This window comes from Chloroflexota bacterium (assembly GCA_040902225.1).
Taxonomy (GTDB): domain Bacteria; phylum Chloroflexota; class Limnocylindria; order QHBO01; family QHBO01; genus CF-167.
Map to the genome: position 1 here is coordinate 279,440 of JBBDXT010000007.1, position 223,490 is coordinate 502,929.

235 protein-coding genes, 2 tRNA genes, 1 other RNA gene, 2 pseudogenes and 1 riboswitch (2 of these 241 running past the window's edge) are annotated in these 223,490 nt (G+C 68.3%); of the genes and pseudogenes, 98 read left to right on the top strand and 142 right to left on the bottom strand.

Annotation, left to right across the window (positions count from 1 at the left end; genetic code table 11):
- On the bottom strand, positions 1–376 hold the beginning of the coding sequence (locus WEB29_10035) for a phospholipid carrier-dependent glycosyltransferase (protein MEX2137268.1). It extends 4,319 nt beyond the left edge of the window; 376 of the gene's 4,695 nt are visible here — the first part of the coding sequence; it begins with the start codon at positions 374–376; its stop codon lies beyond the left edge, outside the window.
- A 116-nt stretch (positions 377–492) separates the two neighbouring features.
- Between WEB29_10035 and WEB29_10040 the strand changes: the two genes are divergently transcribed.
- A complete protein-coding gene (locus tag WEB29_10040) occupies positions 493–1,245 on the top strand; it encodes a glycosyltransferase family 2 protein (GenBank protein MEX2137269.1) in 753 nt (250 codons plus the stop codon).
- Between the two features lie 50 nt (positions 1,246–1,295).
- Here WEB29_10040 and WEB29_10045 read toward each other — a convergent pair whose 3' ends face one another.
- The 6 genes from WEB29_10045 to dnaA form a co-directional block, all read right to left on the bottom strand.
- A complete protein-coding gene (locus WEB29_10045; GenBank protein ID MEX2137270.1) occupies positions 1,296–1,826 on the bottom strand; it encodes a bifunctional nuclease family protein in 531 nt (176 codons plus the stop codon).
- 19 nt (positions 1,827–1,845) lie between these two features.
- Positions 1,846–4,068 carry a hypothetical protein gene (locus tag WEB29_10050; protein ID MEX2137271.1) on the bottom strand — a complete coding sequence of 741 codons (2,223 nt, stop codon included), beginning with the start codon at positions 4,066–4,068 and terminating at the stop codon, positions 1,846–1,848.
- Positions 4,069–4,109: 41 nt separating this feature from the next.
- A complete protein-coding gene (locus tag WEB29_10055) occupies positions 4,110–4,460 on the bottom strand; it encodes a hypothetical protein (GenBank protein MEX2137272.1) in 351 nt (116 codons plus the stop codon).
- Positions 4,457–5,635, bottom strand: coding sequence for a DNA replication and repair protein RecF (gene recF / locus WEB29_10060; protein MEX2137273.1), 1,179 nt, complete (start codon positions 5,633–5,635; stop codon positions 4,457–4,459). The genes WEB29_10055 and recF overlap by 4 nt, the downstream gene beginning before the upstream one ends.
- A gap of 34 nt (positions 5,636–5,669) precedes the next feature.
- A complete protein-coding gene (gene dnaN / locus WEB29_10065) occupies positions 5,670–6,818 on the bottom strand; it encodes a DNA polymerase III subunit beta (protein ID MEX2137274.1) in 1,149 nt (382 codons plus the stop codon).
- A 296-nt stretch (positions 6,819–7,114) separates the two neighbouring features.
- Positions 7,115–8,455, bottom strand: a complete 1,341-nt coding sequence (dnaA, locus tag WEB29_10070) for a chromosomal replication initiator protein DnaA (protein ID MEX2137275.1) — start codon at positions 8,453–8,455, stop codon at positions 7,115–7,117.
- A gap of 329 nt (positions 8,456–8,784) precedes the next feature.
- On the opposite strand from dnaA, the gene rpmH reads away from it, so the two are divergent.
- The 6 genes from rpmH to WEB29_10100 are packed head-to-tail and all read left to right on the top strand — an operon-like array spanning position 8,785 to position 12,115.
- Positions 8,785–8,919 carry a 50S ribosomal protein L34 gene (rpmH, locus tag WEB29_10075; protein ID MEX2137276.1) on the top strand — a complete coding sequence of 45 codons (135 nt, stop codon included), beginning with the start codon at positions 8,785–8,787 and terminating at the stop codon, positions 8,917–8,919.
- Positions 8,920–8,951: 32 nt separating this feature from the next.
- Complete coding sequence (rnpA, locus tag WEB29_10080) at positions 8,952–9,272, top strand: ribonuclease P protein component (GenBank protein MEX2137277.1); 321 nt, start codon at positions 8,952–8,954, stop codon at positions 9,270–9,272.
- Complete coding sequence (yidD, locus tag WEB29_10085) at positions 9,269–9,475, top strand: membrane protein insertion efficiency factor YidD (GenBank protein ID MEX2137278.1); 207 nt, start codon at positions 9,269–9,271, stop codon at positions 9,473–9,475. Before rnpA ends, yidD begins: the two co-directional genes overlap by 4 nt.
- A 15-nt stretch (positions 9,476–9,490) precedes the next feature.
- Positions 9,491–10,663, top strand: coding sequence for a YidC/Oxa1 family membrane protein insertase (locus tag WEB29_10090; GenBank protein ID MEX2137279.1), 1,173 nt, complete (start codon positions 9,491–9,493; stop codon positions 10,661–10,663).
- Positions 10,660–11,658: an RNA-binding cell elongation regulator Jag/EloR gene (gene jag, locus WEB29_10095; GenBank protein ID MEX2137280.1), complete on the top strand. Its 999-nt coding sequence runs from the start codon at positions 10,660–10,662 to the stop codon at positions 11,656–11,658. The genes WEB29_10090 and jag overlap by 4 nt, the downstream gene beginning before the upstream one ends.
- A 13-nt stretch (positions 11,659–11,671) precedes the next feature.
- Entirely contained in the window at positions 11,672–12,115 is a 444-nt protein-coding gene (locus WEB29_10100; GenBank protein ID MEX2137281.1) for a hypothetical protein, read from the top strand.
- Here the strand turns inward: WEB29_10100 and WEB29_10105 are convergent.
- The 17 genes from WEB29_10105 to WEB29_10185 all read right to left on the bottom strand — a co-directional run bounded on the left by WEB29_10105 (position 12,112) and on the right by WEB29_10185 (position 30,022).
- Positions 12,112–12,672, bottom strand: a complete 561-nt coding sequence (locus WEB29_10105; GenBank protein MEX2137282.1) for a hypothetical protein — start codon at positions 12,670–12,672, stop codon at positions 12,112–12,114. The genes WEB29_10100 and WEB29_10105 overlap by 4 nt on opposite strands.
- A 107-nt stretch (positions 12,673–12,779) precedes the next feature.
- The gene (locus WEB29_10110; GenBank protein ID MEX2137283.1) at positions 12,780–13,286 is read right to left on the bottom strand and encodes a hypothetical protein; all 507 of its coding nucleotides are present in this window, start codon (positions 13,284–13,286) and stop codon (positions 12,780–12,782) included.
- 150 nt (positions 13,287–13,436) lie between these two features.
- Positions 13,437–13,801, bottom strand: a transfer-messenger RNA (tmRNA) gene (ssrA, locus tag WEB29_10115).
- Positions 13,802–13,855: 54 nt separating this feature from the next.
- On the bottom strand, positions 13,856–14,314 hold the full coding sequence (smpB, locus tag WEB29_10120) for an SsrA-binding protein SmpB (protein ID MEX2137284.1): 459 nt from the start codon (positions 14,312–14,314) through the stop codon (positions 13,856–13,858).
- Positions 14,315–14,512: 198 nt separating this feature from the next.
- A complete protein-coding gene (locus tag WEB29_10125; protein MEX2137285.1) occupies positions 14,513–15,826 on the bottom strand; it encodes a S41 family peptidase in 1,314 nt (437 codons plus the stop codon).
- 78 nt (positions 15,827–15,904) lie between these two features.
- Positions 15,905–16,798, bottom strand: a complete 894-nt coding sequence (locus WEB29_10130) for a permease-like cell division protein FtsX (protein MEX2137286.1) — start codon at positions 16,796–16,798, stop codon at positions 15,905–15,907.
- A 3-nt stretch (positions 16,799–16,801) separates the two neighbouring features.
- Entirely contained in the window at positions 16,802–17,488 is a 687-nt protein-coding gene (gene ftsE / locus WEB29_10135) for a cell division ATP-binding protein FtsE (protein MEX2137287.1), read from the bottom strand.
- Positions 17,489–17,538: 50 nt separating this feature from the next.
- A protein-coding gene (gene prfB, locus WEB29_10140) for a peptide chain release factor 2 (GenBank protein MEX2137288.1) occupies positions 17,539–18,655 on the bottom strand; the annotation gives its coding sequence in 2 pieces (ribosomal slippage) (positions 17,539–18,588 and positions 18,590–18,655; 1,116 coding nt in all).
- A complete protein-coding gene (locus tag WEB29_10145; GenBank protein MEX2137289.1) occupies positions 18,642–18,941 on the bottom strand; it encodes a hypothetical protein in 300 nt (99 codons plus the stop codon). Before WEB29_10145 ends, prfB begins: the two co-directional genes overlap by 14 nt.
- Before the next feature lie 104 nt (positions 18,942–19,045).
- Positions 19,046–21,922 carry a preprotein translocase subunit SecA gene (gene secA, locus WEB29_10150; GenBank protein MEX2137290.1) on the bottom strand — a complete coding sequence of 959 codons (2,877 nt, stop codon included), beginning with the start codon at positions 21,920–21,922 and terminating at the stop codon, positions 19,046–19,048.
- A 48-nt stretch (positions 21,923–21,970) separates the two neighbouring features.
- Positions 21,971–23,005, bottom strand: coding sequence for a ribose-phosphate pyrophosphokinase (locus tag WEB29_10155; protein ID MEX2137291.1), 1,035 nt, complete (start codon positions 23,003–23,005; stop codon positions 21,971–21,973).
- A gap of 58 nt (positions 23,006–23,063) precedes the next feature.
- The gene (gyrA, locus tag WEB29_10160) at positions 23,064–25,583 is read right to left on the bottom strand and encodes a DNA gyrase subunit A (GenBank protein MEX2137292.1); all 2,520 of its coding nucleotides are present in this window, start codon (positions 25,581–25,583) and stop codon (positions 23,064–23,066) included.
- A 43-nt stretch (positions 25,584–25,626) separates the two neighbouring features.
- A complete protein-coding gene (locus WEB29_10165; protein ID MEX2137293.1) occupies positions 25,627–26,163 on the bottom strand; it encodes a PaaI family thioesterase in 537 nt (178 codons plus the stop codon).
- Entirely contained in the window at positions 26,160–26,408 is a 249-nt protein-coding gene (locus tag WEB29_10170) for a DUF4287 domain-containing protein (protein ID MEX2137294.1), read from the bottom strand. Before WEB29_10170 ends, WEB29_10165 begins: the two co-directional genes overlap by 4 nt.
- Positions 26,409–26,428: 20 nt before the next feature.
- Positions 26,429–28,366 (bottom strand): DNA topoisomerase (ATP-hydrolyzing) subunit B, encoded by a 1,938-nt coding sequence (gyrB, locus tag WEB29_10175; protein MEX2137295.1) that lies wholly within the window; start codon positions 28,364–28,366, stop codon positions 26,429–26,431.
- Positions 28,367–28,404: 38 nt separating this feature from the next.
- Positions 28,405–29,262 (bottom strand): ParB/RepB/Spo0J family partition protein, encoded by an 858-nt coding sequence (locus tag WEB29_10180; GenBank protein MEX2137296.1) that lies wholly within the window; start codon positions 29,260–29,262, stop codon positions 28,405–28,407.
- On the bottom strand, positions 29,255–30,022 hold the full coding sequence (locus WEB29_10185; GenBank protein MEX2137297.1) for an AAA family ATPase: 768 nt from the start codon (positions 30,020–30,022) through the stop codon (positions 29,255–29,257). Before WEB29_10185 ends, WEB29_10180 begins: the two co-directional genes overlap by 8 nt.
- Before the next feature lie 17 nt (positions 30,023–30,039).
- On the opposite strand from WEB29_10185, the gene mreD reads away from it, so the two are divergent.
- The 33 genes and pseudogenes from mreD to WEB29_10350 all read left to right on the top strand — a co-directional run bounded on the left by mreD (position 30,040) and on the right by WEB29_10350 (position 55,692).
- Positions 30,040–30,717, top strand: a complete 678-nt coding sequence (mreD, locus tag WEB29_10190; GenBank protein MEX2137298.1) for a rod shape-determining protein MreD — start codon at positions 30,040–30,042, stop codon at positions 30,715–30,717.
- A 7-nt stretch (positions 30,718–30,724) separates the two neighbouring features.
- Positions 30,725–32,629: a penicillin-binding transpeptidase domain-containing protein gene (locus tag WEB29_10195; GenBank protein MEX2137299.1), complete on the top strand. Its 1,905-nt coding sequence runs from the start codon at positions 30,725–30,727 to the stop codon at positions 32,627–32,629.
- 3 nt (positions 32,630–32,632) lie between these two features.
- A complete protein-coding gene (gene rodA, locus WEB29_10200; protein ID MEX2137300.1) occupies positions 32,633–33,769 on the top strand; it encodes a rod shape-determining protein RodA in 1,137 nt (378 codons plus the stop codon).
- Positions 33,770–33,793: 24 nt separating this feature from the next.
- Positions 33,794–34,507 carry a TIGR03936 family radical SAM-associated protein gene (locus WEB29_10205; protein MEX2137301.1) on the top strand — a complete coding sequence of 238 codons (714 nt, stop codon included), beginning with the start codon at positions 33,794–33,796 and terminating at the stop codon, positions 34,505–34,507.
- A gap of 104 nt (positions 34,508–34,611) precedes the next feature.
- Positions 34,612–35,130, top strand: a complete 519-nt coding sequence (rplU, locus tag WEB29_10210) for a 50S ribosomal protein L21 (GenBank protein ID MEX2137302.1) — start codon at positions 34,612–34,614, stop codon at positions 35,128–35,130.
- A gap of 6 nt (positions 35,131–35,136) precedes the next feature.
- Positions 35,137–35,406 carry a 50S ribosomal protein L27 gene (rpmA, locus tag WEB29_10215; GenBank protein MEX2137303.1) on the top strand — a complete coding sequence of 90 codons (270 nt, stop codon included), beginning with the start codon at positions 35,137–35,139 and terminating at the stop codon, positions 35,404–35,406.
- 28 nt (positions 35,407–35,434) lie between these two features.
- Positions 35,435–35,647 (top strand): 50S ribosomal protein L31, encoded by a 213-nt coding sequence (rpmE, locus tag WEB29_10220; protein MEX2137304.1) that lies wholly within the window; start codon positions 35,435–35,437, stop codon positions 35,645–35,647.
- 1 nt (position 35,648) lies between these two features.
- A complete protein-coding gene (locus WEB29_10225; GenBank protein ID MEX2137305.1) occupies positions 35,649–36,680 on the top strand; it encodes a DUF1385 domain-containing protein in 1,032 nt (343 codons plus the stop codon).
- Positions 36,677–37,756 (top strand): peptide chain release factor 1, encoded by a 1,080-nt coding sequence (prfA, locus tag WEB29_10230; GenBank protein MEX2137306.1) that lies wholly within the window; start codon positions 36,677–36,679, stop codon positions 37,754–37,756. Before WEB29_10225 ends, prfA begins: the two co-directional genes overlap by 4 nt.
- Positions 37,743–38,669 carry a peptide chain release factor N(5)-glutamine methyltransferase gene (prmC, locus tag WEB29_10235; protein MEX2137307.1) on the top strand — a complete coding sequence of 309 codons (927 nt, stop codon included), beginning with the start codon at positions 37,743–37,745 and terminating at the stop codon, positions 38,667–38,669. Before prfA ends, prmC begins: the two co-directional genes overlap by 14 nt.
- A 3-nt stretch (positions 38,670–38,672) precedes the next feature.
- Entirely contained in the window at positions 38,673–39,278 is a 606-nt protein-coding gene (locus WEB29_10240; GenBank protein MEX2137308.1) for an L-threonylcarbamoyladenylate synthase, read from the top strand.
- Positions 39,279–39,285: 7 nt separating this feature from the next.
- Positions 39,286–39,738: a ribose 5-phosphate isomerase B gene (rpiB, locus tag WEB29_10245; GenBank protein ID MEX2137309.1), complete on the top strand. Its 453-nt coding sequence runs from the start codon at positions 39,286–39,288 to the stop codon at positions 39,736–39,738.
- A complete protein-coding gene (locus WEB29_10250) occupies positions 39,735–41,024 on the top strand; it encodes an aconitase X catalytic domain-containing protein (GenBank protein MEX2137310.1) in 1,290 nt (429 codons plus the stop codon). The genes rpiB and WEB29_10250 overlap by 4 nt, the downstream gene beginning before the upstream one ends.
- A complete protein-coding gene (locus tag WEB29_10255) occupies positions 41,021–41,425 on the top strand; it encodes a DUF126 domain-containing protein (protein ID MEX2137311.1) in 405 nt (134 codons plus the stop codon). The genes WEB29_10250 and WEB29_10255 overlap by 4 nt, the downstream gene beginning before the upstream one ends.
- 91 nt (positions 41,426–41,516) lie before the next feature.
- Positions 41,517–41,957 carry a GNAT family N-acetyltransferase gene (locus WEB29_10260; GenBank protein ID MEX2137312.1) on the top strand — a complete coding sequence of 147 codons (441 nt, stop codon included), beginning with the start codon at positions 41,517–41,519 and terminating at the stop codon, positions 41,955–41,957.
- Positions 41,958–41,996: 39 nt separating this feature from the next.
- The gene (gene glyA, locus WEB29_10265) at positions 41,997–43,277 is read left to right on the top strand and encodes a serine hydroxymethyltransferase (GenBank protein ID MEX2137313.1); all 1,281 of its coding nucleotides are present in this window, start codon (positions 41,997–41,999) and stop codon (positions 43,275–43,277) included.
- Positions 43,278–43,347: 70 nt separating this feature from the next.
- The gene (locus tag WEB29_10270) at positions 43,348–43,590 is read left to right on the top strand and encodes a hypothetical protein (GenBank protein ID MEX2137314.1); all 243 of its coding nucleotides are present in this window, start codon (positions 43,348–43,350) and stop codon (positions 43,588–43,590) included.
- The gene (locus WEB29_10275; protein MEX2137315.1) at positions 43,580–43,810 is read left to right on the top strand and encodes an AtpZ/AtpI family protein; all 231 of its coding nucleotides are present in this window, start codon (positions 43,580–43,582) and stop codon (positions 43,808–43,810) included. The genes WEB29_10270 and WEB29_10275 overlap by 11 nt, the downstream gene beginning before the upstream one ends.
- A gap of 7 nt (positions 43,811–43,817) precedes the next feature.
- A complete protein-coding gene (gene atpB, locus WEB29_10280) occupies positions 43,818–44,654 on the top strand; it encodes a F0F1 ATP synthase subunit A (protein ID MEX2137316.1) in 837 nt (278 codons plus the stop codon).
- A gap of 25 nt (positions 44,655–44,679) precedes the next feature.
- A complete protein-coding gene (gene atpE, locus WEB29_10285) occupies positions 44,680–44,901 on the top strand; it encodes an ATP synthase F0 subunit C (protein MEX2137317.1) in 222 nt (73 codons plus the stop codon).
- A gap of 13 nt (positions 44,902–44,914) precedes the next feature.
- Positions 44,915–45,430: a F0F1 ATP synthase subunit B gene (gene atpF / locus WEB29_10290; protein ID MEX2137318.1), complete on the top strand. Its 516-nt coding sequence runs from the start codon at positions 44,915–44,917 to the stop codon at positions 45,428–45,430.
- Between the two features lie 3 nt (positions 45,431–45,433).
- Entirely contained in the window at positions 45,434–45,973 is a 540-nt protein-coding gene (atpH, locus tag WEB29_10295) for an ATP synthase F1 subunit delta (GenBank protein MEX2137319.1), read from the top strand.
- A 15-nt stretch (positions 45,974–45,988) separates the two neighbouring features.
- A pseudogene (gene atpA, locus WEB29_10300) lies at positions 45,989–47,482 on the top strand (F0F1 ATP synthase subunit alpha).
- A gap of 159 nt (positions 47,483–47,641) precedes the next feature.
- Positions 47,642–48,526 carry an ATP synthase F1 subunit gamma gene (atpG, locus tag WEB29_10305; protein MEX2137320.1) on the top strand — a complete coding sequence of 295 codons (885 nt, stop codon included), beginning with the start codon at positions 47,642–47,644 and terminating at the stop codon, positions 48,524–48,526.
- Positions 48,527–48,546: 20 nt separating this feature from the next.
- The gene (atpD, locus tag WEB29_10310) at positions 48,547–49,959 is read left to right on the top strand and encodes a F0F1 ATP synthase subunit beta (protein ID MEX2137321.1); all 1,413 of its coding nucleotides are present in this window, start codon (positions 48,547–48,549) and stop codon (positions 49,957–49,959) included.
- A complete protein-coding gene (locus tag WEB29_10315) occupies positions 49,959–50,369 on the top strand; it encodes a F0F1 ATP synthase subunit epsilon (protein MEX2137322.1) in 411 nt (136 codons plus the stop codon). Before atpD ends, WEB29_10315 begins: the two co-directional genes overlap by 1 nt.
- Before the next feature lie 8 nt (positions 50,370–50,377).
- On the top strand, positions 50,378–50,701 hold the full coding sequence (locus WEB29_10320; protein MEX2137323.1) for a hypothetical protein: 324 nt from the start codon (positions 50,378–50,380) through the stop codon (positions 50,699–50,701).
- A 16-nt stretch (positions 50,702–50,717) separates the two neighbouring features.
- Positions 50,718–51,989 carry a UDP-N-acetylglucosamine 1-carboxyvinyltransferase gene (gene murA, locus WEB29_10325; GenBank protein MEX2137324.1) on the top strand — a complete coding sequence of 424 codons (1,272 nt, stop codon included), beginning with the start codon at positions 50,718–50,720 and terminating at the stop codon, positions 51,987–51,989.
- A gap of 8 nt (positions 51,990–51,997) precedes the next feature.
- The gene (locus WEB29_10330; protein MEX2137325.1) at positions 51,998–52,255 is read left to right on the top strand and encodes a YdeI/OmpD-associated family protein; all 258 of its coding nucleotides are present in this window, start codon (positions 51,998–52,000) and stop codon (positions 52,253–52,255) included.
- Between the two features lie 7 nt (positions 52,256–52,262).
- Positions 52,263–53,258 (top strand): rod shape-determining protein, encoded by a 996-nt coding sequence (locus WEB29_10335; GenBank protein MEX2137326.1) that lies wholly within the window; start codon positions 52,263–52,265, stop codon positions 53,256–53,258.
- On the top strand, positions 53,255–54,025 hold the full coding sequence (locus WEB29_10340) for a PHP domain-containing protein (protein ID MEX2137327.1): 771 nt from the start codon (positions 53,255–53,257) through the stop codon (positions 54,023–54,025). Before WEB29_10335 ends, WEB29_10340 begins: the two co-directional genes overlap by 4 nt.
- On the top strand, positions 54,022–55,137 hold the full coding sequence (locus tag WEB29_10345; protein MEX2137328.1) for a lysylphosphatidylglycerol synthase transmembrane domain-containing protein: 1,116 nt from the start codon (positions 54,022–54,024) through the stop codon (positions 55,135–55,137). The genes WEB29_10340 and WEB29_10345 overlap by 4 nt, the downstream gene beginning before the upstream one ends.
- A gap of 138 nt (positions 55,138–55,275) precedes the next feature.
- Positions 55,276–55,692: a helix-turn-helix transcriptional regulator gene (locus WEB29_10350; protein ID MEX2137329.1), complete on the top strand. Its 417-nt coding sequence runs from the start codon at positions 55,276–55,278 to the stop codon at positions 55,690–55,692.
- Positions 55,693–55,926: 234 nt separating this feature from the next.
- Here the strand turns inward: WEB29_10350 and WEB29_10355 are convergent, their stop codons facing one another.
- The gene (locus tag WEB29_10355; GenBank protein MEX2137330.1) at positions 55,927–56,913 is read right to left on the bottom strand and encodes a deoxyribonuclease IV; all 987 of its coding nucleotides are present in this window, start codon (positions 56,911–56,913) and stop codon (positions 55,927–55,929) included.
- Here WEB29_10355 and WEB29_10360 point away from each other — a divergent pair.
- Positions 56,912–57,034: a hypothetical protein gene (locus WEB29_10360; GenBank protein ID MEX2137331.1), complete on the top strand. Its 123-nt coding sequence runs from the start codon at positions 56,912–56,914 to the stop codon at positions 57,032–57,034. The genes WEB29_10355 and WEB29_10360 overlap by 2 nt on opposite strands.
- Positions 57,035–57,049: 15 nt before the next feature.
- On the opposite strand, the gene raiA is transcribed toward WEB29_10360, so the two are convergent.
- From raiA to WEB29_10455, 19 genes are all read right to left on the bottom strand, one after another.
- On the bottom strand, positions 57,050–57,637 hold the full coding sequence (raiA, locus tag WEB29_10365; GenBank protein ID MEX2137332.1) for a ribosome-associated translation inhibitor RaiA: 588 nt from the start codon (positions 57,635–57,637) through the stop codon (positions 57,050–57,052).
- 58 nt (positions 57,638–57,695) lie between these two features.
- The gene (locus tag WEB29_10370) at positions 57,696–58,346 is read right to left on the bottom strand and encodes a ComF family protein (protein MEX2137333.1); all 651 of its coding nucleotides are present in this window, start codon (positions 58,344–58,346) and stop codon (positions 57,696–57,698) included.
- A gap of 111 nt (positions 58,347–58,457) precedes the next feature.
- The gene (locus WEB29_10375) at positions 58,458–59,948 is read right to left on the bottom strand and encodes a pilus assembly protein TadG-related protein (GenBank protein ID MEX2137334.1); all 1,491 of its coding nucleotides are present in this window, start codon (positions 59,946–59,948) and stop codon (positions 58,458–58,460) included.
- Positions 59,948–60,460 carry a TadE/TadG family type IV pilus assembly protein gene (locus WEB29_10380; GenBank protein ID MEX2137335.1) on the bottom strand — a complete coding sequence of 171 codons (513 nt, stop codon included), beginning with the start codon at positions 60,458–60,460 and terminating at the stop codon, positions 59,948–59,950. The genes WEB29_10375 and WEB29_10380 overlap by 1 nt, the downstream gene beginning before the upstream one ends.
- Positions 60,457–60,957, bottom strand: a complete 501-nt coding sequence (locus WEB29_10385) for a TadE/TadG family type IV pilus assembly protein (protein ID MEX2137336.1) — start codon at positions 60,955–60,957, stop codon at positions 60,457–60,459. The genes WEB29_10380 and WEB29_10385 overlap by 4 nt, the downstream gene beginning before the upstream one ends.
- 96 nt (positions 60,958–61,053) lie before the next feature.
- Complete coding sequence (locus WEB29_10390) at positions 61,054–61,416, bottom strand: DUF192 domain-containing protein (protein MEX2137337.1); 363 nt, start codon at positions 61,414–61,416, stop codon at positions 61,054–61,056.
- Entirely contained in the window at positions 61,386–62,942 is a 1,557-nt protein-coding gene (locus WEB29_10395) for a HAMP domain-containing sensor histidine kinase (GenBank protein MEX2137338.1), read from the bottom strand. The genes WEB29_10390 and WEB29_10395 overlap by 31 nt, the downstream gene beginning before the upstream one ends.
- A 4-nt stretch (positions 62,943–62,946) precedes the next feature.
- A complete protein-coding gene (locus WEB29_10400; protein MEX2137339.1) occupies positions 62,947–63,666 on the bottom strand; it encodes a response regulator transcription factor in 720 nt (239 codons plus the stop codon).
- Between the two features lies 1 nt (position 63,667).
- Positions 63,668–64,585, bottom strand: a complete 918-nt coding sequence (locus WEB29_10405; GenBank protein MEX2137340.1) for a type II secretion system F family protein — start codon at positions 64,583–64,585, stop codon at positions 63,668–63,670.
- Between the two features lie 5 nt (positions 64,586–64,590).
- Positions 64,591–65,586, bottom strand: coding sequence for a type II secretion system F family protein (locus WEB29_10410; GenBank protein ID MEX2137341.1), 996 nt, complete (start codon positions 65,584–65,586; stop codon positions 64,591–64,593).
- Between the two features lie 16 nt (positions 65,587–65,602).
- The gene (locus WEB29_10415; GenBank protein MEX2137342.1) at positions 65,603–67,036 is read right to left on the bottom strand and encodes a CpaF family protein; all 1,434 of its coding nucleotides are present in this window, start codon (positions 67,034–67,036) and stop codon (positions 65,603–65,605) included.
- An 18-nt stretch (positions 67,037–67,054) separates the two neighbouring features.
- Positions 67,055–68,272 carry a response regulator gene (locus WEB29_10420; GenBank protein MEX2137343.1) on the bottom strand — a complete coding sequence of 406 codons (1,218 nt, stop codon included), beginning with the start codon at positions 68,270–68,272 and terminating at the stop codon, positions 67,055–67,057.
- 40 nt (positions 68,273–68,312) lie between these two features.
- Complete coding sequence (cpaB, locus tag WEB29_10425) at positions 68,313–69,182, bottom strand: Flp pilus assembly protein CpaB (protein ID MEX2137344.1); 870 nt, start codon at positions 69,180–69,182, stop codon at positions 68,313–68,315.
- Positions 69,183–69,413: 231 nt separating this feature from the next.
- A complete protein-coding gene (locus tag WEB29_10430) occupies positions 69,414–69,599 on the bottom strand; it encodes a Flp family type IVb pilin (protein ID MEX2137345.1) in 186 nt (61 codons plus the stop codon).
- A 313-nt stretch (positions 69,600–69,912) separates the two neighbouring features.
- On the bottom strand, positions 69,913–70,644 hold the full coding sequence (locus WEB29_10435) for a response regulator transcription factor (protein ID MEX2137346.1): 732 nt from the start codon (positions 70,642–70,644) through the stop codon (positions 69,913–69,915).
- Between the two features lie 29 nt (positions 70,645–70,673).
- Entirely contained in the window at positions 70,674–71,708 is a 1,035-nt protein-coding gene (locus WEB29_10440) for a sensor histidine kinase (protein MEX2137347.1), read from the bottom strand.
- Between the two features lie 61 nt (positions 71,709–71,769).
- A complete protein-coding gene (locus tag WEB29_10445) occupies positions 71,770–73,428 on the bottom strand; it encodes a hypothetical protein (GenBank protein ID MEX2137348.1) in 1,659 nt (552 codons plus the stop codon).
- Positions 73,428–74,957 carry a hypothetical protein gene (locus WEB29_10450; GenBank protein MEX2137349.1) on the bottom strand — a complete coding sequence of 510 codons (1,530 nt, stop codon included), beginning with the start codon at positions 74,955–74,957 and terminating at the stop codon, positions 73,428–73,430. Before WEB29_10450 ends, WEB29_10445 begins: the two co-directional genes overlap by 1 nt.
- Positions 74,958–74,963: 6 nt before the next feature.
- Positions 74,964–76,406: a sulfatase-like hydrolase/transferase gene (locus WEB29_10455; protein MEX2137350.1), complete on the bottom strand. Its 1,443-nt coding sequence runs from the start codon at positions 76,404–76,406 to the stop codon at positions 74,964–74,966.
- Positions 76,407–76,507: 101 nt separating this feature from the next.
- Here WEB29_10455 and WEB29_10460 point away from each other — a divergent pair, with 101 nt between their 5' ends.
- Entirely contained in the window at positions 76,508–78,031 is a 1,524-nt protein-coding gene (locus WEB29_10460; protein ID MEX2137351.1) for a hypothetical protein, read from the top strand.
- Here WEB29_10460 and WEB29_10465 read toward each other — a convergent pair.
- Both WEB29_10465 and WEB29_10470 read right to left on the bottom strand, forming a co-directional pair.
- Positions 78,028–79,455 carry a class I SAM-dependent methyltransferase gene (locus WEB29_10465; GenBank protein MEX2137352.1) on the bottom strand — a complete coding sequence of 476 codons (1,428 nt, stop codon included), beginning with the start codon at positions 79,453–79,455 and terminating at the stop codon, positions 78,028–78,030. The two genes, WEB29_10460 and WEB29_10465, sit on opposite strands and share 4 nt — an antisense overlap.
- A complete protein-coding gene (locus tag WEB29_10470) occupies positions 79,452–79,664 on the bottom strand; it encodes a hypothetical protein (GenBank protein MEX2137353.1) in 213 nt (70 codons plus the stop codon). Before WEB29_10470 ends, WEB29_10465 begins: the two co-directional genes overlap by 4 nt.
- Positions 79,665–79,809: 145 nt before the next feature.
- On the opposite strand from WEB29_10470, the gene WEB29_10475 reads away from it, so the two are divergent.
- On the top strand, positions 79,810–80,709 hold the full coding sequence (locus tag WEB29_10475; protein MEX2137354.1) for a hypothetical protein: 900 nt from the start codon (positions 79,810–79,812) through the stop codon (positions 80,707–80,709).
- Here the strand turns inward: WEB29_10475 and WEB29_10480 are convergent.
- Positions 80,647–82,656 carry a spermidine synthase gene (locus tag WEB29_10480; GenBank protein ID MEX2137355.1) on the bottom strand — a complete coding sequence of 670 codons (2,010 nt, stop codon included), beginning with the start codon at positions 82,654–82,656 and terminating at the stop codon, positions 80,647–80,649. The genes WEB29_10475 and WEB29_10480 overlap by 63 nt on opposite strands.
- Before the next feature lie 51 nt (positions 82,657–82,707).
- Here WEB29_10480 and WEB29_10485 point away from each other — a divergent pair, with 51 nt between their 5' ends.
- A complete protein-coding gene (locus WEB29_10485; protein ID MEX2137356.1) occupies positions 82,708–83,595 on the top strand; it encodes a glycosyltransferase family 87 protein in 888 nt (295 codons plus the stop codon).
- Here WEB29_10485 and WEB29_10490 read toward each other — a convergent pair.
- The 4 genes from WEB29_10490 to WEB29_10505 are packed head-to-tail and all read right to left on the bottom strand — an operon-like array spanning position 83,486 to position 89,725.
- Positions 83,486–84,334, bottom strand: a complete 849-nt coding sequence (locus WEB29_10490) for a hypothetical protein (GenBank protein ID MEX2137357.1) — start codon at positions 84,332–84,334, stop codon at positions 83,486–83,488. The genes WEB29_10485 and WEB29_10490 overlap by 110 nt on opposite strands.
- Positions 84,335–84,348: 14 nt before the next feature.
- Entirely contained in the window at positions 84,349–85,161 is an 813-nt protein-coding gene (locus WEB29_10495; protein MEX2137358.1) for a glycosyltransferase 87 family protein, read from the bottom strand.
- Positions 85,149–87,455, bottom strand: a complete 2,307-nt coding sequence (locus WEB29_10500; protein ID MEX2137359.1) for an O-antigen ligase family protein — start codon at positions 87,453–87,455, stop codon at positions 85,149–85,151. The genes WEB29_10495 and WEB29_10500 overlap by 13 nt, the downstream gene beginning before the upstream one ends.
- Before the next feature lie 8 nt (positions 87,456–87,463).
- On the bottom strand, positions 87,464–89,725 hold the full coding sequence (locus WEB29_10505; GenBank protein MEX2137360.1) for an O-antigen ligase family protein: 2,262 nt from the start codon (positions 89,723–89,725) through the stop codon (positions 87,464–87,466).
- A 97-nt stretch (positions 89,726–89,822) separates the two neighbouring features.
- Between WEB29_10505 and WEB29_10510 the strand changes: the two genes are divergently transcribed.
- The 3 genes from WEB29_10510 (at position 89,823) to WEB29_10520 (ending at position 93,062) form a co-directional block, all read left to right on the top strand.
- Positions 89,823–91,226 (top strand): sugar transferase, encoded by a 1,404-nt coding sequence (locus tag WEB29_10510; protein ID MEX2137361.1) that lies wholly within the window; start codon positions 89,823–89,825, stop codon positions 91,224–91,226.
- Positions 91,227–91,317: 91 nt separating this feature from the next.
- Positions 91,318–92,037 carry an FkbM family methyltransferase gene (locus WEB29_10515; protein MEX2137362.1) on the top strand — a complete coding sequence of 240 codons (720 nt, stop codon included), beginning with the start codon at positions 91,318–91,320 and terminating at the stop codon, positions 92,035–92,037.
- Complete coding sequence (locus tag WEB29_10520) at positions 92,034–93,062, top strand: class I SAM-dependent methyltransferase (protein MEX2137363.1); 1,029 nt, start codon at positions 92,034–92,036, stop codon at positions 93,060–93,062. The genes WEB29_10515 and WEB29_10520 overlap by 4 nt, the downstream gene beginning before the upstream one ends.
- Before the next feature lie 15 nt (positions 93,063–93,077).
- Here the strand turns inward: WEB29_10520 and WEB29_10525 are convergent, their stop codons facing one another.
- From WEB29_10525 to WEB29_10540, 4 genes are read right to left on the bottom strand one after another with little or no spacing between them, the layout of a single operon-like run.
- On the bottom strand, positions 93,078–93,917 hold the full coding sequence (locus tag WEB29_10525; protein ID MEX2137364.1) for a hypothetical protein: 840 nt from the start codon (positions 93,915–93,917) through the stop codon (positions 93,078–93,080).
- Complete coding sequence (locus tag WEB29_10530) at positions 93,914–95,212, bottom strand: glycosyltransferase family 4 protein (GenBank protein MEX2137365.1); 1,299 nt, start codon at positions 95,210–95,212, stop codon at positions 93,914–93,916. The genes WEB29_10525 and WEB29_10530 overlap by 4 nt, the downstream gene beginning before the upstream one ends.
- 31 nt (positions 95,213–95,243) lie before the next feature.
- Positions 95,244–96,551 carry a hypothetical protein gene (locus WEB29_10535; GenBank protein ID MEX2137366.1) on the bottom strand — a complete coding sequence of 436 codons (1,308 nt, stop codon included), beginning with the start codon at positions 96,549–96,551 and terminating at the stop codon, positions 95,244–95,246.
- A 4-nt stretch (positions 96,552–96,555) separates the two neighbouring features.
- Positions 96,556–96,711: a hypothetical protein gene (locus tag WEB29_10540; protein ID MEX2137367.1), complete on the bottom strand. Its 156-nt coding sequence runs from the start codon at positions 96,709–96,711 to the stop codon at positions 96,556–96,558.
- A gap of 37 nt (positions 96,712–96,748) precedes the next feature.
- Here WEB29_10540 and WEB29_10545 point away from each other — a divergent pair, with 37 nt between their 5' ends.
- A complete protein-coding gene (locus tag WEB29_10545) occupies positions 96,749–97,693 on the top strand; it encodes a metallophosphoesterase (protein ID MEX2137368.1) in 945 nt (314 codons plus the stop codon).
- A 40-nt stretch (positions 97,694–97,733) separates the two neighbouring features.
- Complete coding sequence (locus tag WEB29_10550) at positions 97,734–99,017, top strand: glycosyltransferase family 4 protein (protein MEX2137369.1); 1,284 nt, start codon at positions 97,734–97,736, stop codon at positions 99,015–99,017.
- Positions 99,018–99,174: 157 nt separating this feature from the next.
- On the opposite strand, the gene WEB29_10555 is transcribed toward WEB29_10550, so the two are convergent.
- The 5 genes from WEB29_10555 to WEB29_10575 form a co-directional block, all read right to left on the bottom strand.
- Complete coding sequence (locus WEB29_10555) at positions 99,175–99,894, bottom strand: protein-L-isoaspartate(D-aspartate) O-methyltransferase (GenBank protein MEX2137370.1); 720 nt, start codon at positions 99,892–99,894, stop codon at positions 99,175–99,177.
- Between the two features lie 69 nt (positions 99,895–99,963).
- The gene (locus tag WEB29_10560) at positions 99,964–100,224 is read right to left on the bottom strand and encodes a YtxH domain-containing protein (GenBank protein MEX2137371.1); all 261 of its coding nucleotides are present in this window, start codon (positions 100,222–100,224) and stop codon (positions 99,964–99,966) included.
- Between the two features lie 67 nt (positions 100,225–100,291).
- A complete protein-coding gene (locus WEB29_10565) occupies positions 100,292–101,647 on the bottom strand; it encodes a prenyltransferase (protein MEX2137372.1) in 1,356 nt (451 codons plus the stop codon).
- The gene (locus tag WEB29_10570; GenBank protein ID MEX2137373.1) at positions 101,647–102,135 is read right to left on the bottom strand and encodes a pyridoxamine 5'-phosphate oxidase family protein; all 489 of its coding nucleotides are present in this window, start codon (positions 102,133–102,135) and stop codon (positions 101,647–101,649) included. The genes WEB29_10565 and WEB29_10570 overlap by 1 nt, the downstream gene beginning before the upstream one ends.
- A 17-nt stretch (positions 102,136–102,152) precedes the next feature.
- Positions 102,153–105,557, bottom strand: coding sequence for an adenylate/guanylate cyclase domain-containing protein (locus tag WEB29_10575; protein MEX2137374.1), 3,405 nt, complete (start codon positions 105,555–105,557; stop codon positions 102,153–102,155).
- A 351-nt stretch (positions 105,558–105,908) separates the two neighbouring features.
- Here WEB29_10575 and WEB29_10580 point away from each other — a divergent pair, with 351 nt between their 5' ends.
- Positions 105,909–106,469, top strand: a complete 561-nt coding sequence (locus tag WEB29_10580; protein ID MEX2137375.1) for an RNA polymerase sigma factor — start codon at positions 105,909–105,911, stop codon at positions 106,467–106,469.
- Positions 106,466–107,803 carry a kelch repeat-containing protein gene (locus WEB29_10585; protein ID MEX2137376.1) on the top strand — a complete coding sequence of 446 codons (1,338 nt, stop codon included), beginning with the start codon at positions 106,466–106,468 and terminating at the stop codon, positions 107,801–107,803. Before WEB29_10580 ends, WEB29_10585 begins: the two co-directional genes overlap by 4 nt.
- A 562-nt stretch (positions 107,804–108,365) precedes the next feature.
- Here the strand turns inward: WEB29_10585 and WEB29_10590 are convergent.
- From WEB29_10590 to WEB29_10605, 4 genes are all read right to left on the bottom strand, one after another.
- A complete protein-coding gene (locus WEB29_10590; GenBank protein MEX2137377.1) occupies positions 108,366–108,680 on the bottom strand; it encodes a hypothetical protein in 315 nt (104 codons plus the stop codon).
- Positions 108,681–108,735: 55 nt separating this feature from the next.
- Positions 108,736–110,664, bottom strand: coding sequence for an MFS transporter (locus tag WEB29_10595; GenBank protein ID MEX2137378.1), 1,929 nt, complete (start codon positions 110,662–110,664; stop codon positions 108,736–108,738).
- The gene (locus WEB29_10600) at positions 110,654–112,042 is read right to left on the bottom strand and encodes an HD-GYP domain-containing protein (protein MEX2137379.1); all 1,389 of its coding nucleotides are present in this window, start codon (positions 112,040–112,042) and stop codon (positions 110,654–110,656) included. Before WEB29_10600 ends, WEB29_10595 begins: the two co-directional genes overlap by 11 nt.
- A 252-nt stretch (positions 112,043–112,294) precedes the next feature.
- Positions 112,295–112,379, bottom strand: a riboswitch (cyclic di-GMP riboswitch).
- Positions 112,380–112,492: 113 nt separating this feature from the next.
- A complete protein-coding gene (locus WEB29_10605) occupies positions 112,493–115,711 on the bottom strand; it encodes a hypothetical protein (protein ID MEX2137380.1) in 3,219 nt (1,072 codons plus the stop codon).
- Between the two features lie 276 nt (positions 115,712–115,987).
- Between WEB29_10605 and folK the strand changes: the two genes are divergently transcribed.
- Positions 115,988–116,509: a 2-amino-4-hydroxy-6-hydroxymethyldihydropteridine diphosphokinase gene (gene folK / locus WEB29_10610; GenBank protein MEX2137381.1), complete on the top strand. Its 522-nt coding sequence runs from the start codon at positions 115,988–115,990 to the stop codon at positions 116,507–116,509.
- A 1-nt stretch (position 116,510) separates the two neighbouring features.
- Here folK and glpX read toward each other — a convergent pair whose 3' ends face one another.
- The 4 genes from glpX to WEB29_10630 all read right to left on the bottom strand — a co-directional run bounded on the left by glpX (position 116,511) and on the right by WEB29_10630 (position 121,511).
- Positions 116,511–117,488 carry a class II fructose-bisphosphatase gene (glpX, locus tag WEB29_10615; protein MEX2137382.1) on the bottom strand — a complete coding sequence of 326 codons (978 nt, stop codon included), beginning with the start codon at positions 117,486–117,488 and terminating at the stop codon, positions 116,511–116,513.
- 100 nt (positions 117,489–117,588) lie between these two features.
- Positions 117,589–117,924 (bottom strand): hypothetical protein, encoded by a 336-nt coding sequence (locus WEB29_10620; GenBank protein MEX2137383.1) that lies wholly within the window; start codon positions 117,922–117,924, stop codon positions 117,589–117,591.
- A gap of 37 nt (positions 117,925–117,961) precedes the next feature.
- Complete coding sequence (gene purH, locus WEB29_10625; GenBank protein ID MEX2137384.1) at positions 117,962–119,506, bottom strand: bifunctional phosphoribosylaminoimidazolecarboxamide formyltransferase/IMP cyclohydrolase; 1,545 nt, start codon at positions 119,504–119,506, stop codon at positions 117,962–117,964.
- 73 nt (positions 119,507–119,579) lie between these two features.
- Positions 119,580–121,511, bottom strand: a complete 1,932-nt coding sequence (locus WEB29_10630) for a hypothetical protein (GenBank protein MEX2137385.1) — start codon at positions 121,509–121,511, stop codon at positions 119,580–119,582.
- A gap of 93 nt (positions 121,512–121,604) precedes the next feature.
- On the opposite strand from WEB29_10630, the gene WEB29_10635 reads away from it, so the two are divergent.
- Together WEB29_10635 and WEB29_10640 are read left to right on the top strand one after the other, a co-directional pair.
- Positions 121,605–122,648 (top strand): M28 family peptidase, encoded by a 1,044-nt coding sequence (locus tag WEB29_10635; protein ID MEX2137386.1) that lies wholly within the window; start codon positions 121,605–121,607, stop codon positions 122,646–122,648.
- Positions 122,649–122,685: 37 nt separating this feature from the next.
- On the top strand, positions 122,686–123,102 hold the full coding sequence (locus WEB29_10640) for a hypothetical protein (protein ID MEX2137387.1): 417 nt from the start codon (positions 122,686–122,688) through the stop codon (positions 123,100–123,102).
- A gap of 152 nt (positions 123,103–123,254) precedes the next feature.
- Here the strand turns inward: WEB29_10640 and arsM are convergent, their stop codons facing one another.
- The 12 genes from arsM to rsmG form a co-directional block, all read right to left on the bottom strand.
- Positions 123,255–124,079: an arsenite methyltransferase gene (arsM, locus tag WEB29_10645; protein MEX2137388.1), complete on the bottom strand. Its 825-nt coding sequence runs from the start codon at positions 124,077–124,079 to the stop codon at positions 123,255–123,257.
- Positions 124,080–124,106: 27 nt separating this feature from the next.
- Complete coding sequence (locus WEB29_10650) at positions 124,107–124,400, bottom strand: metalloregulator ArsR/SmtB family transcription factor (protein MEX2137389.1); 294 nt, start codon at positions 124,398–124,400, stop codon at positions 124,107–124,109.
- Positions 124,401–124,719: 319 nt separating this feature from the next.
- The gene (locus WEB29_10655; protein MEX2137390.1) at positions 124,720–125,679 is read right to left on the bottom strand and encodes a CorA family divalent cation transporter; all 960 of its coding nucleotides are present in this window, start codon (positions 125,677–125,679) and stop codon (positions 124,720–124,722) included.
- 83 nt (positions 125,680–125,762) lie between these two features.
- On the bottom strand, positions 125,763–128,393 hold the full coding sequence (clpB, locus tag WEB29_10660; GenBank protein ID MEX2137391.1) for an ATP-dependent chaperone ClpB: 2,631 nt from the start codon (positions 128,391–128,393) through the stop codon (positions 125,763–125,765).
- On the bottom strand, positions 128,393–129,394 hold the full coding sequence (locus WEB29_10665; protein ID MEX2137392.1) for a J domain-containing protein: 1,002 nt from the start codon (positions 129,392–129,394) through the stop codon (positions 128,393–128,395). The genes clpB and WEB29_10665 overlap by 1 nt, the downstream gene beginning before the upstream one ends.
- A gap of 29 nt (positions 129,395–129,423) precedes the next feature.
- A complete protein-coding gene (gene lon / locus WEB29_10670) occupies positions 129,424–131,925 on the bottom strand; it encodes an endopeptidase La (protein ID MEX2137393.1) in 2,502 nt (833 codons plus the stop codon).
- A 3-nt stretch (positions 131,926–131,928) separates the two neighbouring features.
- Complete coding sequence (locus tag WEB29_10675) at positions 131,929–132,282, bottom strand: MerR family transcriptional regulator (protein MEX2137394.1); 354 nt, start codon at positions 132,280–132,282, stop codon at positions 131,929–131,931.
- 149 nt (positions 132,283–132,431) lie between these two features.
- Positions 132,432–133,091, bottom strand: a complete 660-nt coding sequence (locus WEB29_10680; GenBank protein ID MEX2137395.1) for a TrkA family potassium uptake protein — start codon at positions 133,089–133,091, stop codon at positions 132,432–132,434.
- Between the two features lies 1 nt (position 133,092).
- The gene (locus WEB29_10685) at positions 133,093–133,644 is read right to left on the bottom strand and encodes a TrkA family potassium uptake protein (GenBank protein MEX2137396.1); all 552 of its coding nucleotides are present in this window, start codon (positions 133,642–133,644) and stop codon (positions 133,093–133,095) included.
- A complete protein-coding gene (locus WEB29_10690) occupies positions 133,641–134,123 on the bottom strand; it encodes a universal stress protein (protein MEX2137397.1) in 483 nt (160 codons plus the stop codon). The genes WEB29_10685 and WEB29_10690 overlap by 4 nt, the downstream gene beginning before the upstream one ends.
- A 32-nt stretch (positions 134,124–134,155) precedes the next feature.
- Positions 134,156–134,878, bottom strand: coding sequence for a metallophosphoesterase family protein (locus WEB29_10695; GenBank protein MEX2137398.1), 723 nt, complete (start codon positions 134,876–134,878; stop codon positions 134,156–134,158).
- 22 nt (positions 134,879–134,900) lie between these two features.
- A complete protein-coding gene (gene rsmG / locus WEB29_10700) occupies positions 134,901–135,659 on the bottom strand; it encodes a 16S rRNA (guanine(527)-N(7))-methyltransferase RsmG (protein MEX2137399.1) in 759 nt (252 codons plus the stop codon).
- Between the two features lie 263 nt (positions 135,660–135,922).
- Between rsmG and WEB29_10705 the strand changes: the two genes are divergently transcribed.
- The 3 genes from WEB29_10705 to WEB29_10715 are packed head-to-tail and all read left to right on the top strand — an operon-like array spanning position 135,923 to position 137,303.
- Complete coding sequence (locus WEB29_10705; protein MEX2137400.1) at positions 135,923–136,315, top strand: hypothetical protein; 393 nt, start codon at positions 135,923–135,925, stop codon at positions 136,313–136,315.
- On the top strand, positions 136,315–136,866 hold the full coding sequence (gene hpt, locus WEB29_10710) for a hypoxanthine phosphoribosyltransferase (GenBank protein ID MEX2137401.1): 552 nt from the start codon (positions 136,315–136,317) through the stop codon (positions 136,864–136,866). Before WEB29_10705 ends, hpt begins: the two co-directional genes overlap by 1 nt.
- 5 nt (positions 136,867–136,871) lie before the next feature.
- Entirely contained in the window at positions 136,872–137,303 is a 432-nt protein-coding gene (locus WEB29_10715) for a hypothetical protein (protein ID MEX2137402.1), read from the top strand.
- A gap of 12 nt (positions 137,304–137,315) precedes the next feature.
- Here the strand turns inward: WEB29_10715 and WEB29_10720 are convergent, their stop codons facing one another.
- The 6 genes from WEB29_10720 to WEB29_10745 form a co-directional block, all read right to left on the bottom strand.
- Positions 137,316–137,462 carry a hypothetical protein gene (locus WEB29_10720; GenBank protein ID MEX2137403.1) on the bottom strand — a complete coding sequence of 49 codons (147 nt, stop codon included), beginning with the start codon at positions 137,460–137,462 and terminating at the stop codon, positions 137,316–137,318.
- A gap of 8 nt (positions 137,463–137,470) precedes the next feature.
- A complete protein-coding gene (locus tag WEB29_10725) occupies positions 137,471–138,184 on the bottom strand; it encodes an ABC transporter ATP-binding protein (GenBank protein MEX2137404.1) in 714 nt (237 codons plus the stop codon).
- Positions 138,184–139,008 (bottom strand): ABC transporter ATP-binding protein, encoded by an 825-nt coding sequence (locus WEB29_10730; protein ID MEX2137405.1) that lies wholly within the window; start codon positions 139,006–139,008, stop codon positions 138,184–138,186. The genes WEB29_10725 and WEB29_10730 overlap by 1 nt, the downstream gene beginning before the upstream one ends.
- 11 nt (positions 139,009–139,019) lie before the next feature.
- On the bottom strand, positions 139,020–140,729 hold the full coding sequence (locus tag WEB29_10735; protein MEX2137406.1) for a branched-chain amino acid ABC transporter permease: 1,710 nt from the start codon (positions 140,727–140,729) through the stop codon (positions 139,020–139,022).
- 4 nt (positions 140,730–140,733) lie between these two features.
- A complete protein-coding gene (locus tag WEB29_10740; GenBank protein ID MEX2137407.1) occupies positions 140,734–141,813 on the bottom strand; it encodes a branched-chain amino acid ABC transporter permease in 1,080 nt (359 codons plus the stop codon).
- A gap of 108 nt (positions 141,814–141,921) precedes the next feature.
- Positions 141,922–143,250, bottom strand: a complete 1,329-nt coding sequence (locus WEB29_10745) for a branched-chain amino acid ABC transporter substrate-binding protein (protein ID MEX2137408.1) — start codon at positions 143,248–143,250, stop codon at positions 141,922–141,924.
- A 187-nt stretch (positions 143,251–143,437) separates the two neighbouring features.
- Here WEB29_10745 and WEB29_10750 point away from each other — a divergent pair, with 187 nt between their 5' ends.
- Both WEB29_10750 and WEB29_10755 read left to right on the top strand, forming a co-directional pair.
- Positions 143,438–143,908 (top strand): GNAT family N-acetyltransferase, encoded by a 471-nt coding sequence (locus tag WEB29_10750; protein ID MEX2137409.1) that lies wholly within the window; start codon positions 143,438–143,440, stop codon positions 143,906–143,908.
- Between the two features lie 78 nt (positions 143,909–143,986).
- A complete protein-coding gene (locus tag WEB29_10755) occupies positions 143,987–145,351 on the top strand; it encodes an NYN domain-containing protein (GenBank protein ID MEX2137410.1) in 1,365 nt (454 codons plus the stop codon).
- Between the two features lie 68 nt (positions 145,352–145,419).
- Here the strand turns inward: WEB29_10755 and WEB29_10760 are convergent, their stop codons facing one another.
- Positions 145,420–146,163 (bottom strand): YtxH domain-containing protein, encoded by a 744-nt coding sequence (locus WEB29_10760; GenBank protein ID MEX2137411.1) that lies wholly within the window; start codon positions 146,161–146,163, stop codon positions 145,420–145,422.
- Between the two features lie 222 nt (positions 146,164–146,385).
- Between WEB29_10760 and WEB29_10765 the strand changes: the two genes are divergently transcribed.
- From WEB29_10765 to WEB29_10775, 3 genes are read left to right on the top strand one after another with little or no spacing between them, the layout of a single operon-like run.
- Positions 146,386–147,498 carry an AAA family ATPase gene (locus WEB29_10765; protein MEX2137412.1) on the top strand — a complete coding sequence of 371 codons (1,113 nt, stop codon included), beginning with the start codon at positions 146,386–146,388 and terminating at the stop codon, positions 147,496–147,498.
- Positions 147,495–147,797, top strand: a complete 303-nt coding sequence (locus tag WEB29_10770; GenBank protein MEX2137413.1) for an acylphosphatase — start codon at positions 147,495–147,497, stop codon at positions 147,795–147,797. Before WEB29_10765 ends, WEB29_10770 begins: the two co-directional genes overlap by 4 nt.
- Positions 147,794–148,141, top strand: coding sequence for a hypothetical protein (locus WEB29_10775; GenBank protein ID MEX2137414.1), 348 nt, complete (start codon positions 147,794–147,796; stop codon positions 148,139–148,141). The genes WEB29_10770 and WEB29_10775 overlap by 4 nt, the downstream gene beginning before the upstream one ends.
- On the opposite strand, the gene WEB29_10780 is transcribed toward WEB29_10775, so the two are convergent.
- The 4 genes from WEB29_10780 to WEB29_10795 form a co-directional block, all read right to left on the bottom strand.
- The gene (locus WEB29_10780; protein ID MEX2137415.1) at positions 148,138–149,133 is read right to left on the bottom strand and encodes an HD domain-containing protein; all 996 of its coding nucleotides are present in this window, start codon (positions 149,131–149,133) and stop codon (positions 148,138–148,140) included. The two genes, WEB29_10775 and WEB29_10780, sit on opposite strands and share 4 nt — an antisense overlap.
- Positions 149,134–149,163: 30 nt before the next feature.
- Positions 149,164–149,239 (bottom strand) — tRNA-Arg (locus tag WEB29_10785).
- 266 nt (positions 149,240–149,505) lie between these two features.
- Complete coding sequence (locus WEB29_10790) at positions 149,506–150,171, bottom strand: peptidylprolyl isomerase (protein ID MEX2137416.1); 666 nt, start codon at positions 150,169–150,171, stop codon at positions 149,506–149,508.
- Positions 150,172–150,179: 8 nt separating this feature from the next.
- Positions 150,180–151,217 (bottom strand): alpha/beta hydrolase, encoded by a 1,038-nt coding sequence (locus tag WEB29_10795; protein MEX2137417.1) that lies wholly within the window; start codon positions 151,215–151,217, stop codon positions 150,180–150,182.
- 54 nt (positions 151,218–151,271) lie between these two features.
- Here WEB29_10795 and WEB29_10800 point away from each other — a divergent pair, with 54 nt between their 5' ends.
- The 3 genes from WEB29_10800 (at position 151,272) to WEB29_10810 (ending at position 152,351) form a co-directional block, all read left to right on the top strand.
- Positions 151,272–151,763, top strand: coding sequence for a hypothetical protein (locus WEB29_10800; GenBank protein MEX2137418.1), 492 nt, complete (start codon positions 151,272–151,274; stop codon positions 151,761–151,763).
- Positions 151,764–151,780: 17 nt separating this feature from the next.
- Complete coding sequence (locus WEB29_10805; protein MEX2137419.1) at positions 151,781–152,230, top strand: hypothetical protein; 450 nt, start codon at positions 151,781–151,783, stop codon at positions 152,228–152,230.
- 44 nt (positions 152,231–152,274) lie between these two features.
- Positions 152,275–152,351, top strand: a tRNA-Asp gene (locus WEB29_10810).
- A gap of 25 nt (positions 152,352–152,376) precedes the next feature.
- On the opposite strand, the gene WEB29_10815 is transcribed toward WEB29_10810, so the two are convergent.
- Positions 152,377–153,066 carry a transcriptional regulator gene (locus WEB29_10815; protein ID MEX2137420.1) on the bottom strand — a complete coding sequence of 230 codons (690 nt, stop codon included), beginning with the start codon at positions 153,064–153,066 and terminating at the stop codon, positions 152,377–152,379.
- A 106-nt stretch (positions 153,067–153,172) separates the two neighbouring features.
- Between WEB29_10815 and WEB29_10820 the strand changes: the two genes are divergently transcribed.
- Positions 153,173–153,625, top strand: a complete 453-nt coding sequence (locus WEB29_10820; protein MEX2137421.1) for a group 1 truncated hemoglobin — start codon at positions 153,173–153,175, stop codon at positions 153,623–153,625.
- Here WEB29_10820 and WEB29_10825 read toward each other — a convergent pair.
- Positions 153,622–154,365, bottom strand: a complete 744-nt coding sequence (locus tag WEB29_10825) for a TIGR00730 family Rossman fold protein (GenBank protein ID MEX2137422.1) — start codon at positions 154,363–154,365, stop codon at positions 153,622–153,624. The genes WEB29_10820 and WEB29_10825 overlap by 4 nt on opposite strands.
- Before the next feature lie 201 nt (positions 154,366–154,566).
- On the opposite strand from WEB29_10825, the gene WEB29_10830 reads away from it, so the two are divergent.
- Both WEB29_10830 and WEB29_10835 read left to right on the top strand, forming a co-directional pair.
- Positions 154,567–155,223 carry a hypothetical protein gene (locus tag WEB29_10830; GenBank protein MEX2137423.1) on the top strand — a complete coding sequence of 219 codons (657 nt, stop codon included), beginning with the start codon at positions 154,567–154,569 and terminating at the stop codon, positions 155,221–155,223.
- A gap of 43 nt (positions 155,224–155,266) precedes the next feature.
- The gene (locus WEB29_10835; protein ID MEX2137424.1) at positions 155,267–155,710 is read left to right on the top strand and encodes a VOC family protein; all 444 of its coding nucleotides are present in this window, start codon (positions 155,267–155,269) and stop codon (positions 155,708–155,710) included.
- Between the two features lie 60 nt (positions 155,711–155,770).
- On the opposite strand, the gene WEB29_10840 is transcribed toward WEB29_10835, so the two are convergent.
- The 3 genes from WEB29_10840 to WEB29_10850 are packed head-to-tail and all read right to left on the bottom strand — an operon-like array spanning position 155,771 to position 156,853.
- Positions 155,771–155,911 carry a hypothetical protein gene (locus WEB29_10840; GenBank protein MEX2137425.1) on the bottom strand — a complete coding sequence of 47 codons (141 nt, stop codon included), beginning with the start codon at positions 155,909–155,911 and terminating at the stop codon, positions 155,771–155,773.
- Positions 155,912–155,915: 4 nt separating this feature from the next.
- On the bottom strand, positions 155,916–156,377 hold the full coding sequence (locus WEB29_10845) for a hypothetical protein (GenBank protein ID MEX2137426.1): 462 nt from the start codon (positions 156,375–156,377) through the stop codon (positions 155,916–155,918).
- The gene (locus WEB29_10850; GenBank protein MEX2137427.1) at positions 156,374–156,853 is read right to left on the bottom strand and encodes a DinB family protein; all 480 of its coding nucleotides are present in this window, start codon (positions 156,851–156,853) and stop codon (positions 156,374–156,376) included. Before WEB29_10850 ends, WEB29_10845 begins: the two co-directional genes overlap by 4 nt.
- Positions 156,854–156,898: 45 nt before the next feature.
- Between WEB29_10850 and fabI the strand changes: the two genes are divergently transcribed.
- Positions 156,899–157,681: an enoyl-ACP reductase FabI gene (fabI, locus tag WEB29_10855; protein MEX2137428.1), complete on the top strand. Its 783-nt coding sequence runs from the start codon at positions 156,899–156,901 to the stop codon at positions 157,679–157,681.
- Here fabI and sixA read toward each other — a convergent pair.
- Together sixA and WEB29_10865 are read right to left on the bottom strand one after the other, a co-directional pair.
- Positions 157,678–158,157, bottom strand: a complete 480-nt coding sequence (gene sixA, locus WEB29_10860; GenBank protein ID MEX2137429.1) for a phosphohistidine phosphatase SixA — start codon at positions 158,155–158,157, stop codon at positions 157,678–157,680. The genes fabI and sixA overlap by 4 nt on opposite strands.
- A gap of 13 nt (positions 158,158–158,170) precedes the next feature.
- Entirely contained in the window at positions 158,171–159,400 is a 1,230-nt protein-coding gene (locus WEB29_10865; protein ID MEX2137430.1) for a homogentisate 1,2-dioxygenase, read from the bottom strand.
- Positions 159,401–159,513: 113 nt separating this feature from the next.
- On the opposite strand from WEB29_10865, the gene WEB29_10870 reads away from it, so the two are divergent.
- Both WEB29_10870 and WEB29_10875 read left to right on the top strand, forming a co-directional pair.
- Positions 159,514–159,999: a VOC family protein gene (locus WEB29_10870; GenBank protein MEX2137431.1), complete on the top strand. Its 486-nt coding sequence runs from the start codon at positions 159,514–159,516 to the stop codon at positions 159,997–159,999.
- Between the two features lie 28 nt (positions 160,000–160,027).
- Positions 160,028–161,104 (top strand): histone deacetylase family protein, encoded by a 1,077-nt coding sequence (locus WEB29_10875; protein ID MEX2137432.1) that lies wholly within the window; start codon positions 160,028–160,030, stop codon positions 161,102–161,104.
- Here WEB29_10875 and WEB29_10880 read toward each other — a convergent pair.
- The 7 genes from WEB29_10880 to WEB29_10910 form a co-directional block, all read right to left on the bottom strand.
- A complete protein-coding gene (locus WEB29_10880) occupies positions 161,101–162,525 on the bottom strand; it encodes a threonine/serine dehydratase (protein ID MEX2137433.1) in 1,425 nt (474 codons plus the stop codon). The two genes, WEB29_10875 and WEB29_10880, sit on opposite strands and share 4 nt — an antisense overlap.
- A gap of 34 nt (positions 162,526–162,559) precedes the next feature.
- Entirely contained in the window at positions 162,560–163,060 is a 501-nt protein-coding gene (locus WEB29_10885; GenBank protein MEX2137434.1) for a GNAT family N-acetyltransferase, read from the bottom strand.
- 13 nt (positions 163,061–163,073) lie between these two features.
- Positions 163,074–164,075, bottom strand: coding sequence for a fumarylacetoacetate hydrolase family protein (locus WEB29_10890; protein MEX2137435.1), 1,002 nt, complete (start codon positions 164,073–164,075; stop codon positions 163,074–163,076).
- Positions 164,076–164,152: 77 nt separating this feature from the next.
- Positions 164,153–164,575, bottom strand: a complete 423-nt coding sequence (locus WEB29_10895; protein MEX2137436.1) for a hypothetical protein — start codon at positions 164,573–164,575, stop codon at positions 164,153–164,155.
- 39 nt (positions 164,576–164,614) lie between these two features.
- Positions 164,615–165,010 (bottom strand): hypothetical protein, encoded by a 396-nt coding sequence (locus WEB29_10900; GenBank protein MEX2137437.1) that lies wholly within the window; start codon positions 165,008–165,010, stop codon positions 164,615–164,617.
- 13 nt (positions 165,011–165,023) lie between these two features.
- Positions 165,024–166,157: a 4-hydroxyphenylpyruvate dioxygenase gene (gene hppD, locus WEB29_10905; protein MEX2137438.1), complete on the bottom strand. Its 1,134-nt coding sequence runs from the start codon at positions 166,155–166,157 to the stop codon at positions 165,024–165,026.
- Positions 166,154–166,891, bottom strand: a complete 738-nt coding sequence (locus WEB29_10910; protein MEX2137439.1) for a purine-nucleoside phosphorylase — start codon at positions 166,889–166,891, stop codon at positions 166,154–166,156. The genes hppD and WEB29_10910 overlap by 4 nt, the downstream gene beginning before the upstream one ends.
- A 123-nt stretch (positions 166,892–167,014) precedes the next feature.
- Here WEB29_10910 and WEB29_10915 point away from each other — a divergent pair, with 123 nt between their 5' ends.
- The 3 genes from WEB29_10915 to WEB29_10925 all read left to right on the top strand — a co-directional run bounded on the left by WEB29_10915 (position 167,015) and on the right by WEB29_10925 (position 168,642).
- Entirely contained in the window at positions 167,015–167,263 is a 249-nt protein-coding gene (locus tag WEB29_10915) for a hypothetical protein (GenBank protein ID MEX2137440.1), read from the top strand.
- Positions 167,264–167,308: 45 nt separating this feature from the next.
- Positions 167,309–167,470 (top strand): hypothetical protein, encoded by a 162-nt coding sequence (locus WEB29_10920; GenBank protein ID MEX2137441.1) that lies wholly within the window; start codon positions 167,309–167,311, stop codon positions 167,468–167,470.
- Positions 167,471–167,787: 317 nt separating this feature from the next.
- A complete protein-coding gene (locus WEB29_10925) occupies positions 167,788–168,642 on the top strand; it encodes an inositol monophosphatase family protein (protein ID MEX2137442.1) in 855 nt (284 codons plus the stop codon).
- Here WEB29_10925 and WEB29_10930 read toward each other — a convergent pair.
- On the bottom strand, positions 168,639–169,307 hold the full coding sequence (locus WEB29_10930; GenBank protein MEX2137443.1) for a CoA pyrophosphatase: 669 nt from the start codon (positions 169,305–169,307) through the stop codon (positions 168,639–168,641). The two genes, WEB29_10925 and WEB29_10930, sit on opposite strands and share 4 nt — an antisense overlap.
- On the opposite strand from WEB29_10930, the gene WEB29_10935 reads away from it, so the two are divergent.
- On the top strand, positions 169,306–169,749 hold the full coding sequence (locus tag WEB29_10935) for a hypothetical protein (GenBank protein MEX2137444.1): 444 nt from the start codon (positions 169,306–169,308) through the stop codon (positions 169,747–169,749). The two genes, WEB29_10930 and WEB29_10935, sit on opposite strands and share 2 nt — an antisense overlap.
- Here WEB29_10935 and WEB29_10940 read toward each other — a convergent pair.
- From WEB29_10940 to WEB29_10995, 12 genes are read right to left on the bottom strand one after another with little or no spacing between them, the layout of a single operon-like run.
- A complete protein-coding gene (locus WEB29_10940) occupies positions 169,746–170,546 on the bottom strand; it encodes an ABC transporter ATP-binding protein (protein ID MEX2137445.1) in 801 nt (266 codons plus the stop codon). The two genes, WEB29_10935 and WEB29_10940, sit on opposite strands and share 4 nt — an antisense overlap.
- The gene (locus WEB29_10945) at positions 170,543–171,379 is read right to left on the bottom strand and encodes an ABC transporter ATP-binding protein (protein ID MEX2137446.1); all 837 of its coding nucleotides are present in this window, start codon (positions 171,377–171,379) and stop codon (positions 170,543–170,545) included. The genes WEB29_10940 and WEB29_10945 overlap by 4 nt, the downstream gene beginning before the upstream one ends.
- The gene (locus tag WEB29_10950) at positions 171,367–172,167 is read right to left on the bottom strand and encodes an energy-coupling factor transporter transmembrane component T (GenBank protein MEX2137447.1); all 801 of its coding nucleotides are present in this window, start codon (positions 172,165–172,167) and stop codon (positions 171,367–171,369) included. The genes WEB29_10945 and WEB29_10950 overlap by 13 nt, the downstream gene beginning before the upstream one ends.
- The gene (locus WEB29_10955; protein ID MEX2137448.1) at positions 172,164–173,405 is read right to left on the bottom strand and encodes a hypothetical protein; all 1,242 of its coding nucleotides are present in this window, start codon (positions 173,403–173,405) and stop codon (positions 172,164–172,166) included. The genes WEB29_10950 and WEB29_10955 overlap by 4 nt, the downstream gene beginning before the upstream one ends.
- Positions 173,406–173,410: 5 nt before the next feature.
- Positions 173,411–174,421: a nucleoside hydrolase gene (locus tag WEB29_10960; protein MEX2137449.1), complete on the bottom strand. Its 1,011-nt coding sequence runs from the start codon at positions 174,419–174,421 to the stop codon at positions 173,411–173,413.
- Between the two features lie 18 nt (positions 174,422–174,439).
- Entirely contained in the window at positions 174,440–175,342 is a 903-nt protein-coding gene (locus WEB29_10965) for a hydroxymethylglutaryl-CoA lyase (protein MEX2137450.1), read from the bottom strand.
- A 12-nt stretch (positions 175,343–175,354) separates the two neighbouring features.
- Complete coding sequence (locus WEB29_10970) at positions 175,355–177,349, bottom strand: biotin carboxylase N-terminal domain-containing protein (protein ID MEX2137451.1); 1,995 nt, start codon at positions 177,347–177,349, stop codon at positions 175,355–175,357.
- Between the two features lie 24 nt (positions 177,350–177,373).
- Positions 177,374–178,165 carry an enoyl-CoA hydratase-related protein gene (locus WEB29_10975; protein MEX2137452.1) on the bottom strand — a complete coding sequence of 264 codons (792 nt, stop codon included), beginning with the start codon at positions 178,163–178,165 and terminating at the stop codon, positions 177,374–177,376.
- Positions 178,162–178,968, bottom strand: coding sequence for an SseB family protein (locus WEB29_10980; protein MEX2137453.1), 807 nt, complete (start codon positions 178,966–178,968; stop codon positions 178,162–178,164). The genes WEB29_10975 and WEB29_10980 overlap by 4 nt, the downstream gene beginning before the upstream one ends.
- 35 nt (positions 178,969–179,003) lie before the next feature.
- Positions 179,004–180,023 (bottom strand): hypothetical protein, encoded by a 1,020-nt coding sequence (locus WEB29_10985; GenBank protein ID MEX2137454.1) that lies wholly within the window; start codon positions 180,021–180,023, stop codon positions 179,004–179,006.
- A gap of 4 nt (positions 180,024–180,027) precedes the next feature.
- Entirely contained in the window at positions 180,028–181,626 is a 1,599-nt protein-coding gene (locus WEB29_10990; protein MEX2137455.1) for a carboxyl transferase domain-containing protein, read from the bottom strand.
- A 40-nt stretch (positions 181,627–181,666) separates the two neighbouring features.
- Positions 181,667–182,251, bottom strand: coding sequence for a hypothetical protein (locus tag WEB29_10995; protein MEX2137456.1), 585 nt, complete (start codon positions 182,249–182,251; stop codon positions 181,667–181,669).
- A 190-nt stretch (positions 182,252–182,441) separates the two neighbouring features.
- Between WEB29_10995 and WEB29_11000 the strand changes: the two are divergent.
- Positions 182,442–182,784 (top strand): annotated as a pseudogene (locus tag WEB29_11000) (tRNA-binding protein).
- A 30-nt stretch (positions 182,785–182,814) separates the two neighbouring features.
- Positions 182,815–183,252 carry a hypothetical protein gene (locus WEB29_11005; protein MEX2137457.1) on the top strand — a complete coding sequence of 146 codons (438 nt, stop codon included), beginning with the start codon at positions 182,815–182,817 and terminating at the stop codon, positions 183,250–183,252.
- Here WEB29_11005 and thyX read toward each other — a convergent pair.
- From thyX to WEB29_11025, 4 genes are all read right to left on the bottom strand, one after another.
- A complete protein-coding gene (thyX, locus tag WEB29_11010) occupies positions 183,249–184,181 on the bottom strand; it encodes an FAD-dependent thymidylate synthase (GenBank protein ID MEX2137458.1) in 933 nt (310 codons plus the stop codon). The genes WEB29_11005 and thyX overlap by 4 nt on opposite strands.
- Before the next feature lie 73 nt (positions 184,182–184,254).
- Positions 184,255–184,467 (bottom strand): hypothetical protein, encoded by a 213-nt coding sequence (locus tag WEB29_11015; protein MEX2137459.1) that lies wholly within the window; start codon positions 184,465–184,467, stop codon positions 184,255–184,257.
- A 10-nt stretch (positions 184,468–184,477) separates the two neighbouring features.
- Positions 184,478–184,741, bottom strand: a complete 264-nt coding sequence (locus WEB29_11020; protein ID MEX2137460.1) for a hypothetical protein — start codon at positions 184,739–184,741, stop codon at positions 184,478–184,480.
- The gene (locus tag WEB29_11025) at positions 184,738–186,162 is read right to left on the bottom strand and encodes a GGDEF domain-containing protein (protein MEX2137461.1); all 1,425 of its coding nucleotides are present in this window, start codon (positions 186,160–186,162) and stop codon (positions 184,738–184,740) included. Before WEB29_11025 ends, WEB29_11020 begins: the two co-directional genes overlap by 4 nt.
- Positions 186,163–186,287: 125 nt before the next feature.
- On the opposite strand from WEB29_11025, the gene WEB29_11030 reads away from it, so the two are divergent.
- The gene (locus tag WEB29_11030; GenBank protein ID MEX2137462.1) at positions 186,288–186,653 is read left to right on the top strand and encodes a hypothetical protein; all 366 of its coding nucleotides are present in this window, start codon (positions 186,288–186,290) and stop codon (positions 186,651–186,653) included.
- The gene (locus tag WEB29_11035) at positions 186,650–187,378 is read left to right on the top strand and encodes a PIG-L deacetylase family protein (GenBank protein MEX2137463.1); all 729 of its coding nucleotides are present in this window, start codon (positions 186,650–186,652) and stop codon (positions 187,376–187,378) included. The genes WEB29_11030 and WEB29_11035 overlap by 4 nt, the downstream gene beginning before the upstream one ends.
- A 55-nt stretch (positions 187,379–187,433) precedes the next feature.
- On the opposite strand, the gene WEB29_11040 is transcribed toward WEB29_11035, so the two are convergent.
- On the bottom strand, positions 187,434–187,745 hold the full coding sequence (locus WEB29_11040) for a hypothetical protein (protein MEX2137464.1): 312 nt from the start codon (positions 187,743–187,745) through the stop codon (positions 187,434–187,436).
- A gap of 94 nt (positions 187,746–187,839) precedes the next feature.
- Here WEB29_11040 and WEB29_11045 point away from each other — a divergent pair, with 94 nt between their 5' ends.
- The 3 genes from WEB29_11045 to WEB29_11055 all read left to right on the top strand — a co-directional run bounded on the left by WEB29_11045 (position 187,840) and on the right by WEB29_11055 (position 190,603).
- Positions 187,840–188,130: an iron-sulfur cluster assembly protein gene (locus WEB29_11045; protein MEX2137465.1), complete on the top strand. Its 291-nt coding sequence runs from the start codon at positions 187,840–187,842 to the stop codon at positions 188,128–188,130.
- A gap of 372 nt (positions 188,131–188,502) precedes the next feature.
- The gene (locus WEB29_11050; protein ID MEX2137466.1) at positions 188,503–189,072 is read left to right on the top strand and encodes a cob(I)yrinic acid a,c-diamide adenosyltransferase; all 570 of its coding nucleotides are present in this window, start codon (positions 188,503–188,505) and stop codon (positions 189,070–189,072) included.
- A gap of 70 nt (positions 189,073–189,142) precedes the next feature.
- Complete coding sequence (locus tag WEB29_11055) at positions 189,143–190,603, top strand: gamma-aminobutyraldehyde dehydrogenase (GenBank protein MEX2137467.1); 1,461 nt, start codon at positions 189,143–189,145, stop codon at positions 190,601–190,603.
- A gap of 70 nt (positions 190,604–190,673) precedes the next feature.
- Here WEB29_11055 and WEB29_11060 read toward each other — a convergent pair whose 3' ends face one another.
- The 4 genes from WEB29_11060 to WEB29_11075 all read right to left on the bottom strand — a co-directional run bounded on the left by WEB29_11060 (position 190,674) and on the right by WEB29_11075 (position 193,682).
- Entirely contained in the window at positions 190,674–191,696 is a 1,023-nt protein-coding gene (locus tag WEB29_11060) for an ATP-binding protein (protein ID MEX2137468.1), read from the bottom strand.
- 85 nt (positions 191,697–191,781) lie between these two features.
- Positions 191,782–192,468, bottom strand: a complete 687-nt coding sequence (locus WEB29_11065) for a response regulator transcription factor (GenBank protein MEX2137469.1) — start codon at positions 192,466–192,468, stop codon at positions 191,782–191,784.
- A 54-nt stretch (positions 192,469–192,522) separates the two neighbouring features.
- Positions 192,523–192,918: a hypothetical protein gene (locus WEB29_11070; protein MEX2137470.1), complete on the bottom strand. Its 396-nt coding sequence runs from the start codon at positions 192,916–192,918 to the stop codon at positions 192,523–192,525.
- Positions 192,919–193,244: 326 nt separating this feature from the next.
- The gene (locus WEB29_11075) at positions 193,245–193,682 is read right to left on the bottom strand and encodes a nitroreductase family deazaflavin-dependent oxidoreductase (GenBank protein MEX2137471.1); all 438 of its coding nucleotides are present in this window, start codon (positions 193,680–193,682) and stop codon (positions 193,245–193,247) included.
- 55 nt (positions 193,683–193,737) lie between these two features.
- Between WEB29_11075 and WEB29_11080 the strand changes: the two genes are divergently transcribed.
- The 10 genes from WEB29_11080 (at position 193,738) to WEB29_11125 (ending at position 202,472) form a co-directional block, all read left to right on the top strand.
- Entirely contained in the window at positions 193,738–194,247 is a 510-nt protein-coding gene (locus WEB29_11080) for a DUF309 domain-containing protein (GenBank protein MEX2137472.1), read from the top strand.
- Positions 194,244–195,635 (top strand): class II fumarate hydratase, encoded by a 1,392-nt coding sequence (locus WEB29_11085; GenBank protein ID MEX2137473.1) that lies wholly within the window; start codon positions 194,244–194,246, stop codon positions 195,633–195,635. Before WEB29_11080 ends, WEB29_11085 begins: the two co-directional genes overlap by 4 nt.
- 138 nt (positions 195,636–195,773) lie before the next feature.
- Positions 195,774–196,790 (top strand): HD domain-containing phosphohydrolase, encoded by a 1,017-nt coding sequence (locus WEB29_11090; protein ID MEX2137474.1) that lies wholly within the window; start codon positions 195,774–195,776, stop codon positions 196,788–196,790.
- A 60-nt stretch (positions 196,791–196,850) separates the two neighbouring features.
- The gene (locus tag WEB29_11095) at positions 196,851–197,243 is read left to right on the top strand and encodes a hypothetical protein (protein ID MEX2137475.1); all 393 of its coding nucleotides are present in this window, start codon (positions 196,851–196,853) and stop codon (positions 197,241–197,243) included.
- Entirely contained in the window at positions 197,240–198,595 is a 1,356-nt protein-coding gene (locus WEB29_11100) for an ATP-binding protein (GenBank protein MEX2137476.1), read from the top strand. Before WEB29_11095 ends, WEB29_11100 begins: the two co-directional genes overlap by 4 nt.
- Before the next feature lie 274 nt (positions 198,596–198,869).
- Complete coding sequence (locus tag WEB29_11105) at positions 198,870–199,274, top strand: hypothetical protein (GenBank protein MEX2137477.1); 405 nt, start codon at positions 198,870–198,872, stop codon at positions 199,272–199,274.
- 37 nt (positions 199,275–199,311) lie between these two features.
- Positions 199,312–199,692, top strand: a complete 381-nt coding sequence (locus tag WEB29_11110; protein ID MEX2137478.1) for a hypothetical protein — start codon at positions 199,312–199,314, stop codon at positions 199,690–199,692.
- Positions 199,689–200,384, top strand: coding sequence for a DNRLRE domain-containing protein (locus WEB29_11115; GenBank protein MEX2137479.1), 696 nt, complete (start codon positions 199,689–199,691; stop codon positions 200,382–200,384). The genes WEB29_11110 and WEB29_11115 overlap by 4 nt, the downstream gene beginning before the upstream one ends.
- Positions 200,384–201,037, top strand: a complete 654-nt coding sequence (locus WEB29_11120) for a signal peptidase I (GenBank protein MEX2137480.1) — start codon at positions 200,384–200,386, stop codon at positions 201,035–201,037. Before WEB29_11115 ends, WEB29_11120 begins: the two co-directional genes overlap by 1 nt.
- Positions 200,958–202,472 carry an aldehyde dehydrogenase family protein gene (locus WEB29_11125; GenBank protein MEX2137481.1) on the top strand — a complete coding sequence of 505 codons (1,515 nt, stop codon included), beginning with the start codon at positions 200,958–200,960 and terminating at the stop codon, positions 202,470–202,472. The genes WEB29_11120 and WEB29_11125 overlap by 80 nt, the downstream gene beginning before the upstream one ends.
- Before the next feature lie 7 nt (positions 202,473–202,479).
- Here WEB29_11125 and WEB29_11130 read toward each other — a convergent pair whose 3' ends face one another.
- Positions 202,480–202,932, bottom strand: a complete 453-nt coding sequence (locus WEB29_11130; GenBank protein MEX2137482.1) for a DinB family protein — start codon at positions 202,930–202,932, stop codon at positions 202,480–202,482.
- A 110-nt stretch (positions 202,933–203,042) separates the two neighbouring features.
- Between WEB29_11130 and WEB29_11135 the strand changes: the two genes are divergently transcribed.
- Both WEB29_11135 and WEB29_11140 read left to right on the top strand, forming a co-directional pair.
- A complete protein-coding gene (locus tag WEB29_11135; protein MEX2137483.1) occupies positions 203,043–203,747 on the top strand; it encodes an LON peptidase substrate-binding domain-containing protein in 705 nt (234 codons plus the stop codon).
- A gap of 5 nt (positions 203,748–203,752) precedes the next feature.
- Entirely contained in the window at positions 203,753–204,886 is a 1,134-nt protein-coding gene (locus WEB29_11140; protein MEX2137484.1) for a polysaccharide deacetylase family protein, read from the top strand.
- Here the strand turns inward: WEB29_11140 and WEB29_11145 are convergent.
- The 9 genes from WEB29_11145 to WEB29_11185 all read right to left on the bottom strand — a co-directional run bounded on the left by WEB29_11145 (position 204,883) and on the right by WEB29_11185 (position 213,196).
- Positions 204,883–205,626 carry a hypothetical protein gene (locus WEB29_11145; protein MEX2137485.1) on the bottom strand — a complete coding sequence of 248 codons (744 nt, stop codon included), beginning with the start codon at positions 205,624–205,626 and terminating at the stop codon, positions 204,883–204,885. The genes WEB29_11140 and WEB29_11145 overlap by 4 nt on opposite strands.
- Before the next feature lie 6 nt (positions 205,627–205,632).
- Positions 205,633–206,373 carry a CoA-transferase gene (locus WEB29_11150; GenBank protein MEX2137486.1) on the bottom strand — a complete coding sequence of 247 codons (741 nt, stop codon included), beginning with the start codon at positions 206,371–206,373 and terminating at the stop codon, positions 205,633–205,635.
- Positions 206,370–207,278, bottom strand: coding sequence for a CoA-transferase (locus WEB29_11155; protein MEX2137487.1), 909 nt, complete (start codon positions 207,276–207,278; stop codon positions 206,370–206,372). Before WEB29_11155 ends, WEB29_11150 begins: the two co-directional genes overlap by 4 nt.
- A gap of 10 nt (positions 207,279–207,288) precedes the next feature.
- Positions 207,289–208,650: an acetyl ornithine aminotransferase family protein gene (locus WEB29_11160; GenBank protein ID MEX2137488.1), complete on the bottom strand. Its 1,362-nt coding sequence runs from the start codon at positions 208,648–208,650 to the stop codon at positions 207,289–207,291.
- Between the two features lie 60 nt (positions 208,651–208,710).
- Entirely contained in the window at positions 208,711–209,781 is a 1,071-nt protein-coding gene (locus tag WEB29_11165; protein ID MEX2137489.1) for a quinone-dependent dihydroorotate dehydrogenase, read from the bottom strand.
- Positions 209,781–210,176, bottom strand: a complete 396-nt coding sequence (locus WEB29_11170) for a DUF4288 domain-containing protein (GenBank protein MEX2137490.1) — start codon at positions 210,174–210,176, stop codon at positions 209,781–209,783. Before WEB29_11170 ends, WEB29_11165 begins: the two co-directional genes overlap by 1 nt.
- Positions 210,173–211,768: an aldehyde dehydrogenase family protein gene (locus WEB29_11175; protein ID MEX2137491.1), complete on the bottom strand. Its 1,596-nt coding sequence runs from the start codon at positions 211,766–211,768 to the stop codon at positions 210,173–210,175. The genes WEB29_11170 and WEB29_11175 overlap by 4 nt, the downstream gene beginning before the upstream one ends.
- Positions 211,769–211,892: 124 nt before the next feature.
- Entirely contained in the window at positions 211,893–212,588 is a 696-nt protein-coding gene (locus tag WEB29_11180; GenBank protein MEX2137492.1) for a class I SAM-dependent methyltransferase, read from the bottom strand.
- Positions 212,585–213,196, bottom strand: coding sequence for a hypothetical protein (locus tag WEB29_11185; GenBank protein MEX2137493.1), 612 nt, complete (start codon positions 213,194–213,196; stop codon positions 212,585–212,587). The genes WEB29_11180 and WEB29_11185 overlap by 4 nt, the downstream gene beginning before the upstream one ends.
- Before the next feature lie 146 nt (positions 213,197–213,342).
- Between WEB29_11185 and WEB29_11190 the strand changes: the two genes are divergently transcribed.
- From WEB29_11190 to WEB29_11200, 3 genes are read left to right on the top strand one after another with little or no spacing between them, the layout of a single operon-like run.
- A complete protein-coding gene (locus WEB29_11190; protein ID MEX2137494.1) occupies positions 213,343–213,783 on the top strand; it encodes a hypothetical protein in 441 nt (146 codons plus the stop codon).
- A 30-nt stretch (positions 213,784–213,813) separates the two neighbouring features.
- Entirely contained in the window at positions 213,814–214,869 is a 1,056-nt protein-coding gene (tdh, locus tag WEB29_11195; protein ID MEX2137495.1) for an L-threonine 3-dehydrogenase, read from the top strand.
- Positions 214,866–216,083, top strand: a complete 1,218-nt coding sequence (locus WEB29_11200; protein MEX2137496.1) for a glycine C-acetyltransferase — start codon at positions 214,866–214,868, stop codon at positions 216,081–216,083. The genes tdh and WEB29_11200 overlap by 4 nt, the downstream gene beginning before the upstream one ends.
- Before the next feature lie 70 nt (positions 216,084–216,153).
- Here the strand turns inward: WEB29_11200 and WEB29_11205 are convergent, their stop codons facing one another.
- The 4 genes from WEB29_11205 to WEB29_11220 all read right to left on the bottom strand — a co-directional run bounded on the left by WEB29_11205 (position 216,154) and on the right by WEB29_11220 (position 220,562).
- Positions 216,154–216,834, bottom strand: a complete 681-nt coding sequence (locus tag WEB29_11205; GenBank protein ID MEX2137497.1) for a hypothetical protein — start codon at positions 216,832–216,834, stop codon at positions 216,154–216,156.
- A 390-nt stretch (positions 216,835–217,224) separates the two neighbouring features.
- Positions 217,225–218,019, bottom strand: a complete 795-nt coding sequence (locus WEB29_11210) for a hypothetical protein (GenBank protein MEX2137498.1) — start codon at positions 218,017–218,019, stop codon at positions 217,225–217,227.
- Positions 218,020–218,926: 907 nt separating this feature from the next.
- Positions 218,927–219,721, bottom strand: a complete 795-nt coding sequence (locus WEB29_11215) for a hypothetical protein (GenBank protein MEX2137499.1) — start codon at positions 219,719–219,721, stop codon at positions 218,927–218,929.
- A 196-nt stretch (positions 219,722–219,917) separates the two neighbouring features.
- On the bottom strand, positions 219,918–220,562 hold the full coding sequence (locus tag WEB29_11220; protein MEX2137500.1) for an MBL fold metallo-hydrolase: 645 nt from the start codon (positions 220,560–220,562) through the stop codon (positions 219,918–219,920).
- A 205-nt stretch (positions 220,563–220,767) separates the two neighbouring features.
- Between WEB29_11220 and WEB29_11225 the strand changes: the two genes are divergently transcribed.
- Complete coding sequence (locus WEB29_11225; GenBank protein MEX2137501.1) at positions 220,768–222,006, top strand: hypothetical protein; 1,239 nt, start codon at positions 220,768–220,770, stop codon at positions 222,004–222,006.
- 3 nt (positions 222,007–222,009) lie between these two features.
- Here the strand turns inward: WEB29_11225 and argS are convergent, their stop codons facing one another.
- On the bottom strand, positions 222,010–223,490 hold the 3' portion of the coding sequence (gene argS, locus WEB29_11230) for an arginine--tRNA ligase (GenBank protein MEX2137502.1). Its footprint extends 184 nt past the window's final position; only the last 1,481 of its 1,665 coding nucleotides appear in the window; its start codon lies beyond the right edge, outside the window — the gene reads right to left on this strand; it ends in the stop codon at positions 222,010–222,012.

Sequence of the window (223,490 nt, forward strand, 5' to 3'; positions counted from 1 at the left end):
GCCAGGCGACGCCAGCGTCGCCGAGGATCCCCGGCACCTTGACCAGGCCCGGCGTGATCGAGAGCCCGAAGACCGGCCGCAGCAGCTCGCCGATGCCCCCGAGCAGCCACAGCACGTACATGTAGCCGGGTGGGTAGTCCGCCAGGTAGCCGGGCTGGTAGAACTGGCCGGGCCCTTGGGCGGACATGCGGGCGGCCCAGATGGCGAAGTCGCCGACGTCCACGCGAAAGCCGGAGAACGGCAGGTACGGCCCGGCGATGACGGCGCGCAGCAGCACGCCGAGGACGATCAGGATGACGACCAGGGTCGCGGGATCGAGCGGCAGGCCGCGTTCGATTGGCCTCGCGCCCCGCTCCCTGACGGAGTCGCGGGTCATCGGTGACGGCACCTCGCTATCGGCGCCTGGGTGTGTCGTACGCCAACGTGGGCCGGAGTATACATCCGGGTTTCGGACGCCCCCGAACCACGGTCGGTTGCGCTAGGGTACCGACCGTGACCGATTCCGAGCCCTCCGCCCGGCCGCGCCTGACCTTCTTCTTCCCGGCCTACAACGAGGAGGAGAACATCGCGCGGACCGTCGGGCTGGCACTCTCGCAGATCGGTCCGGTGGTCCCTTCGATCGAGGTCCTGGCGATCGACGATGGCTCGACCGACCAGACGCCGGCGCTCGCCGACGCCCTGGCCGCGGCCGACCCGCGCGTGCGGGTTCACCACCAGCCGAACCGCGGCTACGGCGGGGCCATCAAGGCGGGCTTCGAGCAGGCACGCGGCGAGCTGATCTGCTTCTCGGACGGCGACCTCCAGTTCGACCTGCGCGAGATGAGCCGGCTCCTGGAGCGGCTGGCGGACGAGCGGAAGCCGGTCGACGCGGTGATCGGCTTCCGGATCAAGCGTCGCGACCCGTTCCACCGCATCTTCATCGCCAAGACCTACAACGCGATCGTGTCGGTCGCCTTCGGCCTGCGCGTGCGCGACATCGACTGCGCCATGAAGCTCTTCCGGCGGGAGGTCTTCGAGGGTTTGCGCCTGGATGCCGAGGGGCCGTTCCTGTCGGCCGAGCTGCTCATCAAGCTGCGTGCGCGGGGGGTCCGCACGGCGCAGGTCGGTGTCAATCACTTCCCCCGCGCTGCCGGCACCAATACCGGGGCCAGCTTCAAGAAGATTCTGCGCACCTTCCGTGACCTGGCCAGGCTGCGCTGGGACCTGTGGACGAAGCGCGACGAGGTTCTCGGCCGCCGCGTCTGAGGCCGCCGCGTCTGAGGCCGGCGCAGCTGTGGCCGGCGCAGCTGTGGCCGTCAGGCCCCCTGCTCCTCGCTGGGCGGACCCTTCTCCCCACCCTCCAGGTCGACGTCGAGCGAGTTGACGAACTCGCGGAAGATGGCGAGGCTCTCATCGTGCACGTCGCCGGGTTCGGCGCGGTCTGGCTCCACCCCGGCCTCGTCGAGGACCCGCTCATCCACGTAGATGGTCGACCCGGTGCGCACCGCCACCGCGATCGCATCGCTGGTCCGGGAGTCGATCTCGGCCTCCCCGCCGTCGGCGGTCTCGACGTAGAGCCGCGCGTGGAAGGTGCCGTCCGTCACGTGCGTGATGACGACACGGCTGATGCTGGAGTTCAGGGCGGCCACGATGCTGACGAGCAGATCGTGGGTCAGCGGGCGCTCCGCGTTGAGGCCCTGCAGACGCATGGCGATGGCGTTGGCCTCTGACGGGCCGATCCAGATCGGCAGATACCGCTCCCGGTCGGACTCCTTCAGGATGACCACGTGCTGGCTCGAGAGCATGTGCACGCGAACGCTTTCGACGACCATCTCGATCAGCCTCACCGACCGATTCTAGATGAGGCTACTCGAGGACGACTCGGACGATCCGTGTCGGCGTCAGCAGGTACGCGACCGGTGGGCCGTCGGCGACCGAGGCAACGCTGAAGGCCCGCACCTCGTCCAGCAGCGCGGCCTCCGCGCCGCTGCGTGGCGCGAGCCATTGGCGCAGGAACGAGCCGTCGGCACGCTGGTAGGAGAGAATCCGCGCATGCGCCGCGTCGTAGACGTAGAAGGTCTCGCGGTCGCCGATCGTCGCACCGTCAAGAAGGCGGTAGTCGAGGTTGGGGCGGAGAGACCCGTCCGGCGGCGCGTCGAGGGAATAGTCCTCCTGCGCAAGCGGCGTCCCGAAGTTGACGCGCGTCACGGTGCGGGCCTGCAGCAGCCACAGGTTGGCATCCGCGAACATGTCGCGGGCCTGGGCGACGGGCAGATCCGGGCGCTCGACGAGGTACGACTCGGGTGGGCTCGGGTAGCGGACCGGGATCACGTCGCCAGGGGTCCACTTGAGCACGTCGCCCCCACCCCCATCGACCAGGTACAGGTTGAAGATCTCCAGTGGTGGCCGATGCTGGAGTGCGGTCAGCAGCCGGCTCTCCGTTGAGACGGCACCCAGGCCGGGCAGCCCGATCGGATGCGCGACCTGCTCGACGAGGTCGAAGCGCCACGCCTGCCGGGCGCGATCCAGCAGCACCACGTCGGTCGCCGCGGTGGCGATCATCCACGGGGCCCCGGCCGTCACGCCGTCGAGGTCCTGTCCTGCCCGATACAGGACGGCCGCCTCCCCGCTCGCCGGATCCACCCGGATCACACGCCCGTGACCGACCTCGGCGACCCACAACGAGCCGTCGCTGGCCATCACCATGTCGACCGGATCGGTGGCGGTGAAGGCGGCCGCAAGGTCGGCCACGGTGGTGCTGTCGAGGAGGCGCCCCACCGCGAAGATCGTGTCCAGGCCGCGCTCGATGCGGCCCCGCAGCGGGTCGAGCGAGGCCGGGGCGACGCCTGCCTCAGAGGCTCGTTCGATGGCGGCGAGCGAGTCGGTCAGGAGCGTGGCTGCACGCGTCGGGTCGCGGTCGATCAGGTCCCGCCCGTCGACCCTTTCGTCGACCGTGCCGACCAGCTCATGCGCCTCGGCGATGGCGGCCCGCGCGATCGAGGCTCGCAGGATGGCGTCGGTCGGACGCGGGTTCGGGAGGCTGGCAACACTCGCGCCGACCGCCAGCAGGGCCGCCACGGCGGCGATCCCGAGCAGCCCGCGACGGCGGCGACGCCCCTCTTCGCGCAGCGCGGTGCGGGGGATGCTGGTCGGATAGCGCGCGCGGCGGCGGGGCACGAAGGCGAGCGCCATGTTGACCCCCACCAGGAGGCCGCGTGCCAGCGCGCGCTGGCCGGCGTCGATGGCATCGCCGCCCCGGTGCAGAAGGTGCCCGATCGCATCGGCCAGCGGGACCGGGCTGCGGTCCGGGAGTCCGGCCAGCTCCTCGTGCGGATGAACCGGCTCGAGCTGGTGGGTGGCGGCCGTCGCCGCCAGCTCGATCAGCTCGATCGCCAGCAGCCCGTCGGAGCCCTGGCCGCCCCGGATCTGGAAGAGCTGGTGCAGGTGCTCGACCGCTGCTGCCGGGCGGAGCGTGGCCAGGGCGCGCTGCACCTCGTCGACCCCGACCACCTGGGCCACGTTGCGCGACACGAGCGCCACCCGGTCGCCCGCCGCGAGCTCGCCCTCCCAGGTGTACGGCTTGATCTCGAGCGTCTCCCCGAGCGAGTCGGCAACCCGGCGCTCGCGGACCCGCGGATCCTCCGCATCCACGGACGGGGGAGGCGGCAGCTCGAACATCCGCTCGTCCCGCACGATGACCGCGGCGGCTGGCCCGAGCTTGGCCACGTGCCCCTCCCGCCCACGAACCACCAGGGCCACGATGCTCACCCCTCCACGTCGGGTGAGCCCGAGCCGAGTTCGCTGGTGGTAGAGGAGCCGGTTGGCGGCGGAGAGCGCCTTGCTGATCGCTCCCGTCGCGCCCGCGGAAAGGTCGTAGTAGTAGTCGCGCTCGATCGTCTCCAGAGCCTCGGCCGCGGCGCGGCCCAGCGCCGGATCGGCGCCGGTGACCTGCGCGAGGAGGAAGAGGCTGCCCTTGGTGCGCACCTCTGACCCGGTCGTGGGCTCGCGAAATCGAACCAGGTCGAGCGCGTCGGAGGCGCGTTCCTCGCCGGCCAACAGGCCGATGCGGGTGGCCAGGCGGTTGCTCATCGGGGAATCCGGACTCGAGCGAGGGACGGCGACGGGCCCGATTATAGGGAGCGGCCACCCCCCGAACGAGCCACCGAAACGGTGACCCGGGTGAGGACGATCGTCGCCCCCGGACGCCCGTCCATGCGCTGGTTGGTGGCCGCCATGAGGGCCTCGGCGCGCAGCCCGAGCTCTTGCGCGAGGATCGGCTCGGACGCCTCCACCTGGGCGGTCCCGGCGCGGACGGTGATCAGGCGCGACGAGAGGCTGTCGCGCTCGAGCCCGGCGGCGGTGACCGCCTCCTGCCACGCCAGCCGCGCCTGGGCCAGCGCGATCTGCTCGGCGGCACCGGGACCCATGCAGGCGAGCAGGGCTCGCTGCACCGCACTGGCGGCCTCCTCGGTGCGGCTCATGCCACGCGCGGCGCCTGCGAGAGGCGTCCCTCACCGGCCTGCCAGATCGTGACGCCCCTGCGCCCGGCGGGGAGGGTCGCCAGGTCCGCCATCGTGACCAGCACCTGGCCTCGATCCAGGAGCAGCGACAGCGACCGGTCGGAGCGCTCCGCGTCGAGCTCGGAGAAGATGTCGTCCAGCAGCACGATCGGGGTCGGGGCGCCATCGGCCCCCAGCAGGTCGGTCTCGGCCAGCTTCAGGGCCAGGATGATCGTGCGCTGCTGCCCCCGGCTGGCATGCGTCGCCACCTCGCGACCGGCGAGCTCGACCCGCAGGTCGTCGCGGTGTGGCCCGACCAAGGAGACGCCGTTCCACAGCTCCTTCTCCCGAGCCTGGCTGATCCGTCGGCGGTAGGCCGCCTCGAGCTCCTCGATCGGTGGGGCCGCAGCGGTCGCCGCGGGCCGTTCCGGCCAGGCGTCCTTGAGCGTGTCGGCGTAGGTGACACGAACCTGTTCGCCGCGCTCGTCGACGGGAGCCACCGCGTCATGCAGCCCGGGGATCCGAGCCGCGAGGTCGGCCACCAGGTCCAGCCGCGCGGCCATCACCCGCGCCCCGACCAGCGCGAGCTGCTCGTCCCAGAAGGTGAGGTTGTCGGCCGTCGCCTCCTCGCGGCGGATGGCACGCAACAGAGCGTTGCGCTGGGCGAGGATCCGCCCCAGCTCGGCCAGGTCGGGTGCCGCCGCGCGGTGGCGCTGCGCCAGGATTGCGTCCATGAACCGACGGCGCTCGGAGGGGGCGCCCACCAGGAGGAGCATCTCCTCCGGCCGGAAGAGGACGACGCGGACGGTATCGCCGATGGTCGAGGCCCGCCTGGGCAGGCCATTGACGGTGACCCGCTTGCGGATCTCGGGGGGTGCGTCCTCGGCGGGGATCAGCAGCTCCACCCGCGAGGTCGAGGCACCCTGCGGGTCGGACAGGTCGAGCCGGACGCGGGCAAATGGCCGGGAGTGGCGCACCAGCTCGGCGTCCGATCCCGCCCGATGCGAGCGCCCCGTCACGGCGACGAAGACTGCCTCGAGCAGATTGGTCTTGCCGGCGCCGTTCGGGCCGGCCACGATCGTCATGCCGGGTTCCGGGTGGAGCTCCGCGCTGGCGTAGCTGCGGAAGTCCTCGAGGACGAGTCGGGTCAGGCGCACCGCTCTGCTCCGGCCACCAGCCTGGCGGCCCTCCCTAGGATGCGGTCCGGACCGGCATGATCACGTGCACGTAGTCCTCCTTGCCGACCCCGCGGATGACACCCGGGGCAAGCGGACCGGAGAGCTCCAAGGCCGCCTGCTCGGCTCCCAGGTTGCTCAGCACGTCGATCAGGTAGCGCGCATTGAAGGCGATGCTGGTCGGCTGGCCCTCGACGCTGGCCTCCAGCGCATCGGCTGCATCTCCGACATCAGCTGCATGAGCGGTGATCGCGACCCCCTCCGACGCCTCGCCCCCGATCTCGATCTTCACGATGTTGGCGCTGTCACGAGCGAAGATGCTTGCCCGCCGCGCTCCGGCCAGGAACGCCTCCCGGTCCAGCACGGCGCGGCTGGTGTGCCCGGTCGGGATCACCGGCTCGTAGTTGGGGAACTGCCCCTCGATCAACCGGCTGACCAGGTCGATCCCGTTCACGTGAAACAGGATCTGGCTCTTGTTCGGCGTCACGGTGATCTCGATCGACTCGTCGGAGTCCGGCATGATCCGCACCAGCTCCGCGTAGGAGCGAGCCGGCACCACAATCGTGATCTCGGGCGTGACCGGCTTGGCAAGCTCCAGGCTGCGCACCGCGATGCGGTAGTTATCCGCAGCCGCAAGCGTCATCCGGTCTCCGGCCAGCCGGGTCAGCACCCCGGTGAGGATCGGGCGGCTCTCGTCGCTGGCCGCCGCGAAGACGACCTCGCCCAGGGCCTCGCGCAGGGTCCGCGAGTCCGCACTGCTGATCGGCGTGTCGCCAATGGCGGCCACGACCGGAAACTCATCGGCCTCGATCCCCTTGATCGAGGAGCGACTCCCGCCACAGGTGACCTTGAGCGTTCGGTCCTTGGCCGAGAACTGGAGGTCGATGCGCTGGTTCGGGAGCGACGAGACGAGCTCCGTCAGGAGCTTGGCCGGGACCGTGATCTCGCCTTCATCGGCCACCTTGCCCGGGACCCAGCAGTTGATGCCGATCTCGAGATTGGTGGCGGTCAGCTTGAGGCCGGCGTTCTCGGTCTTGAGCAGGACATTGGCCAGCACCGGAAGGGTGGCCCTGCTGCTGACGGCTCGACCCACCACCCCCAGGCCGCGCGCCAGGTTCTCCTGCATGACCGATACGTTCATTCCGACCTCATCCTTGACGACCATTGGTTCTCCACTGGCCTGTGCGTCACTCTATGAAACCAAGAGAAGGATACTCATCCGCAGCCGTCCCTAGTAGGCGTGTGGACGATGTGGATCGTCACGCACGTCCGTGCTTGGCCGCGGTGCCGATAACAGCCTCCCGTCGGTGGGCATCCGTCCTCGTGGTGAGCCCTTGCTGTGGATGGCTCGCCCCACCCGGTTGACAACCCTCCCGTCTGCGTCCGGCGACCCGGCAGCTTCGTCCACGTCGAGCGACATTTCTCCACCGTCCTGGCCAGGTTCTCCACGGACGGCAGGCGTCACTCGGAGTAGATCATCTCCCGCACCGCGCTCACCTCGCGGCGCATCTCGTCATTCTCGGCCAGCTCCCGCGCGATCTTGTCGTAGGCATGCAGGACGGTCGAGTGGTCTCGCCCCCCGAGCTCGGCGCCGATCCGCAGCAGGGAGATGTCGGTCTCCTCGCGGATCAGGTACATCGCGATCTGGCGCGGCACGACGATCGCCTTGTCGCGCTTCGACGAGCGCAGCTGGTCGAGGTTGACGCCGTAGTAGTCAGCCACCGCGCGCACGATGCGCTGTGGTGTGATGGAGCGCTTCTTGGGGTTGTACATGACGTTCGACAGGACCGCGCTGGCCAGCTCGTTGTTGATCGGCATGCCCGACATCGAGGCGTAGGCGACGACCCGGTTGAGCGCCCCCTCCAGCTCGCGGACGTTGCTCACCACCTTGCGCGCGATGAACTCGATCACCTCGGCCGGGATCAGGTTCAGCTGGTCCTCGGCCTTGCTGCGCAGGATCGCGATGCGGGTCTCGAGGTCCGGCGGCGTCAGGTCGGCGATGAGGCCCCACTCGAACCGTGAGCGGAGCCGCTCCTCCAGGGTGGTGATCGCCTTCGGCGGCCGGTCGCTGGACAGGACGATCTGCTTGCCTGCCTCGTGGATGGTGTTGAAGGTGTGGAAGAACTCCTCCTGCGTCCGCTCGCGCTCGGCGATGAACTGGATGTCGTCGATCAGCAGCACGTCGATGCGGCGATAGCGGTTGCGGAAGTCCTCCATCTTCTGCTCGCGGATCGAGTTGATGAAGTCGTTGGTGAACTTCTCGCTGGTCGCGTACAGGATCCGCTTGCGCGGGAACTTGACCGCCACCGCGTTGCCGATGGCGTGCATCAGATGGGTCTTGCCGAGGCCCACGCCGCCGTACAGGAAGAGCGGGTTATAGGCGTGACCGGGCCGCTCGGCGACCGAGAGGGCCGCGGCGTGCGCCAGGCGATTGGCACTGCCCACGATGAAGTTGCTGAAGGCGTAGCGCCCGTTCAGGTTGACCGTATTGCCGCCGGCCGAGGCCGGGGGGAGCGGGAGCGCCTGGTCGTCGGACTGGGCGGGCACCGGGCCGGGGGCATCGGCCACCACGAACTCGACCTGGACCGACCCGCCCACCACCCGGGCGAGGGTCTGGCTGATCAGGGTTCGATATCGGTTGTCGAGCCAGTCGCGGGCAAAGCCGTTCGGGGCTGCGATGCGATAGCGGTTCTCGTCGAGGTCTACGAGCGACGTGTCCTTCAGCCAGGTCTCGAAGTTGGCCGGGGAAAGAGAGACCTGCAGCTCACCCAGGACGGCACGCCATACCTGCTTCGCATCCATCGATAGCCAACTCCCAATCGATTGAGCCGCGGCGTTCCGGCACCGGTTGAGGACCTCCCTCGGGGCGCACGGGACCCGGTCAGATGGGCGCGGGCCTCGGGGGTCGCGGTAGTGTAGCAGCACCCTTTCGGGACCGGCAATGGATTAGTTCAAGTTGCCGTCGCTCCGGGGTTGGAGGTTTGACACTCCGCTCGACGCGTCGCTAGAATCGCCGGGCAGAGCGAGACGGGCCGCACCACACGGCCATCGCGTCAGGCTGGCGAAGACGCCAGCCATTCTTGTGTTATCGACCCCGATCGCCGCCGCTGAACGAGGACAGTCACGCACTCATGAAGAGGACCTACCAGCCCAAGAAGCGCGCCCGGAAGCGGGAACACGGCTTCCGCGCTCGCATGGCTTCGAAGGGTGGTCGCCGCGTGCTTGCCCGTCGTCGGGCGAAGGGGCGCGAGAAGCTCAGCGCCTGACGGCGTAGAGGACCGAGGTGCCGCCCCTTGAGATGCTTCGGCGCAAGGCGGACTTCGACGCGATTGGTCGCCACGGGACGGTTCGCTCCAGTCGGCTCCTGGTCCTGCGATCGATGCGGACCTCGGGGTCGAGGACGAGGATCGGGCTGAGCACCCCGCGATCGCTCGGCGGCGCGGTCCAGCGCAATCGGGTGAGGCGTCGGCTGCGCGACCTGCTCCGCGAGCAGCTGAACGCCACGGAAGGGGGCCTGGACCTGTTGCTGATCGCGCGATCGGAGGCAGGGACAGCAAGCTACTCGGAGCTGCGGGAGGCATTGCGATCGCTCCTCGAGCGATCGGGAATCGGTGGATGAGGAAGATCGGGCTCGGGCTGATCATCGCGTACCAGCGGCTCTTCGCATGGCTGCCGCCCAGCTGCCGCTATACGCCGAGCTGCTCGCAGTACACCTACCAGGCCATCGAGCGCTACGGCCTCCTTCGCGGGTCCTGGATGGGTGCCCGCCGCATCGGCCGCTGTCATCCGATGCACCCGGGTGGCTATGACCCGGTCCGCTAGAGAGAGCACCAGACCTTGACACTCATCGGCGCCGGGTTCCTGGGGATAGAGCACTTCACGCCCCCGTGGGATGTCTTCTTCCTGCCCCTCTTCAACCTGCTGATCGCGTCGTATCGGATCATCTTCAGCGACTTCGCGCTCGCGATCATCGTCTTCACGATCGTCATCCGCACGCTGCTGGCCCCGCTCTTCGTGCGCCAGATCAACTCCCAGAAAGAGATGCAGCGTATGGCGCCCCTCATCCGCGAGGTGAACCGCAAGCACAAGGGCAACCGGACCAAGATCGCCGAGGAGACGCAGGCGCTCTACCGGGAGCATGGGGTCAACCCGGCCGCCGGCTGCCTGCCGGTCGTGGCTCAGCTGCCGCTCCTGTTTGCGCTCTACCAGGCGCTCATCCGCGCCTCGAACGTGGTCACGCTGTCGGTCAAGGACGCGGCGTCGGACACTTTCAGCCAGCTGCAGGCGGCGCTCCCCGGCATCGTCAAGATCGCCGACATCAAGGACGCGGCCGGCGCCATCACCCAGGTCCAGTACGCGGCGCCGGTTGTCGGCAGCGGTGCCACCTGCAGCCTGGCGCAGTTCGAGGTCGACCCCTTCAAGAGCTTCCTGCCCCTGAACTGCCAGCTGATCGATCCTCTGAAGCTGATCGAGCCGATCAATACGCACGTCTCGTGGCTCCTGAACCTCGACCTGGCGCAAATCGACAACAAGTTCGGGTTCATCATCCCGGGCCTCGGCTTCACGATCTCCGCCCTGGCCATTCTGGCCGGGATCCTGCAGTTCATCCAGGTCCGCATGACCAGCCCCAAGCCGGTCGCCGACGACCCCACCTCGTCGACCACCAACACCATGACCTACCTCTTCCCGCTGCTGACGATCTGGTGGGGCGGCCTCTTCCCGAGCGGCCTGATCCTGTATTGGATCGTGTACACCGCCTACCTGGTCGTGCAGCAGTTCCGGATCATGGGCTGGGGCAACCTCTTCCCGCTCTTCGGCTGGCAGCCGGGCTTCGCGCCTGCGCCGGAGACCGGGCTCGTCAGCCGACCGGCGCGCGACCCCACCGAGCCAGACAAGGCGGCGACCAACACCGCGACGCCGCCCAACCCACGTCCCGCTGGCACGCCGGGTGGCACCAGCCGCCCCGCGTCCCGCTCGACCAAGAAGAGACGCCGAGGACGAAGACGATGACATTCCGAGAGTTCACCGGCAAGAACGTCGAAGAAGCGATCCGCACCGCGATGAAGGAATACAGCGCGGAGCTCGCCGAGCTCGACATCGAGATCCTGTCCCAGGGGAACCGCGGCATCCTTGGGGTCGGAGGCGAGGAGGCACGCATCCTGGCCGCACCGAAGTCCGCGGTCGCGGCCGCCGAGACGGTGCGCGACACGTCTCACGAGCCTCCGGAGCCGATGGAGCCGATGGCGCCGATAGCGCCGGCAGGCGAACCCAGCCTGCCCAGCGCCGATCAGCCCGCCGAGGGCGAGCCGATGAGCGAGCAGCTCGCCGACCTCGGACGCTCCGAGGCACCTCCGCGTCGCGATGCAGGGGGCCGATCCCGCGGTGGGCGCGGGCGGTCGGACCGCGACACGCGCGGCGGGCGTGGCGATCGCCCCTTCCGCGAGAGACCACCGCGCGCGCCACGCGAGCCACGCGAGGACAGGCCGCCGCGCGAGCCCGCCCCCTTCATCCCCGGCAAGCCGCTCGACGAGCTGTCAGAGAAGGAGCGCGGCACGCTGGCGGAGGCGAAGGGCGTGCTCGAGGAGCTCCTGCGCTTGATGGAGGTGCCGGGCACGGTCGAGGTTGCGACCGGCGGTGAGACGGCGCGTCTCAACGTACGCGGCTCGGACCTGGGCGTGTTGATCGGCCGGCGCGGCGAGAAGCTGGCCAGCCTCCAGCACATCGTCAATCTGATCGTGGCAAAGAAGGAAGGCGAGTATCACCGCATCGCGGTGGATGTCGAGAACTACCGCGGCCGACGCGAGGAGCAGCTTCGCGACGTCGCCGATCGGGCCGCCAAGCGAGTCCTCCAGACGGGCAAGATCATCCAGCTGGAGCCGATGCCCGCGATCGAGCGCCGCATCGTGCACATGGCGCTGGTCGAGAACCCCCAGGTTCGCACCCAGAGCGTTGGAGTCGAGCCGAACCGGCGGATCGTGATCCTGCCTGCCACCAAGGTCGAATAGCCGGACGATCATCATGGGGAGCGCCGCAGCGCCGCTGAATGCCGTCCGCGCCATCGGACGGCTCGACGTGGGTGGCCCGTGGATCGGCTTTGGCTACCGAGCTGGTGCGAGCCGCATCGTGGTGGAGGTCGTAGACGCCATGCGTGACGCTTCCGCGGACCAGGATCTTGTCCTCGCGCTCGCGATCGCCTACTTCGCCGAGGCCCTTGACGACGCACCGCCGGACCTCGAGGCCACCCAGTCGGATATGTCCGCCCTGGTGCGCCATGTGATGGGGGCAGAGGCGGATCCGGCGCGCCACGCGCTGCTGGGTGAGGCGATGGACGCCATCGACGACGGGCTCGCCGGGGATGCGGTGGCCGAGAAGCTGCAGGCCGCCAGGTCAGCGCGGGACGGCACAGTCGACCCGATTGAGCTCCTGTCGATGCGGGCTCAGGAGATCGCCGCCGGGGGCTAAGCCCTCGGATCGTCCTCCGACCGCTCGCCGCCCATCGGCTCATTCATGGAGTCTGACATCGGCTCGGCCATCGGCGGCGACATCGGCTCGGCGGGCGGGGCCGGTGGGGCAGGCGGTGCAGCGGGGGGAGCGGGGGGAGCGGGGGGTGCCGGAGGTGCTGTGCCGGCCGTGCCGAGATTGAACTTGCCGCCCTCGGACTGGAACTCCCGCCAGCTCGCCCAGCCCATCAGGAGGCCGCCGGCGGTGCTGAGGAGGAGGCCGACGAACCACAGGCCGCCGTACAGGGCGAACGCCCCCAAGACGGTGAGGATCGCGAGGAGCGACAGGACCGCTGCGATCCCGGCGACGCCGCCCACGATCAGCATCAGGCTGCCCTTTGAGCCCGGGAGCGTCGTGGTCGGCGAGAACTGCGGCAGGAAGACGACGATGAGCATGGCGACGCCGGTCAGCAGCGTGAACGTCCCCCCGCCACCGAAGCTCAATATCGCACCGACAATGGCTGCCACGGCACCGATTGCCGCCAGCTTTTCGTTCGATCCGAGCTTGGAGAAGTCCATCTGAGTCAAACGCCTCCCTATGTCATCGCGGCGACGATGCGTGGAGCGCGCTGGGCGTGCCGCTTGGCCGCGACCTTAGCACAGGCAGGGGCCGCTTCATAGGCAGATCAGGCCTGGTCGTCATCTCGGTAGGTCGGTGCGTCGACCGGCGGCTCGCTGGGTGGCGACGCGGAAGGAGGTGCTGCCGGCGCTTGCGCCGCGGACGACGCGCCGGACGAGCCCATCTGGAACTTGCCACCCTCGGCCTGGAATGCCAGCCAGCCAGCCCAGCCCATGACCAGGGCACCGGCCACGGCGCTCAGGAAGAGGAGCGACGAGAGGTCAAAGCCCTCGAATGTGAAGCTGAAGGTCGACAGGAGGACGTATGCCATGAGCAGGGCCGCCAGGCCGCCGACGACGACCATCAGGGTCCCCTTGTTGCCCGGGAGCTTGGTGCCGGGCGACATCTGGGGCAGGAAGATCACGACGAGCATCGCGAGCGCGAGGATCGCGCCAAGCCAGGTCACGCCCCAGTGACCGGGGTAGCTCGATGCTGCCACGACGGCGCCGATGAGGGTCGCCACAGCACCGTACACCGCCAGCTTTTCCGATGCGCTGAGCTTGGAGAGATCCATGATCCCACGCCTCCATCACCCGCGGCCGGAGCAGGAATCTGGGCGTGCCGCGTGCAGGCACGTTAGCACAGGGAACAGGCCGCCCAGCGAGATGAATGCGACCGCATAACCGGCTGGTTGCTTCCGGGAGGAGGCGTGGCGGCGGAGTGTTGGTGGAGATGGGGGAGAATCGAACTCCCCGTCCAGAACCGAGTCGCCGGGAACGTACTACAGATATTTCCGGCCTATTTCGAGCTTCGCCTGCGGGCCCCCGACCGGCGGGGTGCTCCGCTCGCTATCCGGCTGACCTTGCGGCCCTTTGACGCCACTCACCGGAGTCGGCGGCGCCGCATCTCGCCTTGTGACGCCTTCACGGCCCGGCGAGAGAGGGCCGTGTCGGCGCTCGTCGCTACTTAGGCGGCGAGAGCGTAACTATTCTTGCCAGTTACTGGCTTGCCCGCGGTTTTACGAGGCCATGCGGGCGACCTCGACCTGCAGTTCCCGGTCCCTGAGCCCTGTCGAAACCTGACATCCCCACGGACCGATCGAGCATGCATGGTAGCACGGGCCTGCCACGAGCTCGATCGCCGCTACATCCGCACGCGCTCCTTGGTCGACCGCTCGAGCTCGCGACGTGCATCCCGCTCGGCGATGGTGCGGCGCTTGTCGTACGCCTTCTTGCCCCGCGCCACCCCGATCTCGAGCTTTGCCATCCCGTTTCGGATGTACAGCTTGAGTGGGACGAGGGTGAATCCCTTGGCCTGGGTTCGCCCGACCAGCTCGGCGATCTGGTCCCGGTGCAGGAGGAGCTTCCGGGTCCGCGTGGGCTCGTGGTTGTTGCGGTTCCCCTGCTCGTACGGGGCGATGTGCGCGCCGATCAGCCACGCCTCCCCCTTTTCGATCCGCGCGTATGCCTCGGCGAGGTTGACGCGGCCGGCGCGGATGGACTTGATCTCGGTCCCGGTCAGCGCGATGCCGGCCTCGAGCGTCTCATCGACGGCGTACTCGTGGCGGGCGCGGCGGTTGACGGCGACAGTCTTATCGGGCATCGGAACCTGCGTGAGGGGAACCTGCGTGAGGTCGAGAAAGGAAAGAGCCGACCGTATCGGCCGGCTCTCTCGTCGCTACCACGCGAAGGGGTGCTAGCGCACCGCCTCGGTGGTGGCGTGACAGGAACTACTCACTGCACACCACCTCCTTTCGTTGCGCGGGATGCTAGCAGTCGGCCGGCCACCATGCAATGCCCGCTACGCGGCGGCCCGCATCCGGGGGAGAGAGGCGGCGGGTGCCGTCAGCTCGGTGATGGCCCGGTCGAGAATCGGGTCCTGGTCAGGCGGTGTTTCGTCGGGAACCTCGACCGCGATGTCCGGCTGCACGCCGTTCGGCGCGACCGAGCCGTGGTCCGGAGTGAACCAGCGCGAGATGGTGATCCGAACGCCGCTGTGGTCGACCAGCTCGGTCCAGACCTGGACCGTGTTCTTGCCGTAGGTCGGCTGGCCGATGATCACACCGCGGCCGGTCTCCTTGATGGCCGCCGCCACGATCTCGGATGCCGATGCGCTTCCACCGTTCACGAGCACCGCCAGAGGCAGTTCTGGATCGGTCGCGAGCCCGTCGGCTTTGGCCTCCCAGCGCTTCGTCTCGCCGCCGGACGACTCCTGGGTGAAGATCAACCCGGAGCCGATGAACTCCGAGGCGACCTCTTGGGCGGCATCGATATAGCCACCCGGGTTGTCCCGCAGGTCGAAGATGATCGAGTTGGCGCCGTCGTCGAGGAGCGCACCGAGGGCCGTCCGGAATTCATCCGCACTCCGCTGGCTGAAGCCGTGCAGGGCGACGTAGCCGATCTTGCCCGCTAGCATCCTGCTGCTGACCTCACGCTGGACGATCTTCGCCCGAGTGATGGTGAGGTCGAACGTTCGCTCCCCGCGCCGCAGCGTCAGGGTGACCTTGGTCCCCGGCTCGCCGCGGACCTTGCCGACCTGGTCCTGGAGGGTGGACCCGTTGACGCTCTCGCCATCCACCGCCAGCACGATGTCGCCCGAGCGCAGCCCGGCAGCCTCGGCCGGGGAGTCGGCCAGCGGCGCCACGACCACCAGGACGCAGGTCTCGGAGAGCTGCGTGCAAGCCGCCAGGTCATCGGGATTCTCGGTGTTCTTGACCGACATCTCGACGCCGATCCCGGTGAACTCGCCCGAGAGCGAGCCGAGCGCACGCTGGTACTCGTCGGGGGACATGTAGCCGCTGAAGGGATCCTTGACTCCGTATTCGAAGAGCCCGCGAATGGCGCCCTCGGCCAGCTGCGTGTCGTCCAGCTTGTCGACGAACTGCTCCTTGAGCTTGTCGTATGCCTCGCACAGGGCCGCGAACGCCTCGGTCGGGGCGGCGCACGTCCCATCCCGGCTCGCCCCGCCGGCGGCGAGGTAGCCACCCGCGAAGAGAAGCGAGCCAAGCAGGCTGGCCAGGAGCAGCGAGACGATCCACGTGGCCGGGGACGAGCCTCGAACGGCCGGGCGCTCGGGCGGCGTGGTGGGCAGCGGGGCAGGGATCTGGTCGCTCATCGGCGGCGGAGTGTAGCACCGGCCGGCGGGCGCCCGGTTACGCCTCCATTATGTTTCGCTTATCGCAGCTGCGGCACATCACGTGGACGAGGACAGGTTGGCACGCACGCTGATCCAGCTGCCCACCGCTCCCACCCCCAGGCCCACGCCCAGGATGACCGCCGAGAGGACCGCCAGGAAGTCCGTGCTGACCGCGGTCGGCATCTGGAAGACGCGCACCATGATCGGCTTGATCGGCTCCCAGGCAACCGCCACCAGGATGATGGTGACGACCGCGCCGATGACGCCGCACAGGATCCCCTCCAGGATGAACGGCCAGCGAATGAACGAGTCGCTGGCCCCCACCAGGCGCATGATCTCGATCTCGCCGCTGCGGCTGTAGACGGCGATCCGGATCATGTTCACGATCATGAACAGCACGGTGAGGCCGACCAGCGCGAGGGCGATGAACCCGACCGTGCGGACGTAGCCGATGATCGAGAGGAGCTTCGCGTAGTCGACCTGGCGGGTGGTGATGCGTTCGACCTCCGATCGCTCGCCCAGCGCACCCTGGACAGACTCGGCGAAGTTCGGATCCGTCAGCGAGATCTCGACGCTGGCGTACAGGCTGATCGGGGCGCCACCCAGGTCGAGCGTCAGCCCCTGCTGGCGATAGAACTCCTTGAGCCGATCGAGCGCCATTTCCGGACTGATGTACTCGGCCTCGCTCACCCCGGGCAGGGCCCGGATGTCGGCCAGCAGGCCGTCGAGCTCGGGCTGTTGCAGATCGTCCTGGAGGCGGGCGGTGACACCGACCTTGCTCTCGATGTACTGCAGCCCGCTGTCCAGGCCGGCCAGCACGATCAGCAGCCCTGATAGGAGGACCAGCATCAGGACAACCGTCGAGGTCGCGGCAAGGCTCATCATCGCGTTGCGCCAGAAGCCCTGCCAGGCGCGGACCACCGAGAAGGCGATGAAGCGCACGAGTCGCATCGGCTAGTACTCGCGCTCGTACGCCGCGCCGGACTCGTCGCGGACCAGGGTGCCGTGTTCGAGCGCCAGGACGCGACGGCGCATGGCGTTCACGATCTCCTGGTTGTGGGTCGCCATCAGCACGGTGGTGCCCATCGCGTTGATCTGGATCAGGAGCTGGATCAGGTCCCAGCTGGTGACGGGATCCAGGTTGCCGGTCGGCTCGTCCGCGATCAGCATCGCCGGATCGTGGACCAGTGCGCGCGCGATGGCGGTGCGCTGCTGCTCGCCGCCCGAGAGCTGGGCCGGCAGGTGCTCGTCATGCTCGTGCAGGCCGACCAGGCTCAGGAGCCGCGGCACCCGGTACCGGATCTCCGCGCTCGACGCGCCGGTCACCTCCAGGGCAAAGGCGACATTCTCGTACACCGTCTTGGCGGGCAGCAGCCGGAAGTCCTGGAAGACGATCCCGATCCGACGCCGGAGCGAGGGGACCTGGCTGCGCCGCATCGTCGACAGGTCGCGGCCCGCCACCACGACGCGGCCGGCCGTGGGCAACTGCTCGCGGATGAGGAGGCGGATGAAGGTGCTCTTGCCGGCTCCCGACGGGCCGACCAGGAAGACGAAATCGCCCTCGGGAATGCTCACGTTCACGTCGACCAGCGCGACCTTGCCGTTGGGATAGGTCATCCCGACGTCCACCATGCTGATCACCGGCTCGACCGCCTCCGGGACCGCCACGTAGGGGAGCCGCAGCGCGTCGGTCATGTTGCCGCCACCTCACCGATCCGCGAGCGCAGGTAGCCCTCGATGAAGGCGTCCAGGTCGCCGTCCAGGACGGCGCTGGGATTCGAGGTCTCCACGCCGGTGCGCAGGTCCTTGACCATGGTGTAGGGCTGCAGCACGTAGCTGCGGATCTGGTTCCCCCAGCCAGCCTCGACGTGCTCTCCGCGCAGCCGCGCCATCTCCGCCTCGCGCTCCTCCTCGGCGCGCTCGACCAGCTTGGCACGCAGCACCGCCATCCCCCGCTCCCGGTTCTGGATCTGGCTGCGCTCGTTCTGGCAGGTGACCACGATCCCGGTTGGCAGGTGGGTGATGCGCACCGCAGAGTCGGTCTTGTTGACGTGCTGCCCGCCGGCCCCGGATGCCCGATAGGTGTCGACCTTCAGGTCGCGCTCGTCGATCTCGATCGCCGCGTCCTCGGGGACCTCGGGCATCACTTCCACCAGCGCGAAGCTGGTGTGGCGGCGGTTCTGAGAGTCGAACGGGCTGATGCGCACCAGCCGATGCACCCCGCGCTCGCTGCGCAGGCGACCGTAGGCCCAGCGACCGTCGATGGCGACCGTGACGCTCTTCAAGCCGGCCTCCTCGCCCTCGGTCTGGTCGAGGATCTCGGTCCGATACTTGTTTCGCTCCGCCCAGCGCAGGTACATGCGCAGCAGCATCTCCGCCCAGTCCTGGCTCTCCGTCCCGCCCGCGCCGGCATGGACCGATACGATCGCCGGCCGCTCGTCGTAGGGCTCCGAGAGCAGGAGACGCCCCTCCATCCGGTTCCAGTCGGCGCTGAGGCCGGCGAGGTCCCGCTCGAGGTCGGCAGCCAGCTCGGCCCCTCCATCGGGCTCCGCTGCCGCCAACTCCGCCATCTCGGCCAGTGCGCCGGCTCGGGCGCCGAGCTCCTGCCAGGCACCGATCTCCTCGCGCAGCTCATCGGCACGGCGCAGCACCGTCTGTGCCGCAGCGGGATCGTCCCAGAAGCCGGGTTCGGAGGATCGCGAGGTCAGCTCCGCGAGCTCGAGTTCCTTGGCGGGCAGGTCAAAGGCGCACCGCCGTGTCGGCCACGAGGCGCGCCAGCCGGAGCGCCTCGTCCTTAATTGCGTCCAAGGGCCGACACCATGGGGAGCTCCATCTCCGTCAACCGCACGCTCTTGCTGCGCACCCTCGCCGGGTTCACGCAGGGACAGTAGTCCTTGCGCGGGCACGAGCCGCAGTTGCCGTCGCAGTCGAGGGTCATGGCGTAGCTGCAGCGCATGCAGTCGCGCTCGCAGACGATGAGGTCTTCGTAGGGGAGGGAGGGGTCTCGGAAGCGGGTGACCAGCGGCAGCTCGGTCGTCTGAGGGGTGGAGGTGAGGGTCTCGGAACCTCGACGAGGGGTGGTCAGCTGCTTCACGTAGCCTCCTCTTGCGAGAAATCGCGAGGTCATTAGGCCTCGCGATCCTGAGCACGTATCGTACCCGGTCTGAGCGGGTTCGCCAACCCCCAAGTCAGGCGTCTTCAGGCCCCGTGGCAGCGCTTGTACTTCTTCCCTGATCCGCACCAGCAGGGGTCGTTGCGGCCGAGCTTCGGGCCTGCCTTGGCCGTCTGCGCGCGCGAGCCCGCGCCGGTCCCGCCCGAGACCGCTGCCGTCGCGGCGGAGGCAGCCACGGCCGTGCCGGTCACGTCCGGTCGGCTCTCCATCATCGGCCGCGCCTGGCGCTGCTGCGGGGGCTCACGGGTAAGAGTCACGCGGAAGACGGTGTGGGTGATGTCGTGCCGGATGGTCGACTTCAGCTCGTCGAACATGCGATACGCCTCGACCTTGAACTCGTTGAGTGGATCGCGCTGGCTGTAGGCGCGCAGGCCGATCCCGCGCCGCATGTCGTCGATCGCCGTCAGGTGCTCCACCCACAGGGAGTCGATGACGCGCAGGAGCACGACCCGCTCGAGGACCAGCATCCCCTCGTCGCCGACCTCGGTGCGCTTGCGCTGGTAGGCGTCCTCCACCAGCTCGACCAGTTGAGCCGCGACCTGGTCGGCGTCGACGAGGTCGTCGATCGCCGCCAGTGCCCTCAGGTCGAGGGTCGGCACCATTGCCGTGAGCTGCGCCTTGAGGCCCTCGCGGTTCCATTCGGCCGCAAACTCCCCGGCCGTGTGCTCGATGACGAGCGCCCGAACCTCCTCCTCGAGCATGGCCAGTACCGTCGGTGCCAGGGTGTCGGAGCGGAGGATCCGCTCGCGCTCGTGATAGATCGTCTCGCGCTGGCGGTTGATCACGTCGTCGTACTGGACGACGTGCTTGCGCGTGTCGAAGTTGAAGCCCTCGACGCGGGTCTGGGCTCCCTCGATCGTCCGGCTCACCATTCGCGACTCGAGCGCCGTCTCATCGTTGAAGCCGAGGGTGCGCATGATCGACTGGACGCGGTCGCTGGCGAAGCGCCGCATCAGGTCATCCTCGAGCGAGAGGTAGAAACGGGTGCTCCCCGGGTCGCCCTGGCGGCCGGCGCGACCACGCAGCTGGTTGTCGATGCGTCGGGCCTCATGCCGCTCGGTCCCCACGATGTGCAGGCCGCCGGCCGCGACTACCTGCTCCCGATCCTCCGCACACAGGCGATCCGCCTCGGCCAGCGCGGCGGCGTGCTGCTCTGGGGAGGCCTCCACGACGGTCAGTCCCTTCCTGTGCAGCAGCTCCGCGGCCAGCATCTCCGGGTTGCCGCCGAGGATGATGTCCGTCCCTCGGCCGGCCATGTTGGTCGCGATCACGACATTGCCGCTGTGCCCCGCCTGCGCCACGATCTCGGCTTCCTTCTCGTGGAACTTGGCGTTCAGGACACTGTGCTTGATCCCCCGGCGCTTCAGCATCTCACCGAGCATCTCGCTCACCTCGACGCTGATCGTGCCGACCAGGACCGGCCGTCCGCGCTCGTGCTCCTCGACGATCTCATCGACGACGGCGCCCCACTTGCCCTTCTGGCTGGCGAAGACGAGATCCGCGAAGTCGTCGCGGATCATCGGCTGGTTGGTCGGGACAGCCACGACCTCGAGGCCGTAGATCTTGTGGAACTCCTCCGCCTCGGTCTCGGCGGTGCCGGTCATGCCGGCCAGCTTGTCGTACATGCGGAAGTAGTTCTGGAAGGTGATGGTGGCCAGCGTGCGCGACTCGTTCTGGATCTTCACCCCCTCCTTGGCCTCGACCGCCTGGTGCAGCCCTTCGCTCCAGCGCCGGCCCGGCATCAGGCGACCGGTGAACTCGTCGACGATCACGACCTCGTCGTCCTTGACGACGTAGTCGCGGTCGCGCTTGTAGAGCGCCTCGGCCTTGAGGGCCTGCTCGAGGTGGCGCGCCATGCTGAAGTCGTTGTCAAACAGGTTGTCGACCCCCAACCAGCGCTCCATCTTGTCGGTTCCGACCTCGGTGATCGCCACCTGTCGGAATTTCTCGTCCAGGACGTAGTCCTCCTCCGCCTTCAGACGAGGCACCAGGCGGGCGAACTGCACGTACTTGTCGGCCGATTCCTCGGCCGCGCCGGAGATGATCAGCGGCGTCCGCGCCTCGTCGATGAGGATGTTGTCGACCTCGTCCACGATCGCGAAGAAGTGGGCGCGCTGGACGCGCTGGCCGAGGTCGATGACGAGGTTGTCGCGCAGGTAGTCGAAGCCGAACTCGTTGTTGGTGCCGTACGTCACGTCGGCGGCGTACGCCTCGGCGCGCGCCACCGGCCGCAGGGAGCGCAGATGCTCATCGCTCTGGGGGAAGTCGGGGTCGACCACGTAGGCAGCCTCGTGCTGAATTGAGCCGACGCTCATTCCGAGGCGCCAGAAGACCTGGCCGATCCACTGCGCATCGCGCTTGGCGAGGTAGTCATTGACCGTGATGACGTGAACGCCGCGGCCGGTCAGGCCGTTCAGGTAGGCGGCCAGCGGGGCGACGAAGGTCTTTCCCTCGCCGGTCTTCATCTCGGCGATGGCGCCGGTGTGCAGCACCACGCCTCCGATCAGCTGGACGTCGTAATGGCGCTTGGCGAGGGCCCGCCGCATCGCCTCGCGGACGGCCGCGAACGCCTCGGGCAGGATCTCGTCGAGCGCCGCGTCGATCTGTACTCGCTCGCGCTTGTGCTGGTCCTTGCGCTCCTCGCTGATGCGCGTCGGATCGGGCACGACCAGCTCCGACTCTGCGGCCTGTTCGGGCGTCAGCGCTCGCTGCTCGATCGGGATGAGCAGATCTCCCAGCGAATCGCGCAGGCGGGCCCGGAACTGCTCGGTCTTTGCGCGCAACTCGGCGTCGGTGAGGGCGGCGTACTCCGGCTCGAGCTCGTTGATGCGGGCAACGGTCGGTTCGAAGCGACGGACCTCGCGATCATTCGAGTCCGTCAGCCTGGAGAGGAACTTCAGCATCTCAGAGTTCGAGTATATCCGGAAGGACCGATCAGTCCCGATCGGCGGTCAGCCCTCGGCGGCGGCCGCCGGCGAATCCTCCGGTTCCTCGCCCGCTGCGTGGCTGCCCCAGAAGGTCATCTCCTCCACCAGCTGGACCTCGGACGAGAAGAGTGCGCCCACGCTCTCGCCGCGGTGGATGCGCTTGATCGCCTCACCGAAGAGCGGCGCGATCGACAGGACGGTGACCTTGTCGCGGTTCGCGCCGGCCGGGAGCGGGATCGTGTCGGTGACGATCACCTCCGTCAGCGGGCTGGCCTCGATGTGGTCCAGCGACCGGTTCGAGAAGACGCCGTGGGTGGCGCAGGAGTAGATGGCGACTGCCCCCTCCGCCACCAGCGCGGAGACAGCCTCGAGCAGCGACCCCGCGGTGTCGATCTCATCGTCGATGATCACCGCCGTCTTCCCGGCCACCTCGCCGATGATGTTCATCAGCTCGGTCTTGTCCTCGTTGCCGACGCGGCGCTTCTCGACGATTGCCAGCGGGGCCCGGAGGATCTCGGCGAAGTTGCGGGCCTTCTTGGCGAAGCCCAGCTCGCTGACGACGACGACGTCATCCAGGGCCTTGTCGCGGATGTAGCGCGAGAGGATGTTGACCGCGGTCAGCTCGTCGACTGGGATGCTGAAGAAGCCCTGGATCTGGCCCTGGTGGAGGTCCATGGTGAGGACCCGATCCGCCCCGGCCACGGTCAGCATGTCGGCGACCAGGCGCGCCGTGATCGGCACGCGTGGCTGGTCCTTCTTGTCAGAGCGCCCGTAGGCGTAGTAGGGCATCACGGCGGTGATCCGCCCGGCGCTCGCCCGCTTGAAGGCGTCGATCATGATCAGCAGCTCCATGACGGAGTCGTTGACCGGGCGCGAGGTCGGCTGCACCAGGAAGACGTCCTGCTCGCGCACGTTCTCCATGACGCGCACGAAGATGTTGTCGTTGGCGAACTTGAAGACCTCGGCCTTGCCGAGCTCTGTGCGGAGGTAGCGGCAGATCTGTTCGGCGAGCGGCCTGTTGGCGTTGCCGGCGTAGATGCTGAACTCGTCGGCGTACACTCGGATCTCCGGTGCGGCTGGTCTCCCGGACCCGATTCTAGCCGCTCCGCGCCCTTTCTCAGCCCTCGGTTTCCGCGTCCTCGTCCACGACTGGCGGGCGATCGTCCACGAAGACGGCGATCGAGACGATCCGATCGCCCTCGCCGGGCTTCATGACGGTCACCCCTCGCGACGCACGACGGTAGCGGTTCACGCTGCTGACCTCGGTGCGCAGGATCGTCCCCTCCTCGGTGATCAGCATCAGCTCCTCGTCCTCGCGGCCCACGACGCGCACGGCCGCCACTTTGCCCGTATCGGCGTTCAGTGAGTTGGCGATCACCCCACCGGTGGCGCGATGCTTGACCGGGAAGTCGTCGAGCATGGTGCGCTTGCCGTAGCCCTGCTCGGTGACCACCAGCAGCTCGGCGGAGGGAGCGACCACCTCCATGCCGATCACTTCGTCGTCGCCGCGCAGCCGGATCCCGGTCACGCCACGGGTGTCGCGCCCCATCGGCCTGACCTCCGTCTCGTGGAAGCGGGCGGCCTGTCCGTTGCGGGTGGCGAGGATGATGTCGTTCTCCCCATCGGTGAGCCCCACCCAGCGCAGCTCGTCGCCCTCCACCAGGCTGATGGCGATGAGCCCGTTGCTGCGGATCTTGGCGTACTCGGCCAGCGAGGTCTTCTTGATCATCCCGCCGCGAGTGGCCATCGCCATGTAGTGATCGGCCTCGAACTGGGGGATGGTGATGATGGCGCTGACGTACTCGCCCTGGTCGACCATCACGCCGGGCAGGTTGATGATCGGCAGCCCCTTCGCCTGGCGGCTCGCCTCGGGAAGGGTGTGAACCTTGGTGATGAAGACGCGCCCGCGGTTGGTGAAGAAGAGGATGTTGTCGTGGGTGTTCGCCACCATGAGGTGCCTCACGGCGTCCTCTTCGCGGGTGATCATGGCCAGCTTCCCCTTGCCGCCGCGGCGCTGGGAGCGGAAGGTGCCGATCTGCTGGCGCTTGATGTAGCCGCGCTGCGAGAGGGTGACGACGACGTCCTCGGCGGCCACCAGGTCCTCTGCGGTCAGCTCCCGGTTGGCATCCGACTCGATCCGTGTCTTGCGGTCGTCCCCGTACTTGCGGATCAGCTCCTCGAGCTCGTCGCGGATCGCGGTGAGGACCTTGCGCGGGTTGGCGAGCAGGTCCTCGAGCTCCGCGATCAAGCGGATCACGCTTTCGTACTCGTCCTCGATCTTCTTGCGCTCGAGGGCGGCCAGCCGGCGCAGCTGCATCTCGAGGATGGCGTTGGCCTGCGCCTCGCTGAGCTTGAATCGCTGCACCAGCGCCGATCGCGCGGCATCGGTGTCGGCTGAGGCTCGGATCGTCTTGATCACCTCGTCGAGGTTGTCGAGCGCGATCTTCAGGCCCTCGAGGATGTGCGCCCGCTCGCGGGCGCGGGCAAGGTCGAACTCGGTCCGGCGCCGGACGATCTCGCGCCGATAGGCGATGTAGTGCTCGAGCATCCGCTTCAGGCCGAGCGTCTGCGGCTGCCCGTCCACCAGCGCCAGCACGTTGGCGCTGAAGCTCGTCTGCAGCGCGGTGTGCTTGAAGAGCTGCTGCATCACGGTATGCGGTGACCCGTCACGCTTGATCTCGACGACGATGCGCATCCCCGTCCTGTCGCTTTCGTCGCGAATGTCGCTGACGTCGGTGATCCGCTTCCCGCTGACCAACTCGGCCATCTTCTCGATCAGGGTCGTCTTGTTGACCTGGTACGGGAGCTCTGTGATGACCACCGAGATGCGTCCGCGAGCGTCCTCCTCGAAGGCGACCTGGCCGCGGATCACCACCCGCCCACGCCCGGTGGCGTACATGTGGCGGATGACGTCGACCCGCTCCTTCTCGCCGGTGAGGCTGTTGCGCTGGTCCTCGACGCGGAAGATCGTGCCGCCCGTGGGGAAGTCCGGCCCATGCACGATCTCGCACAGGTCGTCGACGGTGATGTCGGGATTGTCGATCAGCTCGATCACCGCGCGGCAGATCTCGGTCAGGTTGTGCGGCGGGATGTTGGTCGCCATCCCGACCGCGATCCCGGAGCTCCCGTTGATCAGCAGGTTGGGCAGCCGCGCGGGAAGGACCGTCGGCTCACGAAGGCGGCCGTCGTAGTTGTCGACGAAGTCGACCGTCTCCTTCTCGATGTCGGCCAGCATCTCGTCGCTGATCGCGGTCAGGCGAGCCTCGGTGTAGCGATAGGCGGCCGCCGGGTCGCCGTCGATCGACCCGAAGTTGCCCTGGCCGTCGACCAGTGGGTAGCGGAGGCTGAAGTCCTGCGCCATGCGCACGAGGGCGTCGTACAGCGCCACGTCGCCGTGCGGGTGATACTTGGCGAGCGCGTCACCCACGACCCCCGCGCACTTGCGATAGGCCGATGTCGAGCGAAGGCCCATCTCGTGCATCGTGTACAGGATTCGGCGATGCACCGGCTTGAGCCCGTCGCGGACGTCGGGCAGCGCCCGCGCGACGATGACGCTCATCGCGTAGTCGATGTAGGCCGATCGCATCTCGTCCTCGATCGAGACACGCCGCACGGCGTCGGTCCGGTCTGAATCCATCGGCTCGGCTACTCCTGTTCGCCTGTCGCTTTTGTCGCCGTCGTCATTCGCGGCGAGCCCCGGCCGCGGTCACATCGGCGGGCATGCCATATCGGGTCTTGAGCTCGGCCTTGACGGACGGGCTCGCTCCCAGGAAGCGGCCGTGGCCCTCGGCGATCAGGCGGCCGTCCGACCCTCGAACCTCGCCGCTGACCTGGTAGATCCGGCGCCGCCGCTCGGTCACCCAGCCGCGCGCGGTGAGGGGCTCGCCCGGGTTCGCGGGCGAGCGATAACGGACCGAGATCTCGGCCGTGACCGCCCATGAGTCGAAGCTGGACGGTGCCCAGGCCATCACCTCGTCGAGCAGGGTCGCCAGCAGCCCGCCGTGGACCTTCTCCTCCCACCCGACATAGTTCGGGCCTGGAGTCCACGTGGTGCTGGCCGTGCCCTCGCCAAGCTCGATCGCCAGGTGCATGCCGATCTGATTCGTGCCGCCACACGCGAAGCAGTTGTGGTCTGCGAACGCGTAGCGTCGGCCGTCGGTGCCCTCGATCAGCCGGCTGCTGCCGATCGTTGCCGCCTTGCCGTTCGCCGTGCTCACCAGCGGTCATCCTCATCGTCCCAGAAGCTCTCGGCGCCGAACTCGTCGGTGCGCGATGGTCGGAGGCAATGGGCGGCGATGGCCAGCGCGAAGGCGTGGCTGACCGCATATCCATCGCGCAGGAAGTTGACGGCGTCGCGGCGCTCCCCCACGCCGTTCGCCTCGAGCAGGGCGCACCAGTCCTCGAGCTTGCGGCCGGTCTTTCCCTCGACCTGGCGAATGTCGGCAACGTGTCGGCTTGGCATGGTTCTGGCATCGGCTCCGTCTAGAAGTCCAGGTTGCGCACCTTGCGGGCTTCACCGCGAATGAAGTCGCGGCGCGGCTCCACGCGCTCTCCCATGAGCGTGCTGAACACGTCATCCGCATCGGCCGCCTCGCGCACGGTGATCTGCAGCAGGGTGCGGGTGTCGGGGTTCATCGTCGTCTCCCACAGCTGCTCGGGGTTCATCTCGCCGAGCCCCTTGAAGCGCTGCACGCTGATGTTCTTTGTCTTCCCCTCGCGCGACAGGTCCTTGATCGCCTGGTCGCGCGACTTCTCGTCCTTGGCGTAGCGGGTGACCTTGCCGGTGCTCACCCGGTAGAGGGGTGGCTGGCACAGGTACAGGTAGCCCTGCTCGATCACGTCCGGCATGTGCCGGAAGAAGAAGGTGAGCAGGAGGGTGCTGATGTGGGCGCCGTCGACATCCGCATCCGAGAGGAGGCAGATCTTGTGATAGCGGAGCTTGGCGATGTCGAACTGGTCGCCGATCCCGGCGCCGAGGGCGATGATCAGCGGGCGGATGTTCTCGCTCGACAGCACCCGATCCAGGCGTGCCTTCTCGACGTTCAGCAGCTTGCCGCGCAACGGAAGGACCGCCTGTGTTCGCCGATCCCGCCCCTGCTTGGCAGAGCCACCGGCGGAGTCGCCCTCGACGATGTACAGCTCGCTGCGGGCGGGGTCGCGTTCCTGGCAGTCGGCGAGCTTGCCGGGGAGCGCCATCCCGTCCAGGGCCCCCTTGCGGATGACGAGATCCCGTGCCTTGCGGGCCGCCTCTCGCGCACGCGCCGCCGTCACTGATTTCTCGATGATCCGCCGCCCGTCTGCCGGGTTCTCCTCGAGGTGCTGGATGATCCCGTCGGTGACCGCCGCCTGCACCGCGCCCTTCACATCGGCGTTGCCTAGCTTCGCCTTGGTCTGACCCTCGAACTGCGGGTCGGTGAGCTTGACGCTGATGACCGCGGTGAGGCCCTCTCGGACGTCCTCCCCGCTCAGGTTGGCATCCTTCTCCGACAGGACGCCGGCCTTGTGCGCCCAGTCGTTGAGTGAGGAGGTGAGCGCGGCGCGGAAGCCGGTGACGTGCGTGCCCCCGTCGACCGTGTGGATATTGTTCGCGAAGGCCAGCACTGTCTCCGCGAAGCCGTCGTTGTACTGGAGGGCGACCTCGACGCTGGTGGTGCCCACCATCCGCTCGACGTGGATCGGTCGCTGGTTGAGCACGTCGCGGCGCCGATTCAGGTGCCGCACGAAGCTCGTGACGCCGCCCTCGAAGTAGAAGTTCTTCTCGCGGTCGATGCGCTCGTCCCGCAGGCAGATCCAGAGCCCCTTGTTCAGGTACGCGGACTCTCGCAGCCGCGTCGCGATGAGATCCCAGCTGAAATCCATCGTGTCGAAGACCTCAGGATCCGGCTGGAAGAAGGTGCGCGTGCCGTGCTGTCGTTGCTTGGCCATGACGAGGCCGCGATTCGCCTCCGCTGCGCCGCCCTGCTGGCGGACGGGACCCTTCGGCGCGCCGCGGCTGTACTCCTGCGTCCAGCGCTTCCCGTCGCGGAGCACCTCGACCCGCATCGCGGAGGAGAGCGCGTTGACCACGCTGACGCCGACCCCGTGCAGTCCCCCGGCGACCTTGTAGCCTCCCCCACCGAACTTGCCGCCGGCGTGCAGCACTGTATGCACGACCTCGAGCGCATCCTTTCCCGAGGTGTGCTTCCCGACCGGGATGCCACGGCCGTCGTCGACGACCTCGACCCTGCCGTCATCGTGGATGGTCACGTCGATGCGCGTGGCGACATTCGCCATCGCCTCGTCGATGCTGTTGTCGACCACCTCCCAAACGAGCTGATGCAGGCCGCGCTGGTCGGTTGAGCCGATGTACATCCCGGGCCGCTTCCGCACCGCGGTGAGGCCCTCGAGGACCTGGATGTTGGCGGCGGTGTAGTCGGAGATCGACTTGCTGCGCCTCGGCCGGCGCTCTGGCTGCGCGGTCACGCGCCACCTCCCCCGACGCCACGCGCGATGATCGCGTGGAGTCGATCCAGCTCCTCGTCGGAATAGAAGTCGATCACCAGTCGACCCCCGCGCCGCGTTCGCACGATGCCGACCCTGGTAGCGAGCAGGCCGCGCAGCTGCGCCTCGAGGTCGGCCAGGTCGCCCGAGATCGGCCCGCCCCGACCCGAAGGCGCCGCGTCGCGCTTGCGGCGCACCAGCTCCTCGGTCTGGCGCACCGAGAGATGCCGCTCGATCACGATCAGGAGTGCCGCCCGCTGCAGCTCCCCGACGGTGAGCGACGCGAGCGCGCGGCCGTGACCCTCGGTGATGCGCCCGTCGGCGATCGCTTCGCGCGTCTCGGCGGTGAGGTCGAGCAGGCGGAGCGCGTTGCTGATCGCGACGCGACTCTTCCCTACCCTGCGAGCCACCTCCTCGTGCGAGAGCGCAAAACGGTCGACCAGCTCACGGTAGGCTGCAGCCTCCTCGATCGCGTTGAGATCCTGCCGCTGGAGGTTCTCGACCAGGGCCAGCTCGAGCTGCTCTCCGTCGGCGGAATCTCGGATTACAGCGGGGATGCTGGTGAGCCCTGCGATCCGCGCGGCGCGAAGCCGGCGCTCGCCGGCGATCAGCTCATAGCCACCGTCGGCGGTCGCGCGCACCACGATGGGCTGGAGCATGCCGTGCAGGGCGATCGAAGCCGCAAGCTCCGCCGTCTCCGCTTCGTCGAACCGGTTGCGCGGCTGGCGAGGGTTGCGCGCGATCCGTTCGAGCGGGATCTCCGGGATGTCGGACGCCGGAGCTGCGCGCGGGATCAGGGCATCCAATCCTCGTCCCAGGCCAAATGTCTTAGCCACGCGCCGTGACCTCGGCCGCCAGACGCCCGTATGCATCGGCACCCCGCGAGGATGGATCGTAGATCGCAATCGGCACGCCGTGGCTGGGCGCCTCGGACAGGCGGACGCTGCGCGGGACGACGGTGTCGTACACCGCCCCCTCGAGATGGCGACGAACCTCCGCAGCGACCTGCACCGCCAGCCTCGTTCGGCCGTCGTACATGGTGAGCAGCACGCCATCGATCTCCAGGCGTGGGTTGAGCGCCTCCCGCACCATGCGGATCGTATTCACCAACTGGCTCAGTCCCTCAAGCGCGTAATACTCGGTCTGGATCGGGATCAGGACCCCGTCCGCGGCAGTGAGGGCGTTCACCGTCAGGAGCCCGAGCGAGGGCGGGCAGTCGATGAGCACCCTGTCATATCGTTGACCCAGGTCAGCCAGGCTGGCCGAGAGCCGATGCTCGCGCGCCGGCAGGCCGACCAGCTCGACCTCTGCGCCCGACAGGGCCAGCGCGGCTGGCACCAGGTCGAGCCCGGGAACCGATGTTCCGACCACCAGCTCGCTGATTGGGACCCGGTCGATGAGAGCGTCGTATACGGACCGATCGAGCGACCTTCGGTCGACCCCGAGGCCGCTCGTTGCGTTTCCCTGCGGGTCAAGGTCGATGACCAGGGTCGAGGTTCCGGAGAGGGCGAGATACGCCGCCAGGTTGACGACGGTCGTCGTCTTGCCAACGCCGCCCTTCTGGTTGGTACATGCCGTGACCCTGATCGCCGGCACTCCGCTGCGAGTTCGAAATGGGCCGCCTCATTCTACCAGTCGAGACCCTTATCGAAGGCTTATCGCGACGTTATGGAGGCTCGAAAGTTTCACGTGAAACGACACTTCCGCGCCTCGGACGAGCCAGCACCCTCGGTATACTCGCAAGGCCGCCCGTTTGGAGCCCCAGCCGTCGCCGAGCCGGTCGAGGAACGCAGATCAGCTACGCCACTCTCCTCCTCGCAATCCTGATCGGGATCCTGCACGCCGCAGTTGCTCCCGTTCTCGTCATCGGCGACGTGCATCCGAACCTCATCCTGGTGGCCGTCGTGCTGGTCACCGTGTTGAATGGCTTCGGACCCGGGGTGGCATGGGCCTTCGTCGGCGGCTTGACCGCAAACCTGCTGATTCGAGAGCCGCTCGGCAGCCTCCCCCTCGCCCTCCTGCTGGTCGCCGCGGCGGTCGCCGGGGGCGAACGCCTCCTCGGTCGCCTGTCGTGGGGATACCCCCTCGCATCGGTGGCGGTCGGCTCGCTCATCGTCGACACGATCAGCGTCGGGATCCTGCAGATGGTGGACCTGCCGCTGTCCGGCGGCTTTCCCATGCAACGGATCATCGCCGCCTCGCTTCTGAACACGGCGATTGCCGCGATCGTCCTCCCCCCGACTCGGATCCTGTTGGCGCGCGCCGGTTCTGCGGAGACGGGGGCATGGTGATCGGCTGATGGCCGATCTCGAGGGCACCCCAGATGCTCGGCCATCGCGCGCCCGCTTCGTGGCGGCCACCGTGATCGCCGTGCTCCTGTTTGGCGTTCTCGCGGGGCGCCTCTTCCAGCTGCAGGTGGTGGACGGCTCCCGGTATGCGGCCCAGGCCGTGGCGGGACGCACGATCGAGATGCCTATTCGCGCCTCGCGCGGCCTCATCTTCGATCGGGAGGGCCGGCCGATCGCCGTCAACACCCCCTCCTGGACGCTCTATGGCCGACCGGCCGACCTCCCCACCACGAAGTCCGCCCGCGACGCCGTGCTTGCGCGCGCCGCGCGCCTATCGGGTGTCGATCTCAGCACGCTCCTTCGGCGCCTGGTCGCATTCCGCGGATCGCCGTTCGAGCTCGTCCCGCTTGGCACGGAGATCGGCCGTGAGGCCGCACTGCTGATCGCGGAGGAGCAGGAGCAGTTGCCCGGGATCAGCGTGGGGGCCGATGCGAGGCGAGAGTACCTCGACGAGACGGGGGCGCGAAACGGTGAGCTGCTTGCGCACCTGCTCGGGTACACCGGACCTGTGTCGCACGGCGAGCTCGAGGATCTCTCAGCCGTCGGGTACCTTCGCGACGACGTCATCGGCCGCGACGGTGTCGAGGCGAGCTATGAGGAGGAGCTTCGGGGCACATACGGCAGCGAGTTGCTCGAGCGCGACCCAGGCGGCCGGCCGGTAAAGGTGCTCGAGCGGGTCAGCGATCCGATCCCTGGCAGGAACCTGATGCTGACGATTGATGCCAGGATGCAGCGAATCGCAACCGAGACGCTGAAGTGGGGACTCGATGCGGCCGGGGTCGCACAGGGGGTCACGATCGTGATGAACCCCCAGACGGGCGAGATCCTGGCGATGGTCTCGCTGCCGACGTACGACAACGGCAAGTTTGCCGCGGGGATCTCCGCGGAGGACTACGGCGCCTACCTAAGCGATCCCACCAAGCCGCTGCGTAACCACGCCATCGCCGACATCTATCCGCCGGGATCGACCTTCAAGCTGGTGACCGGGCTGGCCGCGCTCGACGAGGCGGTGACCACTGTCTCTCGGCGCTGGCCCACGTACGGCTGCTACCAGATCCCCGATGCGCCGGCCGGGCAGTGCCTCTTCGACTGGAACCGCATCGGCTTCGGGCCGCTGAGCATCGTCGACGCATATGCCAAGAGCTCCGACACGTTCTTCTACCAGATGGCCGTGGCGCTCGGGGTCGAGCGGCTGGGCGGATGGGCGCAGGAGCTTGGCTTCGGCGAGGAGAGCGGGCTGCGGCTCCCGAGTGAGGCCGCCGGGACGGTCATCAGCAAGGCATGGGCCCAGTCGCAGGGACGCCCTGATGTCTTCACCGGGGAGCTAGCCATGGCCGGCATCGGGCAGAACGCCATTGCGGTCACTCCGCTGCAGTTGTTGAACGCGTACGCGGCGGTCGCGAACGGCGGTCACCTGATGCGACCGATGATCGCGCGTGGCGAGACGGACGGAGAGGGAAATCTGGTGCGCACCTACGCACCTGAGCTGATCCGCGACGTGGCCGCGAGTCCGGAGGACCTGCGCACGATGCGGATCGGCGCTCGCGAGGTGATCACCACGGGGCATGCGACCAACATCGGTGCTCTCCGGGTGCCCGGAGCGCTCTCCGGGAAGACGGGTACCGCCGAGTTCGGGACCCCGACGAGTCAGGGGGTCCTCCCCTTCCACTCGTGGTTCGTCGCCTACCTTCCCTCCAAGGCCGGAGCGACGGACGCGGATCTCGCGATCGTGACCTTCACCTACGCGGCCGTGGTCCGGGGGAATGTCTCGCTCGAAGTCGTGAAGTACTTCCTGCAGGAATACTTCAACCTCGACCAGGACCTGCGACGCGAGTTCCAGGTCAATGCGAACTGACCGATGAGCGCTGCAACAGCAACCTTTGTTGAGATGACGAAGGCCCAGCGTTGGCGGGCCTTCGACTGGCAGCTGCTCCTCTATGTGCTGCTGCTGGTCGGATTCGGCATGGTGATGGGCTTTTCGGCCAACTACCAGGCGATCGGTGGCGACGGTGGGCTTTCCCAGACGGTCAAGACCCTCATCTGGACGGGCATCGGCCTCACCCTCTTCTTCGTCGCCGCGAGCATTGACTACCACTGGCTGCAGACGTTCGCGACTCCGATCTACCTGGTCGTACTTGGCCTCCTGCTGGCGACCGTGCTGGTCGGGAGGAATCTGTTCGGGGCGCAGATGTCGATCACAGTGGCCGGCATCGACTTCCAGTTCAGCGAGATCAGTAAGGTGCTGATGATCGTGGTGCTGGCCGCCTTCCTCGCATCGCGTCGAGAACGGATCGGTCGGCTCAGCACGATCGTCGGTGCGGCCCTGCTGATTGCGCTGCCGACGTACCTCGTTTATCGACAGCCCGACCTCGGAACCGCCCTCGTGTTCGTGGCAATTCTGCTTGGCATGCTATTTATGAGCGGGGCCGGGATCGGCTGGCTGGCGCTCCTTGGCGGGACGACCGTGACCGTGGCGCCGATCGCCGTGGCCGCGCTCCAGGAGTACCAGCGACAGAGGCTCTTCTGCTTCCTGGATCCCTCCGCGGATCCGCAGGGGGCCTGCTACCAGGTGGTGCAGGCGCTGAATGCCGTGGGATCCGGCGGGCTGCTGGGCCAGGGCCTGACCGCCGGACGGCAGAACCAGCTGGGCTTCCTGCCGGTGCAGTCCACCGACTTCATCTTCACTGTGGTCGCGGAGGAGCTCGGCTTCATCGGCGGGATGATCCTGCTGGGGCTCTTCGCGCTCTTGATCTGGCGCGTGCTCAGCATCGGCTGGGGAGCGCGGGACGCGTTCGGAGCGAACATCGCCGCGGGCCTCGCGAGCCTGCTCCTGTTCCAGATCACGGTGAACATCGGCATGGTGACGGGGATCATGCCCGTGACCGGCATCCCGCTGCCGTTCATCACCTACGGAGGCTCTTCGATGATCTCGTTACTGTTCGCGATGGGCCTCCTCCAGTCGGTCCGCGTGCACTCCTGGAAGCCGACCTTCTGACCGCGCGGTACCATCGCGGCACCGATGATCACTAGAAGCACCGATCAGCCTCGCCAGCGCTGGCAGATCCTGTTCGCTCGCCGCCACCCCGCCCTGCGAATCCGGCAGGCGGAGCTCCTCACCGAATTCGAGCGCGCGTTTCGCGAGGCCGGCCTCCCGCTGGCAACGTCCAACGCGCAGCATCCGCGACCCAGGCTGAAGTTCGCCGCCAACCTGCCGGTCGGCATCGAGCTGCGCGGGGAGGTGCTGGAGGCGTATTTCGACGACCTGGTGCCGATCGACCGGATCCAGGCCGCCGCAGAGCTGCTCCCCGAGGGGATCGAGGTGGTCGACGCGCGCGAGGTGTGGCACGGCTTCCCGTCAGCCGCGTCCCAGCTGCGAGCCGCTGAGTACGAGGTGGAGGTCCGCAACGGGCCGGAGCTGACCAGCGATGCCCTGCGCGGAGCAGTGGTCAGGCTCCTGGCTGCTCGTCAGCTTCCCGGAATGCGGCGGAGAGGTGAGAGCGAGCGGCGCGCCGATGCGGGGCCTCGCGACCTTCGCCCGCTCCTGGAGGACGCGGAGGTGCTGGAGGTGGACGAGGAGGCGCATCGGGGCAAGCTGCGGCTGGTGCTGCGCCTCGATGCGAGTGGTGCCGGCAGGCCGGAGGACGTCGTGGGTGCCCTCGACCTGCCCCTGCGTGCAGGCCCGGCTGTCCGCACGCGCCTCCTCTTCGTTGACACTCCCCCGATCGCCCGGTAGACTCGCCGTCCCCCGGCGTATCGTCTGGCCGCTTCGCCGTGCGTGGGTCGGCTTCGGTCGGCCCGTCGGTTGCAGTCCATTTCAGAGCTCCCCGGGAGATGATCATGTACGCCGTCCTCAGCAGCGGCGGAAAGCAATATCGGGTCGAGGCCGGCACCACGCTCATGCTCGAGCGTCTTGACGGCAGACCCGGCGAGGCCGGCGCCAAGGTCACCTTCGATCGCGTTCTGCTCATCGGCGATGGCGACGACGTCACGATCGGGACGCCAACCGTGGCGGGCGCCTCGGTGAGCGCGACGGTCCTGGGCGAGGCGCTGGGACCCAAGCTGGTCATCTTCAAGTTCAAGCAGAAGGTCAAGTACCGTCGGCGCACCGGGCACCGGCAGCACATGACACGTGTTCGGATCGACACGATCAACCCGACGGCGGTCAGGAAGCCGACCGCGAAGGCCGATGCGAGCGAGGCCCCGATGAAGGCCGGGGACGTCGCGGAGAAGCCCGCGGCGCGGACGGCGAGGCCGAGGACGAGGAAGGTGGCGGTGGCCGAGCCCGCAGTTGAGAAGGCGGCCGAGAAGCCGAAGGCTCGCCGAGCGGCGAAGCCCAAGCCGAAGGCAGAGGAGTAACGACTGATGGCACACAAGAAGGCAGGCAGCTCAAGCCGAAACGGTCGCGACTCTGCCGGGCAGCGGCTCGGCGTCAAGCGCGGCGACGGCCAGCAGGTCAACGCTGGCACGATCATCGTTCGCCAGCGGGGGAGTACATTCAATCCGGGGGAGAACGTGGGCATGGGGCGCGACTACACCCTGTTCGCCACAAGCGAGGGGACCGTCAAGTTCAGCCACGCGACGCGTAGGAAGAAGCGCGTCAGCGTCATCAGTTCAGAAACAACAGCGGCCTAGGCGGCCGCGGGATCCCAGGAGCCAAGCCATGAAGGCCGACATTCATCCGCAGTACCATCAGGCGCAGGTTCACTGCGTCTGCGGGACCACGTTCACGGTCGGCTCGACCGTGGAGTCGATCCGAGTCGAGGTCTGCGCCAATTGCCACCCGTTCTACACCGGTACCCAGAACATCGTCGACACCGCCGGCCAGGTCGAGCGGTTCCAGCGACGCATGGAGCGATCGCAGCGCGAGTCGTGACGTGCGCCGCCACCTGACCGGGTGGCGGTGGCGCCTCGCCCCCCATCTCCTGTTTCTGGTCCCCGAGCTGCTGGCCGCCGCCGGCCCGTTCGTGATCACCTCGATCGCGCGCGCCGGTGAGCGGCCTCGTTTCCGGATGCCCGACTTCTTCTATGGCGGGCAGGCTCTGATCGAGGGGGTCATGATGCGCGGCCGCACGACCGTGGCCATGAGCGTCCGACCGCCCTCCGGCGAGATCCGGACCTACAGTGAGCCACTCCCCGGGGCGATGGCTCGCGGCAGGTGGGTCAAGGTGCCATTCGCCCGTGGCGTCCTGGTCCTCTACGAGGCGCTGGTGATCGGCACGCGCATGCTGATGCGCTCGGCGGCGATCGCGGCCGAGGGCGAGGACATCCAGATCGGGAAGGGCACCATGGCCGTGACGATGGTGATCTCGATCGGGTTCGCGATTGGCCTCTTCTTCGTCCTGCCGCTCTTCCTTTCGACCTTCGCGGAGCGAGCCACGACCAGCGACCTGCTCGCCAACCTGGCCGAGGGGGGAATTCGCCTGGCCGTGTTCGTCGCCTACATCTGGCTGATCGGGCGCATGGCCGAGGTTCGTCGCGTGTTCGCCTATCACGGGGCGGAGCACAAGGCCATCAGCGCCCACGAGGCTCAGCGTCCGCTGACGCCCGGGGAGGTCGATCGCTTCAGCACGGCCCACACGCGCTGCGGCACGACCTTCCTGCTGATCGTGGTGGTCATCAGCATCTTCTTCTTCGGCCTTATCCCCCGGGCCGGCGTACCGCTCCCGCTCCTCTTCCTGTCGCGGATCGTGCTGGTCCCCTTCATTGCCGCCTTCGCCTACGAGCTCGTGCGATTCGGGGCGAGCCACTATGGCAACCGCGTTGTCCGCGCCATCTACGCCCCCGGCCTCTGGCTGCAGGCGCTCACCACCCGACCCCCGGACCACAGCATGCTGGAGGTGAGCATCGCGTCGCTCGAATCATGCCTGGCGTCGGATCGCGAGGCGGCGCTTCCGGCGAACCCGTGATCGATCGACTGCGCCAGATCGAGTCGACCTACGACGCGGTCGTCGCGGAGATGGCGACGCCGGCGGCGGCCAGCGACCCGGCACGCCTGCAGGCGCTGGGTCGAGAGCTCTCCCGCCTGGAGCCGGTGGTGGAGGCGATCCGCGCCTGGTCCGCGGTCCGGGATGAGCTGGAGGCGACGCGGTCGATGGCGCATGACCCCGACGAGGAGGTGCGCGCCATGGCGCGCGAGGAGCTGGCCGCGCTCGAGGCTCGTGAGCAGGTCATCGACCAGGACCTGCGCCGGCTGCTGGTCCCGCGCGACCCGAATGACGATCGAGACGTGATCCTGGAGGTCCGCGCCGGGACCGGCGGCGACGAGGCCGCCCTGTTTGCCGGCGACCTGTACCGCATGTACGCCCGCTATGCCGAGCGGAGGCGCTGGAAGTTCGACCTGATCTCCGTCAGCGAGGGCGGCGGCGGCGGGGTGAAGGAGGCGATCGCCGAGATCGCCGGCCAGGGGGCCTACTCGCGCCTGAAGTTCGAGAGCGGCGTGCACCGCGTGCAGCGGGTGCCGACAACCGAGGCGGCGGGCCGGATCCACACGTCGACCGCAACCGTCAGCATCCTGCCTGAGGCCGATGAGGTCGAGATCCAGATCCCTGACAAGGACCTCCGGATTGACGTCTACCGATCGAGCGGGCCGGGCGGGCAGAGCGTCAACACCACCGACAGCGCGGTGCGCATCACGCACCTGCCGAGCGGGCTGGTGGTGGCCATCCAGGATGAGAAGAGCCAGCACAAGAACAAGGCCAAGGCGCTGGCCGTCCTCCGCGCTCGGCTGCTGGAACTGGAGCAGTCAAGGCAGGCCGAGGAACGCGGCGACCAGCGCCGGTCCCAGGTGGGCAGCGGTGAGCGCGCCGAGAAGATCCGCACCTACAACTTTCCCGACGACCGGGTCACCGACCATCGCGTCGGTGTCACCGTGCACAACCTGCCCGGCCTGCTCGAGGGTGATCTCGACCGGTTGATCGAGCCACTGGCTGAGGCCGATCAGGCCGCGCGCCTCGCGCGGATCGGCGCCGATGACACCCTCTGAGTCAGTGGCGGGAGCGGTGCTGCCCCAGGCCAGCGCCGGCCGCCTCGTGGCGGCAACCGCGTTCTCGCTGCGAGCCGCCGGGATTCCCTCGCCGCGCCTGGATGCCGAGCTCCTGGTTGGACATGCCTTCGGCCGCGATCGCGCCTGGCTGCATGCCCACCCCGACGCCGAGCTGGGCCCACGAGAAGCCAGCCTGCTGGCAGGATGGATCGAGCGGCGTGCTGCAGGCGAGCCGATTGCCTATATCCGCGGCTTCAAGGAATGGCTCTCGCTGCGAATCGCGACCGACGCCCGAGCCCTCATTCCGCGTCCGGAGACGGAGCTGCTGGTCGAGGCCGCCATCGGCGAGATCGCCGCGCATCTGGTCCGAGGCGAGGAGACGGTGCAGGCCTGGGAGGTGGCGACCGGGAGTGGTGCGGTCGCCCTCGCCATCGCGCTGCGCTTCCGAACCGCTATCGCGCTCGGGCGGCTTCGCCTCGCGGCCAGCGACCTGTCGGCAGAGGCGCTCGAGCTCGCCTCGGAGAACCTGGCAGCGCACGGGGTGGGAGGCACGGTGACGCTCGCGTGCGGCGACCTGCTCGAGCCGGCGGCGTTGCGCGATGGTCGGGCCGACCTGCTCATCGCCAACCTGCCGTACCTGACCAGCGCCCAGGTCGAGACCGGCAAGGGCTCGCTCGCCTGGGAGCCGCGGCGCGCCCTCGACGGTGGAGTCGATGGCCTCGACCTGCTGCGGCGGCTCATCAACGATCTCCCCACAGCCATCGCCTCCGACGGGGCGGCGCTGCTGGAGATCGGGGAGGGACAGGCTGCGCCCGTCCGCGAGATGCTGGCGGCGCTCCCGTCGAGGACCTCGGTCACCACCCTGCTGGACCTCGCGGGCATCGAGCGAGTCGTCCGCGTGGCGTTCGTCTGACTGATGGCCGATCGGCTGACGGGCGACCAGGCTGGCATCGCCCGCGCGGCGGAGCTGCTGCGGGCGGGGGAGCTGGTCGCATTCCCGACAGACACCGTGTACGGCATCGGCTGCCGGATCGGAGACCCCGCCGCGCTGGCGCGCATCTTCACCGCCAAGCGGCGTGACCCGGAGAAGGCCATCCCATGGCTGGTGGCGTCCCGCGCCGAGGTGGCCGGGTCGGGGTTCCGGGTCGACGATCGCGCACTCCAGCTCGCCGAGCGCTTCTGGCCCGGCGCCCTGACCCTGGTGCTCCCGGCGGTGGACGGGGGCGCAACGCAGGCCTTCCGGGTTCCGGCGCACGACGTGGCGCTCTCACTCCTGGCGGCAACCGGACCGATGGCCGTGACCAGCGCCAACCGATCGGGCGAGCCGGAGACCCTCGATGCGGACGACGTGGCCATCGCGTTCGCCGATTCGGAGGAGCCGTCCGCCATCCTCGATGGGGGACGGGTGCCGGGCGGGGTGGCCTCGTCGGTGCTGGACCTGAGCGGCCCCGTGGCGCGGATGTTGCGCGAGGGTGCCGTGTCCCGCGCCGAGGTCGAGGGGCTGATCGGGCCGATAGACTAGCGGCGCCATGCGCGTCGCCATCGGCTCCGACCATGCCGGCTTCGCCCTCAAGGGTGAGCTCTGCAGCCTGCTCGACGAGCTGCGGGTCGAGTACCGCGACTTCGGGACCTTCTCCGCCGATGCCGTCGACTACCCCGATTTCGTGGCACCGGTGGCCAGGGCCGTCTCCCGCGGCGACTACGAGCTGGGGATCGTCATTGGCGGAAGCGGGACCGGCGAGGCGATCGTCGCCAACAAGGTGCGCGGCATCCGCTGCGTCCAGGCCACCAACCCCGTGGTTGCCCGCCTGGCGCGCGAGCATAACGACGCGAACGTGATCGCCTTCGGCGCTCGCATCATCGGCACCGAGGTGGCCAAGGCCTGCCTCCGCGAGTTCCTGTCAAGCCAGTTCGCGGGTGGTCGCCACATCGCTCGGCTGGAGAAGCTGGCGAAGATCGAGGCGGAGGAGGCGGGGCGCTGAGCCTTGCCCTCGACGATCGCGATCGGTCGATCCTGTCCGGTGCGGCCGGAGACGGCGCCGCCCTGGCGATGCGCCTGGTGGTGCGAACGGCCGAGGTCCTGGGTGCCGAGCGCCTGATCCCGATCACGCGGGCCCACGTCGATTCCTGCCTGTACCACGGCGAGGCGACGATCGACTTCGCGGAGCGGCTGATTCACGGCGGCGCCCAGGTGACCGTCCCGACCACGCTGAACGTCGGCGGGGTCGACCTGCTGCACCCGGAGCTGTGGCGCGGCGATCCGGTGATCGCTGAACGCGGGCGTCTGCTGATGGGCCATTACCGGTCGCTCGGCTGCCAGCCAACCTATACCTGCGCTCCCTACCAGCTGGCCGATGCGCGGCCGTCGTTCGGCGAGCAGGTGGCATGGGCCGAGTCGAACGCCATCGTCTTCTGCAACAGCGTGCTGGGTGCGCGGACGGAGCGTTACGGCGACTTCACCGATATCGCCTGCGCGATCACCGGCCGGGTCCCCGATGCCGGCCTCCACCGAACCGACGCCCGGCGTGCCGTGCTGGTCCTGCGGCTCGGGCCGGATGTCCCTGCCGCCCTGCTGGAGGACGACTCCCTCTACCCGGTGCTCGGGATCGTCCTCGGCAGGCGGGCGGGGAGTCGGGTGGGGGTCGTCGCCGGCCTGCCGTCCGGCCTTTCGGAGGAGCGATTGAAGGCCCTCGGCGCGGCCGCCGCCTCATCGGGCGCGGTCGCGATGTTCCACGCCATCGGCTCGACACCCGAGGCGCCGACCCTGGATGCGGCGCTCCAGGGCCGTGAGCCGGAGGAGGTCTTGCAGGTCGGCATGGCCGAGCTGCGCAGCGCGCATGACGAGCTCACGACCGCGCAGGGCGGTGCCCCGCCCGAAACGCCGATCGGCACTGTCTCGCTCGGAACCCCGCACGCGTCGCTGGGCGAGCTGCGCGCGGTGGAGCGCGAGCTGGCGGGTGCCCGTCCCGCGCCCGGCGTCGAGCTGCTGGTGTCCACCGCGCGGACGCTCCTGGCGGAAGCGGAGGGGGAGGGCCTCGCCGGGCGTCTCCGCTCGCTGGGGGTCGAGCTGCTGGTCGATACGTGCAGCTACATCGCGCCGATCCTGCGCCCGAGCCCGCTGCCCGCGATGACCGATTCGGGGAAGTGGGCCTTCTACGCGCCGGGCAACATCGGCGTCGAGGTCGTCTTCGGCTCACTGAGGGAGTGCGTGCGCTCTGCCGTGGAGGGCCGCGTCTGGCGGGATGCTGATGTGTGGGGCACGGCATGAAGGGCATGGTCCTGGCCGATGGCGCCGCCCGTGGCCAGGCGCTCGTCCTTGATGAGCCGCTCTCCTTCTGGGGCGGGGTCGACCCGGCGAGCGGCGCGATCATCGACGTCCGGCATCCGCAGCTCGGCATCTCGCTCAAGGGCCGTGTGCTGGTGATGAGCTCGGTCCGCGGCTCCTCCTCTTCCTCGTCGGTGCTGGCCGAGACCGTCCGAGCCGGCTGCGCTCCTGCCGCAATCCTGCTGGGGGAGCCTGACCTGATCCTGGCGGTCGGTGCGGCGGTCGCCGAGGAGCTCTACGGCATCCGCGTGCCCGTCCTCCAGCTCCAGCTGGCGGACCTGGGAGCCATTCCGGGTGGCGCGGCGGTCTCCATCGGCGAGGGCGGCGAGGTCACGCTCGGCTGACACGCTTGCGGGACCTCGATCTCGAGCCGCCGACCGACATCTCGTTCAGGATCCGTCGGGGGACCCCGACTACATCGAGCCGCTGCTGGCCATGATCTCGACCGGACTCATGAAGTCGCCTGCCTACGCGATCACGCTGCCCGAGCGCTTCACCGACCTTCCTCGCGACTACGCCGAAGAGCTGGCCAACCCCTCCGCGCGCTACTGGTTGGCAGAGGAGGATGGCCGAGCCATCGGCCCCGCGGGACTCGCCCCGTCGGATCCCGGCGTGATGGTCCCCGAGGGTGCGTGGTACCTGGAGGACGCCAAGACGGACCCGGCGGCTCGTGGCCGCGGCGTGGCCCGTGCGCTGCTGGCTGCCGCCTTCGCCGAGGCACGCGCGGCCGGAGCGAACGACTGCGTCGTCGATTGGCGGACCGCCTCGCTGCCGGCCGATCGAACCTGGACTGCGCTCGGCTTCAAGCCGACCGAATTCCGCCTGCACCGGCACATCGACGAGCGGATCGCCTGGGCCGGCGGCATGCCCGGTTAGACTGGCCGTCACCACCACCCGCCGCGACGAGGCAGACCGATGGATCCCTGGGCCCCGCTCGAGATTGAAGATCCCGAGATCTACCGCGTGGTTCGCGCCGAGGAGGAGCGGACGCGGTCGAACCTGGAGCTGATCGCGTCGGAGAGCTACCCGTCGCTCGCCGTGCTCCAGGCGACCGGCTCGATCCTGACCGGCAAGTACGCGGAAGGATATCCCGGGCGGCGCTACTACGGCGGCTGCGAGGTGGTCGACCAGGGGGAGGAGCTGGCCCGGGACCGTGCGAAGCAGCTGTTCGGGGCCGAGCACGTCAACGTGCAGCCGCACGCCGGTGCGCAGGCCAACATGGCGGTCTACCACGCGCTGCTCGAGCGGGGCGACACCGTGCTCGGCCTGGCGCTCGACCAGGGCGGCCACCTGACCCACGGATCCCCGGTGAACTTCAGTGGCCAGTACTACAACTTCGTCGCCTATCACGTGGACCGCGAGACGCACCTGATCGACATGGATGAGGTGCAGGCGCTGGCGCGGGAGCATCGGCCGAAGATGATCGTCACCGGCGCGACCGCCTACCCACGCTTCTGGGACTTCGCCGCGTTCCGGGCCATCGCCGACGAGGTCGGCGCCTACCTCATGACCGATATGGCGCATTTCGCCGGCCTGGTGGCAGCCGACGTGCATCCCAGTCCCGTTCCGCACGCTCACGTGGTCACGACCACCACCCACAAGACGCTGCGTGGGCCGCGCGGCGGGATGATCCTGTGCCACGAGGAGCTCGCCAAGGCGATCGACAAGGCCGTCTTCCCGGCACTCCAGGGCGGGCCGCTGGAGCACGTGATCGCTGCCAAGGCGGTCGCCTTCCGACAGGCGATGAGCGCCGAGTTCCGGCGCGACATGGAGCAGACCGTGGCGAACGCGCGCGAGCTGGCCGCCGGCCTGGTCGCCGCGAGTGCGGCGGTCGTCACCGGCGGGACCGATAACCACCTGATGCTGGTCGACGTGCGACCCCTGGGCGTCACGGGCAAGGAGGCCGACCTGGCGCTCGGCGAGGTCCGCATCACGGTCAATCGCAACACGATCCCGTACGACCCAAACCCGCCGATGGTGGCGAGCGGGATCCGGGTCGGGACGCCCGCGGTGACGGGCCGCGGCATGAAGGAGGCGGAGATGGGCCAGGTGGCCCAGCTGATCGTCGACGGCATCGCCGCTCGCGGCAATCCCGAGGCGCAGGCGGCGATCCGCGATCGCGTGGCGCAGATCGTCGATCGCTTCCCGGTTCCGGGCCTGCCCCAGACGCTGGTGGCCGGCCACGCAACCGCCTAGGAGCCGCGTCGCCGGCTCGATCGGGCTCCGGTATACTCGCGCCGTCCGACCGCTCTGAGTCGAACTGAAGATGGCACAGCTGACCCCGACCGGGCTCGTCAAGATCCTGGGCCTGGTGACCCTGATCATGGTGATCCCAATCGTGGGAGGCTCGGTAGCCGGCCTCATCCTGGATGGGGTCTTCGGCACCGGGCCGTTGCTGGTCCTCATCGGTCTGGCGGGCGGAAGCCTGATCGCGGCAATCGGTATCTGGCTCCTCATCCGCGCCGGTGCGCGGCGGGGCTACGGTAGCGGAACCAGCAATGGGGCCTGACCAGGGCAAGGGCGAGCGTCCGCCAAGCGCCAATTGGGCGGTGGCCTTCGACCTTGGCCTGCGGTTGGGGATCTCGGTCATCCTGGGCGTCGGGGGCGGCCTGCTGGTGGACAGCTGGCTGCGCACCAGTCCGATCTTCACGCTGATCGGGATGGTGCTGGGGATCGGAGCAGCCATGTACACGATCTGGGATGTCGCGCGGCAGAGCATGAGGAGATAGGCGCGCAGTGGTACACGTCGACATCGCAGCCGAGACGCTCTTCGCGATCGGGCCGCTGATCGTCACCAACTCGATGGTCGGGGCGCTCCTCGCATCGATCCTGCTGCTGCTCGCGGCCCGCTGGTTCACGCGTCGCTCCGGGATCGTGCCCAGCCGCGGACAGAGCGTCATCGAGCTGCCGATCGAGTTCCTGGCCGGGATCGTGCGTGGCACCGGCGGCAAGCGCTGGCGCCAGTTCGTCCCACTGATCCTCGCCATCTTCCTGTTCGTGCTGACGGCCAACTGGCTGAGCCTGCTTCCGGGGGTCGGCACCATCGGCCTCTGGGAAGGCGAGGGGGAGCATCGAATCCTCGTCCCGTTCGTGCGCGCGGGGGCCGCCGACCTGAACTTCACGCTGGGGCTGGCGCTCATCTCCTTCGTCGCGTTCATCATGTTCGGGCTCCGCGCCAACGGCGCGCGCGGCTACCTGAAGGAGCTGCTGATCGCCGAGCCGGCCTACATGACGCCGCTGCTGACCCCGATCCACCTGATCAGCGAGCTGTCCCGGGTCATCAGCCTCTCGATGCGGCTCTTCGGCAACGTCTTCGCCGGCGAGGTGCTGCTGGCCACCATGCTGGCGCTCACGACGGCGACCCTCTTCACCCTGCCGCTGGCCTTCGTCGTGCCGGGCGTCTTCATTGGCCTCGAGCTGCTCTTCGGGCTGGTGCAGGCGCTCGTCTTCGCGCTCCTCTCCATGACCTACATCACGCTGGCGATCGCGGAGCATCGCCAGCACGGCTCAGCCGACGACCATGCGGGCGAGGCGCCCGAGCAAGGCACCGCGCCGGCACACGGCGCGGCGTAAGCAACCACAAGGAGGAAGACCACTCGTGGACCTACAGCAACTCGCAGCCGGACTGGCCATGGGGCTCGGCGGCATCGGGCCCGGAATCGGCCTGGGGATCGGCTTCTCCAAGGCGATGGAGGCGATCGGCCGCAACCCGGAGGCCTCCGGAACGATCTTCGTGCCGTACATCCTGGGCCTTGCCCTGACCGAGGCGATCGGCATCTACGCCCTGGTGGTGTCGCTGATCATCCTCTTCGCCAGCTAGGACAAGAGCCGCCATGGCATTCTTTGAGGCATTCGGGGTCGACGTCTTCAAGCTCGCCTTCCAGATCCTCAACTTCCTGCTGATCCTGTACCTGCTCAACCGATTCCTGTTCAAGCGGGTGCTGGGACTGCTCGACGAGCGGCAGGGGCGAATCAGCAAGGGGCTCGAGGACGCGGAGGCGGCCGCGCGCGACCGCGAGCTGGCGCGGGCCGAGCGGGAGACTGCGCTCGACGAGGCGCGCAGTGAAGCGCAGACCATGATCGCCCGCGCCACGAAGATCGCCGAGGACTCGAGGAAGGAGATCGTGGCCGCCGCGCGCGCCGAGGCCGAGAAGGTGGCCGCGCGAGCGACGGAGGAGATCACCGCCGAGAAGCAGCGCGCGATCGCCGAGCTTCGCTCGCAGGTCGCCGACCTGGCGCTCGAGGCCGCCGGCAGGCTCGTCAAGACCGAGATGAACGCGCCCACCCAGCGGCGCCTGATCGACGAGTTCCTGGCCGAGGTCTCGCCCAGCGAAAAGGAGCGCAGCTGACCGATGGCCAGACGGGACACGTCCGCCCGGCGCTACGCGGAGGCGGCCTTCCAGATCGGCCGCGCCGACGGGACGCTCGACGCCTGGGAGCGCGACATGGCGACCATCGGGGCGACGATGCGCCACCCGGAGCTGCGGAGGCTGCTCCAGCATCCTGCCATCCCGTTCGCGGAGAAGGAGCGCGTGCTGCGCGCCGTCATGGGGCATGGGGTTGCGACGGAACCGATCAACCTCGTCCTGCTCATGGTCCGGCGCGGCCGTCCCGGGGCGATCGACGGCATGATCGCGCGCTTCACGGAGCTCCTGCGCCGAGAGCGCGGCACGGTCCTGGCCGAGGTCCGAACGGCACTGCCGCTGGACGAGGGGCAGCGGGCAGAGGTCGCGGCACGCCTGCGGGGCCTGACCGGCTCACAGGTGGAGATAAATGAATCGGTCGATCCGGATCTGATCGGCGGCATCGCGGTGCGGATCGGGGACCGGCTCTACGACGCAAGCGTGCGCAGCCGCCTGGAGCGGTTGCGAGCTCGGCTGACCGCCGCCTAGCTAGGAAGGAACTCAATGGCGATTCGATCCGACGAGATCACGTCGATCATCCGCAGCGAGATCGAGGGGTTTGACGAGGACGTCGACGTCAGCGGCGTCGGCACCATCGTGGAGGTGGGTGACGGCATCGCCCAGATCTACGGCCTCTCGGGCGCCCTGGCGCAGGAGCTGCTCGAATTCCCGAACGGGATCATGGGCATGGCCTTCAACCTCGAGGAGGAGACCGTCGGCGCCCTGATCCTGGGCGACTACACCTCGCTCAAGGAGGGCGACCAGGTCAAGACCACCGGTCGCATCGTTGAGGTGCCGGTCGGCGACGCGCTGATCGGCCGGGTGGTGAACCCGCTCGGGGAGCCGCTCGACGGCAAGGGCAAGCTCGATACGACCAGGACGCGCCCCATCGAGCGCATCGCCCCCGGCGTCATCGTGCGCCAGCCGGTCGATACGCCGGTCCAGACCGGCATCAAGGCCATCGACTCGATGATCCCGATCGGCCGCGGGCAGCGCGAGCTGATCATCGGCGACCGCCAGACCGGGAAGACCGCTATCGCGATCGACACGATCATCAACCAGAAGGGGCAGGACCTCATCTGCATCTACGTCGCCATCGGCCAGAAGCAGTCGACCGTGGCGCAGGTGGTCGCGCAGCTCGAGGAATCGGGCGCCATGGACCACACCATCGTGGTCTTCGCCGGCGCCAGCGATCCCGCCCCGCTGCAGTACCTGGCCCCGTACGCCGGCGTGACCATGGGCGAGGAGTTCATGGACGCGGGTCGTGACGCACTGTGCGTGTATGACGATCTGTCGAAGCACTCCTGGGCCTATCGCCAGGTCTCGTTGCTCATGCGGCGCCCTCCCGGTCGCGAGGCATTCCCGGGTGACATCTTCTACTCCCACTCGCGGCTGCTCGAGCGCGCCGCGCGACTGAACAAGAAGAACGGGGGCGGATCGCTGACCGCACTGCCGATTATCGAGACGCAGGCAGGCGACGTGTCTGCCTACATCCCGACGAACGTGATCAGCATCACCGACGGCCAGATCTTCCTGCAGGCAGACCTCTTCAACCAGGGCCAGCGCCCGGCCGTGAACGCCGGCATCAGCGTCTCCCGCGTGGGTGGCGCCGCCCAGATCAAGGCCATGCGCCAGGTCGCCGGCAAGCTGCGCATCGACCTTGCCCAGTACCGCGAGCTCGCCGCGTTCGCCCAGTTCAGCTCCGATCTCGACAAGGCCACCCGCGACCAGCTCACCCGGGGGGAGAAGACGACCGAGATCCTGAAGCAGCCACAGTACGAGCCGCTCGCCGTCGAGAAGCAGGTCGTGATCATCTGGGCGGCAACCAACGGCCTCCTCGACGACGTCCCCACCAACAAGATCGCCGAGTTCGAGGCGGGCCTCTACCGCCACCTGGAATCGGGCTACGAGACGGTCCTCCCGACCGTCGCGAAGGAGAAGCTGCTCTCGGACGAGACGGTGGCGACGCTGGAGAAGGCGGTCGAGGAGTTCAAGCGCCAGGGCGGATATGGCGAAACCGATGGCGGCGCCCCGGCGGCGACGGGCGACGCACCGCAAGCTGCGCCGAAGGCTGCCAGGGCCGCGCCAAAGGCCAAGGCCGCGCCAAAGGCCAAGGCACCGGCGAAGGCCAGGGCGACGAGGAAGCAGTCCTAGCCGATGCCAAGCCTGAAGGACATCCGCAGCCGGATCGGATCGGTCCGGAACATCGCCCAGATCACCCGGGCGATGGAGATGGTCGCTGCGTCTCGCATGAAGCGGGCGCAGGACTCCATCCTGGCCGCGCGTCCCTACGCCACCGAGCTGGAGGACACACTCCGGCGGGTCGCCGGCGCCCAGGGCCTGACCGAGGACGTGGATCCTCTCCTCGCGCGTCGGCCCGTACGGCGGGTGGCGATGATCGTGATCACGACCGACCGCGGCCTGGCAGGGTCGCTCAACGCGAATGCCACCCGCGCCGTCCTGCGTTGGGTCACGGAGCGCGCCTCAAGCGGCGGCAACCAGATCGAGATCGACGCGATCACCGTGGGCCGCAAGGGACGGGATGCCCTGCGGCGAGCAGGCGTACCGATCGCGGCGCACTTCACCCAGCTCGGCGATCGGCCATCGTTCGCCGATGTGACACCGATCGCGCGCCTCGTGACCGCGGACTTCCTGGCGGAGAGCTACGACGAGATCGACATCGCCTACAGCACCTTCGTGTCGACCCTCGCCCAGAAGCCGCAGATCGATCGGCTGCTGCCGGTCGAACGACCCGAGATGGGCGAGGAGCACGAGCGCACGAATGACGAGTACCTGTTCGAGCCGTCGCCGGAGGCGGTGCTGAGCCGCCTCCTGCCGCACTACGTCGCCATCGGCATCTATCGCGCCGTGCTCGAGAACAACGCATCGGAGCAGTCGGCACGCATGATCGCCATGCGGAACTCGACTGACAACGCGAACGAGCTGATCGACGACCTGACGCTGGTCTACAACAAGACGCGCCAGGCAACCATCACCCGCGAGATGATCGAGATCGCCTCCGGTGCGGAAGCGCTCGGCTAGGCAAGGAGAGAGACAGACCGATGGCGACCGGTAAGGTGATCCAGATCACGGGCCCCGTGATCGACGTCGAGTTCCCGCCCGGCGACCTGCCCGACATCTACAACGCGCTCGAGATCAAGCGCCCGACGAAGGCAGGCCAGAAGGGCGACGACGCCACGCTGGTGGTCGAGGTGCAGCAGCACCTCGGCAACAACTGGGTGCGAGCGGTCGCGATGTCGACGACCGACGGGCTGGCTCGCGGGCTCGACGCCGTCGACACGGGCGCTCCCATCACCGTGCCCGTCGGCGAATCCACCCTCGGACGCGTGTTCGACGTCCTGGGCCATCCGATTGACGGCAAGGGCCCCGTCAAGGCAGAGAAGTTCCTGCCGATCCACCGCGACCCGCCGCCGTTCGACCAGATGGAGACAGAGGCGCAGGTCTTCGAGACCGGCATCAAGGTCATCGACCTGATCGCCCCATTCCGGCGGGGCGGCAAGGTGGGCGTCTTCGGCGGAGCCGGCACCGGCAAGACGGTCATCATCCAGGAGTTGATCCGCAACATCGCCGCGGAGCACGGCGGGTACTCGGTGTTCGCCGGCGTCGGCGAGCGCTCGCGCGAGGGGAACGACCTGCTCGGCGAGATGACCGAATCGGGCGTGATCGACAAGACGGTCATGGTCTTCGGCCAGATGAACGAGCCGCCAGGCGCGCGACAGCGCGTTGGCCTGACGGCGCTCGCCATGGCCGAGTACTTCCGCGACGAGGAGGGGCGCGACATCCTCCTCTTCATCGACAACATCTTCCGGTTCACGCAGGCGGGCTCTGAGGTTTCGGCACTCCTGGGCCGCATGCCCTCGGCGGTGGGCTACCAGCCGACGCTGGCCACCGAGATGGGCGACCTCCAGGAGCGGATCACCTCGACCAAGAAGGGCTCGATCACGTCGCTGCAGGCAATCTTCGTGCCCGCCGACGACTACACCGATCCGGCGCCGGCAACCACCTTCGCGCACCTCGACTCCACGATTCGCCTCGAGCGCTCGATCGTGGAGCTGGGCATCTACCCCGCCGTCGACCCGCTGACCTCGACCTCGACCGTGCTCGATCGTCGCATCGTGGGGGACGAGCATTTCGAGGTCTCGCGGGAGGTGCAGCGGACGCTCCAGCGCTACAAGGACCTGCAGGACATCATCGCCATCCTCGGCATGGATGAGCTGTCGGAGGAGGACAAGGTCTCCGTCTCGCGGGCTCGTCGCCTGCAGCGCTTCATGAGCCAGCCGTTCTTCGTGGCCGAGCAGTTCACCGGGCGCTCAGGCGCCTATGTGGAGCTCAAGGAGACGGTGCGCGGCTTCCGCGAGATCCTGGAGGGCAAGTACGACCAGCTCCCCGAGCAGGCCTTCTTCATGGCCGGCAAGATCGAGGACGTGGTCGCGAATGCGGAGCAGATGGGCTGATGCCGCTCAAGCTGGAGATCGTCAGCCCCGAGCGGATGGTCTACGACGACGACGTCGACATGGTCATCGTGCCGGGCCGCAACGGTCAGCTCGGCATCCTGCCGCACCACACGCCGCTGATCAGCTCGCTCGGCGTTGGGGAGCTGCGGATCAAGAAGGGCGGGAGCGAGGAGTCGATGCTCATCAGCGGCGGGTTCGTTGAGGTGCGGCCGGACAAGGTCATCGTGATGGCCGACCTAGCGGAGCACTCTGACGAGATCGACGAGGCCAAGGCCATCGAGGCGCGCAAGCGCGCCGAGTCGGAGCTTGAGCAGTCCAAGGACCCGGTCGACATCGCCCGCGTACGTGCCGCTCTCCAGACCGCCTTGATGCGGGAGCGGATCGCCACCCGCCGGCGCTCGCGGGGCTGAGGCCCCGGATGCAGGCCTGCGACCACTGCGCTGCCCGGTTCGCTCAGCTGCCGGTGCGGATCGAGATCGTGCGCGAGTCAGGACCGATCGGGTTGCCCGGCGACCAGGCCGCGGCATCCGCCAACTTCAGCAAGGGGTACGCCTTCTGCTCCAGCGACCACGCATATGGCTGGGCGAGGGAGCGGCGCTACATGCTCTGCAACGCGGCCCCGACCCCGTTCGAGGCGGGCATGCAGCCCTTCCTGCCCTCGCGCCACATGGGCGGTCGCGTGGGCCTGTGCGACGGCCATCATCTCGGTCCGCACGAGTGGAAGGAGGCGTGGCCCGCCTAGCGCGGGTCATCGGCTGATGCAGAAGTTCATCGTGACCGGCGGCGTGCCGCTCCGCGGCGAGGTGCGGATCGCCGGCGCCAAGAACGCGGTCCTCAAGATGATGGCCGCTGCCGTCCTGACGGACGATCGCTGCGTCCTGCGCAACGTGCCGCGCATCAGCGACGTGCAGATCCTGCGCGGGGCCATGACCGACATCGGCTTCTCGGTCAGCCCGCTCGAGGGCGACGGCCTGGAGATCACCGCCGCCCATGCCGATTGGCTCTTCGTTCCGCTCGAGGCGGCGAGGAAGATGCGCTCGTCGTTCATCCTGCTCGGCCCGCTCCTCACCCGCTTCGGGCGCGTGATCATCAGCAACCCGGGTGGCGACCGGATCGGGAGGCGCCCCGTGGACCTCCATGTCGAGGCCATGCAGGCCCTGGGAGCCGAGATCGAATACAAGAACGGCTACTACTTCGCCCAGGCGCCGCGCGGGCTGCGAGCCGCGCGCATCGCGTTCCCGTACGTGACCGTGATGGGGACCGAGAACGCGATGCTGGCCGCCACCCTGGCCCGCGGCAGCACCGTCATCGAGAACGCCGCCCAGGAGCCGGAGGTCGACGACCTGGTGGCGATGCTGCAGGCCATGGGGGCGAAGATCGAACGGACTGCTCCACATCGGCTGGAGATCGAAGGGGTGGACCGGCTGCGCGGAGTCGAGCACCGCGTCCTCGGCGACCGGCTGGAGGCAGGCACCTTCGCCATGGCCGCGGCGGTGACCGGCGGCGAGATCACCGTGCGCGGCGTCGACCCGACACACCTCTCCGCCTTCACCGATCTGCTGACGGGCATGGGCATTTCGACCGAGACCTTCGAGGAGGATGGCGGCGGGCTGCGCGTGCGCGGAGGCGACGGGATTCAACCGGCCGATGTCGAGACTCAGCCGTACCCGGGCTTCCCGACGGATCTCCAGGCCCCGTTGTCCGTGCTCATGACGCAGGCCGATGGCGTCTCGACCATCCACGAGACGATCTACGAGGACCGGCTCGACTACACGACCGAGCTGGTCAAGATGGGGGCGGTGATCGAGGTGCTCGACGAGCGCCACGCGCGCATCGCCGGGCCGACCCCGCTGCACGGTCGCGAGGTGGAGATCGCCGACCTGCGAGCCGGCGCGACGCTCATCCTCGCCGCACTGGCGGCCGCCGAGACCAGCGTGATCTCGGGGGTCGAGCACGTCGACCGTGGCTACGAGGCGATCGAGTCCAAGCTCGTCGACCTCGGCGCCCAGATCACACGAATTGACGCGTAGGAGGCACCGTGTCGGGCACCCATCGGTTCACGGCGGAGCTGGAGGCAGGGCGTGGCGGCGGCGCCATGGTCCTCGTGCCGCCGGAGGTCGCGACCGCCCTTGGGGGTCTCAGGCAGATGCGCGTCGTCGGGATCGTCAACGGGGTGCCGTACCAGAGCAGCGTGATGCCTTACGGCGGGCGGGGGCTGTCTGTCGCCGAGGCGAAGCGGCCTGAGACCCGCGAACGGCGGCTGGCCGCCGCGATGGAGCGCCTCGGGTCACAATGAACGCCGCATGAAGATCGGGATCGACCTCGGAACGGCGAACATCCTCGTCTACGTGCAGGGCAAGGGGGTCGTCCTCAACGAGCCGAGCGTGGTCGCCATCAACGACGATGACAACCGGCTGGTGGCGGTCGGCGAAGAGGCGCGCGAGATGATCGGGCGCACCCCCGGCAACGTGCGTGCCATCCGCCCCATGCGTGACGGTGTCATCGCCGACTACCTGATCACCGAGGCGATGCTGCGCTACGTGATCAACAAGGTCTCCCGCGTCCGCCTCTTCAAGCCCGACGTCATGATCAGCGTCCCGTCCGGGGTCACCAGCGTTGAAAAGCGGGCTGTGCGCGACGCGGCCATGAAGGCCGGAGCGCGCGACGCCTACCTGATCGACGAGCCGCTGGCCGCCGCCATCGGCGCCGGCGTTCCGATCTCGGGGCCCTCGGGGAACATGATCGTGGACATCGGCGGCGGCACGACCGAGATCGCCGTGATCGCGCTGGGGGGCATCGTGGTGGCGGATTCTGTGCGGGTCGGCGGCACCAAGATCGACGAGGCGATCGCGAATTACATACGCCGTAAGTACAACCTCATGGTCGGCGAACGGACCGCCGAGGAGGTCAAGATCGGCATCGGCTCAGCCCTGGCGCTTGACGAGCCGATGCAGATGGAGGTCAAGGGGCGCGACATGATCGCCGGCCTGCCACGCACCATCCCGATCACCTCCGGCGAGGTGACCGAGGCGATCGAGGCGCCGCTGGCCCAGATCATCACCGCCGTGCGCAACGTGCTGGAGCAGACGCCGCCGGAGCTGTCGAGCGACATCATCGACAAGGGAATGGTGATGACCGGCGGCGGGTCGCTGCTGCGAAACATCGACGCCCTGCTCACCCAGGTGACGGGTATCCCATGTCACGTGGCCGATAACGCACTGAACTCGGTCGCGGTCGGGACGGGGCTCGCGCTCGAGCACTTCGACCAGTTCCGCAAGAGCCTGGTACGGGGCTCGTGACCGTCGCCGCGCCGGCCTCGATCGCGGCAGGAGCCGATGTCGAGGCCGGGCCCATCGCAGCGGCCAGCCGCCGTGCGCTGGCCTTCGCCGATTTCCACATCCACACGCGATACAGCAGGGATTCGCTCCTCACCGAGGATCGCCTTATCCGCCTCGCCATGGAGCGCGGCCTGACGCACATCGCCGTCACCAACCACAACAACGTCGAGGGCGCGATCGCCGTCAGGGATCGGGTGCTGGCGCAGGGGTTCGAGGACCGGCTGCACATCGTGCTCGGGGAGGAGGTCTCAACCGCCGACGGCGAGGTGGTGGGGATCTTTCTGACCAGCACGATCGCGCCGGGCTCGACGGCCGAGGAGACGGCCGACGAGATCCACGCGCAGGGTGGATTGGTGTCGATCCCACATCCCTACGACCCCTTCCGCCGGTCGCACATCCGGGAGGCTCCGCTGCTGCGGCTCGCCGACGCCGGAAAGATCGATGCGATCGAGGTCTTCAACAGCCGCGTCACCCTGGCCCGGCACAACGAGCAGGCTGCGGATCTCGCGGCTCGCTACGGGATCCCGGGGATCGCCTGCTCGGACGCCCATTCCGGGCTCGAGGTCGCGATGAGCTTCAACGCGCTGCCCGCCTTTGAGACCGCCGACGAGCTGCGAGTCGCGCTGCGCGAGAACGAATGGCACGGCACTCGCTCTACCAAGCTGATCCACGCCACGACGCGCTGGGCGGTCTGGTCGAAGGCCCTGCGCAAACGGCTTGGGCGTTGAGCGGCGAGGGCCACCAGGCTGGCCAACGCGAGCACGGCCACTCGCTGTACGAGCCGGGCGAATTCCTTGGCGCACCCCCCGAGGAGGCGATCCCCGAGCGCGAGGTAAGCCTGGCGCGGCGCTTCCTCAACCTGCGGACGATCGGCTCGATCGTCTTCGGCGTGGCGATGCTGGTCCTCCTCTTCAGGGTGGTCCTGAACATCGACCTCGGGGAGACCTGGAGCCAGATCTCCTCCGCGAACCCGCTCTTCCTGCTGCTGGCGACGCTGGCCTATTACGCGACATTCCCGCTGCGAGGGCTCCGCTGGCGCTTCGTCCTCGGTCGCGTGGGGACGCACATCGGGCGGCGGGATGCCACCGAGATCCTGTTTCTCAGCTGGTTCGTGAACTGCCTCGTGCCGGCGAAGCTGGGCGACCTGTACCGCGCATATCTGCTGAAGGGCAACTACGGCGGCTCCATCTCGCGCACGGTCGGCACGATCTTCATCGAGCGGATTGCCGATATCGTGGTCATCTTCACGCTCGCCCTGGCGGCGGGCTTCTGGAGCTTCCGAGGGCGTTCGCGGCCCGAGATCGATGCGCTCTTCCTGGCCGGCTTCGCAGTGGCGGCGATCCTGGTCGTGCTGGTGATCGGCCTGAACTACTTCGGGGGGCACCTGACGCGCTTCCTCCCGGAGCGCGTGGCCGACCTCTACCAGCGCTTCCACGAGGGGAGCACCGGTGCCCTCACCGTCCGCAGCGTGCCGGTGATCGGCGCCCTGACCACGGTGATCTGGCTCTTCGAAGGGCTGCGCCTGTTCTTCGTGATCCGCGCCCTGGAGCTCCCTGACGCGAACCTGGGGATCAGCGCGTCGCTCTTCGTGGCGCTCGCCGGATCACTCCTGACGGCCATCCCGCTCACCCCTGCCGGTGTCGGCTTCGTGGAGGCCGGGATCGTCGGCCTGCTGACGCTGTACGGCGTGGTCGGCGAGCCCGCGGTGGCGGTCGCGCTCACGGATCGGGCCATCAGCATCCTGACCGTGATCCTGCTCGGCGGCATCCTGTACGCCTTCTCCGCAAAGGTCCGCCGTGCGCACGCCGGCAGCTCCGGTGCGGAGGCCGCACGAGCCTGACGCCGGAACCGCATGCCGCATGCGGTCGGTACCTTTCTCCCATTGAGAGACTACCCCGCCACTGCGATTCTGCGGTTGCTCGCACGCACCACTTGGGCGATTCATGTCCGGGTGGGCGACGGCATAGGACGAAGGCGCATGACGCTCCAGACTCCGCGGTCGTTCAACAGCTGGCTGCGAGGCCAGCTGAAGGAAAAGAAGATGAGCCAGCGCCAGCTGGCCCTGCAGTCGGGGGTCGATCACTCGACCATCTCCCGGCTCATCAAGGGCGACCGGATGCCGTCGCTGGGCACTGCCACCAAGCTGGCCCGCGGCCTGCGCGAGATCCGGGAGGAGTCCGACGGCCCCGCCTATTTCGCAACGCAGGGCGCCCGGCAGCTGCAGCCCACGGCGAGGGTCGAGTATGCGCTGCGCGGGGACGATCTCCTCTCGGAGGCCGATGTTCGCGGCCTGATGCAGACCTACATCGCGCTCCGAGGACGGCGGCTGCGAGACGACACGAACGGTGCAGAGCCCGACCTCGCCAACGGCAACGGGAACGGCTACCGCACCTAGGTGTCCTCGGCTGGGACCTGGCGACAGAGGTGCTACCTCTCGCCTACGGAGAATCCCCCGGCGAAACGGGGGTGAGGGGACCTGGCACATGCGGAATTCGCGCCCAGAGAGAAGTAGCCGTGGTCGGGGCGGCTGCGCGGCGCGTTCTTCCCCGTCGTTGAGAAATAGCTGCCTGTGGGTCCGGTGCGAGCCCATCACGCCCACCGTCGTCAACGAAGCCATTCGGAGCCACATCTAGCTCCTGCCGGCTCCTCGCGTCGATGCTCGAGAGGTCCTAAAGGCCCGGGCCGGAAGGACCGCGAGCGTGTCCGCACCCCCATAGAGCAGCCAGCTGCGGCGCATGTTGACCGCGTCGAAGCCCTCGTCCACACCAGGGGTCTCCATCACCAGGGCCGTTCGCCCGGGCAGGCGCGGATCGCGCAGGAAGGCCGCCAGGCCGGCCGCTCCGATCCTCCCCGCCCCGATGTGCTCGTGGCGGTCCCCGCGTGACCCCAGCTGCGATCGCGAGTCGTTCAGGTGAACCAGCGCCAGCCGATCGAGCCCGATCAGCTGATCGAATCGATCGAGCACCGCGGTGGCACCGCTCGCCGTCGAGATGTCGTACCCGGCGCCCCACAGGTGCGCCGTGTCTAGGCAGAAAACCAACTGTCGGCCTTCGCCGGCCGTCACGGCGTCCAGGATGGCGGCCAGCTCCTCGAGCGTGTCCCCAAGGGTGTCGCCGCCGCCCGCGGAGTTCTCGAGCACGAGCCGTACCCCCGCGGGCGAGCCGGCCAGCACCTCGGAGACACTGGCGGCCAGGCGCGCGACGCCGCGCCCTCGCCCGTCGCCACGATGGGATCCGATATGCGTGTTCACGAGCGTCGCGCCATAGGCTGGAGCGCGCTGCATCTCGTACTTGAGGCCTTCGACCGACTGGCGCGCAAAGGGCTGGGCCGATCCGGCCAGGTTGATCAGGTAGCTGGCGTGAATGGCGACCGGAGCGATCCCCTCACGAGCGCAGAAGGCGACGAATGCGGCGGCATCGGCTGGTGGTTCGGGGCGGCGGCGCCACGCGGTCGGGTTGTCGCTGAAGATCTGGAGGGCGGTCGCCCCGATCTGTCGTGCCCGGCGCGCGGCCTTCAGCAGGCCGCCGGCGACCCCCAGGTGGATCCCGACGCGCGGTGCTTCGGCCGGCCACGTGAGACGGCGGCGCGGCTGGCGTCGTGCTAGGGTGCCGGCCATGGAGCCCGAACCCGGGGCGCCGCGACGCCTCGACCTGATGGCGATCGCGCTGCTCGTCTTCTTCGTCTCGGTGATGGCGATCGTCGCCGCGCTGCTGATCCTGCCCACGCTGACGGGCTGACGCCCGCCAAGCCCCTCAGCTGGCCCTCCCGGAGCGCTCGACCACCGGATCGATCATGCCGTAGGCGCCGTCGCCACGGCGGTAGACCACCCCGATGCGATCAGTCTCCGCGTTGAGGAAGACAAAGAAGGCATGGCCAAGCTCGTCCATGCGCAGGATGGCGTCCTCCTCGAACATCGGCGTCATGTCGTAGCGCTTGATCTCGACCACGCGGGGCACGCCGGATGCCTCTGCATCGGCTTCGCCAGCAGGCGTCTCCGAAGGGTTGGATCGGCCCTGCAGGCCCTCCTCCGCGCGATCACGGACACTCCGCGGGCGTTCGCGGGCGCGGACCACCTGTCGCTCGAGTCGATCGACCAGGCTGTCGAGTGCCGCGCTCATGCTCGGGCCGGCGCCGACGGAGCGGATGACCGTCCCGTTGTTGACGAGGCTCACCTCGGCCACGTGGGAGGTTTCCGCGGCACGCGAGGCGTGGACGAGCAGCTCCACGGTGGCATCGGCGTCCGGGTGCGTGATCCGCTCAAGGCGATGCAGCTTGCGGTCGATCTGGGCGCGCAACTCGTCCGTCAGCTCGAGGTTGCGCGAGTTCACGGTGGTCCTCATCTCGGGTCCTCCGTTCTGATGACCACTACGGTAGCACCAGCGCCACGAGGACTCCGGATCAGACCTCCCGGGCGACCGCGAAGCCGTAGACCGAGGACGCTCCCGCGTCGCGGAGGACCTGCGCGCAGGACTCCAGGGTCGCCGAGGTCGTGAGGATGTCGTCGACCAGGATGAGGTGCGGCGGAGTCCGATCCCCATCGCGCAGCGCGAACGCGCCCCGCAGGTTGTGCAGTCGAGCCGCCTTCCCCAGGCCGTGCTGGCGGGCGGTGGCCCTGCGGCGTTCGAGGATATCGAGCACGGGCAGCCCGGCCTCGGCGCCCAGCGCATCGGCGAGAAGAGCTGCCTGGTTGTAGCCACGCTGGCGCAGGCGCGCCTCGTGGACCGGCACCGGGACGAGCGGAAGCGGCCCGCAGACCCGCGTCAGGGCCTCCAGGGCGGGCGCTGCGGCCTGTGCCAGCGGAACAGCAATGCTGCCACTGCCACCGTACTTGAGCCGCTGCAGGGCCCGTCGCAGAGTTCCGCCATGCACGAATGCCGTTTTCGCCAGCTCGAGCGCGTCGCCAACCAGCGTCCCGGGATCCGATGCCACGAACCGGTCGTCGGGCGTGGACGCCGCGCGAAACCGCCTCACGCAGTCGTTGCACACGAGGTGGCCGAATCGGCCGCAGCCCGCGCACGCCGGCGGGAGGAGCAGGTCCAGCAGGCGCATTCGGACAGCCTGCCCGGTGGAGCTGTACCGGCCGCTTAGCTGCCGCTTACGTCGAACCGCAGTCCGGCGTGGCTGGACCGCGGTTGAGCGGAGCGGAAGATGACCGGGGAGCTACTCGATCAGGCCGTAGTCGAGCAGCTTCGGGAACATGTCCGCGCTGTAGCGGAAGTGGAAGCTGGAGTTGCCGTACAGCTCCAGGTCCCAGGTGATGAACTGCAGGGTCAGGTCGACGGTGTCGCCGCCGGACCCACCTGAGTTGCCACCCATCTGCACCTTGGCAGATGGGGCGTAGACCGTGCCGGCCATGAACACGTTGCCGCCACCGCTCAGCGCCATCACCGGCTGCACGTAGCTGCTGGTCGGGACCGGCGCGGCCGACTGCCAGATGAGCAGGTGCCGGTATGTCTCGTTGTGGTAGGGGGTTCCATCCGCCAGCACGGTGCTGTCGGCGGCGGGATCGGGGTTGTAGGAGCGGACCTTGAAGGTGGCCTGAGCGCCGATCGATACACTCTTCATCGCGAAGGCGCCGTTGCCAGTCGTGCCCGTGTTGTAGAGCAGGATGCCGCAGTTGGATGCCACGCAATCGGTCGCCCAGGTTGCGTCGGTCGTGTTGCTCTTGCTGGCGGGCAGCGCGTATACCTTCTGGCCAGCGCCAATCTCGAAGCCGCCACCGTCCATCACGTAGATCCCCGGGTGCAGGTACGCGATTGATTGGTTCTTGAGCTGGATGCCGCCCTTGTAGACGCCGGGCTCCAGGACGACGGTCGAGCTGCTCTGGCCCTGGCCGATCACGAGCTTGTTGTTGGACTGGACCTTCAGGGAGCTGATCGGCGGAGCCGCCAGCCAGGCAAGAGGATCGGCCTTCACCGACTGATGCTCGAGGGGGGCGGGGGTGATGGTCAGGGCCTGCGGCTTGTACTCGCCGACGATCCGAATCGGGACGCCAGCGCCCATCGTCAACGAGGCGGAGTTCCCGTTCGTCGAGAAGGCGCCGCCGTTGACGGCGGTGCACGAGGAGTCGATGTAGATCGCGCTGTCGAACTGTACCGTCGGCCCACCCGAGAGCAGGAATGAGGGGCATCCGCGCTGGTTGTTCGGCCAGGTCAGGTCCGAAGGGTTGAGCATAACCACCGAGTAGTTGTTTTTGATGTTGTCGCCATTGACCGCCGAGCTGTCGGTCGCCACCGAGAGTGGCCCGCCGCCGAAGATCGATCCGAAGAAGGTCGGCGAGTCGTCGTCAAGGCGGACCTTGACGCCCTGGTTGAGCATCAAGGGATCGGCAACACAGGTGACCACCACGTTGCCCTGCGGGTAGTTGGGCAGGTTGGCCGCAACGCTGGCCTTGGCCGCGGTCGTCACCGCCGCTACCGGTGCGCCCGGAGGCGGGCCGTTGCTGGCGCTGCACTGCTTCGGCGAGAGTCCCTGGATCACATTCGCGCCGGCAAGGGCGGCGGCGTCGGAGGCGTCCTGCATCTGGCGCCGCAGCACGAGGGCGCGTGCGCCGTCGAAGAGCAGGGCCAGCATCATGATGATGCCGATGAACGCGAAGGCGAAGATGATCAGGACCTGGCCGGACTCGTTGGAATGCTTGCGTCGCAACATCAGTGATTCACCAACATGGTTGAGGTGGACGAGAGGTCGAATCCGGAGAACCCGACGAGCGATGGGAGCGAGAGGCCGACCGTCGAGGTGACCGTCACCATCACCTGCGTTCCCCTTGCGTTGTTGGGCACCGGGTTGCTCACCTCATCGACGTCGCCCGTGCACGAGGTCACGACGCCGTAGCAGACCGAGACGGTGACATTGGCGCTCGTGCCGGCGGCCCACTTGTGGGCGACGTCCTTGATCGACTGCCTCGAGGGAGAGGGGTACGGGCAGCTGGCGTCGGCGGCCGGTATCTCCGTGCCGGGTGCGGCGGGACCGACCGGGCACGTTGACTTTTCGCCGTGCACGATGGCGTAGCGGGCCGCCTCGCGGGCCGCGGTGGCGATTGTGTCGTTCACCCAGATCACCCGGCCCAGGTCGAAGATGCCGACCAGCAGCAAGATGAAGACGGGGAAGATCAGGGCGAACTCGACCATCGCCTGGCCGCGTGGCTTGGAGCGTCTGGTCATCGGTTGCGCACTACCGCGTAGTGGGCGTCCGCGGTCAGCGTCCAGCCGTCGTGCGGCATGAGCGGGTAGGGGAAGAGCGTATTGAAGGGCAGCGTCACCTGGACGTGGACGGTGGCGATCGGGTTTGCGGCCGACGCTCCGGTCTGGGAGGTGCTGACCGTGAAGGACGGGACCGTCGTGACCGGGGAGGTGCAGTTCTTGATGGCGTTGGCGCCGTTGCCCGGGGTGAAGCCAGGAGCGTCCTGGGATTCCTGGCAGACGACCTCCTTCGCGTCGGCAAGGGCGAGGGCGGCATCGGTGTCCGCGGGGTTGGTGGCAACGTACTCGGCCGCGTTGCGGGCCGCTGACTCGATGGTCAGCCAGGCCTGATAGGCGCGCGCCATGTCGGTCGCTCCGCCGGCAAAGGCGATGAGGAACGGCAGGATGAGCGCCATCTCGACGAGGGATTGCCCTCGCCGCGAAAGGCCCGAGCGCCGGGTTCGAGATCGATTACGCACGATTGCATCATCCCGACGCGACCTTGCCGGATGCCTTGCATGCCATCGGCATTCGGCTGCTCGAGGCGTAGTACCTTCGTCCCCGTCAGAACGTCGTCAGGCGAGGTCGGTGACCGCCAGCTGGTCGCCCGCCGTGGTGCCGCTGGCCGCCATCGCGCCGACTGGCAGCTCGATGCAGTCTCGGGCACCCCGAGCCCAGAGCACCACGCGCCAGGGGCGCAGGCCCGTCACGGTGCGGGTGACCGTGGCGTGCCGGTCGACGAAGGCCACGTCGATCGGGTAGCGCATGAAGAACATGTGGATCGACTGCGTGCGCTCGATCAGCAGCCCCTCGCCGCCCGACAGGCTCGGCGTGGCCAGGAGCCCCACCGTCCGATCACGGAGCGAGGCGGCGACGCGGCAGCGCTCGGCCACCGATGTGCCCCGGGTCAGGTTGTCGACGCGGACGTATCGGCCCATGACTCCATCGGCTCCTGGCTGGCGTCGTCCTCGCCCGTTTCATCCGTCGTTTCTGCCGGGAGGGTGAGGCGAACCGTGGTGCCGACCTTCGGCTCGCTTTCTATCGAGATCCCTCCGCCCATTGCCACCACCAGCCCTCGCGCCGCATACAGGCCGATCCCGCTCCCGTCCGGGACCAGCCGACGGGCGTCATCGGAACGGAAGAACTGCTCGAATGCCTTCGCTCGCGTGGTCGGGTCCATCCCGACCCCCTGATCGCGGATCGCGATCTCCGAGATGAGATCCCCGGGGCCTGCGTGCACGAGCCCAACGTGAACCCGGATGGTGGAGCCGGCGGGGCTGTACTTCACGGCGTTGTCCATCAGGGCCCATAGCACCTGTTCGAGCCGATCGGGATCAGCCACGACCAGGTGGGGCGGCCCCTCCTCCTCGACGACCAGCCGATGCTCACCGGCTCGCAGGGCGTCCCAGGTGCGACGGACGACCGGCGCGACGCGAAAGACCTCCTGCACCGGCGTGAGCGCCCCCACCTCCAGCCGAGAGACGGCAAGCAGCTGGCCGACCATCCGGCGAAGTCGATCCGCCTGCTGAGCGATCGTCTCCAGGTCGTTGCGCGCGGTATCGTCGACCCCGTCCGATTGCTGAAGCTCCGATGCGACTGCCCGGATGCTGGTCAACGGCGTCTGCAGGTCGTGGGTGATGCCCCGCAGGAAGTCGGTCTGGACGGCGGCCATCCGATTCAGCTCCTCCGTCTGAACGCGCAAGCGGGTGTACAGCAGGGCATGCTCGAGGGCGGTGGCGGCGTGCTGGCCGATGAGGCCGAAGAGGTTCAGCTCAGCCGGGGAGGGATCCGGCCGACCCTCCCACGGGGCAAGCAGGATGGCGCGCAAGTCATCGCCCGCGGCGACATCGACGATGGTGAACGCGCCCCATGGGCCCGCCACGAGCCGGGCGTCGCGCGGAGCTGGGCCACGCCCCTCGGCAGTGGCCGCCCAGCGATGCACCTCGTCCAGGGTGCCCGGCGGGGACTCGGCGTTCGGCCCGTAGACCCCGGGTTCGAGGTCCCGTGTCTCTGGTACGCGCAGGATGGCGAGGAGCCAGGTCGGGTCGCCGGTGACCTGCCGCGCGCCGGCGACCATGGCGTGCGCCACCGCCATCGCGTCCTTCGAGATCGGGGCCACCCGGATCAGGTCGGCCAGATCGGAGATCTGACGGTTGCGATCCTCGAGCGTGGTCGCCAGCCTTCGCTGCGCCGCTGACAGGCCATCGTCGGTGCTCGCCATACCTCTCTCGGCCAGGGCGGCGATGGAGCGGGCGTCGTTTGCCATCGGGCGGGCAGCCACCACGGCGATCAGCGCGATCCAGAGTATCCCTCCGCCGCCCAGTATCAGAACCGCGACCACCGCGCCGACACGCTGCATCCAGGTCGGTTCAGCCAGGGTTACGGCACCGAATGCGACCAGCGGCGGCAGTGCCGCGGTCAGCAGCACCGCCAGGAGGCGAAGGGACGGGCGCCCGATCCCCAATCTGCTACTCCGCCGCCGCGCGATCCGCCGCGGTGGAGGAGACGAGCCGGTAGCCAACCCCGCGCTCGGTGACCAGGAATCGCGGGCGATCGGGGTCGGCCTCGACCTTGCGCCGCAATCGGCGGATCGTGACCCACACGTAGGAGGGATCGGCTCCGTCCGATTCTGCCCAGACACGGTTGAGGATGGTGTCGGTGGGGACGGTCCGATCCATCTGGGCGATCATCACGTGGAGGAGCCGCACCTCGGTTGGGGTCAGCGGGAACGAGCCGCCGGGCCGGGTGACGCGGCGCCCGGTCAGGTCGATCTGGAGGTCGCCGCCATCCAGCACGACCTGGGAATGCCCGGTGGCGGATCGCCTGAGGACGCGCTGGACGCGCGCGACCAGCTCGTCGGGGTCGAACGGCTTGGTGATGTAGTCCTCGGCATAGTCCTCCAGCGCGCGGACCTTGGCCTCCGACGCATCCACCGCGGAGAGGACGATGATCGGCAGGTCCGCGATCCGCTTGACCCGCGCGCACAACTCGAAGCCGTCCATGCCGGGCATCATCAGGTCGACGATCAGGAGGGACGGCCAGCGCTGCTCGAGCTGCGTCAGGGCCTGGGCGCCCGAAGGCGCGGTCAGCACTTCGTAGCCCTCGCGCGCCATGCGGCGCGCGAGGACTGAGAGGAGGGTTGGGTCGTCATCGACCAGCAGGAGGGCCGGCCGGAGCGCCGGCTGCATGTCAGATGCCGGGTCCGGAAATGACCGTGATGATTGCCGGACCGAGGATGACGATGAAGATCGTCGGGAAGATGCAGCCGACCATCGGGAACAGCATCTTGACCGGTGCCTTGGCCGCCATCTCTTCGGCGCGCTGGCGTCGCTCAATGCGCAGCTGCTGGGACTGGATCTGCAGGACCTTGGCGATCGGCACGCCGAGCTGCTCGGCCTGCACGATGGCTCCGATGAAGTTGCTGATCGGCTGCGAGTCGGCGCGGGCCACGACATCGCGCAGCGCGTCGCGTCGGGTGCGGCCCATGCGGATCTCCGCCAGTGCCTGGCGAAACTCGTTCACCAGCGGCCCCTCCATCTTCTCCACGACCTTGGCGAGTGCCGCGTCGAACCCGAGACCGGCCTCAACCGAGATGGTCAGCAGGTCGAGGGCATCAGGCAGCTGCAGGACCATGGCGAAGGACCGCTTGCGGGCACGGCCGCCCAGCCAGAATTCAGGCGCCATGTAGCCGAGCCCCGCGCCGGCGATGCCGAACACGAAGGCCAGCTGGACCCTGCCGATGAGCAACCCCAGCAGTCCCAGGCCCACGCCAAGAATGATGGTGGCGAGGACCTTGACGCCCATCCAGTCCGCGCCGCGGAGGCCGCCGGGATATCCCGCCCGCTCCAGCTTGGCGTCGGCGCGGGCGATCAACCCACCCGAGTCGCCACGGCTGGCCATGCGCGACAGGCGCTGGACGATCGGGCGCAGGACCCGCTCGGCGAGGGGTTGCTGCAGCTCCAGCTCCTCCAGGCTCTTGGGCTGAACGACGAGCTGATCGAGCCGCTGCTGAACGACGTTGCGTGACCCGCGGCTCGCGAGGCCATAGGTCAGGACGAGCACCGCCATGGCGGCGAGCGCGGCGATGAGGAGAACGGCGGGTGGCATGGCTATCAGACCTTGATGTCGACGATGCGGCGGATGAAGAAGTAACCGATCGCCATGCTGATCAGCCCGACGATCAGGAAGATGACCCCGGTTGGCAGGCCGAGCGTCTGGGGTGGATTGCGGAACAGCGCAGTGATGTAGTTGGGGCTGATCAGCAGCAGGATCCCGGCCAGCCCGACCGGGAGCAGGGTGATGACGTAGCCGCTGTAGCGCTGCATCGAGGTGAGCACCCTGATCTCACCAACGATCCGGATCCGCTCGCGGATGGTGAAGGCGATCGAGTCAAGGACGGTGGCGAGGTTCCCACCCACCTGGCTCTGGATATTGATGGCGGTGACCATCAGCTCCAGGTCCTCCGACTTCACGCGGCGAACCAGGTTGCCGAGCGCCGGCTGCAGGGCCACGCCCAGGCTCATCTCCCGCACCACCCGCTCGAACTCCTCGGAGATCGGTGGCTGCGCCTCCCGCGTCACCAGCTCCACGCCCTGCAGGAACGACGAGCCGGCGCGGAGCGAGTTGGCGAGCAGGGTGATGGTATTGGGCAGCTGCTCGCTAAAGGCCCGCAGCCGCTTGCGCTGCCTGAAGCCGATGTACCAGCGGGGGAAATAGGCACCGACCGCGAACACGGTCGCGAGCGCAACCGGGTGGTGGAGGGTGGGGACGACGAACCCGACCACGTAGGCCACAAACGCGAAGAAGAACGGCGAGGCGATCCATGCGATGAGGAACTCCGCCGGGCGCAGCTTGAGGTCGGCGCGGGCGATCTCGGTCGAGAGGCGCGTCGCGAGGTCCTGCCCTTCGATCACTCGGCTCAGTCCGGCGATCACCTTGGAGTCGCGGTCCCCGTCGTCCGCCTCGGCCGGACCGGCCGAGGCGGCGCGGGCATAGCGCTCGAGGCGAGCGGCCACCCCGCCGGACCCCCCGCTCATGGCGATGCCGACCGCAGTCACCAGGATGGCGCCTGCGGCGAGACCGGCGATGAGGAACGGCAACATGCCCATGGACGCGAGACTCCTCCTAGAACGGCGAGCCGAAGACGTTCGGCGGCAGGTGAATCCCAGCCACTTCGAACTTCTCGACAAACTTGGGACGGATCCCGGTCGGCCGCAGCCGGCCCTCGATCTTGCCCTCGACGACTGCGGTCTGCTCGAAGACGAAGATGTCCTGCATGACGATGACGTCTCCCTCCATGCCCTGGACCTCGGTGATGTTCACGATCTTGCGCGTTCCATCCTTGAGGCGGTTCTGGTGGACGATCAGGTCAACGGCCGATGCGATCTGCTCGCGGATGGCCTTGAGCGGCAGGTCCATGCCTGCCATGAGGACCATCGTCTCGAGACGCGAGAGCATGTCCCTGGGGGTGTTGGCGTGGCCGGTAGACATCGAGCCATCGTGGCCCGTGTTCATGGCCTGCAGCATGTCGAGCGCCTCGCCGGAACGGCACTCTCCTACCACGATGCGGTCGGGCCGCATGCGGAGGGCGTTGCGCACCAGCTCGCGGATCGGGATGGCCCCCTTGCCCTCGATGTTCGATGGGCGAGCCTCGAGCGTGATCACGTGTTCCTGGCGGAGCTGCAGCTCGGCGGCGTCCTCGATGGTGACGATCCGCTCGTCATCGGGGATGAACGACGAGAGGATGTTGAGCATCGTGGTCTTGCCCGAGCCGGTGCCTCCGGAGACGAAGACGTTGAGGCGGGCCTTCACACACGCCTCAAGGAACTCGAACATGTCCGGCGTCGCGGTACCGAAGCGGATCAGATCCTCAACCGTGAAAGGAGTCGCGGCGAACTTCCGGATGGTCAGGACCGGGCCTACCAGGGACAGCGGCGGGATGATCGCGTTCACGCGGGAGCCATCGGCAAGGCGAGCATCCACCATCGGGCTCGACTCGTCGATGCGCCGGCCGATCGGCGCGATGATGCGCTGGATGACCTTCATCACGTGCTCGTCGTTCTGGAAGGTGACGTTGGTCATCTCCAGCCGACCCTCACGCTCGATGTAGACCTGCTGCGGCCCGTTGACCATCACCTCTGTGATGGTCTCGTCGCGGAGCAGCGGCTCCAGCGGCCCGAGGCCGAGGATCTCGTCGGTGATCTGCTCGAGCATGCGCACCCGCTCGGCGCGGGTGAGGGCCAGGCCCTCCTCGTCGGCGACCCTGCCGAACAGCTCCTCGATCTGACGGCGGACTTCGACCTGGTTGCTCAGGTCGAGCTTGGGATCGAGCTCGTTGATGAGCCGATTCTGGACGCGATACTTCGCCTCCCGGAACGACTCGCGGGCCGGCATGGCTCCAAGGAATGGGCGCGAAGTCGTACCGTCGCCGGTGCCCGTTGGAGGCGGGGCCGGCTTTCCGCCTGACGACGGAACCGGCGTCGTCTGCGGTGCGGCCGGCACCTGCGGCTCCCCCTCGCCGCCTGGACGCGCTCGCTCGATCCTCTTCAGCAGTGACATCTGGTCAGTCCTTCCGCGCTATCGGCGCGCAAACAGTCCGCGCTTGTTGGTCTGGTCGACGGTGGCGCCGGCATCGCCGGCAAGGGTTCGTGCGAGCTTTGTGACATCGCGCGAGAGTGGGCTGTCGGGGTGGGATACGACGAACGGAACGCCACGATTCACCGCCAGGACGGAGAGGCGGCCGTCCGACACGATCGTCCCGTCGATGGGTCGGCGCACGGAGGCCTCCACGTCGGCAATTCTGATCCCCTGCGCCGCGTCGGCGCGGTTGATCACCAGCCTGATCTTCGCCCGGGCGTACTCGAGCTGCTCGGCCACTTCCAGGAAGAGCCGGACGTTCTTGATGGTCGTGATCTCAAGTGCGGACAGCACCAGGATCGTATCGGCCGCATCCATCACTGCCAGGGAGAGGTCGCTCAGCCCCGACGGGAGGTCGATGACGACGTACTCGTGGCCGATGCGCAGGTGGTCGATGACGCTGCGCATGTGCTGCGGCGTGACGAGATCGGCGCCCTCGGGGGATGGCGGAGCCAGCAGGACCCGGATGCCGGTCGAGTGGTCGATCACGCATGTGTCGACGATGTCGCCGTCCGGGTCGCCGGTCTCGACCGCATCGGCGATCGACTTGTCCTTGGGATTCAGGTTGAGAAGGACGCCGACGTCTCCGAACTGGAGGTTGGCATCTACCAGGCAGACCCGGGCTCCCGTTTCACGTTGCAACGCGACGGCGAGGTTGGTGGCGATGGTGGTCCGTCCGGCTCCACCCTTGGGTGAGAAGACGGCGATCACCTGGTGATCCCCGTCATCGGTCGGGGTGACCAGGGGAGTCACCGCCGGCAATGTGGCCTCGAACTGGCTTCGCCGAGCGATCTCCCGCTCGAATACGGTGCGGATGCTGGCGGAGAACTCGTCCCCGCTGAAGGGCTTGACCAGGAACTCGCGGGCGCCCGCGGAGATCGCTCGCTTCAGCTGCGTGGCCTCGCCGTGGACGCTCATCATGATGATCGGGCAGGTCGGGAGACGCTGCGAGATGATCTCGGCAGCCGCCACGCCATCCATCCCCGGCATGTTGATGTCCATCACGATCACGTCGGGCCGCAGCTCCATGGCGACCTTGATCGCCTCCTCGCCCGTGCCGGCAGTCCCAGCTACGTCGAGGTCCCGCTCCAGGCCCAGTAGCCTCGAGAGGTGCTCCCGCGTCTCCGGGATGTCGTCCACGATGAGGACCTTGATCACGTTGTCTCCCTGGGGTGCTGCGATGGTGTGGCCGAGGCCCTTACGGGGCTGGCGGCAGTTCGACCGAGATGATGTCCGGAATCGGGATCCCGAAGCGCTCGACCAGGATCTTGAAGGTGACGCCGGTCGTGTCCTCGATCACCGTGTCGTCGATGGCACGCAAGACCGCCGTCAGCGGACCGAGGACGCTCTGGTCGTTCTGCGCGAACTTGATGACTTCGGCGTCCGAATCGGTGCCGGCGAAGACGATCACCACCGTCTCGATCGTGGCCTCGGCCCTCGTGGTCGAGCCGGGGACCGGGGTGGCGGCCGGGTCGGCGATGGGCTTGATCTTGGTCGCGCTCACATACAGCACACGCTTGTCCTGCAGCAGCGTCTTCACGGTCGGAGCGCTCTCGAGCCCGGTGATCGGCTCGAAGCGCGGGTTGGCGGGGTCCGAGTCGGCGGTGGGCTGGAGGACCTGGACCGTTCCCCGGAAGATGATGTCGATGTGGTCGCCCCGCTGGATCAGGAAGTCGAGGCCGGTGACACGCTCGACCTGGAAGGCAATCGCCTTCTCACCAGCCTCGAGCTGGCAGGTGATGCAGGTCGTCCCGATTGGACCCAGGCCCACGGACTCCTTGCTCACCTGGGACCCTGCCTTGATCGGGAAGAGGGCGGGCGAGCCGAGCAGCTGCGAGGGGTCAGCGATGCGGGTCCCGGAGACCGCCCCGGGGTCGACCTCCTTGACCTCGACCAGTTCGGGAGTCACCGCGTCGCCGATGGCGATATCCGCCTTTGCGACGAGGACGTCCACCGTGCGCTTCTCGACGACCGCGGGCTTCTGACTCAGGAGGACGACGATGCCCACGAACGCCAGGACGGCGAGCAGCACGCCGACGAGGATGACCAGGCGGTTTGATCGCTTCACGGTATTTCCCTTCGAGCGAGGATGATGACAATCCGGCCGTGCAGTCTGTCCGACGTTGTGACTGCGGTCAACAGTCTACGGGCCAGCGACAACCGGGATCGACCGGACTTATCGGCTATGCAGCCGTTGGTACCTCAGAGGCGGTCGGCCCCCCGGAGTCGTCCCCTGAACGTGCCGAGGCCCCCGGATTCCCGGGGGCCTCAGACGTGTCTAAGCGATGCCTGGCGGGGCTCAGGTGCCCTGCAGGTTGTCGCCGACGTTCTGGAAAATCTGGCTCACGATCGGGCCCAGGAAGAGCAGGGCGACGATCACGATGATCGCAATGAGGGCCAGGAGCAGACCGTACTCGACGAGCGTCTGACCTTCCTCGTCCTCACGGCGGAACCGGTTGAGAAGAGTGCTGATGAACTGAATCATATTTCGCGTTACCTCCTTTCCTTTAAAGATAAGGCTGCCGCAGCGTAGAGGGCCGATGACGGGTACGAACATGACCCGATGGTCCCAATCCAGCCGCAGCCGGATGCGTACCTTCGCGCAGCCCCAACTGGTTGTCAAGAGTCGTCGAGGCGAAGGAAGCACAAATGCCGCGCTGCTGCGGCGCGGCACTTGTGCCGGAGGAGGAGATGAATGTCACCTTCGGATACCCGTCGACGACAGGTCCCCAGACTAGGCGCCCCCGGCACTCCTGCCCATGGCGCAGGAGTACCGGATCGGCGATGACTTCCGGCTTTCAGTCCTCCGGGATCTTGATCCAGCCCTGGCGCATGGCGTACACGACGGCCTGCGTCCGGTCATTCACCGACAGCTTGCGGAGGATGCTCGACATGTGGTTCTTGACCGTCTGCTCACTGATGCCCAGCGCATAGGCCACCTGCTTGTTGGTCATCCCCTGGGCAATGTTGTCCAGGATCTCGACCTCGCGTGGCGAGAGCGGCGCGAAGATCGGCTGGGCGTCGGCCCCGTAGACCGCCAGCTCCCGGAACTCCTTGAGGACCCGGCTGGCCACGGCCGGCTTGCTGAAGACCTTGTCGTTGATCAGGTACTCGCCGGCGCGAACGCGTCGGATGATCGCGATCAGGTCCGTCGGGTCGATGTCCTTCAGCACATAGGCGGCGGCGCCGGCCCTGATCGCCTCGAAGAGCTGGTCCTCGTCCTCGTTCGGCGCCAGGACGATGATCGCCGTATGCGGCAGCTCCCGCTTGACCCGCTGGGTCGTCTCGATCCCGTTGGGAGTGGGCAGGGTGAGGTCCATCAGGACGACGTCGGGGGTCAGCTCCTGGATGGTGGTGATCGCCTCGCGACCGTTGCCGGCCTCGCCGACGACCTCCATGTCGGCCTCGAGCTCGAGGATGTTGCGCACGCCACGACGGAACAGTGTGTGCCCGTCCACGATCACGATGCGCGCCTTCGCCCCGGCGGCTCGTCGGTCGGCGCCCTTACGACGCTCGGTTTCCTGTTCCACGATCTTCTCCTTGGCAGCCATGGTAGCCATTAGTGAACCTCCGGTATGCGAAGAAGGATGCGAGTCCCCTCCCCCTGGCGGGACTCGATTTGGAGTGACGAACCCATCAGCTCGGCGCGCTCGCGCATGAACTGCAGGCCGAAGTTGCGGCTGGCCGAGGCGAGCCGCATGACGTCGAAGCCCCGACCGTTGTCGACGATCACGAGGTGACCCTCCTCGAGGCTAATGCGGACCGTTGTGGCGGCCGCATGCTTGCGAACGTTCTGGAGGGCTTCCTGCACGACGCGCAGCATCGGTGCCTTGGCCTCTCCAGGGACCTTGGAGTCGATGCCCGGCACCGACACCTCAACGGCGATCCCGTGCTTGGCCGCGAACTCGGCCCCTGCAACGGTGATCGCCTGCTTCAATCCGACGTCGACAGATGGAGGCCGGAGGGCGGTGATGAATGAGCGCACCTCATCAAGCCCCTCGCGCAGCATGGTGCGCAGGAACGCGAGCTCGTCCCGCGCGGTCTCCGGCGAGTCGTCGATCACGCGGTCGAGGTACTCGACCTGGAAGATGGCGTTGGTCAGGACCTGGCCAGGTCCGTCGTGGACCTCCTCGGCGAGACGCTGACGCTCGCCTTCCTGCGCCTGGATGATCTTCAGCGAGATTGCGGCCGGCGAGAGATCGGCGTCGGACAGGGTCGGCTCGGAGGCGCGCTCGTCGTCGCTGGCCAGGTAGGTCAGGACGAGCTCCATCTGTCGAGCGGCGATATCGATCCGCTTCAGGCCCGATTGCAGGCCGGCGAGCTCCCTGCCCAGGGCATCGCGGTCGGCTCGCAGGACTGATGGCGAGGGACCGGTTCCACGGTGGGCCGCCACGCGATGGTCGACCCGCGCACGCAGCTGGACCCACTCGTCGAGGCGGCTGCGGTACTGCTCGCGATAGATCTCGGCCACCTCGCGAAGACGCCAGGCATTGCGCGTGACGCTTTCCGCGGCCTGCGCCCGCAGCTGGTCGAAGCCGCTCGGCAGGACGATGGGGACGCTGGATGGCACTCGACGTCGTGCGGTCCGTGGCAAGTCGCTGGTCCTCGTTAGTACGGGCCCGGCGCAGTACCCGAGCCAGCGGCCATGCTCCCGGTCAAAGGTGCATCGGGTCAACAGTACTTCGGGCGCCGGAAGTACTACTCCGAGGTGGCCCACCCTCGCGCACGACCCGGAAGACGCGAACCCCAGCCGCGTCGTAGTCAGGGGCGGCAGGCAGGAAGTCCGGGTGGTTCCCGGCGGAATCGGTGGCCGATGCGCCATCCCACAACCCCAGCGGATCCCGCGTCTCCCCGGGGGGCAGCGTCACCACCACCCATTGCACGTCGTAGGCGTCGACCACTCGCCCGATGACGGGGAAGGGGTCGAACGGGGGAGCCACGCCGGGATTTCCGCTCAAGGCGTGAAGTGCGGCGGGGTCGTACGCCATCACCACTGCCGATTGCGCGCCGCGGTCCACGAGGAAGTCGGCAGCCTGACGGAGGCGCGCATGCGCGTCCAACCACTGACCGATCAGCACCGCCGAGCCGGCCAGCGAGAGGGCGAATGCGCCCGCCAGCCCGGCGACCGCCAGGAATCGGTGCGTCGCCGGCCGTCGAAGGAAGGGCCAGGCCCGCCCCCCGGCGCTGGCTGCGGGTGCGAGGTTGGCGACCGCCAGTGCTGCGGCGAATGGGAGCCATGCCAGCGACGAGTGGTAGAAGGCGCCCTTCGGGGCATGGAGGGTGAAGACGGCGCCCATCGCCAGGAACATCACCGCGAAATAGGCCAGGAGCGGCTGCAGCTCCGTGCGCCGGCGCTCGCGCCACAGCCCGTAGCCGAAGGGCAGGATGAAGATCCCACCCAGCAGCACCGCTGTCCGCCCGATCAGTTCGCTCCAGGCCGCCAGCTTCGAGCCGATGATGTTCCCCGCCCCCCAGGCCAGGTACTGCCCGAGCGACGGATCCTGGGCGATCGAGAACTGCTGGTTATAGCTGGTGATCCACAGCGTGTGCCCGCCGGCCGATGGGAACGGGCTGCCGAAGACGGCCAGGTCCCTTGCCATCCATGGCGCGAGGATGAGCAGCGCGGCCGCGAAGCTGGCGATCCCCCAGCCAACGCGGGCCGGCCAGGACGACCAGTCGCGTCGCACCGCCCAGGCCACGGCCGGGGCCACGCCGAGCAACAGGCCGTCGACCCGTGCCAGCGTCGCCAGTCCCACGCAAGCGCCCGCGGCCACGAGCCATGGGCCGGGCCTTGGAGCGCGAACCGCCCGCATCGAGCTCCAGATCGCGGCTGCCCCGGTCGCTCCGAACACGGCGAAGGCGTCGACCAGCGGGGCCATCACCAGCAGCGGCCCCGCCGCCAGCACGAGCAGGGCCGCGATCCAGCCGTTGAATCGCGAGCCCCACAGATCCACGGCGATGTAATGGGTGAATGGGACCAGTGCGGCGCCGATGAGGACCATCGGCAGCTGGGCGGCGCGCCACGATCCCAGCAGGTCGCCGACGACGGCGATCGATCCAGCCGCCACGATGGACGTGAGCGGCATCCAGTGCCCGTTGCTGGGGACGGGGAGCATCGGGTCAGCGGGCAGGCGGCCGCCGACCTCGAGGAAGCTCCACAGGACCGGGACGCTGAAGCCACGGCCGGCGGCCAGCTGCTCCCCGACAAGCTGGTAGTACGCGGGGTCGGTGTACGGCGGGTAGTCGACCACCAGGGCGGCGGCGAGACGGGTGACGAGCGCCAGGGCGAAGAGAAGGGCCAGGTCCCGGCGCATCAGCGGCGCACCCAGATGGCGGCGGTCTCGTCAAGGTAGACCCGCTCCCAGTTGGCCGACGCATCGAACCAGTCGGCGAGCGGCGTGTCCGGCGGGTACACGGCGTAGTCGATCCGATAGCGGTAAAATTTGTCCTGCGGATCGCCATGGAGGCCGATGATCGCTACGTACATCTGGAGCAGATCGTCTCCATACACATCGGCCCGGCCGTCCATGAAGATGAGCTGCTGTGGTCGGTGCTGGCCGATGTAGCCGCCCCATTCGTATCGGTTGAAGATGCGCGTGCCCGGCTCGTGTTCATCCATCCACGCGACTGCGCCGGCGGGCAGTCCGCGGGCGATCTCGGCGGCCTGGACGGGTGGGGTGGTCCGCAGCAGCGCGACGCCGATTCCAAGCACCAATAGGACCGCCGCGATACCCGCATTGACCGCCGCTCGTCTGCCGCTCATGGGACGGGCGAGCCGCGCGAGCACCCCGGAAGTGCTCCTGCCGACCCTCGACTTGGAGATCACCGGCGAGAGCACGACCGCGACGATCGCCCCTCCGATCGGCCCCACGATGAGAAGGAATCGGATCGCCTGCCAGGCCATTACCGTCAGCCCCACCAGGATCAGCGCATCCGAGGCCCGGAGCCGATGGTGCGCGAAAGCGAAGGCGGGGATGACCCCAACCACCACGAATCCAAGCAGCAGCCAGCCAAAGATGCTGCCCAGGTCGGCCGGGAACCACTCCATCACGTACCGATTCAGCGCGGTGATCCCCACCGTGTCGAAGGGGTACGTGTAGAGGGCGAGGCCGCTGGGGTTGAGCGCAAGGGCGGCCACGCTCGCCAGGAGCGCCAGCGCCAGGTCGCGTAACTGACCCCAGCCCAGGGGTGGCTGTCCACCGGGCTCGCGCCGGATCGCGCGGTCCACGACCTCGCCCACGAGCACGGCGCCGCCCAGCAGAAAGAGGAGGATCCAGCCGGCGTGCAGGTTGGCCCACAGGGCGGCGATGGCCGGCAGGGCGATCAGCCAGCGCCGGGATTGGTCGACCTGGTAGCGCCAGAGGACCCACAGGACGGCCGTTGCCAGAAGCAGGTCGAGCACCTGCACGCGAACGCCCATGACCGGCCCGGCCAGCAAGAGTCCGACAGATAGCCAGATGATCCGGCTGGCCCAGCCGACCGAGGGCAACCGAAGTGCGATCGCCCTCCACAGGATCCAGAAGGCGATGACCGCGAACGCACCGAACAGGAACGAAAGCGCGGTCTGCCCCCACTCGCCCATCCCATTGCCAAATGCCAGCAGGACGTTGGCGAGCCAGTCCTGGCTGGTCCAGTGACGTCCGGCGCCGACGATGCTCCAGGTATCGACATTCGGGATTCGGCCCGTGCTCACGACCTGCTCCCCGGCGCGGATGTGCCACCACACATCGCCGTCGATCAATGGCCAGGTGGCGCGAGGAAGGACGGCGGCAGAGAAGAAGCCGACCACCGCCGCCGACGAAGCGGCAACGCCAGTACGTGTGCCATCCGCCTGAGCGTTCATCCCGGGCTAGGGCTCGGGGCCCGTGTAGGGCGTCAGGGTCAGCGGCTCCAGTCCAGCTGAGATCCAAGCGCGATACGGATCGCCAGAAGTGAACGGCAGGTCGGTGAGCCGCGCGAGCACGGTCATTGGCGTGACGTCGTCCTCGTACTGCACCTCGTTGGCGGGCGCCCGCGCCGCGAAGAAGTTACGGAACGCATTCGCCGGTGCCTCTCCGGTCCTGGGACTGCCGTGATCCGACATCAAAATGATGAGTGCTCCCGGATCGTCGCCGATGATGCGATCCAGGACTGCGACGACGAGCTCGTTCACGTGGGTGACCTGACCCGGGAATCCCTCCCAGTCGGCGGCCGACGTTATGCCATAGGGACTGCAGCCCGGGAAGCACGCCGGGGGCTCAGCGGGAGACCCGTCGGCGCGAAAGGCGACCGGAGCATGGGGTGCCAGCAGGTGGGCGAAGACGAACCGTGGCGTGGCGGAGGTCCGCGCCATCTCGTCACCAAGAAGCTGGAGCGTGCTCTCCAGGCGAGCGCGGTGCTGATCGAAGACGACGCCTGGTGCGAGTCTGAATGCCAGCTGACCCGCCAGAGAGCGCTGGATCAGCGATAGCTCGAACGAGGTCCATTCCGGCGGCGTCAGGATCCGATCGGCGCTGGTCAGGGCGGCACTCTCGAAGGCGGACGGGATCGTGACGATCTCGTAGCCGTCGCGCCGAAACCCGTCGAGAACCGGTGCCCTGCCGAGTGCCAGCATCACTCGGCGATACTGCTCGGCTGGGTCTGCGGGGGGCGGCGCGAGCTCGTGGATTTCGTCCACGTACCGGCCGTAGAACATGGACGAGAGGCTGGCCCAGGTGGCCGTGTAATTCGAGCGGCTGTGCGCCGCCACAAGGAAGCCGCGGGTGGTTAGCGCAGTCACAAAGGCCGAGTTGTCCACGCCGAACTGCTCGACCAGCGAGTCGGCGCGGGGGTAGCCATCCACCAGCAGCAGCACGATGTCGGGCCGGCCAGTGCCAGTGGCACCCTCAATGGCTCCGTCCGCGGGGTGGTACGAGGCGATCGCCCAGCCCACGACTGGGATCGCTGCCACCGTCGCGAAGGCCCAGGCGAAGACCCCGAGGTTGCGAGCCACGGTCCTGGCGTTGAGGCCCAGGGCTGGCTCGCCCCGCCGACGGCGCATGAGCTGGATCGCCAGGAGCCAGATCACGGCCACTACCAGCACTGCCAGCGGGACCCATGCCGCGCCCAGGACGAGCACGACCGCGGACGCGGCGATCTCGGCCCGGTCTCCATCCCGCAGGACCAGCCCGAGGAGCAGCTGGAGTGCGACTGCCACGGCGACCCCGACGAGCAGCGGCCGCCACAGGGCCATCATCGGGTTGGGGGTGGCGCTGAACGAGATGAGGACATAGGCGGCAACGAAGGCAGCAGCCGACCATCGCGCGAGAGCCATGGGTCGGAGTCTACGGCCCGTCAGATTGGCGCTCCGCGAATACGTGCGCGGTACTTCCGTCCCGTTCCGGTGCATCCACGCACCGACTAGACTCGCCGCCGATGACCACCACCCGGCCACCCGACGCCACGCGGGACGACCGCGCGGCGAGCTGGCTTCGCTGGCTGCCCCCGCCGGTCGTGCTGCTCGCGATCGCGCTGGGCGGGGTCATGTTCGCGATCACCGTCACCAAGGGCGTGCAGGACCCCGACTTCTTCTGGCACATCAGCGCCGGCCAGCTGATCGCGCAGACTGGGCAGGTCCCCTCGACCGACCCATTCAGCTTCACCTGGCTCGGGAAGCCGTGGACCCCCCACGAGTGGCTCTCCGAGCTGCTCATCTACTGGCTGGTGACCGGCCTCGGGCGGATCGGCGCTCTGATCGTCTTCGGGCTCTTTCCGGCGGCCATCTTCGCCATCCTCGCCACCGCGCTGCGTCGCGCCTGCGGGGCACGGGTCCTGGCCATGGCGGTCCCCTTCGCCGTCGGCGCGTTCGTGATGATCGGCTTCGTCACACTGCGTCCGCAGGCCATCAGCTGGCTGCTGCTGGCGGGCTTGATCTGGTTCCTGCTCGAGGCGAGGCCCGATCGTCCGCGACGCTTCCTCCTCCTGATTCCCCCCTTCGTGGTCTGGGCCAACCTGCACGGGCTGTACGTCATCGGCCTCGGCGTGGTTGGCCTGTACGCCCTCTTCACCATCACAGGCCAGACGCCGATGTCACCGCGCCGGAACTGGGTGCTCGGGGCGCTGGCGGGGGTCATCGCCGCGTCCATGGTCACCCCGGCCGGACCGATCGGGATCCTGTACCCGCTCCGCTACATTGAAGGTGGCGACTGGGGCCTGGCCAACATCGCCGAGTGGCAGTCGCCGAACTTCCACGAGCCGGCGCACATGGGCTTCCTGCTGATGATCGTGCTGCTCGGGCTGAATGGCGGGCGGGCCACCCCCGGCTGGCTGGTTGCCCTCTCCTGGGTCGGAGTGGCGATGGGTCTGCTGGCGCTGCGCAACGCGCCGATTGCCGCGATCTTCGCCATGCCCACCCTGGTGATGGGACTGGAGGCGCGGCTGCGCGAGCGTGACGAGCGCCGGAATCGCCAACAGAAGCCGTTGGCGCCCTCGCGGGCGCTCGGCCGTCGAGTTATGGAGCTCATCACCGCGCTTGTCATTGCGGTCGGGTCGATGCTGGTGCTCATCCCGCGTGACCTGAATGCCGCGATCGACAAGAGCCTTGGCACGCGCTTCCCGGTGGCCGGGGTTGACGCCCTCGAGCAGCTGGCCCCCGATTCCAATGTGCTGGCCGAGTACGGCTGGGGCGGCTACGTGATCTGGCGGCTGCACGACGACGGCGGTCGCGTCTTCGTCGATGGCCGCAACGACATGTACTCCCAGCAGGTGCTGGACGATTACTCCGCAATTCGTGCAGCCGATCCGGGCTGGGAGCAGCTGGCCGCGCGCTACGACGTACAAGCGCTGCTCTTCCCGCCAGAGATCACCCTGACCCGGGGTCCCGCCGCCACCGCGGGCTGGTGCGAGGTTCTCCGCGACGAGTGGCAGGTCCTCTACCTGCGCAGCTGCCCGCTCCCCTAGCGGTCAGGCCGACGGCGCATCCTGAACAGAATGCGCCCGGAATCCACGATCTGCCTCTCCTCGGCGATCTCGAAGTCCTGGCCGAACGCGGCGCGGAATCCATCGGGCGAATAGTCGGCGAAGACGTCCTCGCGCGCGGCCAGCAGGCGCTTGACCATCGGGTCGGCCTTCGGGATCCACTCCACGATCAGGTGGGGGCCGAGGCGCGCCATCAGGCGGCTGATCATGGGCATGGGCACGTTGCGCCCGATGGCCAGGTGGTGGACCAGCGCAAGGGCGATCAGCACGTCGGCATTGGCGCGCTCGATCAGGGACGCCCGCTCGCTGTTTTCCCAGCCGACGGCCGGCGAGGGCTCCGCGAGGTCGGCGAGGAGCGGCATGATCCGTTCGTCGCCGGCGGCTCGCAATGCCAGGTAGTGGCGCTCAACCGCGGCCCAGTCGATATCCAGCGCGAGCACCCAGAATCCCGCATCCGCCGCGATGGCGCTGTAGCGGCCGGTGTTGGCGCCGAGGTCCCAGGCGCGCCGTCCACCTTCTGCGGCAACCGCCTCGAGCATCTGCCTCACGATCGATTCCTTGCTCGCGGTGCCGGCCTCCGAGTAGCTGGTCTGGTCGGCGTAATCGGCCCAGACGGTGCCAAGCGCCGGCAAGTGCAGCCCCTCGACGGTGCGACGCAGATGGTCCAGCAGGGCGAGACGGCGGCCCTCGCTCATGGTGACGGTCCGCGTCCCCGTGGACGGGGCGCCATCGGGGCCGGAATCGCCGGCATGCTGGCGCTGCGCGCGGGCATGGAGATGGATGTGCGCCGCGAGGCCCGGCGAGAAGTACCGGGTCCTGCCAGGCAGCAGCGCGGACGCGAGGTCCAGCGGGACGCCATCGATCCAGGTGCGCAGCAGCTGTCCGAGGCGCCCGTCGCGAAGGGCCATCAGCGCCAGCGGCGCCAGGAAGTTCTCGCAGAACTGGCGATAGGGTTTCCACGGCTGGTCGGCTGCGGTGCTCTCGAACGAGAGAGTGTCGATCAGGACGGCCTTCCCGTCGTGGAACTGGACGTTGTAGGCGCTCGCGTCGCGCAGCGTCATGCCGTGCTCGCCGGCCATCGCTTGCGCGCGGAGGGTGAGAAGCGCGGCGTCCTTCAGCTGCGAGAAAGACCACTCGAACGGGTACGAGATGAAGCCGATCTCGTCGGGTTGGATGACAGCCACCGCCCCGGGCTCTGGCGCCAGGTCGAGCGAGGCAGGCGCATCGGCTACCAGGAGGCCTTCCTTGACGAGGGCGGCGTGCAGCCCAGAGGACTCGAAGGTGGCCCATTCATCGGCGAAGGAGGCGTTGACCTGGCGGTACAGAACGCCGTCGCGGCGGAAGACGAAGCCGCTGGGGTCGCGGTAGGAGCCTGGCTCGCGCTCAGCGGCCGGGCGCTCGGTCACTCCGAGTCGGTGCTGACGGTGCCCTTGTCCTCGGGCGTCCTGCTCCCGGTTGTGGCGGCGGTGCCGTCGGTGGGCTTGTTCCGGAATCGACCGATGGTCGAACGGATCGCGTTGCGGAAGAAGAACGGGATCGACACCAGGCCGGCGATGATGGCCTGGATCACCAGGCTCCCGGCGCCGGGGTCGATGTATGCGAAGACCAAGCTCATGACAGCTCCTCAACAGATGGTTAGCGCGGCGCTGCCGCTCGAGATTTAACGCCCAGTTTACGACGCTCGAGCCTACCACGCCTCACGCCGGATAGTCCCATGACCACCCAGTCCCTGGCTGGCAGAGAGTATCGTCGGCGCGGCCATGCAGAGATCGCACCCGCTGCCGCGCACACTTCCCGGCTGGCTCGCATTCACTGGCGTCGCATTGCTGCTGGCGTTGATGGCCTACGCGCTCTCCACCTATGCCGTGTCGCGCGAGTTCGGGTCCGATGTCGCCGCCTACTGGGAGGCGGCAGAGCGAATCCGCGCCGGCGAGCCACTTTATGTGGCCGGCGTGGCAAACGCGCCTGACCTGTTCCGATATGCCCCGTGGTTCGCCTACGCCTGGGTCCCCCTCACCTTTCTGCCACACGACCTGGTGACCGTGGGATGGGTCGGGGCAATGCTTCTTGCGGCGATCGCGTCAACGCTTCCCCTCATCCGCCGGGGGCTTGCCGGGACCGCCGCCTTCGCCCTCTTCGCGCCGCTCCAGATACAGGGCGCCATATTCGGCAATGTGCAGCCGCTGCTGGTGCTGATGCTGCTGTGGGGCGTCGAACGACGCTCCGGCCCGGTGTGGATCGCCGTCGGGGCGTCGCTGAAGGCAATTCCCCTGCTGCTCGCCCTCGTCTACGCCGGCCGCGGCGAGTGGCTTCGGGCCGGTCTCGCCGTCCTCCTCACGGCCGTCCTCGTGGCTCCTTCCCTCCTCTTCGACCTGTCGGGCTATTCCACCCAGCCGGGCCCCGGCAACATGAGCCTCATCTCTGTCGCGAGCTCCCTGTTCGTGGCCGTCGCCGTGGTGGCAGCGTGCCTGACGTTTCTCGGAGCACGGACCCGATTCCGATGGGTGCTCGGCGCGCTCGCCATGATCGCTGCCCTTCCGCGCTTCCTGACGTACGAGGTCAGCTTCCTGTTGGTGGGTGCTGCGAGGCGGCCGCCCCTACCGAGCCGGGCTGATCGCGAGACCGCCCCGCTGGCCGAGCCACCAGGCCAATCCGTATAGTGCGGCCACGACCAGCAGCAGGGCCTGGTAGCCAGTGACCAGGGCCACGTATTCGATCAGCCCTCCCGCCATCGCGCCCAGCAGGTTGGCTCCGAAGGCGCCGGTTGTGTCGCCGACATCCCGGAACCGTCCCGCGAAGACGAGGTTTGCCAGAAAGATCGGCAGGAAAGCCACCGATGCCGCTACCAGCAGGCGGGGCCAGAAGTCCAGGTGCAGCAGCGCGGGCGCGGGCAGCAGCCACGCGATGAGCAGTGCTGCGAGCAGCGCAACGTAGAGCACGCCAGGCCGCAGGATCCGCACCCGCCGCGTTGCCTCGATCGCCGCCAGCACGGAGACCAGCACCCCGCCGAAGACCAGCGCATTGACGAACCAGGTCGTCCCGAAGAGGAGCGCAAACTGGACGACGCTCTTGGTCTCCAGCAGCAGGAAGGCCGCCCCCATGGCCGCGAGGTCGAGGTAACCGCGCATCGGACGCAGCGACCCAGCGGCCGCTCGCACCAGCCCGACCGAGGCCAGCAGAATCAGGCCGATGGTGATCAGGTAGAACGCCGGCAGACCCGCTTGCCGGAGGTACGGGAAGGGGTGATCGTCTGTGGCAGGTTCAGGTACCTGCCCCGAGGCCGCCCACGCCGTGGTGCAGGCAAGGTCGGCAGGGTCGAGCGTGACGGTCAGCGCCGCCAGCTGGCCAGCGCCCACATCGTCGATGCACGGATTGACGGCGAAGACACTCGCCAGCGTCCCGGCATAGCGATCGACCAGCCAGCGCTCGCGGTAGAAGTTGTACATGCTGAACGCGCCGCCTGGCGCGATGTGCTCCCGCGCCGCGCTGATCGCCTCGCGCGTGAAGAGGTAGCTCTCGAGCCGGATGGACGACTGCCCGGACACGAGGGTCAGGGAGTCGGGGAGCGCGAAGATGATCAGGTCGTAGCGAGTATCGGTTTGCTCCAGGAAGGCGCGACCGTCGTTGACGTGCCTGTCCACCCGGGGATCGGCGTACGGCCGGTCGGGATGCAGGTCGCGACCCAGCTGGAGCAGCCGGGGGTCGATCTCCACCGCATCGATGTGCTGAGCGCCCATTGCCAGCGCGGTCGCCACGTCGTTTCCATTTCCGGCCCCGATGATCAGGACGTTTCGCAACCTATTGCCGGCGACATGCTCGTAAGGGAGGAAGTAGATCGGCTCCACGGCTTCGCGATCCGTGGTCGCGATGATCGCCTGGTGGGGCACGCCGTTGGCACTGATGGTGTAGTGGTAGGGCCCGTCCGGCTCCTCCACAACCTCGATCTTGTAGTAGGGCGACCAGCTCCACTCGGGCACGATCGACTCGCGACCGAGCATGAAGACCAGGCCGACGAGCGCGACCGCTCGGGCGGCGTTCAGGGTCCAGCGCGGGCTGCCGGGGAGCAGCACGGCGAACAGCATGGCCACGACCAGCGCCCAGGCCAGCGGTGGCGCCCAGGCGAAGCTGAGCACTGAAAAGGCCGCGATGCCGCAGATGCTGCCGGCTATGTCGAGCCGATACGCCTCGAGCGCCTCGAACTCGACAAAGGTGCGTGCCACGCCCTCCGCGATCATGGCCATCACCACCGCCACCGCCCCAAAGATGAGCGGGAGCGTCAGCCAGATCGGCAGCCCGGTCGGCTGGAACGCTCCGAAGTAGATCAGGTCGCTTCCCGACCGATCGATCTCGACCGGGAAGATCAGCACAAAGCCGATGAAGAGGGCAAGTGCGATTGGCGCGTAGTTGAAGAGGTCGATGCGCGCCCGCGCCCGCAGGAAGCCGATCCCGATCCCCAGGAAGCTGCCCAGTAGCACGAAGTTGCTGAAGTAGGCGAGGTAGAGGACGTTCGAGCCGGTCCAGCGGATCAGCGCCAACTCGACGAAGAGCATCAGGAAGCTGAGTAGGACCAGCCGGAGCCGCGGTGGGAGGTTGGGGGGCTGGGGCATGGCTGCGATCTTGCCAGCGCCGCGGTCGTCCCGGGAGGCCACAATCGTGTTATGGCCGCCCAGCTTGCTCGCCGCCTGCCGCGCAACCTGGTTATGGCCCTGCTCCTGGGCTACCTCGGTTACACGCTTGCATCGTGGTTTCTGGTCTGGAACCCGGCCGATGGTGGCGCCTATTACGCCGCCGCCTTTCGCCTCGTTCAGGGCCAGCCTCTGTACCCACCTGTCAACCCGGAGGCGCACGAGGTCTTCCGCTACGCGCCGTGGTTCGCGGTTGCCTGGATCCCGCTGACCCTTCTCCCGCGTGAGGTGGCGCTGCACGCCTGGTCCCTGGCGATGCTGGGCTGCGCTGTCGTAGCGGTGTGGCCGCTCCTCCGACGACCCACATGGGCACGCGTGGCGCTGGCGGCTCTCGTCGGACAGACCCTCGCCGAGACGGCGATGTTCGGGAACGCCCACCCCCTTGTCGTGGCGCTGCTCGTCTGGACGGCCGGGCGCCGGTCGTTCCCCGCATGGGTCGGGGTGGCGGCGTCACTCAAGCTGGTGCCCCTCGCCTTCGCCCTGGTATGGGCAGGACGTCGCGAATGGGCGAAGGCGGCCATCGCCGTAGGTGTAGCCGCGCTCCTCTTCGCACCCATGCTCCTCTTCGACTTGAGCAGCTACCCGACCGATCCAGGGACCGGCCTGCTCTCGCTCTACGCCGTCTCACCGCCACTGTGGGCCGCGGTCGCACTTGCCTCGCTGGCAGCAACACTCTGGCTGGCGGCGCGCGGCTCTCCCTACGCCTGGGTGGCGGCCGCCGTCCTGATGTTCCTTGGCCCGCCCCGGGTGGTCACCTCGTACCTGGGATTCCTCCTGGTGGCGGTGCAGCTGATCGATCGCGAGGTTGAACGAGCTCGAGGCCGAGCATCTGCACCCAGTACGGCAGAAGGTATGGGCTGATCGCCATGCTCGCCCAGCCAATGCGCCCGCGGATGATCAGCCACGCCGACAAGGGAAGTCCGACGATGAGCCACGCTGCCCCAATGAACCGCGACGGCGACAGATTGAAGTCGTTGGCGATTTCGTCTGCCCCCGATCGGAACAACGAGCCGATCCACTCCGGCAGGTAGCCCGTCGGGAGGGCTGTGAGCAACCCGACCGCCGCGATCGCGATGAACGGCAGCCGCCAGGCGGGTCGCTGCCAGAGAATCCACACCAGGAGCGGCAGCATGATCGGTCGGGGGACCAGGACGCACAAGGCGAGGTAGGCAGCAGTGGCCACGCCATTGCCGCGGTATGCCCAGGCAGCTGCGAGGAGGACGAACACCATCAGGTTGCCCGTGTTCACATCGAACCAGAATGGATAGGAAACGAGCAGGAGCAATGCCAGTCGCCGCGATGGCAGGACGGCGAGCGCAAGGAAATGAGCCACGCGCCACGCGGGGAGGCCGACCCACGTCAGCAGCCCAAGGATGGGAGCGAACTGCGGCGCGTACCGGTAGAAGTACGGGTGATCCCATTCGTAGAGGGTTCCGAGTGGGAAGCGGCGGGCCGCCTCGACGTAGATGTCCCAATCGAAGGCGCGCTCGTGGTCGATGACGATCGTGGCCAGCCCGATCACGTTCGCCGCAAGAGCAAGGATGATCGCTGCATAGATGGCCGCGTGGCGGAGCAGGATGACGGCGCGTTCGCGCGTCACGCGCTTCACGCGCGTCACGGGCGGCGGGGGCGCGCCGGCGCGCCGACGATCAGGTATGTGACGTCGTAGACGAAGAGGCGTGGCAGGGCCAGCACCACGCTCACGGCCGCTGCCAGCCAGCCGAATCGACCCGCAGCCAGCCGCAGGGTCACCCCGATCGCTGCCCCGACCACGACAGCCCAAAGGATTGGCACGGCGATGAGTGACGCGGCCTGGCCCGCCTCAGTCGCATAGCCGCGCAAGTCGTAGAGGAGAGCCGGTGCCCACAACAGGGCGGCGACTGCGACCGCCGCGGCGAACCGTCCCCATTGACCGCGCCCCAGGTATACGAGTGCGAACAGGATGGGGAAGATCTTCAGCGAGGCCGCGACTCCTACCCAGGCCGGGCCGCTGCGGCGCCCCACCGTCCAGGCAAGCGCCGCGATCAGGAGGGGGTGAATGTTGCCGACGGCGCTGATTCCCACCAAGATCGGGCCGAAGAAAGCGACCGCCACCCAGGCCCGCGCTCGAGCCAGCGGCACGAGAGCAAGGCCACTGGCCGCGAGCAGCAGCGCGGACCATGCCGCACCCGCGACCTGCATGGGCAGGTAGGTAGCCGGGATCGCCAGCCAGGCGAACCATGGGGCGTATCGGTACACCTCGGAGGCATCGACGTTCGTCAGCAGTGGGTACAGCGGCTCGCCGGCCCGAAGGCGCAGTGCTGCGTTCCAGTAGGCACCAGCGTCCGACAGGGTCCAGTGGGTGGCGGCCTGGAGGAGGTTGAAGATGCCGATGCCGATGATGACGGCGAGTGCGAGGGTTCGAGCCAACCGCGTCAGTTGCGGCAAGATGCGATCCGCTCAGTCATTCCAGCCGCCAACGCGGCCGTGGCTGGATGCCTGATCCACTCGGCCAACCCGCCCCATCTTGAAGGCACCACCAGTCCGCCAAGGTGGTCAATCGGCCTACGGCGGTAGGCGTACTGATCGTTGAAGGCACCGCTGTAGACATCAAACGAGTAGATCTTGTCGGCGATGACCGGCCCGAGTTGTGGCATACGAATCATTGCGATTTCGGCAATCACGCCTACCACACGCTCGCCGGCGAGGGCTTCGCCAACCACGCGGGCACGCCAGTACTCTGCAAAGGTACCTTGACTGTGCTCGAGCGATCGGAGGGAATCCAGTCCTGCCTGTTGTGAATCGCACCTGAGGACCTGAAGCAGTGCTGCTGCGCTTGGGCCGAGAGGTCCGGCCTGGATGACAGCTTGATGAGTCGACTCCGTATTCTCGGCGAGACCAACCAACCAGGCAGGATCAAGGCGGCCCTTGAGCCACGGAGCCTTTCCGTCCTGCCACAGTGCGACCGCCTTATCAAAGAGGTCCGCCACAGGTTGCTCGGGGTGCGCGAAAGATTGCCAACTCGGATCAGCGGTGATCCAGGGACCATGCAGAATGGTCAGTGCCAGCGCATCGGTCGCAGATGCCGAATCTCCGGCTCGGCTGGCTGCTCGCGCGAGCACGATCAGATTTCTCGGATCCGACGCATCACGCTGAACCGCCGATCGAGCCGCAGCCAGGGCTCGGGCCGGATCGCCCTCGGCCAGCCAGGCCTCGGCCAGCGACCGGAACGCAATGTCATCCGCCGGATTCTGGGCCGTGGCGGCCGTGAGGTCGGGAACTGCAGCGCCGGGCAGACCCGCAAGAATCGCCATGGTCCCGCGCTCCCTCACGTAGAGTGCCATCCCTGGATCGAGGGTCGCAGCCATATCAAGCATCCGGCGCGCCTCTGTATACGAGCCTTCGCGCGCAGCGCGGGAGCCGGCGTCGTAGGCGAATGCGGCAAGAACCATTGCGGCCTGCACCAAGGCGAGGACGCCCGTGGCCGCAATGATTGCGGGCGTCACCCATCTGGAGCGGACAGGACGCGCGCTCTCAGCGACCTCTCCGAGCTTCGCAGGAGCCCCGATCGATGTCCATATGACGAGGGGCGCCAGGAGGAATCCGTACTCGAATGGGTTGGTGCCGACGCTTACGACCAGCGCATAGACAAGCACCCACGTTGCGGCGGCGGACGGAGGACTGTTGCGCCGCCACATCCGGCCTACGCTTGCGAGGACGGCTCCGGCCGCCACCACGCCAAGGAGCCCGACCTCCGCGATCAACTGCACGGCTGCGTTGTCTGGATGTCGGCTGACGAATGTGTAGCTGTCAAAGTAGTCGGTAAGCCGGAGCAGGAAGGGGAACGAGCCAGGGCCGATCCCCTGGATGGGGTGCTCCCGCCACAGGGTTAGAGCCGACGACCACTGACCGGTCCGCGCGTCGATTGAGCGAACAGCGGTCAGCCGCTTCACGACCTCATCAGCGAACCCGGTCATGATCGCCGCGATCACGATGACGCTGGCGGCGGCGATCGCCGCGACCACGATGCCGCGACGCGACCGAAGAACCAAGACGAGGGGTCGCAGCATTGTGACTCCCGTCGCAACGGCCACCGCCAGCCACACACTGCGGGAACCATCCATCACGACCGCCGCGCCAATGCCCACCAGAACGGTCGTCAGCAGAATGCGGAGAAGTCCGCTACCCCGCTGAAGCCAGATTGCTGGCGCCAGCATGACGAGGAGGCTGGTCAGGTCATGCCGGTGTACCCAGGGGCCCGATGGCAAGGCAAGGTCGAGTGGCGGGAGGGCTCGCCATCCGGTGAGAGAGAGCCAGTGAAGCCAGATCTGGCCCCAGAGCGAGATCACCACGACGCTCAGCACGATGCCGAGTGCGGCCATTACGAACAGGGCGTATGCGCGCATCTCCTCATTGGCGAGAACGCGACGACCAACACCCAGCGCTGACGCCCAGGCGAAGGCCAAAACGCCGGCGTCGAAGGCCTGCCGCGGGAACATTGACAGGGCGCAGGAGATCGAGAAGGCGACGAGGGCTCCCGTCGTCGCGAGGTCAACCAGGTCTGCCTGGCGTCGCACCGCCGCGATCCAGGCCACGACAAGCACGGCACCAACAACCGCTCCCATGAGTCGAATGGCTGGGACGAGCTCGCTCGCGCCCGTCCCCAGGACCACGACCACCGCCACGAAGCAACCGGCAAGCAGAGACTTGACCAGTCGGCTGGGGGGATAGAGTGATTGCATCGGCTGCGCTACCGCGGGTCTCTGCAATTGGCGAGGCCCGATTCCGGCGCGCCACGCTTCGCCGCTTGGCGTGGATCCTGCAGCCACGCCGCGAGGCCCTCCGCCCGAGTTGGCAGGAGTGGCTCCAGCTCAGGCGGAGCCAGCGGAAGCGTCTTGTACAGTCCGACGTCCTCATTGAAGTCGGCGAATACCGTGCCCGGGCCGGGATCCGTTCGTGCGGGGAGCGCCAGCTCATTTCTGCGGAGGACGGCAATTTCGACGGCTGACCGATAGGCATCCGTGTCGCCAACGAGGCTGCTAAGCATCAGCCTGGCAGCCAGCCATGCGCGGTCGTCCAACGCGTTATCGGCATCGGCGAGCAGGGTTGTTGCTCGAGGGAGGTCACACCGCACGACAGCGTCTACCGCTGCCAGCGCAAGGGGCAGCCCCGCGAGGGGGTCCGCGGCGGTCATCGCTCTCAACCATGTCGCCTCCCAGTTCCCCTGTAGATCACCCGCCTCGGCACCCCATGCGGCGGCCGCCTGGCGCATCTCTGAGATGGATACATGCCCGAAGACCTCTGCCCAAGAGGGCGCTGCTGCCGCCCACGGCGACCACGTAAGCGCGTCGGCCAATGCCTCGGGGCCAAGCTCATCGTCACCGGCCTGCATCGCGACCCACGCAAGCAGCATGTTGTTCGGCAGATGCGCTGGGCGAAGCTGTACTGCACCTTGTGCCAGCTGGGTCGCCTCACCAAGGCGCCCGTCGTTCACGGCGAGGACCGCGAGCGCACGCAGGGTGGTGGCATCGCCGACATTCAACTTATGAGCCTTCTCAAGGTAGTCTCTGGCCTCGCGAACATCCCCTGCCTCGGCGGCGCGGACTCCTCGCTCGCGCCAATACAACGCCATTGACGGGTCGAGGGCGACCGCCATACCGAGTGCATGCCGGGCGCCGCTGAGGTCACCCACCGCAACCCGGAGGCGCGCCTCGTCGAAGGCACTTCTCGCGAGGAGGGAGGATGCGACGGCAACCACGATTACCGCCCCCACGACGGTCGACAGAATACGTGGCCAGGTGGACCGCTGAAGGGCAGGCGATTCAAGTGCGAGGCGCTGGCGCGGGGCCGAGAGGGCAGCCCAGGCAATCCCAATCACGAATAGCACCGGAAAGCTGCTGGGGAGGTCCGTGAGGCTCATGAGCCCGACGATGGCCAGGCCGGCGAGGGCATATGGCGAACGCAGAGGATGCCGGCGGATACCAATCACAAGGCCGGTGCCCCCGACGATCAGGGCCGTGAGCCCGATGAGCCCGGACTCGAGCAGAACCTGCACGATCATGTTCTGAGCGTCGGTCCCCGGATCCGGAAACGTCGGCACGGCTTGGCTGAAGCGGAATACGGCCGGGAACGAACCAGGACCCCAGCCAGTCAGCGGACGCTCGAGCCATATCGCCACCGCGCTCGACCAGGTCTCCGTCCGTATGGCCACGGTGAACGTGTTCAGCAATCGGGTTGCCACGTTGGCCAACGTCCCCGTCAGCGACAGCACCGCCATGATGGCGGTGACCACGGCCCCGGCCCAGAGCACGGTGACGGGCCGTGGCCGCACCTTGAGCACGACGGCCGCGATGGCAACGGCGGAAAGGGCGACCCAGGCCGTTCGTGCACCCGACATGGCCACCACGCCGAGTGCGCCGAGCGAGGCTGCGGCCGCGATCGATCGCGCTCCCTGCCGTGCTTGAAGCTGGAGAGCAGCTGGAAGCAGCAGTGCGAGCACCATGGCCGCGAAGTGAAAGTGCCAGTAGTGACCGGGTGGCAGCGGAAGGTCCAATGGGGGAGCTGCGCCCGTCCCTCGCCACCAGGCCACCCAGTAGGGAATCCAAAGGGAGAGGAACCCCATTGCAAGGACCAGTCCGCACAGACCGAGCACTGTGATCATCACGCGTTCCGCTCGCATGGAGGCAAGTTCGCCGCGCGCGATTCCAAAGGCAGCCACAGCGGCCACCAGGCTGGTGGCTGCGTCGAAGGACATTCGAGGGAATGCTGATGTGATGCAGGTGAGGAGGAAGGCGAGGAGGGCGATGAGGAGGAAGCGATCTGTCAGGTCGTTGTTCCGTGGCAGCTCGATGACCCAGAGCCCAATGAGCGCCGCGGCGATGGCGGCGTTGATCCCCGCCAATGCCGTGACGTACGTCCCAAGGGTGGTGCCGCCGACGAGAACGAAGTAGAGGAGTGCCGCGGCGAGCACCATTTGGCGGACGGTGAGCGCGGGCGCACGACTCTCGTTCACCCGGCGAACGGTACTCTTTTACCTATCGACAGCCGCGCTGCCTCTGCCATCATCCGGACCGAATGAGCCAGCATCAGATATGACTTCGCGTCACCTCATGGCGCTCCGGCTCCTGCTCGGCCTGGCCGACGGGGTCCTCGCGTTCCTGGTCTTTCTGACCGTCTCTGCGGTACGGTTCCAGGAGGGTGACCCGACGGCCAAGTGGTCGGTGGGCGTCGAGGTACCGATTGCGGCCACGCTCTTCTCCATCACCTGGGTTGTTGTGCTCTGGTCGATGGGGCTGTATCGCCTCCGTGCTCGATGGAGCCTCAGGGCCGAGGCGCGCGATATCGCCCGGGCCACGGTGCTGGCGGTTGCCCTGACGTTGTCCACCCTCTTCATCTTCCACCAGGATGACGTGAGCCGTGTCTTCCTCGCCATCCTCTTCATCGTGCAGCCCGCCCTGACCCTCGCTGGACGAGCGCTCCTTCGGTCCTGGTTCAGCACCCTTCGGCGCCGGGGCCTCAACACGACCTACATGCTCATTGCGGGCACAGGGAAGCTCGCGCAGAGCTTCGCGGACAGTGTTGAGTCCCGACCGGCCCTCGGGATCCGCGTGATCGGTCACCTGACCGTCCCCACTCAAACGCGAAGGCCGATTGACGAGCACCAGGTCTCGCGCCCGATCCTCGGTTCCATCGACGACATGGGTGCCGTCTTCCGGAAGGGGATCATCGACGAGGTCGCTGTCTGCCTTCCGCCATCCTCGCAGTCGTACCTGGAGCCGATCATCGCCATGGCAGCCGATGAGGGAAAGACCGTCCGAGTACCCAGTGACCCTGACCAGGAGGTGCTGGCGTTCGCGGTGCAGGAGGAATTCGAAGGCTTCGTAGTGCGGTCAGTGGTGCACGACACCCGTCGGGAGCTTGAGCTGGCGATCAAGCGCGTCCTCGACTTCGCGGGTGCCGCCGCGGCACTGGTGGTGCTCAGCCCACTCCTCATCGTCACGGCGGTCGTCATCAGGCTCAAGGAAGGGCCGCCGGTCCTCTTTCGTCAGACCCGCGTGGGGCTCCACGGCCGGACGTTCACCATCTACAAGTTCCGGACGATGGTGCCGAACGCTGAGGAGAGATACGAGGAGGTCGCTGACAAGAGCGACACACGCGGGGCCGCCTTCAAGATGCACCACGATCCGCGCGTCACCGGGCTCGGACGCTTCCTGCGCAGGTCCAGCATCGATGAGCTACCGCAGCTCCTCAACGTCCTCAGCGGCGACATGAGCCTCGTCGGCCCGCGTCCTGCCCCTCCTCGAGAAGTCGACCAGTACGACATCTGGCACCGGCGCCGCCTGTCGATGCGGCCCGGCATGACGGGGCTCTGGCAGGTGAATGCTGCCCTCGACGAACACTTCGACAAGCGTGCTGAGCTTGACCTGCGCTACATCGATCAGTGGTCCCTTCTCCTGGACCTGGGGATCCTGGCTCGCACGGTGCCGGCAATCCTGACTCGGCAGGGCCACTAGGCTGTCAGCAGAACGACGGTCAATCGCCAGGCGGATCGTCCGAGCCCTACCGCGGCCGGTCGCGGACGTCCTGCGGGGCGTGGTTCATCGGGTGCGGGGGCCGGCGTTTGATGAGGTGGCGATCGTCCACATGGTGCTGCGCGACGAAGGTCCGGGCACCCTTGTGGACGTCGGTGCTCACTTTGGCAGTTCGCTGAGACGATTCGCCGATGATGGTTGGCGAGTCATCGCCATCGAGCCAGACCCGCAGAATCGCGCCGTTCTGGTCGAGCGCATGCAGGGCCGAGGAAATGTGGTCATTGACGGTCGAGCCATCGCTGAACGAGACGGCGAGGTTCTCGCCCTCTACACGAGCGACGTTTCGACCGGCATCTCGGCCCTGGCGCCCTTCCATCCGAGCCACCGGGCGACCAGCGAAGTCGAGACGGTCCGGCTCGACACGCTTCTTGCGTCGGAGGACCACGTCACGGTCCTGAAGACCGACCTCGAGGGCTACGATCTGCGTGCGTTGCGAACCTTCCCGTGGGACCGGCTTCACCCACGCGCGGTCGTCTGCGAGTTCGAGGATCGGAAGACCGTCCCCCTCGGGTACACCTACCACGACCTCGGCTCATACCTCGTTCAGGAGGGGTACTCGGTTTTCGTATCCGAGTGGTTCCCGGTCGTCGAGTACGGCCGGCGGCATCGTTGGCGGTCGCTGCGGCCCTATCCCAGCGAGCTGGAGGATCGGGCAGCGTGGGGCAACTTTATCGCGGTCGACGAGGATCTCCGCCAGGTTGTCAGCGGAGTCGCGAGGCGGCACGAACGATGATGCCGGCCTGCCCACCAGCGATGCCGCTCACGCCGATCCAGACCGAGGATCGCAGCCATCTGCTGGCCAAGCTAGCCGCTGGCGAGTATCGCCTCGAACGCCTCGATCGCTGTCTCTGCGACTCAGCCGATTCGGTCTCGATCGCCGACCATGATCGCTTCGGCATTCCGGTTGGGGTCGTGCTGTGCCAAGCTTGCGGGCTCGCCAGGACCACCCCCCGGCTGGCGACCGCCAACCTCGCGTCCTTCTACCAGACGGACTACCACGGGCTCCATCTGAGCGTACGACGACCCGACCCGGACCAGATCCTGTTCCGCCGTCGGCCGGAGGCGGCGATCCACCCCTTCCTGGCCGACCTGCTGCCACCTGGTCCCCTGAGCGTGGCCGACGTCGGAGCCGGAACTGGCCGAGACCTGCGTGCCTTTGCAGAGGCCGTCGGCGGTCCGATCCATGTCGTCGGGTGCGACTTCTCCGAGGCCTTCGCGGCTGCGGGCAGAGCGGCTGGCACTGACATCCGCCATGGCGGACCCGAGACGCTGATTGAATTCGCGCCCTACGACGCCGTGATCCTGAGCCACGTCGTTGAGCACTTTCCGAATCCGACCACCGACCTGGCAGCAATCAGGTCGCTCGGGCATGACGGGACCCTGTTCTACGTCGAGGTGCCTGGCTTGCTGAGCATTGACCGCAAGCCTGAATACGCCTATCGGCTCGATCGCTATCTGACACTGGCCCACACCTTTCATTTCACGCTCGACACACTGGCTGCGACGATGAAGCGGGCCGGATTCAGGCTAGTGCGTGGCGACGAGGAGGTGCGCGCGGCGTTTATCCCGGCGCCGGTGACCTCGCCGCCCAACGATTCTGAGATGGCAACGCGTATCCTGACCAGCCTGCGACGTCTGGATTCATGGCCGATGCGGCTGCGGCGGGTGAAGCCGGCGCTGCGGCAGCGTCTGGTGGTGGCAGCCCGTGCCATTCTGCCGGTTTCGTGGATCAAGGCCCTCAGACACCGTAGCCGATGAGCACCAGGCATTCGTTCACGACTTGGCCGCCGTCGTCATGGATTCGAAATCCACTTTCGGAAAGACCGTGAGGTTCCCGCGCACGGTCGCGTCCACGATGGATCGGCCGTCGGCGATGAAGCGATCATTCGCCAGGGAGTAGGCGCGCTCCGACATCTCCAGGTCGGGGAGTTGCCACTTGACCCCGGCGCCAAAGTAATTCGGGTCGAAGTGGTTCGGGTCCGCGCCCTGAGAGGTGACGAGTTCATTGGGCGGGCCTACGCTCGAGAACCGGTGGTCGACGCCGACGAGGACCACTTCCCGGAAGCCCAGGTGATAGGCGACCTGCATCGCCGCATAGGTAACCGTTGCCCCTTCCCACGCTCCCTTGCCAAGATCCCGCGAGAACGTGAGGCTGGGCGCGCGGCGGACGAAAACGACATCCGCGCCACGGGGAACGTGCCTGCGTGATCTCCAGCTCACGAAGGTGGTCGATCCGAAGCCAAACAGCTCTGCGCCGAACTGCTCGACCACGTATCGGTTGACGGCGACAAGGAACGTCGTTGGCTCCCCGATTCGATCGAAGAGTAGGTATCCGCGATTGAGGGCGAACGTGCGCTCCCCGCGGAGGCGAGACAGGTCGGTTTCGCTCAGGCTTGGCCCATTCCCGATGATGAAACACCGCTCTCCGGCGTAGCGGCCCGCCATCTCCTTCAACCGGCGACGAGATTCGCGGCCGCGAGCGTCCAGCCGATAGGTCGTTGCCTCCGCAGCAGGGAGGATGCGATCACGGTATGCGCTGGCCAGGCGCATCGAGAGGCGTTCGCCCACGACCCTTCTGACGGCAGCCAGGCCTTTTCGTTCGAGCTGCGTCATCCGTCGTTTGCTCCACCCGCACGTCGTTTCAGCGCCGAGGCGATGACATCCTCGAATCGGTCGGCAATTGGCGCGATTGCGAAATGGGAATCGGCGTAGCCGCGTGCAGCCTCCCCGGCCGATCGGAGCCGGTCGCGGTCGGCGAGCATGGCCCTCGCCGCGGCAGCCAGACCTGCAGCATCGCCCGGATCCACAACGGTTCCGGCCCCTGCCTGGTCGATCGCCTGAGCCGCAGGGTTCTCGCTCGGGATCGCGGCCAGGATCGGTCGACCGGCAGCGAGATAGGTCAGGATCTTGGACGGCACGGAGAAGGCCGACGCGTCCCGCTCCAGCACGGCCAGCAGGACGTCGGCGCTCGCCAGCATGTCAGCGACCTGATCGTACGGCTGAAACGGCAGGATGCGAAGATTCTGGACGCCGCCACCATGGGCACGGAGCCAGTCCGCCCCAGCCCCCTCGGAGGCAACCACGACCGTGGCCCCAGGAACGCTCCTCGCCAGCTCGAGGAGCAGATTGGGATTGTGCTTCAGGGCTAATGTGCCGGCGTACAGCAACGTCGGACGGTCGTCGAGAGCATGCGCACGCGACCACGGGTTCGACTTTGAAGCGGGCGGAGCGTCGTCGATTGGCGCCCAGTTCTGGATCACTTCGACCTTCTCCATCGGCACGCCTGCCTCATTGATCGCTTCGAGGTAGGTCGATGAGATCGCCACAACGCCATCGGCCTCGTGCAGCAGTCGTCGCTCAATGCGGCCGAACCAGCTGCCGATCAGCGTGCCGAGCATCCGGATGCGCCGGCCGGTGATGTGCCTGATGGCCAGTGAATGCAGATCCTGGAGCCAGACGACGGAGGATGCGCGGATCGACCGAGCCGTGGATACGGCGGCCGTCTGGACATAGAGCGGGGCGTTGGCCGAAAGGACAATGTCTGGGCGAAACGCTTCGATCCGATCGGCCAGGCGACGCCCGTAGCGTCGCTCCTGGGTCAGCCGCCGCCATCCCCCGGGCCTCAGCGGCTCGTTCAGAGTCACGGGCGCAATCGAGAGGCTGGGCGGATCGTCGGCGCGTCGCTTCATCGGTCCCTTCGGCCTGCGGAACCCGTCGGCGTAGAGGTGGAGCACCTCGTGCCCTCGCCTGGCGAGCTCCCGGGATAGCTGGACGATGAACGGGTAGCCGCCGTAGTCGTGGACCAGGATCCGCCCTGCCCAGCCTGGTGCTTCGTGGTCCGGGATCACCGCGGCAGTGTACGAGCCACCGTGATCCCACCCATCCACCAGGCGGTTTACCAGAGCCATTCCACCGACGGTCGCCGCTCGTTGTCTCTGACTACCGAAGGAGCGCCGGCAACACCTCGAGCGTCGTGACATCATCGGGGAATGACTCTCCACGCGAAGCGAATAGCGTGCGCAGCCATCCGTCAGAGTCGGCCCTGTCGCGCCGTAGTCCGTGATCGCTGAACACGATCAGGGTTGCTTCGGGATCGACTTCGATGATGCGATCCAATGCCTCGATCACCCGGCCGTTGATGAAGCGCAGCTGACCAATCAGCCGATCAGCCAGAGTAGGGTTGGGCGGCCCCACGTGATTCTGGCACTCGTACCCGCACGATTTGGCAGGGCCGCCATCGGCTGCAAACAGGTAGGGGGCGTGGGGGCTGTAGATGTGCGCGAATACAAAGCGGGGAGACGCCCCCGCAGAGGCTTCGAGATAGTCGAAGGCGTCGAGGATCGTCGCACGGCGCATTGCGTCCAACGGAAGGATGAAGCGCAGAAGGCCCTTGTCGACCAGGTGAGCCTCAAACACCGAGAGCCACGGGCTTTCCAGGACATGGTCGGCCGTGCGCCAGTCCACCGCAGGTGCGGGCGAAACGATGGAGTAGGTCGTGTACCCGGCTGCGCGGTACCCCGCCAACGCGGGCGCGGCGTTCAGCAATTGCCAGAGGCGCCGATGCTGGGCGTTGCTCCCATCCCACTCCTCCGCCAGGAGCTCCTCGAGCGGACGCATCTGCATCATCGACGGCACGGTCTGGATGGTGGCGATGTTGGTCGACTGGCTGTGCTCAGCCACTTCGAAGCCGCGATCCTCCAGCGCGTCGAGGAATGGGCGATTGTCGAAGTCGAAATAGTCCATGAGTGAGTCGGCTCGCGGGTAGCCATCGAGCAGGATGAGGTACACGTTCGGCCCCGATGCGACCGCAATTGGCTCCTCTGGGGGAAGGTCAGCAGGCAGGCTCACTACCAATGCGGTCGCCGTCGCGAGGCCGAACCAGGCACCCACGAACACGTTCAGCGGACCAGTCAGGGGTGGCGTAACGTCCCATCCCTGACGTCGCATCACCGAGCGCCATGTGAGGAACAACCACCCTGCGGCCAGGACGACGTACACCACTGGGACGGCGATCACTCCGATCAGGCTCAGCGCTACAAAGAATGAGGCGAGGTGCCAGCGCCGGGTTGCGCCACCAATCAGCGCGAACGCGACGGCGGCGACCAGGGTGAAGACCCCGAGCGGCCGGTAGAGCTGATCGGGTGAGACGTGGGTTCCCCCGTAGGCCGCCAGTACCAGCGTCGGTGCCAGCAGCACCCCGTAGAACGGGCGCGTCACCATGCTCCCCCAATCGATGCCGAGCGGCACAGTCCTATGGGAGGTTCAGATCCGGCTGGATGACCTCGATCTGCGGCTGTTGCATCGGTCCGCCGAGGGGGTAGTCGAGGACCGGGATCTGGGCGCCGACCAGCTTCATCCCGCCGCCGATCAGCAGCAGGACCACGAAGAAGAAGAACAGCAGCTTCATCGGCGCAAGAGTAGCCGACGTATGCAAGCCTAGCGCCATGGTGGAGACCCGCGGCCGAGCTGATGGCCTTCTGATCATCGCTGTCGTGGTGGTCGGGGTGGCGTTGCTGGTCACCGCGCGCCTGGGGCCCCGGCCGGGGTTCGCCGGGCCGACCGACAGCGCCGCTGCCAGCCCGAGCACGACGCCGGCGAACATCCCGAGCGGCGCGCCGCACGAGGTCCTGCTGGCCGTTGGTGACATCGCCTATTGCGACTCGTCCGCGGACGACCAGGTCGGCGAGCTGGCAGCGCGGCTGGAGGGGACGATCGCGCTGCTGGGGGACATCGCTTATCCGCGGGGCTCATCTGACGACTTCGCAAGGTGCTTCGACCCGACCTGGGGGCCGCTGCGCGATCGCCTGCGACCGGCGCCGGGCAATCACGAGTACGAGACCAAGCGCGCGTCGGGGTACTTCTCGTACTTCGGAGCCGGCGCCGGCGACCCCACCGAGGGGTGGTACTCGTACGACCTGGGCGGTTGGCACCTCGTTGCCCTGAACTCGGTGTGCGACGCGATCGGCGGCTGCGGCAACGGATCACGCCAGCTGGCCTGGCTGGTCGCGGACCTGGAGGCGCATCCCGTCGCCTGCACTCTGGCCTACTGGCACCACCCCCGTTACTCCTCCGGACGCCACGGGGACGACGACATGACCGATGCCCTGTGGGACGCCCTGGCCGGGGCGAACGCGGATCTCGTCCTGTTCGGGCATGACCACGACTACGAGCGCACGGCACCGATCGATGGGATGCGGTCCTTCGTGGTCGGGACCGGGGGTCGCAGCCTGTACGCGTGGCCCGGTGCGCCCGGTCCGCACACGGAGGTGCGCGCCAACGACACCTACGGCCTGCTGGAGCTGACCCTGGCTGCGGCCGATTACTCCTGGCGCTTCATTTCCGCTGGAGGTGGCTCATTCACCGACGCGGGCAGCGGGACCTGTCGTTGAGTGCTTTGACGAGCAAAGCGGCCCCGCCTAGCATCCGGCGGTGACTCCCCTTCGTTCCCCGGCCCCCGACCACGAGGGCGCCATCGCCTCGGCGCCGTACCGCCGCCATCGGCGCATCCATCGGTCTGGCAGCCACCCCCGCCCGCGCGTGCTGCCGCTGCTGGCGACCGGCGGCACCGGCGGGGCGCAGGAGAGCTACACCGGTCTGCTGCTCCGCCTCGACCGCTCTGCCTACGAGGTGCGAGCCCTCTCGCTGTCGAGCGGATCGGCCGTGCAGCGCCTGCGTCGGCTGGGCCTGGAGGTGGAGGTTATAGACGAAGCCGATGACGAGGCAGCCGTCCGTGAGCTGACGGCCTACCTGGTCCGTAACGAGATCGACCTCCTGCACGCGCACATGTACCGCGCCGAGGTCGTCGGGGCGCGGGCGGCGCTCGCCGCCGGCACCGCCGTGGTGATGGCCACGGTGCACTCGTCGCGCGTCCGCTCCCGGGAGGACGTGGCCACGGTTGCCGTGCTGACACCGGTGATGGACCGATTGATCGTGCCCTCCGCCTCCATCCTGGAGAAGGTACGCGCCGAGGGCCGCGGCGGCGCCTCGTTCACGGTCGTCCCCAACGGGGTCGATCTGGCCCGCTTCGACCTTCCCGTCACGGCCTGCGCGCTGCGCCGCGAGTTCGGCATCCCAGGAGGCGCGCCAGTGCTCGGCGTCGTCGCGCGCCTCGAGCCGGAGAAGGGGCACCGATACCTGGTCGAGGCCATGCCGGCCATCCTGCTCGGCGCGCCGGAGACCTGGCTGGTGATCGTTGGCGAGGGCTCTCAGGAGGGGGAGCTGCGGGCGCTCGCCGGCTCATTGCCGCGCCCGGTGGCCGAGCGGATCGTCTTCACCGGGCGGCGCGAGGACGTCGCAGCCGTCACCGGCGAGATCGACGTGGCGGTGCTCCCCTCTCTGCGCGAGGCACAGGGGATCTCGATCCTCGAGGCCATGGCCCGCCGCAAGCCGGTGGTGGCGTCCGCGGTGGGCGGCATCCCCGAGGTCCTGACCAACGGGCTCGACGGCCTCCTCGTCCCACCGGCCAATCCTGCGGCGCTGGCCGAGGCCTGCATCCGCCTCGCCTGCTCGCCCGAGCTGCGAGCCCGAATGGGCGAGGCCGGCCGCGCCACGGTCGAGGCCCGCTTCAGCCTGGATGCCATGGTCCGCCAGATCGAGGCCATCTACGACGAGGAGCTGGTCCGCGCCGGCGCACTCCCGCCGGAACGAGCGCCCGTCCCCGCTGCGAGTGGCCAACCCAGGGCCCGCGCCGCCCTCGAGGTCCCGCCTCTCTAGCGGTCTCGCCTACCAACCCCATTGGTACAACTGCGCCGATGGGCCCCTCCGGGTGCGATCTCACCAGCTCCGTTGGTACCGCGACCCCTCACGAGCCTTGCGAGGGCAGCTGGGGCACCGATGTACCAACCACACTGGTAAACGGCGCTGCTTGCAGCTACTCCCCGAAGCCGTGCTCCCCGATGAGCGGCACGAAGACCACGGGATCCCGGCGCGAGCGGCTCAGCTCCTCGCCCCGTCGCTCCACCACGGTCAGCTCCTGGTGTACCCGCGTCCCGACCGGCATCACCAGCTTGCCGCCGTCGGGCGCCAGCTGGTCGAGCAGCGGCTGCGGGACCGATGGACCGGCGGCGGTCACGATCACCGCGTCGTACGGCGCTCCCGCCGACCAGCCGTGGGTGCCGTCGCCAACGACCAGCCGCACGCCCTCGTACCCCGCGTCCGCCAGCCGTCGCCCCGCCGATTCGGAGAGCTCCTGGTGCCGCTCCACGCTCACGACCTCCGCGCCCAGCTCGGCGAGGATCGCGGCCTGGTAGCCGCTTCCGGTCCCGATCTCCAGCACCCGCGCGCCGGGCCAGCCGCGTGCCGGCCCGGCCGCGTCGGTCATCAAAGCCACGACGTACGGCTGGGAGATCGTCTGTCCGGCGGGGAGTGGCAGGGCCTCATCGGCATACGGGTTGCCCACCTCCACGAACACGTGGCGAGGTACGGTGGCGAAGGCGCGCAGCAGCTCCGGATCCCTGAGGCCGCGGGATGCGATCTGCTCATGCACCATGCGCCGGCGCGCCGCTTCGAGCTCCTCGGGGCGGGCTTCGACGCCGGCGCGCGACGCGAATACCCCTCGGCCGTTGCGTGAACGGAGGCGGAGCCAGTTCATCGGTTCAGGCAAGAAACTCGACAGCCGCGTCTCGTCGACGCGGCTGCACGGGTTCGCGGCGGCGGCGGCTTACGCCTGGGCCGGGGTCGCAGCCCTGTTCCGGGTGCGCCCGTTGCCGGTCTTTGCGCTCGTGGGCTCGTCGTCGTCCAGCTGAGCAGCGCCGGAGTCGAAGGCGCCGAGCGTGGCGGCGTCGAGCAGGTCGTTGAGGAGCCGATCGGCCCGCTCGCGGACCAGGCGCCTTGTCTCCAGGCCGGAGCGAGGAGCGAGCAGCACCCCGACCGCCAGCCCCATGAAGAAGAAGCGGATCGCGATGCGTACGCGGCTGAACATGGACACAAGTCCTCGTGAGGGTCGAATTCGAGGGGCCAAGGATATCACCGATGCATGACAAGCCCGCTCAGGCCAGCAGACGGGCAAGGATCGCCACTCCGTACCCGGCCAGCAGGAGCAGGCCGACGTACACGTGGAGCTTGATATTTGTCGCCATGATGGGCATCAGCGCGTACGGTTGGGAATAGAACTGGCTGAGGCCCGTGTAGACGCGCCAGACGAGGGGCGCCGCGAGCAGCGCCAGCAACGTTGCCACTGGCAACAAACCGATCGCGACGCCACCCACAATGACCGCAAACGCCAGGACAGCTGAGGCGAGGTAGATCCCCGTCACGACGCCCGGCGCGAGGCGCACCGGAAGCGTCCGCTTGCCGGCGGCCGCATCGCCGACCCGATCCGGGATCTCGTTCACGTACAGGATCAGCGCCACCAGGATCGCCACCGGCACGGATGCGATGGCCGCCTCCCAGCTCAGGGAACCGGTCTGCACGACATACGCGCCCAGCAGCATGATCGGCCCGAAGCCGATCGCCACCGCGATTTCACCGAGCCCCCGGTAGACGAGCTTGAGCGGCGGAGCCGTGTAGGCGAGTCCCAGGGCGATGCCCGCCAGCCCGATCCCCAACAGGGTCGCCGAATCGGTCGCCCAGACCAGCACAAGGCCGATCGCGGCAGCCCCGCCGAAAAGCACGGCCGCCAGGGTGATGAGCTGTCGAAGCGTCAGCAGGTCGTAGATCAGGACTCGCGACCCGCCGCTGAAGGGGGTGGGGTTCACGTTCGCCTCATCGGCGCCGGAGAGGGTGTCGAAGATGTCATTGCTGACGTTGATGGCCAGGTGTGCCAGCGCCGCTCCGACGACGGTGAGGAGCGCGAGCCACGCGTTGAACGCGCCACCGCGGGCGGCCACGGCAATCCCCAGCAGGACTGGCACGGCGGTGGCCGATAGAAACGGAAGCCGCGTGGTGCGCAGGAAGAGCCAGCCCAGGGAGAGCCGCGGCCGGATGGTCCGCCCCTTCTCCTCGGAAAGCTGGGCCAGGTAGCGGCGAGACTGAGGCACGGAGCGCTCGGAGTATTCAAAGAAGGGGATCTCGCTCTCGTCCCAGCCCCAGGCGCGGGTCGGGGTGAACGTGACCGACCCATCCTGACCGCGGCTGGCCGAGCCCCACAGCTGCACGTAGCGCCGCTCGTCGTAGCCTTGGCCCGGCGTGGGGCGAATATGGCTGCCGAGGACGTTGATCGGGCGATCGACCGGGATGGCGGCCTCGTCACCGGCAGTTGCCCGCAGCACGACCACGCCACGCCGCGTGTCAACCGAAAAGTCGGTGGCGACGCTCATCGGAAAGCCAGCGAGATCCACCCAGCTGACCACCACGAAGGGGTACCCGGCCAGCTTCTCCAGGTGGCCCGCCTCGACCGGAGGCATCAGGCGACCTCGTGCCGGGGCGCGTTGGTCACCGCCGGCGGGTGGCTCGTGTCACCGCCGGGCCAGAACAGGCACTGCTCCGGCGTGATCTCAATCACTGCGCGTTCGAAGAAGAGGGGCAACGCGACCCTCATCCTCAGGAACGAGTCGATCACCGGCTCCTTCTTCCGCCACAGGTCAAGAATCAACCGTTCCCACTGGCTGTGCGGGTCGTCCTCGATGATGCGGGCAATCCCCTTGATGGTGGCGCGGTCGGTCAGGCCTCGCATGGCGACCGGATCGGTGAGCGAGACGGAGACATGCGGGTCCCGCTTGATGTGCTCCAGCTTGCGGCTGAACAGGGTGCTGGAGTGCATCAGAATCCGTTCGCCGTCATAGAGGGGGATCAATGGGTGCGTGATTGGCTGACCGCGGGGGCCGATGACGGTGAGCTCGCCCACGAGGGCCTCGCCGAGCAGTCGCTCGACCGGCTGGGGCAACCATCCCATTGAGCGGCCTCCTTCGCTCATTCTGTGTGCAGCGCCCCGGCGCGTTCCAAGTGGGGCGAGGCACCCAGGGACCGATAGGTGGCGATGGCCTCCTGCAGCAGCCGTTTCCTGTCGGCCTCGTCGCTCACCAGAGCCAGCGCTTCCTGCGTGCGGGCCGCCTCGAAGACATGCGGGAAACCCTGGAACGCGGCAAGGGCGCGAGAGAGCGATGCATGGGCGCCAGCCGTGTCGCCGCCCGCGGCAAGCGCCTGGCCCATCGCGCGTTCGGCGACTGCGTTCAGCAGCGGATCCGCATGGCGGATCGGCGCGATCCTGTCCATCAGGGCTGGAAGCTCGTTCCACGCGCCTCGCTCGACCAGCGCGGCGATCATCGCCCGAGCCGCGTCGTGCCAGCGCCAGCCAAGCGCCCGATTCAACACGTCGCCTGCCAGAGCCTCCCCCTCCTCCCGCGCGCCGGCCGTCACCAGCGCTTCGGCGAGCTGTCCCTCGACCGGCCCGGGACGGTCCTCCCATGCCTTCGAATGACGCGCGGCATCGAGGGCGCGCTGAGGGTCGCCACGATGCGCAACCACCATTGCTCCGAGGCTCGGGCCGGACTGTACCGCGATGCAGCGCACGCCGGCACCAAGCTCGGGGTTGGTCAGGTGCTCGGCCAGAAGGGTCTCGACCCGGTCCCAGTCGCCGAGCCAGTACGAGGTCAGCATCAGGCTGTAGGTGCCGTGACCCTGGTCGTGTGCCGAGAGACGCCGGCCCAGCTCGTAGGCCTGGGTGGATAGCTGCTCGGCGCGCGCGGGATCTCCGGTCAGCCATAGCAGCTTCATCGAGAGGCTGTGGTACCACTGCGCTCGCGCGGCCGGCCGCTCGATCTTCTCCAGCATCGGCAGCGAGGGTTCCAGGGCGGCCAGCGCCCCTTCCGGATCGTCCTCCATCATGTACAGGTCGCTGAGGGTGTCTGCGACCACCGTCATCAGGTTTGGATCGCCCAGCCGCTCGGCGATGCGCTCCGCCTCGTGCGCAGCATCCAGCCGCGGCTGCATCGGCCCAGAGACCTCTTCCACCAGCCGCCGCCGGTTCAGGATCATTGCGGCATCGGCAGCCAGGAGCCAGGCGCGCTCACGCTCATCCGTCGCCGCCTCCAGGCCCTCGCGGATGAGTCCCTGGATGACGTCGAAGTCCGGCTCCTTGACGAATGCCCCGCCGCGGTGTGCGGCCATGCCTGCCGCGTGACGGGCGAGAGCGGCTACGCGGCTCCGATCCGCCGGGTCCTTTCGCGCGATCTCGAGCGCGGACATGGATGCGACGAGCATCGCGTCGCCGTGGAATGCCGTTTCATGATCCCGCGCGATTTGCTCGAGCGCATCGAGACGCTCCGTGTCGCTGGTGGCCAGCTCCAGTGCCTGCTCGTGCAGCTCCACGGCGCGCTCGACTGCGAACCGATGCCGGGCCGCGCGGCCGGCCGCAAGGAGCGCTGCCAGCGCGTGCCGGCGTACAACCTCTCGCCCATCCGCATCGTCCATCCAAGCCAGGTCGGCCCCGTCGCCACGGATCGCCGCCCAGTAGTGAGAGGCGATCAGCTCGGCGAACTCATCGGTGCGGTCGCTGACCAGCTCGGCGATCCACTCGGCGACGGCAGCGTGGGCTCGGGCGCGCCTGGCCTTGGGCAGGGTGCCGTATGCGACGTCACGGGTCAGCGCGTGCTTGAACAGGTACTCGGTCTGCCCGGCGAGGGTAGTGGTGGGTCGAACCAGGATCAGCCCCTTTCGTTCGAGCCCCCCCAGTGACGACTCGAGGTCCGTGCCTCCGACCGCGCCCTCCAGCGCGGCTGCCCAGAAGATGCGGCCCACGACGGCAGCCTCCTGCAGCACTCGTCGCTCCTCCGGCTGAAGCGCGTCGATCCGGGCGCCCAGCAGCGCCTGCACGCTGTCCGGGATCTTCACTTCACCGATGGTCTGGGTCGCGCGCCACCGCTCGCCGTCCCGTTCCAGAGCTCCCTCGTCGATCAGCCGCTGCAGGATCTCCTCCACGAAGAACGGATTGCCATCGGCCTTGGCGACGATCTCGGCTTGGAGCCCATCAGGCAGCTCCGCCACCGCCAGCAGGCGGTCGACGAGGTCGTTGCTCTGGTTGTCGGTCAGCGGGCGAAGCGAGATCGCAACCGCGTCCTGGCCGCCGGGTCCGAACCCCGGATGCTGGTCGGCGAACTCCGGTCGCGCGGTGGCCACGATCAGGAGCGGCCCTTCGGTACGCCGCGCGATCTGGGCCAGCATCTCGACCGCCGGCTCGCCCGCCCAGTGCAGGTCTTCGATGACCCAGATCGCCGGGCCGGCGGCGGCATAGGCGGTCGCGAAGCGCGGCCAGGCACGCGCCAGGTCCTCCGCGCTCGCCGGGCCGGCGGCCGCCTCGGGCGTTTCGTCGAGTCGAATTCCCACCGTCGTGGCCAATGCCGCGGTCGTCATCTGTGCATCCTCGGGTGCGAGCCCCAGCGGCTCCAGGATCTCGGCCACCCCGCTCCGCAGCCGGTCCTTCACGACCTCGCTCGTCTCGTCGAGACCGATCTCGCAGGCGCCGCGCAGGATCTCGCCCAGCGCCCAGTAGGTGATGCCGTGCCCGGCGGAGAGGCATCGGCCGCGCAGGACCCGAATCCCGGAGTCGGAACCCTGCGCCGAGGCGACGAACTCATTGGTGAGGCGGCTCTTCCCGATGCCGGCCAGTCCGTAGATCACGACCAGGCGAGGCTTTCCGCTCTCGATCGTCTCGTCCAGCAGGCCGGTGAGGGTGACGTGCTCGCGGTCGCGGCCGATCATGGGCGCAGAGAGTCCGCGCATCCCGCGCGGAGTTGCCTCCGCGAGCTCCTCGACCAGTCCGTAGACGCGCACGGCATCGGCCTTGCCCTTGAGCTCGAGCATCCTCGGCTCGCCGAAGCGGAACGCGCGCTGGGTCGCATTGAAGGTCCGCTCGCCGACCAGGATCTCACCGGGATCGGCCGCCGCCTCCAGCCGCTGCGCGGTGTTCACGGGGTCTCCAGCCACGAATCCCTGATCGGGTGCCGGACCGCCGGGGGCGATCACCTCACCCGTGTTGACGCCGATCCTGACTCCCAGCGTGACCTGGTGCTGGCGCTCGAAATCGGCGTTCAGCTCCTCGAGTCGCTGACGCATCTCGAGTGCCGCACGCAGCGCTCGCTCGGCATCGTCCTCGTGGACGACCGGGATTCCAAAGACCGCCATGACCGCATCGCCGATGTACTTCTCGACGGTGCCGCCCCACGACTCGATGATCGACGCCATGGCGGCGAAGTAAACGCCCAGCAGCGCTCGCAATCGTTCCGGATCGAGCTGCTCGCCGAGCGCCGTTGAGCCGATCACGTCGGCGAACAGGATGGTGACGACCTTGCGTTCCTCGCCGACGCCCCTGTCAGCCATGGACGGAGTCTAGGGCGTCGCGGAAGCGCTGGGTACAGGCGAGGCCTGCGGATCCCCGACCCTGCACGGGTGCATTTACACCGAGCGTACGTAACAACCAACAAGGCTTGAAGCGAAGACCCTTCTCTGCCGTGGCTTACGCCAGGTGCACGTGGCGACCAAGAACGGCCCAATTTGCGTCCCAGCAGGCCCCCGTCGACGGGGAACTTGGCCGTTATGCACGGTGGATGTAAATGGAAGTTCGTATGGAGTCACCAAGCCAGGTGCAACGCCAGATGGAACCAATTTGCGGCGGCGGCGCCCATACGAAGCGAAGGCGGTCCGCTTGGTCGCCAGCCTAGGGTGAGCAGCATGCAGAGCGATCTGGTGGTACGCGCATCAGCCGGCGACCACGCCGCGTTCTCCCAGCTGGCAGGCGCGTCGATCGGTGGGCTCTACCGCATCGCGCATCTGATCCTGCGGGATGGCGACCTTGCGAACGACGCTGTCCAGAACGCGCTGATCGCTGCCTGGCAGGACATCCGAGGGCTTCGCGACCCCAATCGCTTCGATGCCTGGCTGCACCGACTGACGGTGCGTGCCTGCTACAAGGTGGCACGCACACAGCGGCATCGCGCCTCCAGAGAGGTTGAGCTGATGCCGATGCACGAGTTGCCATCGGGGGACGATGACCAGCGCCTGCTGGCGGTTCGCGATCAGCTCGAGCGCGGCTTCCGGCGCCTCTCGGCGGAGGAGCGATCCGTGCTCGTGCTGCATTACTACCTCGACCTGCCGCTGGCGGAGGCTGCGGACATCATGGGTATTCCACTCGGCACCATGAAGTCTCGACTTAACCGTGCAACACACGCACTTCGGGCTGCGCTCGATGCTCAGGAACGGGCATCGGTGGTCTCGAATGGAGGCATCGCATGACCAGTGACCGCCAGTTCGAGGCGCTGCTTCGGTCCTGGTTCGATGAGTCCGCGCCGTCTGGCAATCCACGTGACCTGCTGGAATCGGTCGTGACCGCGACGGGGGGCACCCGCCCCCGTGCTGCATGGCTGGTGCGCCTGCGTGGTGAGCCGATGCCCGAGACTGACCGCTCCCGCCTGAACCGGTCCGTGCCTCTCGCTATCGCCGCGACAGGCCTAGTTGTCGCGGTGCTGGTCGCCATCGGCCTCGTGCTGCGATCCACCAATGTCGGCCCTCCGCCGGTGCCCACCGGCACGCCGCAGCCCACGTCGCATGCCGCTGCGTGGACCGCCGCGGCCAGCATGCTCACCCAGCACTACGGCCACACGGCAACGCTCCTCGCGGATGGGAGGGTCCTCGTGGCGGGCGGCCTCATCGGGCAGACTGGTATCGCCTCCGCTGAGCTGTACGACCCGAGGAACGGGACATGGACCGCGACGAGGGACATGCTCACGCCGCGCTTCTTCGCCACCGCCACGCTGTTGCGCAACGGCAGGGTGCTGGTGTCGGCCGGGACCTATGACCAGACCTCCGCTGAGCTGTACGACCCCAGCACCGGCACGTGGACCGCCACCGGAAGCATGGCGACGCCACGCCAGCTTCACACCGCCACGCTGCTTTCCGATGGCAGGGTGCTTGTGGTGGGGGGAACCGTCGGTGACTACAGCGGCGTCACGGCGACCGCCGAGCTATACGACCCGACCTCCGGGCTATGGAACGCCACGGGAAGCATGGCGACTGACCGTTGGCTGCACACAGCCACACTGCTGCCCGATGGCACGGTGCTGGTGGCTGGAGGTCGTACCTACAACCCGAATGCGAGCACCCCGGACCTCCGCAGCGTGGACAGCGCGGAACTGTACGACCCGCGCACGGGATCATGGACCGAAACCACGAGCATGGCCGTTCCGCGCTCGGCCCACGACGCGACGCCGTTGGCCGATGGCACGGTGCTCGTGACAGGCACCGACAACACCGCCACGACGCTTCCGGTAGAGCTGTACGACCCGCGCAGCGGATCCTGGACCCTAGTCGGGAGCGCCAATTTCGCTGGATACCCCGACAGTGCCACGCTGCTGGATGACGGCACCGTGCTGCTCGTTTCCTTCGGCCATGAGGGGGCCTGGGTCTACTACCCGAGCAGCGGATCCTGGACTGCCACCGCCACCGCGAGCATCGCAGTCGGACTCGCCGCCACAGCCACGTTGTTGGCGGATGGCACAGTGCTCGTGGCGGGCGGCGACCCGCCTGGCGACGGGGTCTCCGCCTCGCTGTACCACCCGGGCAGCCCCTAGCCAGGAGGCATTTCCCTGTACGCCGCGGCGGCTGACGATAGGTGACGAGCTCCGTCATCCACCACGGAGGCCCGCTATGGCGCTGGCGAAGGGCTCGGGGCGACGGAGGCCGACGCCCCTGTCAGCCATGGGCGGAGTCTAGGGCGTCGCGGGTCAGGGCGGCGATGGTTCCGAGGGTGGCTCGCGTCCGCCATCCAGCAGCGTGCGGTTACCCAGAGGCTCTGCCAGGAGGACCTTCACTGGCGTGCCGGGTCCGAGCGGACAGGTCTGGGCGCCGCTCAGGGGTCGAACTCGCATGGTGACGGTGACCGTCGCAGCTTCAGAGTTGACGACCGGGGGCGCCATGCGGCCGATGATCAGCGTTCCGCCATTGCAGGCTCTCTCCAGACCAGGATGTTCAGCTCGGTCGTCCCGGGCGGCGGTGCGGCGAAGGCTGGATCGAGCGCCCAGGTAGCTGGGCCATATCCAGAGGGCGGTGGTGTGGTCGCTGGGTTTGGGACCAGAAGCGAGCATCCGCTGAGAAGCACGCCCAGAACGACGAGCAGCGCACGAAGAGCCACCGCTACGGCGAGGGGCTGGCCACAGCCGACGCCGAGGGAGATGCCCCAGCGAACTCGCTTGCCGCCGCCGACGCAGATGCGCTCCCCGAGGCGCTCGGCTCAGCCGAGAAGCTCGGGAGCGGGGCCGGGGTGGGCGACGGGAAGAGGGTCGTCGGCACATTCGCGAAGGAGAGGGCGAAGATCAGGACGAAGATGACGAGCACGATCAGCACCCACGGGCGCGCAAGGGCGTCGGTTCGGGGCGGCAGAGAGCCCCGGTAGCCGGGAGCCGGCGTCTCCTCGCCGCGCGTCGGTCCGCCGCGCCTCTGGTCGGTCATGCCTCTCCCATCACCAAGGCCGCCGGTCCGGCGGGCGGGCGAAGGGTAGCAACTTCTATCGGGCGCCGCGCATGGCGGGGACCAGCAACCCACCCAGCCCGGCCACGGCAATCAGGCCGCCGCCGAGCATCAGCACCGTCGCCGCCCCGACCACCCCGGCCAGGTAGCCAGCCGCCCCCATCGAGATCGCCATCGCCCCAAAGGTGAGCGCCTGCCGGCTCGAGACGACACGGCCGAAGAGCCGCTGCGGAGTCAGCTCCTGGAAGAGGGTGATGGTCGGCACCAGGTACAGCATGTTCGCGACGCCGATGGCGAAGAAGAGCGCGATCGCCACCTGCGTGCTGGTGGTCAACCCGGCCCCGACCATCGCCAATCCCAGGCCGATGAAGCCTGCGATCGTCATCGGCCCCTTGGGGGCATGCGGAGCGAACCAGCCGATCGCCACGCCGCCGACGACGCTGCCCAGCCCCAGCGACGCCATCAGCCAGCCGTAGTTCTCCGGGAAGGGGAGGAAGCCCTGGTCCAGCACGTCCTTGGCGTAGATCAGGCTGCAGACGATCTCGGCGCCGAAGGCGAGCTGCGCCACCGTGCTCACCACCGTGTTGGCCAGCAGCTCTGCCTTGTGGGTCAGGAAGCGCCAGCCCTCGGCCATCTCGCGCCAGATGGCGCGGGCGCTGAACGGCTCGGTGGGCAGCTTCTCGGGCGGCACCGCCATGCCCCAGATCAGGATGGCGCTCACCAGGTAGGTCGCCGAGTCGAGCACGAACGCCGCACCGATCAGTCCGGCCAGCCCGGCCACTATGGCGGCCGCCACCGGGTAGCCGAGCAGGTCGGCGAGCGTCTCGTTGATGCTCGATGCGGAGTTGGCGGTGACAAGCTGCTCGTCGTCGACGATGAGCGGCACGATCGCCGTCTTGGCCGGCCGGAAGAGCAGCCCCACCGTGGCGACCGCTAGGGCGATCAGGTAGACGAGCGCGATGTGCACGTTGATCAGGAGGGGCACGAGCAGGACGAGCCCGGCGCGCACCAGGTCGCAGGCAATCATGGTCGTGCGGCGGTCCCAACGGTCGACCAGGGCGCCGGCGAGCGGGCCGAGGAACACGTTCGGCACAGCGGTGGCCGCGAACACGACCCCCACGTCCAGCGGCGTCCCTTGCTGGAGGACGAGCACGCCGATGGCGACCTGGTGCACGCGGTCGCCGAAGAAGCTGACCAGCTGCCCCATCCATAGCAGGCTGAAGTTGCGGTTGCGGACGAGGGCGAGGTACGGGGACTGCGCTCGCTCTCTCGGGATCGCGACCACAGCGCCGCCGGCACCCGCGGCGGCAAGGGCGGGCATGCTTCCGACCGACTGTGCCTGCCCACCAGGGAAGGGCGACGCGTTGGCAAACGGGTCGCCGGGTCGCAGCCCCAACGTATAGGCAGCCCGCAGCGGTGCGTTGGGGCGGGTCATGGAGTAGACGATCGCCCAGAAGATGCCCACCGCCAGCAGCGTGTCACCGATGCTGACCACGTCGCGAATGACCGGCAGCGGGATCGGCACCACGTCGCCGAAGATCCCGCCCTGCCGCACGAAGTCGGCCACGCTGTTCGTGGTCAGCAGGAAATGGAACGGATCGTTGGCCAGCGCATCGGGGGTGAAGCCGGCGGCGTAGAAGGCTGCCGCCCAGATCGGCATCTGGCCTCCGTTGAGGACGACCGCCAGCGTATTGAGGGCAATCCCGACCGCGGCGATCTGGAGCCCCGGCACCCGCCAGTTGCCCCACAGCCAGACGAAGATCAGCCCGTAGCTGGCGATGAAGGCCGCACCCAGCGGCAGATCCACGCCGATGTCGCCCTGGCGCAGCAGCCCGGCGCCGAAGCGCATGGCCAGCGCCAGGCCCAGGACCCAGATCCAGCGCAGCCGCAGATCGGCGAGACGGGGGAGCCCTCCGCCGGCCAGCGCGCCGACTACCAGGGCCAGGACGATGGTGCTAAGAAACATCGTCAGAGGCGAGTGCTCGCCTCGACGGTGATGTTCCTCCCTCGGGGGCTGCCGGGGCCGATGGCGTGCCGGCATGCAGCATGGTGGGCAGCTCGTCCGGGGCCTCCGGCCTGCGATCCAGGATCTCGCGATCGAGGCCGATCAGGACCGGCACGATCTCGGGGTCGAACTGGATGCCGGAGTACTTCTGCAGCTCGCCGATGGCGATCTCGTGGCTGAGCGGCGTCTTGCGGTACGGGCGGGCGGAGGTCATCGCCTCGTAGGCATCGGCCACCCCCAGGATCCTGGCGCCCAGCGGGATGTCGAGCGCCTCGACGCCCGCCGGGTAGCCTGAGCCGTTGAACCACTCGTGGTGGGTCAGGATCAGGGGGGCCTCTTTCACCAGCTGGTGCGCCGGCGCGACGATCTCCGCCCCAATGGTCGGATGCTGGTTCATGAGGAACCGCTCCTCCTTGTCGAGCGGGCCTTCCTTTAGCAGGATGTTGTCCCGGACTCCGATCTTGCCCACGTCATGGAGTAGCCCGGCCCATTTGATCGTTTCGATATCCGTCTCGGGCAGGCCCATGACCCGGCACATGGCCTCCGCGATGCGGCTCACCCGGTTGGAGTGGCCTCGCGTGTACTTGTCGCGCGCGTCCACAGCGTTGGCCAGGGCCCCGATCGTCTGCTCGAACAGCTCGCGCGTCTCGACGTAGCGGTGGTACGCCAGGCGCGTAGTGAAGAGGGGGACGACGAAGAGTGCCGTCGCCCACCATCCCACGCCGTTGGGGAGGGCGAAGATCTGGGCCATGAGCCATGCGAGCGGGACTAGGCCCACAAGGTTGAGAGAAATTGCCCGAATGTCCTGAGCCCACACAGTGCGGACTGGGGTGCCAGTTCTGGCACTCACCGCCAGGACCGCGAGCGCTCCATTCGCGATGTAGTAGATACCGCTGCCGAGGAGGAGGCCGAGGAACGCGACGAGCTCCGCCATAGGAATCGGCAATGTACCGGACACCGAACGGATGAGCTCATAGACAGATCCGCCGAGCACAACAGAAGCGACAATCGCCGAGTGGTTGAAGAGAGTTCCATACCACGGAACCTCGCCGCGGAGTTCACGGGAATCGGTGGTGCCTATCGCCGCGACAATTGCTCCGGCAAATGGACCCCCGAGCACGACCGACGCGATAAGGGGTGCAGCCGACACCGAAACGACAGTCCCCTGCGGAAGGCGGACTGGTAACGCTCCGCTTGCCAATGTGAGAATCACCCAGAAGGCGACGCCCCCGATCCCATGGATCTCCGGTCGGAGAGGGAACGAAAAAGCAGCCGCCGCGACAGTGACTGCCGCGGCGGCTGAGGTTGCTAGGATCAGGCTACGGACGCGCGTATTCACCGGAACGTCACCCTAGCGGGGTGAGGCGCCGGAGTCTACCACCCGAACGCTTACCAACCCTTGAAGCTTGCTCCCCCGGCGATTGCCAAGGTAACCAATCCTCCAAGGGTGGTCAGCATTGCAACAAGGCGCCGAATTGACGCATTCATGCCTGACTCCCTGGGCTGGTTATTACCAGCCCTTGATCACTTTTCGAGCCATCAGAAGGTGCCCTCTTCCGTGACGATACGAACACAACCGACACAATCCGGTTAACGGAACGGTCGGTTGCACTACATGCTCCCCGACGACCTAAGTGCCCACATTCAGTCGCCGGATCGAAGCACCCACGCGGTTCGGCCTTGTACCGTGCCCCCCACGAGTACTAGACCCGGGGGTACTTTAGTCCCACTATGAGCATGAAGTCAAGCCTTTTCGGGTTTTCCACGGCTACTGTCAAATAGAAGTGGACTATGTTCCCGGAGATACCCAACCTGCCAGCCTGGCGGCAAGTTCCCCTGACGGGCCTTCATCGAGGTCATCCTTAAGTCGCTTCGCAAATCGGAGGACAGCTGCTCGGGCGGCCGCTCGTCGACCAGACGCGTCTAACTGCCTAGCCATTGCTAGCTGCGCCTCTTCGTCGTACGGATCCAACTCCAAAAGCGCGCACGCCGCTCGGACTGCCGTGTCGGCGCTGGTATTCCCGCTTCCGATAGCTATCGGAAGCAGAACGCCTCGAACCTCGGCGTGGACGGCTGTGCGCAGGCGCGTTGCCCAATCCTCGTAACGCAGCTCAGCGAGGAACTCGCCCCGGACCATATCAACGAGCGCCGTGATTCGATCTGCCCGGCCGGCGGATTCGTTGCGGAGCTCTAGGGCGATTCGTCGGAACTGATCGAGGTCGGTAACCGTATGTGCCGGGTTCAGTTGCAGAGCGTCCACGGTGCTGAGCACGTATTGCGGACTCTCTCCATCTCGAAATGACGGATCAAGCACTCGCCGGAGCTGGAATACTGCTTGATTGAGACTGTTGACGGCCGAGGCCGGATCGGACTCGGGCCACAGGATGTCCAATGCCATCTCGCGGGTTAACGTCGATCGGTAGTTCGCTACTAAGAGCGCAAGGAGTGCTCGCATCCGGCGTTTCTCGATCCTGGTTGTCTGACCAAGCCAGGACCCGCGGTGGACAACGATTGCCCCAAATGAACGAATGTGGAGCGAGGTTGCATGCTTGCTGACGAGGGCTCGTCGGAGTTCGCTAATGTCATGCCCGGTGGTCTGACGCAGGCTTGCAGCTGTCTCGACTGTGCCGTGGCGTGCCAGAAAAGCGACGACAGCGTCGCGGGTTTCGCCAGTCAGGGAGTCAACCAAAGCAGCGAGTGTTTCTCGCCAGCCAGCGGGGTCCGCTTCGGCAAACGAAACCATTGCCTCGACGCCTCCGTCTTGCCGGGCGATCCACGCGGCGTGTGAGACATAGCGACGTAGCCACCACCTTAGATGTCGGAGGACGCCCGCAGTTCTCGCCCGCGTAATGGCAAGTGTCGAGATCTGGCGCGCCCGGGAGCCTGCATGCTCCAAAGCGAACACGCCAAGTTTAACGAGACCGACCGTGGTGAGGAGGGCCGCTCCACGCCGTTCCCACTCTTCAAGCACCCGCATTTCATCGAGGCATTGCCCTCGACATTCCGCGGAGACGTGGGCGCCAATTGCTCTTGCTGGGGCTGTAACCGGAGCTTGTCGAGGATCCGACGTCCCAGCCGCGAGTTTCTCCATGGCGTCGCGAATCTCCAGCGGGTCGGCAGCGCCGAGGTACAACGATTCAATTAGGAGACCGGAACCGATTTCTGCCGTCGCGCCAAGCGCTGCGGGATCCGCCAGAACATGACGTAGAACGTTCGCGGACTCTTCGAACCGACCCTGATGACTTAATACCGCCGCCATGCCGTATTGGGCTTCTGCCTGGGGGCGGGCCCAGGGCAGCGTGCTGGTGACCCCGGTCTTTGCCAGGAGCTCGGCCCGGACCGGGTCGTCTCGGTAGAGGAGAGACTGCACGAGCTCGGAATTGTCAGCGAACGGACTCGCCGGCAAGTCCGACCAGAATCGAGTCGCTTGCTCCAAGCTCTGGATACTCCCATCCAGGTCTCCAATCTGGCGTAATAGCATCCCGTGGTTATGCAAAGCAATTGCTGCGAAATGCTCCAGTCCCCGCGATTTGGCCTCAATCGCAATCCGTCGGCATTCATGCGCAACGGCCTGCAGCGACCCACTCATCCACGTCGACGTAATCGCGAGGTTGCCGTTCAAACGTAGTCGCGTGGCAAACGCATCCGGTGGCGCCAGCTTCAGACCTAAAACGGCCTGCTCGGCAGCACCCTCGACCTGGCCCATGTTGCTCATCACGGTGCTCGTCTTCAGGCAAGCGAGTGCCTCCATTCGAGGGTCGCCCTTCTTGGCGAAGAACGAGCGCGCACGGCTGAGGGCGACGAGGGCGTTGTCCCAGTCGCCCCGGATGCCGCATGCCTCGCCATAGAGCAGGGAGAGGCGCGCGTTGTCGCGGATGGCCTTCGCGGGGAGCTGCTGCAGCCATTCGTCGACGAGACCGAGACGGCCCTCGGAGACGACATCCTCGCCGTATCGCGCGATGAGCCGCGCCGCCTGCGGCGTAAGGCCGGCCTTCAGATAGTGATGAATTGCCTGCGGCCACTGCTCATGCGTTTCGAAATAGGAGGCAGCGTGGATGTGAAGGCCGGTGACCTCGCCGTCGGAGCGTTCGGAGATGAGGCGATGCTCCAGGAAATCTCTGAAGAGCCCGTGGTATCGATAGCGGGCTTCGGCCGCATCGAGGCGGTTGGTGAAGAGCCCGCGCTGCTCCAGGTCAGAGAGGATCCCGGCGCCGTCGTGGACGCGGGCGAGCCGCTCTGCCAGCTCGGCGTTGATCTGCTGGAGGATCGACGTCGACAGCAAGAAGTTGCGGACCTGCTCCGTTTGCTGGTCCAGAACCTCTTCCGCGAGGAAGGCGAAGAGATCGCTGTCGGTCGTGGCGGTGATCGAATTGATGAATGCGCGTCGTTCTTCCGGCGTCTTCCGCTCGCGGAGCGACACCTCGACGAGCTGGAGGCTGGCCGCCCACCCTTCCGTCCTGCGCTCGAGCTCGACCAGCTCGGTCGGGTCGAGAGGGTCGTTGTAGATGTCGCGGAAGAGGTCGTCGATCTCACGGTCCGTGAAGCGAAGCGCATCGGTCCGGATACCGGCATAGCCACCATGGGTCTTGAATCGGGCGAATTGCAGTTGGGGTCGCGCTCGCGAGAGGAAGACGAAGCGGCAGGTCGGTGGAGCATCGCGCAGGATCTGGTTCCAGAGCCCACGCACTTCCGTGACCGATGACACCGCCTGCCAGTCATCGATGATGAAGGTGCACGGCTCTGTCAGTCGCTCGTACATCTCGGCCAGGAGGTATGCCGCGACCCCGGGCCGGGACGACCCCGGTCCGCCGAGCTGCTGCAACATGGAATGCGCCCGATGACCGAAGCCGGAGTGCCGCTGACTGATGGCCTCGATCAGATAGCTGATGTGCAGTGACCAGTCGCGGTCGTTCCGGTCGAGCTTGTACCAGTAGATCGGGAAGTCGACCTCGCGCTCCCATTGCCACAGGAGGGTGGTCTTGCCATAGCCCGCGTCCGCCGCGACCACGATCGCCCGGCAGTTCGCGTTATCGCTCAGCCACGACAGAAGCCGAGGTCGTCGCAGAGTTGGGGTCACGTAATGAGGCGGCGTGACCTTGTTGTGGATCAGCGGGTAGACGTACTGGATGTCCGACAATCGGGTCGGCCGCCTCCGATTCGGGCGTATGGACGACGACGGACCCCGGCGGACGCGCCCCCCGCGACCCCGGCCGTTTCCGGCGAGGGTACCCGGTGTCAATTATCAGCGTATTACTGGCCGATGGTCTAGAGTCGGAACCGAGATATGCGCGCCTTCATCGGTCTAGGGGGAAACCAGCCGGGCACGGGCGCGGCGCTTGTCAGCGCGGCGGCGGAGCTGGGCATGATCGGCCAGGTGATCCGGGCCTCGAGCCTGTACCAGTCGGCAGCGCGAGACCTGTTCGACCAGCCCGATTTCACCAATGCGGCCGTTGAGCTGCAGACCGAGCTCGAGCCGGTCGACCTCCTCTTCGCGCTGAAGCGCCTGGAGGTGACGCTGGGGCGCGACCCGCAGGGGATCCGCTTTGGCCCGCGGTTAATCGACCTGGACATTCTCTCCTTCGACGGCCACTGCGTGGAGGATGCCGAGCTGGAGCTGATCGTCCCGCACCCGCGCCTAGTGGAGCGCCGCTTCGCCCTGGAGCCGCTGGCCGAGCTTGATCCCGGTCTGCGCCCCTGGCGCGACTGCTCGGACCTGCGCGTGGACGTGACGGTGGCGGACCTGCTGCCAAGCGTCGCGGACCAAGAAGTTCAGCTGATCGGCGGGCCGGACTGGGCGGACCGCTAGCCTAGAGGCGAACCCGCGGGGGCTGCTGCGGGTCCCACATGTGGACCGTATCGATGAAGCGCACGACGCCGCGCGAGTGACTCATCAGCAGCGAGTGGGTCCGCGCCCCGCCACCGAAGAAGCGGACGCCGCGCAGCAGCTCGCCATCGGTGACGCCGGTGGCGGCGAAGACGACATTCTCGCCGGGGGCCAGGTCATCGGTCTTGTAGATGCGGTCCGTGTCGTCCACGTCCACGCCCATGATGCGTGCACGTTCCTTCTCCTCGTCGGAGCGCCAGCGGAACTGGGCCTGGATCTCGCCGCCCAGGCACTTGAGGGCAGCCGCGGTCAGCACGCCCTCAGGTGCGCCGCCGGTCCCCATCACCGCGTGCACGCCGGTGCCGGAGACCGCCACCGAGATGCCCGCTGTCAGGTCGCCATCCGAGATCAGCTTGATCCGCGCCCCGGTGGCACGGACCTCCTCGATCAGGTCCTTGTGGCGTTCGCGGTCGAGGATCACGACGGTGATGTCGAACGGCGCTCGCCCCAGCCGCTCGGCAATGGTGGCGATGATCACCGAAGCCGGGTCGTTGATCGAGACGTGGCCCGCCACCTGCGGTCCGACCACCAGCTTGCGCAGGTAGGTGTCCGGGGCGTGCATCAGACCGCCTGGCTCGGCGGCCGCCAGGACCACGGTGGCGTTCGGGGAGCCGGTGGCGACCAGGTTGGTCCCTTCCAGCGGGTCGACCGCGATGTCAACCGAGGTTGCCGCATCCGGGTTGCCGACCTGCTCACCGATGTACAGCATCGGGGCCATGTCGCGCTCGCCCTCGCCGATGACGATGGTGCCGCTGATCTCCGCCTCTTCCATGGCGTTGCGCATCGCTTCGACGGCGGCGTGGTCGGCGCCCGTCCGGTCGCCACGCCCCATGAGGCGGGATGCCGCGATGGCGCCGGCCTCGGTGGCCGCGACCGCCTCGACGCCGATGAGCTTCTCCATTGGGCGGATTATCGGGGGCTGGCCGCAGGAAGGCCAGAGCGCGTGAGGAAGGGGTTCGGGTGGAGGGTGGTCTCCAGGCTGCCCTCCGCCCGGCTATCGGTTAGGCCAGGCGATCCCACGCGGTCAACGGGAGCAGCGCGGCCAGTGCCGCCAGCACCACCGGAATGAGGATGCCCCATGGTGCGTTGCCCACTGCCCCCTGAAGCACAGCCGCTACAGCGAGGAACAAAAGGAACCCACCCAAGCAGGCCGAGACAACAGCAGTGACACGCGACGGCCTGCGCCGCAGGCGATAGCCGATCCAACCCGCCGAAATGCCAAGTGCCGCGGCCATGAACAGGACGGCGGCTCTGGGCTCCTGCAGCTCGCCCGCGAATGTCAACAGCAGGACCATCGCGAGAACGAACCAAGAGCCAGCCGAAACGCGCGTGTTCACGCCGTGGACTATACGGCGGCTGTTCGCAGCGTCGCGATCAGTGCTTGAAGTGGCGGCGTCCGGTGAAGACCATCGCCATGTGGTGGCGATCGGCGACCTCGATCGCCATCTCGTCGCGGATGCTGCCGCCCGGCTGGATGATCGCCGTCACCCCTGCCTGCGCCGCGATCTGGATTCCATCGGGGAAGGGGAAGTAGGCGTCCGAGGCCATCACCGAGAGGGGCGCCCGCTCGCCGGCCTTGCGCAGCGCGACCTCGACTGACACCACCCGCGAAGGCTGGCCCGCCCCCATCCCGATCAGGGCATGCCGCTTGGCGAGCACGATTGCGTTGCTCTTTACGTGCCGGACGGCACGCCAGGCGAAGAGGAGGTCGGTCAGCTCGTCGAGGGTGGGGCGCCGCTGGGTCACGACCTGGAGCTTGTTGCGATCCTCCTCCAGGTTGTCGAAGGTCTGCACCAGCAGACCGCCGCCGATCCGCTTGAAGTCGAAGTTGCCGATCCCCAGCTCCGGGCCGTCGGCATCGGTCTGGGGCACCTCGATGATCTCGAAGCCCTTCTTGGTGCGCAGGATCTCGAGCGCCTCGGGCGTGTAGCCGGGCGCCACGATCGCCTCGAAGAAGCCGGGCCGGATCGCCCGGGCGGCCGTGTCGTCCACCACCCGGTTGGCGCCGATGATCCCGCCGTACGCGGAGACACTGTCCCCCTCGAGCGCAAGTCGGAACGCCTCGGCCAGGTCCACGACGCTCGCCAGCCCGCAGGGATTGCCGTGCTTGACGATGCAGACGGTGGGGGTCTTGAAGTCGCTGGCGATCTGCCACGCAGCATCGAGGTCGAGCAGGTTGTTGAAGGAGAGGTCCTTGCCGGCGATCTGCCGCGCTCGGCTGATGGAGGTGCGGCGCTGGTTCGGATCGGCATAGAAGGCGCCCAGCTGATGCGGGTTCTCGCCGTAGCGCAGATCGGCCTTCTTCTCGACCACCAGCGTCAGCCGGCTGGGGAAGAGGGTGCCTGCCTGGGCATTCAGGTAGGAGGCGATCTGGGCGTCGTACGCGGCGGTAAGCGCGAACGCCTCGGCCGCCAGCTTCTGACGCGTCTCGGGGCTGACCGTGCCGTGCGAGCGGATGTCGCGCAGGACCGATGCGTACTGGGTCGGGTCCGACACGGCCGCGACACCCGGGAAGTTCTTGGCGGCGGCTCGCAGGAGGGCAACGCCGCCGATGTCGATCTTCTCGAGGGCCTGGTCGAGGGTCGTGCTCGGGTCCGTGACCGCCTCGCCGAACGGATACAGGTTGACGACGACCACATCGATCTGCTCGATGCCGTGCTCGGCGAGCTGGGCCAGGTGGTCGGGCTGGTCGCGACGCGCCAGGAGGCCGGCGAAGATCTTGGGGTGCAGCGTCTTGACCCGGCCGCCGAGGATCTCCGGCGAATCGGTGAGGTCGCTGACCGGCCCCACCTCGATTCCGCTCTCGGCAAGGTGCGCGCGGGTCCCATCGGTGGCAAAGCACTCGATCCCGGCCTCCGTCAGCCCGCGGGCAAGCTCAACAATGCCTTCGCGGTCCGAGACGGAGAGGAGAGCGCGCAACGGGCGACCTCGATGCGGGGACGTTGCGTGGTTCAGAAGCGGTTCCGCAAGTATAGCCGCGGGACAGGCAGTTCTAGGCTTCCGGTGGTTGAGGAGCCTCGTCGAGCGTCGTTCCGCCCGCCGAGAGGCTGATCAGGGCGACCGGCACGGCCACGACCGCGATGGCGAGGTAGGCCAGGAAGACGCTCCAGTTCTCGAGGTAGATCGCCAGTCCGACGATCACGGCGGTCGGGAGCAGGACGGCAGCGATCATCCAGGCAATCGCCAGGGCGCTCCATTCCACGGCCGGGCGACGCCCGAAGAAGGCCGCCTCATCGGCACCGATCACGATGTCCCAGCCCTTCATCGTCAGCCACCACAGCACCAGGCCGATGATGGCGACCAACCCAGCCGCCACGAAGCCGTTGACGACGGCGGGCCAGCCGGCGAACCAGTCGGGGAGTGGCAGGGAGTCGACCCAGCCCAGGATGGCGGCGCCCCATTCGGGGAGGTGATTGCGTATGCCCCACAGCGTCGTGGCCAGGGCGACCAGGAAGAGGACGCGGCCGGCCAGCAGCATCGTCACCCGGCGTCCGCGGACCTTCGCCGCCTCCCGCAACTGCGGTGGGATTCCGTCCGTGATCCCAATGGGGCTGGGCGGGGCGAGGCCTGCCGCGGCGAAGGCGACCGCGCTGACGAACACGGTTCGGTTGCTCCAGTAGATGGCGTGGTCGAGCAGCGTGCTCCCCACGTTGCGGATCTTGTACGACTCGACCCCCTTCGGCAGCTTGTCCAGCAGCTGCCCGTTCGGCGCCGGGTCGGCCGATGCCCACAGGTCCAGCCAGCGGAAGCCGGGCATCGCCTTCTGCACGGCCTTGATCTCGCCCTGGATCTCCTCTTCGCCGGCGCGGTCATTGCGTCTCGCCATGCGGACGAGGAGCACCTGCACCACCAGCACGCCCAGCAGGGCACCCCCGAACCAGGCCAGCGGGGTCTGGGCGTGGGAGACGATCTCGCCCAGGTCGAACTTGCTGGTGATGACCTCGGCCAGGACGCCCGCACCGTTGTAGCCGGCCACCACCAGCAGGACCGTGGTCAGCGTCGCCAGCCCGAAGAAGGTCAGCTTTCGGCGCCCGGGGGCCGTCTGCACGAGGTAGAGGGACTTCAGCTTGCGGAATGCCTGCCCAAAGCTGAGGAAGAGATCGATCCGAGCTCGCTTGTCGGGGTCCCGCTCGGCGTTGCGCCGGATGGCGTGCCAGGACACCGCACTGCCCTGTGAGTGGGCGAGGACGATGACCCGGTCGCACAGTCGATCCATCTCGACGATGTCGGTGCGCACCTGCTCGGCCATGGCCGCGAATCGCACCGGGCTGCGCACCAAAATCAGCAGGTCGCCGAAGCTGCCCGTCAGGTTCTTGGCGATCGCGCGGACGAGGTCCGTGAGGGCAGGGATCGGGATCAGGCTGAAGATCAGCAGCGCCAGGAGGACGGGCGTCACGGCCGATGCCACGATCGCCGCCACGAGGGTGATGAAGAATGCCGCGATGGCGTTGAGGACACGCCGCAGCAGGCCCGGGTTCGGCGGAGCGGCGCTTCTGAACCGGTTCTCGAGGCCCGCCCGCTGGGAGGCGATCAGCCACGGGCCGGCGGAGAAGGCCCAGGTCACCAGCTCGAAAAAGGTCGCCTGCCGGAAGGTGGTGGCCCACCACGATTCGGCGAGCCGCCACTTCTGCTTGGCAGGCGGCGTTTTGGTCTCATCGCCGATGGTGACCGAGACGTGCGCCTGGCCGCCGATCGGGTGGTCCGGCTCTCCGCCCAGCACCTGGCCACCCGAGCGGAGCGTCGCGTCCCGGATCTTGAAGACGGACTTCTCCACCGGCGCCAGCCACTTGCGCAGCCACTCGGTGAGCGCGTCGCCCATATCGGTGACACTGTCGCCCTGGACCTGCTCGCCCATGCCATGGACGAAGAGGATGCCGACGGCGTATGGCTTCTTGGGGGTGCCATTTGCCTGCTCGGGATCCATGGGATGTGCCCTCCGTCACAACCATATGGCGAGGCCAGTGTTGGGCCGATGGTACGCGCGGACGCAAGGCCGGCACCGGGCTAGGCTGTCCCGGTGCTGGGCACCAACGAGCCGACCTACGCCGATCCATCCCCCGAGCTCCTCGCCGCGGCTGCGGGGCTCCGGTCGGACGTGTCGCCGGACCGCCTGCGTGCCCTCGTCGAGTCGATCCCCGGTCCGCGCAGCCGGCTGCACGCCCCGGCTGCGATGGAACAGGCCGATGCCCTGATCACCGCAGCCTGGCGCACGGCAGGGTGGACCGTCGAGCGGCAAGAGCTCGACCTTCACGGCGAGTGGGGCGTCAGGGATGAGCCAGCCAGCAGCAAGCCGGGGAAGCGCATCACGTGCTACCCGGAGCTTCGCGGGGCCAACCTGATCGCGACCCTGGCCGGAGGCGAGACCGACGCCGTCGTGGTCGTCGCCCACCACGACACCGTCTGGAACTCGCCGGGCGCCGACGACAACGCAGCGGGCGTCGTCATCCTCATGGAGGTCGCTCGGCTGCTGGCCTCGGACACACTGCGACGGACCGTCGTCCTCGCCGCGCCCGATTTCGAGGAGATCGGCCTCATCGGCTCGCGCGAGCTGGTCCGGCTGCTGCTCGAGCGCCACCGCGTGCGTGCGGCGATTGTCTTCGACCCGATCGGCTACATGGACCCGCGGCCGAACGCGCAGCACATCCCGCGGGGCGTCGGGCTGCTCTACCCGCAGCAGCTGGAGCGGCTGCGCGCCCGTGACAATGCGGGCGACGGGGTCGTGGCGATCCATCGCCGGCGATCGACTGCGCTGGTTCGGGTGTGGGCCGAATGCGCCGCGGCGTCAGTCGGCCGCGACCGGGTGGTGATGCTCCGCGATCCGTGCGACCTGCCGATTATCGGTCCGCTGCTCAACCTCGTCCCACTGGCGCGCAACTTCTCGCGCAGCGACCATCGGCGCTTCTGGGATGCTCGTCTGCCGGCGATCCAGGTCACGAACACCGCCAACTTCCGCAATCCGCACTACCACCGAGCCAGCGACAGGCCGGCGACGCTGGATTACGAGACGCTGGCCGACGTCACGGTCGCGACGGTGCTCGCCGTCCGACGCCTCGCCGGCTGAATCGGCGGCGCGGGCTGACTGCTAGACTCCGCGGCCGATGAGCACGCTCTTCGACCCGTTCAGCCCGATCAACTTCGGCGACCTCTTCACGACGATGTGGGTTGGCGCATTTGTGATCCTGGCCGGCGCGGTCGTCGTATACAACGCCGCTCAGCGCATGTACCGTCGCTACCCGGCCATCCTGTCGCTCCACGAATGGATCTTCTGGTCGATCTTCGGGACCTGGCTGGTGGTGCCGCTGCTGGTCGTCATCAATGTGCCGCTCGCGCTCCTGCTCCTGCTCGTGCTGCCGGGACTCGCGGTCGCGATCTACGCCGCTTTCGTGAAGTTCCCGCCGATCATCGAGGCAGCCAACGTCGAGATCCGACGCCGGCGATTTGTCCCTCCACCGCGGCGCGAGGTGCGCGACCGCGCCAGGCCGACCCCCGCCGGACGCCGCCGCCGCCACCGCTAGGCCGGACGCCCGAAGGGTCGGACTCCGCGCCCGGGTTTTGTGTCAGCCTTGCTCGTGCGGCCGTGCGGCCGTGCGGCCGTGCAGTCGTGCGGCCGTGCTGCACGAAGCGGCGTGACGCGGTCGCGCCTCGGTCCCGCCCGGCTTTGGCACGCTCAGCAGCAGCCTGATCCGCACCCGCAGCCACTCGCCGCGATCGGGAGTTCGGCCGCGGCCAGCTCCTGCCCGGGCAGGGATGCGCCCTCGGGTTTCGTCGCCCGGATGATGGCCGAGTGCATCCCGTCGGCGACGGGGTGGGTCGGCGTGACGGAGACATCGGTCAGGCCGATCTCGCGCAAGCCCGCCGCGAACTCGCCGAACGAGAGCGCCCCGGCGATGCAGCCCACGTAGGACCCGCGCTCGGCCCGTTGCTCCGGGCTGAGCGTCTCGTCGGCGACGATGTCGCTGATGCCGATCCGCCCGCCGGGCCGCAGCACGCGGGCGATCTCGCGAAAGACCGATGGCTTGTCGGCCGCCAGGTTGACGACGCAGTTGCTGATCACCACGTCGATGTTCTCGGCTGGGAGCGGGATCGCCTCGATCTGGCCCTTCAGGAACTCGACATTCTCCGCGCCAGCCTCGGCGGCGTTGCGCTGGGCGAGGGTCAGCATCTCGTCGGTCATGTCCAGGCCGAAGGCTCGGCCGGTGGGACCCACGCGCCTGGCGGAGAGGAGGACGTCGATGCCGCCGCCCGAACCCAGGTCGAGCACGCGCTCACCCGGATGCAGGTCCGCCACGGCGATCGGGTTGCCGCAGCCCAGTGACGCCATCACGGCCGCGCTGGGCAGCTCCTCTCGCTCGAGGGCGGTGTACAGGTCCGGCCCGACGCTTCCATTGGTGCAGCAGGCGTCCCCACAGCAGGCGCTCTCGCCCTGGGCCAGCACCTGGAGCGCTGACTGCGCGTAGCGCTCGCGCACGGTGTCGTGAATCCGGTCGGTCATCGGGTTCTCCTTCGGAGGCGGTTGGGTCTAGGCGAGCGGGACGAGCCCGGCCAGGGTGGCGCCGATGCCACTCCAGCGGCGCGCGAAGTCAGGCGCAAGGTCGTAGTAGATGTAGGTGCCGCGACGCTCGGTGGTGACCACGCCGGCCTCGCGCAGGACCTTCAGGTGGTGGCTGACGGTCGGCTGGCTGACGTCGCAGCACTCGGTGAAGTCGCAGGCGCACACCGATCCGGGGGAGGCGGCCAGCTGCCGCAGGATCGAGAGGCGCACGGGGTCGGCGATCGCCTGGAGGAGCTCGACGTCGGGATCTGCTGATTTCACGCTGCCATTATATAGACAGCTGTCAATATATGGGGAGTGACGGGGTCCTTTCGCCACGCCATTGCCGCATACTTGCCGACAGGTTGCACCCTGACCTGTTCGAGCACAGAGAGGAAGACATGAGCACTCCGGAGATCATCATCGCCGTCATCGTCATCGTCGTGCTCGGGGGCGCCCTGGCCCTCTGGTCCAGTCGACGACAGAAGCCGTAGCCGTCGGAGGTTCCCAATCGGGCCGGGCCACCGGCTGGAAATAGATTGTCAGCAGCTGGCCGGCGAACCGGCCGATGAGCCCGAACAGGGTCGCCAGGATCGCCATCTCAGATCCAGCGCCGGAATCGGGCGACGCCCAGGACGAGCACCGCCAGTCCGAGCATGGTGGCCGCCACCAGCCAGAAGTGGTCCGGGTCGTCGAAGAACGCCAGCTTGAAGTTCATGCCCATCACGCCGGCCACCACCACGGCCGGCAGGAGGACGGCCGAGAGGATGGTCAGCGCCTTCATCACCTCACCCGAACGCTGGGTGAGGCGGCCAAGGTAGATATCCGAGGAGCCGACCAGCAGCTCGCGGGCGCGTTCGACCCCGGCGATCGTTCGCTCGAGACGATCGACCAGGCCGGGCCAGGGCTGCCCGAGCTCATCGTGCAGCTCGAAGTCAGGCCGCGAGAGGGGCCCGAAGGTCTCGCGCTGCGGTACGAGGATGCGGCGCAGCGTCGCCGCCCGGCGCCTGAGCGCAACGACCCGCTCGAGGAACCCGGCGCGGTCCTTTCCCCGCAGAGCGATCTCGTCGAGCTTGTCCACCTCTGACTCGATCTCCTCGACCTGTCGTCGGAAGGAGCCGAGCATCGTGTCAACCAGGCCGCCCATGAAGGATCCGGCGTCCAGCGTGCCCAGGGCCGCCTCATCGGCGACGTGGGATTCGAACTCGTTCAGCGCCGACACAGGCCGCTCGTGGGCCGTCACGATGAAGTTGCGCCCGGCGACGAGATCGACCGCAGCCGGCTTCTCGCCGTCGTCGCCCGCCTCGAGGGAGAGGACGGTGAGCAGGATCGCGTCGGGTGCGCGGACGAGCCGCGCCCCTCCGTTTAGCGCCGCCAGGGCGGACATGATCGGCTGAGGAAAGGCGAACGCCTGCCGGATCAGCTCGAAGTCTTCCGCGACGGGCCGTTCAACGTCAACCCAGAGGAGCTTGTCGTCGCTCAACTCCTGAACGGCACGGGAGCTGAGACGGATATCGCGGTCTTCACCGCGTGCGTCGTAGAGGCGCGCACGGATTCCCATCCTTGAGAGGATCGCCGCCCGCGCCTGCCAACCACCGCAGCACGACGCCCGCGGTGCGTTGCAAGTGGCTTGCACGGACGTCGCTAGGCGGTAACTGGCTCCGGCAGGGGCTCTACCGCGACCCTCTCGAAGACAAGCGAACCTTCGCGGACGTCGATCCGGACCGTGTCGCCGGGTGCGAACTCCCCGGCAAGAAGCTGCCTGGCGAGCGGGTTCTCGATCGAGCGCTGGATGGCGCGGCGCAGCGGCCGAGCGCCGTAGTGCGGGTCGTAGCCTTCACGCGCCACGTGGGCGCGGGCGGCATCGGTCACCTCGAGCGAGATGCGGGACTCACCGAGACGGCGCTCAACCCCTTCGAGCAGCAGGCCCACGATCTCCTGCAGCTGCGCCTCCCCGAGCGGCTGGAAGACGATGATCTCGTCGATCCGGTTCAGGAATTCCGGGCGGAAATGGTCGCGCAGGCTGGTGCGCACCTGCTCGGCGGCCGCGGCGAAGGCATCGGGCCCCGACTCGGCAGCCTCGATCAGCTGAGCCGAGCCGATGTTGCTGGTCATGATCACGACCGTGTTGCGGAAGCTGACGGTCCGGCCCTGGGAATCCGTCAGGCGACCGTCGTCGAGCAACTGGAGGAGGATGTTGAAGACGTCCGGATGCGCCTTCTCGATCTCGTCGAACAGGACGACCTGGTAGGGCCGACGCCGCACCGCCTCGGTCAGCTGCCCGCCCTCCTCGTAGCCGACGTAGCCGGGCGGTGCCCCGACCAGGCGCGAGACGGCGAACTTCTCCATGTACTCGCTCATGTCGATCCGCACCATGGCGCTCTCGTCGTCGAACAGGAACTCGGCCAGCGCCCGAGCCAGCTCGGTCTTGCCGACCCCGGTGGGGCCCAGGAAGATGAATGAGCCGATCGGCCGCTTGGGGTCCTTGAGACCGGCGCGGGCACGGCGGATGGCGTCGCTGATGGCGATGACCGCCTCGTCCTGCCCGATCAGCCGCTCGTGCAGCCGCTCCTCCATGTGCAGCAGCTTCTCGGTCTCGCCCTCCACCAGGCGGCTGACCGGGATGCCGGTCCAGCGGCTCACCACCTGGGCGATGTCGTCGGCGTCGACCTCCTCCTTGAGCAGCAGCGAGCCCGATGACTTCAGCTCGTGCAGGCGCTGCTCCTGCTCCGCGAGTTGCTGTGTGAGCTCGGTGGCACGGCCATATTTGAGCTCGGCTGCGCGCGCGTAGTCGGCGGCGCGCTCGGCCGCCTCGATCTCCGGGGTGAGCTTCTCGAGCTGCTCGCGCGTCTCGCGGATGGCGGCCACCACCACCTTCTCGCGCTCCCAGGCGGCCTTCATCGCATCGCCCCGTTCGCGCAGATCGGCCAGCTCCTTCTCCAGCGCCTCCAGGCGTGCCTTCGAGGCGCTGTCCTTCTCCTTGCGCAGCGCCTCGCGCTCGATCTCCAGCTGCATTCGGCGCCGATCGACCTCGTCCAGCTCGGCCGGCATGGAGTCCATCTCCATCCGCAGCCGGGAGGCCGCCTCGTCGACCAGGTCGATCGCCTTGTCGGGCAGGAAGCGCTCGCTGATGTACCGATCCGAGAGGACGGCGGCTGCGACGAGCGCCGAGTCGGTGATGCGCACCCCGTGATGCACCTCGTACCGCTCGCGCAGGCCCCGCAGGATGCTGATGGTGTCCTCCACCGATGGCTGGTCGACGATGATCGGCTGGAAGCGGCGCTCCAGGGCGGCATCCTTCTCGATGTTCTTGCGGTACTCATCGAGCGTCGTCGCCCCGATGGCGTGCAGCTCGCCGCGCGCCAGCATCGGCTTCAGCATGTTGGCGGCATCCATCGCGCCCTCGGCGGCCCCTGCCCCCACGACGGTGTGCAGCTCGTCGATGAACAGGATGATCTGACCCTCTGCGACGGCGACCTCCTTGAGGACCGCCTTGAGCCGCTCCTCGAACTCGCCGCGGTACTTTGCGCCGGCCACCATGGCGCCCAGGTCCAGCGCCACCACCCGCTTGTCGCGCAACCCCTCGGGTACGTCGCCGCGCACGATTCGCTGGGCGAGGCCCTCGGCGATCGCCGTCTTGCCGACCCCTGGCTCGCCAATGAGGACCGGGTTGTTCTTGGTGCGGCGGCTGAGCACCTGGATGACCCGGCGGATCTCCTCGTCACGGCCGATCACCGGGTCGAGCAGGCCTTTACGAGCCGCCTCGGTCAGGTCGCGGCCGTACTTTTCCAGGGCCTCGTAGGTAGCCTCTGGATTCTCGCTGGTCACTCGCTGGTTGCCTCGAATGCTGGTCAGCGCCTCAAGGACCGATGCGGCCTCGACGCCCAGCCCGCGGAGCAGCTGCTGGGCCGAGTTGCCGGCGGCATCCTCGATGATGGACAGCAGCAGGTGTTCCGTCGAGACGTATTCGTCGTGCATCCGCTCCGCCAGCGGATGGGCCGCGGAGAGGATGCGCCGCGCGTCGTTGCCCAGCGTGAGCTGAGCGGTGCCGCTTACCTTGGGCAGCTTGGCGAGCTCGTTGCGAACGGCGTCGGCGACGGCTGGCGGTTCCTTTCCCATCCGCTCGATGACCGCGGCGACAACGCCGTCCGGCTGGTCGACCAGCGAGAGCAGCAGATGGAGGGCGGTCAGCTCGGGGTGTCCCTCGCCCTCCGCCAGCTGCTGTGCGGCGGCGATCGCCTCGGTGGCACGCGTGGTGAATCGCTCGGTGCGCATTACTGCACCTTTCCTTCCTGTCGGGGATCGGCCTGTGGGTGCTTGCCGAGCACCTTCGCCAGCTCGTCGCGAGCCTCCTCGTCAAGTGTTGGCAGCACGACCCTGGTCCTGACCACGAGGTCGCCCTTCCCGGAGCCGCTGCGCTTTGGGAGGCCGCGGCCGGGAATATGAATCTCCTGTCCGTTCTGGGTGTTGGGTCGAACCCGGAGCTTGACGCTGCCGGCGGGGGTCGGGACCGGCGCCTCAGCGCCAAGCATGGCCTCGGCCAGCGTCAACGGCAGCTCGGTGACGAGGTCGGCGCCGCGTCGCTCGAACCGGGGGTCAGGCTTGATGCGGACCGTGATCACCACGTCGCCGGCAGGCCCGCCGTCGGGTGGCTTGAGGGCGCCTCGCAGGCGGATCTTCGCGCCGTCGCTCACGCCTGCGGGGATTCTTGCCTGCAATCGGCGCCCGTCGACGCTCACCATGCGCTCGGCGCCGCTGGCGACCTCGGCCAGGGTCACCTCTGCGGTGGCATGCGCCTCCGGCGGCCGGCCGACCGCTCGGGGGGCCGCGGTGCCCCGGTCGCCGAACTCGAAGACCTGATCGAATCCGCCGGGCGTGGAGCGACCCGCGCCGAACGGCGAGCTCTCGCCGCCAAAGAAGGCGCGGAAGAAGTCGCTGAAGCCGCCCAGGTCCTCCGCGTTGACGCGGCGCGTCTCCCAGCGGACGCCACCCGGCGCCCCGCCGAAGCCGGCCCAGTCGGTCGCGCCACCGGGGAAGCCGGCGTTGTCGTAGGCCTGCCAGTTGGCTCCCAGCTCGTCGTATCGGCGGCGCTGCTCGGGGTCGGACAGGACGGCGTTCGCCTCGTTCGCCTCCTTGAAGCGACGCTCGGCGTCGGCATCGCCAGGGTTCTTGTCGGGATGGAGCTCGCGTGCCAGACGGCGGTAGGCCTTCTTGATCTCAGCCTGCGTCGCCGTCTTCGGCACGCCAAGGACGGCGTAGTAGTCCTTGTACTCCATCTCCGACCGGGTGCCCTACCGTCTCCCGATCAGACGCCGCCCACCGGGGGCTGCTCGGTCGGGACGTCCGGCGTTCCCGGCACCGGCAGCTCGGGGGTCGGCGCCTTGCGACGCGGTGCCCGAGTCTTGGGTGGGGTGACGCGCTGCTGCCGAGCAGCCCGTTCTGCCTTGATGCGCGAGGCCGGTCGCGGCGCACTGATCAGCGCCTCGGCCAGCACCTCGTCCATCGTCTCCACCGGGACCAGGCGCAGCTGGGTGCGGACCTCCTCCGGCACGTCGATCAGATCCTTCTCGTTCCGCTTCGGGATGAGGACCGTCTTGACGCCGGCCAGATGGGCCGCCAGCAGCTTGCTCTTCAGCCCGCCGATCGGGAGCACCCGCCCACGCAGCGTGATCTCGCCGGTCATCGCCAGGTCGCGGCGCACGGGTCGCCCCGTGAGCAGCGAGGCCATGGCGGTGGCCATCGTCACTCCGGCGGACGGACCGTCCTTGGGAGTGGCGCCGGCCGGCACGTGGATGTGCAGCGTCTGCTTCTCGAAGACGGCGGGGTCGATCCCCAGCTCCTTCGTCCGCGCCCGGATGTACGACATCCCGGCTCGTGCCGACTCCTTCATCACGTCGCCGAGCTGTCCGGTCAGGATGAACTCGTCCTTGCCCTCCATCTTGGTGGCCTCGACCTGGACGATGTCGCCGCCGGCGTCGCTCACCACCAGCCCGGTCGCCATTCCGACCTGGTCCTCGGCGTCGAGCTCGCCGTAGTCGAAGCGGGCGGGGCCCAGGTACGTCTCCAGGTCCTCGGGCTTGACGACCACCTTGACCTTTGCGTCGGCCGCCACCTTTCGGGCAACCTTCCGCGCGACATTGGCGATCTCGCGCTCCATGTTGCGCACGCCCGCCTCATGGGTGAAGGCCTGGATCAGGCGCACGAGCGCGTCCTCGCTGAACTCCAGCTGCCCGGCGGTGAGCCCGTGGTTCTCGAGCTGCTTGGGCATCAGGAAGCGCTGCGCAATGCGAAGCCGCTCGAGTTGCGTGTAGCCGGGCAGCTGGATGATCTCCATCCGGTCCCGCAGGGCCGGGGGAATGGTGTCCACCATGTTGGCGGTGGCGATGAACAGGACGCGCGACAGGTCGAACGGCACCTCCAGGTAGTTGTCCTGGAACGTGTTGTTCTGCTCCGGGTCAAGCACCTCCAGCAGCGCCGATGACGGATCGCCGCGGAAGTCCATTCCCACCTTGTCGATCTCGTCGAGCATGAAGACCGGATTCGCGGACCCCGCCGTCTTGATGCTCTGGATGACCCGTCCGGGGAGCGCGCCGATATAGGTGCGTCGGTGCCCGCGGATCTCTGCCTCGTCGTGGATGCCGCCGAGGCTCATGCGCACGAACTTGCGGCCCATCGCCCGGGCGATGCTCTTGCCCAGGCTTGTCTTGCCCACCCCGGGCGGGCCGACGAAGAGCAGGATCGGTGAGCGGATCTTGTCGGCGAGCTTGCGCACGGCCATGTATTCGAGAATCCGCTCCTTAGGCTTCTCCAGTCCGTAGTGGTCCTCGTTGAGGACCTTCTCCGACTCGTCGAGATCCAGGTTGTCATCGGTCTGGACGCCCCATGGCAGGCTCACCAGCCAGTCGACGTAGGTGCGGATGACGCCCTGCTCGGGGGAGGCGCTGGGGATCCGGTTGAGCCGGTCGACCTCCTTGAGCGCCTTCTCCTTGACATCGGTCGGCATGGCCGATTCCTCGACCTTGGTCTTCAGCTCGCCCGCCTCGGCGACCGCGGGGTCGTCCTCGCCGAGCTCCTTCTGGATCGCCTTGAGCTGCTCGCGCAGGATGTACTCGCGCTGGGTCTTGTCCATCTCGGACTTGACCTCGCTCTGGATGCGACCCTTCAGCTCGAGCACCTCGATCTGCTTGGCCAGGAATTGTCCGACCATGCGCAGCCGCTCGGCGACGTCGATCGTCTCCAGCAGCTGCTGGCGCGCCTCGGTGGTCATGTCGGGGCTGTAGGCGACCATGTCGGCCAGCAGCCCGCCGTCGGAAATATTGCGCGCGGCGACCGCGACCTCGGGCGGCACCGATGCCCCTGAGCTCACGTACTGCTCGATCTGCCCCTGGACCGATGCCATCAGGGCCTCGACCTCCACGCTCTTCTCCTGGTCGTCCTCGATCAGCTCGACGCGAGCCTCGAGGTGCGGATCGGTCTGCACCAGGTCGAGCAGGCGGATCCGCTTCTGCCCCTGCACGATGGCCCGGATGGTCCCGTCCTGGAGACGGATCACCTGGGCGATCTTGGCCAGGGTGCCGATGGAGTAGAGCTCGTCGACCGAGCTGACCTCTTCGGTCTCGTTGCTGCGTTGGGTGATGAGTGCCACTGGCTGCGAGGTGCGGACCGCGCGGTCGAGCGCCTTGACGCTCCGGTCGCGGCCGACCTGCAGCGGGACGATCATCTCCGGGAAGATCACCGTGTCGCGCAGGGCGACGAGTGGGAGCACCTGGATCTGCTCGACCTCGGGCTCGGCGTTCTTGTCATCCATGGTTCAGCTTCGTGTCCCTTCAGTCGAGGCGCTCACCGGCTCCGGCGCGTCCTCCTCGACGTATCGCTCGACATCGTCTCCATCGAACAGGTCATAGACGCGGATCTTGCCCAGCGCCTCGAGCTGAAGGATGACCTTGACGCCCGCCAGGTTGACCCCCTGGCGTCGGGTGAGGAAGCGGATGATACGCACCCGCCTGATATCGGCCTCCGAATAGAGCCGGAGGTTATTGCGGCGTTGTGGGCAGAGGAGGCCCTCCTCCTCATAGATCCGAAGCGTGCGCGGATGCACCTGGGCCAGTTCGGCCGCGATGCTGATGAAGTACCGCGGACGCAGCGGGTCGCGGAGTGAGCTCATAAACCCTGCATAGTCAATGGAATTGCAAACGTGGCGATACCCTAAGGTCTATCAATGGCGTTGTCAATAGACCTACGGGAATTGGGGTAGGGCCATTCCTGGGCGGGCTCGGCTGGAACTCGCGCCGCCGGCGCTGGGCGCGGCGCCGCTTACTCCCCGATCAGCAGGCTGCGGAGCTCCGCCTCGTGCTCGGCCGAGGTGACGGCCAGCAGCTTGTCGCCGGCCCGCAGCGTGGTGTCCGGGCGGACGATGATGGCGTGCTCATCACGGACCAATACCGCCACCGAGCTCCCCTCGGGCAGCTCGAGGTCACGCAGCACCTTGCCGATCACCGGTGAGCTGGAATCCAGCTGCGCCTCGACGATCTGCACTTCGCCCCCCTCCAGCTCGGCGAGATGCAGGAGATCGTGGATGGGGATCTCGTGCTCGATCAGGGCAAGGATGCTGCGCGTAGGGCTGACGGTGTCGTCGATCGCCAGGCGCCGGAAGAGCGCCTCGTTCGTGGGGTTGTTGACCCGGGCGATGGCGCGCGGCACGTTGAACTTCATCTTGGCCACCTGGCAGGCGACGAGGTTGTCCTCGTCGTCGCCGGTCACGGCGGCCACAACATCCGCGCGTGCCATCCCGGCCTCGGCCTGGTAGCGCCCCTCGCAGCCGTCATTCGGGACCACGATGCTGCCGAGCTCGTCGGCGATGGTGCGCGCGCGCGCGGCGTCCTTCTCGATCATGACCACCTCGTGCCCGGCGGCCAGCAGCTCCTTGGTCAGGTAGTAGCCGACGTTCCCGCCGCCGATCACGACTACGTACATGTCAGCCAGCCTCGTCGCCGACCGCGGCTTCGTCGCCGGTCGCGGCTCCCTCGATCGCGGCCTCGGCCTTGGCCGCAGCCCGGGAACCGGCTGGCGGTAAGCCCTGTCGCGGCTCGGCCGTCGGCGGCTCCACCGCCCCGTTGGTCGCATCTGCCCCCTTTGTTGCGGCCACGACCAGCGCGTCGGCGAGGATCACGGTGCGGCACATCGTCTCGAGACCAAGCGTGCGGTAGGCCTCGGCACGCAGCGGGTCGTTGATCTTGGCGATCACGCGGGGGATGCCGAAGATGTGCTTCCCCAGCTGGGCCGCCATGGCGTTCCGGTTGTCACCCTCGCTCAGTGCCATGAGCAGGTCCGCGAGATCGGCTCCGGCACCGCGCAGGATGTCCTCGTCGCTGCCGCTGCCCCGCACCGTGACGCCGCCGAAGGTGCTCGGCAGCCGGTTGAAGGCGCGCTGGTCGACGTCGATCACGGTCACGTGGTCGCCGCGCTGGTCGAGCTCGGCGGCGGTGCGAGCGCCGACCCGCCCGCAGCCGATGATGATCACCCTCATGGCGTGTGCGCCAGCTCCTCCGTCTCGGCTCGAAGGCACCAGACCGGCGCCGTCGAGTTGCGCATGACGTACGGGACCGTCCGCCCAGCGTCCCATCCACCGCCGAAGCGTCGCTTATAGCGTAGTCCCATCACGATGAGGTCAACGTGTCGCTCAACGGCGTCGTCCACGATCGCGGCGCCGGCGGCCCGTGCCTGGGCGATTCCAGTCTCGACCTGCACCTCGTGCTCCGCCAGGAAGGCTTCGCCCTGGCCCAGCGCCTCGTCCGCAAAGGCGACCGCGGCCGGGTCCTGCGCGTCGAGCTGCCGTTCGAACGGGATCTCGATCACGTGCAGCAGGAAGGCCCGGCCGGCGGTACCGGCGAGCAGGATCGCGGTGAGGCGCAGCGCCGCGTCGTCCGCCTCGGTGCCGGCGAGCGGCACCAGGATGCGGTCGAAGGTGAGCAGGGCGGGACGCTTCTCGCGTCGGCCGAAGATCATGCCACCGATATCCTACGGCGCGTCGACACCGGTCAGCGACCGATTGCCAGCCGCTCGACGAGCCAGCGAGGCAGGCTCGCCTCGCGCATCAGGCGCTGCGTCAGCGCAATGTCGTAGCGGACCCGATGAAACTCGGCCATGCCCGCCTCGGTGTCGAGGATCAGGTACGACGCCTCGGGGTTCCCGTCGCGCGGCTGTCCAACGCTCCCAGGATTGATCAGGTCACGGCGCGCGTCGAGGGCGATGGGCGACGAGGCCGTGGCCGGGATCACCGTGATATGGATTCCATCGGCTCGATAGATGACCGGCAGATGGGTGTGGCCGAAGAGGCACCGGCGGGTCTCGAACGCGCCGAGGTTGGCCGCTGCGATGGCCGCGTCGGTGATGTACTCCCAGATCGGTTCGCGTGGCGATCCATGGACCGCCGTAAGCTCGCCGTCGCGACGCACCTCCGGCAGCGCGGCGAGGTAGGCGCGCGCATTCTCGTCGAGGACGGAGGTGGTCCACTTGATGGCGGCGGCGGCATCCGGGTTGAACCATGATGCATCGACCGTGCCGATCGCCGCGCCGTCGTGATTGCCCGTCACCGCCCGCGCGCCGAGCTCCTGCAGGCGGCGGATCACCTCGTTCGGCTGCGGCCCGTACCCGACGATGTCGCCGAGCACCCAGAGCTCGTCGTACGAGCCCAGCTCGTCGCAGACGGCGTCGAGGGCGGCGAGATTGGCGTGGATGTCCGACAGGACAGCGAGGCGCATGGGGCTCGGAGTATACCGAGGGTCAGCCGAGCGGCCGGCGGCCAGGCTCTCCGGGTCGGCGAGGGAAACGAGCCTCCGTGGCGCGCTCCTTCGGCACGATCACGAACCGATGTCCGCCGAGCGCCCTCACGCCAGGATCGGCGATGCGGAGCCGGCCGCCGCCGAGCTGGCGGCTGGCGTCTTGTCCGCGGCTGACCTCCTCGTCGGCCTCGGAGAGTGGGCCCTTCCACGCCACCAGCGAGCCCCCGATGGCCAGCAGCGGCAGGGCGAGCTCGGCCAGCACCGGCAGGGCGGCGCAGGCCCGGGCCGTGACCATTCCGTAGCGTTCCCGGTGGGCAGCACTGCGCCCGAGCGCCTCCGCGCGATCCGCGATGACAGCCACGTTCGCAAGGTTCAGTGCATCGGCGAACTCCGCCAGGATGGCTGCCTTCTTGCCAACCGAGTCAACCATCGTCCAGCGCAGCTCGGGCCGCGCCATGGCGAGCGGCAATGCGGGGAGCCCGCCGCCCGAGCCAAGGTCGATCGCTTCGCTCGGTGCGATACGGTCGATCTCCGGCACGGCGGCGAGTGAGTCGAGCAGGTGCAGGCGCGCCACCTCACCGGGCGACGTGACCCTGGTCAGGTTGAGCCGGCGGTTGGCGGCAAGGAGCAATCCCACGAAGCGCTCAGCTGCGTCGAGAAAGCCCGGGGGCAGGGTGCCCGCGATCGCCGGCACGTCGGCGAGCAGCTCTTCGAGTGCGTGTCGCGCCTCGGCTGCCTCGTCCTGATCGATGGTGGGCAAACGAAAATGCCTCTCCGGTGGCGTTTCAGTCTTCCCGGCCACGAGCGGTTGTCGGCCGGCTTTCGCATCGGCCCCGCGGGTGCCCGGTTACCGTACTCGGCCGCCGGGGAAGCAGGACGACTAGCGTACCAACCTGCGCCGGTGCGGGCAACCGGAGTTATCCACCAATCACCGCGGCGGGAGCCGACCTGTGGATAAGTCGCCGGGCTATACTCGCCTTCGATGACGCCAGGGGCCCGGCGGGCAGGTACGATCGGGGACCAGTGGCGGCGACGCTGACCACCGGCGCGCCGCGCTTCGCTCACCAGAGCGAGGCGGAACTGGCTCGGATCCTCGACTTCTACGGTGTCGCATGGCGGTACGAACCCGACCTCTTTCCCATCTCCTGGAACGCCGACGGCGTGGTGGTCGAGTCCTTCGCCCCGGACTTCTACCTGCCGGAGATCGACATCTACCTGGAGCTGACGACTCTGAAGCAGACCCTGGTGCGCAAGAAGAACCGCAAGCTGCGCTGGCTGCGCCAGCTTTACCCCGAGGTCCGCGTGAAGCTGTTCTACGCTCGTGACTTCCGGGCGCTGATGGTCAAGTACGGTCGGCTGGACTTCCTGGCCGACGTAGCTGCCATGAACGGGAATGGCCCGCTGAACGGACGTTGATGCACGCCGACGTCGAAGAGGTGCTGCTGAGCGGGGAGGAGGTCCAGACGCGCGTGGCGGAACTCGGGGCCCAGCTCGCGGCAGACTATGAAGGCCGGGAACCGGTCCTGGTGAGCGTCCTGAAAGGCTCGATCATCTTTCTCGCGGACCTGGTGCGCGCGATGCCGATCCCGCTCTCCATCGACCTGATGGAGGTGAGCAGCTACGGGACCTCCACCGAGTCGAGCGGCCAGGTGCGCATCCTGAAGGACCTCTCCACCTCCATCGAGGGGCGGGAGGTGATCGTGGTCGAGGACATCATCGACACCGGCCTGACCCTGAACTACCTGTTGCGCTACCTGCACGACAAGGGCCCCGCATCGATCCGCATCTGCTGCCTGCTCGACAAGCCGGCGCGCCGGCTGGCGCCGATCGAGATCGACTACCGCGGCTTCACCATCGCAGATCGCTTCGTGATCGGCTACGGCCTCGACTACGGCGAGCGCTACCGCAACCTCCCGTACATCGGCGTCCTGCGCCCATCGGTCTACAGCGCCGCCCCTCCGGCGTAGCCCGCATGCCCACCCCAGCGGGCGGCCGCTACCGTGTCCCAATCCTGCTCGGCAGCGTGCTGATGGTGGCCGCCGGCTTCCTGACCTGGTGGCAGGCCGGCGGCGAGAGCGTCGAGGGGGTGCCGATCCCGCCGAGCGCCGGGATCGGGCTCGAGGGGCCAGGGATCGTGGTCTACGGAGCCGCGCTGGCGACCCTGGTGCTGCTCGACATCGGCTACATGCGTGGCCGCTGGGGCTTCATCCTGGATGGGCCGTGGGTCTACCTCGCGATCGGCCTGGTCGCGGCGGCGGCGCTCGCGTATCGAATCTGGGAGCTGTGGTCGGTGGGATTCCTCCCGTTGCCGCAACGCTCGCCGGGACTGGCCGCTGCGGCGGTCGGGATCGGCCTGGTCCTGTACGGGGCGGGCCGGGGATTCGGCGCCCGGCGCCCGGCCTAGCGAGCGCCCGGCCTAGCGAGCGCTCGGCAGGAGCAGCGGGCTGATCAGGATCCAGCCGACGATGACTGCCAGCAGGAGGCCGCCCAGGATCAACATCGGCCGCAGGTCCGGCCGGTAGTCGCGCGGCGAGCGGCGGGGCGGAGGCGCGTCGCCGGACATCGGCTTGGCTAGATCTCGCCCAGGTAGGCCTGTCGCACTTGCTCATTGGCCGCCAGGTTGGCAGCCGTATCGGAGAGGATGATCTGGCCGCTCTGCAGCACATACCCGCGGCTCGCCACGTTGAGGGCCATGAGCGCGTTCTGCTCCACCAGCAGGATCGAGGTGCCCTGCGCGTGGATGCTGCTGATCGTGTCGAAGATGCTCTCCACCAGCGTCGGAGCCAGGCCCATCGACGGCTCATCGAGCAGCAGCACCTTCGGGCTGACCATCAGGGCACGCCCGATCGCGAGCATCTGCTGCTCCCCGCCGCTCAGCGTCCCGCCGGTCTGGCTGCGCCGTTCCTTCAGGCGCGGAAACATGTCGTAGGCGCGGTTGATGCCGTCGCGCACGTCGGCCTCGTTGGTCAGGGTAAAGCCGCCCATTCGCAGATTCTCGTCAACCGTCAGGCGGGCAAAGGTCCGGCGACCCTCGGGAACCTGGACCACGCCTCGCTCAACGATGTGATGGGGCTGAACCTTGCCGAGGTCCTCGCCCGCGAGCTTCACACTGCCGGATCGCGGTCGCACCAGGCCGCTGATGCAGTTGAGCGTCGTCGTCTTGCCGGCGCCGTTCGCCCCGATCAGGGTGACGATCTCCCCGTCGCCGACGGAAAGCGAGACCTCGCGCAGGGCGTGGATGTTCCCGTAGAACGCGTTGATCTCATGAACTTCCAGGAGGGCCATCAAGCTTCCGAGCCCGCAACTTCGTTGGCCGCCGCCCCCGGGACCGTGGCACCGGCCTGTGCCGCCCCCCGTCCCAGGTACGCCTCGATGACGCGGGGGTTGGTCTGGATCTCGCGCGGCGTTCCCTCGGCGATCTTCTCGCCGTAGTCCAGGACCGTTATCCGCTCGGAGATGCCCATCACCACCCGCATCTCGTGCTCGATCAGGAGAATCGTGATCCCCAGCTCGTCGCGCAACCGGCGGATGAATTCGGTCATCTTGCGGGTTTCGGCCGGATTCATGCCGGCGGTGGGCTCGTCGAGCAACAGCAGGCGCGGCTGGGTGCTCAGGGCCCTGGCGATCTCTAACCGTCGCTGGTCGCCGTACGGGAGCTCGCTGGCCTGGCTCCTCCCGTGCCCGCGGATGCCGACGAAATGGAGAAGGCGAAGGGCCTCCTCGTGGGCCTTCTCTTCCTCGAGGCGCACGGCCGGCGTCCTCAGGACCGCCCCGATCCATCCCGATTCCAGGAAGTGATGCTGGCCGACCAGGACGTTTTCAATCGCCGACATGCCGGCGAAGAGCCGGATGTTCTGGTACGTGCGAGCGATGCCCAGCCGAGAGATCTGGTCGCGTCGGAGCTTGTCGATCGACTGCCCCTCGAACTGGATCTCCCCTTCATCAATGCGGTACCAGCCGGCGATGCAGTTGAAGAGGGTCGTCTTGCCCGCTCCGTTCGGCCCGATCACGCTCACGATCGCCCGCTCTTCGATCTCGAGGTCGAGGTCGCGGACGGCGACGAGTCCTCCGAAACGCTTTGTGACGCCCTTGGCGACCAGCTGCGGCATGGCCCGTCTCCCTAGCTGCTCTCGGTCGGCGCAGCAACCACCGTATCCGCGCCGAGCTCGGAGCTTTCGAGATGCACCTCACGGGCCGCGAACCTGGTCGGCATCAGCCCCTCGGGCCGATACAGCATCATCAGGATCAGGGCGGCACCGTAGAACAGGAACCGATACTCGGAGAACTCGCGGAACAGCTCTGGCACCCCGATCAGGAAGATCGCGCCGAGCACCGCGCCCGGGATGCTGCCCATGCCGCCCACCACCACGATGGCGACCACGTTGATGGAGACGAAGAGCTGGATGCTGCTCGAGAAGATCGAGCCCACCAGTGAGCTGAAGATGCCGCCACCCAGGCCGGCGAATCCGGCCCCCAGCACGTAGGCGAGGATCTTGGTCTGCACCAGGTTCACCCCCAGCGCCTCCGCCACGTCCTCGTCCTCACGGATGCTGAGCCAGGCACGCCCGATTCGCGAGCCGCGCAGCCGCCAGGCAACGAACGCGATCAGGACGGCACAGGCGATGGCGATGTAGTAGATCTGGGCCGGCCCGGCTAAGAAATGCGTCGGCTCCACGTCGATCGGCTTGGGGATGTTGAGGATTCCTCGCGGGCCACCCAGCCATGGCTTCAGGACATCGGAGCCCGCCAGGATGCGGATGATCTCGCCGAAGCCAAGCGTTGCGATGGCCAGGTAGTCGCCCCGAATGCCCAGGATCGGCAGGCCAAGGATGGCGCCAAAGACCATGGCAAAGAGCACGGCGAAGGGGATCGCCGCCCAGAATGGCCAATCGGCAAGGCCGAACTCGGCCGTCGAGGTCAGCAGGCCGACGGTGTAGGCCCCGACCGCGAAGAAGGCCACGAACCCCAGGTCGAGCAGCCCGGCCAGGCCCAGCGTGATGTTCAGGCCCAGACCCATCAGCACGTACAGCGCGACAAGGGCGACCACCTGGGCCACGAACGGGCCGAGCGCCTGGGGAAGGACGAGCACGGCGATGGCGGCCATCGCGAGAAGCGGCCAGGTCACCAATCGTTGCTGTGCCGGCGCCATCGCTTTCACCCGATCTCGCACCCGCGTGTAGAAGAGCAGCTCGCCCCCGCCAACGAACAAAACCACCGTCACGATCGCGCCGACGATGGTCAGGCCGAGCGGTGCGAAGAGCAGCCGACCCAGCCCGGCGAGCGGGGTGGAGAGCATCGCGGTTCGGAGGATCCCGGCGAAGAGTCCTGCCAACAGCAGGGTCAGCACGAACGTCGTCAGCGGACGGCGGGAAGCTATTGGCAGTTTCGCGCCAACGCTCCCCGCGGCGCCCAGCACCGCCCCGATGACGATCGCAATCCAGCTGCCCGCAAGCCCGTTTCCGAACGTCAGGATCTCGTACAGCGCGGGAGAGGCGTTGAGGAAGGCCGCCCGCACGTTGATCAGCTCGCCCAGGATCACGAGGGCGGTCAGCCCGGCCCCGGCAATCGACCCGGCGAGCGCACCCGGCAGCACCGTCAGGCGGCCTCGCACCTCGGACGTCCGCGCGGCCATCAGCCCGGTCCACAGCAGCGCAAGCACGATCGCGGTCTGGCCGAGCGAAATGACGTCCTTGATCAGGGGTCGCGCGTGGAAGACCGGGACGATGCCGACGAGGCAAAGGAAGATCGCGACGGCCGCACCGATCAGCCCGACCCGGATCACCGCTCTCCACGGCACCTCGGCGAATCCAACGCTCGCGTCCTGCATCATCGGGTCAGGCTCGGTGCGCGACGCGTTCGCCCAGGATCCCCGACGGACGGAAGATGAGCACCAGGACCAGCATGGTGAAGGCAATCACATCCCTGAGCTGGTTGGGCGACGGGACGCCGAGACCACTAAGGAACAGCGTTGGGCCGACCCCCTCGACCTGGCCGAGGAAGATTCCGCCAAGCATGGCGCCGGGGATGTTTCCGATCCCGCCGAGCACCGCCGCGGTGAATGCCTTGATGCCGGGCACGAATCCGGTGAAGAAGTAAACCTGGCGGAAGATCAGGCCGTACAGCACACCGGCCGCCCCCGCCATGGCGGCCCCGATCGCAAACGTCATCACGATGGCCCGGTTGACGTCGATCCCCATCAATGCGGCGGTCGCCTTGTCCTCGGAGACAGCCCGGATTGCGGTGCCGGCCCTCGTCCGCTGTGTGAAGAAGAAAAGGCCGGCCATCATGACCAACGCGGACACGATGACGAGCACGTCGATCCACTTCATGCGGAACCCCTCCAGGCCCAAGGGCACCTGCGCATCGAGGATGCTCACCGTCGGGTACGCATAGATGCCGGGTCCGAAGAACCCGCGAAACATGTACTGGAGGAAGAATGACGCCCCGATGGCGCTGATCAGCGGCACCAGGCGGGGGGCGTTCCGGAGCGGTCGATAGGCGATCCGCTCCACCAGCAGGGCGAGCGTCACCGAGACCACCATGGCCCCGGCCAGCATGACCACGACCGAGATGATGGAAGTCAGGGGGTTGAGGTTCAGGAAACCGATGCCGGCCAGCAACGTGGCAACGAAGTAGCCGCCGAAGGTGCCGGCCATGAAGATCTCGCCGTGCGCAAAGTTGATCAGTCGCAGGATGCCGTAGACCATCGTGTAGCCGAGGGCGATGAGCGCGTAGATGCTGCCCACCACCACGCCGCTCACGACGAGGGCGAGCCAGGTCTCTGCGGAGTGCCGCCCGCTCCCGATCGTCAGGGCCGAACCCACGACGACGAGGAGAACGACGCCGATGCGGAATCCCCACAGGACGCCCGCGATGGCGCCGTCCATGATCCGCTCGATGACCCTGGCGTACATGTGGATCTGGCAACCTCAAGGAGAGCAGTTGACAAATCGGAGGACGAGCCGGGTTGCCCCGGCCCGTCCTCGAGTCGCTTTCAGGTGAGTTGGGAAGTCCCCGTGGAGCTACTTCGTATAGAAGTCCGGCTCCGGCGCCCAGATGGGTGCCTCGGGCGGCCAAACAGGCGGCGTCTGGACCTCTCGCTCGGTGACTTCGTAGACAGCGAGGATGGGCGCGCCGCAGTCGCCAGAGGCGTTGCAGTTGAGCGGGCCGGTCAGGCCCTCGACGCCCGTGCTTGCGTACAGCGCGTCGCGGTACGCAGTTCTGGGGATGAAGGTCGCCCCGTCAGCCCCGACCACAGCCACCTTCTCGAGCGCTGCGAACACGAGTGTCGCCGCGTCATAGGCGTGTGCGTGGAAGATGCTGAGCGGCTCGCCGCCGTACGCCGCGCGGTGCTTCGCCAGGAAGTCCTGGTAGGCAGCCGTGAACTGCGACGTGTCAGGGCTCGAGATCAGCTGCCCAACTGCTGCAGGGCCAGCGGCCTTGATGTAGTCGGGGGAGAAGGTCCCGTCTGCGGACATCAGGACGACGTCCTCGAGGCCGGGGGTGTCCTTCGCCTGGTCAGTGAGGAACCCGGCTCCGGCAATGAAGACCGGGAAGAAGATCGCGTCCGGCGGGTCTGCGGCGATCGCAGTGAGCACAGCGCTCATGTCCGTATCCGTCTTGGCGATGGCCTGGCTTCCGTCGGTGGTGATCGTACCGCCCAGCTCCTCGAAGTGGGTCCTCGCGACCTCCGCCAGCGCCTCCGCGTAGCCGCTGCCGTCGTGGACGGTCGCAAGCTTCGTGAGGCCGAGCTCGTTGTACAGGTACTCAGCCACCATCCTGCCCTGGAAGTAGTCGCTGTGGGCGGTGCGCAGGAAGGCCGCGTACTCTTCGGGCCGATCCGGGACAGTCAGCCCGGCGCGGGTTGCCGACGACGAGACCGTGGTCATGCCGGCGTCGAACAGGGTCTGCATGCCGCCGAGCGACTCGTCGGTGCAGTTCGGGCCGATGAGTCCGGCAATGGTGGTGTCAGCGGCCAGCTTCTGGGCCGCGGTCGCGCCACCCTCCGGGGTGCACAGGCCGTCCTCGGTGGTGAACTGGATGTCATGGCCGAGCAGCGTATTGTCGATATCGGCGATAGCGATCTCCACGCCGCGCTTGGAGTCTTCGCCGAGGGTGGCATCCGCGCCCGACAGGACTCCCCAGTACACGATATGGAGCGGCTCGCCGCTCGGGATCTCAACGCAGCCCAGCTCATCGGCTGCGCAGACCGCGGCCGCGTCGAGGCTCGCCGCAGCGCTTTCCGCAGCGCTTTCGGCAGTGCTCTCCCCGGGGCTGCTGGCGGGTTGACACGCCGCAAGAACGAGGAGCATGCCCGTCAGGACAGCGCTCCATCGGAAGGTATTTCGCATCCAGTGATCCTCCAATTGCTCGGGTAGGCGCGAGCACGCCGGCTCAGTAAAGAGTGGGGCGCATCATAAGGGCGCTCTTCGCTGCAGCGCAAGAGGCCCGTGCTCAGAGTGCTCCCAGGGTGGCGTGGTATGCTTCCTTGGGTACGTCTGCAGCCCACGCGCTGCGTTTCGCTCCCGAGAGGCTCCCGTGGAGTATCACGTCCGCAGCGCCCGCCTGACCGATGTCGACGCCGCGATCCGCATCCTGATGCGCGATCCGGCCGATCCCGACCAGCAGCGCCAGGACACCGATCGGCTTCGCAACCTGCTCTTCGTTCCGTCGGCCACCGTGGTCGTCGCCGAGGCAGAGCGCCGGGTGATCGGCATCGGGGTCCTCTCGATCCGGCCCTCGGTCCGCTCGGGTCCGTTCATCGGCGTCATCGATGAGCTCGGAGTGGCCACCGAAACGGGTCGGTCGGGGAGCGCCGCGCCGGCCGCAGACGCCGCGCAGCTCAAGGGGTTGGGTGACTCGATTCTCGAGCACCTGGTCACCTCGGCGCGCAATAAGGGTTGTACGCGCGTGGATGTCACCGATCCTCTCGCCACCGCCGAGCCGGCGCTGCTGAAGCGCGCCGGGTTCGCGAGACGAGGGGCGCTGCTGAGCCGCGCCGCCGGCTGATTCGTTCAGACGGGGCGCGCCGTGGCCGGGACCCCGCAGCGTCAACCGCATCGGAATCGAAACCTAGGAGAAGCTCACTTGAGCAAGAACGTGGCCGTCTTCGTTGACGTTGCCAACCTTTACTACTCAGCCCGTGGCCTGGAGGTCGACGTCGATTACGTCGCGCTCCTCAAAGCGGCCACCAAGGGGCGCGACCTGATTCGCGCCTACGCCTACTCCGGGCTCGACCCGGAAAACGAAAACCAGCGCAAGTTCATCGACTTCCTGGGCAAGAACGACTACAAGGTCGTTCACAAGGACATCCGCAAGTTCGGAGATGGCCGCGTCAAGGCCAACCTGGACATCGAGCTGGTGGTCGATCTCTTCCGCCTCGCCGATCGTATGGATATCGCGGTGATCGTGTCGGGTGACGGCGACTTCGCTCCCGCCATCCGCGCGCTGCAGGACAAGGGTGTCCGCTGCGAGGTGATCAGCTTCCGGCCAAACACCAGCTCGGATCTGATCGCCGTTGCCGACGAGTTCATCGACATCATGAAGATCATCGGCATCGGGCGCGGCAAGGATGCCGACAAGGCCAGCAAGGTGATGAGCGCCCCGCCGATGCCCGCCAAGGAGGTCGTCCCCGAGTTCGGGTTCCGCGAGGCGCCCGCCGCGGTGGCAGCTGCCGCCCTGGCGGCGATCCGCGAAGGCGGCGCCAAGCCCGCACCTCGTGGTCGCGGGCGTGGTGGCGCGCGCTCCGAGCCGGTCAGTGTCGAGGTCATGGCGCCGGGAAATGAGGAACCCCCCGCGGCCGCGACGGCGGCCGAGCCGGCCGCTGATGGTGCCACCGGCGAGGCTCGCCGGCGCCGGCGCCGCCGTGGAGGTCGGGGACGCGGCCGCGGTCGCGGGCGAACTGATGAGGCGGCCGCCGAGGTGACGGGCTCATCCCCAGCCGCCGATGCGCCGATCGGCTGGACCGAGCTTGATGACATCTCGCAGGTCGGCGCGGCCGACACTGACGAGGCGCGCGAGTACTCCTTCGAGGAGGCCGATGCCGCGACACTGGCCGAGCTTGGCCTGACCCCCTCCGATGAGGTGGCAGCAGCTCCCGCTTCGGAGGCTCCCGCCGCACAACCCGCCAGGGCGAGGCGTGGCCGCAAGCCGGTCGAGGCACCAGCTGAGCCCGAGCCGGTCGAGGCTCCCAAGCCGAGACGCGGCCGCGCTCGACCGGCCGCTGCCGCGAAGGCGCCGTCCGAGGACGCCGCGGTCAGCGCCACGCCCAAGCCACGAGGCCGGACCGCGAAAGCAAAGAGCGGCGACGCTGCAGAGCCAACCTCGCCAAAGCCCCGAAGCAGGTCCCGCGCCAAGCCAGCCGCCGAGCCGGCATCCGTTGAAGAGTCCGCGGAGGGCGCCGAAGAGGGCATCTGGCAGCGGTTCCGCGGCGCCAGGTCCAAGGCTCCCTAGCTCCCCGGACGCAGAGAGACCGGCTCGCGGGCCGGTCTCTGGCGGAGATGTCCGATTGAGCTTGGGGTCTACTCCACCTCGTCGATGGTCGTCGGCCGCGGGGTTCGCTTGCGGGCCGCCGTGGGCGGTGTGACCTTCGGGGGCTCGACCGCTTCGATGAGCGGCTCGTCGATCGGTTCGCCGTTCGTCTCGCCGATCCCCTCCGGGCGCTGGAAGATCGGAACCCACTCGCCCGCCGACGCGGCCGCGTCGCGGGCGCGGGTCGCAACCTCGCGAGCGCCGGTGGAAGCGACCTCCCGAGCGCGGGTCGCCGCATCCTTGGCGGTGACGGCCAATTCATCGCGCATCTGACGGCCCGCCTTCGGGGCGGTCAGGATGGCCGCGATGAGGCCTGCCGCTGCCCCGAGCAGGAGGCCGCCGAAGAATGATCCCCAGTGGCGTCGCTCGCGGCGGGCGCGAAGGCCCATCCGTACCGCGGCGTCATCGATCAGCTCACGCGCCACCGGGACCGCGGCGCCGGCCGCGCCGAGCGCGACGGTGCGCTTGTTCCACAGCTGGTTGAGGCCGGGAAGCATCTCCTGTCGCCAGGCGCGGCTGCCCCAGCGCAGGGCATCGCGACCCGCGCGTGCGGCATCGCGACGGATCGGTTCGGCGTCGCGCCAGCTGGTGGCTGCGCGCTCAGAAGCCAACTCTGCGGCTTCGCCGATGGCCGCCACGAGGGCACGGCCGCGCTTCGTTACGTTGTCCTGGATCTTCGGGTCGAACAATCGCTCGACCATCGACCTGGCATTGGTCGTTACCTGATCGGCCATGGCTGACATCTCCTTGGTTCTCAGGTTGGGGGCGAGCCCCAAGTATCGCATCAATCCCCGGATGGCGCCCCGCCGGCCGCCTGACGGTGCGGCGGATCCGGTTGCCGGCCGGCCGCCAGCGCGCGTGCCCGAGCGGTTCGGCGGGGCCACGGCATCCTGGCGACCGGGGGCTGATCGGCTCCTTACCAGGGGCTTACCGGCTGCCCTGCCTATACTCCGGCGATGACTGAAATGGCCTCCGCGGCAGGGTTTCGCAGCCTTGGGCAGGCGACCTCGCGCACCATCGTTCAGCGATCGGCGGCCCGTGGTCGCCTGCAGCGCACGCTCCTGGTCCACGGCCCCGCCGGCAGCGGCAAGGGTGCGTTCGTCGACGACCTGCTGGCGCTGCTCCTCTGCCAGTCGGTCGACGGGGAGCGGCCCTGCAACGCCTGTCCGGGTTGCCGCCAGGCGCGGGCCCGGACCCATCCGGACCTCGTGATCGGATCGCCGGAGCGGTGGCGGGACGATCGATCCACCGGCGAGAGCATTGTCGCGGCGGCGCGCAGCTGGCTGGCCGACAGCGCCGGTGCGCCGATCGTCGGTGAGCGACGCGTCATCCTGGTCGAGGGTGTCGATCGGGCCAACGAGCAGACCCAGAACGCGCTGCTGAAAGCGCTCGAGGAGCCGACCAGCCGGCACATGTTCGTCCTGGTGGCCGACGAGCCGGCGCGGGTCCTGCCCACCATCCGATCACGGAGCCAGGCGCTGCGGGTCGGGGCCGTGCCGCGTGCCGAGCTGGTCGCATGGCTCGTCGATCGCGAGCGCCTGCCCGCCGACCAGGCCGATGCGCTGGCACGCATCGCGGACGGCATGCCTGGCACGGCGATCGGCTTTGCCCGCGCCCCTCGGCTGGTGGATTGGCGAAATCGAACGCAGCGCGAGCTGCTGGACCTGCTGAGACGGGGCCGGGCGGATCGCTTCGGCTCCGTCCGCGATCTGCTGGAGGATGCCGCGCGCATCGGCATCGAGCAACCCACCGAGAACGACGTGCAGGTGGTCGAGGAGGGTGCCCGCCCGACCGGCGGCGCGCAACGCGAAGCCGCGCTTCTCGTCGTCGAAGCGTGGCTCGGCCTCACGCGCGACCTCGCCGTTGCCGCCGCGGGCAGACCGCAGATGGCAGCAGCGATCGCGCTCGATCGCGATCAGCCAGGGCTCGCGGAGCAGATCGGCCAGACCGCGATCCACGACTTCATCGAGCTGCTCCAGCGAATCCGCGACGGCCTGCGCCAGAACGCTGCGCCCCGCCTGGCACTCGAGGTGGCAATGCTCGCCTGGCCGACGCTGGCGCCTCGGTGAGTGGCGCGTCTGCGGGGGACCTGGAGCGCCTCTCCGCGACCATCGTCGGAAGGGTGCAGGGCGTTGGATTTCGCTGGTGGGTACGCTCGGCCGCGGACCGCATGGGCCTGACCGGCTGGGTCATGAACGGTGCCGACGAGCGATCGGTGGAGCTGGTTGCCGAGGGACCCGCGGCGTCGCTCGATCAGTTTGAACGGCTCTTGCGCGAGGGACCTCCGGGTGCGGCGGTCGATCGGGTGGAGGCCATTCGCTCCCCGGCGTCCGGCAGCTACGGCCGCTTTCAGATCACCCGGCCGTGAACTGGCGCGCGCTTGGCTGCGGCACGCTGGCCATCGTGCTCTTCCTGGCGGTCGCGCTGTGGGGCATGTCGAAGGCATTCGACCGTCTCGAGGGCTGCCCGGCCAGGCTGCAATGGGGCGACCGTGTCTACCTGTCGAGCGGGTCTCCACGCCCAGAGCCGATCTTCGCCGAGGGTTCGCCGATAGAGCTCGGCTCAACCTTCATCGGGCTGACCACCCGCCGGGTGTGGGGTCCGCCGGGCAGCGCGCCATCGCAATCGGCAACGGACCGGCCGAGTCGCATCTTCCTCGACTGCGACGACGGCAGCGTCCTGCTCTTCGCCGCCGAGAGCGCCGCGCCCTAGTCGGACTGTCCCATCTGCTGGTGGGCGGCCAGCGCGTAGCGGTCGGTCATGCCGGCAACGTAGTCGGCGACCTGGGTGATGAGGGGAGCATCCGCCTCCCGATAGGTGGCCGGGATCTGATCGGGATGCGCCAGGTGGTGGTCGACCAGCGCGCGCAGGGTGTCGATCGCGACCCGCTGCTCGCGGAGCAGGGACGGCGCGAGGTAGACCTGCTCGAACATGAACGCGCGCAGGTCGTGCATCACGGTCAGGGTCTCATCATCCATCCGCACCTCCCCCACCCGCAGCGAATGCTCGAAAACCGCATCGATCATCTCGCCGACCCAGACTCGTCCCGGCTCTCCGAAGCGCGCCATGACGGCGGGCGGGAAGGAGTTGGCCGCCAGGACGCCCGCCCGGATGGCGTCGAGCGCATCGTGGGTGAGGTACGCGATGCGGTCCGCGTAGCGGACGCAGAGTGCCTCCTGCGTCGACGGCGGCGGGTCGATCTTCCAGGAATGGGCCCGGATTCCGTCCCGCACCTCCCAGGTCAGGTTGAGGTCCTCGAGCACCTCGTAGACCCGCACGCTCTGTGCGGCGTGGTGCCAGCCGTCGGGTGGGAAGTACTGCGACAACGCCTCCTCGCCGGTGTGACCGAACGGGGTGTGACCGACGTCGTGGCCCAGTGCGATCGCCTCGGCCAGCGGCTCGTTGAGGGAGAGGCCGGCGGCCAGCGCGCGAGCGATCTGCGCCACCTGCAGGGTATGGGTCAGGCGGGTGACGAAGTGATCGCCCTCTGGGTTCAGGTAGACCTGCGTCTTGTGCTTCAGGCGCCGGAACGCCTTCGAGTAGATGATCCGGTCACGGTCGCGCTCGTACGCCGTGCGGAACCGATCGGGCTCTTCGGGGCGCACCCGGCCACGGCTCCGCGTGGATCGCGATGCCGGGGCGGAGAGGCGTTCTTCCTCCTCCTCCTCGCGCGCGTGCCGGTCACGCCGGATCAGGCCTGGCATGAACCGATGATGACCGATGAGGGAGGGAACTGGCGCGCCGGACAGGATTCGAACCTGCGACCTTCGGCTCCGGAGGCCGACGCTCTATCCACTGAGCTACCGGCGCGCGAGGGGAGGCGAGTCTACCGGAAAGGAGAAGGCCCCTCCGAAGAGGGGCCTTCCGTTGCTGCCGGATTCGCTAACCGCAAGGGCATCTTTCACGAGCGGTTTCCCGCTCTACCCTTACCCAAACCTACCCATGGCCTTGCGATCAGTGGTGAATCGCTGTGCGAACAGCCCCGAAAGGATACGCCCCAGGTCGGGTATGGGTCAATGGTTGGGGGCTAAGAATCGTTTACATTCCATAGCGCTTTTGAGGCCGATTCGCCCCATTCAGGGCCCGGCATCGACGGTGACGGACTCGATGATCACCGGCTCCAGCGGTACTCCCTCATTGGGACTGTTAACGGACACCACCCCGATCGCGTCGATGACGTCGATCCCGTCCGTGACCTTGCCGATCACGCTGTAGTAGGGGCGCAGCTGGGCCACCAGGCTGGCGAGGTCGATGAAGAACTGGCTGCCGTTCGTATCGGTGCCGCCCGTGATCTCGCCCGTGACGGGGTCGTACTGCATGGCGTTCGCCATCGCTACGGTGTATCGGTCGTAGGGCTGGTTAGGGTCTGGAAGCTCGACTTCGAACTGGTATCCAGGGCCGCCGCTGCCGAGCCCTTGGAACGGGCCGCGGTCAGTCCGTGTCTGTGGGTCGCCGGCCTGGGCGACGAAGCCGGCGATGACCCGATGAAATGTGATGTCGGCATAGAAGCCACACCGCGCGAGCCCCACGAAGTTGGCGGTGGCAATCGGAGCCGAGCTTGCGTCAAGCTCGATCGTGAACGACCCGAGGTTGGTCTCGACCACCGCACGTCGGGCGTTGGCCAGCGTGGTGGCGGCCTCGGCAGCAGTCGGGGCCGAGGTTGGGCACGGAGTCGGGCTCGCCAGCGGCGAGCTGCACGCGACCACGGCGAGGGCAAGGATCGCACCTGGCCAGAGGTGCACGGCACCCATCATTTCGCGTGCAGCGAGCGATCCAGGAAGCCGAGCACCCAGCCGGCGTACTCGGACGAGCAGGTATCGATCGATCCGCCGTGCTCCGCCTTCGGGCAGGTCTTGAGCTCGACGCGAGCCCCTTCACCGGGCGCTGCCCTCTTCAAGTCGGCCGCATCGGCCGGGCTGGCGGCACCGTCGTCGCCGGCTGCCACGATCAGCACCGGCCGGTCGCCGATCTGCTCGATCGCCTGGATGGGATCGGCGACACTCAGGTCCTGGCCGGTCCGCAGCAGCCCGCCGAGCAGGATCGACCACGCCCCCGGCAGTGCCAGCGGGAGGCCCCTGCTCTCGAGCCGTGCCTGCAGCGCATCGACCAGCGTCGCGTGCGTGGAGTCGAGGATCACGGCCGCCACGCGCTCGTCGATGGCGGCCTCGTCGATGGCGGCTGCGCCGCCCATCGAGACTCCCAGGACGGCGATCGACTGCGGGGACTTGGCTCGCTCCAGCCAGTCGACGATCGCGCGGAGATCGAGAACCTCGTACACGCCCATGGTGGTGAGGTCACCGGCGCTCTGCCCGTGATTGCGGAAGTCGAACATCACGAGGTTGTAGTCCGCATGCAGCGGCTCCGCCCAGCTGAGCATCTCGTTCTTGGACTTGCCATTGGCGTGAGCGAGCACGACCGTCGCGGCGGCAGCACCCTGGTTGCCGGCGGGGATGTACCAGCCGGCGAGCCGTGTCCCGTCGCTGGCCGTCAGATCGGCCCCTGCCCCTTCCCCGGGTTGCGGGCAGTCCGTACGGTCCGCGAATGCGTCGAGCTCCTGATCGGAGGCGAGGTCGTAGTTGATCGCCTCGTATGCCCAGCCGAACGCCGATGCAGGGGTGCGGCAGTCGCCAGCGCGCGCGTGCGCGGCGAACGCCTGCGAGCCGTCGTAGCCGATGTAGGCCAGGTATCCCACCAGCACCACGAGGGAAATTGCCATCACGAAGGAGACCCACCGCCAGATGGTGGTGCGGCGCGCCAGGCGAGGGTCTTGCGGCGGCTCGTACGGCACTCGGCCGAGTATACGGTGGTGCCCCACGGACGCCTCCCCTACAATCCGGGACCCGTGGTTAGTCCGAAGGTCACCAGGCCCGCCACCAGGACCGCAGTGCCGAGGCACCGCGGCCACGCTCTGGCGCCCGAGCATCTTGGCGAGCGCGGAGCGGCCGCGGCCCTGGCCACAGCGATCGGTGGCATGGCGATCTTCATCGCCGCCGTGGCCATGACGGTCGGCGGTTTGACCCTCCCCAGCCGGTGGGCCGGCGCCGATCCGCCGCCAAACGTCGGCCAGCTCGGGTTGGGCCAGGTGGTGGGTGGCATCGGCCTGCTCGTCCTCGGCGTCCTCATGGTTGGCAGCTCGCTCGCTCTCCTGAGCGGGCTCCCGCGCAGCAGGCCATTCGCAGTCAGCACCTCGGCGATCAGCGCGGTGCTGGCTCTCGCCGGCTTCGTGCTCCTGATGGCCCCCACCCGTCGCGATCTGGTGCTCCTCGCCGCCCTGGGCGTGGCCGTCGTTACCTTCGGGGGCGCGGCCCTCATCCTGGCGCGGCTGCGGCGCTAGCTCCTCGGTCGGCGCGAATGGGGCGCCCATCCGGGCTTGTCGCGGCGATCCTCGTGGCGGCCGGAGTCGTGCTGGTCCTTGGGGGCGCCGCGGCGGTCGCCGTCGGCCTCTTCAACCCTGGCCTGATCAGCTCGCAGCTGCCACCTGAAGCGGCGGTCGATGCGCCGGCCGTCGGTGGTGCCGCCGTCGCCCTGGGCATTGCCACCGCCCTGCTCGGAGTCGTGCACATCGGGACCGCGCTGGCGCTGCGGGTTGGGATCGGAATTGCCGCCACCACCGCGGTGGTGCTGTCCGCGACGATGGCCATCCTCTCCCTCGTATTCGCGGTCGCGGCAGTGGTGAGCATCGCGTCCGGCGCCGCGCCCGCGATCTACATGGTGCCCGCCTCGGTTGGTCTCGGTGCCGGGGTGATCGGCTACTCGGTCGTCACAGTCGTCATCATCGGCGCCCGAGGGAAGCCGATCTGAGGTCGGAAAGCGCCCCTGCTATACTCCGCCACCGTCGCTCCCGCGGGCCCGTGGTGTAGCGGCCCAACATGCCAGCCTGTCACGCTGGAGATCGCCGGTTCGAATCCGGTCGGGCCCGCCACCAACCTCGGGAGGCGAGTTCCTGACTACGCCGGGCCGGGGCTCGCGATGGCGACGCAGCACTGCTCTGGGAGAGGGTCTGTCCGAGCCGCGGTCCATCGAGCGCCAAGCCCGCTGATCAGTCCCTCGATTAGGGCCAGGTTCATGCCGCACACCAGCGGGCGATGTTTGTCGACGAGTGTCTGAAACGGGCAATTCTCAAGCCGGATCTCGCCAGATCGCACGTGGGGTTGATAATCGCGCTCGGCCAGCGTTGCCAGCAGGAGGTCGCGCAATCGCTTCTTGGGCTTTCCTGCCTGACGAGCTGCTGAGCCGATGGCTTCGCCCATTTCGTGGGCCGCGTCGTTGAGCGCAACCGGCGGCAGTTGAGTCTCCGTTTGCTCGATCGCCCTGGCGAAGAGCTCGGCCGCGACGTCGTATCGGCGTCCTGGGAGCGACACGGAGACACGGCGCCCCGCAGGCCGATACAGCTTGGATGTGCGTCCGGCGCCGGGTCCGGTGCGGCCCGACACACGTCGGTACTCGACTGCCAGCAGGTCGGCCGCAGCGAGCCGATCCAAGTGGAACGCCGCCAGCGCGCGCGTTAACCCAAGCGCGGCAGCAGCCTCGTGCCGGCTGACAGCGCGGCCGGCGCTCACCACCCATTCGTACAGTGCGCCGCGGACCGGCTCGGCGAGGAGGGACACGGCCTCGACATCGGCCCGGGCGTTCGGCATCGTGCGCGGCATTCTAAAGCAAGCACACGCTCGCCAAGCATTGACGCCGCGCAATCGGCGCCGTATTACTAACGTGCGCTACTGCTAGAAGCGCGTGGAGTGAAGCATGAGGTACGGAATGATGGCCGAGGAAAGCCTGTACGAGCGGCTGGGTGGCGTGTTCGCCATCGCGGCGGTGGTGGACCACTTCAGCGATGCGGTCGTGCAGAACCCGATTGTGGGCCAGCAATCGGAAAATCCCGAGCTCCGTGAATGGCACACGAATAACCTGGGTCGGCTGCCGGGCCTGAAATTCATGCGCACCCTCTGGGTCTGTGACGTTGCCGGTGGACCACAGAAATTCGACGCCACGCGACCGGGGAGCACCCAGCTCGGCCTGGAGGAAGCGCACCGGAACCTTCGCATCTCGCCCGACGAGTTCGACGAGGTTGCCGCGGAGCTGGGACGCACGCTGGACTTCGTTGGGGTGCCGGAGCAAGAGAAGGGCGAAGTGCTGGCTGCGTTCGCGGCCCACAAGGCAGAGGTTACGGAGGGCTACCTGGCCGCAGCTGGGGCCTAGGGATTCCCGCGCCCAGACCCCGCCATCTCCTCTCCGAGATCGGCAAGGTGCATCTCGTGGTGCGCCAGGATGACCTGCACCGCCTCGTCGACGTCGTCGGTGATGGTGAAGAGGGTGAGGTCCTCCGGGCTGATCTTGCCCTGGTCGAGCGGAGTGGCCTTCAGCCAGTCGAACAGCCCGCTCCAGTAGGTGGTCCCGAACAGGACCACCGGGAAGTGCTTCACCTTACCGGTCTGGATCAGGGTCAGCGCCTCGAAGAGCTCATCAAGGGTTCCAAAGCCGCCGGGGAAGATGCAGAACGCTTCCGCGTACTTCACGAACATCGTCTTGCGCACGAAGAAGTAGCGGAACTCCATCCCCAGCGTTACGAACTCGTTCAGCCCCTGCTCGAACGGCAGCTCGATATTGCAGCCGACCGATACGCCGCCCGTGTCACGGGCGCCGCGGTTCGCAGCCTCCATGATTCCCGGGCCACCGCCGGTGATGATCGCGTAGCCGTGCTTGGCCAGCTTCCTGGCGAGTGAGCGCGCCGTGCGATAGGAGGGGTCGCCGCGACCGATGCGTGCCGAGCCGAAGACGCTCACCGCCCGCCCGACGCCGGCGAGAGCATCGAAGCCCTCGACGAACTCACCCATGATGCGAAGTGCGCGCCAGGTGTCGGTCTTCAGGAACGAGGCGTCGGCGCCTTCCTGCTGGAGGAGCTGCTGGTCCTCGGTGGGCCGCTTCTCGGCGCCGCGCATGACCACTGCCCCGCTGCGATGCGCCTGGTTGCGCTTTGTTGCCATGACCATCTCCTGCTCGACAGGTCCAAAGTCGGATGGTAGGGTGAGCCGTCGTTCCATGCGGGTCGCGACCGTGCCCATCGCGGCAAGTGCGACAGCCGTTCGGTGGCTTTCGCCTCGGCGGGACCCGAGATCCAACCCGCTAGCGCGAGGATTCTATTGCCGGACATCTTGGCCCGTGTCGCACTGCGAACCATCGTCTTTGCGGTGGTCATCGGCCTCATGGCTCCGTTGAGCGCCCGATCCGCGGCGCCTGCTACGGCGGATTCGTTGCGACTGCTCGCCGCCGCCGATCAGCCCTCCAGCCTGGCCGACCGCTCCACGCTCGGGACCCGCAACAGCTCCGCTTCGCTCTCACTCGCAACGGTGACGGAGCCGATCGGCACCGAGGATCTCGGCCTCAACGCAGCGCTGGCCACGCCGCCGAGCGCGCCGATGGAGGCGACCCTCTTCTCCCGCCCCGCCAAGAGCGTGGCGCCGAAGACCGTGGCGCCGAAGACCGTTGCGGCCCCAGCCAGCGGCGACACGATCTCCGGCACGGCGACCTGGTACTGCTGCTCCCTCGGCTGGCGCGGCCAGGCCGTGGTGGCCCTGCCCGGGGCCCTTGGCGGTCATTACGACGCCCCGCCTGCGGCCCGATTCGTGACCGTCTGCGCCGACCGCTGCGCGGTGCTTCCCGTGGCGGACTACTGCGGTTGCCTGTGGGGCACCGCCAGCCAGAAGGTCGCTGACCTCTCGCCGGAGGCGTGGGCCGCGATCAGCGACAGCAGCCTCTCGCTTGGAGTGATCACCGTCACGGTCCACCTCGGCGGCTGAGGTCCTTCTTCTCGCGGCCACGCGCCGCTGGTAGCATCCCGCGGTGCTGCGACCCCTTCGCATCGGGCACGTCGTACTCAAGGTGCGCGACCTGGACCGATCCCTGGCCTTCTACCGGGACCTGCTCGGCTTCAAGGTGGTCAGCGAGCTCAGCAACGTGATGATCTTCCTCGCGGCCGATGGGCAGAACCATCACGACCTCGCCCTGCTGCGCGTGGGCCAGCAGGCGGCCTCGCCGGTGCCCACTGCAGTCGGCCTCTATCACGTCGCGATCCAGCTCGCCGACTGGGAGGCAGTGCGCAGTGCCCATGCGGTGCTCACCGAACGCGGTCTGCTGCGAGGAGCCGTGGACCACGGGGTGAGCCGATCCCTGTACACGGCTGACCCGGACGGCAACGAGATCGAGCTGTACTGCGATGCCCCGCGGTCGGAGTGGGAGGGGCGCATCGACGAGGTGATGACGGTCAAGCCGCTCGTCATCGACTGACGGGTCGTTGGCCCAATACGCGGCTGTGTGCGCTGGGTGCACATGCAGACCGGTGGCGCCTCAGCGCGCGAAGCTGAGGATCGCGAAGCCGGCGACCAGGACGAAGGCAACGAAGATGATCACCAGGCGCGCGGCCCAGTTGACGCGACGGGTCGGCAGGGGCTGGTAGGGCCGGCCTCTGCGCTGTGAACGGCGGCTCATCGGCTCACCGACCCCACTCGCGGCGGAGGAGGAACGGGGTGGTGAGGGCCTCGCGCGTCCCGACGCTGCGCAGTTGCTTGCGCACCCGCTTGAGCAGCTTGCCGTGGTAGGTGCCGTCGCCGTACGGCTCGTGCAGCCGGGCCACGTCCCAGTCGTGGGTGCCGGCAATGGCGGCGGGCGGGAGGTATCGGTCCAGGACGGCCTTCGCCTCGTCGATCGCGACGAAGCGCCGTGCGCGCGTCGTATTGTCGAGGAGGGTCAGCAGGTCGGCAAAGCTGGCATCGAGGTCGGTGACGAGGGTGGAGAGCCGCTCCATTGTCCCGGGCATGCGCTCCTGCTTGAAGAGGCCGCCAAGGAGCGCCTTGCGGTCCTCGTCGCCCAGGGCGGAGAGCGCGTCACGCAGGGCCGGGACAGCCGCGGCTGGATCCGCCATCGGGACCTCGTACTCGTAGAGATGGACCATCACTGCCGCTGGTCCCCGAATTCGCCGAAGGTCCAGCCATCCATCGGCGGCGGCTCGATCCCGAGCTGGGTAAGAATGGTGGCCGCCTGGGACCGATGCTCGGTGGCGTGGTTGATGGCCTGCACCAGGACGACCAAGGTGGGGACCTTGTCGTCGTCGATCTCGATGATGGCCTGAGGGTCGAGCCGTTCGGCGACCTCAGCCAGCTGATGCCCCGTGAAGCGCGTCCGCTCCAGGAGGAGGTCGATGCCCGGCCATGGCCCGGGAATCTCCCAGCGGACCGGCGGCTCCCAGCCGGTGAGCAGCTGCAGGTACCAACTCTCGGCGCGGACGATGTGAATGAGCGTGTGGGCGAGCTCGCCGTAGGTGCCCTCGACCGACGTGGAGCGCTGCTCGTCCGTCAGGTCGCGGCACGCCTCGAGGAGACGCTCGTTCGCCCATCGGTTCTGCCGGAAGATCTCGGTGAGAGTGGTGGTCATCGCCTGCGAGTATCGCCGCAAGGACCGACCGGTACAATCGGCCGCATGTTGCTCGACGGCAAGAAGCTGCTCATCACCGGCGTTCTCACCGACGACAGCATCGCGTTCAGCATCGCGAAGGTCGCGCAGGAGGCCGGTGCCGAGGTGCTCCTCACCGGGGTTGGGCGGGGGATGAGCCTGACCCAGCGCGTGGCAAGGAAGCTGCCGACCACACCCGACGTGCTCGAGTTGGACGTCAACAATCCCGAGCACATCGAGGCGGTGAGCGACGAGCTCATGAAGCGCTGGGGCAAGGTCGACGGGGTGGTCCACGCCATCGGCTTCATGCCGAGCGACGGACTGGGCGGCAACTTCCTGAACACCCCCTGGGAGAGCGTGGCGTTCGGCTTTCAGACATCGGCCTATTCGCTGAAAGCGCTCAGCGTCGGCCTGCTTGAGCCGATGAAGGCGGCGGACGGCGCATCGGTCGTCAGCCTCACCTTCGACGGTCGCTTCGCCTGGCCGATCTACGACTGGATGGGGGTCGCCAAGGCGGGCCTCGAGGCCGTGACGCGCTACCTGGCGCGTGACCTGGGCGAGTTCGGCATCCGGGTCAACACCGTCTCGGCCGGACCGATTCGCACCATTGCCGGCAAGAGCATCCCCGGCTTCGACCAGATCGCGGACACCTGGCTCAAGCGCGCCCCGCTGGGCTGGGACATGAACGATGCGACCGCGGTCGGCCAGATGGTCTGCTTCCTGCTCAGCGACTGGGCGGCGAAGACCTCAGGCGAGCTGATCCACGTGGACGGTGGCTACCACGCCATGGGGACCGATATCCGCCGCTAGCTCTCATAGAGGTCGGGATCCAGGAGCCAGGCCAGCTCACCGCCTCCAGGCTCGGGGACGCCGGGGAACTCGACGCAGGCGATGCCGCCCTTGCGCATCCGAACGGACGAGGCGCCGGTGAGCAGGTCGACGGCACCCGAGAGGTCCGGTTCGTGGCCGACGAACATGACGCGGCGACCATCCGGGTGGGCTGCCATGGCCCGCGCGAAGTCGGGCCAGTCAGCTCCGGGGCGGAGCCGGTCGTCGACGACCGGGGCGCCTGACATCTCGAGCCCGGCCATCACCAGCTCGGCGGTCTGCAGCGCACGTGACAGCGGTGAGGAGAGGACGACGTCCGGCCGGAGGTTCAGCCCGCGCCAGATGGGGGCAGCCGCCTTGAGTGCATCGACGCCTGCCTTGGTGAGCTGACGCTCGTCGTCGTCCGCAGCCGCCGAGTAGTGCCCGGCCTTGCCGTGGCGGACGAAATAGAGGATCACTGGCCCGGCGCGTTCAGTCCGGGAAGGCTTCCGGGCCCCGATCGGCCAGCTCGGCGGCGTGAGCCTCGGCGTCGGCGGCGCTCGGGGGAAGCCACGAGAACGGGTAGCGCGGGTCGTCCAGCTCACCCGCCTGGCGCGTGAGGCGCAGCGGGTGGAAGGTGTCGATCATGACCGCCAGCTCCTCGGTCGCCTCCTTGCCGATGCTCGCCTCGACCGTCCCAGGATGCGGGCCATGCGGGATCCCGGCCGGGTGGACGGTGAACGAGCTGATCTCCACCCCGCGCCGGCTCATGAAGTTGCCGGCGACGTAGTAGATGACCTCGTCGCTGTTGATGTTGCTGTGGTTGTACGGCGCGGGGATGGCGAGCGGGTGGTAGTCGAACTTGCGCGGCACGAAGGAGCAGACGACGAAATTGCGCGGCTGGAAGGTGAGGTGCACCGGCGGTGGCTGGTGGACGCGCCCGGTGATCGGCTCGAAGTCGGCGATGTTGAAGGCGTAGGGGTACAGATACCCGTCCCAGCCGACCAGGTCGAAGGGATGGAACGCGTAGTGGTAGGCGGTCAGCTTCCCGCCCTTCTTGACCTCGACCACGAAGTCGCCGGTCTCGTGGTGCGCCTCCATCTCGCCCGGGGGCCGGATGTCGCGCTCGCAGTAGGGTGCATGCTCGAGCATCTGCCCGTACTCGTTCCGGTACCGCTTCGGCGGCTCGATATGCGACGGGCACTCGAGCCATAGCATCCGCTGGTCGTCGCCACCGGGGAGGATGCGATAGGTGGTGCCGATGGGGATGACGAGATAGTCGCCCGGCCCGTAGTCGATCGGCCCGAAGACGGTCTCCAGGGCCCCATGCCCCTCGTGGACGTAGAACATTTCGTCCATCTCGCCATTGCGGTAGAAGTGCTCCATGGCCGAGGCGGGACGCACGATGCCGAAGGTCACGTCGGCGTTGTAGAAGAGCGGAACGCGGCCGCTGACCGCGTCACCGGCGACCGCCAGGCCGGCCGAGTTGACCAGGTGGTGGCGGTGGGGTCCGGCCTCGTCATCGGTCCAGGGCTCGAGCGAAACATCCCGCACCTTCTCGATCCGGTTGGTCTGGGTCGGCGGCGTGTGGTGGTAGAGGAGGCTCGCCTTGCCGGAGAAGCCCTCCACCCCGAACAGCTCCTCGGCGTACAGGCTGCCGTCAGGCTTGCGGAACTGGGTGTGGCGCTTGTGCGGCACCTGGCCGCGCTGGAGGTAGAACACGGTCCGGCCATTCTAGAGTCCGCGTGCCGCCATCGATCCGTTCGCGGGCTGCGGTAGACTCGTTGCCTCGGCAACTAGACCGATGCGGCCGCCGGGCCGGGGAGACGACCTCCATGTTCAACGTCACACGACTCAACCACGCCGTCCTCTGGGTCCGCGACGCGGATAAGGCGGCCGAGTTCTACCACCGCGTCTTCGGCTTCGAGGAGCTGGAGCGGCCGCAGGGCATGCGCGCCGCGTTCATGCGCTCGCCGAGCGGTGGCAATCACCACGACCTGGGTCTGTTCGAGGTGGGAGCCGCGGCCCCCCGCCCGCCGCGCGGCTCGGTGGGCCTCTACCACCTGGCCTGGGAGGTCGGGACGATCGAGGACCTCGCAGGTGCAGCAAAGGCACTTTCGGAGGCCGGGGCGCTCGGGGGTGCCAGCGACCACGGGGTGAGCAAGTCGCTCTACGGCCGCGACCCCGACGGCAACGAGTTCGAGATCATGTGGCAGGTTCCGCGCGAGGCGTGGGGCGAGTACGCCGACTCGGGGGTGGTGCTCCCACTCGACCTCGAGGCGGAGCTCGAGCGCTGGGGCACCAAGGGCGCCGTCCAGTAGGAGAGCATCGGTACACTCGCAAGCGTCCGTGTCCGACCTCGTTCCGGTCATCCATTCCGACGCGCACCTCGCCCACACCGGGCTGATCGAGCTCGCCAGCGGGGTCGAGATCCCCTGCTGGGAGTCGCCCGAGCGGGTGCTTGCCATCGAGGCCGCGCTTGCCGCTGATGGTGGGTACGCCTTCGACTCCCCCGATGGGCACGGGCGTGGACCCATCCTCGCGGTCCACGACGCCGACATGGTGGACGTCTTCGAGCATGCCTGGACCGATGCCCTGGCCGCGGGCGCGACCGACGGCTCGCGGGCATGGCTGCCGGACACGTTCCTGCTGGATGCCTTTCGCGGCCCGATGCCGCCCAGCGAGCTGCCGGCCGGACGTCACCATCAGCTTGGCGCCTATCTCTTCGACACCGCCACGCCGATCGTGGCGGGGACGTGGGGCGCAGCGCTGACCGCGGTCGACGTGGCGCTGAGCACCGCCGAGCGCGTGGTGGGTGGGGCCGCGCTGGCCTACGGCCTCTGCCGGCCGCCCGGACATCACGCCGCGCGGGGCATGCTGGGTGGCTACTGCTACTTCAACAATGCGGCGATCGTGGCCGACTGGCTGCGACGCGAGGGCGGCGCGCGGCGGGTGGCGATCCTGGACATCGACTATCACCACGGCAACGGCACGCAACAGATCTTCTGGGAGCGGGGCGATGTGCTGTACCTCTCGCTCCACGCCGACCCGGCGCGCGCCTATCCCTACTTCTCGGGATACGCTGGCGAGGGTGGTGCCGGCGACGGTGCGCGCCTGACCCGCAACTGGCCACTCCCCGCGGGAACGGCGCTTGACGCCTATGCCGTGGCCCTGGCAGAGGCGCTGCAGATGATCGTCGCCTTCGCACCGGATGCGCCGCTCGTCATCTCGGCCGGATTCGACACTTTCGAGCGCGACCCGATCGGCGACCTGGCACTCCGCACCCCGGACTACGAGGAGATCGGGCGCCTGATCGCGGCCCTGGGGATCCCGATGATCGCCCTGCAGGAGGGCGGCTACGCGCTCGATGCGCTGGGCGCCAACGCCGTCGCCCTGCTGTCCGGCCTGCGCGGCCCTCAGACCTAACCCCTGAGAATCTCCGCGAAGGCCGCCGTGTCGACGTTGCCGCCGCTGATGACGATCACGCGGTGGTCGTCGCCGTCCGGCTGAGGAGCAGCGCCCGAGAGGAGGGCCGCCATGCCGGCCGCGCCCGACGCCTCAACAACCAGGCGCGCTCGCGTCGCGAGCTGGCGCATCGCATCGGCCATCTGCTCCTCGCTGACGGTCACGATCTCGTCCATGAAGCGCCGCAGGTGCAGGAAGGGGAGCCAGCCGAGATGCTCGACGCGCAGCCCATCGGCCATGGTGCGAGTGGTGAGCGAGCCGTCCCAGCGAACGATCTCGCCCGTGACCAACGACTCGCGGGCGTCCGCAGCCAGCTCCGGCTCGACCCCGATGACGCGGGCATTCGGCGCCAGCGCCTTGATGGCGGTGGCGATCCCGGCGGACAGGCCGCCACCACTCACCGGGATGAGAACGCTCGTCACCGCGGGCAGATCCTCCGCGATCTCCAGGCCGCAGGTGCCCTGCCCGGCGATGATCCGCCGATCGTCGTACGGCTCGATCATGACCCGCCCGTCCCGCGCGACCAGCTCCAGCGCGATGGCGTGTCGCTCCTCTCCCGTCCGCCCGGCGACCACGATCTCGGCGCCATCGCGTCGGACCCCGGCCACCTTCACCGGCGGGGCGTCCTCCGGCATCACGATGGTGGCGTGCGCACCGAGCAGTCGCGCGGCCCGCGCCACCGCCTGGGCGTGGTTGCCTGACGAGTAGGTGACGACGCCTCGCGACCGCTCCTCGTCGGTCAGCGAGGCGACCGCGTTGTAGGCGCCGCGCATCTTGAAGGCGCCGACGGGCTGCAGGCTCTCCGGCTTGAGCCAGGTGCGGTCGTCCCAGCGCAGCAGCGGGGTGTGCAGGGCCACTCCCCGGATCCGCTCGGCAGCTTGACGAATCTCGTCGACGGTCACCAGCTCAAGCCCGTCGAGCTGGTCAGCGTGCTCTTCGAGGTGCGACAGGACGAATCGTTCGACGATCGCCCCCAGGCTCATCTCACCAACGGACGGGTGGAGGCCGCGCGCCTGCCACGCCTCCGGGGGCAGCCCCTGCAGCGTCGCGGATGCGTCGCCGATCTGGGCCGTTACCCGGCGCAGCAACTCGGCCGGGTCGGTGCGCCGTTCCAACTCGATGGCAGCGATGCGGCCGGCATCGGCCTTGGTCCGCCCGAAGGGGATCGGCTCCGCTGCCCCGGCGGCACGCGCAGCGAGCAGCTTCCGGACCTGGTCGAGCCAGTAGCCGGGGAACTCGGCCAGGTGCGCCCACACCTGTCCCGCCTCCCAGCGCTCGGATGCACCCGGATCGGGATCGGTCAGGCCCGATGGCAGAGGGCGCGCCGCGTGCGCGACGAGCCGCCGCTCGACCCTGGCGAGCCGATCAGGGACGGGGTTCATCGGTCCTTCGCCGCTCGTCGGACTCGGCCCCGCGTCAAGGTGTAGACGTCGATATCGTGCCACTTGCCCTTGTGGTACCACGCCTCGCGCGACGTTCCCTCCTTGATGAAGCCGCACTCTCGGCAACGCGATGCGAGCCCACGTTGTCGACGTGGATCGTCAGATGGAGCCGGTTGATCGGCTGCGTGTCGAAGAGCCAGCCGGCAAACAGACCGAGAGCCTCGCTCGCGATGCCCTTTCCCCAGTCGGCGCGGTCGAAGACGCGATACCCGAGCTCCATGTCGGGGACATCGCCGTTCAGCTTGTTCCTGTCGACCGTGCCGACGAGCCGATCCTGCTGGTCGACCATCACGAGCACGCCCTCGCCATCCGACATGCGCCCGTCTTCCTCGAACCTGCGTCGGAATTTGATCAGTGAACCCCGTGACAGCGGATACCAGGGCCCACGTCCCTCGATATCCATCATCCGGCCGTACAGCTTCTCGACATCGGCTTCAGCGATCGGACGCAGAGATACGTTTGTCCCCTTGATCACATTGTTGCCTCCTTTAGGGATGCGCAATGACAGGAGTCGCGAGCTTGCCAAGTCGTTCGACCGCAAGCGTCACCTGGTCGCCGGGCTCGAGCCAGCGCTTGAAGACCTCATCCTTGATCTCCAGCAGGCAGCCGGTGCCGACGGTGCCTGATCCGATCAGGTCGCCGGGTCGCAGCCGCACATCGGCGCTGGCACGCTCGATCATCTCGCCAAAGCCGAACTGCGCATCGGCCCAGCTGCCGCGCGAGAGTTCAACACCGTTCACCTCAGCGGTCATGGCCAGGTCATAGCCCTTCGCGTGCCGCGCATCTGCCAGCTCATCGGGGGTGACCAGCCAGGGTCCGATGGACGACGCGAAGTCCTTTCCCTTTGCCGGACCGAGGCGGACCGTCGTCTCCTCGCGCTGCAGGTCGCGGGCGCTCCAATCGTTGAAGACCATGTATCCGCCGATCGCCTCCTCACCCCGCTCCGCGGAGAGGTCCTCGACAGGCGTGTCGATCAGCGCCGCCACCTCCAGCTCGTAGTCCAGCTCCTGCGACGCGGCGGGGCGCCAGACCGGATCTCCAGGGCCGCGAATCTCCGAGACGTTCGAAAAGTAAAAGATCGGGATCCGATACCAGGCCTCAGGCACCGTTCCCCCGCGGCGCTCCCACATGGTACGGACGTGACCCTCGAACGCGTAGAAGTCGCGCAGTGATGGAGGCTTCAGGATGGGTGGCCCGAACAGAAGGTCGATCGCGGCCAGCGTCGGCTGCTCGGCATCGGCCGACGCCTCAACGATCTCGCCCAGCGCTCCGACCCTCAGCCCGCGTCCCAGCAGGTCGTCCAGCGTCGTCAGCGGCTGCCGGAAGAGGGCTGAGTTGTGGGCCAGTCTCGGGTCGGCCGCCACCCGTGCGCGGCGCGCCGGCTCCAGGTCGAGCCAGTGTCCCGGGGCGTCTCCTGCGTCAAGGGCCGCTGCGATTCGCCAGGGAGTGCCGGCAGGGGCATCCGTCTCCCGGACGTGGGCAACCTTCATGGTCGGACGAGTCTACGAGGTCACGCATCCTCGGCGGCTCGGCGTGCGCTTCGTGTCGCGGGGCCGGCGGCCGCCGTTCAGCTTGGGATCGGCTCGCAACGGTCTTCGGCGAAGACCTCTACCGCGCGTACTTGATCGTTCATCGCTCGGTTCCAGTCCGCGACCGGGACGAGTCCGGCGCATCGAAGCAGCTCGATCTCGCCGGACCCGAAGCTGTCGCGTCGTGCGTCATGGGCGATCCGCACATCGCCAGGCCCCAGGACCGCATAGGTGCGCGTGATGGGATCGCCCTCGATGGTGGTGAGGCGGCTGACGAATGTTGCAGGGGTGCCGCGCTCGAACGCGTTGAGCAGGCATCGGCGCCCTTCCTGGTTGAGGTTGGTGCCCATCTGCTGATCCTCGGCTCCGCAGTCAATGCCGAGCGGCGACGGGGACGGAGCCCCGAATCCGCAGCCGGTCAGGAGCAACGTGGCGAGGATGAAGATGAGGGCGGCGCGCATGAGCGGAGGACGCGTCCCGGTCGGTTTCCGTTCCGCTCCTCAGCCATCGACAAGTCGAAAGCCCGAGCAGAGCAGGTTCATCTTCTCGAACCCTGCCTCCCCGGGGGTGACGAAGGCGACCTGCTCCACGTCGTACCAGCCTTCTGGCTCGTGCTCGTGGATGTGGTAGCTGATGCGGACCCGATCGGCGATCTGTTCGACCCTGCCCTCCACCAGCTCGGTCACGTCCGCGTAGCCGAACCACTTCTGGATCTGATCCGCGGCAGCCTCGCCGCCGGTGAACTCGCGAAACGGGCGCTTCTCACTCGGCACCACGGCTCGGAACTCGGCGCCCGGTTCGAAGCAGGCCGCGACGCCATCCCAGTCATGCGCCACGATCGCCACGAACCGATGCCCGAGGTCGATGGTCGCGGTCAGTGGCTCGGTCTTCGCCATCCGGTCCACTCCCTCAGAGATTGCCCCGCTTCTCCTGCTCGCGCTCGATCGCCTCGAAGAGGGCCTTGAAGTTGCCCACCCCGAAGCCACGCGATCCGTGGCGCTCGATGATCTCGAAGAAGAAGGTCGGGCGGTCCTGCATGGGCTTCGTGAAGATCTGGAGCAAGTAGCCCTCCTCATCGCGGTCGGCCTCGATCCCCAGCTCCTCGAGGAGATCCATCGGAATCCCGACGTCGCCGACGCGCTCCGGCAGCGCGGCGTAGTACTCGTGAGGCAGGCCAAGGAACTCCACTCCCCGTGAGCGAAGGGCACGCACCGTGCCGACGATGTCTTCGGTGCGCAGGGCGATGTGCTGGGTCCCGGCATCGAGGTAGTAGTCGAGGAATTCCTGGATCTGGCTCTTGCCCTTCCCCTCGGCCGGCTCGTTGATCGGGAACTTGATGCGGCCGTTGCCGGACTGCATCACCTTGCTCATCAGGGCGGAGTACTCGGTGTGGATCACCTTGTCGTCGTAATGGATCAGCTGGCTGAAGCCGAGCGCGTCGCGGTAAAAGTCGACGAATCGGTTCATGTCGCCCAGCGCCACGTTGCCGACGCAGTGGTCGACCTCGAGCAGCTGCTGCCCGGTGGCCGCGGCCCGCGGCCTGGTGAGGCGGTGGTAGCCGGGAGCGAATGCGCCGGTGTAGTCGCTGCGGTCGATGAAGGAGTGGAGGACCTCGCCGTAGGTGTGAATCGCCGATTGGCGCAGCACGCCCTTCTCCCCGGTGAGCTCGGTTGGCTCGAGCGCTGAGCGAGCGCCACGCGTCGTCGTCTCGCGCCAGGCCGACGACACGTCGTCGACCGCGAATGCGATGTCGTGCACCCCGTCGCCGTGGCGGCGGACATGCTCGGCCAGCTCCCCGGCCTCGGTCAGCGGGGCGGTGAAGACGAAGCGGATGTCGTTCTGCACCAGCACATAGCTGGCGCGGTCACGGACCCCCGTCTCGAGGCCGGCGTAGGCGACCGGGGTGAAGCCCCACAGGGCCCGATAGTAGGCCGCGGCCTGCTTGGCGTTCCCAACCCAGAACTCGACGTGGTCGATCCCCTTGAGCGGGAGGAAGTCGGCTGCCGCGTCCGCGGCGGCGGGACGGGCGAGGATATCGGTCATGGCCCCGATTGTAAGGCGGCTGTGAGCGCCACCTCGATCATGCGCTCGACCGCCGCGTCGAGATCCTCGAGCGACATGTAGGTCTCCTCCGTTCCCTCCTCTTCGTTCAGCACGTCGCTGACGGTGAGCAGGCATGCGGCCTGCGCCCCGGCGCGCGCCGCCAGGTAGAAGAGGACCGACGCCTCCATCTCGAAGGCGAGCACCCCGCGCTCGCGCCACTTGCTGGCGTAGTCGGGATCGGTGTTGTAGAAGACGTCGACCGATGCCACCGGCCCGATGCGCACGGGGATCCCCGCCTGCTCGGCTGCATGCACGAGGGTGTGGGTCAGGGCGAAGTCGGCGGTCGGGGCGTATCGGTCCCTATGCAGATAGGTGTTGGTCGCACCGTCGGTCGGGCAGGCGGAGAGGGCAACCACGAGGTCCCCGGTGCGCAGTCCCGGCGCGATGCCGCCGCATGTCCCGACTCGGATCAGCTGCTTTGCACCCAGCCGCAGCAGCTCTTCGGCCACGATCGCGAATGATGGCGTTCCCATGCCCGACGTCTGGACACTGACCGGGTGCCCCTGATACGTGCCTGTCCAGCCGTACAGCGCCCGGTGCTCGTTGACCTGCCGTGCCTGTTCGAGCCCGCCGTCGAAACGCTCCGCGATCTTCCGAGCGCGGTTCGGATCGCCCGGCAGCAGCACCAGCGGCGCGTAATCGCCGGCCTCCGCGCGGAGGTGGATCTGTGGCACGCCCGATAGGGTAGCGCAGCGCGCTCCCTAGTCGGGCGCTGCGCCCTCGGCTACGGCGATCGCCCGGGCCGCTGCGCTGGCGGCATCCGCGTCGGACGCATCGATCGCGTCGACAAGCGTGCGATGCAGTTCATCGAGTTCGTCGTCAAGGGCCAGGCGCCGCGCCCGGCCGGTCATATCGGTCCGGACGCCCACTCCAGCCATTCGCTCCAGCGCCGCGTGGAGGGGGCTGCGAGCGGCTCCGGCGATAAACGCGTGCAGCTCGAGGTCGGCCTCGACGAAAGCGGTCGGTTCACCCGCCAGGACAGCCCGATGGCGCTCTTGGAGCAAGAGGTGGAGGTCGAGCTGCTGGCGTTCCGTACGCCTTCGTGACGCCGCGCGGGCTGCGACTTCGGCGGCGATCGTCGCCCTGAGGTCATGGAGTTCGGCCCGATGCGCTCGCCGGTGCGAGACGCGCAGCACGCGAGCCGCTGGCTGTCGTCGAACGACGAAGACGCCAATTCCATGGCGGACCTCGATCATGCCGAGATACGACAGCGCTGCCAGAGCTTCGCGCAGGACCGGCAGACTGACTCGTAGCTCAGCTGCCAGCTTCCTTGATGATTCAATGCGCTGCCCTCCTCGCAGATCGCGAGTCGTGATCCTTCGTCTGATCTGGTCGGCCACCTGGGCAGCCAACGGACGCCGAGCTGCAGGGTATAGATCAGCAGGCAGTCGCCAGAAATCCAGTCGTGGCGCCGACCGCTGCCGCATGGGGGTCCAGTGCCCAGACCTTGTCGCCCGCATCCGTTTTGTCACCTCGGTCTCCAACTGTTCAAGTCATCTGAACTGTTGCAGGACCTGCCTTACCGGTGGATGAGCGTCGACTTATCGCGGCTCCGCTACGATCGATGCCGATGCCCACCTCCTACTACGACGACCTTGCGTTCGCGGTTGCCCTGGCAGACCAGGCTGGCGAGCTGCTCACTACCAGCTACGAGCAGACGATGAAGGTCGATCGGAAGAGCAAGCGGGATGTCGTCACCAACGTGGACTACGCCAGCGAAGCGCTCCTGATCAAGGCCATCCGCGAGCAATTTCCAGGCGACGCCATCCTCGCTGAGGAGTCCGGCCGCCACGAACGGGCTGATTCGGCTGCGCTTCCTGCGACCAGCCCCGGTCGAGGCCGATGGAGCCGACGCATCTGGGTCATCGACCCGCTCGATGGCACGGTGAACTACGCCAACGGGATCCCGTTCTTCTGTGTCTCGATCGGGCTGATCGAAGCGGGGCGGCCGGTGGTCGGCGTGGTCCTCGATCCACTCCGCGGCGACTCCTACGCGGCGACAGCTGATGGACCCGCAACGCTGAACGACAAGCCGGTCCGAGCGAGCGAGAAGGGCGTGCTGGGCGACTTCGTGGTCAGCATGGCGATCATCGGCCGTGGAGGGATTGCGCGGGAACGGAGAGTTGCGCACGAGATCCGCATCTCGAGGCGAATGGGCAGTGCTGCCCTGGCGCTGGCCTACGTCGCCTCCGGCCGCTTCGATGCGAACGTGCAGAACGGCGGCCTCTCTCTGTGGGATGTCGCAGCCGCGGGATTGATCGCCGAGCGTGCGGGGGCGAAGGTGACGGACCTGTACGGCGGCCCGTGGTGGAACGTCACCAAGCGCCCGGCCCGGCTGAGCATCGTCGCCGCCCCTGAGCCGCACCACGCAACGCTGATCGAATTGCTGCGCCTCGCGCGAACGACGGTCCAGACCCGGCGCTAGCGGGAGTCCGCTTCGCGCAGGACCGATGCGAACATGGCCAGCGTGCGGGCGGTGGCGCCCCAGATGCGATGACCCTGGTGCCGATAGACGGCAGCGCGCAGCGACCAGCCGGGCCCCTCGATCAGTTCCTCACCGACCGCGCCATCGGTCAGCAGGTGGCGCAGGGAGACTTCGACGATCTCCGCCACCTCGTCAGTGTGCGGCACCAGTGCAGGCTGCTCTGCCGCCGTGCCGACGAACGGGCGCAGCTCGAAGTTGCTGACCGGGATCCAGATGTCGTCGAGGACACCGGCAATCGCCACCGCGGCGGGGTCGACCCCAACCTCCTCCCACGCCTCCCGCAACGCGGTCGCCTCGCGGGAGGCATCGGCCGGGTCAACCGCGCCGCCTGGCAGCGAGACTTCACCGGGGTGCTCGCGCAGGTCGGCGTGCCGGACGGTGAGCGGCACCGTCAGCTCGGCATCGGCACCGGGATAGACCAGCAGCAGGGTGGCAGCCGCACGTGCCGGCGGGAAGGTGGAGCGGTCGTAGCGCGGGATGCTCGAGCCGTCGGCTGCCTCGCGCGGGGCGAAGCGCGGATCGGCAACGATCGGTCGGGTCGCCGCACTCAGTGCGTGGGCGATCGCTTCCTGCCATCCATGCTCGCCGCGTAAGATTCGGTCCATGGCCTTCCCGGCTCCCGCTGATCGCGACTCATTGACCCGCGCCGCCCTGTACAAGACGCGGGTGCTCGTCAATCGCACGCCGCACTTCACCACGCGGGCCCGCCGCGAGGCAAATCGAGGCCTCGACCTGCTCGACGCGCAGCTGGGGCTGAACCAGGTGAATCTGCCCGAGGCGGTGCGCGGCATCGAGCTGTTGATCCGCGCCACCCCCTCTCTGGCCTTCAGCCTGCTGCGCGACGCTGCCTTCGTCGATCGCTTCGGCGCCGCGCTGCGCTACCTCGGCCTGCGCGGGATCGGCCAGCGGCTCGACGAGGTGACGCACTCGATCATGGCCGAGCCGATCCCGGGGCCGACCCGCGGGCGCCGTCATCGGGACGAGCTGCCCCCCGAGGAGCGGGTCGACGCCGAGGGGAAACCGCTCCCGCCGCGACCAGGCTTCTAGAGGGCTGCCAGAAGTGCGTCATCGGTAGGGGTGGCGCCCAGTCCAAGTCGCGAGCCAACGACCGCGGGGAGTGGCGGCTCCAGGTTGGTCGAGCGCAGTGCGTCCCACGAAGCCTCGCCAAAGGCCGATGACGGCGTCCCATCCAGGATCACCCTGCCGGTCCTGAGCACGACAACCCGATCGAAGGACGTGGCCACGAATTCCATGTCGTGGCTGACGGCAATGACGGTCCTGCCCGCTGCGTGAGCGCGGTCGATGGCGAGCTTGACGATCTCCACGCCTCGCATGTCCAGTCCGGTGGTCGGCTCGTCCAGGACCAGCACGGGCGTGCCCATGGCCTGCACCGATGCCAGCGCCAGGAGCTTGCGCCGCGAAGCTCCCAGGTCATACGGGTTGGTGCCGGCATCTGCCTCGAGTCCGACCTCGGCCAGGGCCTCGTCGACCGCCGCGCGCAGCGCACCGCCGCTCAAGCCGAGGTTACGCGGCCCGAACTCCACCTCGCGGCGGACGCTGCCGGCGAAGATCTGGCGATCGGGGTCCTGGAAGGCAAGCCCAACCGAGCGTGCCAGTTGCGCCACCGTGCGCGTTGCCACGTCGATGGGATCGTGCAGGACGCGCCCCGTCGTGGGTCGCAGGAGTCCGTTGAGATGGCGCACCAGGGTCGTCTTGCCGCTGCCGTTCTGGCCGATGAGGGCGACCCGTTCGCCGGCGCCGATGCGCAGGTCGATCCGGTCGAGCGCCAGTGCCCCACCCCGTGGGTATCGGAAGCTGACTCCGTCGAGGGTGATATCGGTCATCGCGCCAGCGCCAGCGCCTCGTCGAGGCGGGCGAGTGCCGCCGCCGGCAGCTTCGCCTCGCCAGCCGCTCGCCGCAGGCGGACGACCGCCGGGGGAGCCACGCCGAGGTCGGTGAGCCGTGGATCGGCCAAAATCTCGGCGGCGACCCCGTCGAGCACCGTGCGACCGGCGTCGAGAGCCACGACCCGTGAGCAGATCGCTGCCAGCAGATCGGTCTTCTGTTCGGCGACCAGGATCGACGCACCGTTGGCCGCGAGGCCGGCCAGGGCCGTCGCGACCATCGCCGTGCCCGCGGGGTCGAGCTGGGCGGTCGGCTCGTCCAGCACCAGGTGCGCGGGGCGAAGGGCGAGCAGGCCGGCAATCGCGACCAGCTGCTGCTGTCCGCCGGAGAGCTGGGCGGGGTCGCGATCGGCGAGCGACTCGATCCGCAGGGCCGCCAGCGCCTCTTCGGTTCGACCGATCACCTCGGAACGTGGCAGGCCCAGGTTCATTGGTCCAAAGGCGATCTCTTCGTAGACCGTGGCGGCCACCCCGGAAAGCTGCGTGGCGGGGCTGGCGAAGGCGATCCCGATCCGCCCGGCCAGCTCGTGCATGGCGAGTGGGGCCGTCTCCTCCCCGTCGAGCAGGACGCGTCCCGTGAGCGTGCCGCCCACGGTTCGCGGTGCGAGCCCCGAGGCGACCAGGCAGATGGTCGTCTTGCCCGCCTCGGAGGCGCCCACCAGGCCGAGCACCTCGCCGTCGCGCAGCTCCAGGCCCACCTCGTGGAGCGACGGGCGGGGGGCGCCGGCGTAGCGGTAGGTGACGGATTCGAGGGTCAGCATCAGCGCAGCCATCCCAGCCAGCCCAACGCGCGCGCGAGGATCAGCAGCGGCACCGCCAGCATCAGCAGCCAGCGGGCCAGTCGTTGGCGCGCCGAGTCCGGTGGCCACCACAGCAGCGTGCGACGCCCCGGGCGGCTGAATCCGCGTGCCTCGAGGGCCATCGTTCGCCCCTCGACCTCGGTGATAGAGCCCAGTAGGACCGGTCCGGCCAGGGGCAGCACGCCGCGCAGCCGCCGCCACAGCGATCCCTCTGTGTCGAGGCCGCGGGCCCGCTGCGCGGCCGTGATAGTCGCCGCCCGCTCGACCAGGCCCGGCACCGTCTGCACCGAGGCGAGTGCGACGAACGCCATGCGCGGCGAGACGCCGCGGCGCTCGAGGTCGAGCACCAGCTCGGACGCCGGCGTGGTCAAGTAGAAGAGGGTGATGGCGCCGCTGATGGCACCGATGCGGGCCAGCGTCTCGAGCGCGAACCCGAGGCCCTCCGCGGTGGCAGTGATCGGCCCGACCTGGAACAGGATCTCGCGACCCGCCGGGAAGAAGAAGAGGTTGACCAGCAGCACGCTGACCGCGATCGGCAGGGTCAGCAGCAGTGCCGTGCGCAGCAGCCGGCCAAGGATTCGGCCCATCACGGCAGGGACGACGACCGCCACCGCCGTCAGGATGGCCGGGCCCAGCAGCCCCCCGGCCATCACGGCCAACGCCGTGGTCACCGCCGCCAGCGCCGCCTTGGTGAGCGGGTTGAGGCGATGGACGCTGGTCGGTCCGGGCGCCCCCAGGAACGAGGGGAGGCGATCGGTCAGGCGGAGGTCTCCTCGAGCACCTGCTCGCCCTGCGGGAAGCGGGCCTTGAAGCGGTTGGCCAGCGCAGACAGGATCAGGTACACGGTGAAGAAGGTGGTGACCTTGTCGATCGGGTCACTGATCAGGCCCTGCCCGGTCGTCGCGGCGTAGACATCGGCACCGGCCTGGCGGAAGGCAGCCACCAGGAAGTCGGTCCCGGAGGCGGTGACCCCTCCGAAGACGCCAGCGGCGATCGGCGCGCTGATCAGAGCCGCCACGATCCCGGTGAACACGCCCGCCACCACCACGTAGGCGGCCGTCAGATCGCGGCGCACCAGGAGCAGGGCGAAGAGGCCCAGCACCGCCAGGACAACCAGGGCCAGGGCCAGGTAGCCGAGCAGGACAAAGATCAGGTCGACGCTGGCGGGGTCAGGAAACAGGTTGATCTCGGTCTGGAAAATTCTGGTGTAGGCCAGCGCGGCGGCCCAGGTCAGCACTCCGACCAGCGCCACGGTGACGGCGCCGCCGGCAAGGAGCTCCGCTGAGGAGCGGTTGGGCCGCGGCCGCAGGAATCCGGCACGCCCCAGCAGACCGGCGATGACGCCGATCGCCACCGCTGTGATTGCAAAGGCCGCGGCCGGTTGATATTGGAACGGCGGCGGGATGACGTACGACCACAGGATGTTGCCCAGCCCGCCGGTGAGCGCGCCGGCGATCGGCCCGCACAGCACTCCCACCAGGATGGTCCCGATCGAGTCGAGGTAGATCGGGATCTTGAGGGCGGACGCCACGGTCTGGCCCAGGATCACGTTGATCCCGATGCCGACCGCCATGAGCAGGTAGGTTCGGGTGCCGAACTGCCCGGAGAGGGATGCGAGCCGCCCGGTCTGCACCAGCTCCAGGCCATAGGTCACGACGGCACCGATGACCATGGCGACGGCCAGGATCAGCGCCCACGAGTTGGCGGCCTTGGTGTTGGCGAACGTGTTGGGGTCGACCGCGTTGGCGTCGCCGAAGTCACCAAAGCCGATGATCCCGACGTAGGTCGCCACGGCGAACGCGACGAGTCCGGCGGCGACGCGCATCGGGCCCCACTCCCCTGTCTGGGCCAGGGTGAGGCCCGCGTACACAACGTCGGCCACGATGACGCCGACCGCCGCGGAGAGTGGCCACACCTGCCCCGTGGCGTACAGGCCGAGTCCGACGACGGCCCCGACCGCCAGCCCAATTGCGATGCGCATCCATCGGGCGGAATCCATGGCCCTCAACCTCCCTTGTGCTGTGGCTGCATCACGCGGGTCGGCACCGCGACCGCGCGCGTGAGGCGTTCCAGGAGCTCGCGATGCATCCCCTCCGCGTCCAGCTCCGTGACGATGCTCACCGGCAGGCGAGTCTCGTCCCTGGATCGGTACAGGCTGCCGGCCAGGTGCGGATCGTTGCCCGTGTCGCAGGCCAATCGCTCATCGACGGCCTCGGTTACCAGGTCGGGGCGCAGCAGCGACCCGATCAGCGTGACCGGGTCATGCAGGTAGCAGCCGTCGATCCCCTCCGCGTGCCGGTGGAAGGAGATGTAGAAGCGCACCGCGTCACGCACGATCGCCGACAGGGGTGTGCCCGGCAGGGCGTCGAGATCCTCGAGCGTGAAGATCAGGTCCTGGGTGGCGTCGAGCGGAAAGATGCGCGAGATGGCCCCGGCGGCCAGGACTGCTTCGGCCGCCTCGGGATCGACGCACGCATTCCATTCGCCGGTCTCCGTGGTGTTGCCCCGTTCCTCCAGCGTGCCGCCCATCCAGATCAGCTCGCGGAGCCCGCCGGCAAGATCCACCCCGTTCAGGACGGCGGATGCCAGGTTGGTGAGCGGACCCAGCGCCACCACGCTCAGCTCGCCCGGGTGTCGCTCGATGTGCGCGGCGAGGTAGCGCGGCGCGGGCACCGCCGTGTAGTCGGTCGATCCAAGCTCGGGATCCTCCCCGGTCAGCTCGACGTAGCCGGTGCCGGTGGGGCCGTGCGTGTCGGGCGCGGTGCGCAGGCGGCGATGGAGGGGGCGTGCCGCGCCGATGCTGACCGGCACGTCGCCGCGCCCCACCAGGCGCAGGATCTTGCCGGTGTTGCGCGCGACGTGGTGGATCTCGACATTGCCCGCCACGCAGGTGACGCCGCGAAGGTTCAGCTCGGGAGCGGTCGCCGCGATGAGCAAAGCGATCATGTCGTCGATCCCGGTGTCGACGTCCAGGAGGACCGGGCGGGGCTCGGCGTCGGTCGGGCTCGCCTGCATTGCCGTCATCGTACCCCGCTAGAGTGGCCAGCCACCGGCGCGACCCACCTTGCTGCCCAGTTCGCCTCCCAGCTGCGAGGCGATGAATCGGGCCGCCGCCAGGACGCCGTCCAGGTTCACCCCCGAACGAACTCCCTGGCGGTCGAGCAGGAAGACGAGGTCCTCCGTCGCCAGGTTGCCCGCCGAGCCCGGCGCGTATGGCGAGCCGCCGGTTCCGCCCGCCGAGGAATCGAAGCAGCGGACGCCCACATCCATCGCCGCCATCACGTTGGCGAGGGCCGTCCCGCGCGTATCGTGGAGGTGCAGGGCGAGCACATCCGGGCCGATCCCCGCGAGGGTCAGCGCCGCAAGCACCCGTGCTACATCGACTGGGGCGGCCACGCCAAGCGTGTCGGAGATCGACAGCTCGTCGACCCCAAGCCGCAGCAGCCGTTCAGCGACGCTCACCACCGCCCGTTCGTCCACCTCGCCCTCGTACGGGCAGCCAAACGCGGTGCTGACGTAGGCGCGGATCCACCAGCCGCGACGCCGCGCCTCGGCGGCAATCGGCTCGAAGGCCGCCAGCGACTCGTCAATGCTCATCCCGATGTTGTGCTGCACGTAGGCGTCGGTGGCCGCGGTGATGAGGCAGATCGCATCCACCTCCGCCGCGGTGGCGCGCTCCAGCCCGCGTGCATTCGGGACCAGGACCGGGTAGCGAACGCCGGAGCGTCGCTCGAGCCTTCCCAGCAACTCATCGGCATCGGCCATCTGCGGGATCGCTTTCGGGGAGACGAGCGAGGTTGCCTCGATCTCGTGCAGTCCGGCATCGGCGAGCATGCCGATGAACTGGAGCTTCGCATCGGTCGACACGACGGTCGCCTCTGCCTGCAGCCCGTCGCGCGGACCAACCTCGTAGATGCGCACCTCGGGCCGGGTCATCGGTCGGCCATCTTAGGCCGATACCTCCGCCAACAGGTCCCCGCGCTGCACCTGCTGGCCAACCCTGACCGCGATGTGGGTCACCGTCCCGGCCAGCGGCGTCACCACGGCATGCTCCATCTTCATCGCCTCGATCACGACGAGCGCCTGGTGGGCCAGGACCGATGCGCCCTCGGCAGCGCGCAGGGCGATGACGCGGCCCGGCATCGGGGCCGTCAGGGAAGCGCTGCCTCCTGCGTGGGCGGTCGCGTGACGCACCGCCTCCTCGACGCCTGGCGGCATGGCCAGGGAGAACTCGAGCGACTGGCCCTCGACGTCGATGTACGCGACTCCGGCGTCCACGACGACCTCGGCCTCCCCCGCAACCCCGAGTTCTACCCGCCGCTCTTCCTCGCCGTGTCGCATGCGGACCGCCGCCGGTGCCGCGGCGTGCCATCCACCGCCCCATGGGCTGTTCGGCTCGACCTCCAACAGGGCTGAAGCGGCCGTCGCCCAACTGGCCTCGTCCGGCATTGGCGCGGGCGGGAGCCGCAGGTTCGCCAGCGTATCGATCCGCACGTCGCCGTCGCGCATGACTGGCTGATCGAGCAGCCAGCGCAGGAATCGCAGATTGGTGCGCACGCCGAGGACGCGGGTCTCATCGAGCGCGGCGCGCAGCCGCGTGAGCGCCTGAGAACGCGTCTGGCCGGTGGCGATCAGCTTGGCGAGAAGCGGGTCATATCGGTCCGAGACGGCGTCGCCCTCGCGCACGCCCGTCTCGACCCGGACGCCGCCGGGCCAGCGAAGACGCAGCAGGCGGCCGGTGGCAGGCAGGAAGCCGGCATCCGGGTCCTCCGCGTACAGGCGCGCCTCGATGGCGTGGCCGCTCCAGCGCACCTCCGCCTGCGTGAAGCCGAGCGACTCTCCGGCTGCGATCCGCAGCTGGTCGGCGACGATGTCGCGGCCGGTCACTGCCTCGGTCACCGGATGCTCGACCTGCAACCGGGTGTTCATCTCGCCGAAGTAGAACTCGCCGCCATCGGTCACCAGGAATTCGACCGTCCCGGCGCTCGCGTAGCCGACCGCCGCAGCCACCTCCAGGGCAGCCGCTCCGAGCTGCTCGCGCAGCGCGCTGCTGACTGACGGCGCGGGCGACTCCTCGACGACCTTCTGGTTGCGCCTCTGGGCCGAGCAGTCGCGCTCGCCGAGGTGGACCCCGTGGCCATGCGCGTCGAACAGGACCTGGACCTCCACGTGGCGCGCCCCCCCGAGCAGTCGCTCCAGGATGAGCCGATCGTCGCCAAACGCGCGGCTCGCCTCGCGACGCGCCGAAGCGAGCTCCTCCGGCAGGCGGGCAGGGTCGCGCACCACGCGCATCCCTTTTCCACCCCCGCCAGCCGAGGGCTTGATGAGGACCGGAAAGCCGATCTCCGCCGCCGCGGAGGCCAGCGTGCCGTCGTCCTGGGCGTCGCCGTCGTAGCCGGGCACCACCGGGACGCCGTGTCCAACCGCCGTGCGCCTCGCCTCCGCCTTGTCGCCCATGGCGCTGATGGCCCCGGCCGGCGGCCCGACCCAGGCCAGCCCGGCGCGCACCACCGCCTCGGCAAACGACGGGTTCTCAGCCAGGAAGCCGTAACCGGGGTGGATCGCGTCGGCACCCGCGGCACGCGCCGCGGTAATGAGCGCCTCGCCGTCGAGGTAGTCGGAGATCGGCAGCGCCAGGTCGACTCCATCGGGCGGCCGCTCGTCGGGAGCGTGAACGCCGATGGTCCGGATGCCGAGGCCACGAGCCGTGCGGACGATGCGCTGCACGATCTCGCCCCGGTTGGCGATGAGCAGTGCACGGATCCCGGAGCCCGGCACCGGATGACCGGCCGCGACCGAGCCGAGCGACGAGCGCGATACGCGCACACGCCCGCCAACCCGGATGGCCGGCAGCCGCCCGTCGGCGACCCAGCGCTGCACGGTGCGGACGGTGACGCCCAACTCCTCCGCCACCTGGCGGGGCGTCAGCGTCTCGTCGGTCATGTCGCGATTGTCGCAGAGGGTGGGCTACTCCTCGCGCCAGGACGGCGAGCGCTTGTCAAGGAATGCGCCCAGCCCCTCCTGGCCCTCGGCGGAGACCCGCTGTCGGGCGGCGCGTTCGACGGTGAGCGTCAATGCGTCGCTGTGCGGCAGTCCGCGCTGGTCGCGGAGCATCGCCTTGGCGTTGCGGACCGCCTCGGGCCCAGCGGAGAGGATCTCCCCCAGCAGCGCCCCGACCCGGGCGTCCAGGGCTGGCCGGTCGGCGACCACCTCCGACACCAGGCCGATGCGCAGCGCCCGCTCGGATTCGAACCGCTCCCCGGTCAGGAAGAGGGCGCGCGCCGGCCCCTCCCCGATACGCCGCAGCACGAACGGGCTGATGACGGCCGGCATCAGGCCGAGCTTCACCTCCGTGAATCCAAAGGTCGTATCGGCGCTCGCCAGGGTGAGGTCGGCCACACAGCACAGCGCCATGCCTCCCCCCAACGCCGCGCCGTGCACGGCGGCAATCACCGGGACCGGGCACTCGTCGATGGCGAGGAGCATCTCCTGCAGGCGACCCGCATCGGCCTCGTTGTCCTCCATCGAGAGGCCGATCGAGGCGCGCTGCCACTCGATGTCGGCGCCGGCGCAGAAGGCCTTCCCCTCGCCTGCCAGCACGACAGCGCGCAGGCTCGTCGGCGACTCCGTCGTGAACCGGTCGAAGGTGGCGCGCAACTCGGCGATCAGCTCGGCGTTGAAGGCGTTGCGCACCTCCGGACGGTCCAGGGTCACGCGGGCGACGGCCCGGTCGCGCTCGACCCGCAGGACGTCGCTCACCCGCGGCCCCTGGTGTAGAACGGATCGGTGACGGCACGGACCGATGCCAGGAGTGGCTCCTCGAGCCAGACCACATCGGTCCCGTCCGGGACGTCCACGACCGCGGACGCACCTTCGCCTCCGAGCAGGCCGAGCATCAGCCGCGAGGTGCCGTCACTCTCCGACTCGACCAGCCAGGCGCTCTCGACATCGGTCTGGCGCAGGGCCTCGCGCAGGGCAGGCTCCAGCGCCATGGCATGCGGACCCGCGAGTCGCAGGCGGATCGAGCGGCGGGTCAAGGGTGGCGCGAGTGGCTCCTCGGTGCCGGGAAGGACCCCGGCTGCCAGGGCGGTCAGCTCCTCGGGTTCGAATCGATAGGTGATCGGGCCGGCCGGATCCATGATCGCCGGCACGCCGGCGGCGGCCATGTTGCCGATGGCGATGCGGGCGGGCAGCGGCAGGCTGGCGGTGCCACGCGGCGACCAGGCCGAGAGCGCCGCCACCGATGCGAAGCAGACGCTCGTCGCCCGACCATCGGCGTCGGCAGCGAGCAACACGCTGACCTCGACCTCCTCGTCGTCATTGACGGCCGCGGCCAGCGCCGCGTTGGCCTCGTCACCGTGCTCGGGTGGGACCGGCAGCAGCAGCGTCCCGTTCATGAGCGTCCGGTAGAAGGAATCGAGCGCGGCCCGGCCGCCTTCGCCACGGGCCTCTGCGTCCCGGGCCGTCAGCATGGCCTCGAAGATGGCGAGCGAGCTCTCCTCGAGGGCGCCACTCGGCGTCGAGCGGTCGTGCGAGCCGGGCTCCGGGGCGTCGAGGACCATGCTTGGCAGCCTAACACCGGCATGCGGTTCCAGATTCAGCCCGCCGAGCCCTCGTCACGCGCCTGGCGAGGCTGGCGAAATCGGTTTGGGGCAGTTGACTTCGGGCGGTTGAAGGGCGGGTCCCCGAGCGGCAGCAGATCCCAGGCGGCGATGTTCTTGCGGTCGCTGCACAGCCCCCACGTCCCATCCTTCAGCGTCGGATGCCCGATGAATGGGCGAAGGGCTTCTGGCTCGAGATGACACATCTGGATCAGCCGCAGCAGCTCGAGGTTCGGGGCGTCCGCCAGCGGGGCCAGATCGGTGATGCCCTTCATGGTGTCAAGGGCCACGAAGCGGAGGTTGCGGGATCCGGCGAAGGAGGGCAGCGAGGTGATGCCCCTGAGGGTCTGGAGGAAGAAGTGCTCAAGCGACTCGACCTCCGCCAGCGCCGACACGTCTGCCAAGCCGCGGATCCGCCAAAGCTCCACGTACGTCAGCTGACCGATCCGCGGGAGTAGCGCGACGTCGTGCGTTCCACCCAGCTTGATATCGAGCGAGGTCAGGTTGCGCAACGGCACCAGCGCCGAGAGATCGGGCAGTGTGATCGACCGCAGCGTGAGGTCCTCCAGCGCCTGCAGCTCGCCAATCGCCTCAATCTCCTTCTGCTGCCACTCCAGGTACAGCGTTCGGAGTCGACGGAACTTCGCCAGGTTGCGGAGGGAGAAGCGCTTCGAGCGGGTCCAGCCAATCAGCAGGTCCTCGAGCTCATCCGAGAGCAGGCCGATTCCGTCCATGCTCGGCAGCTCGTAGATGGCGTCGACCGAGAAACGGCGCAGACGGGGGAAGAAGCGGAGGAAGTCGAGGTCGGTGATCGACTCGTCGTAGCCGCCATACACCCGGAGCCTGACATCCGGGTGATCCGCCATGAAGTCGGCCAGCCGCTGGAATTCGTCATCGGTCAGCCGGCTGCTGATCTGGACCGTCGTGTGCTCCGGCACGAGCGGCGCCAGGTCCTCGTCGATCAGCGGCGAGCAGACCTCGCGGAGGGTCGGTCCGGGGAACCTCCTGTTGCCCACGGTGCTACATCCTGAACACGCCGAAGCGCGTCTCGGCGATCTCGGCATTCAGCGCCGCGCTGATCCCCATCGCCAGGACGCGGCGCGTATCCATCGGGTCGATCACGCCGTCGTCCCACAGTCGCGCGGTCGAGTAGTAGGGCGACCCCTGGCGCTCGTATTCGGCCAGGATCGGTGCCTCGAAGGCTTCCCGTTGCTCGTCCGTCTCGATCTCGCCACTCACAGTGGACAGGACACGGGCCGCCTGGGCCCCGCCCATGACGCTGATGCGGGCGTTGGGCCACATCCAGAGCTGGCGCGGTGAATACGCGCGTCCCGCCATCCCGTAATTCCCCGCCCCAAAGCTGCCGCCGATGATCACGGTGAACTTCGGCACCGCGGTGGTCGCCACCGCCGTCACCAGCTTGGCGCCGTCCTTGGCGATCCCGCCGGCCTCGTACTCCCGCCCGACCATGAAGCCGGTGATGTTCTGCAGGAAGACGAGCGGGATGCGCCGCTGGCTGGCCAGCTCGACGAAGTGCGCGCCCTTGAGCGAGGAGCTGCTGAACAGGATCCCGTTGCTGGCGAGAATCCCGACGGGGTAGCCCTCGACGTGCGCGAACCCGCAGACCAGCGTCTCGCCATATCGCTCCTTGAACTCGTGGAACTCGCTGCCATCGACGAGTCGGGCGATCACCTCGCGGACGTCATAGCTGAACCTCGGGTCAGCCGGGATGACGCCGTACAGCTCCTCCGGCTTGACCGATGGCGGCGCCGGCTCGCTGCGCTCCCATGGCGCCGCGGGCTTGCGCCAGGCCAGCGAACGGACGATTTCGCGGCCGATCGCCAGGGCGTGCTCATCGTTGAGTGCGAAGTGGTCGGCCACCCCGCTCGTCACGGTGTGGACCTCGGCCCCGCCCAGCTCCTCCGCCGTCACCTCCTCCCCGGTTGCCGCCTTCACCAGCGGCGGACCACCCAGGAAGATGGTTCCGGTCCCCTTCACGATCACCGTCTCGTCGGACATGGCCGGGACGTAGGCCCCTCCGGCCGTGGAAGAGCCCATCACCAGCGCAATCTGCGGGATGCCGCGCGCGGAGAGCTGCGCCTGGTTGTAGAAGATGCGGCCGAAGTGCTCGCGATCGGGAAATACCTCGTCCTGGAGCGGCAGGTAGGCCCCGCCCGAGTCGACCAGATACAGGCACGGCAGGCGGTTCTCGAGGGCGACCTCCTGGGCGCGAAGGTGCTTCTTGACGGTCATCGGGAAGTAGGTGCCGCCCTTGACCGTCGCGTCGTTGGCGACGAGGACGCACTCGACCCCCTCGACCAGGCCGACGCCGGTCACCATCCCCGCCCCCGGCGCCTCGCCGTCGTACAGGCCATCGGCCGCCAGTGCGGAGAATTCGAGGAAGGCGCTACCAGGATCAATGAGCCGCTCGACCCGCTCGCGGACCGGCATCTTGCCGCGCTCACGGTGGCGGGCGATCGAGCGCTCGTCGCCGCCGGCGCCTCGTTCGCTCACGGCTCGGGTTCGGGCCCGCAGCTCATCGACCTGCGCGCGCAAGGCGGCCGCATTGGCGGCGAAGGCTTCAGAGGCGGGGTCGAGGGCGGAGCGCAGGACGGCCATCAGTGCGGCGATTATCGCCGCACGGGCCCCTCGTGCGAGGCTAGGCCAGGGTCACCAGCGGCACGAGCTGGGTGATGTGCGCCGTGTTGACGATCACCACGCTGACCACGTGCTCGAACGGCGGCTCACCGTTGTGCAGGATGTAGGCATCGGTGAGCGGCAGGAAGCGACGGCCCTCGTAGGGGATCTGGTCGCCCGTATCGGCGGTCGGAGACAGGTGCAGGTTGCCGGTGACGCTGAATGGTCCAGCTGAGAGGGCCACGCGGCGCAGCTTGCGGTGGAGGCGGAGCTGTCGAGCCGCCCGCCATTCCGGCGGCATGGCCAGGATCAGCTGTTCGGTCACGACCGACTGCCACTCACCGGTGTCCTCGCCGGGCTCCGGGTTTGCACCATCGGCGCCAGTCGGTTCGACGATCGGGCCGGGGCTGGGATGCCAGAGCCGCAGCTCATCCTGGTCGTTGAGCAGGTCGGTGACGCGCTGGCCATTGGCGGAAATCCAGCCCACGATCCGCGCATCGGCGGTGTAGAGCTCGATCGGCGCTAGGTCGATGCCGGTCATTGCGACGGCGGCCGAGCCGGTGGCAATACCACCAGCGGCGCCTCGTCGCCAGTTCCAGAACGTCATGTCCGCATGGTGGCCGCACGTGGCCGAGTGCGGAAGGGACACGACAGTACTAGAGGGGGCTGTTGCACCCACACACCGACCCCCGGACCCCCGGACCCGCCTTGGCGCATCGCGAGGTGTTCAAGTGATCTGAACAGTTGCGCGGCACGAGCCACTCGCGGGGTGTCGCCAGCGCTGCTACGGTGCGCCCATGATCGACATCAATGACTTCGCCAGGGTCGACATGCGGGTGGGTCGAATCGTCGAGGTGCTACCGTTCCAGAGGCCCGCTACCCGTCCTACCGCGTGCGGATCGATTTCGGCGAGGAGATCGGTCAGCGGGTGAGCGCGGCACAGTTGACCGTCACTACCCCGATCCCTCCGCCCTGGTCGGACGGCAGGTGGTGGCGGTCGTCAACTTCCCGCCGCGACGGATCGCCGGCTTCGCCAGCGAGGTGCTGCTGCTCGGCGCGATGGGGGAGCGAGAGGCCGCCGCCGAGGTGTGGCTGCTCGAGCCGAGTCCGGAGGCTCCACTCGGGACCCGCATCGGCTAGGAATCCAAAGCCGCCATACTTGCTGGCCCGATGACCACCGACCATCCGCTCCTCGACCCCGCGCCGGCAGGGCTGCCGGAGCCGGACCTCTCGCCGCCCCAGATCGCGCGGGTCGGCGACCCGTTTGCCGGCCTCCGGCTCGTGCATTTCCTGGCGCGCCTCAGGCGCAACATCACCCACCAGCTGCGCGACGTGGTGACCTCGCTCAACGCCGCCTACCTGGACTGGTACTTCCCCGACAAGGTCGTCCTCGCCGAGCTGGTCCAGCTGCAGGCCAACTGGTCGATCTCGTACCACGGCGACGACCGGATCGTGCTCGACCGCAACGAGCGCGGTCACACGCTGCTGATCGTCGACTCCACCAAGATGACGCCCTTCCTGGTGAGCCAGGCCAACCGCCTGCGTGACGACTGCGACGATGAGCTGCGGCGATTTGCCCTGGGCGACGGAGTGACGACCGACAACTAGACCCGGTCGGCGTCTCCCGCTGACTCGCTGGCGACCAGCGCCGGTCTCTCGGGCACGTTTGTGTCGTCCAGGACCGGGATCGGCGTCCGGCGCGGCCTCGGCCTGAACGGTGATGTCTCGGGCACGACCGGTCCATCGGTCTCGGCCAGTTCGCCGGAGCGGTAAGCCTCCCACACGGCCATCACCGTGTCGCGGTGCGGTCGAATGCGGCAGTGCTCGTCGCGGTTGCCCATCTCGTCGCAGTAGCCGAGCGGCACGCACTTAGGGGCCAGGAAGGAGCCGAAGAAGGGCGAGACGCGGAAGATCTCGTGGCGGATCTGCTTGAACAGCTGGCGGATCTCCCACTGGGCCATGGTGCACAGCCGCAGGCCGCTCATGTGGATCAGCTGTCGCAGGTTGACGGTCATGATCAGGTTGGTCTGCATCGCGTTCGGGAAGATGAAACGGGCGTCCTCGGCTGGCACCTCGGCCTGCAGCAGCTGCCCGTACAGTTCGAGGTTGGAGTCCACCGCGGCCTGGAACTGGCCGGCGAGGTCGTCCGGCAGGTCGCCCTTGGCGATCGAGTCCGGGATGGTGTAGTTGTCCCTTGCCTTGAACGACACGTAGCGCTGCGACTGCTGGTCGAAGGCGGTCCCGGCCCGATGGCGCACCAGCTGATGGGAAAGGGTCCGGGTCACGCCACTGATGGCGAAGGTGAAGTTGACGTGCTCGATGGTCGAGCCGTGGCCGGATTCCATCACCTTGCGGACGAGCGCCTGCTGCTTCTCGTCGGCGACGCCGCGGCTGACCGCCTTGTCCCAGATCTGGTCGGGCAGCTGCTCGGAGTAGCAGGTCCGGCAGGCGGTGTAGATGATCGGGAGGTAGTACTCCTCGACGATCTCCTTGGTCGGAAAGATGAGCTTGGCGGACACGTCAGAGGTGGTCGGCATGGGACCGCGAGGATACCACCGTGGGACCGATCAGGGGGCGCTTATCCACAACCTGTAGTGGTGTGCATAAGTTCTAGGCCCGTATCTTGTGGCGCACTCCGACCACGACCAAGATGCCTCCCGCGACAATCAGACCCACCCCGACGACATTGAAGGCAATCGTCCCGATCGTCTCGCAGGCCCGACTGTCGGACTCGCTGAAGCAGGACTGAGCCTGCGGTGCAACGATCAGGGCAGCGATGCCAACGGCGATCAGAAATGCGCCGAGCCAGAGCTTGGCTGTCATCTCGGCGAGTCTAAGGACTCGTGTTGCGTCGGGATCGTCCGCTGCGCCCGGATTGCCGAGGAGGGCGCTCCTCGGTCGGCGAGCCACGCAGCGCCAGCACGATGGCCGCAGTGGCGACCAGGGCCAGACCCACGACCTTCAGAATGATCGTGCCGCCTGTCTCGCACGCGGTGCTGTCGAAGTCCATGACGCAGGACTGCGCCTGCGGAGCAACGAGCAGCACTGCAAGGCCGAGCACGATCAGAAGAATTCCCAGCCAGTGCCACCTGGTCATGCGTTCCCCTCGGCGAATTCGGCGGTAAGCGTCTCAACGTCTCGCTCGGGTTCGTCAATGCGGGCCAGCCCGTGGAGCCGATCGAATGCGATCCGGTTGCCGCCGGCCGCCCGCGCGGACGCGAGCGCCTCCTCGGCGGCCGCCAGGAGCTCATCGCCACTGAGCGTCATCCCAGGGCGCATCAGCGCGATCCCGATGGAGAGGCTCACGGTGACCTCGCCCCGCTCGGTCATGACCCGGCGCTCGAGGACCCGATCCAGGACCGCCCGCGCGAACATCACGGCGCCGCCTTCGCCGGTGTGCGGCAGGATCGCCAGGAAGGCGTCGCCGCCGACGCGACCCACCGCATCGGCCTCGCGCATCCGCACCCGCAGGCGAAGTGCGATCCTGCGCAGCATTTCGTCGCCGACCTCCAGCCCGTGCTCGTGGTTGAGGTCGGTGAACCGATCGATGTCGAGCAGCACCACCGCCACCGGGTGCGCGTAGCGGCGTGCCTCGGCCGCCTCGGTCCGCAATCGGTCGAGCGTCGGCCAGCGGCTGGGAAGCCCCGTCAGCGGATCGGTGCTGGACGCTCGGTCGATCTCGACCCGCTGCAGCTCGATCAGGTGGCGCGCGGCGACCAGGTCGTCCAGCGTGGCTCGCAGCTCGCGCGTCAGGCGAGCGAGCTCGTCGTACTCGGGCGGGCTTTCAGAAGCGGCGGGTCGTTCGTGAACGGCCGGAGCGGGCTCAGCGACCGCGGTCCGGTGCGCGCGGCTGGCCAGCAGCCGCCAGCCGAGCACCAGCGCGGCCAGGGCCATGCCCAAGGGACCAATCAGGCTCTCCGTCCCGGAGGAGCGGCCAACTGCGATGGCCCCCACGGACGACGCCGCGATGCCGAGCGCGGTGGCGCGGGCTGGGGCGTCGAGGCTGGTCGCAGCCGCGGCCGCCACCAGCAGTGCTCCGCCGGCGAGGAAGATGGGCGCAATCCGCGCCGGGACCGACCATCCCGCGGCCACCAGCATGCCCGCCAGGCTGGCTTCTACCAGCGCAATGGCAATGAGGAGGCCGACGATCCGTCCCCGTCGGGTGGCGATGGCCCGCTGCCGCAGGACCGACCCAGCGACGAAGACAGCCGCCGCGGAGGTCAGGCCGATGCCGAGGCCAAGGACTCCGGCAGCATCGAGGGCGACCACGGCAAAGGCGGTCGCGATCATCCCCAGGCCGGCGAGGTCGGCGAGATCGCGGATCCGGCCGCCTTCCAGCGCCGCATCGACCGCGATCAGCAGGGCGAGGCCGGCGATGACGGCGACGGTTGCGGCGACCGCCGGCGCGACCCACGGGAGCGTCGATCCCTGCAGGGACGGAAACGCCCGAACCAGGCCGATGGCAGCCAGCGGCAGGAGCACCGCCACGGGGCGGCCTCCGGTGCGCGCGATGATCACGCCGGCTGATCGGTTCAAAGGCATCTCGCGGTGCGGCCGTGCACCGCCGAGTGTCCGAGCCTCGTGTCCCCAGCGGCAATAGTACGAACGGGGCGGCCGTGCTCGCGCTGCCGTATCCTCGGACCGTGGCCAGCCCGACCTCCAGGCGCACGGTGATGTCCCGCCGTCAGTTCCTGGAACAGACCGATCAGCTGATCGCCGACGGCGACGCGCTCGTCGCAACCCCGCACTGGGATCTCTTCCGCGCCTGGCTGCTCAACTCCGACGAGCTGCTCGAGCGCGTCTGGGGCCGGATGGACCGATACCACCTGGCCTGGCTCAACGTCGGTCGAGACTCGGCCCCTTCCGGATCGGACCTGGACGAGCCGGGCACCCTGCGGTTCATCGCCGAGGTGGCCAGCGCCAAGGTCGCCGTGCTGCGTACCATGCGGGTCGCCGTCGCGACGCGCGGCTGGCGAACCCTGAGCGACGAAGACGAGGAGGATCGGTGACCGATCGTCAGCGCGAGCCGATCGGCGGCCTGGCGGCCGTCTTCGCGCACCCCGACGACGAGAGCTTCACCGCGGCCGGCGCCCTCTCGCTGGCGCACGACGCGGGCCGGACCGTGCGGCTGCTGCTCCTCACCCGGGGAGAGGCCGGCAACCCCGAGCGATCACCTGACCTCGACCTGGCCGATACTCGCGAAGAGGAGATGCGCTGCGCGGCCGCCAAGATCGGGATGGACGAGGTGACCGTGGTCGACCACCCCGATGGTCGCCTGGCCGAGGTTCCCTTCTCGACCCTGGTCGACGAGATCGCGCTGTGGCTTGCCGATCGCAGGCCGGACGCGGTCATCACCTTCGGCGCACACGGCGTCACCAACGACACGGATCACGTGGTGGTCGGCGCGGCGACTCGCTGGGCGGTCGAGCGCCTGGCTGAGTCCGGGATTGCCCCACACGCGGTGTACGTGGTCGCACCGGTCTTTGGGCCCGGCCAGCGTCGATACGACCTCTCCCCGGAGGAGGGGGCAGCCAGCCACCGAATCGAGATCACCGAGGTGGCCGGCCGCAAGCTGGCCGCCCTGGCCTGCCACGCCAGCCAGACGGACGTCGCCGAGGAGATCGCCGAGCTGCGCGCGGCGCTCGACCGTGATGGAGTCGTCTACGAGGGCTACACCCGCGTCCGCCCCACCGTTCCCGCCGCCCGCCCGACCTTCTTCTCCCGCCTGGTGTAGCCGAGGCCCCGGCCGCGTTCTTCGTGGTGAGCGTCGGCAGCGGCCCCGCCGAGCGTCAACGTGGAGGGCCCAGATCCCGATTAATCTCCCGCACCGCGAGGAGGTTGACAACGACGACGGCTACGAAGGCTGCTGCGAAGCGCCAGTCTTCGAATGCCAGCGCAGCCATTACGGCCATTACGGCCAGTCCCGCCCCGAGGAGGGCCGCGATCTGCCCGAGGCGCCGACCCACGGCGATGAGGACCGCGATCGCCAGGCATGCGACCGTCGGTCCCAGGTCATTGATGGTCCTGAACTGGTCGAACAGGAAGATGCTCAGGTAGTACGCCGCGACGGCAATCCACACGACCGCGGCCGTCCATCGCATCGGGCCCGCCTGTCCTCTCGTATTCGGCATTGAGGGGCAGATGACATGGCCCGCCCGGAAGCCCCCGTGCGAATCCTTGCTAGACTGGTCGGCAATGACCATTGATTCGAACATCGCCAAGGTCGACGAGGTGATGACCGCCCTGTACGACATCCATGACCCGGAGATCGGGATGAGCATCGTGGACCTCGACCTGATCAAGAACGTGGAGATCGGGGTGGGCGGCGCCCCGACCGAGATCAAGATGGTGCTCACCACTCCCTTCTGCCCGTGGGCCGGGGAGCTGATTCAGACCATCAAGACCAAGACCGAGGAGGTCGTCGGGCCTCCCGTCAAGGTGACTCTGCTGGCCGATCGCTGGGAGCCCCCACCCGGCCTCTTCTAAGCTCCGCCCGAGACCTCGCGGGTTACCAGCTCCATTGGTACAAACGCCCATCTGCCCTCCCTTTCGGGCCTGATTGGGCTGCAAACGAGCGTCGCTACCAGTGACATTGGTGCCGGCGCACGTACGCGAGTCGTGACGCGCCGTTCTACCAGCATGGTTGGTAGCCACGGCCACCTCTCGGCTAGGCGTCGCCACGTTATTACCTCTGGGACTACATTGGCGCGCTTGGCGCCGAAAACTGCCATGGATCGGTCGCTCACGCGCCGTCGGAGTCCCCTACGTGCTGAAATCGCGCGCGGGAAGCCTGTCGTGCGCTGTTGTGGCACCGTGAGGAATAACCCCGGCAACGCCGGCGGCGCTAGCATCTCCCCGATGCGCATCTACACCCGCAAGGGCGACACCGGCACGACCGGCCTTCTCTTCGGTGGCGCCCGCGTCAGCAAGGCGGACCTGCGCACGGATGCCTACGGCACGGCCGATGAAGCGGTGTCCGCGCTCGGGCTGGCGCGGGCTGCCATCGGCGCCGCCACGGACCGGACCGAGGCCCAGCTGGCCACCCTCATCATCCGGCTTCAGCGCGAGCTGTTCGTCGTCGGGGCAGAGCTGGCCACGCACATCGACCGCCGGCAGAAGCTGACCGACGGCGTGACGCGGGTGACGACCGAGATGGTCACCGCACTGGAGGGTGAGATCGACGCGCTCGAGGCCGGACACGAGATGCCGGTTGAGTTCGTGCTGCCGGGGGAATCGGTCGCCGGTGCCTCGCTCGACCTGGCACGGACGAGCGTCCGCCGCGCGGAACGCCGGGCCGTGGCGCTGACGAACGAGGGTGGTCTGCCGGACTCGCAGGTGGTGCCCTACCTCAACCGCCTTGCCGACCTGCTCTTCGTCATGGCTCGCGCGGCCGATGGGGGCTTCCGTCCGCTGCGAACGCGCGAGTAGAATCGGCCTCCAGCCCACCGCGCCAACCCGCCCGCCCTCTGCGGGAGCCCTTCGTCGAGGAGAACACTCCATGACCCTGACCGCCGAGCGCTACCAGATGTTCATCGCCGGGGAGTCGCGCGACGCCGAGACCGGTGAGACGACCGATGTCATCAACCCCGCCACCGAAGAGGTGATCGCCCAGGTCCCGAAGGGGACGACGGGCGACGTCGACCGAGCGGTCGCGGCCGCCCGAGCCGCATTCGAGGAGTGGCAGTTCACCACCCCCGCCGAGCGCAGCACCATGCTCCACAAGTTCGCCGACGCGGTCGAGGCGCACGCCGACGAGCTGGCGCGCATCGAATCCGCCAACGTGGGCAAGCCCATGTCAGTCGCTGCCTTCGACCTCGAGTTTGGGATCGACAACATGCGCTTCTTCGCCGGCGCGGCGCGCGTGGTCGAGGGCAAGGCGGCGGGCGAGTACGTGCGCACCCACACCTCCATGATCCGGCGCGAGCCGGTGGGGGTGGTCGGGCAGGTGGCGCCCTGGAACTACCCGATCCTGATGGCCATCTGGAAGCTTGGCCCCGCGCTGGCGGCCGGAAACGCGGTCATCCTCAAGCCCAGCAGCTGGACGCCGCTGACCGCCATCAAGCTGGCCGAGCTGGCATCCGAGATCTTCCCCACCGGCGTCTTCCAGGTCGTGACAGGTCCCGGTGCGGTGGCCGGCGCCCACCTCGTCAGCCACCCCGGCGTCGACATGGTGTCGCTCACCGGCGACACGGCGACGGGGCGTGAGATCGCGGCGGCGGCGGCACAGACCGTCAAGCGGGTACACCTCGAGCTGGGCGGCAAGGCCCCGGTGCTCGTCTTCGACGATGCCGACATGGCGGCCGTGGCGGAGACCATGAAGCTGGCAGGCTTCTTCAACTCCGGGCAGGACTGCACCGCGGCGACCCGCGTCATCGTCAGCCAGTCCGCGTACGACGACCTGCTCTCCGAGCTGGTTCCGGCAGTGAACGCGATCAAGGTGGGCGATCCGGCATCGGTGGCCGACTACACCACCGAGGACGTCGACATGGGCCCGATGGTGCACCGCTCCCAGCAGCAGCGGGTGGCCGGTTTCGTCGATCGGGCTCGCGGGTACGGCGCGGAGATCCTGGCCGGCGGCTCGACCATCGGCGCCAAGGGCTTCTTCTACCAGCCGTCGCTGGTCGGAGGGGTGGCGCAGGACTCCGAGATCGTCCAGAAGGAGGTCTTCGGCCCGGTCCTCACCATCCAGCACTTCGCCGATGACGAGGAGGGGATCCGCTGGGCCAACGACGTGCCGTTCGGGCTGGCGTCATCGGTCTGGACCAAGGACATCAAGCGTGGACTGAACGCGGCCCGACGCCTGCGCTTCGGGACGGTCTGGATCAACGACCACCTGACGATCGCCTCGGAGATGCCGCACGGCGGATTCAAGCAGTCCGGCTACGGCAAGGACATGAGCAGCTACAGCATCGAGGACTACACGGTCATCAAGCACGTGATGGCCAAGATCGCGGACTAGGGGCCGATGGAGTTGATAGGGCGCCAGTCACCCCCTGACCTTCAGGGCGCTCCTCCGCACTCAATCCCGTTCAGGAGTCGGGTGGCGTCTGGTCCGACGTCGCGGGCAATGTGAACTGGACGATCGTGCCGAGGCCGACGCCCGAGGTGGCCGTCATGGTGCCGCCGTGGGCCTCAACCAGGCTCTTGGCGATAGGCAGGCCGAGGCCTGTTCCCGGGGAGTCGGGGGATCGGTAGAAGCGGTCGAAGATCCGGTCGAGCTGGTCCTCGGGGATGCCGCTGCCGGCGTCGCGAATGGCGATTATCGGCGCGCCGTCCTCGAACTTGGCCGAGAGCTCGACGCGGCCACCCGTCGGCGTGTGGCGGAGGGCATTTGTCAGCAGGTTCGAGACGACCTCGCGGATGCGGGCTGGGTCGATGTCGACGGATGGCAGTTCGTCGGGGACGGTCACGGTCAGGCTGATGCCGGACTGATCGGCCTGGCCTCGGTAGCTGGCCGCCACGTCGTTGAGCAGGGTTCCGAGGTCGGTCGGCGCTCGATGGAGCACGAGGCTGCCTGCCTCGACCAGGGTCAGGGTGCGGAGATCGTCGATCAGGCGCTCGAGGATCCGAGTCTCGGCGAGGATCACCTCGAGGTGGGCGGCATCGGCCGGGTAGACAGCGTCGAGGAGGGCCTCCAGGTTGCCCTGGATGACGGTGAGCGGGGTGCGTAGCTCGTGGGAGACATCTGCGAGGGCGGAGCGGCGCTGCTGCTCCGTCTCCTCGAGGCGGGCGCTCATGGCGTTGAAGGCGCGGGCCAGCGCACGGACCTCGCCCGGCCCGGTCTCCGGCACGCGCGTGCTGAAGTCACCCTCCTCGACGCGGCCGGACGCCTCGATCAGGTCGCCGACGGGTGCCGCGGCCCGTCGTACGGCACGACCGATGATCGCGAGGACGATCAGGGCCAACAGGCCGATGAGGATGGTGGGCGCGGCTCCTGCAGCCGCCCCGATCGCGCCGCCGATCAGCCAGCCAAGGAATACCACCACCGAGACGAAGACCACGGCCATGAACACGAAGAAGCAGCCGATGCGCCACATGAACCGCCCGCGCATGTGACGCCAGCCTTCCGGACCTGAAGGCGGCCAGGTCTCGCCCTCGGGCCACCATGGGGGACGTCGCCCGCGACGCCAACGGCCGTCACGCATCGGTCAGCCGGTAGCCCACGCCGTAGACGGTGAGCAGGTAGCGGGGCGATCGAGGGTCCGGCTCGATCTTGCGGCGGATGTTCTTGACGTGGGCGTCGATCGCACGCTCGTACGATTCGAAGGCCACGCCGTGGATCGCGTCGAGCAGCTGGGCGCGGGTGAAGACGCGGCCCGGCTGGCGGACGAGCGCGGTGAGAAGCTGGAACTCGGTGGCCGTGAGCTCCACGAGTCGCCCGGAGACTTCGGTGCGGAGGCGGGGGATGTCCAGCGTCAGGTCGCCGGCGCGGAGGACTTCGGCCTCGGCGTCGCGTGTGTGGCGGCGGAGGACAGCGCGCACCCGTGCCTCCAGCTCGCGTGGGCTGAAGGGCTTGGTGACGTAGTCATCGGCTCCCAGCTCAAGGCCGACGACCTTGTCGGTCTCGTCGTCGCGGGCGGTGAGCATGATGATCGGCACCCCCGAGTCGCGACGCAGACGGCGGGTGACCTCGAGACCGTCAAGCCGGGGCAGGCCCAGGTCCAGCACGATCAGGTCGGGCCGTTCCTGGTGCGCTCGCATCAGCGCCTCGGTCCCGTCTCGAGCCGTGGAGACGGCGAAGCCCGCCCGCTCCAGGTAGTCGCGGACGAGCTGGACGATCTTCGGCTCATCATCGACGACGAGGATGCGTGCCACGCCTGGCATGGTAAGTCGGACGGGCGGCGCCGGCCGCCCGTCCACATCGGTCCCTTGCCCAGATCAGGTCTTGTCTGGGGCGGGGGAATCGGGAGCTTTGCCGTGTTGCTCCTCGTGCCAGGCCCCCATTCGGTCCTGCCACCCGCCGTAGCGACCCTTGCGGTAGTCGCCGTGGTGACCGCCCCATCGGCCCCGGCCGAAGATGGCGCGCAGCAGGCCGAAGAAGAAGAACAGGAACAGGAGCCCCAGCAGGAACCCGCCGAAGCCAAACCCGTGGCCCCACGGCTGCCCGGCGTACGGACCGTAGTAGTAGCCGGCCGGGATCGGTGCGCCGGAGGCGATCGCGTTCCCGACGTCGGCGGCGATCCCCGCCGACACGCCCGCGTTGTAGATGTTCACTCCGACCACCGCCAACAGCCCCACCAGGATCAGTGCGGCAACGAATCTGAAGAAGACCATCTGAACTGACTCTCCTCGTCTTGTGGATCCTCGCTGGATCCGATGAGAGTCAGGCTGGCGGCGAGTTGTGCGCAGATTGTGAACGCGGCGTGGAGGATTCGCGCAGTCGGAGCTGGGGTCTTGCGGGCCGGCTATCCCTGGGTCGGCGCATGCATGGAATGACTGGTACATCGGGCAAGGGGTCCAAGGGGCCGATTGCTCCAACCGTTGATGCACGGACTGACTTGAGGCGACGGAGGAACGCGACACCCAATACGCTCCTCCGACCTACCAGCTCCTGGGTGCATAACCTGGATCGACCTGGGCGGCGCCGGCGCCGTTGGCCGCTACTCCATCGGCTCGAGCACGAAGACGGGGATCTGCCGATCGGTCTTCATCTGGTAGTTCGCGTAGTCGCGCCATGTCTCGACGGCTCGCTCCCACCAGACCACCTTCTCGTCGCCCGTGGCCTCGTGCGCCAGGTAGTCGCGTTTGGTCGCGCCATCCTGGAGTTCAACGTGCGGGTTCTGGCTGAGGTTGTAGTACCAGGCCGGATTCCGCGTAGAACCACCGAGTGACGCCACCACCGCGTAGACGCCGTCGTGCTCGACGCGCATGAGTGCGGTCTTCCGCAGCTTGCCGCTCTTGGCGCCGACCGAGGTCAGGACGATGACCGGCCGGCCCCGGAGGTCTCCACCCATCTTGCCGTTCGTCGCCTCGTAGTGCTCAACGTTCCTGCGGGACCAGGAAGAGGTGCCTGGTTCGTACTCGCCGGTGAGTGGCATGTCCCGATCCTTCTGCGTGCCGACATCGGAGCCGCGACCGCTATCATCGGGCCCGATGGCTGAGCAGACAACGAAGCCCACGCCGGTCCCCCGCAAGCGGCCTCGTCGCGCGGCTGCGTCGGCCGAACCGCCAGCCGTCCCAGATGCGCCGGCGCTGGCGCGCGGTCGCACCCCGCCGATCGATCCCAGGGAGCAGCACGAGCTGCTGCATCGGGGAGTGGCGCTCTTCAACGGGTTCCGCTACTGGCACGCGCACGAGGCCTGGGAGACGCTCTGGCGCGCAGCCGACGACGAGGAGCGCGACTTCTACCAGGGCCTGATCATGCTTGCCGCCGGGCTGCTTCACCTGCAGCGACGCAACGGGCGCGGGGCGCGGAACAAGCTGTCCGAGGGGCTGGCGAAGCTGCGCAGGTACGAGCCGACGCATCAGGGGATGTTCCTTACTGAGCTCGTGGCCAGATGCAGCCTGATCCTCGACGACCTCAACAAGGGTCTCCTGCCATACCTGATCCCGCCGGTTATCCGGTTCGTCGCGATAGAGCGGGCACAGGACTTCAACCGATGACCCACGACCGGGTCGAGCACGACTCGATGGGCGACGTCCACGTCCCCGCCGGCGCCCGATGGGGAGCCACCACGCAGCGGGCGGTCGAGAACTTCCCGATCAGCGGCCAGCGCATCGACCCCGAGCTGATCCACGCGCTGGGCCTGATCAAGGCCGCGGCCGCCGGCGCCAACGCTGCGCTGGGCGTGCTCGACTCCGAGACGGCGGAGGCCATCCGCGCGGCGGCTCTCGAGGTTGCGGACGGGGGATGGGACGACCACTTCCCGATTGATGTGTACCAGACCGGCTCCGGCACCTCGTCGAACATGAACGCCAACGAGGTGATCGCCAACCTCGCCGCCGAGCGTCTGGGGCGGCCGGTGCATCCCAACGACCAGGTCAACGCCAGCCAGTCGAGCAACGACGTCATCCCATCCGCCATCCACCTCGCTGTAACCGACGGAGTGGTCACCTCCCTGATCCCTGCGCTCACCCACCTCGCGCCGGCACTTGAAGGCAAGGCGCGCGAGTTTGCCGACGTCGTGAAGTCGGGGCGCACGCACCTCATGGACGCGACCCCGGTGACCCTGGGCCAGGAGTTCGGCGGGTATGCGGCGCAGGTCCGCTACGGCATCGAGCGGCTGGAGTCGACGCTCCCCCGCGTGGCAGAGCTGGCGCTGGGAGGAACCGCAGTCGGGACCGGAATCAACGCGCCCGCTGGTTTCGCAGGGGCCGTCATCAAGGAGCTGGCCGAGTCGACCGGTCTCCCCCTCACCGAGGCCCGCAACCACTTCGAGGCCCAGGGTGCTCGCGACGGGCTGGTGGAGCTGAGCGGCCAGCTGCGGACCATCGCCATCGGCCTGTACAAGATCGCGACGGACATCCGCTGGATGGGCTCCGGGCCGCGCGCCGGACTGGCGGAGATTCACCTTCCCGACCTTCAGCCGGGCTCCTCGATCATGCCCGGCAAGGTGAACCCGGTGATCCCCGAGGCGCTCTCCATGGTCTGCGCCCAGGTGATCGGCAACGACGCGGCGATCGCGTTCGGCGGGGCGGCCGGCAACTTCGAGCTGAACATCATGCTGCCGATGCTGGCGCGCAACCTGCTCGAGTCGATCCGGCTGCTGGCATCTGCATCGGTCCTGTTCGCAGACCGATGCGTCAGCGGCATCGCCGCTGACGAGGCGCGCGCCCGAGAGTTCGCCGAGGGGTCGCCGTCGGTCGCGACCGCCCTCAACCCGCTCCTCGGCTACGAGGAGGCGGCGAGCATCGCCAAGCAGGCCCTCGCCGAGCGGAAGACGATCCGCCAGGTCGTGATCGAGCGCGGCCACGTCGATTCAGGGAAGGTCACCCTCGAGGAGCTGGACCGCCTCCTCGACGTGATGGGTATGACGTACCCGAATCCCTGAAACCGCTCGCACCCGCGCGCGTCGGCGGTCCTATCAGCGCCATTCCAGCCCCGGCACCATAAGTAGGGGCGGCACCTAGCCCGTTGGGGTCGGTGCCGGCACCCCGCTTACCGGTCATGCTGGACCGGGAGACTCAATTTGACCGGAATAACCAAGATCCTCGTCGCTGACGACGATGCCCCGAGCCGCATGGTGCTGCGCACGATGCTGGAGCGCGCCAAATACCTTGTCGTCGACGCCGCCGATGGGCCCGCCGCCCTTGCCCAGGTCGCGCGTCACGGACCGGATCTGGTTCTCCTTGACGTGCAGATGCCGGGCTTGGATGGCTTCGAGGTGACGCGTCGCCTCAGGTCGCAGAGCCGCACGGCACTGCTTCCCGTCATCCTTGTCACCGGTCTTGCGGCCCTCGACGACAAGGTGCGTGGCCTCGACGCCGGTGCCACCGACTTCGTCACCAAACCGTTCCAGCAGGGAGAGCTGCTCGCCCGAGTGCGCGCCAGCCTGCGCACCCAGGCCGCGCTCAGCCGCCTTGAGAGCGTGCAGGACGTTCTGGTCGCGCTCGCGAATGCGGTCGAGGCCAAGGACCCGACCACCGAGCACCACTGCAGCCGCTTGGCCCAGATGGCGCTGGCCATGGCCCGCGCCATCAGCCTTCCGGAGGAGGAGGCCGAGGCGATCAGCTACGGCGCGGCGCTGCATGACGTCGGCAAGATCGGCATCGCCGAGCACATCCTGCGCAAGCCCGCTCCGCTGAGCGAGGACGAATGGGCGGAGATGCGTCGCCATCCGGGCATCGGCGCCGCCATCGTCGAGCCCCTTCAGCTCGGACGCCTGGTGGCACCCATCATTCGCTACCACCACGAGCATTGGGATGGCAACGGCTATCCCGACGGGCTGCGCGGATTGGCCATTCCGGTCGGTGCGCGCATCGTCGGCGTGGTCGATGCCTTCGACGCCATGACCCACGACCGCCCCTACCGCTCCGCCATGCGCATAGAGCAGGCCGTCGCGGAGCTGACCACTCAGACCGGTCGCCAGTTCGACGGCGATCTGGTCACGGTATTCATCGAGCAGTGCCTGACGACGCCGGTCAGCGAGCCCACGGATACGCTTGCCGCCTATACGCAGGGCCTCTACCAGTTCGCGTCGGCGTGACGCAGGCACATGCGGCCAATGCCTGACGGCCACCGCGCCGCACTGCCATTACTTACGCGCATGGAAACGGTGGCGAGCGGCAACATCCGCCTGACCTGGGACGCTGCGGTCCGCCTCGCCACCATCCGCTTCGAAGGTGAGACCCACGCCACGGGCCGGGACGCAGCGGTAATGGTCGACGCGATGACCGGCTGGATCGGAACCGAGGGAGAACCGTTCGGGCTCCTGGGCGACGGAGGGAATCTCTCCGGCCTGGATGCCGAGTATCGGTCCGTGTGGGGCAGCTTCTTCCGGCAGCATCGCGGCGACTCCTCGACCGCCTTCTTCAACATGGGTCCCGTCGTTCGCCTCGCCGCCGAGATGTTCCGGATCGGAACCGGCCTGCAATTGAAGGCGTTCGCCAACGAGGAAGACGCCCGCGCCTGGCTCCGCCAGCGCGGCATCGGCGCATGACCGAAGGGCCGACCTTCGACGACGTGTTCGCCGTCATGTCGGCAGCCTCCGTCGGAGATAGCATCGCCCGCGTGCGCCTCCCCCCGACACCAGAGCTGGACGACCCGGCGACGAGGCTTGGCGTCGCGCTGAACATCCTGCTCGACGACCTGGCGCTGCGCACCAGCGAGCTGCGCGAGACAGAGGAGCGTCTGCGCCAGGCACAAAAGATGGAGGCCATCGGCCGCCTCGCCGGCGGCGTGGCCCACGACTTCAACAATATCCTGACCGCCGTGGTCGGCTTCGGCTCGATCCTGGCGGAGTCGCTGCCGGATGGCGAGGACCGGAAGATGGCGGGCCAGATCGTGGAGGCAGGCGAACGAGCGGCCGCGCTGACGCACCAGCTGCTCGCGCTTGGGCGGCGCCAGATCCTGGCGCCACGGGTCCTCGATCCCGGCGATGTCATCGTGGGTCTCACGCCGCTCATCGGGCAGATCATCGGCGAGCACATCGACTTCATGACCGCGCTGGCCCCAGAGCCGCTGCGGGTGCGGGCAGATCCGAGCCAACTGGAGCAGGTGCTGGTCAACCTGGTCGCCAACGCCCGCGACGCCATGCCGTCGGGAGGCAAGCTCACCGTAGAGGTCGCCGAAGTCGAGCTCGACGCCCTGTACGCGGCCACCCATCCGGAGGTGGTGCCCGGCCCGTACGTGATGATCGCGGTCAGCGACACCGGCTCCGGCATGAGCGACGAGGTCCGCGAGCACGTCTTCGAGCCGTTCTACACCACCAAAGAAGGGTCCGGCGGCACCGGCCTGGGACTGGCCACGGTGTACGGCGTCGTGAAGCAGAGCGGCGGCAGCATCGGGGTGTACTCCGAACCCGGCAGCGGGGCCGCCTTCAAGGTCTACCTGCCGCGCGTGTTCGAGACGCCCGAGACAGCGGCGCCGTCGAGCGTCGAGCCCGAGGTGCCCGCAGGTACCGAGACGATCCTGGTGGCGGAGGACGACGAGGCGGTTCGCACCATCGCGGTACTCGCCCTGTCGCGCGCCGGGTACCGCGTGCTGGCCGCCGACAGCGGCCCGATGGCGCTGCAGATTTCGGCCGACCATGCGGGCGCCATCGACCTGCTGGTGACCGACGTGGTCATGCGCGAGATGAGCGGGCGACAGCTGGCGGAAGAGCTCGGGCGGCTGCGGCCCGAGATGCCCGTCCTGTACATGTCCGGCTACACCGAGAACACGATCGTGCACCACGGGGTGCTCGATCCCGAAGTCGAGTTCCTGGCGAAGCCCTTCACGCCTACCGCTCTCGTCAGCAAGGTGCGTGAGGTGCTGGGCACTCAGGGGACGGGAGAGTTGGCTCGGCGATAGGGCACCGCCAAGCGCAAGCGCGGGTCTGCGTGACCTCAGCTGGCGCGGCCGGCAACTTCGAGCCGAACATCATGCTGCCCATGCTGGCCCGCAAGCTGCTCGTGTCGATCCGGCACCTTTGCCTCCGAGCCATCAGGCCGGGCCGGGCCGCAGTCGCGAGGGCGCCGGCGGCGGCACAAGTACTCCCAAGGCGCGCGCCGAAAGTCCCATAGGAAGTCGATGTGCCGCGGCGCACCGTTGCCACCTGACAACACACCTGCTGGGAGGGTCGCTGATGGCCCGTCGAAGACGCGTGCTGATTGCATTCATCGTCGGAATCATGGTTTTCGCGACCGTGTTCGCGGTGGCCGCCTCGCTCGGCGTCACCTCCTCGTCGCTTGGCGCAGGGACCGGGACGGCGGCCTCGTGCGACACCAACGGAGTCGCAACTTCGTTCGATACGACCTACGACGCGACTCCCGCCGGCTACGAGGTGACGACCGTTCACGTGACCGGCATCGCGACGCCCGGCTGCGACGGGTTGACCATGAAAGTCACGCTCGTCGGCGCGGGCGACGCCTCCCTGGCCGAGCAGACTGTGACCCTGGCCACTCCGGCCGCGAGTCCGACGAACCTGACCTTCAGCGCCGACAATGTGCTCGCCGCGCTGGTTCTCAAGATCTCGGTCGTCATCTCGTGACCTGAGGGAGGGCCCTCGCCCGGCCCTTCCATCTCATATGCGCAGTTCGCTCTTGGCAGCCATCGCGCCGATTGCCATCGTGGCGGCCGTCGGGGTGGGCGCTGCATCGGCCATGCCGTTGGTGGCGTCTACGATCGGAGCCGGGACGGCGGCGGTAAGTGCCTGTGACACCGACGGATTGACCTTCCATCACACGGTCGACACCTCCGGGCGTCTGACCGTCGTCACGGTTGGCTCCATGGCCGCGGCCTGTGCTGGCGGCACCCTGCGCCTGACGGTGACAAATGGGGCGACCAGCGCTGGCGAGGGAACGGTTGCCCTCCCATCGGCCGGATTCACCGGGTCGGCGGCGGTGACGCTCGGCCCACAGCCGTTGTCCACCGCCGTGACCGCCGTTTACATCGTGGTGGAGGGATGAGCGGCTTCGGAGCTCGCGCGCGGGGACGACCGAACGCCGTGGCAGTCGTCGGCATGCTGGCTGTCGCGCTCTGCGTCCTGACCGCGTCCGTTGCCGCCGCGGCCGCCCTGTCCATCTCACCCGCGTTTCTGATGGGAGCGAGTAAGACATACGGAGCGCCCACCACCTGCACGCTGACGGCGGTTGCTGATGCCAGTGTCAACGCCGCGCAGGCGACGACGAATTTCGGCACGAACACCCAGCTGAATGTGAGCCCCGACTCGCTTGCGATCCGACGGACATTCGTCCGATTCGACCTGACAGGCTGTTCACCCACGATCCCTCCCGATGCAATCGTGCAGACGGCAACGGTGCGGCTCACCACGGCGTCGGCCGTGCTTGCCGCGCGCACGATCAACCTGAGGTCCGTGTCCGCTGCCTGGACCGAGGCCGCCGTCACCTGGAACAACCAACCGGCAGTCGCCGCTTCGAACACCTCCTCAGCGGACGTCACCCTTGGCCAGGCCGCGGGCACGGTCCTCTCGTGGACGGCCACCTCCGACATTCAGTCCTTCGTCGCGGGAGCCGCGACCGACTTCGGGTTCCGGCTGAGCGACAGCGCCGAGGGCACGGCGCTGGGTGTCCCGCTGGTCCTGAATGCTCGGGAGGGGGCCAGTGGCCTCCCGCAGGTTGTAGTGACGTACCTCAAGTGATGGGACGGTTCGTCGGAGCACTGCTCACCATCGCGGCGCTCGGCGCGGCCGTGGCCTGGTTCGTCATGCTTCGTCCCGCGGCGTTGGGCGGGCCTGCGGGCTACATCCTCGTCTCGGGGCGCAGCATGGAGCCGAACGTCCACGAGGGCTCCCTGGTCGTCACGCTCCGCCAGCCCGACTACCGCGCAGGCGACATCGTGGCCTACCGCATCCCGGCCGGAGAGCCGGCCGCCGGACTGCACGTCATCCATCGGATCTTTGGGGGTTCACGGGACGCCGGGTTCGTCATGCGGGGCGACAATGCGAGCGGCTCGGACGTCTGGCGGCCCGGCCCGGATGACATCTTGGGAAAGGCGCAGGTCATCGTCCCGGGGGCGATGACGGTCCTGCTGTTCGCGCGCTCGCCGATCGTTGCCGCATCGACCGCGGCCGCGCTGGCCGTGTACCTGATCCTGGGGTTCTGGACGCCGAGACCCCGCGCGGCGAGGCCCGAGCCTGGTCGGTCGTACAATCCGGTGCCAAGCGACATGACGTTCACCGGCGATGCCGCCGCCCTACGAGGAGCCACCACCCGTGACAATAACCAGCACCACCTTCAAGAACCTGATCGGCGGCCGATGGGTCGACGCCAGGTCGGGCGCGACATTCGATAGCCTCAGCCCGGCCAACCACGAGGATGTGATCGGCACCTTCCCGGCCTCGAGCGCGGCCGATGTGGACGCAGCCGTCAAGGCAGCGAAGGCGGCATACCCGGCGTGGTCGCTCATGCCGGCGCCGAAGCGCGGCGAGATCCTGTTCAAGGTGGCGCGCATCCTGGCCGAGCACAAGGAAGAGCTGTCACGGCTCATGACCCGCGAGATGGGCAAGGTCCTGCCGGAGGCGCGCGGCGACGTGCAGGAGGCGATCGACGTCGCCTACTACATGGCCGGCGAGGGCCGGCGCCTGTTCGGGCAAACCGTGCCATCTGAGATGCCGGACAAGTTCGCGATGGCCATCCGCAGGCCGATCGGCGTGGCCGGCATCATCACCCCCTGGAACTTCCCGATCGCGATCCCCGCCTGGAAGCTCTTCCCGGCGCTGATCTGCGGCAACACCGCGGTCATCAAGCCGGCCAGCGACACGCCGGCATGCGCCATTCGCTTCGTCGAGCTGCTGATGGAGGGCGGCATCCCGGACGGAGTGGTCAACATCGTGACCGGCTCGGGCGGCGAGGTCGGCAACGCCATCGTCGAGCATCCGGACGTGCGGGTCATCAGCTTCACCGGCCACACCGATACCGGCGTCGAGATCAGCCGGCGCGCGGCCGAGACCCTCAAGCGCGTCAGCCTGGAGCTGGGCGGCAAGAACCCGATCGTCATCTGGGAGGACGCGGACCTGGGCCTCGCCCTGGACAGCGCCGTCTGGTCGGCCTTCGGGACAAGCGGCCAGCGCTGCACCGCGGCTTCACGCCTGATCGTGCATCGGTCCGTGCATGACACCTTCGTCGAGGCGCTCCGCAAGCGAGTGGCGGCCCTGGTGCTGGGAGACGGCCTGGACGAGAAGACCGATGTCGGGCCGGTCATCAACGACAAGGCGGTCGAGCGCATTGCGGCGTACGCCGCCATCGGTCGCAACGAGGCTGACCTGGTGATCGGCGGCGAGCCGGCGCGCGAGGCCGCCCTCTCCAAGGGGAGCTTCTTCCAGCCGACCATCTTCACCGAGGTGAAGCCCGATGCGCGCATCGCGATGGAGGAGATCTTCGGCCCGGTGACATCGGTCATTCCGGTGGAGACGTGGGAGGAGACCGTGCGGATCGTGAACTCCGTCAAGTACGGCCTCTCGACCTCGCTCTTCACGCGCGACGTCAACCTGGCGTTCCGCTCGATCCGCGACTTCGACTCGGGGCTGGGGTACGTGAACCACGGCACCATCGGGGCCGAGGCGCACCTGCCGTTCGGCGGCACCAAGGCGACCGGCAACGGTCACCGCGAGGTGGGGCAGGCCGCACTCGACTTCTTCAGCGAGTGGAAGAGCGTCTACATCGACTACTCCGGGAAGCTGCAGCGGGCGCAGATCGACATGGACTTCGTCGACCAGGAGCAGGTCTAGGCCGGGATCAGCCGCGCGCTCGCAGCGCGGCCTCGATCTCGTCGAGGTGCTCCCCGCGGTGATCGCTGCGCCCAGGCCAGATCGGGCTGTCGGGGTCGCGGGGCAAGATTCGGTCCAGGGGCAGCTCCGCGACAAGCGCGTCGCACTGCTCGGCGATCCGCACGGCCAGCTGCGCGGCCTCCCTCGGGGGGATCGCGTGGATCAGCGGACGGGTCGAGTCGTTGAGCCAGTCGCCGTCAGGCTCGGCGTCCCCCGGCGCCCACGGCTCGCCGCGCTCGATCTTCTCGGCGAGGACCAGGACGCGGATGTCCCAGTACGCGATGTGACCGAGCACGCCGGCGATGGTCCAGTACTCGTTCACAGGAGCGGTAAGGGCTTCGTCGTCGAGCCCTTCGACGAGCGCGCGCAGACGCTCGCGCTCTCGAGTGTTCGCATCGATGTAGGACCGATCGTCAGCCATGAGCCGATCTTACCTGCCGCGGGAGCAGGTCTGGGCGGGCATCGGGCGCGCGCAGCATTACGGCGCGCGACTTTGCGTGATAAGCCTCTGCGTGCCACCATCGGCCGGCCATGCGGCTTCCGTTCTTCCCGCTCCACCTCGTCCTCTTCCCGCATCTGCCACTGCCGCTCCACATCTTCGAGGAGCGCTATCGGGCCATGACCCACGACCTCCTGGCCGATGGCTCCCCGTATGCCGGCCGCTTCGTGATCAGCAGCGGTGGCGACGATGACGCGCCGGAGGGCTCGGTGGGCACCGTGGCCGAGGTGCGCCGCGCCGAGCGATTCGCCGACGGGCGCTGGGCGCTGGTGGTGGTCGGGGCCGAGCGCGTTTCGCTGGGTCCGGTGGATCGGTCCGGGACCTACGCGCTGATCGAGGTCCAGCCCCTGCCGGAATCGGTGGGAGACGCCGATACCGCGGGTCGGCTGCTCCCGGAAGTGCAGGCAGCACTGGATGCCTACCTCGACACGGTGAAACGCTTCGTGGCGTCGGCTGCGTCTGTAGGGCGAGAATCACAGGAGATCACCGACGTGGCCGCTTCCCTCGACGAGGTGCTCAAGCCGATCCGGCTGCCGGACGACCCCCTGGCCGCCAGCTACGCGGTGGCCGGGGTGCTGCAGATCGAGCTGAACCGCAAGCAGCAGCTGCTGGAGCTGCCCGACGGTGCGAGCCGCCTCGAAGCTGAGCTCAGCCTGCTGCGCCGTGAAGCGCGCCTCCTCGCTGATGGCGCCATGCCGCCGATCAGTCGCGACGACCTTCGCTACAACCCTAATTGATCGCCATGACCCCCCGCCGCCTCGCCGCCGGCCTGGCGGTCACGCTGCTGATGGCCGCCTGCGCTCCCGGCGTCAGCCCGACGCCCAGTGCGAGCGGGAGTGCCAGCCAGCAACCCTCGCCGATCGAGACGCCATTCGGCACCATCCTGCCGAGCGAGGTCGAATCGTCCGCGCCGAGCGTGACCGCCGGCCCGTCTGGAACGACCTACACGGTGCGTGGGGGCGATACGCTCTCGTCGATCGCCCGGTCCTGGGGGACGACCGTGCAGCAGCTCCAGGCCTGGAACGCCAGCTCCCATCCCTCGCTCATCAGCGATCCGAACACGCTCCAGGCCGGCTGGATCCTGGTCGTGGCGGGCGACCCGGGGGCGACGCCGCTGCCCACCGCAGCCCCCACCGGCGCGCCGACCCCCAGACCGACGCCCGCACCCAGCGGATGCCGGGCGGGCAACCGCGTGGCGGCCGGCACGCAGCAGACCTTCAGCACGATCCCGAACGCCGGGCACGGCGTGGCCCTCACCCTGGACATGGGTGGCCGGCTGGAGCCCGGGATCGACATCCTCAACCTGCTGATCGCCAACCACGTGTGCGTGACGATCTTTCCGACCGGGGCCATGGCGCAGACCGCCCAGGGCAAGCAGGTGATGGCGTTGATCAAGGCCCACCCGGAGCTGTTCGAGATCGGCAACCACACCATGCACCACTGCGACCTGGTGCGCGGCGGAGGAGGCTCGCCGACCACCGCGCCATGCGCCGGTGGGGCGCCGACCGCCGACTTCATTCGCACGCAGCTGACCGATGCGGCGGCCATCCTGAAGCAGCTCTCCGGTCAGCAGCCGGTCCCGTACTGGCGCCCGCCATATGGATCGGTGAACGCAGCGGTGCGCGACGCCGCGGCATCGGTGGGGTACACCAAGACCTTCATGTGGGACATCGATACGATCGACTGGAAGCCGATCTCCGACGGCGGCCCGACCGCACAGCAGATCGCCACCAAGGTGATCAGCAACGCGCGCGACGGATCGAACGTGCTGATGCACCTGGGCGGATATCAGACGCTCAAGGCACTGGAGATCATGATCCCCGGCCTGCGCGACCGTGGCTTCCTGCTGACGAGCCTCTCCGACCTGCTGAACTAGCTCGCGCCACCAAGACCTGGAGAGTCCGGCCGTCCCCACCACAGGCTGACCGCCAACCACAGGAGCCATACGAACAGAAGGGCCAGGCAGCCCACGATGATGAGGACGATGACGAGGTCCACCGGACCCAGGACGTCAACCAGGATCCGACCGGTCGCGCCGGTGCGCAGGCTGGACGCCACCATGCCCATGCCGCTTAGCAATGCCAGTCCACCGAATCGCGGCCACGCCTGGCGCAGCTGCCATCCAACGCCGATCAGCCAGGCGCCAAGCAGGGCCAGCTCCAAGGTTCCCCACAGGCCGGCCGCCACACCGCGACCGAGCGCCTCAAGGGCCACTCGGGCCGCTTCACGCGTTGATGCCGGGGCGGTCGCATATTCCAGGAGCAGCGACGGTCCGATGGTCGCGAGGAGCACGGCGCCGACGGCACCGATGAGCACCGCTCCGAGACCGCCCACCGTGAGCGCCGAGACGACGAGAGCATTGCCCTGCTGCAACCGTCCACCGACATAGAGCACCACCAGGGCAAACACCAGGTAGCCCGCCATGTCGAGGAGGGCGCCCCAGCGCAGCAGCTCGGCTACTCCAGGCCCCCGGTCGATGAGCGATCCGAAATGCGCAGCCGCGGGAAGATCGAAGCCGAAAGCTGCCGCCAGAAGAGGGACCGCAACGCCCTCCAGCAACGCGAGGAGAACGATGAGGGCGGCCATCGGACGATTTCGCTCCCGAAACGCCTCCATGTCCATCTAGGCTAGCATCCATCGGATGGCGGCCAACGTCGCCGTCGATGGCTCGGGCAACCTCGTGACGGTGGCCGCGCGTCGCATTGCCCAGGCGGTGCCGGCATCCACCGTCTCCCCGTCCGCGCCGGGATGCAGCCCTGCCAGCTCCATCTCACCGTCCAGGCCGAAGTGGTAGACGCCCAGCTGGGTGACAACGGCCGTGGGGCCAGCCCCTGCCCATAAAGGGCGTCCGCCGCTGCCGTCGGGGCGACGGTGACCGGGCGAGGTGACGAAGTCAACGCGTTCGACGAACGAGCGCATCGACTGGTTCATGACGATGATCACCCGCCCCGCGTTGAGAGCGATCTCGCAGGCTCCGCCCGAGCCGGGCAACCGCACGCCGGGGTGGTCATATGAGCCGATGACGGTCGTGTTCAGGTTGCCCCAGCGGTCGATCTGCGCGGCGCCCAGCATCCCGACCTCGATCCGACCGCCCTGCAGGAAGCCGCCGAACAGGTCGCGCATGCTCATGGTGGCCGCTGACCCGGAGACGAGCGCGGGGTCGCCGATGCTGTCTGGCAGGCGCGTGGGTCGAGCCCCCACCACGCCGGACTCGTAGATCAGCTCCAGGTCGGGTGCGACCGATTGGCGGGCGAGGTTGGCGGCTGCATTCGGGAGCCCGATCCCCACAAAGACGGTCCGGACCCCGGCCAGCTCGGCGGCCGCGGCCGCGATCATCAGCTCGTCGGGCGTGGCATCGCTCACCGGTAGCTCCCGTAGTCGACGCTTCCCGAGGGGCGCGGCTCGGGGCGCAGCGCGTCAAGCCTGGCGGGCCCCATCCGGTCAACGTAGGCGGCTCGTCCATCCAGGCCGCGCACCCACTCGTCGAGCCAGGCCTCGAGCCGATCCGGATCGCGGCTGACGGCGTCCCAGTCGCGATAGAACGCATTGTCGCGGTCGTAGTGACCCTGCGCGAACGACGGGTGGGCCCCGAACGGCTCCACACAGACGGCGTCCACCACCGTCCCCGGCAGCAGCGTGCGGTCGGGATCGTCGCGAATGACCGATGAGTCGATCAGCTCCTCGACGACGGCGATGACGCGGCGCGCGGCGAGTGCCGCCTCTCGCTGCACCCCGACGATCCCCCAGGCCTGGACGTTGCCGTCGGCATCGGCGCGTTGCGCGTGGATGATCGTGACGTCCGGGTTGAGCGGCGGGACGACGGAGATCTCCTCCCCGTCGTATGGCGAGGCCACGCGGCGGATCAGCGGATTGACCGTCGCCAGGTCGCTGCCGTCGTATGAGCGCAGGGGGAAGAAGGGGAGGCGGCTGGCCCCGGCGGCGTAGCGGGCCACCATGCCGTGGTGGCTGTACTCCTCGATCTCGAGCTGGCCGGCCTCGATGGCGCGACGGATTGCGTGCAGCGACCCGACGCCGGGGTTGCCGAGCCAGGAGAAGACCAGCTTCGAGGCGCACCCCGCCGCCACCATCTGGTCGTAGACGAGGTCCGGCGTCAGTCGCGCCAGGGTAAGGTCGCGCCGGCCCTGGCGGATCACCTCGTGGGCAGCGGCGAAGCTGATCAGGTGGGTGAAGCCCTCGATCGCCAGGGTGTCGCCGTCGTGGACGTGGGCGGCGATCGCCTCGCGCAGGGGGACGACTTTTGCGGACATGCCGGCGAGGCTAGCCGCCGGTCTCTTGCATCCCCTTGACCGGCCTCGCCGCGGCGTCGATGGCCTCGCCGAAGAGGCGAATCGCGGTGTCGATGGCGGCCTCGTCGACGATCAGCGGCGGGCAGAGCCGGATCGTCGCCTCGCCGCACTCCAGGAGCAGCAGCCCGCGCTCGAAGGCGGCCAGCTCGACCGCGTTGGCGGCCTGGTGGCTGGCGAACTCCACCCCCAGCATCAGGCCCACGCCCCGGATGTCCCGGACGCCATCGTGCTCACTCGCGACCTGCTCGAGCCCTGCCCGCAGGCGCGCTCCCATCCGAGCGGCGTTCTCCATCAGGCCGCCCTCGATCAGGTCCATGGTGGCTTTGCCGGCCGCCGCGCAGATTGGGTTGCCGGCGAATGTCGAGCCGTGGGCACCGGCCGGCCAGGTCATGACCGAGTCGCGGGCCACGAAGGCGCCGAGCGGCATCCCCGACGCGATTCCCTTCGCGGTTGTGACGATGTCCGGCTCGACCCCTGCGTGCTGGATCGCCCACCAGCGACCGGTGCGACCCATGCCGGATTGGACCTCATCGGCGACCAACAGGATGCCGTGCTCATCGCACAGCTCGCGCAGCCCCGTGAGGAACGATGCCGGCGCCGGGAAGTAGCCACCCTCGCCCTGGATCGGCTCGATCACGATCGCTGCCACGTCATCGGGCGCGATCAGCCGGCCCAGGATGCTCTTGCGCAGGACCTCGAGCTCGGCGCTGCCATCGCCTCCGGACCCCTCCTTCCAGCTGCGAATGCGGGGGAACGGAGCGTGGTAGACCATCGGCAGCAGGGGACCGAAGCCAGCGCGCTGCTTGATCTTGCTGTTGGTCAGCGACAGGGCGCCCATGGTGCGGCCGTGGAAGGCGCCCTCGAAGGCGATCAGCCCGGGGCGATGGGTGTGGTGGCGCGCCAGCTTGATGGCGCCCTCGACCGCCTCGGTGCCCGAGTTGGTGAGGAAGACCCGCGCCCGCTCCTCGAACGGCGCGATGCGGGCCAGGTGCTCGGTCAGCTCCAGGTAGCGTGGCTCGTAGAAGTCGGTCGCGGCGATGTGGATCAGCCGATCGGCCTGGGCCTTGATGGCCTCGACCACCTTGGGGTGACGATGGCCGGTCGAGCAGACCGCGATGCCGGCCGCGAAGTCGAGGAAGCGGTTGCCGTCGACGTCAGTTACGACGTAGCCGTCGCCGGTCTCGGCGACCAGCGGATAGGCGCGTGTCAGGCTGGGGCTGACGACCGCGTCGTCTCGTGCGATGAGCGCCTGGGCACGTGGTCCCGGCAGCTCGGTGACGATGTGCGGCGCCGTCACGCGGGCAGCCGCCGAGGGAGTGGTCTCGAGGGACATCGGTACCAAAACTCCGACCGGAGCGGCGCGTCCTGCCCGCGCCCCTGGCTAGATGGGTCGCTATCGTATCAGCCCGTCTGAGGCGGGCCGCACCGCTTTCGTCGTCTCGCCGATCAGGCCCGGCCCCGCGTAGACGAGCCCGCTCCACAGCTGGACCAGGTCTGCGCCGGCGGCGATGAGCATCGCGGCGTCCTGGCCGGAGCCGATGCCCCCGGAGGCCATGATCGCCAGACGGTCCCCGACCAGGCTGCGAGCGCGGCGCACGAGGCCACGGGTCCCGGTCAGCAGTGGAGCGCCCGAGAGGCCTCCGGCCTCCGATGCGAGCTCACGCGGTGACGCCAACCGACCGCGGGAGAGGGTCGTGTTGGCGAGGATCAGTCCCTTCGCGCGAGTTGCGAGCACGGCTTCCAGGACCGCCTCCATCTCACCGGGGAGCATGTCCGGTGCGAGCTTGACGAAGATCGGCCGCGCAGGGCCGAGCCGCCGGCCGGCGTCCGCCAGGGCGTCGAGCAGCGCACGCAGGTGCCTCGGCGTCTGGAGATCGCGCAGGCCCGGCGTGTTGGGGGATGACACATTGACCGCGAGATAATCGGCATGCGGGGCGAGCCGTTGCTGGACCGCGAGGTAGTCCCGAATTGTGTCCTCGGCCGCGGTGCTCGCATTGCGACCGATGTTCACCCCCAGCACGAAGTCGCCGGGCAACCGCCGGCGTACCCGCGCAAGGTTGCGCGCTACCGCTTCTGCGCCGGCGTTGTTGAAGCCCATCCGGTTGATGAGCGCTTCGTCGCCTGGCAGCCGAAAGAGGCGCGGCCGCGGATTCCCGGCCTGCGGAAGCGGCGTGACCGTGCCGATCTCGGCGAAGCCGAGGCCGAGGGCGGCCCAGCCGCGCAGCGCGATGGCGTCCTTGTCGAACCCGGCGCCCAGGCCAACGCGGCTGCGAAAGCGAAGCCCCGCGACTTCGACATAGGCTCCTTCAAGGGAGGCGCCTCCGCCCAGGCCGGCCAATGTGCGCCCGAGTCCGCTGCCGCCGGCCAGGCGCAGCGCCGACAGGCTGAAGCCATGGATCTCCTCAGAATCGAAGCGGAAGAGGAGCGGACGAATCGCGCGATAGCTGATGCGCCGCCAGCGCATCAGTCGTCGTGAGCGCGCGGAAAGGCCATCTCGATCGGGCGCAGGTCCGGGAGCGGCTCGTCGTCGGCATCGGGCTCGACGCCCGGCGGGGCCATGAACTCGTGCCAGACCTCGGTGCCGGCGGCAGGCGGGTCGTCGAGCTCCTTGAGCGCCACGATCCCCTCGAAGCGGATCATGCCCGACTCGCCGGTATCGGTCTCGAACTCGTCCTCGTATTCCTCGGCCACCTCGATCGCGCGGCCCAGGGCGGTCTCCTCGTCGACGCCGTCGACCAGCACCACCCGGTCCTCGACCATGATCGGCGCCTCGTCGACAAGATAGGCGTACCGGAGCTGGACGCTGAACCAGCCGCTCGGATCGACGACCGGCTCCAGCGCGAGCTCATCGGTGGTCATGCCGGCGGCGGCTCCTGGCCCATCACGGTCTGCGACTGCTCGCGCAGGAACTGCTGCACGTAGTACGGACCCAGCCCGCTCTTGCCCGATGAGCCCGAGCCCTTCCAGCCGCCGAAGGACTGGATCCCCGGCCAGGCCCCGGTGGTCGCCCCCGCACGGCGGTTGACGTACACCACGCCCGCCTGGATCGTGTCCAGGAAGCGGCGGATCTGCTCGTCGTCGTGACTGAAGATGCCGGCGGTCAGCCCGTAGGCGGTGGCGTTCGAGAGGCTCAGCGCCTCGTCCAGCGAGTCGACCTCGCCCACCACGATGAACGGGACGAAGAGCTCGTCGCGGAACAGGCGGTGGCTGGTCGGGAGGCCGCTGACCACGGTCGGCATCGCGAAGTAGCCACGCTCGGTTGCGTCGTCCCGCAGCACCTCGCCGCCGACCTCGATCCGGCCGCCGTCCGCCCTGGCCTCGGCGACGGCCGCCGTGAACTTGGCGAGCGCCCGCTCGTTGATGACCGGACCCATCCAGCTCTCGCGCTGGGTGGGATCGCCAACGCGGATGCCCTTCGCCTTCTCAACCAGGAGGTCGAGGAATGGACGGGCCACCGAGCGCTCGACGTAGACCCGGCTGTTGGCGCTGCACTTCTGGCCGTCGAACCCGAAGGCGGAGCGCATGACCCCCTCCGCCGCCTCGTCGAGGTCCGCCGAGGCGGTCACGATCGACGGGTTCTTGCCGCCCATCTCGGCGATGATCGGCCGCGGGTAGTCCCGCGTAAAGCCGGTGTAGAGCCGCATCCCGACCTCGTAGCTGCCGGTGAAGACCATGCCGTCGAGGTCCGGGTTCTCCTCGAGCTCCGCGCCGACCGTCTCGCCCGGGCCGGTCACCAGGTTGAACACGCCCGGCTCGATGCCGGCGTCGCGCAGCGCCTCGCAGAACTTGTAGGCCATCAGCGGAGCATCCGAGCTCGGCTTGATGACGACCGTATTGCCCGCGATCAGCGCGCCGGCGGCGGGGCCACCGCACAGCGCCATCGGGAAGTTGAAGGGACTGATCACGGCCCATACCCCGTGGGGCTTGAGGATCGAGCGGGTGTGCTCCGCCGGGGAGAGTGAGCCCATCGGCTGCACGAAGCCGTTCGCCTTCTCCATCCCGTCGCTGTAGTAGCGCAGCAGGTCGGCTGTCTCCTCGACGTCGCCCAGCGCCTCGAGCCGGTTCTTGCCAACCTCGAACGACATGAGCGCCGCGTAGTCGAACTGCCGTTCGCTGATCAGGTCGGCCGCGCGACGGATCAGCTCCAGGCGCTTCCGCCAGCCGAGGTCCCGCCAGGCCGGGAAGGCGGCACGCGCGGCCGCGATGGCGTCACGGACGTCCTGCCGGGTGCCGACCGGGAAACGCGAGACGACGATGCTCGTGTCGATCGGCGAACGGTCCTCGAATTCCTCGGCTCCCGCTCGCTGCTCCGCACCGATGAGCAGCGGGTATGAGCGGCCCAGCTCGCCGCGGGCACGCTCAACCGCGGCATCGAAGGCTGACTGGAGCTCCTCGTTGTCCGCGGACAGCGTGGCGTAGGTGATCTTCATGCGGGGTGTGGTGGTGGCCATCTCGCCTCTCGGGCCTCAGGGGATCGCCATTATCGCACCGGCTCGACGCCGAAAGGAATGCCAAAGGCCAGGCTCCGGGGGGAGAAGAGCCTGGCCTTCGACGCCTCGAAGCATAGAGGATCGGTCACCGCTTGAGAAGGTGAAAGAGGCCCAGCTTCAGGGTGAGGAACGGCGGATGCGGGGCCATCAGGAACGCACGTCCACGGTCTCCATAGAGGCGCGGCAGGAGCTCCATCGCGATGGCGGGGTCCGAGATGTCGAGCTGGCTGTGGACGACCTTGATCTTGAAACCGTGGCGCAGCCACCAGCCGGTCCGCCGTTGGGTCGCGTCGAAGGCGTGCGCCACGACCTCGGGCTCCAGCAGGCTGGCGACCTGGTCGCGCCCGTAGTAGCCGATGACGACCAGGCGACCACCCGGGCGCAGCACGCGCAGCAGCTCGGCGATCCCCGGCAGCGAGGCGTCGTTCGGCTCGATCAGCCCGCACAGGACGATGTCGACCGCCTCGTCGCGCAGTGGGAGCAGCTCGAGCCCGCCCTCGACGATCCGCAGATTGGGCTGGTGCGCCGAGGTGGCCCGCTTTCGCGCCACCTCCAGGAGGACGGGGTCCGATTCGATGCCGTAGGTGCGTCCGGTGCGCCTGGCCAGCAGCATCGGGTAGTGACCGATCCCGGTGCCGACGTCGGCGATCCGCTTGCCGGCGAGTGGCACGATCCGCTCGAGCGCGGCCAGGACCTTGCGCTCGGGGTCGATCACCTCTCCCAGTTGCGCATGCAGGGCAGGATCCAGGTCGGTCCAGGCCGGCAGGATGGCTCGGGTCACGGCACGGTCACCTTCAGCCATGCGGGAGCGCCGTCGCTCAGCAGCACCGCCTCGCCATTCAGGATCTGGAGGTCGAAGGAGATCGGCCCGGGGGCGACCCGCGTGGCCAGCACGGGGATGGTCAGGGTGCCCCCCACCAGGAGGGGTCCCCAGCCCAGCGAAGTGGTGCCCGCAGGCTCGCCGTGCTCGCCCGGTCCCTCCACCCACTTCGTCCAGTCCTGGACGAGGGGATCGCCTCCCTCGCGGATGCGCTGCGCGGACGGCTGGAACGGGGCGAGGAAGATCGTGTCGCGAACCTCGGTCGGCCAGCGCAGGACCAACTCGGGCACCATCGCCTGGCCGAGGTTGGTGACGACGATGACCAGCCGCCCGGAGGCACCTGCCGCTACCTCCACCGTGACCTCGTAGGTGATCGGGGTCGAATCCGTGGCTGTCGGCGCCGGCAGGGTCAGGCGTCCGCTGTCGCTTGGGCTCGGCTCGGCGGTCGCGCTCGGTCGGGTCGATTCCGAAGGCGAGGCGCCAACGGAGGGCGACGGGCTGGACGCTGGGCTACGGGTGGTCTGGAGGGAGCAGGCGGCCAGCAGCACGGCAGCGGCAAGGGGAGCCATGCACCTCCGCCGGGTGCCGAGACGGGATCGGATCGGTTGTGCGACGCTCACGGCGGCCTCGCCTGCGTAGTCATCGGCGCGTGGCCGGCGGCCAGGCAGGGCCATGGTATGCGAGCGGCACCTCAACCGCTGCTACGATCGAGGAGATGGCCGACACGTCCGCTCCCGACCGCGAGCCCAGCCCGCCAACGCCGATGCCGATCGGCGTTCGGCTCTGGTTCATCTGGGCATTCGTGCTGCTGGCCGGCACCGGAATCTTGCTGCCTCGCATCATCGAGTTCGTCGACTTCAGCGAGCGGGCGCCCTTCAGCCTGCTGGGCATCTTCATGATGCTGGAGCTGGCCGCGCTCCTGTTCGCGATCACCGTGGCCATGCAGCGCAAGCGGATCGGTCATCGCTTCGCGATCGGGATCGCCATCCTGGCCGCCCCGATGCTGGCCGGGCTGCCGCCGATCGTGCTCGACTTCCCGCCCGAGGCGGTCGCGGGCTGGCAGGCGCTCTTCATTCCCGTCGGCCTGCTCATCAGCGTCGTGCTCGTGATGGCACTGCTGCGGCCCGGTTCACGAGCCTACTTCAGCGAGGACTGAGGCACGGGCGCGCCTCCGTATACTGGCCCGGTGACCACCGCCGCAGCGCCGCCGCGCACCATGCGTGCGCTCGCCAAGACCCGTCCTGAGCCCGGCCTCGAGCTCGTGCAGCGGCCCGTCCCGGTGCCCGGTCCCGATGACGTGCTGCTCAAGATGGAGGCGGCCTCGATCTGCGGCACGGACCTGCATCTGTTCCGCTGGGATCCGTGGGCGAGCGAGATCGTCAAGCCGCCGACCATCCTGGGTCACGAGCTCGCCGGCCGCGTGGTGGCCACGGGCGCGGGCGTGACCCGCGTGGTGGACGGCGACCTGGTCGGTGTGGAGAGCCACATCGTGGACGGCACCTGCGCGCAGTGTCGCCGCGGCGATCGGCACCTGTGCCGCAACCTGAAGGTGATCGGGGCGCACGTGGACGGCGGCTTCGCCGAGTACGTGGTCATCCCCGAGGCGAACGCCATCGAGTCCAACGGCCTCGACCCCGCGGTGGTGGCTCTGCAGGAGCCGATGGGCAACGCCGTGCATGCCGCCTTCGTCGAGCCGATCGAGGGGCGAACGGTGCTCGTCACCGGCTGCGGCCCCATCGGCCTCTGCGCGGTGGGAATTGCCCGAGCTGCCGGGGCTGCCATGGTGATCGCCACCGACACGGAGGAGTATCGGCTCGAGCTGGCCCGCGGCATGGGCGCCGACCTGGCACTCGACGCGCGCGACCCGGGGACGGTTGATCGGATCCGGGCAGCCACCGATGGCGATGGGGTCGAGGTGGTGCTCGAGATGAGCGGGGCGCAGGCGGCGCTCGACCAGGCCCTGGCGGCGATCACCCGCGGCGGGCGGATCAGCCTGCTCGGCATCTTCGGGGAGCCGGTCCGCGTCGACCTGTCCGACTTCGTGATCCAGAAGGGCCTGCGCATCTACGGCATCTACGGCCGCCGCATCTACGACACGTGGGAGCGAACCCAGGCGCTGCTGCGCTCCGGCGCGCTTGACGTCACGCCGATCATCACCCATCGATTCGACCTCGCCGACTGGGAGCGCGGCTTCGACCTGATCGCCTCCCGACACGCCGGAAAGGTAGTGCTCCTGCCATGACCGATGCCGTCACCGCCCGCTCTCGCAACCCCCTCGCCTTCCTCGATGCGGAGATCGAGGACCTCAAGGCCAAGGGCCTGTACCGGCGCCTGCGGGTGGTGCAGAGCGAGCAGCGCAGCCGCTGCATGATCGACGGGCGCGAGGTGATCACGCTGTCGAGCAACAACTACCTCGGCCTGAACACGCACCCGCGCCTGCGGGACGCGGCGATCGAGGCGGTCCGGCGCTTTGGGGCCGGGTCGGGAGCAGTGCGCACCATCGCCGGCACCATGAGCCTGCACGAGGAGCTGGAGCGCCGCCTGGCCGAGTTCAAGCAGGTGCCCGCGGTCCTCACCTTCCAGTCCGGCTTTACGGCCAACACCGGTGTGATCCCGATCGTGGCTCCGGAGGGCGCGGTGATCGTCTCCGACGCACTGAACCACGCCAGCATCATCGATGGCATCCGGCTGACCAAGGCGGAGCGCAAGGTCTTTCCGCACGCCGACATGGACGGGCTGCGCGCGGTGCTGGCCGAGGTGCGAGCGGCGCCCGGCGGAGCTGACCGAACCGTCCTCGTCATCACCGACGGCGTCTTCAGCATGGATGGCGACATCGCCCGACTGCCCGAGATCGTCGGGGCCGCCGAGGAGGCCGATGCGATCGTCTACGTCGACGACGCGCACGCGTCAGGCGTGCTCGGTCGCAACGGGCGGGGAAGCATCGATCACTTCGGCCTGCATGGCCGGGTGCAGATCCAGGTCGGGACCCTCTCCAAGGCGATCGGGGTGCTGGGCGGATACGTTGCTGGCAGTCAAGCGCTGCGCGACATCCTGATCCACCGTGCGCGCCCGTTCCTCTTCTCGACGTCCCATCCACCAGCCGTGGCGGCGGCGTGCCTGGCGGCGATCGACGTCCTGGAATCGGAGCCGGAGCTGATCGAGCGGCTTTGGCAGAACACCCGCCTCTTCAAGGCGGGCCTGGCGCGCCTCGGCTTCGACATCGGCGCATCCGAGACACCGATCACGCCCGTCATCGCCGGCAGCGGGGCGATGGCCATGAAGCTGTCGGATCGGCTCTTCGAGGAGGGCGTCTTCGCGCAGGGGATCGGCTTCCCGACGGTGCCCGACGATCGGTCGCGGGTCCGGACCATCGTCACGGCCGAACACACCCACGACGAGCTCGAGACCTGCCTCGCCGCGTTCGAGAAGGTCGGTCACGAGCTGGCGCTCATCTAGCCGTCGAAGACAGAAAGACGGGGTAGAGGCGAACCTCTACCCCGTCCGGTCGGCTTGCGCCGTTCAAGGGCTAGCTGATGCTGCGTCCCGCCTTGACGTTCGCGTAGGCGAGCGCCCCGAGGGATGCCAGCAGGATCAGGCTGAAGGCGATGGTCGGCAACGGGCTCGAGCCATCGAGTGACTGCGCGCTGTCGGGCATGCTCCCTCCGGGAGTGCCGGCGCCGCCCTCGACCAACTGGTCGCTTGACTCTTCGCCTGGATCGTCGCCGGACTCGTCGCCGGACTCGTCGCCCGACTCGGGGACCGACTCAGACTCGGCCTCCAATTCCTCTTCTGCGCCGTCGCAGCCGTTGTCGAAGATCGCCTGTCCGGCGGCATTCCAGTTCAGGCTGGGATAGCCGGTCAGGGTGACGCCGTCCGAATAGAACGGCGGGACGATGTCGCCCCAGTACACGCCAGCGGCCTTTGCGCCGGGAGACCACACCGGGCCCGTGTGCTCGAAGAGGTGGTCGCCCTTGCCGTGGTCGTTGCCGTTGTCGCCGTCGACCGAGGCCTCATCGACCGTGACCTTAACGTACGGATTCGTCTCCGCATGGGTGCGATGGCAGATGGTGACCTTGTGCAGCGGGTCCGGCTTCGTGGCCTGGACCGGAGTCACGAGGTATGACATCGACAGCGCCATTGCGGCTGTCGCGGCGAGCACAACGCTCAGCCGTGACATCCGTGCCATGGTGAGAGTGCGAGTGTTCACGAGGTATCTCCTAAGACTTCCAGCACCCCTGGCACGCTACGGAACACCCGCGCGGCCCCCCTGGGGGTCGATATGTCCCGACCCTAACCGGAAGTACTGGGCCTGCCTAGTACCTCCGGATGGGCCTCCGGATGGGTCCAGTTGAGTGCGGTCCGCAGGTGGGGACTCTGGTCGTTGCGCCCCCGCAACGGATTTCGCGGCGCACGAGCCCGAACACAACAGAAGACGGGGTAGAGGCGAACCTCTACCCCGTCCCTGCCAGGGGGGCTGGCTCAATCGGGGCTGTGCGCGCGGCGCATGCCCGGCTCCGTAGTCTATCCGAATGCTAGACAGCCCCCAGAGGACCGGGGGCTGTCTCGTTCAGGTCGACCGGCTGTCGCCGTTTTCTGCCTAGATGCGGCTGCGCACCATCTTGACGTTCGCGTAAGCGAGTGCGCCGAGGGATGCCAGCAGGATCAGGCTGAAGGCGATGGTCGGCAGCGGGCTGGAGCCGGCTCCGAAGAGCGAGCTATCAGCCGTGCTCTCCTCGGCCGAGAAGGTGAGGGCAGCGACCGACTGCTCGCCCGACTCAGCCTCGGACTCGGGGACCGACTGCTCCTCGGACTCGGGGACGGACTGCTCCTCGGACTCGGGGACGGACTCTTCCTCGGACTCGGGGACCGACTGCTCCTCGGACTCCGACTCCTCAAGTTCGATGAGACAGAACGCGATGTGGCTGATGCTGTCCTCCGAAAGCGCGAGCAGTCCATCGTCGTGGGCAATGCCGGGACCAGCGAATCCAGCCTGCGCGCCGGTGTAGTCATACACGTTCGAGGCGTTGGTGCCCTTGACGATCACATAGGCTGCCAGCCCGCCATCGACGATGAACCAGAAGCTATTGCCGTCGACGGTGATCTCGACGTTGGCCGTTGAACCATCGGGGAGCTCGACGTCGTCATCCTGGGTGCCGTCCGGGGTCGAGTCGAACTTCAGCTCGGTGGTACCCTCGGGACACGGAACGTTGCCCCCCGAATTCGACCCCCACTCTTCATTATTAGGCCCCACCGCGATGGGGAGGACCTCCGGGCCGTCGGCCGGGTCATGCTCGGCCAGCACCGGGCTCATCACCCAGAGCATCGACAGCGCGAGCGCCGACAGTGCGGCGAGAAGGATGGCGGGCCGCGATGCGGCGGTGCGAGTACTCACGATACCGGTCTCCTTTACAGCTCCCCTGGTGCTCGGGCGATAGTCCACCCGAGACCCCCCTGGGGTTAGATCTCTGGCACCCTAGGACGGAAGTACTGTTCCTGCCTAGTACCCCCGGAGGCCATGGTGGTGAGGTCCTGTGGGGTTCGGTGGCGAGCGGATGCCTTAGGTTGGTGCACCGCTGCACCGGAATCTTGCCCACGCCGGCCGACGACACAACAGAAGACGGGGTAGAGGCGAACCGCTACCCCGTCTCTGCCAGGGGGCTGGATCGATCGGAGCCTGGTGCGTGGCCGCTCAGGCTCCCCTGGAGAGTTGTCCGGACACGAGGCAGCCCCCGCCACACCGGGGGCTGCCTCCGCTAGCTCAGCTGGTGGTTGTTGACCTGTCTTCTGGCACCCACTACATCGGATGCAAGAAGTAACCGAGAGCGAAGGCGATGATCAGCATCGCGCCAGCGGTGATGAGGATGCGGCGGGAGAAGATCCCGCCCTTGGCTCTACGAGTAATCACGATAACGGCCTCCCTGGACGTTCCTGCTCCCCCGGTGTTCAACGCGGTGGTCCACGCAGACCCCTGGGGTTAGATCTCCGGCACCCTAGAACGGAAGTACTGGTCGTGACTAGGACCTCCGGGTACCCACGTGGTGGGGTCTGCTTGGGTCCGGTTGAGACCGGGTGCTTTAGGTTGGTGCGTCGTTGCACCGCAATCTTGGCTGCGCCGGGCCGCGACACAACAGAAGACGGGGTAGAGGCGAACCTCTACCCCGTCCCTGCCAGGGGGGCTGGCTCAATCGGGGCTGTGCGCGCGGCGCATGCCCGGCTCCGTAGTCTATCCGAATGCTAGACAGCCCCCAGAGGACCGGGGGCTGTCTCGTTCAGGTCGACCGGCTGTCGCCGTTTTCTGCCTAGATGCGGCTGCGCACCATCTTGACGTTCGCGTAAGCGAGTGCGCCGAGGGATGCCAGCAGGATCAGGCTGAAGGCGATGGTCGGCAGCGGGCTGGAGCCGGCTCCGAAGAGCGAGCTATCAGCCGTGCTCTCCTCGGCCGAGAAGGTGAGGGCAGCGACCGACTGCTCGCCCGACTCAGCCTCGGACTCGGGGACCGACTGCTCCTCGGACTCGGGGACGGACTGCTCCTCGGACTCGGGGACGGACTCTTCCTCGGACTCGGGGACCGACTGCTCCTCGGACTCCGACTCCTCAAGTTCGATGAGACAGAACGCGATGTGGCTGATGCTGTCCTCCGAAAGCGCGAGCAGTCCATCGTCGTGGGCAATGCCGGGACCAGCGAATCCAGCCTGCGCGCCGGTGTAGTCATACACGTTCGAGGCGTTGGTGCCCTTGACGATCACATAGGCTGCCAGCCCGCCATCGACGATGAACCAGAAGCTATTGCCGTCGACGGTGATCTCGACGTTGGCCGTTGAACCATCGGGGAGCTCGACGTCGTCATCCTGGGTGCCGTCCGGGGTCGAGTCGAACTTCAGCTCGGTGGTACCCTCGGGACACGGAACGTTGCCCCCCGAATTCGACCCCCACTCTTCATTATTAGGCCCCACCGCGATGGGGAGGACCTCCGGGCCGTCGGCCGGGTCATGCTCGGCCAGCACCGGGCTCATCACCCAGAGCATCGACAGCGCGAGCGCCGACAGTGCGGCGAGAAGGATGGCGGGCCGCGATGCGGCGGTGCGAGTACTCACGATACCGGTCTCCTTTACAGCTCCCCTGGTGCTCGGGCGATAGTCCACCCGAGACCCCCCTGGGGTTCATCAAGGAGCCGGAGAATACACGGGAAGTTGTGCGTTGCCTAGTACTTTTGTCGAGTAATTTGCAGAGCGGTGGCGGCTGGTTGGGTGCGGAGCACAAACGAACGGTGCACGCAGGCACCAATCGTGCTCAGCCGGTGCGCCCGCGCGCCTCCAACAGCACCACCTGACTCTCCTCGGGGAGCGAGGATGGGACGACCACCGCCTTCGGCTGACGGATCGGCTCGCTGACCGCCAGCTCGTGAAGGAAGCGCTCGGGTCCGAGCAGATCCGCTGATGCCCCGTCCGTGGCGAAGTGCATCGGGATCACGATCTTCGGGCTGATCTGGGCGACGACCTCAGCGGCCTCGGCCGGGCCGATGGTGAAGTTGCCGCCGGCCGGCACCAGCAGCACGTCGATCGGTCCGAGCTCTGCGAGCTCCTCCTCGGTGAGCAGATGCCCCAGGTCCCCCAGGTGGCAGACGTGCACGCCGTCCATCTCCACCGCGAAGATGACGTTCTCGCCGCGCTCGGCTCCGCGCACGCCGTCGTGGAACGAACGAACTGCCGTGATCAGCAGGTTGCGATGCTCGTACTCGCCTGGCCGAGTCAGCGTCAGCCCGGCGGTGATCGAACGCGTGTAGCTGTGGTCGGCGTGGCCGTGGGAGATCGTCAGCAGGTCCACGTCGTGCTTGCCGGCGACGAACCCGGTTGAGGGAGGACAGGGGTCGGTGATGACCGTCGCCTCGCGCCCCTTCAGGCGGAAGCAGGCGCGCCCGTACCAGGTGATCTCCATGGGATGGCCGATGCTACTGGAAATGCACGAGCGCCGGTGCCCGCCCAATGACACCGGCGCTCGAAGGAGGGAGGGTGGAGGCGGAAACCCGTTGGTTTCCAACTCGCAGGGACAACCCTAGGAGCCATCGGTGAATCCCAAAGGGGGGCTTGGCTTAAGAAACCTGAACCTAACGCCGCGTCAGACGGATGCGACAATGCGGCCGATGTCCTCCCTGGCCAGGCGCCTCGCCGCTCTCAGCGTCCTGCTCCTGAGCCTGGCCATCATCGCGGTGCTGGGGCTGCGCGCGACGGCGATCGGACCCTTCAGCAGCCCTACGCCCGTAGCGGCGACAGCGACGCCCCAACCTTCCGGGCCGGCCTCTTCGCAGGATCCGCTGACCGTCTTCGGCCACATCGAGGAGCAGGTTCGCCAGATGCGGGGCCTGCCGGCGGCCGACATCGGGCCCCCGGAGATCATGACCCGGGCCGAGCTGGCGCAGGTCCTGCCCGGCCTGCTCGAGCCGCCGCTCGACAACGCGACCCTGCGTGCCCTTGGCCTCCTCGACGCCGACCAGGACATCGTGGCGCTGACCGAGGAGCTGTATATCGCCCAGGTGCTCGGCTACTACGACTTCGACGCGAAGCAGATGGTGGTGGTGACCGATGCCGGGCTGACGCCCGCGGCGCAGATCACGTATGCCCACGAGTACACCCATGCCCTGCAGGACGCTGCCTTCGACAGCGGCGCAGCGCAGGAGGCAGTCGCCGGGCAGCGGGATCGGGAGCTCGCCCTGCTTGGGCTCATGGAGGGCGACGCCACCACGGCGATGGTGCTATGGGCGATCGGGCACCTCTCGGCCGAGGAGCTGGCGGGGATCACCCAGAGCCCCGTCCCTGACATGAGCGGGATCCCGGCCTGGATGGTCAGCCTGCTCGAATTCCCGTACCTCTCGGGGGCCGAGTTCGTCGGTCAGCTGTACGCCTCAGGCGGATGGGAGGCAGTGGACGCGGCATATCGCGACCTGCCCGCATCGACCGAGCAGATCCTGCACCACGATGCCTACGTCGACCACGAGGCTCCGACCGAGCTCGATCCGCTCGACCTGTGGAGCGCCGTCGGAGCGGATTGGGCGCACGCCTCCGATACGACCCTTGGCGAGGCGTGGATGGCGATCTGGCTGGAGGGGATCGGCGCCAGTCGAACGGCCGCCGACGCGGCGGCGGGATGGGGCGGCGACCGGTTGACCGTGGCCACCGACGCGGGTGGCAGCTGGGCCCTCGGTTGGCGGATCGCCTGGGATACAGCGAACGATGCCACCGAGTTCGAGACCGCCTACGCGGGCGTGCAGTCTGCGCTTCCCTTTGCGACACGGCTCGTCCACGCCTCGGATCGCGAGACGATCGTCCTGCAGGCCTCCTCTGCGGAACTGCTCGAGACGATCGCAAGCCTGGCGGGCAGCTGAGCGCTACATCGCCTCGGGGGCGGAGATGCCCAGCAGGCCCAGCGCGTTGGCGAGCACCTGGCGGGCGGCCGCAGTCAGGGCCAGGCGGGCCTGCGAGAGCTGGATCTCGGCGGGTTCATCGGGCAGGACGCGGCAGTCGCGGTAGAACGCGCTGAAGAGCTGCGCCACCTCCAGGCAGTAGTGGGTCAGCTCATGAGTCTCGCGCCGCTCGGCGGCGTCGGCCACCACGTCAGGCATGGCCAGCAGTCGCCGGACCAGCGCCTGCTCGGCGGAGTGCAAGAGCAGCTGAGCGGCATCCCGGGCGTCGGGCGCGAGTTTCTCGTCGGCCGCTCGACGCAGGATCGAGCTGCAGCGGGCATGGGCGTACTGGACGTAATAGACCGGGTTCTCGGCGCTCTGCTTCTTGGCCAGCTCGATGTCGAGGTCGATCCCGGTCGTCGTCGCCCGGGAGCCGAAGTACCAGCGCGCCGCATCCGGCCCGATCTCGGCCAGTAGCTCATCAAGGCTGATGAACTCGCCGGAGCGCTTGCTCATCCCGATCTCGACCCCGTCCCGCACGAAGCGCACCCAGGCCATCAGCATCCAGTGCACCGCCTCGGCGTCGAATCCCAGCGCCCGGGCGGCCGCGCGGTTGCGCGCCACCGTCCCGTGGTGATCCTCACCCCAGAGGTAGATCAGCTCCTCGAAGCCACGACTGAACTTCTGCGCGATGTAGCCGAGGTCCGACGCAAAGTACGTTGGCTGGCCGTTCGAGCGGATCACCACCCGGTCCTTGTCATCTCCAAAGGCCGTCGAGCGGAACCAGGTGGCCCCATCGGCTTCGTAGATGTGCCCGGCGTCGCCCAGCTGGTCGACCGCGCGGGCGACCCATCCCTGCTCGTGGATCGACCCCTCGCTGGTCCACACGTCAAAGCGGACGCCGAGCCGGGCGAGGCTCTCCTCGATCCCGGCGCGAACCCGTTCCGAGGCCCATCGGCCAAGAATTGATCCGGCGTCGGCGCCCGGCGCCGCTGCCTCGGCCCAGGTCTCGTCGGGAACCTGCGCTGCAAGCTCGGCCACGTAGTCACCGTGATAGCCGTCCTCGGGAACCTGCCCGCCCTCCCGGCGAGCCTGCACCGACAGGCCGAGGTTCAGCACCTGCGCATTGAAGTCGTTGAAGTAGTACTCGCGCGTCACCTCGTGGCCGACCCCCTCCAGCACGCGAGACAGCAGGTCGCCGACAAAGGCGCCGCGCGCGTTGCCCACGGTCAGCGGACCGGTCGGGTTGGCCGATACGAACTCGACGTTGATCTTCCGCGGCCGATCGGCGCGGGCGCCGCCAAAACTCGGCCCGGCCTCCAGGATGGCACCGATCTGGCCGGCGACCCAGGCGGGGTCGAGGCGCATGTTCAGGAAGCCAGGCGGCGCAATGCTCACCTCCGCGACTCCCTCGGGGAGGCCGAGGTGGCGCTTCAGGGTCTCGGCGATGCGCAGCGGAGCTGCGC

Coding starts and splice junctions, on each gene's coding strand:
- atpG (MEX2137320.1), top strand. CDS start 47,642: ATGCCAAGCCTGAAGGACATCCGCAGCCGGATCGGATCGGTCCGGAAC.
- WEB29_10900 (MEX2137437.1), bottom strand. CDS start 165,010: ATGGCGAAGACCGAGCCACTGACCGCGACCATCGACCTCGGGCATCGG.
- rplU (MEX2137302.1), top strand. CDS start 34,612: ATGTACGCCGTCCTCAGCAGCGGCGGAAAGCAATATCGGGTCGAGGCC.
- WEB29_10715 (MEX2137402.1), top strand. CDS start 136,872: ATGCCCACCCCAGCGGGCGGCCGCTACCGTGTCCCAATCCTGCTCGGC.
- WEB29_10695 (MEX2137398.1), bottom strand. CDS start 134,878: ATGCGCCTCGCTGTCCTGTCGGACATCCACGCCAATCTCGCCGCCCTC.
- WEB29_10570 (MEX2137373.1), bottom strand. CDS start 102,135: ATGGGATGGTTGCCCCAGCCGGTCGAGCGACTGCTCGGCGAGGCCCTC.
- WEB29_11135 (MEX2137483.1), top strand. CDS start 203,043: ATGCGGCTTCCGTTCTTCCCGCTCCACCTCGTCCTCTTCCCGCATCTG.
- WEB29_11105 (MEX2137477.1), top strand. CDS start 198,870: ATGGCCCGTCGAAGACGCGTGCTGATTGCATTCATCGTCGGAATCATG.
- WEB29_10640 (MEX2137387.1), top strand. CDS start 122,686: ATGAGCACGCTCTTCGACCCGTTCAGCCCGATCAACTTCGGCGACCTC.
- WEB29_11100 (MEX2137476.1), top strand. CDS start 197,240: ATGACCGAAGGGCCGACCTTCGACGACGTGTTCGCCGTCATGTCGGCA.
- WEB29_10430 (MEX2137345.1), bottom strand. CDS start 69,599: ATGATTCAGTTCATCAGCACTCTTCTCAACCGGTTCCGCCGTGAGGAC.
- WEB29_10315 (MEX2137322.1), top strand. CDS start 49,959: ATGCCGCTCAAGCTGGAGATCGTCAGCCCCGAGCGGATGGTCTACGAC.
- dnaA (MEX2137275.1), bottom strand. CDS start 8,455: ATGGATGCGAAGCAGGTATGGCGTGCCGTCCTGGGTGAGCTGCAGGTC.
- WEB29_11095 (MEX2137475.1), top strand. CDS start 196,851: ATGGAAACGGTGGCGAGCGGCAACATCCGCCTGACCTGGGACGCTGCG.
- WEB29_11070 (MEX2137470.1), bottom strand. CDS start 192,918: ATGGTCTTCTTCAGATTCGTTGCCGCACTGATCCTGGTGGGGCTGTTG.
- WEB29_10100 (MEX2137281.1), top strand. CDS start 11,672: ATGGGGAGCGCCGCAGCGCCGCTGAATGCCGTCCGCGCCATCGGACGG.
- WEB29_11155 (MEX2137487.1), bottom strand. CDS start 207,278: ATGTCCGCAAAAGTCGTCCCCCTGCGCGAGGCGATCGCCGCCCACGTC.
- WEB29_10895 (MEX2137436.1), bottom strand. CDS start 164,575: ATGCGCGCCGCCCTCATCTTCATCCTCGCCACGTTGCTCCTGACCGGC.
- WEB29_11020 (MEX2137460.1), bottom strand. CDS start 184,741: ATGACCAGGTGGCACTGGCTGGGAATTCTTCTGATCGTGCTCGGCCTT.
- WEB29_10580 (MEX2137375.1), top strand. CDS start 105,909: ATGCAGAGCGATCTGGTGGTACGCGCATCAGCCGGCGACCACGCCGCG.
- WEB29_10560 (MEX2137371.1), bottom strand. CDS start 100,224: ATGTTCAGCCGCGTACGCATCGCGATCCGCTTCTTCTTCATGGGGCTG.
- WEB29_10360 (MEX2137331.1), top strand. CDS start 56,912: ATGGAGCCCGAACCCGGGGCGCCGCGACGCCTCGACCTGATGGCGATC.
- rpmA (MEX2137303.1), top strand. CDS start 35,137: ATGGCACACAAGAAGGCAGGCAGCTCAAGCCGAAACGGTCGCGACTCT.
- fabI (MEX2137428.1), top strand. CDS start 156,899: ATGTTGCTCGACGGCAAGAAGCTGCTCATCACCGGCGTTCTCACCGAC.
- WEB29_10415 (MEX2137342.1), bottom strand. CDS start 67,036: ATGTCACTGCTGAAGAGGATCGAGCGAGCGCGTCCAGGCGGCGAGGGG.
- WEB29_11080 (MEX2137472.1), top strand. CDS start 193,738: ATGGCTGAGCAGACAACGAAGCCCACGCCGGTCCCCCGCAAGCGGCCT.
- WEB29_10735 (MEX2137406.1), bottom strand. CDS start 140,729: ATGATGCAGGACGCGAGCGTTGGATTCGCCGAGGTGCCGTGGAGAGCG.
- WEB29_10565 (MEX2137372.1), bottom strand. CDS start 101,647: ATGCCTCCGGTCGAGGCGGGCCACCTGGAGAAGCTGGCCGGGTACCCC.
- WEB29_10275 (MEX2137315.1), top strand. CDS start 43,580: ATGGGGCCTGACCAGGGCAAGGGCGAGCGTCCGCCAAGCGCCAATTGG.
- WEB29_10520 (MEX2137363.1), top strand. CDS start 92,034: ATGATGCCGGCCTGCCCACCAGCGATGCCGCTCACGCCGATCCAGACC.
- WEB29_11165 (MEX2137489.1), bottom strand. CDS start 209,781: ATGCGCTGGCGGCGCATCAGCTATCGCGCGATTCGTCCGCTCCTCTTC.
- WEB29_11175 (MEX2137491.1), bottom strand. CDS start 211,768: ATGGCCACCACCACACCCCGCATGAAGATCACCTACGCCACGCTGTCC.
- WEB29_10930 (MEX2137443.1), bottom strand. CDS start 169,307: ATGGACCGAATCTTACGCGGCGAGCATGGATGGCAGGAAGCGATCGCC.
- WEB29_10915 (MEX2137440.1), top strand. CDS start 167,015: ATGCAGTTCATCGAGTTCGTCGTCAAGGGCCAGGCGCCGCGCCCGGCC.
- WEB29_10475 (MEX2137354.1), top strand. CDS start 79,810: ATGCAGAGATCGCACCCGCTGCCGCGCACACTTCCCGGCTGGCTCGCA.
- rpmE (MEX2137304.1), top strand. CDS start 35,435: ATGAAGGCCGACATTCATCCGCAGTACCATCAGGCGCAGGTTCACTGC.
- jag (MEX2137280.1), top strand. CDS start 10,660: ATGACATTCCGAGAGTTCACCGGCAAGAACGTCGAAGAAGCGATCCGC.
- atpH (MEX2137319.1), top strand. CDS start 45,434: ATGGCCAGACGGGACACGTCCGCCCGGCGCTACGCGGAGGCGGCCTTC.
- WEB29_11060 (MEX2137468.1), bottom strand. CDS start 191,696: ATGCGCGGGCGGTTCATGTGGCGCATCGGCTGCTTCTTCGTGTTCATG.
- WEB29_10825 (MEX2137422.1), bottom strand. CDS start 154,365: ATGCGCGGCGCCGAGAAGCGGCCCACCGAGGACCAGCAGCTCCTCCAG.
- WEB29_10970 (MEX2137451.1), bottom strand. CDS start 177,349: ATGACCGACGAGACGCTGACGCCCCGCCAGGTGGCGGAGGAGTTGGGC.
- WEB29_10375 (MEX2137334.1), bottom strand. CDS start 59,948: ATGTTGCGACGCAAGCATTCCAACGAGTCCGGCCAGGTCCTGATCATC.
- WEB29_10960 (MEX2137449.1), bottom strand. CDS start 174,421: ATGCAGGCGAGCCCGACCGACGCCGAGCCCCGCCCGGTCCTCCTGGAC.
- WEB29_10820 (MEX2137421.1), top strand. CDS start 153,173: ATGAGGTACGGAATGATGGCCGAGGAAAGCCTGTACGAGCGGCTGGGT.
- WEB29_10320 (MEX2137323.1), top strand. CDS start 50,378: ATGCAGGCCTGCGACCACTGCGCTGCCCGGTTCGCTCAGCTGCCGGTG.
- WEB29_11015 (MEX2137459.1), bottom strand. CDS start 184,467: ATGACAGCCAAGCTCTGGCTCGGCGCATTTCTGATCGCCGTTGGCATC.
- WEB29_10390 (MEX2137337.1), bottom strand. CDS start 61,416: ATGGGCCGATACGTCCGCGTCGACAACCTGACCCGGGGCACATCGGTG.
- atpD (MEX2137321.1), top strand. CDS start 48,547: ATGGCGACCGGTAAGGTGATCCAGATCACGGGCCCCGTGATCGACGTC.
- WEB29_10450 (MEX2137349.1), bottom strand. CDS start 74,957: ATGAACGCTCAGGCGGATGGCACACGTACTGGCGTTGCCGCTTCGTCG.
- WEB29_10335 (MEX2137326.1), top strand. CDS start 52,263: ATGAAGATCGGGATCGACCTCGGAACGGCGAACATCCTCGTCTACGTG.
- WEB29_10380 (MEX2137335.1), bottom strand. CDS start 60,460: ATGACCAGACGCTCCAAGCCACGCGGCCAGGCGATGGTCGAGTTCGCC.
- WEB29_10585 (MEX2137376.1), top strand. CDS start 106,466: ATGACCAGTGACCGCCAGTTCGAGGCGCTGCTTCGGTCCTGGTTCGAT.
- smpB (MEX2137284.1), bottom strand. CDS start 14,314: ATGCCCGATAAGACTGTCGCCGTCAACCGCCGCGCCCGCCACGAGTAC.
- WEB29_10980 (MEX2137453.1), bottom strand. CDS start 178,968: ATGGTCCTCGACGCCCCGGAGCCCGGCTCGCACGACCGCTCGACGCCG.
- WEB29_10575 (MEX2137374.1), bottom strand. CDS start 105,557: ATGGCTGACAGGGGCGTCGGCGAGGAACGCAAGGTCGTCACCATCCTG.
- WEB29_10530 (MEX2137365.1), bottom strand. CDS start 95,212: ATGGCTCTGGTAAACCGCCTGGTGGATGGGTGGGATCACGGTGGCTCG.
- WEB29_11140 (MEX2137484.1), top strand. CDS start 203,753: ATGACCCCCCGCCGCCTCGCCGCCGGCCTGGCGGTCACGCTGCTGATG.
- WEB29_10370 (MEX2137333.1), bottom strand. CDS start 58,346: ATGCGCCTGCTGGACCTGCTCCTCCCGCCGGCGTGCGCGGGCTGCGGC.
- WEB29_10545 (MEX2137368.1), top strand. CDS start 96,749: ATGGTGGAGACCCGCGGCCGAGCTGATGGCCTTCTGATCATCGCTGTC.
- WEB29_10480 (MEX2137355.1), bottom strand. CDS start 82,656: ATGCCCCAGCCCCCCAACCTCCCACCGCGGCTCCGGCTGGTCCTACTC.
- WEB29_11225 (MEX2137501.1), top strand. CDS start 220,768: ATGTCCTCCCTGGCCAGGCGCCTCGCCGCTCTCAGCGTCCTGCTCCTG.
- WEB29_10260 (MEX2137312.1), top strand. CDS start 41,517: ATGATCTCGACCGGACTCATGAAGTCGCCTGCCTACGCGATCACGCTG.
- WEB29_10740 (MEX2137407.1), bottom strand. CDS start 141,813: ATGTACGCCAGGGTCATCGAGCGGATCATGGACGGCGCCATCGCGGGC.
- WEB29_10935 (MEX2137444.1), top strand. CDS start 169,306: ATGGCCTTCCCGGCTCCCGCTGATCGCGACTCATTGACCCGCGCCGCC.
- WEB29_11185 (MEX2137493.1), bottom strand. CDS start 213,196: ATGGCTCCCCTTGCCGCTGCCGTGCTGCTGGCCGCCTGCTCCCTCCAG.
- WEB29_10170 (MEX2137294.1), bottom strand. CDS start 26,408: ATGCCAAGCCGACACGTTGCCGACATTCGCCAGGTCGAGGGAAAGACC.
- WEB29_10730 (MEX2137405.1), bottom strand. CDS start 139,008: ATGCCGCAGCTGGTCGCCAAGGGCGTCACAAAGCGTTTCGGAGGACTC.
- WEB29_10405 (MEX2137340.1), bottom strand. CDS start 64,585: ATGCCACCCGCCGTTCTCCTCATCGCCGCGCTCGCCGCCATGGCGGTG.
- WEB29_10690 (MEX2137397.1), bottom strand. CDS start 134,123: ATGATCTTCGGCCGACGCGAGAAGCGTCCCGCCCTGCTCACCTTCGAC.
- WEB29_10500 (MEX2137359.1), bottom strand. CDS start 87,455: ATGCAATCACTCTATCCCCCCAGCCGACTGGTCAAGTCTCTGCTTGCC.
- WEB29_10720 (MEX2137403.1), bottom strand. CDS start 137,462: ATGTCCGGCGACGCGCCTCCGCCCCGCCGCTCGCCGCGCGACTACCGG.
- WEB29_10965 (MEX2137450.1), bottom strand. CDS start 175,342: ATGACCCGGCCCGAGGTGCGCATCTACGAGGTTGGTCCGCGCGACGGG.
- WEB29_11145 (MEX2137485.1), bottom strand. CDS start 205,626: ATGGAGGCGTTTCGGGAGCGAAATCGTCCGATGGCCGCCCTCATCGTT.
- WEB29_10990 (MEX2137455.1), bottom strand. CDS start 181,626: ATGGCCGTCCTGCGCTCCGCCCTCGACCCCGCCTCTGAAGCCTTCGCC.
- WEB29_10725 (MEX2137404.1), bottom strand. CDS start 138,184: ATGGCCCTCCTGGAAGTTCATGAGATCAACGCGTTCTACGGGAACATC.
- WEB29_10470 (MEX2137353.1), bottom strand. CDS start 79,664: ATGAGCTTGGTCTTCGCATACATCGACCCCGGCGCCGGGAGCCTGGTG.
- WEB29_10805 (MEX2137419.1), top strand. CDS start 151,781: ATGGGGCGCCCATCCGGGCTTGTCGCGGCGATCCTCGTGGCGGCCGGA.
- WEB29_10850 (MEX2137427.1), bottom strand. CDS start 156,853: ATGACCACCACTCTCACCGAGATCTTCCGGCAGAACCGATGGGCGAAC.
- arsM (MEX2137388.1), bottom strand. CDS start 124,079: ATGACCGACCGGATTCACGACACCGTGCGCGAGCGCTACGCGCAGTCA.
- WEB29_10255 (MEX2137311.1), top strand. CDS start 41,021: ATGAAGGGCATGGTCCTGGCCGATGGCGCCGCCCGTGGCCAGGCGCTC.
- WEB29_10890 (MEX2137435.1), bottom strand. CDS start 164,075: ATGAAGGTTGCCCACGTCCGGGAGACGGATGCCCCTGCCGGCACTCCC.
- WEB29_10655 (MEX2137390.1), bottom strand. CDS start 125,679: ATGGGAATCCGTGCGCGCCTCTACGACGCACGCGGTGAAGACCGCGAT.
- mreD (MEX2137298.1), top strand. CDS start 30,040: ATGGGCCGCCTCATTCTACCAGTCGAGACCCTTATCGAAGGCTTATCG.
- WEB29_11085 (MEX2137473.1), top strand. CDS start 194,244: ATGACCCACGACCGGGTCGAGCACGACTCGATGGGCGACGTCCACGTC.
- WEB29_10055 (MEX2137272.1), bottom strand. CDS start 4,460: ATGAGCCGCACCGAGGAGGCCGCCAGTGCGGTGCAGCGAGCCCTGCTC.
- rpiB (MEX2137309.1), top strand. CDS start 39,286: ATGCGCGTCGCCATCGGCTCCGACCATGCCGGCTTCGCCCTCAAGGGT.
- WEB29_10665 (MEX2137392.1), bottom strand. CDS start 129,394: ATGGAGTACAAGGACTACTACGCCGTCCTTGGCGTGCCGAAGACGGCG.
- WEB29_11065 (MEX2137469.1), bottom strand. CDS start 192,468: ATGCCAGGCGTGGCACGCATCCTCGTCGTCGATGATGAGCCGAAGATC.
- WEB29_11115 (MEX2137479.1), top strand. CDS start 199,689: ATGAGCGGCTTCGGAGCTCGCGCGCGGGGACGACCGAACGCCGTGGCA.
- WEB29_10355 (MEX2137330.1), bottom strand. CDS start 56,913: ATGGCCGGCACCCTAGCACGACGCCAGCCGCGCCGCCGTCTCACGTGG.
- WEB29_11130 (MEX2137482.1), bottom strand. CDS start 202,932: ATGGCTGACGATCGGTCCTACATCGATGCGAACACTCGAGAGCGCGAG.
- rpmH (MEX2137276.1), top strand. CDS start 8,785: ATGAAGAGGACCTACCAGCCCAAGAAGCGCGCCCGGAAGCGGGAACAC.
- WEB29_10485 (MEX2137356.1), top strand. CDS start 82,708: ATGGCCGCCCAGCTTGCTCGCCGCCTGCCGCGCAACCTGGTTATGGCC.
- murA (MEX2137324.1), top strand. CDS start 50,718: ATGCAGAAGTTCATCGTGACCGGCGGCGTGCCGCTCCGCGGCGAGGTG.
- WEB29_10630 (MEX2137385.1), bottom strand. CDS start 121,511: ATGGATCCCGAGCAGGCAAATGGCACCCCCAAGAAGCCATACGCCGTC.
- WEB29_10410 (MEX2137341.1), bottom strand. CDS start 65,586: ATGGGCATGTTGCCGTTCCTCATCGCCGGTCTCGCCGCAGGCGCCATC.
- WEB29_10445 (MEX2137348.1), bottom strand. CDS start 73,428: ATGCGCCGGGACCTGGCCCTTCTCTTCGCCCTGGCGCTCGTCACCCGT.
- WEB29_10685 (MEX2137396.1), bottom strand. CDS start 133,644: ATGAGGGTGATCATCATCGGCTGCGGGCGGGTCGGCGCTCGCACCGCC.
- WEB29_10675 (MEX2137394.1), bottom strand. CDS start 132,282: ATGAGCTCACTCCGCGACCCGCTGCGTCCGCGGTACTTCATCAGCATC.
- WEB29_10510 (MEX2137361.1), top strand. CDS start 89,823: ATGGCGCTCCGGCTCCTGCTCGGCCTGGCCGACGGGGTCCTCGCGTTC.
- WEB29_10765 (MEX2137412.1), top strand. CDS start 146,386: ATGACTGAAATGGCCTCCGCGGCAGGGTTTCGCAGCCTTGGGCAGGCG.
- WEB29_10945 (MEX2137446.1), bottom strand. CDS start 171,379: ATGGCTGCGCTGATGCTGACCCTCGAATCCGTCACCTACCGCTACGCC.
- hpt (MEX2137401.1), top strand. CDS start 136,315: ATGCACGCCGACGTCGAAGAGGTGCTGCTGAGCGGGGAGGAGGTCCAG.
- WEB29_10920 (MEX2137441.1), top strand. CDS start 167,309: ATGGAGTTCGGCCCGATGCGCTCGCCGGTGCGAGACGCGCAGCACGCG.
- dnaN (MEX2137274.1), bottom strand. CDS start 6,818: ATGGTCGTCAAGGATGAGGTCGGAATGAACGTATCGGTCATGCAGGAG.
- glpX (MEX2137382.1), bottom strand. CDS start 117,488: ATGGAGAAGCTCATCGGCGTCGAGGCGGTCGCGGCCACCGAGGCCGGC.
- WEB29_10400 (MEX2137339.1), bottom strand. CDS start 63,666: ATGCAGCCGGCGCTCCGGCCGGCCCTCCTGCTGGTCGATGACGACCCA.
- yidD (MEX2137278.1), top strand. CDS start 9,269: ATGAGGAAGATCGGGCTCGGGCTGATCATCGCGTACCAGCGGCTCTTC.
- thyX (MEX2137458.1), bottom strand. CDS start 184,181: ATGCCGACCACCTCTGACGTGTCCGCCAAGCTCATCTTTCCGACCAAG.
- WEB29_10110 (MEX2137283.1), bottom strand. CDS start 13,286: ATGGATCTCTCCAAGCTCAGCGCATCGGAAAAGCTGGCGGTGTACGGT.
- WEB29_11220 (MEX2137500.1), bottom strand. CDS start 220,562: ATGGAGATCACCTGGTACGGGCGCGCCTGCTTCCGCCTGAAGGGGCGC.
- WEB29_10555 (MEX2137370.1), bottom strand. CDS start 99,894: ATGAACTGGCTCCGCCTCCGTTCACGCAACGGCCGAGGGGTATTCGCG.
- lon (MEX2137393.1), bottom strand. CDS start 131,925: ATGGATGACAAGAACGCCGAGCCCGAGGTCGAGCAGATCCAGGTGCTC.
- clpB (MEX2137391.1), bottom strand. CDS start 128,393: ATGCGCACCGAGCGATTCACCACGCGTGCCACCGAGGCGATCGCCGCC.
- WEB29_10590 (MEX2137377.1), bottom strand. CDS start 108,680: ATGACCGACCAGAGGCGCGGCGGACCGACGCGCGGCGAGGAGACGCCG.
- WEB29_10955 (MEX2137448.1), bottom strand. CDS start 173,405: ATGGATTCCGCCCGATGGATGCGCATCGCAATTGGGCTGGCGGTCGGG.
- rnpA (MEX2137277.1), top strand. CDS start 8,952: ATGCTTCGGCGCAAGGCGGACTTCGACGCGATTGGTCGCCACGGGACG.
- WEB29_11160 (MEX2137488.1), bottom strand. CDS start 208,650: ATGTCCCTCGAGACCACTCCCTCGGCGGCTGCCCGCGTGACGGCGCCG.
- gyrA (MEX2137292.1), bottom strand. CDS start 25,583: ATGGATTCAGACCGGACCGACGCCGTGCGGCGTGTCTCGATCGAGGAC.
- WEB29_11055 (MEX2137467.1), top strand. CDS start 189,143: ATGACCCTGACCGCCGAGCGCTACCAGATGTTCATCGCCGGGGAGTCG.
- raiA (MEX2137332.1), bottom strand. CDS start 57,637: ATGAGGACCACCGTGAACTCGCGCAACCTCGAGCTGACGGACGAGTTG.
- WEB29_11005 (MEX2137457.1), top strand. CDS start 182,815: ATGACCACCGACCATCCGCTCCTCGACCCCGCGCCGGCAGGGCTGCCG.
- WEB29_10350 (MEX2137329.1), top strand. CDS start 55,276: ATGACGCTCCAGACTCCGCGGTCGTTCAACAGCTGGCTGCGAGGCCAG.
- prmC (MEX2137307.1), top strand. CDS start 37,743: ATGACACCCTCTGAGTCAGTGGCGGGAGCGGTGCTGCCCCAGGCCAGC.
- rodA (MEX2137300.1), top strand. CDS start 32,633: ATGAGCGCTGCAACAGCAACCTTTGTTGAGATGACGAAGGCCCAGCGT.
- WEB29_10105 (MEX2137282.1), bottom strand. CDS start 12,672: ATGGACTTCTCCAAGCTCGGATCGAACGAAAAGCTGGCGGCAATCGGT.
- secA (MEX2137290.1), bottom strand. CDS start 21,922: ATGCTGAAGTTCCTCTCCAGGCTGACGGACTCGAATGATCGCGAGGTC.
- WEB29_10240 (MEX2137308.1), top strand. CDS start 38,673: ATGGCCGATCGGCTGACGGGCGACCAGGCTGGCATCGCCCGCGCGGCG.
- WEB29_11045 (MEX2137465.1), top strand. CDS start 187,840: ATGACCATTGATTCGAACATCGCCAAGGTCGACGAGGTGATGACCGCC.
- atpF (MEX2137318.1), top strand. CDS start 44,915: ATGGCATTCTTTGAGGCATTCGGGGTCGACGTCTTCAAGCTCGCCTTC.
- WEB29_11040 (MEX2137464.1), bottom strand. CDS start 187,745: ATGCGATGGACGGCCGCGGTCGTGTGGATTGCCGTCGCGGCGTACTAC.
- WEB29_10880 (MEX2137433.1), bottom strand. CDS start 162,525: ATGAACCCCGTCCCTGATCGGCTCGCCAGGGTCGAGCGGCGGCTCGTC.
- WEB29_10760 (MEX2137411.1), bottom strand. CDS start 146,163: ATGGCCGATCAGGTAACGACCAATGCCAGGTCGATGGTCGAGCGATTG.
- hppD (MEX2137438.1), bottom strand. CDS start 166,157: ATGACCGATATCCTCGCCCGTCCCGCCGCCGCGGACGCGGCAGCCGAC.
- WEB29_10270 (MEX2137314.1), top strand. CDS start 43,348: ATGGCACAGCTGACCCCGACCGGGCTCGTCAAGATCCTGGGCCTGGTG.
- WEB29_10205 (MEX2137301.1), top strand. CDS start 33,794: ATGATCACTAGAAGCACCGATCAGCCTCGCCAGCGCTGGCAGATCCTG.
- WEB29_11110 (MEX2137478.1), top strand. CDS start 199,312: ATGCGCAGTTCGCTCTTGGCAGCCATCGCGCCGATTGCCATCGTGGCG.
- WEB29_10995 (MEX2137456.1), bottom strand. CDS start 182,251: ATGACGTTCTGGAACTGGCGACGAGGCGCCGCTGGTGGTATTGCCACC.
- WEB29_10050 (MEX2137271.1), bottom strand. CDS start 4,068: ATGAGCAACCGCCTGGCCACCCGCATCGGCCTGTTGGCCGGCGAGGAA.
- WEB29_11170 (MEX2137490.1), bottom strand. CDS start 210,176: ATGACCACCGATGAGCTCGCGCTGGAGCCGGTCGTCGATCCGAGCGGC.
- WEB29_10460 (MEX2137351.1), top strand. CDS start 76,508: ATGACCACCACCCGGCCACCCGACGCCACGCGGGACGACCGCGCGGCG.
- WEB29_10680 (MEX2137395.1), bottom strand. CDS start 133,091: ATGTACGTAGTCGTGATCGGCGGCGGGAACGTCGGCTACTACCTGACC.
- WEB29_10525 (MEX2137364.1), bottom strand. CDS start 93,917: ATGACGCAGCTCGAACGAAAAGGCCTGGCTGCCGTCAGAAGGGTCGTG.
- WEB29_11050 (MEX2137466.1), top strand. CDS start 188,503: ATGCGCATCTACACCCGCAAGGGCGACACCGGCACGACCGGCCTTCTC.
- WEB29_10870 (MEX2137431.1), top strand. CDS start 159,514: ATGTTCAACGTCACACGACTCAACCACGCCGTCCTCTGGGTCCGCGAC.
- WEB29_11200 (MEX2137496.1), top strand. CDS start 214,866: ATGACCGATGCCGTCACCGCCCGCTCTCGCAACCCCCTCGCCTTCCTC.
- WEB29_10125 (MEX2137285.1), bottom strand. CDS start 15,826: ATGAGCGACCAGATCCCTGCCCCGCTGCCCACCACGCCGCCCGAGCGC.
- WEB29_10455 (MEX2137350.1), bottom strand. CDS start 76,406: ATGGCTCTCGCGCGATGGTCGGCTGCTGCCTTCGTTGCCGCCTATGTC.
- WEB29_10840 (MEX2137425.1), bottom strand. CDS start 155,911: ATGAGCCGCCGTTCACAGCGCAGAGGCCGGCCCTACCAGCCCCTGCCG.
- WEB29_10815 (MEX2137420.1), bottom strand. CDS start 153,066: ATGCCGAACGCCCGGGCCGATGTCGAGGCCGTGTCCCTCCTCGCCGAG.
- WEB29_11120 (MEX2137480.1), top strand. CDS start 200,384: ATGGGACGGTTCGTCGGAGCACTGCTCACCATCGCGGCGCTCGGCGCG.
- WEB29_10940 (MEX2137445.1), bottom strand. CDS start 170,546: ATGACCGATATCACCCTCGACGGAGTCAGCTTCCGATACCCACGGGGT.
- WEB29_10745 (MEX2137408.1), bottom strand. CDS start 143,250: ATGCGAAATACCTTCCGATGGAGCGCTGTCCTGACGGGCATGCTCCTC.
- WEB29_11190 (MEX2137494.1), top strand. CDS start 213,343: ATGGCCGACACGTCCGCTCCCGACCGCGAGCCCAGCCCGCCAACGCCG.
- WEB29_10780 (MEX2137415.1), bottom strand. CDS start 149,133: ATGCCAGGCCTGATCCGGCGTGACCGGCACGCGCGCGAGGAGGAGGAG.
- glyA (MEX2137313.1), top strand. CDS start 41,997: ATGGATCCCTGGGCCCCGCTCGAGATTGAAGATCCCGAGATCTACCGC.
- WEB29_11075 (MEX2137471.1), bottom strand. CDS start 193,682: ATGCCACTCACCGGCGAGTACGAACCAGGCACCTCTTCCTGGTCCCGC.
- WEB29_10925 (MEX2137442.1), top strand. CDS start 167,788: ATGCCCACCTCCTACTACGACGACCTTGCGTTCGCGGTTGCCCTGGCA.
- WEB29_10130 (MEX2137286.1), bottom strand. CDS start 16,798: ATGCGACTCGTGCGCTTCATCGCCTTCTCGGTGGTCCGCGCCTGGCAG.
- folK (MEX2137381.1), top strand. CDS start 115,988: ATGCGCGCCTTCATCGGTCTAGGGGGAAACCAGCCGGGCACGGGCGCG.
- WEB29_10195 (MEX2137299.1), top strand. CDS start 30,725: ATGGCCGATCTCGAGGGCACCCCAGATGCTCGGCCATCGCGCGCCCGC.
- WEB29_10595 (MEX2137378.1), bottom strand. CDS start 110,664: ATGTTTCTTAGCACCATCGTCCTGGCCCTGGTAGTCGGCGCGCTGGCC.
- WEB29_10540 (MEX2137367.1), bottom strand. CDS start 96,711: ATGAAGCTGCTGTTCTTCTTCTTCGTGGTCCTGCTGCTGATCGGCGGC.